General features: G+C 59.5%; 222 protein-coding genes, 1 tRNA gene and 2 pseudogenes (2 of these 225 running past the window's edge). 121 read left to right on the forward strand and 104 right to left on the reverse strand.

Annotated elements, in window-relative coordinates; translation table 11 throughout:
- The 12 genes from DK870_RS03670 to DK870_RS03725 all read left to right on the forward strand — a co-directional run.
- A protein-coding gene (locus tag DK870_RS03670; RefSeq protein ID WP_161547958.1) for a hypothetical protein crosses the window boundary here: on the forward strand, positions 1-221 show its 3' end. The gene continues 322 nt to the left of window position 1, outside the view; only the last 221 of its 543 coding nucleotides appear in the window; its start codon lies off the left edge, out of view; its stop codon occupies positions 219-221.
- A complete protein-coding gene (locus DK870_RS03675) occupies positions 218-694 on the forward strand; it encodes a hypothetical protein (protein ID WP_161547959.1) in 477 nt (158 codons plus the stop codon). Before DK870_RS03670 ends, DK870_RS03675 begins: the two co-directional genes overlap by 4 nt.
- Entirely contained in the window at positions 691-1,107 is a 417-nt protein-coding gene (locus DK870_RS03680) for a recombination protein NinB (protein WP_161547960.1), read from the forward strand. Before DK870_RS03675 ends, DK870_RS03680 begins: the two co-directional genes overlap by 4 nt.
- Positions 1,108-1,749, forward strand: a complete 642-nt coding sequence (locus tag DK870_RS03685; protein ID WP_161547961.1) for a recombination protein NinG — start codon at positions 1,108-1,110, stop codon at positions 1,747-1,749. It begins immediately after the preceding gene.
- Positions 1,746-2,426 (forward strand): hypothetical protein, encoded by a 681-nt coding sequence (locus DK870_RS03690; protein WP_161547962.1) that lies wholly within the window; start codon positions 1,746-1,748, stop codon positions 2,424-2,426. Before DK870_RS03685 ends, DK870_RS03690 begins: the two co-directional genes overlap by 4 nt.
- A gap of 158 nt (positions 2,427-2,584) precedes the next feature.
- A complete protein-coding gene (locus DK870_RS03695; RefSeq protein WP_161547963.1) occupies positions 2,585-3,106 on the forward strand; it encodes a hypothetical protein in 522 nt (173 codons plus the stop codon).
- Positions 3,107-3,412: 306 nt separating this feature from the next.
- Positions 3,413-3,931, forward strand: coding sequence for a hypothetical protein (locus tag DK870_RS03700; RefSeq protein WP_161547964.1), 519 nt, complete (start codon positions 3,413-3,415; stop codon positions 3,929-3,931).
- Between the two features lie 119 nt (positions 3,932-4,050).
- Entirely contained in the window at positions 4,051-4,389 is a 339-nt protein-coding gene (locus DK870_RS03705; RefSeq protein ID WP_161547965.1) for an MFS transporter, read from the forward strand.
- Positions 4,386-4,730, forward strand: a complete 345-nt coding sequence (locus DK870_RS03710; protein ID WP_028616732.1) for a hypothetical protein — start codon at positions 4,386-4,388, stop codon at positions 4,728-4,730. Before DK870_RS03705 ends, DK870_RS03710 begins: the two co-directional genes overlap by 4 nt.
- A gap of 57 nt (positions 4,731-4,787) precedes the next feature.
- Positions 4,788-5,018, forward strand: a complete 231-nt coding sequence (locus tag DK870_RS03715; RefSeq protein WP_161547966.1) for a hypothetical protein — start codon at positions 4,788-4,790, stop codon at positions 5,016-5,018.
- A complete protein-coding gene (locus DK870_RS03720) occupies positions 5,018-5,209 on the forward strand; it encodes a hypothetical protein (RefSeq protein ID WP_161547967.1) in 192 nt (63 codons plus the stop codon). The genes DK870_RS03715 and DK870_RS03720 overlap by 1 nt, the downstream gene beginning before the upstream one ends.
- Positions 5,206-5,460 (forward strand): hypothetical protein, encoded by a 255-nt coding sequence (locus DK870_RS03725; protein ID WP_161547968.1) that lies wholly within the window; start codon positions 5,206-5,208, stop codon positions 5,458-5,460. Before DK870_RS03720 ends, DK870_RS03725 begins: the two co-directional genes overlap by 4 nt.
- Positions 5,461-5,490: 30 nt before the next feature.
- Here DK870_RS03725 and DK870_RS03730 read toward each other — a convergent pair whose 3' ends face one another.
- Positions 5,491-5,817 (reverse strand): hypothetical protein, encoded by a 327-nt coding sequence (locus DK870_RS03730; RefSeq protein WP_161547969.1) that lies wholly within the window; start codon positions 5,815-5,817, stop codon positions 5,491-5,493.
- Positions 5,818-5,893: 76 nt separating this feature from the next.
- Between DK870_RS03730 and DK870_RS03735 the strand changes: the two genes are divergently transcribed.
- From DK870_RS03735 to DK870_RS03860, 26 genes are all read left to right on the forward strand, one after another.
- Complete coding sequence (locus DK870_RS03735) at positions 5,894-6,493, forward strand: hypothetical protein (RefSeq protein ID WP_161547970.1); 600 nt, start codon at positions 5,894-5,896, stop codon at positions 6,491-6,493.
- Between the two features lies 1 nt (position 6,494).
- Positions 6,495-7,982 carry a terminase gene (locus DK870_RS03740; protein WP_161547971.1) on the forward strand — a complete coding sequence of 496 codons (1,488 nt, stop codon included), beginning with the start codon at positions 6,495-6,497 and terminating at the stop codon, positions 7,980-7,982.
- A complete protein-coding gene (locus DK870_RS03745) occupies positions 7,982-9,442 on the forward strand; it encodes a DUF4055 domain-containing protein (RefSeq protein WP_161547972.1) in 1,461 nt (486 codons plus the stop codon). The genes DK870_RS03740 and DK870_RS03745 overlap by 1 nt, the downstream gene beginning before the upstream one ends.
- On the forward strand, positions 9,417-10,508 hold the full coding sequence (locus tag DK870_RS03750) for a minor capsid protein (RefSeq protein WP_161547973.1): 1,092 nt from the start codon (positions 9,417-9,419) through the stop codon (positions 10,506-10,508). Before DK870_RS03745 ends, DK870_RS03750 begins: the two co-directional genes overlap by 26 nt.
- Before the next feature lie 469 nt (positions 10,509-10,977).
- The gene (locus DK870_RS03755) at positions 10,978-11,685 is read left to right on the forward strand and encodes a hypothetical protein (RefSeq protein ID WP_161547974.1); all 708 of its coding nucleotides are present in this window, start codon (positions 10,978-10,980) and stop codon (positions 11,683-11,685) included.
- Between the two features lie 11 nt (positions 11,686-11,696).
- Positions 11,697-12,665: a major capsid protein gene (locus DK870_RS03760; protein ID WP_161547975.1), complete on the forward strand. Its 969-nt coding sequence runs from the start codon at positions 11,697-11,699 to the stop codon at positions 12,663-12,665.
- 53 nt (positions 12,666-12,718) lie between these two features.
- Positions 12,719-13,021: a HeH/LEM domain-containing protein gene (locus DK870_RS03765; RefSeq protein WP_161547976.1), complete on the forward strand. Its 303-nt coding sequence runs from the start codon at positions 12,719-12,721 to the stop codon at positions 13,019-13,021.
- Positions 13,022-13,024: 3 nt separating this feature from the next.
- Positions 13,025-13,528: a DnaT-like ssDNA-binding protein gene (locus tag DK870_RS03770; RefSeq protein ID WP_161547977.1), complete on the forward strand. Its 504-nt coding sequence runs from the start codon at positions 13,025-13,027 to the stop codon at positions 13,526-13,528.
- Positions 13,529-13,545: 17 nt separating this feature from the next.
- Complete coding sequence (locus DK870_RS03775) at positions 13,546-13,917, forward strand: hypothetical protein (RefSeq protein WP_161547978.1); 372 nt, start codon at positions 13,546-13,548, stop codon at positions 13,915-13,917.
- Positions 13,914-14,570 (forward strand): hypothetical protein, encoded by a 657-nt coding sequence (locus tag DK870_RS03780; RefSeq protein WP_161547979.1) that lies wholly within the window; start codon positions 13,914-13,916, stop codon positions 14,568-14,570. Before DK870_RS03775 ends, DK870_RS03780 begins: the two co-directional genes overlap by 4 nt.
- A complete protein-coding gene (locus DK870_RS03785) occupies positions 14,567-14,983 on the forward strand; it encodes a phage tail terminator-like protein (protein ID WP_161547980.1) in 417 nt (138 codons plus the stop codon). The genes DK870_RS03780 and DK870_RS03785 overlap by 4 nt, the downstream gene beginning before the upstream one ends.
- A gap of 72 nt (positions 14,984-15,055) precedes the next feature.
- The gene (locus DK870_RS03790) at positions 15,056-15,712 is read left to right on the forward strand and encodes a phage tail protein (protein ID WP_161547981.1); all 657 of its coding nucleotides are present in this window, start codon (positions 15,056-15,058) and stop codon (positions 15,710-15,712) included.
- Positions 15,713-15,715: 3 nt separating this feature from the next.
- Complete coding sequence (locus tag DK870_RS03795) at positions 15,716-16,096, forward strand: phage tail assembly chaperone (RefSeq protein WP_053256732.1); 381 nt, start codon at positions 15,716-15,718, stop codon at positions 16,094-16,096.
- A gap of 47 nt (positions 16,097-16,143) precedes the next feature.
- Positions 16,144-16,416: a DUF1799 domain-containing protein gene (locus DK870_RS03800; RefSeq protein ID WP_161547982.1), complete on the forward strand. Its 273-nt coding sequence runs from the start codon at positions 16,144-16,146 to the stop codon at positions 16,414-16,416.
- Positions 16,417-16,443: 27 nt separating this feature from the next.
- Positions 16,444-19,458 carry a phage tail tape measure protein gene (locus DK870_RS03805; protein ID WP_161547983.1) on the forward strand — a complete coding sequence of 1,005 codons (3,015 nt, stop codon included), beginning with the start codon at positions 16,444-16,446 and terminating at the stop codon, positions 19,456-19,458.
- 3 nt (positions 19,459-19,461) lie between these two features.
- On the forward strand, positions 19,462-19,800 hold the full coding sequence (locus DK870_RS03810; protein ID WP_134657765.1) for a phage tail protein: 339 nt from the start codon (positions 19,462-19,464) through the stop codon (positions 19,798-19,800).
- Between the two features lie 11 nt (positions 19,801-19,811).
- Positions 19,812-20,564 carry a phage minor tail protein L gene (locus tag DK870_RS03815; RefSeq protein WP_161547984.1) on the forward strand — a complete coding sequence of 251 codons (753 nt, stop codon included), beginning with the start codon at positions 19,812-19,814 and terminating at the stop codon, positions 20,562-20,564.
- 2 nt (positions 20,565-20,566) lie between these two features.
- Positions 20,567-21,367: a C40 family peptidase gene (locus tag DK870_RS03820; protein ID WP_161547985.1), complete on the forward strand. Its 801-nt coding sequence runs from the start codon at positions 20,567-20,569 to the stop codon at positions 21,365-21,367.
- Positions 21,355-21,777 carry a hypothetical protein gene (locus DK870_RS03825; RefSeq protein ID WP_134657762.1) on the forward strand — a complete coding sequence of 141 codons (423 nt, stop codon included), beginning with the start codon at positions 21,355-21,357 and terminating at the stop codon, positions 21,775-21,777. Before DK870_RS03820 ends, DK870_RS03825 begins: the two co-directional genes overlap by 13 nt.
- Before the next feature lie 55 nt (positions 21,778-21,832).
- Positions 21,833-22,426: a tail assembly protein gene (locus DK870_RS03830; protein ID WP_161547986.1), complete on the forward strand. Its 594-nt coding sequence runs from the start codon at positions 21,833-21,835 to the stop codon at positions 22,424-22,426.
- Between the two features lie 59 nt (positions 22,427-22,485).
- A complete protein-coding gene (locus tag DK870_RS03835) occupies positions 22,486-26,214 on the forward strand; it encodes a DUF1983 domain-containing protein (RefSeq protein WP_161547987.1) in 3,729 nt (1,242 codons plus the stop codon).
- A gap of 341 nt (positions 26,215-26,555) precedes the next feature.
- On the forward strand, positions 26,556-27,185 hold the full coding sequence (locus DK870_RS03840) for a hypothetical protein (RefSeq protein WP_161547988.1): 630 nt from the start codon (positions 26,556-26,558) through the stop codon (positions 27,183-27,185).
- A 99-nt stretch (positions 27,186-27,284) separates the two neighbouring features.
- Positions 27,285-27,791, forward strand: coding sequence for a hypothetical protein (locus DK870_RS03845; RefSeq protein WP_161547989.1), 507 nt, complete (start codon positions 27,285-27,287; stop codon positions 27,789-27,791).
- Positions 27,792-27,793: 2 nt separating this feature from the next.
- Positions 27,794-28,162, forward strand: coding sequence for a phage tail protein (locus DK870_RS03850; protein WP_161547990.1), 369 nt, complete (start codon positions 27,794-27,796; stop codon positions 28,160-28,162).
- 58 nt (positions 28,163-28,220) lie between these two features.
- Entirely contained in the window at positions 28,221-28,754 is a 534-nt protein-coding gene (locus DK870_RS03855; protein ID WP_161547991.1) for a glycoside hydrolase family 19 protein, read from the forward strand.
- Positions 28,751-29,266: a lysis system i-spanin subunit Rz gene (locus tag DK870_RS03860; RefSeq protein WP_161547992.1), complete on the forward strand. Its 516-nt coding sequence runs from the start codon at positions 28,751-28,753 to the stop codon at positions 29,264-29,266. The genes DK870_RS03855 and DK870_RS03860 overlap by 4 nt, the downstream gene beginning before the upstream one ends.
- Here the strand turns inward: DK870_RS03860 and DK870_RS03865 are convergent.
- Both DK870_RS03865 and DK870_RS03870 read right to left on the reverse strand, forming a co-directional pair.
- Positions 29,247-29,576, reverse strand: a complete 330-nt coding sequence (locus DK870_RS03865; RefSeq protein WP_134658131.1) for a hypothetical protein — start codon at positions 29,574-29,576, stop codon at positions 29,247-29,249. The genes DK870_RS03860 and DK870_RS03865 overlap by 20 nt on opposite strands.
- 174 nt (positions 29,577-29,750) lie before the next feature.
- Positions 29,751-29,837 (reverse strand) — tRNA-Leu (locus DK870_RS03870).
- Between the two features lie 211 nt (positions 29,838-30,048).
- On the opposite strand from DK870_RS03870, the gene DK870_RS03875 reads away from it, so the two are divergent.
- Both DK870_RS03875 and DK870_RS03880 read left to right on the forward strand, forming a co-directional pair.
- The gene (locus DK870_RS03875) at positions 30,049-30,621 is read left to right on the forward strand and encodes a hypothetical protein (RefSeq protein ID WP_161547993.1); all 573 of its coding nucleotides are present in this window, start codon (positions 30,049-30,051) and stop codon (positions 30,619-30,621) included.
- 129 nt (positions 30,622-30,750) lie between these two features.
- Entirely contained in the window at positions 30,751-31,221 is a 471-nt protein-coding gene (locus tag DK870_RS03880) for a GFA family protein (RefSeq protein ID WP_104993870.1), read from the forward strand.
- On the opposite strand, the gene DK870_RS03885 is transcribed toward DK870_RS03880, so the two are convergent.
- Positions 31,201-31,728: a DinB family protein gene (locus DK870_RS03885; RefSeq protein ID WP_090370922.1), complete on the reverse strand. Its 528-nt coding sequence runs from the start codon at positions 31,726-31,728 to the stop codon at positions 31,201-31,203. The genes DK870_RS03880 and DK870_RS03885 overlap by 21 nt on opposite strands.
- A 125-nt stretch (positions 31,729-31,853) precedes the next feature.
- On the opposite strand from DK870_RS03885, the gene DK870_RS03890 reads away from it, so the two are divergent.
- On the forward strand, positions 31,854-32,552 hold the full coding sequence (locus DK870_RS03890; protein ID WP_161547994.1) for a tellurite resistance TerB family protein: 699 nt from the start codon (positions 31,854-31,856) through the stop codon (positions 32,550-32,552).
- On the opposite strand, the gene DK870_RS03895 is transcribed toward DK870_RS03890, so the two are convergent.
- From DK870_RS03895 to DK870_RS03920, 7 genes are all read right to left on the reverse strand, one after another.
- On the reverse strand, positions 32,549-33,370 hold the full coding sequence (locus DK870_RS03895) for a hypothetical protein (protein ID WP_161547995.1): 822 nt from the start codon (positions 33,368-33,370) through the stop codon (positions 32,549-32,551). The two genes, DK870_RS03890 and DK870_RS03895, sit on opposite strands and share 4 nt — an antisense overlap.
- 18 nt (positions 33,371-33,388) lie before the next feature.
- On the reverse strand, positions 33,389-33,736 hold the full coding sequence (locus tag DK870_RS03900; protein WP_060752947.1) for a DUF2493 domain-containing protein: 348 nt from the start codon (positions 33,734-33,736) through the stop codon (positions 33,389-33,391).
- Between the two features lie 64 nt (positions 33,737-33,800).
- Entirely contained in the window at positions 33,801-36,515 is a 2,715-nt protein-coding gene (mgtA, locus tag DK870_RS03905; RefSeq protein WP_161547996.1) for a magnesium-translocating P-type ATPase, read from the reverse strand.
- A gap of 235 nt (positions 36,516-36,750) precedes the next feature.
- Entirely contained in the window at positions 36,751-37,044 is a 294-nt protein-coding gene (locus DK870_RS29585; protein ID WP_081086954.1) for a hypothetical protein, read from the reverse strand.
- 319 nt (positions 37,045-37,363) lie between these two features.
- Complete coding sequence (locus DK870_RS03910; protein ID WP_161547997.1) at positions 37,364-37,975, reverse strand: LysE family transporter; 612 nt, start codon at positions 37,973-37,975, stop codon at positions 37,364-37,366.
- A 73-nt stretch (positions 37,976-38,048) separates the two neighbouring features.
- A complete protein-coding gene (locus DK870_RS03915; protein ID WP_161547998.1) occupies positions 38,049-38,840 on the reverse strand; it encodes an AraC family transcriptional regulator in 792 nt (263 codons plus the stop codon).
- Positions 38,841-38,902: 62 nt separating this feature from the next.
- Complete coding sequence (locus DK870_RS03920) at positions 38,903-40,186, reverse strand: arsenic transporter (RefSeq protein ID WP_161547999.1); 1,284 nt, start codon at positions 40,184-40,186, stop codon at positions 38,903-38,905.
- 309 nt (positions 40,187-40,495) lie between these two features.
- Between DK870_RS03920 and DK870_RS03925 the strand changes: the two genes are divergently transcribed.
- From DK870_RS03925 to DK870_RS03940, 4 genes are all read left to right on the forward strand, one after another.
- Positions 40,496-40,711 (forward strand): hypothetical protein, encoded by a 216-nt coding sequence (locus tag DK870_RS03925; RefSeq protein WP_060752951.1) that lies wholly within the window; start codon positions 40,496-40,498, stop codon positions 40,709-40,711.
- 71 nt (positions 40,712-40,782) lie between these two features.
- A complete protein-coding gene (locus DK870_RS03930) occupies positions 40,783-41,478 on the forward strand; it encodes an AzlC family ABC transporter permease (RefSeq protein WP_060752952.1) in 696 nt (231 codons plus the stop codon).
- On the forward strand, positions 41,475-41,786 hold the full coding sequence (locus DK870_RS03935; RefSeq protein ID WP_060752953.1) for an AzlD domain-containing protein: 312 nt from the start codon (positions 41,475-41,477) through the stop codon (positions 41,784-41,786). Before DK870_RS03930 ends, DK870_RS03935 begins: the two co-directional genes overlap by 4 nt.
- A gap of 172 nt (positions 41,787-41,958) precedes the next feature.
- Positions 41,959-42,312 (forward strand): hypothetical protein, encoded by a 354-nt coding sequence (locus tag DK870_RS03940; protein ID WP_060752954.1) that lies wholly within the window; start codon positions 41,959-41,961, stop codon positions 42,310-42,312.
- A 143-nt stretch (positions 42,313-42,455) separates the two neighbouring features.
- Here DK870_RS03940 and DK870_RS03945 read toward each other — a convergent pair whose 3' ends face one another.
- The 11 genes from DK870_RS03945 to DK870_RS03990 form a co-directional block, all read right to left on the reverse strand.
- Positions 42,456-43,160 (reverse strand): YoaK family protein, encoded by a 705-nt coding sequence (locus DK870_RS03945; protein WP_090370944.1) that lies wholly within the window; start codon positions 43,158-43,160, stop codon positions 42,456-42,458.
- A 68-nt stretch (positions 43,161-43,228) separates the two neighbouring features.
- Positions 43,229-44,863 carry an ABC-F family ATP-binding cassette domain-containing protein gene (locus tag DK870_RS03950; RefSeq protein WP_161548000.1) on the reverse strand — a complete coding sequence of 545 codons (1,635 nt, stop codon included), beginning with the start codon at positions 44,861-44,863 and terminating at the stop codon, positions 43,229-43,231.
- A gap of 124 nt (positions 44,864-44,987) precedes the next feature.
- Positions 44,988-46,037 (reverse strand): DNA topoisomerase IB, encoded by a 1,050-nt coding sequence (locus tag DK870_RS03955; RefSeq protein ID WP_161548001.1) that lies wholly within the window; start codon positions 46,035-46,037, stop codon positions 44,988-44,990.
- Between the two features lie 89 nt (positions 46,038-46,126).
- Entirely contained in the window at positions 46,127-47,206 is a 1,080-nt protein-coding gene (gene modC / locus DK870_RS03960; protein WP_161548002.1) for a molybdenum ABC transporter ATP-binding protein, read from the reverse strand.
- Positions 47,207-47,211: 5 nt separating this feature from the next.
- Positions 47,212-47,892 carry a molybdate ABC transporter permease subunit gene (gene modB / locus DK870_RS03965; RefSeq protein ID WP_090370951.1) on the reverse strand — a complete coding sequence of 227 codons (681 nt, stop codon included), beginning with the start codon at positions 47,890-47,892 and terminating at the stop codon, positions 47,212-47,214.
- A gap of 4 nt (positions 47,893-47,896) precedes the next feature.
- Positions 47,897-48,649, reverse strand: coding sequence for a molybdate ABC transporter substrate-binding protein (gene modA / locus DK870_RS03970; RefSeq protein WP_161548003.1), 753 nt, complete (start codon positions 48,647-48,649; stop codon positions 47,897-47,899).
- Positions 48,650-48,760: 111 nt separating this feature from the next.
- Positions 48,761-49,825, reverse strand: a complete 1,065-nt coding sequence (locus DK870_RS03975) for a nitronate monooxygenase family protein (RefSeq protein WP_161548004.1) — start codon at positions 49,823-49,825, stop codon at positions 48,761-48,763.
- A gap of 71 nt (positions 49,826-49,896) precedes the next feature.
- Complete coding sequence (gene ada / locus DK870_RS03980) at positions 49,897-50,979, reverse strand: bifunctional DNA-binding transcriptional regulator/O6-methylguanine-DNA methyltransferase Ada (RefSeq protein ID WP_161548005.1); 1,083 nt, start codon at positions 50,977-50,979, stop codon at positions 49,897-49,899.
- A 75-nt stretch (positions 50,980-51,054) separates the two neighbouring features.
- The gene (gene alkB / locus DK870_RS03985) at positions 51,055-51,711 is read right to left on the reverse strand and encodes a DNA oxidative demethylase AlkB (protein WP_161548006.1); all 657 of its coding nucleotides are present in this window, start codon (positions 51,709-51,711) and stop codon (positions 51,055-51,057) included.
- Between the two features lie 3 nt (positions 51,712-51,714).
- Positions 51,715-51,882: a hypothetical protein gene (locus tag DK870_RS29310; RefSeq protein WP_178126854.1), complete on the reverse strand. Its 168-nt coding sequence runs from the start codon at positions 51,880-51,882 to the stop codon at positions 51,715-51,717.
- 25 nt (positions 51,883-51,907) lie between these two features.
- Complete coding sequence (locus tag DK870_RS03990) at positions 51,908-52,210, reverse strand: DUF1883 domain-containing protein (RefSeq protein WP_003191319.1); 303 nt, start codon at positions 52,208-52,210, stop codon at positions 51,908-51,910.
- A 212-nt stretch (positions 52,211-52,422) separates the two neighbouring features.
- Here DK870_RS03990 and DK870_RS03995 point away from each other — a divergent pair, with 212 nt between their 5' ends.
- The 4 genes from DK870_RS03995 (at position 52,423) to DK870_RS04010 (ending at position 55,627) form a co-directional block, all read left to right on the forward strand.
- Positions 52,423-52,773 carry a hypothetical protein gene (locus DK870_RS03995; RefSeq protein ID WP_060752964.1) on the forward strand — a complete coding sequence of 117 codons (351 nt, stop codon included), beginning with the start codon at positions 52,423-52,425 and terminating at the stop codon, positions 52,771-52,773.
- 182 nt (positions 52,774-52,955) lie between these two features.
- Positions 52,956-53,846: a glyoxalase gene (locus DK870_RS04000; protein WP_161548007.1), complete on the forward strand. Its 891-nt coding sequence runs from the start codon at positions 52,956-52,958 to the stop codon at positions 53,844-53,846.
- A gap of 3 nt (positions 53,847-53,849) precedes the next feature.
- A complete protein-coding gene (locus DK870_RS04005; protein ID WP_060752966.1) occupies positions 53,850-55,256 on the forward strand; it encodes an alginate export family protein in 1,407 nt (468 codons plus the stop codon).
- Between the two features lie 140 nt (positions 55,257-55,396).
- The gene (locus DK870_RS04010) at positions 55,397-55,627 is read left to right on the forward strand and encodes a hypothetical protein (RefSeq protein WP_060752967.1); all 231 of its coding nucleotides are present in this window, start codon (positions 55,397-55,399) and stop codon (positions 55,625-55,627) included.
- 9 nt (positions 55,628-55,636) lie between these two features.
- Here DK870_RS04010 and DK870_RS04015 read toward each other — a convergent pair whose 3' ends face one another.
- Together DK870_RS04015 and DK870_RS04020 are read right to left on the reverse strand one after the other, a co-directional pair.
- Positions 55,637-55,918 (reverse strand): hypothetical protein, encoded by a 282-nt coding sequence (locus tag DK870_RS04015; protein ID WP_060752968.1) that lies wholly within the window; start codon positions 55,916-55,918, stop codon positions 55,637-55,639.
- A 144-nt stretch (positions 55,919-56,062) separates the two neighbouring features.
- Positions 56,063-56,248: a hypothetical protein gene (locus tag DK870_RS04020; protein WP_060752969.1), complete on the reverse strand. Its 186-nt coding sequence runs from the start codon at positions 56,246-56,248 to the stop codon at positions 56,063-56,065.
- Between the two features lie 306 nt (positions 56,249-56,554).
- Here DK870_RS04020 and galU point away from each other — a divergent pair, with 306 nt between their 5' ends.
- Together galU and gorA are read left to right on the forward strand one after the other, a co-directional pair.
- The gene (gene galU / locus DK870_RS04025; protein WP_060752970.1) at positions 56,555-57,394 is read left to right on the forward strand and encodes a UTP--glucose-1-phosphate uridylyltransferase GalU; all 840 of its coding nucleotides are present in this window, start codon (positions 56,555-56,557) and stop codon (positions 57,392-57,394) included.
- 105 nt (positions 57,395-57,499) lie between these two features.
- Positions 57,500-58,858 carry a glutathione-disulfide reductase gene (gene gorA, locus DK870_RS04030; RefSeq protein WP_161548008.1) on the forward strand — a complete coding sequence of 453 codons (1,359 nt, stop codon included), beginning with the start codon at positions 57,500-57,502 and terminating at the stop codon, positions 58,856-58,858.
- On the opposite strand, the gene DK870_RS04035 is transcribed toward gorA, so the two are convergent.
- Entirely contained in the window at positions 58,859-59,866 is a 1,008-nt protein-coding gene (locus tag DK870_RS04035) for a DNA-binding protein (RefSeq protein ID WP_161548009.1), read from the reverse strand.
- Positions 59,867-60,047: 181 nt separating this feature from the next.
- Here DK870_RS04035 and DK870_RS04040 point away from each other — a divergent pair, with 181 nt between their 5' ends.
- The 3 genes from DK870_RS04040 (at position 60,048) to ahpF (ending at position 63,374) form a co-directional block, all read left to right on the forward strand.
- Entirely contained in the window at positions 60,048-60,980 is a 933-nt protein-coding gene (locus tag DK870_RS04040) for a site-specific integrase (protein ID WP_161548010.1), read from the forward strand.
- A 133-nt stretch (positions 60,981-61,113) separates the two neighbouring features.
- Positions 61,114-61,677 (forward strand): alkyl hydroperoxide reductase subunit C, encoded by a 564-nt coding sequence (gene ahpC, locus DK870_RS04045; protein ID WP_003191303.1) that lies wholly within the window; start codon positions 61,114-61,116, stop codon positions 61,675-61,677.
- 131 nt (positions 61,678-61,808) lie between these two features.
- Positions 61,809-63,374, forward strand: coding sequence for an alkyl hydroperoxide reductase subunit F (gene ahpF / locus DK870_RS04050; protein WP_161548011.1), 1,566 nt, complete (start codon positions 61,809-61,811; stop codon positions 63,372-63,374).
- 61 nt (positions 63,375-63,435) lie between these two features.
- Here ahpF and gloA read toward each other — a convergent pair whose 3' ends face one another.
- The gene (gloA, locus tag DK870_RS04055; RefSeq protein ID WP_161548012.1) at positions 63,436-63,957 is read right to left on the reverse strand and encodes a lactoylglutathione lyase; all 522 of its coding nucleotides are present in this window, start codon (positions 63,955-63,957) and stop codon (positions 63,436-63,438) included.
- A 209-nt stretch (positions 63,958-64,166) separates the two neighbouring features.
- On the opposite strand from gloA, the gene DK870_RS04060 reads away from it, so the two are divergent.
- Entirely contained in the window at positions 64,167-64,703 is a 537-nt protein-coding gene (locus tag DK870_RS04060) for a DUF4946 domain-containing protein (protein ID WP_060753306.1), read from the forward strand.
- Positions 64,704-64,814: 111 nt separating this feature from the next.
- Here the strand turns inward: DK870_RS04060 and DK870_RS04065 are convergent, their stop codons facing one another.
- The 3 genes from DK870_RS04065 to DK870_RS04075 form a co-directional block, all read right to left on the reverse strand.
- The gene (locus DK870_RS04065; RefSeq protein WP_104993851.1) at positions 64,815-65,180 is read right to left on the reverse strand and encodes a histone-like nucleoid-structuring protein, MvaT/MvaU family; all 366 of its coding nucleotides are present in this window, start codon (positions 65,178-65,180) and stop codon (positions 64,815-64,817) included.
- Positions 65,181-65,374: 194 nt separating this feature from the next.
- Entirely contained in the window at positions 65,375-66,916 is a 1,542-nt protein-coding gene (locus DK870_RS04070) for an EAL domain-containing protein (RefSeq protein ID WP_161548013.1), read from the reverse strand.
- Positions 66,917-67,012: 96 nt separating this feature from the next.
- The gene (locus DK870_RS04075; RefSeq protein WP_161548014.1) at positions 67,013-67,879 is read right to left on the reverse strand and encodes a LysR family transcriptional regulator; all 867 of its coding nucleotides are present in this window, start codon (positions 67,877-67,879) and stop codon (positions 67,013-67,015) included.
- A gap of 79 nt (positions 67,880-67,958) precedes the next feature.
- Between DK870_RS04075 and DK870_RS04080 the strand changes: the two genes are divergently transcribed.
- From DK870_RS04080 to DK870_RS04090, 3 genes are all read left to right on the forward strand, one after another.
- On the forward strand, positions 67,959-68,855 hold the full coding sequence (locus DK870_RS04080; RefSeq protein ID WP_161548015.1) for a DMT family transporter: 897 nt from the start codon (positions 67,959-67,961) through the stop codon (positions 68,853-68,855).
- Between the two features lie 255 nt (positions 68,856-69,110).
- Positions 69,111-70,187, forward strand: coding sequence for a 4-hydroxyphenylpyruvate dioxygenase (gene hppD, locus DK870_RS04085; protein ID WP_161548016.1), 1,077 nt, complete (start codon positions 69,111-69,113; stop codon positions 70,185-70,187).
- 197 nt (positions 70,188-70,384) lie between these two features.
- Positions 70,385-71,584: a dermonecrotic toxin domain-containing protein gene (locus tag DK870_RS04090; protein WP_244383442.1), complete on the forward strand. Its 1,200-nt coding sequence runs from the start codon at positions 70,385-70,387 to the stop codon at positions 71,582-71,584.
- 28 nt (positions 71,585-71,612) lie between these two features.
- On the opposite strand, the gene rarD is transcribed toward DK870_RS04090, so the two are convergent.
- The 3 genes from rarD to DK870_RS04105 all read right to left on the reverse strand — a co-directional run bounded on the left by rarD (position 71,613) and on the right by DK870_RS04105 (position 74,650).
- Positions 71,613-72,494, reverse strand: coding sequence for an EamA family transporter RarD (rarD, locus tag DK870_RS04095; protein ID WP_060752981.1), 882 nt, complete (start codon positions 72,492-72,494; stop codon positions 71,613-71,615).
- A 161-nt stretch (positions 72,495-72,655) separates the two neighbouring features.
- On the reverse strand, positions 72,656-73,666 hold the full coding sequence (locus tag DK870_RS04100) for an aldo/keto reductase (RefSeq protein ID WP_161548017.1): 1,011 nt from the start codon (positions 73,664-73,666) through the stop codon (positions 72,656-72,658).
- Positions 73,667-73,747: 81 nt separating this feature from the next.
- Complete coding sequence (locus DK870_RS04105) at positions 73,748-74,650, reverse strand: LysR family transcriptional regulator (protein WP_161548018.1); 903 nt, start codon at positions 74,648-74,650, stop codon at positions 73,748-73,750.
- A 101-nt stretch (positions 74,651-74,751) separates the two neighbouring features.
- On the opposite strand from DK870_RS04105, the gene DK870_RS04110 reads away from it, so the two are divergent.
- A complete protein-coding gene (locus DK870_RS04110; RefSeq protein WP_161548019.1) occupies positions 74,752-75,456 on the forward strand; it encodes an SDR family oxidoreductase in 705 nt (234 codons plus the stop codon).
- A 102-nt stretch (positions 75,457-75,558) separates the two neighbouring features.
- Entirely contained in the window at positions 75,559-75,732 is a 174-nt protein-coding gene (locus tag DK870_RS04115; protein WP_158510680.1) for a hypothetical protein, read from the forward strand.
- A gap of 44 nt (positions 75,733-75,776) precedes the next feature.
- Here the strand turns inward: DK870_RS04115 and DK870_RS04120 are convergent, their stop codons facing one another.
- Entirely contained in the window at positions 75,777-77,087 is a 1,311-nt protein-coding gene (locus DK870_RS04120) for an MFS transporter (RefSeq protein ID WP_161548020.1), read from the reverse strand.
- 158 nt (positions 77,088-77,245) lie between these two features.
- Here DK870_RS04120 and DK870_RS04125 point away from each other — a divergent pair, with 158 nt between their 5' ends.
- The 4 genes from DK870_RS04125 (at position 77,246) to DK870_RS04140 (ending at position 81,290) form a co-directional block, all read left to right on the forward strand.
- A complete protein-coding gene (locus DK870_RS04125; protein ID WP_161548021.1) occupies positions 77,246-78,352 on the forward strand; it encodes a sugar diacid recognition domain-containing protein in 1,107 nt (368 codons plus the stop codon).
- 91 nt (positions 78,353-78,443) lie between these two features.
- Positions 78,444-79,583 (forward strand): glycerate kinase, encoded by a 1,140-nt coding sequence (locus DK870_RS04130; RefSeq protein ID WP_161548022.1) that lies wholly within the window; start codon positions 78,444-78,446, stop codon positions 79,581-79,583.
- A gap of 53 nt (positions 79,584-79,636) precedes the next feature.
- A complete protein-coding gene (locus tag DK870_RS04135) occupies positions 79,637-80,707 on the forward strand; it encodes a DUF1176 domain-containing protein (RefSeq protein WP_161548023.1) in 1,071 nt (356 codons plus the stop codon).
- Between the two features lie 61 nt (positions 80,708-80,768).
- Positions 80,769-81,290: a GNAT family N-acetyltransferase gene (locus tag DK870_RS04140; RefSeq protein ID WP_060752989.1), complete on the forward strand. Its 522-nt coding sequence runs from the start codon at positions 80,769-80,771 to the stop codon at positions 81,288-81,290.
- Positions 81,291-81,481: 191 nt separating this feature from the next.
- Here DK870_RS04140 and DK870_RS04145 read toward each other — a convergent pair whose 3' ends face one another.
- Entirely contained in the window at positions 81,482-82,174 is a 693-nt protein-coding gene (locus tag DK870_RS04145) for an aspartate/glutamate racemase family protein (protein ID WP_060752990.1), read from the reverse strand.
- A 219-nt stretch (positions 82,175-82,393) separates the two neighbouring features.
- Between DK870_RS04145 and DK870_RS04150 the strand changes: the two genes are divergently transcribed.
- The gene (locus DK870_RS04150) at positions 82,394-83,062 is read left to right on the forward strand and encodes a DUF3313 domain-containing protein (RefSeq protein WP_104993842.1); all 669 of its coding nucleotides are present in this window, start codon (positions 82,394-82,396) and stop codon (positions 83,060-83,062) included.
- 47 nt (positions 83,063-83,109) lie between these two features.
- On the opposite strand, the gene DK870_RS04155 is transcribed toward DK870_RS04150, so the two are convergent.
- The 3 genes from DK870_RS04155 to DK870_RS04165 form a co-directional block, all read right to left on the reverse strand.
- The gene (locus DK870_RS04155; protein ID WP_060752992.1) at positions 83,110-84,510 is read right to left on the reverse strand and encodes a DUF1254 domain-containing protein; all 1,401 of its coding nucleotides are present in this window, start codon (positions 84,508-84,510) and stop codon (positions 83,110-83,112) included.
- A 198-nt stretch (positions 84,511-84,708) separates the two neighbouring features.
- Positions 84,709-85,071 carry a response regulator gene (locus tag DK870_RS04160; RefSeq protein ID WP_060752993.1) on the reverse strand — a complete coding sequence of 121 codons (363 nt, stop codon included), beginning with the start codon at positions 85,069-85,071 and terminating at the stop codon, positions 84,709-84,711.
- A 144-nt stretch (positions 85,072-85,215) separates the two neighbouring features.
- A complete protein-coding gene (locus DK870_RS04165; RefSeq protein WP_161548024.1) occupies positions 85,216-88,716 on the reverse strand; it encodes a hypothetical protein in 3,501 nt (1,166 codons plus the stop codon).
- Positions 88,717-88,994: 278 nt separating this feature from the next.
- Here DK870_RS04165 and DK870_RS04170 point away from each other — a divergent pair, with 278 nt between their 5' ends.
- The 6 genes from DK870_RS04170 (at position 88,995) to DK870_RS04195 (ending at position 99,770) form a co-directional block, all read left to right on the forward strand.
- Complete coding sequence (locus tag DK870_RS04170; RefSeq protein WP_161548025.1) at positions 88,995-92,492, forward strand: response regulator; 3,498 nt, start codon at positions 88,995-88,997, stop codon at positions 92,490-92,492.
- Positions 92,493-93,329 carry a protein-glutamate O-methyltransferase CheR gene (locus DK870_RS04175; RefSeq protein WP_090371002.1) on the forward strand — a complete coding sequence of 279 codons (837 nt, stop codon included), beginning with the start codon at positions 92,493-92,495 and terminating at the stop codon, positions 93,327-93,329.
- Positions 93,326-93,925 carry a chemotaxis protein CheB gene (locus DK870_RS04180; protein ID WP_060752997.1) on the forward strand — a complete coding sequence of 200 codons (600 nt, stop codon included), beginning with the start codon at positions 93,326-93,328 and terminating at the stop codon, positions 93,923-93,925. The genes DK870_RS04175 and DK870_RS04180 overlap by 4 nt, the downstream gene beginning before the upstream one ends.
- Complete coding sequence (locus DK870_RS04185) at positions 93,919-95,112, forward strand: hybrid sensor histidine kinase/response regulator (protein WP_161548026.1); 1,194 nt, start codon at positions 93,919-93,921, stop codon at positions 95,110-95,112. Before DK870_RS04180 ends, DK870_RS04185 begins: the two co-directional genes overlap by 7 nt.
- 78 nt (positions 95,113-95,190) lie before the next feature.
- Positions 95,191-95,568 (forward strand): response regulator, encoded by a 378-nt coding sequence (locus tag DK870_RS04190; RefSeq protein ID WP_060752999.1) that lies wholly within the window; start codon positions 95,191-95,193, stop codon positions 95,566-95,568.
- Positions 95,569-95,702: 134 nt separating this feature from the next.
- On the forward strand, positions 95,703-99,770 hold the full coding sequence (locus DK870_RS04195) for a hypothetical protein (RefSeq protein ID WP_161548027.1): 4,068 nt from the start codon (positions 95,703-95,705) through the stop codon (positions 99,768-99,770).
- 12 nt (positions 99,771-99,782) lie between these two features.
- On the opposite strand, the gene DK870_RS04200 is transcribed toward DK870_RS04195, so the two are convergent.
- The 4 genes from DK870_RS04200 to DK870_RS04215 all read right to left on the reverse strand — a co-directional run bounded on the left by DK870_RS04200 (position 99,783) and on the right by DK870_RS04215 (position 105,128).
- A complete protein-coding gene (locus tag DK870_RS04200) occupies positions 99,783-101,465 on the reverse strand; it encodes a response regulator (protein ID WP_161548028.1) in 1,683 nt (560 codons plus the stop codon).
- Complete coding sequence (locus tag DK870_RS04205; RefSeq protein WP_161548029.1) at positions 101,462-102,964, reverse strand: ATPase domain-containing protein; 1,503 nt, start codon at positions 102,962-102,964, stop codon at positions 101,462-101,464. The genes DK870_RS04200 and DK870_RS04205 overlap by 4 nt, the downstream gene beginning before the upstream one ends.
- 143 nt (positions 102,965-103,107) lie before the next feature.
- Positions 103,108-104,166, reverse strand: a complete 1,059-nt coding sequence (locus DK870_RS04210; protein WP_090371014.1) for a tetratricopeptide repeat protein — start codon at positions 104,164-104,166, stop codon at positions 103,108-103,110.
- Positions 104,167-104,234: 68 nt separating this feature from the next.
- Positions 104,235-105,128, reverse strand: coding sequence for a bestrophin family protein (locus DK870_RS04215; RefSeq protein ID WP_161548030.1), 894 nt, complete (start codon positions 105,126-105,128; stop codon positions 104,235-104,237).
- 203 nt (positions 105,129-105,331) lie between these two features.
- On the opposite strand from DK870_RS04215, the gene DK870_RS04220 reads away from it, so the two are divergent.
- Genes DK870_RS04220 through DK870_RS04235 form a run of 4 tightly spaced genes read left to right on the forward strand, consistent with a single transcriptional unit; the run spans position 105,332 to position 109,217 of the window.
- Positions 105,332-106,099 carry an SDR family NAD(P)-dependent oxidoreductase gene (locus DK870_RS04220; protein WP_090371019.1) on the forward strand — a complete coding sequence of 256 codons (768 nt, stop codon included), beginning with the start codon at positions 105,332-105,334 and terminating at the stop codon, positions 106,097-106,099.
- Between the two features lie 11 nt (positions 106,100-106,110).
- Positions 106,111-107,295: an acetyl-CoA C-acyltransferase gene (locus DK870_RS04225; protein ID WP_161548031.1), complete on the forward strand. Its 1,185-nt coding sequence runs from the start codon at positions 106,111-106,113 to the stop codon at positions 107,293-107,295.
- Between the two features lie 9 nt (positions 107,296-107,304).
- Positions 107,305-108,432 (forward strand): acyl-CoA dehydrogenase, encoded by a 1,128-nt coding sequence (locus tag DK870_RS04230; RefSeq protein ID WP_060753007.1) that lies wholly within the window; start codon positions 107,305-107,307, stop codon positions 108,430-108,432.
- Positions 108,433-108,443: 11 nt separating this feature from the next.
- Positions 108,444-109,217, forward strand: coding sequence for an enoyl-CoA hydratase (locus tag DK870_RS04235; RefSeq protein ID WP_161548032.1), 774 nt, complete (start codon positions 108,444-108,446; stop codon positions 109,215-109,217).
- 115 nt (positions 109,218-109,332) lie between these two features.
- On the opposite strand, the gene DK870_RS04240 is transcribed toward DK870_RS04235, so the two are convergent.
- The 12 genes from DK870_RS04240 to arnC all read right to left on the reverse strand — a co-directional run bounded on the left by DK870_RS04240 (position 109,333) and on the right by arnC (position 122,429).
- The gene (locus tag DK870_RS04240; protein ID WP_161548033.1) at positions 109,333-110,484 is read right to left on the reverse strand and encodes an acyl-CoA dehydrogenase family protein; all 1,152 of its coding nucleotides are present in this window, start codon (positions 110,482-110,484) and stop codon (positions 109,333-109,335) included.
- A gap of 3 nt (positions 110,485-110,487) precedes the next feature.
- The gene (locus DK870_RS04245; RefSeq protein WP_161548034.1) at positions 110,488-111,591 is read right to left on the reverse strand and encodes an enoyl-CoA hydratase/isomerase family protein; all 1,104 of its coding nucleotides are present in this window, start codon (positions 111,589-111,591) and stop codon (positions 110,488-110,490) included.
- A gap of 131 nt (positions 111,592-111,722) precedes the next feature.
- Positions 111,723-112,433, reverse strand: a complete 711-nt coding sequence (locus DK870_RS04250) for an HPP family protein (protein WP_161548035.1) — start codon at positions 112,431-112,433, stop codon at positions 111,723-111,725.
- Between the two features lie 165 nt (positions 112,434-112,598).
- Positions 112,599-112,823, reverse strand: coding sequence for a type VI secretion system contractile sheath small subunit (locus DK870_RS04255; protein ID WP_372241647.1), 225 nt, complete (start codon positions 112,821-112,823; stop codon positions 112,599-112,601).
- A 279-nt stretch (positions 112,824-113,102) separates the two neighbouring features.
- The gene (locus DK870_RS04260) at positions 113,103-114,725 is read right to left on the reverse strand and encodes a glycosyltransferase family 39 protein (RefSeq protein WP_161548037.1); all 1,623 of its coding nucleotides are present in this window, start codon (positions 114,723-114,725) and stop codon (positions 113,103-113,105) included.
- A gap of 3 nt (positions 114,726-114,728) precedes the next feature.
- Positions 114,729-116,108: a UDP-glucose/GDP-mannose dehydrogenase family protein gene (locus tag DK870_RS04265; RefSeq protein ID WP_161548038.1), complete on the reverse strand. Its 1,380-nt coding sequence runs from the start codon at positions 116,106-116,108 to the stop codon at positions 114,729-114,731.
- Positions 116,105-116,518, reverse strand: coding sequence for a 4-amino-4-deoxy-L-arabinose-phosphoundecaprenol flippase subunit ArnF (gene arnF, locus DK870_RS04270; protein WP_161548039.1), 414 nt, complete (start codon positions 116,516-116,518; stop codon positions 116,105-116,107). Before arnF ends, DK870_RS04265 begins: the two co-directional genes overlap by 4 nt.
- Positions 116,515-116,862: a 4-amino-4-deoxy-L-arabinose-phosphoundecaprenol flippase subunit ArnE gene (arnE, locus tag DK870_RS04275; protein ID WP_090371035.1), complete on the reverse strand. Its 348-nt coding sequence runs from the start codon at positions 116,860-116,862 to the stop codon at positions 116,515-116,517. The genes arnF and arnE overlap by 4 nt, the downstream gene beginning before the upstream one ends.
- Positions 116,859-118,514 carry a lipid IV(A) 4-amino-4-deoxy-L-arabinosyltransferase gene (gene arnT, locus DK870_RS04280; protein WP_090371037.1) on the reverse strand — a complete coding sequence of 552 codons (1,656 nt, stop codon included), beginning with the start codon at positions 118,512-118,514 and terminating at the stop codon, positions 116,859-116,861. Before arnT ends, arnE begins: the two co-directional genes overlap by 4 nt.
- Positions 118,511-119,395 carry a 4-deoxy-4-formamido-L-arabinose-phosphoundecaprenol deformylase gene (arnD, locus tag DK870_RS04285; RefSeq protein WP_104993826.1) on the reverse strand — a complete coding sequence of 295 codons (885 nt, stop codon included), beginning with the start codon at positions 119,393-119,395 and terminating at the stop codon, positions 118,511-118,513. The genes arnT and arnD overlap by 4 nt, the downstream gene beginning before the upstream one ends.
- A complete protein-coding gene (gene arnA, locus DK870_RS04290) occupies positions 119,395-121,398 on the reverse strand; it encodes a bifunctional UDP-4-amino-4-deoxy-L-arabinose formyltransferase/UDP-glucuronic acid oxidase ArnA (protein ID WP_104993825.1) in 2,004 nt (667 codons plus the stop codon). The genes arnD and arnA overlap by 1 nt, the downstream gene beginning before the upstream one ends.
- Positions 121,395-122,429 carry an undecaprenyl-phosphate 4-deoxy-4-formamido-L-arabinose transferase gene (arnC, locus tag DK870_RS04295; RefSeq protein ID WP_161548040.1) on the reverse strand — a complete coding sequence of 345 codons (1,035 nt, stop codon included), beginning with the start codon at positions 122,427-122,429 and terminating at the stop codon, positions 121,395-121,397. Before arnC ends, arnA begins: the two co-directional genes overlap by 4 nt.
- Positions 122,430-122,869: 440 nt before the next feature.
- Between arnC and DK870_RS04300 the strand changes: the two genes are divergently transcribed.
- Both DK870_RS04300 and xerC read left to right on the forward strand, forming a co-directional pair.
- Positions 122,870-123,691 carry a M949_RS01915 family surface polysaccharide biosynthesis protein gene (locus DK870_RS04300; protein ID WP_161548041.1) on the forward strand — a complete coding sequence of 274 codons (822 nt, stop codon included), beginning with the start codon at positions 122,870-122,872 and terminating at the stop codon, positions 123,689-123,691.
- Positions 123,692-123,799: 108 nt separating this feature from the next.
- Entirely contained in the window at positions 123,800-124,714 is a 915-nt protein-coding gene (xerC, locus tag DK870_RS04305; protein ID WP_060753021.1) for a tyrosine recombinase XerC, read from the forward strand.
- Positions 124,715-124,720: 6 nt separating this feature from the next.
- Here xerC and DK870_RS04310 read toward each other — a convergent pair whose 3' ends face one another.
- The gene (locus tag DK870_RS04310) at positions 124,721-124,984 is read right to left on the reverse strand and encodes a DUF2790 domain-containing protein (RefSeq protein ID WP_090371046.1); all 264 of its coding nucleotides are present in this window, start codon (positions 124,982-124,984) and stop codon (positions 124,721-124,723) included.
- A gap of 110 nt (positions 124,985-125,094) precedes the next feature.
- Positions 125,095-126,297, reverse strand: a complete 1,203-nt coding sequence (locus DK870_RS04315) for a multidrug effflux MFS transporter (RefSeq protein ID WP_060753023.1) — start codon at positions 126,295-126,297, stop codon at positions 125,095-125,097.
- Between the two features lie 136 nt (positions 126,298-126,433).
- Between DK870_RS04315 and DK870_RS29935 the strand changes: the two are divergent.
- Both DK870_RS29935 and DK870_RS29940 read left to right on the forward strand, forming a co-directional pair.
- Positions 126,434-127,189: pseudogene (locus DK870_RS29935) on the forward strand (HAMP domain-containing protein); the annotation flags it as partial.
- A gap of 132 nt (positions 127,190-127,321) precedes the next feature.
- Positions 127,322-128,047: a methyl-accepting chemotaxis protein gene (locus tag DK870_RS29940; protein WP_372241660.1), complete on the forward strand. Its 726-nt coding sequence runs from the start codon at positions 127,322-127,324 to the stop codon at positions 128,045-128,047.
- A gap of 54 nt (positions 128,048-128,101) precedes the next feature.
- On the opposite strand, the gene ligD is transcribed toward DK870_RS29940, so the two are convergent.
- Positions 128,102-130,915, reverse strand: a complete 2,814-nt coding sequence (gene ligD, locus DK870_RS04325; RefSeq protein ID WP_161548043.1) for a DNA ligase D — start codon at positions 130,913-130,915, stop codon at positions 128,102-128,104.
- A 153-nt stretch (positions 130,916-131,068) separates the two neighbouring features.
- Here ligD and DK870_RS04330 point away from each other — a divergent pair, with 153 nt between their 5' ends.
- A complete protein-coding gene (locus DK870_RS04330) occupies positions 131,069-131,569 on the forward strand; it encodes a CinA family protein (RefSeq protein ID WP_104993819.1) in 501 nt (166 codons plus the stop codon).
- A 94-nt stretch (positions 131,570-131,663) separates the two neighbouring features.
- Here the strand turns inward: DK870_RS04330 and DK870_RS04335 are convergent, their stop codons facing one another.
- The 3 genes and pseudogenes from DK870_RS04335 to DK870_RS04345 form a co-directional block, all read right to left on the reverse strand.
- The gene (locus DK870_RS04335) at positions 131,664-131,933 is read right to left on the reverse strand and encodes a DUF6555 family protein (protein ID WP_161548044.1); all 270 of its coding nucleotides are present in this window, start codon (positions 131,931-131,933) and stop codon (positions 131,664-131,666) included.
- Positions 131,934-132,042: 109 nt separating this feature from the next.
- Positions 132,043-132,594, reverse strand: a complete 552-nt coding sequence (locus DK870_RS04340) for an ATP-dependent Clp protease proteolytic subunit (RefSeq protein WP_060753027.1) — start codon at positions 132,592-132,594, stop codon at positions 132,043-132,045.
- 297 nt (positions 132,595-132,891) lie between these two features.
- Positions 132,892-133,044 (reverse strand): annotated as a pseudogene (locus tag DK870_RS04345) (general stress protein); the annotation flags it as partial.
- A 327-nt stretch (positions 133,045-133,371) separates the two neighbouring features.
- Here DK870_RS04345 and DK870_RS04350 point away from each other — a divergent pair.
- From DK870_RS04350 to DK870_RS04375, 6 genes are all read left to right on the forward strand, one after another.
- Positions 133,372-133,593, forward strand: coding sequence for a PLD nuclease N-terminal domain-containing protein (locus DK870_RS04350; RefSeq protein WP_060753029.1), 222 nt, complete (start codon positions 133,372-133,374; stop codon positions 133,591-133,593).
- A gap of 13 nt (positions 133,594-133,606) precedes the next feature.
- Positions 133,607-134,122: a hypothetical protein gene (locus DK870_RS04355; protein WP_161548045.1), complete on the forward strand. Its 516-nt coding sequence runs from the start codon at positions 133,607-133,609 to the stop codon at positions 134,120-134,122.
- An 8-nt stretch (positions 134,123-134,130) separates the two neighbouring features.
- Complete coding sequence (locus DK870_RS04360) at positions 134,131-134,781, forward strand: DUF421 domain-containing protein (RefSeq protein ID WP_256679806.1); 651 nt, start codon at positions 134,131-134,133, stop codon at positions 134,779-134,781.
- Between the two features lie 148 nt (positions 134,782-134,929).
- On the forward strand, positions 134,930-136,306 hold the full coding sequence (locus DK870_RS04365; protein ID WP_161548046.1) for an iron-containing redox enzyme family protein: 1,377 nt from the start codon (positions 134,930-134,932) through the stop codon (positions 136,304-136,306).
- Positions 136,307-136,325: 19 nt separating this feature from the next.
- Positions 136,326-137,306, forward strand: a complete 981-nt coding sequence (locus DK870_RS04370; RefSeq protein WP_161548047.1) for a class I SAM-dependent methyltransferase — start codon at positions 136,326-136,328, stop codon at positions 137,304-137,306.
- 6 nt (positions 137,307-137,312) lie between these two features.
- Positions 137,313-138,431, forward strand: a complete 1,119-nt coding sequence (locus DK870_RS04375; RefSeq protein WP_161548048.1) for a carboxylate-amine ligase — start codon at positions 137,313-137,315, stop codon at positions 138,429-138,431.
- A gap of 278 nt (positions 138,432-138,709) precedes the next feature.
- Here DK870_RS04375 and DK870_RS04380 read toward each other — a convergent pair whose 3' ends face one another.
- A complete protein-coding gene (locus DK870_RS04380) occupies positions 138,710-138,892 on the reverse strand; it encodes a general stress protein (RefSeq protein ID WP_060753033.1) in 183 nt (60 codons plus the stop codon).
- A 326-nt stretch (positions 138,893-139,218) separates the two neighbouring features.
- Here DK870_RS04380 and DK870_RS04385 point away from each other — a divergent pair, with 326 nt between their 5' ends.
- From DK870_RS04385 to DK870_RS04395, 3 genes are all read left to right on the forward strand, one after another.
- Entirely contained in the window at positions 139,219-139,479 is a 261-nt protein-coding gene (locus DK870_RS04385; protein WP_161548049.1) for a hypothetical protein, read from the forward strand.
- A 167-nt stretch (positions 139,480-139,646) separates the two neighbouring features.
- A complete protein-coding gene (locus DK870_RS04390) occupies positions 139,647-140,531 on the forward strand; it encodes a manganese catalase family protein (RefSeq protein WP_060753035.1) in 885 nt (294 codons plus the stop codon).
- A gap of 141 nt (positions 140,532-140,672) precedes the next feature.
- On the forward strand, positions 140,673-141,530 hold the full coding sequence (locus tag DK870_RS04395) for an SDR family oxidoreductase (RefSeq protein WP_161548050.1): 858 nt from the start codon (positions 140,673-140,675) through the stop codon (positions 141,528-141,530).
- A gap of 103 nt (positions 141,531-141,633) precedes the next feature.
- On the opposite strand, the gene DK870_RS04400 is transcribed toward DK870_RS04395, so the two are convergent.
- The 4 genes from DK870_RS04400 to DK870_RS04415 form a co-directional block, all read right to left on the reverse strand.
- Positions 141,634-141,873 (reverse strand): hypothetical protein, encoded by a 240-nt coding sequence (locus DK870_RS04400; protein WP_060753037.1) that lies wholly within the window; start codon positions 141,871-141,873, stop codon positions 141,634-141,636.
- Between the two features lies 1 nt (position 141,874).
- Positions 141,875-142,123 carry a DUF6555 family protein gene (locus DK870_RS04405; protein ID WP_161548051.1) on the reverse strand — a complete coding sequence of 83 codons (249 nt, stop codon included), beginning with the start codon at positions 142,121-142,123 and terminating at the stop codon, positions 141,875-141,877.
- A 100-nt stretch (positions 142,124-142,223) separates the two neighbouring features.
- Positions 142,224-142,505 (reverse strand): hypothetical protein, encoded by a 282-nt coding sequence (locus DK870_RS04410; protein ID WP_161548052.1) that lies wholly within the window; start codon positions 142,503-142,505, stop codon positions 142,224-142,226.
- A gap of 106 nt (positions 142,506-142,611) precedes the next feature.
- Positions 142,612-143,376 carry an OBAP family protein gene (locus tag DK870_RS04415; RefSeq protein WP_161548053.1) on the reverse strand — a complete coding sequence of 255 codons (765 nt, stop codon included), beginning with the start codon at positions 143,374-143,376 and terminating at the stop codon, positions 142,612-142,614.
- A 189-nt stretch (positions 143,377-143,565) separates the two neighbouring features.
- On the opposite strand from DK870_RS04415, the gene DK870_RS04420 reads away from it, so the two are divergent.
- On the forward strand, positions 143,566-144,630 hold the full coding sequence (locus tag DK870_RS04420) for a M28 family peptidase (protein ID WP_161548054.1): 1,065 nt from the start codon (positions 143,566-143,568) through the stop codon (positions 144,628-144,630).
- Positions 144,631-144,637: 7 nt separating this feature from the next.
- Here DK870_RS04420 and DK870_RS04425 read toward each other — a convergent pair whose 3' ends face one another.
- Entirely contained in the window at positions 144,638-144,919 is a 282-nt protein-coding gene (locus tag DK870_RS04425; RefSeq protein WP_161548055.1) for a hypothetical protein, read from the reverse strand.
- Positions 144,920-145,141: 222 nt separating this feature from the next.
- On the opposite strand from DK870_RS04425, the gene DK870_RS04430 reads away from it, so the two are divergent.
- Together DK870_RS04430 and DK870_RS29315 are read left to right on the forward strand one after the other, a co-directional pair.
- The gene (locus tag DK870_RS04430; RefSeq protein ID WP_161548056.1) at positions 145,142-146,281 is read left to right on the forward strand and encodes a glutathione-independent formaldehyde dehydrogenase; all 1,140 of its coding nucleotides are present in this window, start codon (positions 145,142-145,144) and stop codon (positions 146,279-146,281) included.
- Between the two features lie 37 nt (positions 146,282-146,318).
- Positions 146,319-146,471 (forward strand): hypothetical protein, encoded by a 153-nt coding sequence (locus tag DK870_RS29315; RefSeq protein ID WP_178126855.1) that lies wholly within the window; start codon positions 146,319-146,321, stop codon positions 146,469-146,471.
- Between the two features lie 60 nt (positions 146,472-146,531).
- Here the strand turns inward: DK870_RS29315 and DK870_RS04435 are convergent, their stop codons facing one another.
- Complete coding sequence (locus DK870_RS04435) at positions 146,532-147,473, reverse strand: LysR family transcriptional regulator (protein ID WP_161548057.1); 942 nt, start codon at positions 147,471-147,473, stop codon at positions 146,532-146,534.
- Positions 147,474-147,555: 82 nt separating this feature from the next.
- On the opposite strand from DK870_RS04435, the gene DK870_RS04440 reads away from it, so the two are divergent.
- Together DK870_RS04440 and DK870_RS04445 are read left to right on the forward strand one after the other, a co-directional pair.
- Positions 147,556-148,533 (forward strand): alpha/beta hydrolase, encoded by a 978-nt coding sequence (locus DK870_RS04440; protein ID WP_104993790.1) that lies wholly within the window; start codon positions 147,556-147,558, stop codon positions 148,531-148,533.
- A gap of 515 nt (positions 148,534-149,048) precedes the next feature.
- Positions 149,049-150,236: a phospholipase D family protein gene (locus DK870_RS04445; protein WP_161548058.1), complete on the forward strand. Its 1,188-nt coding sequence runs from the start codon at positions 149,049-149,051 to the stop codon at positions 150,234-150,236.
- 282 nt (positions 150,237-150,518) lie between these two features.
- Here DK870_RS04445 and DK870_RS04450 read toward each other — a convergent pair whose 3' ends face one another.
- The 3 genes from DK870_RS04450 to DK870_RS04460 all read right to left on the reverse strand — a co-directional run bounded on the left by DK870_RS04450 (position 150,519) and on the right by DK870_RS04460 (position 153,099).
- On the reverse strand, positions 150,519-151,337 hold the full coding sequence (locus tag DK870_RS04450) for a helix-turn-helix transcriptional regulator (protein ID WP_161548059.1): 819 nt from the start codon (positions 151,335-151,337) through the stop codon (positions 150,519-150,521).
- A gap of 5 nt (positions 151,338-151,342) precedes the next feature.
- Positions 151,343-151,882, reverse strand: coding sequence for a kinase inhibitor (locus DK870_RS04455; RefSeq protein ID WP_090371079.1), 540 nt, complete (start codon positions 151,880-151,882; stop codon positions 151,343-151,345).
- A 326-nt stretch (positions 151,883-152,208) separates the two neighbouring features.
- On the reverse strand, positions 152,209-153,099 hold the full coding sequence (locus tag DK870_RS04460; RefSeq protein ID WP_161548060.1) for a LysR family transcriptional regulator: 891 nt from the start codon (positions 153,097-153,099) through the stop codon (positions 152,209-152,211).
- A gap of 178 nt (positions 153,100-153,277) precedes the next feature.
- Here DK870_RS04460 and DK870_RS04465 point away from each other — a divergent pair, with 178 nt between their 5' ends.
- Positions 153,278-154,027 (forward strand): hydroxypyruvate isomerase family protein, encoded by a 750-nt coding sequence (locus DK870_RS04465; RefSeq protein ID WP_161548061.1) that lies wholly within the window; start codon positions 153,278-153,280, stop codon positions 154,025-154,027.
- Positions 154,028-154,099: 72 nt separating this feature from the next.
- On the opposite strand, the gene DK870_RS04470 is transcribed toward DK870_RS04465, so the two are convergent.
- On the reverse strand, positions 154,100-155,671 hold the full coding sequence (locus tag DK870_RS04470; protein WP_161548062.1) for a carbohydrate porin: 1,572 nt from the start codon (positions 155,669-155,671) through the stop codon (positions 154,100-154,102).
- Positions 155,672-155,836: 165 nt separating this feature from the next.
- Between DK870_RS04470 and DK870_RS04475 the strand changes: the two genes are divergently transcribed.
- The 6 genes from DK870_RS04475 to DK870_RS04500 all read left to right on the forward strand — a co-directional run bounded on the left by DK870_RS04475 (position 155,837) and on the right by DK870_RS04500 (position 162,674).
- Entirely contained in the window at positions 155,837-157,111 is a 1,275-nt protein-coding gene (locus DK870_RS04475) for an ABC transporter substrate-binding protein (RefSeq protein WP_161548063.1), read from the forward strand.
- Positions 157,112-157,132: 21 nt separating this feature from the next.
- Positions 157,133-158,095, forward strand: a complete 963-nt coding sequence (locus tag DK870_RS04480) for a carbohydrate ABC transporter permease (RefSeq protein WP_161548064.1) — start codon at positions 157,133-157,135, stop codon at positions 158,093-158,095.
- Positions 158,092-158,934 (forward strand): carbohydrate ABC transporter permease, encoded by an 843-nt coding sequence (locus DK870_RS04485; protein WP_161548065.1) that lies wholly within the window; start codon positions 158,092-158,094, stop codon positions 158,932-158,934. The genes DK870_RS04480 and DK870_RS04485 overlap by 4 nt, the downstream gene beginning before the upstream one ends.
- 27 nt (positions 158,935-158,961) lie before the next feature.
- Positions 158,962-160,107, forward strand: coding sequence for a sn-glycerol-3-phosphate ABC transporter ATP-binding protein UgpC (locus DK870_RS04490; protein WP_161548066.1), 1,146 nt, complete (start codon positions 158,962-158,964; stop codon positions 160,105-160,107).
- Complete coding sequence (locus tag DK870_RS04495) at positions 160,104-161,606, forward strand: sucrose-6-phosphate hydrolase (protein ID WP_161548067.1); 1,503 nt, start codon at positions 160,104-160,106, stop codon at positions 161,604-161,606. The genes DK870_RS04490 and DK870_RS04495 overlap by 4 nt, the downstream gene beginning before the upstream one ends.
- 75 nt (positions 161,607-161,681) lie before the next feature.
- Positions 161,682-162,674, forward strand: coding sequence for a LacI family DNA-binding transcriptional regulator (locus DK870_RS04500; RefSeq protein ID WP_161548068.1), 993 nt, complete (start codon positions 161,682-161,684; stop codon positions 162,672-162,674).
- Positions 162,675-162,733: 59 nt separating this feature from the next.
- Here DK870_RS04500 and DK870_RS04505 read toward each other — a convergent pair whose 3' ends face one another.
- From DK870_RS04505 to DK870_RS04515, 3 genes are all read right to left on the reverse strand, one after another.
- Positions 162,734-163,276, reverse strand: coding sequence for a hypothetical protein (locus DK870_RS04505; RefSeq protein WP_161548069.1), 543 nt, complete (start codon positions 163,274-163,276; stop codon positions 162,734-162,736).
- A 76-nt stretch (positions 163,277-163,352) separates the two neighbouring features.
- Positions 163,353-163,643, reverse strand: a complete 291-nt coding sequence (locus DK870_RS04510; RefSeq protein ID WP_161548070.1) for a LysR family transcriptional regulator — start codon at positions 163,641-163,643, stop codon at positions 163,353-163,355.
- A complete protein-coding gene (locus DK870_RS04515) occupies positions 163,633-163,947 on the reverse strand; it encodes an antibiotic biosynthesis monooxygenase (RefSeq protein ID WP_161548071.1) in 315 nt (104 codons plus the stop codon). The genes DK870_RS04510 and DK870_RS04515 overlap by 11 nt, the downstream gene beginning before the upstream one ends.
- Before the next feature lie 316 nt (positions 163,948-164,263).
- On the opposite strand from DK870_RS04515, the gene DK870_RS04520 reads away from it, so the two are divergent.
- The 5 genes from DK870_RS04520 (at position 164,264) to DK870_RS04540 (ending at position 168,609) form a co-directional block, all read left to right on the forward strand.
- On the forward strand, positions 164,264-165,097 hold the full coding sequence (locus tag DK870_RS04520; RefSeq protein ID WP_161548072.1) for a phytanoyl-CoA dioxygenase family protein: 834 nt from the start codon (positions 164,264-164,266) through the stop codon (positions 165,095-165,097).
- 13 nt (positions 165,098-165,110) lie between these two features.
- Positions 165,111-165,527: a RidA family protein gene (locus DK870_RS04525; protein ID WP_161548073.1), complete on the forward strand. Its 417-nt coding sequence runs from the start codon at positions 165,111-165,113 to the stop codon at positions 165,525-165,527.
- 90 nt (positions 165,528-165,617) lie between these two features.
- The gene (locus DK870_RS04530; protein ID WP_161548074.1) at positions 165,618-166,280 is read left to right on the forward strand and encodes a TetR/AcrR family transcriptional regulator; all 663 of its coding nucleotides are present in this window, start codon (positions 165,618-165,620) and stop codon (positions 166,278-166,280) included.
- Between the two features lie 185 nt (positions 166,281-166,465).
- Complete coding sequence (locus DK870_RS04535; protein WP_161548075.1) at positions 166,466-167,953, forward strand: FAD-dependent oxidoreductase; 1,488 nt, start codon at positions 166,466-166,468, stop codon at positions 167,951-167,953.
- A complete protein-coding gene (locus tag DK870_RS04540; RefSeq protein ID WP_161548169.1) occupies positions 167,953-168,609 on the forward strand; it encodes a c-type cytochrome in 657 nt (218 codons plus the stop codon). The genes DK870_RS04535 and DK870_RS04540 overlap by 1 nt, the downstream gene beginning before the upstream one ends.
- An 89-nt stretch (positions 168,610-168,698) precedes the next feature.
- Here DK870_RS04540 and DK870_RS04545 read toward each other — a convergent pair whose 3' ends face one another.
- From DK870_RS04545 to DK870_RS04600, 12 genes are all read right to left on the reverse strand, one after another.
- Positions 168,699-169,361, reverse strand: coding sequence for a hypothetical protein (locus tag DK870_RS04545; protein WP_161548076.1), 663 nt, complete (start codon positions 169,359-169,361; stop codon positions 168,699-168,701).
- A gap of 39 nt (positions 169,362-169,400) precedes the next feature.
- On the reverse strand, positions 169,401-170,057 hold the full coding sequence (locus DK870_RS04550) for a c-type cytochrome (protein ID WP_161548077.1): 657 nt from the start codon (positions 170,055-170,057) through the stop codon (positions 169,401-169,403).
- 9 nt (positions 170,058-170,066) lie between these two features.
- Positions 170,067-171,539: an FAD-dependent oxidoreductase gene (locus DK870_RS04555; RefSeq protein ID WP_161548078.1), complete on the reverse strand. Its 1,473-nt coding sequence runs from the start codon at positions 171,537-171,539 to the stop codon at positions 170,067-170,069.
- A gap of 209 nt (positions 171,540-171,748) precedes the next feature.
- Positions 171,749-173,116, reverse strand: a complete 1,368-nt coding sequence (locus tag DK870_RS04560; RefSeq protein ID WP_161548079.1) for an FAD-binding oxidoreductase — start codon at positions 173,114-173,116, stop codon at positions 171,749-171,751.
- An 11-nt stretch (positions 173,117-173,127) separates the two neighbouring features.
- A complete protein-coding gene (locus tag DK870_RS04565) occupies positions 173,128-174,366 on the reverse strand; it encodes a thiolase family protein (RefSeq protein WP_161548080.1) in 1,239 nt (412 codons plus the stop codon).
- 13 nt (positions 174,367-174,379) lie between these two features.
- On the reverse strand, positions 174,380-175,939 hold the full coding sequence (locus DK870_RS04570; RefSeq protein ID WP_161548081.1) for an AMP-binding protein: 1,560 nt from the start codon (positions 175,937-175,939) through the stop codon (positions 174,380-174,382).
- 10 nt (positions 175,940-175,949) lie between these two features.
- Positions 175,950-177,083: a trans-acting enoyl reductase family protein gene (locus DK870_RS04575; RefSeq protein WP_161548082.1), complete on the reverse strand. Its 1,134-nt coding sequence runs from the start codon at positions 177,081-177,083 to the stop codon at positions 175,950-175,952.
- 56 nt (positions 177,084-177,139) lie between these two features.
- The gene (locus tag DK870_RS04580; RefSeq protein WP_161548083.1) at positions 177,140-178,423 is read right to left on the reverse strand and encodes an acyl-CoA dehydrogenase family protein; all 1,284 of its coding nucleotides are present in this window, start codon (positions 178,421-178,423) and stop codon (positions 177,140-177,142) included.
- 244 nt (positions 178,424-178,667) lie between these two features.
- The gene (locus DK870_RS04585; protein ID WP_161548084.1) at positions 178,668-179,612 is read right to left on the reverse strand and encodes a YCF48-related protein; all 945 of its coding nucleotides are present in this window, start codon (positions 179,610-179,612) and stop codon (positions 178,668-178,670) included.
- A 10-nt stretch (positions 179,613-179,622) separates the two neighbouring features.
- Positions 179,623-182,025 (reverse strand): efflux RND transporter permease subunit, encoded by a 2,403-nt coding sequence (locus DK870_RS04590; RefSeq protein ID WP_161548085.1) that lies wholly within the window; start codon positions 182,023-182,025, stop codon positions 179,623-179,625.
- Between the two features lie 8 nt (positions 182,026-182,033).
- Positions 182,034-183,680, reverse strand: a complete 1,647-nt coding sequence (locus DK870_RS04595) for a DUF1302 domain-containing protein (protein ID WP_372241650.1) — start codon at positions 183,678-183,680, stop codon at positions 182,034-182,036.
- Positions 183,681-183,701: 21 nt separating this feature from the next.
- Positions 183,702-185,126 (reverse strand): DUF1329 domain-containing protein, encoded by a 1,425-nt coding sequence (locus DK870_RS04600; RefSeq protein WP_161548087.1) that lies wholly within the window; start codon positions 185,124-185,126, stop codon positions 183,702-183,704.
- Between the two features lie 402 nt (positions 185,127-185,528).
- Between DK870_RS04600 and DK870_RS04605 the strand changes: the two genes are divergently transcribed.
- Positions 185,529-186,110: a TetR/AcrR family transcriptional regulator gene (locus DK870_RS04605; protein ID WP_178126856.1), complete on the forward strand. Its 582-nt coding sequence runs from the start codon at positions 185,529-185,531 to the stop codon at positions 186,108-186,110.
- An 8-nt stretch (positions 186,111-186,118) separates the two neighbouring features.
- Here DK870_RS04605 and DK870_RS04610 read toward each other — a convergent pair whose 3' ends face one another.
- The 3 genes from DK870_RS04610 to DK870_RS04620 all read right to left on the reverse strand — a co-directional run bounded on the left by DK870_RS04610 (position 186,119) and on the right by DK870_RS04620 (position 189,396).
- Positions 186,119-186,901 (reverse strand): SDR family NAD(P)-dependent oxidoreductase, encoded by a 783-nt coding sequence (locus tag DK870_RS04610; RefSeq protein ID WP_161548088.1) that lies wholly within the window; start codon positions 186,899-186,901, stop codon positions 186,119-186,121.
- 131 nt (positions 186,902-187,032) lie between these two features.
- Entirely contained in the window at positions 187,033-189,144 is a 2,112-nt protein-coding gene (locus tag DK870_RS04615) for a 3-hydroxyacyl-CoA dehydrogenase NAD-binding domain-containing protein (protein WP_161548089.1), read from the reverse strand.
- 69 nt (positions 189,145-189,213) lie between these two features.
- On the reverse strand, positions 189,214-189,396 hold the full coding sequence (locus DK870_RS04620) for a hypothetical protein (RefSeq protein ID WP_161548090.1): 183 nt from the start codon (positions 189,394-189,396) through the stop codon (positions 189,214-189,216).
- A gap of 278 nt (positions 189,397-189,674) precedes the next feature.
- Between DK870_RS04620 and DK870_RS04625 the strand changes: the two genes are divergently transcribed.
- Positions 189,675-190,241: a TetR/AcrR family transcriptional regulator gene (locus DK870_RS04625; RefSeq protein WP_161548091.1), complete on the forward strand. Its 567-nt coding sequence runs from the start codon at positions 189,675-189,677 to the stop codon at positions 190,239-190,241.
- Between the two features lie 97 nt (positions 190,242-190,338).
- Here the strand turns inward: DK870_RS04625 and DK870_RS04630 are convergent, their stop codons facing one another.
- The 3 genes from DK870_RS04630 to DK870_RS04640 are packed head-to-tail and all read right to left on the reverse strand — an operon-like array spanning position 190,339 to position 196,068.
- Positions 190,339-191,748 (reverse strand): efflux transporter outer membrane subunit, encoded by a 1,410-nt coding sequence (locus tag DK870_RS04630; RefSeq protein WP_161548092.1) that lies wholly within the window; start codon positions 191,746-191,748, stop codon positions 190,339-190,341.
- Positions 191,749-191,751: 3 nt separating this feature from the next.
- A complete protein-coding gene (locus tag DK870_RS04635) occupies positions 191,752-194,883 on the reverse strand; it encodes an efflux RND transporter permease subunit (protein WP_161548093.1) in 3,132 nt (1,043 codons plus the stop codon).
- 27 nt (positions 194,884-194,910) lie between these two features.
- Positions 194,911-196,068 carry a MexC family multidrug efflux RND transporter periplasmic adaptor subunit gene (locus DK870_RS04640; RefSeq protein ID WP_161548094.1) on the reverse strand — a complete coding sequence of 386 codons (1,158 nt, stop codon included), beginning with the start codon at positions 196,066-196,068 and terminating at the stop codon, positions 194,911-194,913.
- A gap of 119 nt (positions 196,069-196,187) precedes the next feature.
- Between DK870_RS04640 and DK870_RS04645 the strand changes: the two genes are divergently transcribed.
- From DK870_RS04645 to DK870_RS04670, 6 genes are all read left to right on the forward strand, one after another.
- Positions 196,188-196,784, forward strand: a complete 597-nt coding sequence (locus DK870_RS04645) for a TetR/AcrR family transcriptional regulator (RefSeq protein ID WP_126871080.1) — start codon at positions 196,188-196,190, stop codon at positions 196,782-196,784.
- A 320-nt stretch (positions 196,785-197,104) separates the two neighbouring features.
- A complete protein-coding gene (locus DK870_RS04650; protein WP_234016646.1) occupies positions 197,105-198,103 on the forward strand; it encodes an AraC family transcriptional regulator in 999 nt (332 codons plus the stop codon).
- 4 nt (positions 198,104-198,107) lie between these two features.
- Positions 198,108-199,160: an AraC family transcriptional regulator gene (locus tag DK870_RS04655; protein ID WP_161548095.1), complete on the forward strand. Its 1,053-nt coding sequence runs from the start codon at positions 198,108-198,110 to the stop codon at positions 199,158-199,160.
- A gap of 79 nt (positions 199,161-199,239) precedes the next feature.
- A complete protein-coding gene (locus DK870_RS29830) occupies positions 199,240-200,736 on the forward strand; it encodes a methyl-accepting chemotaxis protein (RefSeq protein WP_161548096.1) in 1,497 nt (498 codons plus the stop codon).
- 125 nt (positions 200,737-200,861) lie between these two features.
- Positions 200,862-202,649 carry a sensor domain-containing phosphodiesterase gene (locus DK870_RS04665; RefSeq protein ID WP_161548097.1) on the forward strand — a complete coding sequence of 596 codons (1,788 nt, stop codon included), beginning with the start codon at positions 200,862-200,864 and terminating at the stop codon, positions 202,647-202,649.
- A gap of 145 nt (positions 202,650-202,794) precedes the next feature.
- A complete protein-coding gene (locus DK870_RS04670; RefSeq protein WP_161548098.1) occupies positions 202,795-204,342 on the forward strand; it encodes a diguanylate cyclase in 1,548 nt (515 codons plus the stop codon).
- 17 nt (positions 204,343-204,359) lie between these two features.
- Here DK870_RS04670 and DK870_RS04675 read toward each other — a convergent pair whose 3' ends face one another.
- Both DK870_RS04675 and DK870_RS04680 read right to left on the reverse strand, forming a co-directional pair.
- Positions 204,360-205,550 carry an MFS transporter gene (locus DK870_RS04675; RefSeq protein ID WP_161548171.1) on the reverse strand — a complete coding sequence of 397 codons (1,191 nt, stop codon included), beginning with the start codon at positions 205,548-205,550 and terminating at the stop codon, positions 204,360-204,362.
- A gap of 105 nt (positions 205,551-205,655) precedes the next feature.
- Positions 205,656-206,330, reverse strand: a complete 675-nt coding sequence (locus tag DK870_RS04680; protein WP_060753055.1) for an RraA family protein — start codon at positions 206,328-206,330, stop codon at positions 205,656-205,658.
- Positions 206,331-206,572: 242 nt separating this feature from the next.
- Here DK870_RS04680 and DK870_RS04685 point away from each other — a divergent pair, with 242 nt between their 5' ends.
- Complete coding sequence (locus DK870_RS04685) at positions 206,573-207,565, forward strand: hydroxyacid dehydrogenase (protein WP_060753056.1); 993 nt, start codon at positions 206,573-206,575, stop codon at positions 207,563-207,565.
- Between the two features lie 84 nt (positions 207,566-207,649).
- Positions 207,650-208,978: an MFS transporter gene (locus tag DK870_RS04690; protein WP_161548099.1), complete on the forward strand. Its 1,329-nt coding sequence runs from the start codon at positions 207,650-207,652 to the stop codon at positions 208,976-208,978.
- A gap of 181 nt (positions 208,979-209,159) precedes the next feature.
- Here DK870_RS04690 and DK870_RS04695 read toward each other — a convergent pair whose 3' ends face one another.
- Positions 209,160-209,858, reverse strand: coding sequence for an IclR family transcriptional regulator (locus DK870_RS04695; RefSeq protein ID WP_081086957.1), 699 nt, complete (start codon positions 209,856-209,858; stop codon positions 209,160-209,162).
- Positions 209,859-210,284: 426 nt separating this feature from the next.
- Between DK870_RS04695 and DK870_RS04700 the strand changes: the two genes are divergently transcribed.
- On the forward strand, positions 210,285-211,205 hold the full coding sequence (locus tag DK870_RS04700; protein ID WP_161548100.1) for an SMP-30/gluconolactonase/LRE family protein: 921 nt from the start codon (positions 210,285-210,287) through the stop codon (positions 211,203-211,205).
- A 45-nt stretch (positions 211,206-211,250) separates the two neighbouring features.
- On the forward strand, positions 211,251-212,594 hold the full coding sequence (locus DK870_RS04705; RefSeq protein ID WP_161548101.1) for an MFS transporter: 1,344 nt from the start codon (positions 211,251-211,253) through the stop codon (positions 212,592-212,594).
- 25 nt (positions 212,595-212,619) lie between these two features.
- Here the strand turns inward: DK870_RS04705 and DK870_RS04710 are convergent, their stop codons facing one another.
- The 8 genes from DK870_RS04710 to DK870_RS04745 all read right to left on the reverse strand — a co-directional run bounded on the left by DK870_RS04710 (position 212,620) and on the right by DK870_RS04745 (position 222,023).
- Entirely contained in the window at positions 212,620-213,933 is a 1,314-nt protein-coding gene (locus DK870_RS04710) for a chloride channel protein (RefSeq protein ID WP_161548102.1), read from the reverse strand.
- Between the two features lie 125 nt (positions 213,934-214,058).
- Complete coding sequence (locus DK870_RS04715; protein WP_161548103.1) at positions 214,059-215,669, reverse strand: gamma-glutamyltransferase family protein; 1,611 nt, start codon at positions 215,667-215,669, stop codon at positions 214,059-214,061.
- 58 nt (positions 215,670-215,727) lie between these two features.
- On the reverse strand, positions 215,728-216,507 hold the full coding sequence (locus DK870_RS04720; RefSeq protein WP_161548104.1) for an amino acid ABC transporter ATP-binding protein: 780 nt from the start codon (positions 216,505-216,507) through the stop codon (positions 215,728-215,730).
- A 2-nt stretch (positions 216,508-216,509) separates the two neighbouring features.
- Positions 216,510-217,286: an amino acid ABC transporter permease gene (locus tag DK870_RS04725; RefSeq protein WP_161548105.1), complete on the reverse strand. Its 777-nt coding sequence runs from the start codon at positions 217,284-217,286 to the stop codon at positions 216,510-216,512.
- A gap of 12 nt (positions 217,287-217,298) precedes the next feature.
- Complete coding sequence (locus DK870_RS04730; protein ID WP_161548106.1) at positions 217,299-218,105, reverse strand: ABC transporter substrate-binding protein; 807 nt, start codon at positions 218,103-218,105, stop codon at positions 217,299-217,301.
- 66 nt (positions 218,106-218,171) lie between these two features.
- Positions 218,172-218,840, reverse strand: coding sequence for a GntR family transcriptional regulator (locus DK870_RS04735; RefSeq protein WP_161548107.1), 669 nt, complete (start codon positions 218,838-218,840; stop codon positions 218,172-218,174).
- A gap of 290 nt (positions 218,841-219,130) precedes the next feature.
- Positions 219,131-221,266: a TonB-dependent siderophore receptor gene (locus DK870_RS04740; RefSeq protein ID WP_161548108.1), complete on the reverse strand. Its 2,136-nt coding sequence runs from the start codon at positions 221,264-221,266 to the stop codon at positions 219,131-219,133.
- A gap of 163 nt (positions 221,267-221,429) precedes the next feature.
- Positions 221,430-222,023 (reverse strand): TetR family transcriptional regulator, encoded by a 594-nt coding sequence (locus DK870_RS04745; RefSeq protein ID WP_060753067.1) that lies wholly within the window; start codon positions 222,021-222,023, stop codon positions 221,430-221,432.
- Positions 222,024-222,158: 135 nt separating this feature from the next.
- Between DK870_RS04745 and DK870_RS04750 the strand changes: the two genes are divergently transcribed.
- Positions 222,159-222,941: an SDR family oxidoreductase gene (locus DK870_RS04750; protein WP_161548109.1), complete on the forward strand. Its 783-nt coding sequence runs from the start codon at positions 222,159-222,161 to the stop codon at positions 222,939-222,941.
- A gap of 95 nt (positions 222,942-223,036) precedes the next feature.
- Positions 223,037-224,035, forward strand: a complete 999-nt coding sequence (locus DK870_RS04755; protein ID WP_161548110.1) for an NADP-dependent oxidoreductase — start codon at positions 223,037-223,039, stop codon at positions 224,033-224,035.
- Here DK870_RS04755 and DK870_RS04760 read toward each other — a convergent pair whose 3' ends face one another.
- Both DK870_RS04760 and DK870_RS04765 read right to left on the reverse strand, forming a co-directional pair.
- Entirely contained in the window at positions 224,036-225,355 is a 1,320-nt protein-coding gene (locus DK870_RS04760) for an LLM class flavin-dependent oxidoreductase (protein WP_161548111.1), read from the reverse strand.
- 23 nt (positions 225,356-225,378) lie between these two features.
- Complete coding sequence (locus DK870_RS04765) at positions 225,379-226,335, reverse strand: ABC transporter substrate-binding protein (RefSeq protein WP_161548112.1); 957 nt, start codon at positions 226,333-226,335, stop codon at positions 225,379-225,381.
- A 280-nt stretch (positions 226,336-226,615) separates the two neighbouring features.
- Between DK870_RS04765 and DK870_RS04770 the strand changes: the two genes are divergently transcribed.
- On the forward strand, positions 226,616-227,999 hold the 5' portion of the coding sequence (locus DK870_RS04770; RefSeq protein ID WP_161548113.1) for an efflux transporter outer membrane subunit. It continues 212 nt past the right edge of the window; only the first 1,384 of its 1,596 coding nucleotides appear in the window; its start codon is at positions 226,616-226,618; the stop codon falls past the right edge of the window.

Raw genomic sequence — 227,999 nt, forward strand, 5'->3', positions numbered from 1 at the left:
AGATCGTTGAGCGCGCCATGACTCAGCTGCAGTCGGACGAGCAGGGTGCGGCGATCTGGTCGGCATGCTCGCGAATCCTGATCAGCGTTGCTAGTGAATTGAATTCCGGGCGCAGTGTAGTCACCGAAGAGGGCGTAACGAACGGCGGTGTGGAAATTGGCGACTGGCGCGTCACTGTTGAACGAATCGACGCCGCCATGGGCAAGGGAGAGCAGTCATGAGCCCGATCATCACTCACCAAATGCAACCGTGCCCGTACAGCTGCGTGTCGACCTGCATGGCAATGATCGTTGGTCGGCCGGCACAGGAAGTCATCGAAGAGATGCACAAGCCCTATCGCGACGGGGATCTGACCTTGCGGCAGATGCTGGAGCGACTCGGCGTTGAATACACGGCTTTCTTCAGCGTGGACTGCCCGTCGCTGGCCGATGAGGGCGCTTATCTGTGCACCTCACCTTCGCTCAACATCGAGGGCGGTAACCACCAGATCCTGATCGAGGTCACCGACGAGGGCTACTTCGTATTCGACCCGGTGCAGGGGCGCGACGACCGCAAATATTACGTGGCGCGCGGGCGCGGAGAGGGTATTCCGCTGGCGATCGACCTTGGCGGCTTCGTCGTCGACGCCTTTATCTCGCGCGACCATCTTTTGGCTCGGCGCAACATCGAGCCTTTGGCGGAGGTTGCAGCATGACCAGCCTCCAGATCCGCAACGAATCAGACCGCAACAAGGCTATGTGCTACATCGCCGGGCTCGATCTGGCCAAGCCCAAGAAGCTGGCCATCACCGAAGTGGACCGCAGCGGGGAGCAGAACAAGGCGCTGCACGCGGCTCTGGCCGATATCGCCGCCCAGGTCGAGCACGCCGGGAAGAAGTGGGATGTCCTGATCTGGAAGCGCCTGCTGACCGCCGCCTGGCTGCGCGAGTCGGGCGACCAGCCGCAGATGATCCCGGCGGTGGACGGCAACGGCTTCGACGTCATCTACGAGCGCACCAGCAAGCTCACCGTGAAGCAGTGCGGCGAGTTGATCGAGTGGGTTCATTGCTTTGGCGCCGAGCACCAGGTGCGCTGGACACAAAAGGACAATTGGGGAGGGCGTTATTAAATGGCCATCGAAAGGAAGCCGGCCAAGCCGAAGAAATGCCGAGTTGCTACGTGCAGGGCCTCATTCGTCCCTTCGCGGATGGGGCAGTCGGTGTGCAGTCCGGCCTGCGCAATGATCGACGCGCCCAGGCATGAGCCGAAGGCACGCAAGGCGCTGGCTGACATCGAGCGCAAGGAAATCAAGGTGCGCAAGGAGGCCCTGAAAAGTCGCGCCGACCACATGAAGGACGCCGAGAAGGCTGTGCGCGATTACCGCCGCACCTACGAACTGAGCATTGGCAGTGGGTGCATCAGTTGCGGCGAGTCGCAGGAATCGATCCTGGCTGCCCAGGGCTGGAAGGTCGGCGGCGCATTTGACGGTGGCCACTTCATGGGTAAGGGAGCCCGCCCAGAGCTGCGCCTTCAGCCAACCAACATATGGCTTCAGTGCAAGGCCTGTAACTCGGGTTCCTACATGCACGCCCGCAAGGGCTACACCGTTTCTCAGGGTTTCCGAACTGGCCTGATCGCCCGCATAGGGCTGGAAGCTGTCGAGGCGCTGGAATCCGACCACACGCCGCGCAAAGAAACCGTAGAGCAACTGAAAGCTATCACCGCCGAATACCGGGCAAAGACCAGAGAACTCAAGAGGGCTGCAGCATGAACTACCAAAACGTCATTTCTGCAGTCGTCCGCGCTCTGGCAGCGGAAACAATCAACAGCGGCGGGGGTTGCAACGTCGAGCCGCGAGTGCAGACCAGTAAACTGAAGGGCGAGATCACCGGTAAGGATGCGGCATTGCTCGCCGACTGCATCGTGCACAAGCTGCTGCACGCCCAGCTCAGCCCGCGCCACTGGAACGCACTGGTGGCGAAGTACAGCACCCACCGCGGGCGCAAGATCGATTCCATTGGGCGGCTTGTAGCGGTTGTGCCTTCGCCTGCGCCACTGCGCTTCACTCAGCAGGCGGTTCTGGTCTGGGCTGTGCCGCAACAGTCGAAAGGCATCCAGCGCGCAGTGGTCGAGGTCAAAGCTCCAAAGCATCGGGAAAACAAGGATGAGGGCCAGTGGGATTGGCGCAACAAAGCGGCCGACGCCGATGCTGCCCGCGCCAACAAGCACGCCAGGTCAGTGGCTGAAACGAAGCCGGGTGAGATGATCGTCCTCGCCGATTCGAACTACGACATGACGAACTGGGATTCCCAAGGCCTGACGGAGCGCACCTATCAGCGCTGGAATAAGACCATCAAGGGGGCGCTTGAGTCGATGGTGGACGAGGCTTTGGTCGATGCACAGCACATGCTTGAGGTCGTGGGAGTGCTGGAGTGCGAAGCGGCGTGAAATAGTCCCTCAAAAGGGCTTGCAATATCATGTCGCCATGTCGCATTATTCACCCATCCTGTCATTCCTGCGTGTGTAGGACTGAGTTACAAGAACCCCGGCCATCGTGTCGGGGTTTTTCGTTATTACCCTTCTGTTAAAAAACTTGGTGACCTACTATGGCCTTTCTCATTGATTTGCTAGAGGAAGGCGCCTTGACTGATTTTTCGGACATTCGAAACGCGTACGCCAAGCATAAAACAGCGCAGGATGCTTACTGGAGTGATCTTCAGACGAAGGCATACAGTATTTATCGAGGTTTTGAGCATCACGTTGGCTTGGCTGGGCAGAAGTTCGCCACGCCAGGTAAGCCAGAAGAAGCCTACTGTCAGGTTGGCGTCATGGAGTCGGGCAAATTCAAGCAGGTACTCGGGCCTTCGTTTAGCGGTTCCGATTTGCAAGTTGAGTTTGCTATTCGCCTTGTCGTCGATGAGTCACCTATCTCGTTACCGAAAAAAGCTCTGATCATCCAGCTGCGACTTGGAAAGTCCAAGGATGGCTACTTGGCTCGCCTGAAAACGAGCGAAGGCTGGTTTGATTTCTCTATTTCTTTCGCATTCGCGGAAAGCGAATTGAAGAATCTTTATGAGGCGATTGCGCTGGATGTGATTGACTCAATGGATGAATCAATTTTCGGTTGAAGCTTCATTCAAAGAGCCCGGCCACTGAGCCGGGTTTTTTATTGCCTCAAATTCACCTGTAGCCAGGATAGCCTTCGGGAAGGCCTGGACGTCGATAGCCGGTAGTGCGACGTACGAGAACAACACCGGCAGCCCGTGCGCCCTGACCTCACTGTGCTTCCAGGGTGGTGCGAGACCAGATCAGCGAGATCGATGCATCGGGGCGTCGACGCTGGGATCGTCTTTGGCAGACAGCGCGGAAAGACGCGCACACCTATTCATGGCCTCAGCATTCGCTGGGGCTTTTCTCGTTATGAGGCACAGCAAATGTCCGAACAAGTAGATCGCGCTACCCAGGCAGTGATTGATTCGTTGATCAGCGGCAGCTTGAGCAGCCTGTCGAGCGCTCTCGTCCGCCTCGCACCGGTCAGTCCCTCAGCATTCCTATCCACGACTATTGGGCTGCTCAATACCGATCATCCCAAGACTGTAAGCTCGATCCTGATCGGTCTGTGTGGCCAGGGCTCTGGCGACTTTTATCACGCTGATGGGCGTGTATACGGTGCGGTTTACACCGACCACATGCTTCTTTGCAAGAAGGCCCATCCATCGGGTGTCGGCATTCCACTTGAGGACGTCCGCGCCGCAGTGGCAAAGGCCCGCGACGAACACGAAGAACTGATCCTCAAGAAAGTCCAAGCGCTGGAAGGCATTTTCCAGGAGATCGACAACTTGGTCGCGGGTCACTCGTTCGCTGACTCCAAGTTGCTGAGCCTCGCTCATGTGGACCTGGTCAGAGGCAAGGCGCTGCTTTGGGCTGCCCTGAATCCTCCCAAGACCATCTGAAAATAATGGCCCTCCACGTTGCGGGCCTTTTTGTTTTCGGCCCCGCCACACCCATCGCTCTGAGCTGGGAGTGCTGCCGGGGCTGACTTATTTCAAACATGCCCCACGGAGTCGAGCGCATGGAGTATCTACAGCGCCTGCTCGACAAGATCGACAGGTTCGAATTGCTGATCGCAGGACTGGTCGGCGCCGTGATCGCCAGCTGGTGGCACAAGGACGACTTGAAAGACTGGCGTGCCTGGATGATCTTCCTCATCACCGGCATGGCCTGCTCGATTTACCTGACGAGCATGGTCAGCACCTACTTGGGTGTTACTGAGCCAAAGATCGTCGCCGGCATCGGCTTCCTGCTGGGTGCATTCGGCGGCTCGCTCCTGGCGGCCATCAATCGAGCCATCAAATCCGCTGACCTCTGGGCGCTCATTCGCCAGCGGTTCGGGGGAGGCAATCCACCATGAATCTTGAACTGATCAACTCCATCGCCTGCGGACTTATCGCGCTGTGGGCAGCCTGGTGCGTACTGAGCGGGAAGGTGAGGGACGGCATCCTCGGGAAGCTGATCTACTCGACGATCGCCATCAGCGGTTTCGTCGTTATGGCGCGCAGCCAGAACATCTTCTTCGGCCCGACCAGTGCTGGACTGACGCTGCATGTGTCCTTGGCCCTGGCTGGTGCTCGCCACATCTTCATGGTCACTTACTGGCAGCGGGTGAAGGTCTGGCTGTGCCGGACGCTGAACTGCGAGCACTGCCTGCACTGTGACAAGGCGCCTGGCGGTGTCGAGCGCCGGGGCAAGTAATCCGCGCCACGTTTTCGAATGCGCCAAATCGTGGCGCGCAATCATGAGGAATCACCCATGGACAACCAGCACAAGAAAATTACCGGCTACCGCGACCTCATCCAGTCTGAAATCGACGGGATGAACTCCATCAAGGCGCTGGAAGCCGACACCGGCGAACTGTTCAAGCAGATTGGCCAGATTGAAGGTGTGGACCCGCGCCTGTTGGCGTTGGCCAAGACCAACTTGCAGCAGGGCTTTATGTGGTTCGTGCGCTCGATAGCCAAGCCAGCCGATCCATTCAGCTGATGGGCAACGTCACCCGCCTGCGCCACGCGCTACCGATGAGCCAGGAAATCAACACGGCAGTGAGCGCTCTCGATAAGGCCATTGCCGATGCTGTGGATGCTGCCAAGGCTGCCGGGCTACCACAGGGTCTTATCGTTGGATTGCTCCACGGCCATGCCCACGCACAGACACACCAGATGGTGACCGTATGACCGTCAAGGTTCTTGAGTTCAAGCGGGAAGACTGGCGCGATGCTGCCAAGACCCTGCGCAAGATTGCTGATGACCTTGATGCCGGTGAGCATCCCGAATGCACGGTAGGCGCCTTAACACTGATCGGCGCGAAGGGAGAGGTGACCGTGTTCGGCCTAGGTCCTAACTGCGATGACCTGCAATGCCTCGGTGCGATGCGCCTGGGTGAGCAGAAGTTGATTGATGTGCTGCTGGGTAACGCAGAGGGGTAGGTGTGCCGCAGGTGAGTGCGGCACTGATGATCAGCTTCGGAAGGGTTCTACTTTCTGGGGCATAGCTTGGAACCACAGCCAGTCGCCCTCTTGCACTGGGTTGTTGAAGTTGCGTTTCACCTCGAACACGCGATCATCCCCGTTGCTACCGGTCACCGAAATGATGTGCGCCGATTGCCAGCCCTTGAATGGTTCGGTCTTCAGGCCAAGCCAGCCTGCGCGCAGCACCACGGCGCTCGAATTGTCCGCGCCGGTGTAAATGGTCCGGTCGCCTGGGTTAAAGGTGAACGGAACACCGATCAATCGAACCGTTTCATGATCTGAATAGACCTCAACATCTGCAGTAGCTAAGTCCATGTTGCTTTCCTTGCTGACGGATTGATCTTCACCAATACCGGCAACGCGCCACTATTTCAAGCATCAGAGAAAAGCCATGACAACCAAGCAACCCGACTGGGAGGCAATCGAACGCGCCTACCGGGCTGGTTCGCTTTCCATCAGGACTATCGCAGAGCGCCAAGGCGTGAGCGACACCGCAATCAGGAAGAAAGCCAAGGTCCAAGGATGGGCGAGAGACCTTTCTGACCAGGTACGCAAGGAGGTTCGCAGCAAGCTGGTTCGCGGAGAGGTTCGCAACGACCAAGGCGCGAACTGCGAACTTGATGCCGAGATCATCGAAGAGGCCGCAGAGGAAGGGGCTCGGGTGGTTCGCAGCCACCGTCGGGACATTCGCAAGGCCACGAACCTCGCGAACCTGCTGATGGATGACCTGCTCAATACCATCCAGCGCCGCGAAGAGATCGAAGACGCGATCATCGACGACACTGGCGAGGACAATAACGGTATGCGTCGGGCCTCGATGCTCGCTGCTGTCGCGCTACCCAGCAATTCCAAAACCCTGTTCCAGCTTTCCTCTGCAATGAAGAACCTGCAGGTTCTGGAGCGTCAGGCATTCAGCCTGGACGAGAAGGAGAAGACGGACGACGCCGACGAGATCTCGAAGATGATGGACGAATTATCACAGGACGCCTGATATGAAACCCGAGCACATGAAACTGCTTCGGGATCGGTTCTGGCGACTGAATAATCTCTATTTCATCACCGACAAGCAGGGCAAGAAGGTTCGCTTCCGCATGACGCAGGAGCAGATCGATTACTTTCAGGGGATGCATACCCGGAACATCATCCTGAAAGCTCGCCAGCTGGGCTTTACGACGCTAGTGTGCATCGTCCAGTTGGATGCAGCGCTGTTCGAGGCTGCAAAGTGCGCATTGATCGCTCACACACTGAACGACGCAAAGCGACTTTTCCGCGAGAAGGTCAAGTACGCCTACGACAACCTGCCGAAAGAGCTGCGCGCTGCGAACCCGGCGAGGAATGACGCCGCCGGCGAACTGGTATTCAGCAAGGGCGGTTCGCTTTACGTTTCCACCTCGTTCCGGGGCGGGACGCTGCGCTACCTGCACGTATCTGAGTTCGGGAAGATCTGCGCCAAGTTCCCACACAAGGCGCGGGAGATCGTCACCGGTGCTTTCGAGGCAGTCGCTGCTGAGTGTTTCGTCACCATCGAGTCGACGGCAGAAGGCAGGGCCGGGTATTTCTTTGATTACAGTCAGTCAGCAGAGCGCCAGCAACTGGCTGGTGTGCCACTGGGCCTGCTGGACTGGAAGTTCTTTTTCTTCAGTTGGTGGAATAACAAGGCCTACAGCCTCGACTCTGCTGACGTAGTGCTGCCGCAGCGCCTGACCGACTACTTCAACGAACTGCACGCCAAGCACGGGATCGTCACCAACGACGGCCAGCGTGCCTGGTATGCGGCCAAGGAGAAGACTCTCGGCGACGACATGAAGCGGGAATACCCGTCGATTCCTGTCGAAGCCTTCCAGCAGTCGGTCGAGGGCGCCTACTACGCGCAGCAGTTCACCAAGCTGTATGCAGCTCAGCGCATTGGCTCTCTGCCCGACAACAGCCACCTGCCGGTGATGACCATTTGGGACATCGGTGTGAGCGACTCCACCGCCATCTGGTTTGTGCGACAGGTTGGCGAGCAATACCACGTCATCGATTACTACGAGAACTCAGGCGAAGGTCTGCGGCACTACATGAAGGTGCTCAAGGACAAGGGTTACACGTACTCCGAGCATTGGGGGCCGCACGATATCGAGAACCGTGAGTTCGGCAGTGATGCGAAGACGCGCAAGGACATAGCCCGAGAGGGTTACGAGATCGATGGCCAGGTTTACCGGATGACGTTCCAGGTTGTCCCGAAGATCGGGGTGGACGACGGCATCGAGCAGGCCCGCGAAATTCTGTCCAAGTGCGCCTTCGACGAATCGAAGTGCGAAGAAGGCATTGCTTGTCTCGAGAACTATCGCAAGGAGTGGGACGACAAGAAGGGCTGCTGGAAAGACAAGCCGCTGCATGACTGGACGTCTCACGGCTCCGATGCATTCCGGTACTTCGCTGTCGCCAAGAGCGCAAAGAAGCCGGTCAAATCAATCAAAATGGGATTCGCACGCTAATGGCAGACGTCACATACACCCGCCCGGAATACGACGCGGCACAGTCCCGTTGGCGGCTGGTGCGCGACGTGTGCAAGGGCTCCGAGACGGTCAAGGGGCGCGGTGATGTGTATTTGCCCAAGCCCAACCATCACGACACCAGTCCTGAGAACATTGAGCGGTACAAGTCGTACAAGCAGCGTGCAGTGTTCTATAACGCCACCGGGCGCACGAAGCACAGCTTGGTAGGTGCCGTGTTCCGCACATGGCCAACGTTAACCGTACCTGGTGCGCTTGATTACGTAGCCACGGACGTCGACGGGCAGGGTGTGAGCGTTTACCAGCAGTCGCAGTCGGTCATCGGGCATCTGCTCGAAGTCGGCCGGCATGGCTTGCTGGTGGACTATGCCGCGGTGCAGGCCGGTACGGTGAGCAAGGCAGATGAGCAGGCAGGGCGCGCCCGTGCGAACGTTGCGAGCTATCCGGCCGAATCAATCCGGAACTGGAAGACCCGCAAGGTCGGCGGTCAGCACCTGCTGAGCCTGGTGGTGCTGCGCGAAGAGGCAGACGTCGACACTGATGATGGCTTCGGTAGCGAAAAGGTCGTGCAATACCGCGTGCTGCGCCTGGACGTGGCCGGCGTATATACCCAGGAACTGTGGCAGGAAAGCTCAAGCGAAACCGCGATGGTCATCCCGCCATTCACTCCGCTCAATGGCGCCGGCCAGCCATGGCGCGTGATCCCGTTTCAATTTCTCGGCAGCGAGAACAACGACACAAGCATCGATGACTCGCCGCTGTACGACATGGCCGTGCTGAACATCGGCCATTACTGCAACAGCGCGGACTACGAGGACTCGGTGTGGTTTTCCGGGCAACCGCAGTTTTGGATCTCTGGTCTTGACGAAGCGTGGCGCGACCATCTTGAAGACAACGGCATCTATGTCGGCTCCAGGGCGCCGCTGACGCTCCCGGCCAACGGATCGTGCGGGTTTGCTCAGCCCGAGCCGAACACGCTTGTGAAGGAGGCCATGGACGCCAAGAAACAGGACATGGTGTCCCTCGGCGCCCGCCTGATCGAACGCGGTAGCGCGGTGAAGACCGCAACCCAGGCCGACAACGACAGTGCAGCCGAACACAGCGTGCTTTCCCTGGTAGTGAGCAACGTCAGCGAGGCATACAGCCAGTGCCTGGCCTGGATGGCCGAGTTCGTGAACGCTAGCGGCGAGGTGGTCTACAAGCTCAACCAAGATTTCAGCCAGATCACTCTGGACGCGACGATCCTGGCAGCGCTGTTCAATGCAGTGCAGGGCGGCAAACTTCCGGAGGGCGACTTCTGGCAGTACCTGCGTGATCGCGGCGTGATCAACCCAGAGAAGACGGACGACGACATCCGGGATGAGCTGGAAGCGCAAAGCACCGGGCCGGCCCTGGACGACACCGAGGTAATTCCTAATGGCGGCAAACCAAGCAATCCTTGACGCCACCATCCGGCATGCCGTCTTCCTGGAGCAATTGAAGTCGGGAGAGGTGGCGAAGTTCGCACCCTTCCTCAAGGAGATCGACCGCTCGATTCGTGAGCGGCTGACGCGGGCGGACCTGACGGACTACACCGTCGCCCGCCTTGAGCGGCTGCTGAGCGAAGTTGATAGTCTGCTGCTGGGCATCTTCGACCGGTACAGCGAGAAGCTGAACCTCGACTTGGTGGATATCGCCAATTACGAGGCCGAGTTTGAAGCGACCAGCCTGACCCGGGCGGCGCCGGTGGGCGTCACCTTCGATGCCTCGTTACCAGGTGCGGCGGCAATCAGGGCGGCGATCCTCACAAGCCCGCTCAGTGTGCGCGGTGCGGACGGCGGGAAGCTGCTCAAGTCGTTCATTGATGGCTTCACCGCCTCGGAGCGGCAACGCCTCACAGGCGCGATCAGGCAGGGCTTCTTCGAAGGCCAGACGAACTTCCAGATCATCAAGAATATTCGCGGCACCAAGGCGCTCCAGTACAACGACGGCATCCTGGCTACGACGAACCGCAACGCCGGCGCCATCGTGCGAACGGCGGTGCAGCACGTCGCCACCCAGGCGCGCATGGAGACGCTGAAGGAGAACGCCGACGTCGTGCAGTCGGTGGAGTGGGTCAGCACCCTGGATTCGAAGACCACCAGCCAGTGCCGGACGCTAGATAAGCAGCGGTTCAAGCTGACTGAAGGGCCGAGGCCGCCGATCCACATCAACTGTCGCTCGACAGTGGTGGCTGTGACGCGCTTCAGCGCCTTGTTCGCTAAGGACGCCACTCGGGCATCCATAGGCGACGGCGGTGCGCAGCAGGTGAGGGCAGACCTCAGCTACTACGACTGGCTCAAGCAGCAGCCGGCGGCGTTTCAGGACAAGGCTATCGGCCCGGTTCGCGCCAAGCTGTTCCGAGAAGGCGGCCTGAGCATCGAACGATTCTCCGAGCTGCAGCTTGATCGCAACTTTTCACCTCTGACCCTCGTGCAGATGAAGGCTCTTGAGCCTCTGGCGTTCGAACGGGCTGGATTGGCCGGTTGATAGAGCGATAGGATCTGATGTGTCCGCCCAATGTATGGGTTATGGAAGCAAGGAATCTGGCTTATGGCTGCGCCGTATGAGTTTTCGCTGCTAAATGAACGTGTTGATGAATGTCTCAATAAGGAGACAGATCATCAGCTAGAAAGAAATTATGCTCAATGTACGACCAACGTTTATGAGCTCACGGATGAGCTGTTTGCGGAAATCGCAAACACGGTCTTTGGAACTGGCTCTGTATTTACGGGCGATTGGGTGCCAGGGAGACCGGTAACGATAAACGGAGAGCGTCTGCTTTGGATAAAACGTCGAGGCGATCATGTGAGAATCGTTACCACAGTACATACGTAAGCCAACTAGCTTAGTCGGCAAATCAATTTTTAAGGTTGAATAAACATCAAACCCTGGCCAGCGCTGGGGTTTTTTTATGCCCGCAGGCAGGGCCTGCACCTACGTCTCTGGGAGACACCCAATGCTGAAATTCCAACTGGATACCCTGGAAGGGGTAGATGAAGCCGTGCGCGCTCTTTACACCGAGAAGGACGGCAAGTTCGTACTCGGCATTGAAGGCCTGCCGCAACCAGAAGATGTTTCCGGCCTGAAGGCCAAGGTTGATGAGCTGCTCGGCGAGAAGAAAGCCGCCGAGAAAGCTCGCAAGGATGCGGAAGAGCAGGCCCGGCTTGAGCGTGAAGAAGCCGCTCGCAAGTCCGGCAACGTCGAAGAGCTCGAAAAGTCCTGGTCCGAGAAGTACAACCGCCGCGAAGCTGAGCTGAACGGCATGCTGGAACAGGAGCGTGGGACGCTAAGCACTCAGATCCGGGATCTGACCGTTGGACGTACCGCTACTGACATCGCGTCCGCTCTGGCAATCCCAGGCAGCGCCAAAGCCCTGTTGCCGCACATCGAACGCCGTCTGAGCGTCGAACAGCGCGACGGGAAGCCTGTTGTGGTCGTCCTCGACCAGCAGGGCAAGCTCTCGGCGGCAACGCTGGATGAGCTGAAAGCAGAATTCGCAAACGACACGGCCTTCGCGCCGTTGATCGCGGGTAGTAAGGCATCTGGCGGCGGGGCTGCTGGTGCTGGAGGTGGCGGCGGGGCCGCAAAAGGAAAAATCGGCGGCACCAAAGAGGAACGACAGGCCGCGATCGCGAGCCGGTTCCCGGATCTCCCTCTCAAGTAAGGAAATAACCCATGTCTCTGTCTCAAATGCAGGTCTTCAACGACTTCGTTATGCCTGCCACTCTGGAAACGCTCGATCAGATGACCGATGCGTTCAACCAGGCCAGCAATGGCGCAATCGTCCTGTCGCCGAATGGCTTCACCGGCGACTACCTGCAGGAGTCGTTCTTCCAGAATCTGGCTTCCGCCCAGCGCCGTGTTGATCGTTACGCGGCCAACGCCGCAGTCGGTGCAACCGACCTGACCGAGCTGAAGAACACCTCGGTGAAGATCGCCGGCGGCTTCGGTCCGGTTCGTTACGAGCCATCGCAGATGACCTGGTTGCAGCGCCCAACCGCGCAAGGCATCGAGGTTGCCAGCCGTGCGTTCGCCGAGATTCTGCTGAAGGATCAACTGAACACCGCCATCGCAGCCCTGGTAGCTGCGATCACCGCTCAAGCGGCGGCTGTGAACGATGTGTCGGCAACCGCAGGCATTACCCAGGCCGGCCTGAACAACGCACACGCGAAGTTCGGTGACGCAAGCCAGAACTTGGTGGCCCAAGTGATGCGCGGCAGCACCTGGCACAAGCTGATCGGCCAGGCCATTGCCAACTCCACCAATCTGTTCGTCGCGGGCAACGTTCGCGTCGTCGACATCCTGGGTAAAGTGTCCGTAGTAACCGACGCCCCTGCGCTGTTGCAGGCCGGCACCCCGGACAAGGAGATCATCCTCGGCCTGTCCACCGGATCGGCGCTGGTCCACGACAACCGCGACATCATCTCGAACGTGTCTACCGACAACGGCAAGGCCCGCATCGAGACCACCATTCAGGTGGATTACACCTTCGGCCTGGGTCTGAAGGGTTACACCTGGGATACCGCCGCCGGCGGGGCATCGCCAACCGACGCCGAGCTGGGTACCGGTACCAACTGGGACAAGACCGCCACCAGCATCAAGCACACCGCCGGTGTGGCTCTGATCGGTGACGCCTCCAAGTAACCCTTCAATGACTGCTCCGGGGCTGAAAGCCCTGGCGCAGCGGAGTAGCAGCGATGACTGATAAAAACATCTGGTACCTTCCAGGCCCATTCCACCGTTATGAAGATGATGTGAAGGCATTGGCCAAGAAGGCAGGCCTGCGCATCATCGATGCGAACGTGACCGAAAGCCGTGACAATGAAGCCGAAAGCCCGCCCAAGGCCAAGCTAAAGGCCGAGCATGCAGACGACGGCGCCGAAACCAGTCCAGCGAAGTTGGGTGTGGCAGAATTGCGCGAATGGCTGACCGCTCAGGGTGTTGAGTTCGACCCGAAGGCGCCCAAAGCCGACCTTGTAAAACTCATTCCTGCGGAATAACTCATGGCACTCATCATCGAGGACGGCACCGGAAAGTCTGACGCCGAAAGCTACGCGAGCGCCGATGACCTGGCCCTGTATGCCGTGAAATTCGGCACGGTCATCCCGGCGGGCGTGCCTGAGCAGGAAGCTTTGCTGCGCCGGGCTGCCTTGGCGATGGATGGAAAGACCTGGAAAGGCCGCAAGATGAGCAGCGAGCAGGCGTTGGCCTGGCCGCGCCGCGGTGTTGAGCTGGACTGCCAGATCAAGCCAGACAACTACCTGCCGGCGCGGATCCAGTACGGACAGATGGCCTTGGCCGCTGAAATTCATCAGGACGATATCGACCCGGTGGAGAAGCGCAAAGGTGCTGTGTTGCTGGATCGTGTTGAGGGGGCAGTAACGCGACAGTACGCTTCGATCCCGTCCACCAGCAACCGACTGCTGCCGGCGGCTCCGGATCGACCGAGCGCTACCCAGTTTGCCGACTACCTACAAAAGCGCGGGCTGTTCGCGATCCGCGCATAGCTGCAACGGAGACCACCATGGCCACCTTCTACGACGAAATGGCCGTGATGGCTCTGGATATGATCACAGAGTTCGGCCAGCCCGTGACCATCAGCAAGACTGAGCCGGGCGAGTACGACCCGGAGACGGGCGGGGAAGCGCCTGGCGTAACCATCGAGCAGATCGCCCAGGGCATCCTGCTCGACTTCACCGGCTTGGAATTCCAGAACAACAGCCTCATCAGGCAGGGCGACAAGAAGCTCAAGATCGCCGCGCAGGGATTGGCCTGGGTGCCTGGTCTGCTCGACAAGGTGGTCGCCCAAGGCCGCACCTGGTCAATCGTGCCGCCTCTGAAAGAGGTCAACCCTGCCGGTACGCCGATCCTGTATGAGTTGCAGGTGCGGTCATGAGCCGGGCAGGCGCCGGACAGTCCGGCAGTTTTGCGCTCAGCCTGGCCGAGTTCGCCGCTCAGACGGGTGAAGCCATCGACGCGAGTGTGCGAGAGATCATCATCGAGGTCGGCAGCAGCCTGATACGGATGTCTCCCGTGGGTAACCCGGAGATCTGGGCCGCAAACGTCGCTCACCGTGAGGTGAACACCCGGGCGGCCGACGACTATGACTTCAAGGTCGCGGTCCGCAATACGCTCATCAACCTCAACGAATCGAACTTCACCAAAGCCGGCAAACTGCGAAAGGGTGTGAAGTACGCCAAGCCCCTGACAAAGACCGAGCGCGACCAGAACTTCAATGTGAACGGCTTGGTCGCTGGCAGGGACTACGTCGGTGGGCGGTTCCGGGCGAACTGGCACATATCGCTTGGCGTGGTAGAGAGCGTCACCTTTGATGAGGTTGACCCGAGCGGCGCTGAAACCACTGCTGCAATGGTTGCCGCGATGAGTGACTTCACCGCCGGCCAGATGGTCTACATCATCAACAACTTGCCCTATGCAATCCCGCTGGAGTTCGGCCATTCCACCCAGGCCCCCGGCGGTATGGTGAGGGTAACCGTGGCTCGCTTTCAGCAGATCGTGCTGGAGGCCATCAGGAACAACAAGGTATGAGTCACGCAACCATCGCTTCGATCTACGAGGCAAAGCTCATCGCCTGGAACGCTGCCAGGTCGGAGAAGCTTAAGATCGTTTTCGAGAACACGGCCTACACGCCGGCAGCAGGCGAGACCTACCTGCGGGCCTTCACTATCCCGGGCGACACCGCGAGCAACACGCTCGGCGGTGATCACCGGCTGTTCACCGGCGTGTTCCAAGTGAGCATCATCGCACCGGCGGACACGGGTAAGACCAAGACGAACCCTGTAGTGGCTGACCTGGCCGATCTGTTCCCGCTATACGCTAGGGACACGAAGGGCCCGGTCACCGTGGTGACCATGTCCCCGGTCGACCCAGGACCTGGCATCACCGGCGATTCCAGCTACACCGTACCGGTCTCGTTCTTGTACCGAGCCGACACGAACTGATCCCGCCCATTGGGCAAACCCACGAACCCGCCATTGAGCGGGTTTTTTCATATCTGCAAAGAGGAAATACCCATGGGCTACAAGATTCCGGACGGCGGCACCTTCCAGCACGGTGCCACCTATGGCCCGGACATCCCGTTTACGGCGCTGAGCAACGCGGCTGAGGCCGTGGCCACTGTAACTGGCGGCACATTGTCCGCTGGCGACATCGTGATTGTCACTTCCGGCTGGACTCGCCTGGGCAACCGGGTTGTGCGCGTGAAGGCGGCCACTGCGACCGCCATCACCCTCGAAGGCATCGACACCACTGACCTACAGATTTACCCAGCCGGCTCCGGCATCGGCTCGCTGAAGAAGGTGCTGACCTGGGTACAGATTCCGCAAATCACCGATGTCGCTTTCGCCGGCGGCACCCAGAACTATCTGGACGTGGTGTTCCTGGAAGATAAGCAAGGCCGCCAGATGCCAACCGACAAAGCGGCGGCCAGTTTGGCGCTGACCATTGCAGATGACCCGGGCCAGGCGTTCAACGCCATCCTTCGCGCCGCTGATGCCAGCCAGACCATTCAGGCTGCGCGCCTGAACCTGCCGGGCAACGACACGCTGTTCTACGGCGCCTTCACCTCGTTCTCCAACCAGCCGACTGTGTCTCGCAGCAACTTGCTGACCCGGACCGTGAACCTGGCGCTGCAGGGCGAACCGACCCGTTACCTGACTGCGGTGGCATAACCCATGGCAAAGATCAGAATCGCCCAGAACCCGACGTTCAAGGCCTTCGTGTCGATCCCTATCGTTGGGGGCGAGCCCGAGAAGATCGAGTTCACCTTCAAGTATCGGGATCGTCCAGGGCTTGCCGCCTTGTTCGATGAATGGACCCTGAAGCGCGACGAGGCACAGGCCGCCCTCGGCGATAAGCCTACGCTTTCCGAAATCGTAGCCGCTGACACTGAGCAGCAAGCTCAGCAGATCAAGGACCTGGTGGTCGGCTGGGGCTTCGATGACAAGTTCGACGATAAGAGCATCCTGGCATTGGTGAAGTCCTGCCAGGGCGCTGCTGAGGCAGTTGTGAACGCCTACCAGAACGCATTCAGCCAGGCCCGCCTGGGAAACTGACAGACGCCGCCCGCGCACTCTACGCGCCGGCGGCACCTGCTGAACTGATGGGTCTGTTTGGGCTTTCCCCGGGTGACCTTGAAGAGGTGACCGAGGTATGGCCCTGCAACTGGCCGGCGTTCTTCCTGTTCAACCGGATGTCGACTCAGTGGCGGGCGGGCGCCGGCGGCGCGATCGGTCTCGACTACAACTGCATCCGCGACGTGGCCGGCTTCCTCGGTATCAAGAAAAAGAAACTCGCTGAAATCTTCCCTGACCTTCAGGTGCTGGAAGGCGAAGCCCTGCGCGTCATGGCGGAGGAAAGGGAAAACAGCCCGTAACCACGGGCACTTATTCAAGGTGAGTCGATGAACATTGCAGAACTCGGCGTCAAGATCGACTCGGCCGATGCAATCCAGGCTAAAACGAGCCTGGATGATATGGCGAAGGCCGGTGGCCGGGCCGAGCAATCCGCTGCCAGCCTGATGAACGAAATGCAGGCCCTGGAAAAGTCGCTGTCTACCAGCGCCAAAACCACGCAGGATCTAGCGAAGCAGCGTGACGCACTCACCAAGCTGACTAAGACCGGCGCCTACGGTGAAGCCGAGGCGGCGAAGATCTCCGCGCAGCTCGACAAACAGCAGGTGGCCCTGGCCAAGTCTGCCATGGACGAGCAAAAGGCTCTGAATAGCCTGTTGGGTGCCATCGACCCGGCTCGCGCCGCCATGGCCAAGCTGGATACCCAGGTTGAGCAACTCGGCAAGCATTTGGACTCTGGGCGCATCAGCCAGCTTGAATACAACGAAGCGCTGAAAAAGCTCGACGGCAAGTACGCCGAGATAGACAAGACCAGTTCGGCGTTCGCTGGTCTTGGATTGAACACCAAGGCTGCCAGGCAGAACGTGGTGCAGCTCGGAAATGCCCTGGCTGAAGGAAACATTCGCGTAGCAGCGCACAACGTTTTGGAACTTGGCACCAATGCCGGTGCTTCGGCTGTCCGAATTGCAGCGATAGCAGCGCCTATTGGGCTCGCTGTCGCGGCGGTCGGCGCATTGGCTTATGGGTTTGCCCAGGGCAGGGCAGAAGGCAACAAGTTCAACAAGGATCTGGTTCTCACCGGTAACTATGCAGGTGTGAGCGCTGGCCAGCTTGGTGAAATGGCACGCCAGGTCAGCGCCACCGTCGGCTCTACCGGGCAAGCGGCCTCAGTCCTTGCCCTGCTGGCCGATAATGGGAAGATTGCTGGGGCAAGCTTTACAGAGATCACCAAAGCCGCTGTATCGATGCAGGAGGCGACCGGGAAAGCCGTCAGCGAGACGGTATCTGAGTTTTCCAAGCTCGCTGAAGACCCGGTTAAGGCATCCGCCGCACTGAATGAGCAGTATCACTACCTGACTGCTTCGGTTTACTCACAAATTATAGCTTTGGAGAAGCAAGGTGATCACGCCGCGGCCGTTAAGCTCGCGACCGATACGTACGCCGACGCGATCAACGAGCGTACCCCAAAGATTCTGGCGAACCTCAGTCTTTGGGAAAAGGCTTACAACGCGGTAGCGCGCGCGGCTGACGGCATCAAGAACTTTGGCCGTCCGGATATCGGTGCGGATATTGAGCAGGCTCGCCGCGATCTGGCCGATGCCCAGAAGGGCAATATCGGGCTATTCCAAAACCAAAAAGAGATTATTGAGGTTCGGCAAAACCGCCTGAACATGCTCGAGGACGAGAAGGCCGCACAGGCCGATATCGCGAAGTGGGAAGGCGAACAGGCCAAGGCGCAGGCCGAAGCCGTATCGTCCATGACTAAGGTTGATGCCCTGACCAAGTCATCGTGGACGAATGAGCAGAAGCGGGCCGATGCGCTCAAGGAATACAAAAAACAACTCGCCGATATCCGTAAGGTTGCACCGAATGACCCGCGTCTTGCCCAGGCTACGGTTGATAAAAACATTGCCAACATCAACGAAAAGTTCAAGGACCCCAAAACTGCCAGTACCCAGGTTGATCTGACCAGCTTCAACAATGCCAAGAACGACTTGGCGGCGATCACCGACACCTACAAGAATTATCAGAAGGAGCTGGAGGCGGCGCAGAAGGCAGGCCTGCTGTCCGAGGAAGACTACCTACTGCGGCGGCAGGCTCTTATTGGCAACGAGCTTGACCAGGTAACTGCTGCCTACGAGGCGGAGATATCCGCTCTAGAGGCAGCGAAAGGTAAGAAGACCACTTCGGCCGCGCAAAGCATCCAGTTGGATCAAAAGATCGCAGACGCGCGCGCAGGGCTGGTCAAAGCGCAGAAGGATGCGGATAGCCAGCTTGAAGTATTGGCCACGAATGAGACCGGGCGGCTTGCCAAGCAGGAGCGGTCGATCAGCACGTACGTGCAGGCGCTGGGTCAGCAACAGCGGGCTTTGGAACTGGCAGGCCAGCGCGCAGTGCTCGGCGTGGGGCAGGGCGATCGACAGAACGCGCTCAGCGGCGAACTGAACAGCCAGCAGGACCGGTTTGCTCAGCAGTCGCTGGAGCTTGCCAACCAGAAGTCCGATCCGTCGCGCAATATGTCGGAGGAAGAGTTCAAGCGCAAATCGCAGGCTCTCGCAGAAGCGAACAAGGCCGCGACGGACCAGATCCGGCAGAACTACGCGGATGTGGAGGCCGCCCAGGGCGACTGGACGAAGGGCGCAACAGCGGCCTGGGCCAACTACCTGGATTCGGCGCGGAACATCGCCGGCCAGACCAAGAGCCTTTTCGGTAATGCCTTCAGTTCCATGGAGGATGCGGTTGCCAATTTTGCGATCACTGGGAAGCTGTCTTTTGCTGACTTCACCAAGTCGATTCTGGCCGACATGGCGAGAATTGCCACTCGACAAGCGAGCTCGCAGCTACTCAGCAGCTTGTTTGGCGCGGGGCTGAGCTACTTCAGCGGCGGCGGTGGTTCTGGTGGGGCAAGTCAGGCCGGCTACACCGGTACCGACCTATCCAACTTCACTCCAGGCAGCATTCAGGCCAAGGGCGGCGCCTGGTCGGGCGGTGTACAGATGTTCGCCGACGGCGGCGCCTTCACCAACACCATCGCAACGGGCCCAACATTGGCGCCCATGGCGCTGTTTGGCGAGGCCGGGCCAGAGGCAATCATGCCGCTCACCCGTACAGCCAACGGCAAGTTGGGTGTTTCTGCGGTTGGAGGCGGCGGTGGCGGGGTAAATCTCAGCCTCAGCATGCCGATCATCCTGAGTGATCAGGAAGCTGGTCGGCCAGATGGTGCTGAGTTCGACGCCGAGACCTTCCAACGCAATATGGAGGCGCGCACCCGGCAGGTTGCAGTCGAAGAAATCGCCAAGTCCTGGCGTCAGGGTGGTGTAAGCCGCCGCAACGTGAAGGGGTGATTCATGGCGATTGAGCGATTTACTTGGGCAACAGAGAAGGGCGCGGAGGGCGAAATCACCCAGCGCGTCCGCACAAAGCAGTTTGGCGATGGATACGCCCAGTCGGTCGAGGACGGGATAAACAATCAGTCTGAATCCTGGCCGGTGACCTTCACTGGCTTGGCGTCAAAGATCATGGAGATCCGGGCGTTCCTCGACAGACACAAGGGGGCGAAAGCCTTTCTCTGGACGCCACCCTTAGGCGTGCTTGGCCTCTACAAGTGCAACGGCTACAAGCCTGTGCACCGCGGCGGCCAGGTCTACGCCATCACCGCAACCTTCCAACAAACCTTTCACCCCTGAGATAACCGCCCATGGCACTGATCACGGACATCCAGAAACTGGAGCCCGGCGGCGAGATTCGCCTGTTCGAAATTGACGGGACAGAATACGGCGCCGATTACTTGCGGTTCCACGGGCATGCGATCCCGCACACGCCCGAGGAATTGCTGGCCTACGAAGGCTCAGAACAGGAACTGCCCGCCAAGTCCATCATCTGGCAGGGCGAGGAGTACGCGGCCTGGCCGGTGCAGATCGAAGGAATCGGCTCTAGCAGTGACGGTACGGCCACCCGGCCAACATTCGCTGCCGGCAATATCAACGGCCGTGTCACCACGCTCTGTCTGGCGTTCGAGGACCTTCTGAAGTTCAAGCTGACAGTCCGCGAGACCTTGGCCAAGTACCTCGATGCCGCGAATTTCCCCGAAGGTAATCCGGCGGCCGACCCAACACAGGAGGCGCTGGAAATCTGGTACATCGACCAGAAAACCAGTGAGGACGGCGAAGCCGTGGTATGGGAGCTGTCTTCCGCGGGCGAGATCGACAACCACGGGCTGCCCGGGCGGCAGATGACCACGTTCTGTCACTGGGCTATGACCAATGGCTACCGCGGTCCGGATTGTGGCTACACCGGCGCGTCCATGTTCGACGATGAAGACAACCCCACAGATGACCCTGCCAAGGACCAGTGCAAGGGCTGCCTGTCGTCCTGCAAGCTGCGCTTCGGCGAAAACAACGAGTTGTCCTTCGGTGGATTCCCCGCCGTTTCCCTGATTGCTCGGAGCTGACCATGCGCAAGCACATCATTGCGGCCATCCAGGCGCACGCGGCGGCCGAGTATCCGAAAGAGTGCTGCGGCCTGTTGCTAGCCGTCGGGCGCGCACAGAAGTACTTCCCGTGCCGGAATATCGCCACGGAGCCGAACGAAGAGTTCCAACTCGATCCCGAGGATTATGCTGCGGCGGAAGACTTGGGCGAAGTGATCGGCATCCTTCACTCGCACCCGGACGCCACCAGCAGGCCGTCACCGCACGACCTGGCAATGTGCGAGGCCACGGCCTTGCCCTGGCATATTTTGAGCTGGCCCGAGGGCGACCTGCGCACGATCACGCCGACGGGCAGCACGCCGCTTCTCAAGCGCCCGTTCGTGCACGGTGCTTGGGACTGCTGGCAGGTCTGCGCTGACTGGTATTCCCGCGAGTGGGGCCTGGAATTCGAAACCTTCCAGCGCGCCGATGGTTGGTGGGAGAGTGCGGAGAACGCGAGCCTGTACGAGCAACACTACGAGGCGGCCGGTTTCGTTCGCGTTGACCAACCGCAGCGCGGTGACATGATCGTTATGCAGGTTGGCCGGACGGCTCACCCGAACCACGCTGGCATATACCTCGGCACTGATCCGTCGCTGCCTGGTGAGGATTCAGGTGTGTTCGGTCCGGGCCCCTTCCTGCTGCACCACCTGTACGGCAGGCCATCGGAAATCATCATCTTTGGCGGCCCCTGGCATGACCGGACGCGCCTGATTCTTCGTCATCGTGACGCTCGGTGGTACAGTCGCCACTTTCAGGACGAGGATCGATCATGCGGATTTTGATAGCTGCGGCGGTGGTAGCAATGCTGGCGGGGTGTGCCTCATCGGCGATTTCGGTAAGGGATGCGAAACCGGTGCCGTCAGATGAGCTGTACGCCTTCCAGTCCAAGCCGTCCGGCGAAAGCGGGAAGATCACGGTTGTCCGTGACTCCGGCGCGGTCGGTTCAGGCTGCGATATCGTCGTCTACGTGGATGGACGCAAGGCCGCGAAAATAGGTACAGGCCAGCGAGCTACCTTCTACCTGCCACCAGGCTCCCCGAATATCGGCGCCGGTCTCGCCGGTTCAGGCCTGTGTGCCGGGGCTGCAATCCGCACCATCGCAGCGACGGTGCAGTCCGGTAAAGAAAGCCTATACCGCATTAGCGGCGATATGGCCGGGTTCTACATTGGCCCCTATGTCGACTACAACTGAACCAAGAAAGCCATGAAACCGCCTACGGGCGGTTTTTTATTGTCCGGAGAAAGTGATGCAGGCATCAGCGATCAACTATCAACCCATGACCACCATTCGTCTGCATGGGCAACTCCGGCAGTTCGGGAAGTCCTTCAGGCTCGCGGTAAACTCGCCGGCCGAGGCGATCAAGGCACTATGCGTGCAGATCCCTGGGTTCGAGCGGTTCCTGTCTAACGCCAAGTCGCGCGGGCTTGAGTTCGCGGTGTTTCGCGACAAGCGCAACATCGGTGAAAAGGAGCTGAACTACAGCGGAGCCGGCGACATTCGTATTGCGCCCGTGGTGGTGGGAAGCAAGCGAGGCGGCATCCTTCAGACCATCGTTGGCGCGATACTGATCGTTGTGGGCGTCATCTTTTCCGCGACGCCCTTCGGCACACCGCTTATTGGCGCGGGCATCGGCCTTGTCGCCGGCGGCGTTATTCAGATGCTCAGCCCCCAGGCCGGCGGCCTCAAGACCAGCGCAGCGCCCGAGAATACCCCCGGCTACGCCTTCGGCAGCGCCAAGAACACCACTGCATCTGGCAACCCGGTACCGCTCTGCTACGGCAAGCGGCGGGTGGGCGGCGCGATCATCAGCGCCGCGATCTACGCCGAAGACCAGATGTAGCTGTCATCCGCAAAACCGCAGCCGCCCAAGAGGCGGTTTTTTATTGCCTGGAGGAAAGCATGGGCGCAGCACGCAAGATCGATATCCACGGCGCCAAGGGTGGCGAAGAGAAACCAAAAACGCCAACGGAAGCCCCAGATAGTCTGCGCTCGGTCGCCATTGCCAAAATGCTTATCGCTGTAGGCGAGGGCGAGTTCGAAGGCACGCCAACTGCCAAGGACATCTATCTCGACAACACGCCACTGCAAGATCCCCAGGGCAACATGAACTTCCCGAACGTGAAGTGGGAGTGGCGCACCGGGGCCGTGGACCAGGCTTATATCCAGGGCATCCCCTCGATCGAGAACGAGACCACAATCAGCACCGAGCTGCGTAGCGGTACGCCATGGGTCCGAGCCATCAGCAATACCCAGCTTTCCGCCGTGCGCGTTCGCTTCGCCTGGCCGGCACTTCAGTCTGTGGATGCCAGCGGCAACATCAACGGGTACCGGATTCAGTACACAGTTGAATTGGCTACGGACGGCGGCGCATACCAGCAAGTGCTGAGCGAGGCTGTAGACGGCAAGACCACCAGCCTGTACGAGCGCACCCGCCGAATCGATTTGCCTAAGGCCAGCACGGGCTGGCTGATGCGAATCACTCGACTGACCGTCAACCAGAACAACAACAAAATCTCCGACACCATGCAGATCGCTGGCTTCACTGAGGTGATCGACGCGAAGATCCGTTACCCCAACACCGCGCTGCTCTACATCGAGTTCTCTGCCGAGCAGTTCCGCAGCATTCCAGCCGTCACGGTCGAGACCAAGCTGAAGAAGATGCAGGTACCGAGTAACTACGACCCGGTATCCCGCACCTACACAGGCGTTTGGGATGGCACCTTCAAGCAGGCATGGACCGACAACGCGGTTTGGATGACCTATGACATCACCACCGCCGACCGCTTCGGCCTTGGTCGCCGCATCAAGCCATGGATGGTGGACAAGTGGGAGCTTTACCGTATCTCGCAGTACTGCGACCAACTGGTGCCGGACGGTAAGGGCGGCCAGGAGCCGCGCTTCATCTGCAATCTGAACTTGCAGAGCAAGGCTGACGCCTGGTCGCTGCTGCGCGACATCTCGGCGATCTACAGGGGGATGACCTACTGGGCCCAGGGCCAGGTTTTCACCCTGTCGGATATGCCGCGCGCCACGGACTTCGACTTCGCCTATACCCGGGCAAACGTTCTCGATGGCAAGTTCACCTATTCCAGCGCTTCGGAGCGAACCCGCTATACCCGTGCGCTGGTCAGCTACGACAACCCGCTGAACAACTACGACACTGATGTCACGGCGGTGACCGACCAGAAGCTGCAGCGGCGTTACGGCGACAATCCGCTTGAGATCAGCGCAATCGGCTGCACCCGCGAATCTGAGGCCCAGCGCCGCGGCAAGTGGGCTCTGCTCACCAACTCCAAGGACCGAGCTGTAACCTTCAAGGTCGGCCTCGACGGGCGCATCCCGCTGCCTGGCTACGTGATCCCGATCGCGGACGAACTACTGGCTGGTCGGCCGGTGGGCGGGCGCATCTCAGAGGTGAACGGAAAGGTTATCAAGCTGGACCGAGATACCCAGGCCAAACCCGGGGACCGGCTGATTCTCAACCTGCCCGACGGCAAGTGCGAGGGCCGCACCGTGCAACTGGTAAGCGGCCGGCAGGTGACGGTTACCGTCGCTTACTCCGTGACGCCTGAGCCGGAACTGGTCTGGGCGCTCGATGCTGACGATCTGGCAATCCCGCTATACCGCGTTGTGAGTGTGGCCAGGCCAGAGGCGGGTGTATTCGAAATCTCGGCCGTGCAGTACGACCCGAGCAAGTTTGCTCACATCGACACCGGTGCGCGCCTGGAAGAGCGCCCGATCAGCGTAATTCCCATCACAGTGGTTCCGCCGCCGGTCAGCGTCACGCTGACGTCGAGCTACGCCGTGAACCAGGGCATTGCCATCAGCACCATGAACATCTCGTGGCCTGCCGTAACCGGTGCCGTCGCGTATGACGTGGAGTGGCGCAAGGACAATGGCAACTGGATCAAGGTGCAACGCACCGGTTCGACCAGTGTCGATGTCACCGGGATTTACTCGGGCGCCTATCTGGCCCGGGTGCGTGCAGTGAGCGCCTTTGAGATTTCTTCGATCTGGAAAAGCTCCAGCCTGACCAACCTTGAAGGCAAAACAGGCCTGCCGCCGGCGGTGTCGTTCCTGACCACAACCAGTGAGCTGTTCGGTATCGGCATCAAATGGGGCTTCCCGGCTGGCGCTGAAGACACCCAACGCACTGAGCTGTGGTATGGACCAGCGAATAACCTGGCGGCCGCGACCAAGCTGGCCGACCTGGCCTATCCGCAGGCTGACTACCGCATGCAGTCGCTGCTGGCCGGCGCAACTCTGTTTTTCTGGGCGCGGCTGGTAGATCGGACCGGCAACATCGGGCCATTCTTCCCCGTGGTGAATGGCGTGATGGGCCAAGCCAGCGCAGACGCCGGTCCTATCCTAGAGCAGATCAAGGGGCAAATCGACGAGTCGTCCTTGGGGCAGTTGCTGAAGGCGCGTATAGATCTCATCGACGGTAACGGACCCGGCTCGGTGAATAGCCGTATCAACGCAGCCAAGGACGAGCTGGAAGGGCTGATCGATCAGATCGTCGATGCGCTTGAGTACGACCCGGCCAAGACCTACGTCAAGGGTGACATTGTTCGCCAAGGCCAAAACCTGTTCCAGGCTATAGCCCCGGTACCAGCAAATACGCCACCGCCGAATGCCAACTACTGGTTCAACATGGGCACTCTCGCCGAGGCCACCAACGCGATGGCTCTGCAAATCCAGCAGAACAGCGCCGGTATTACCGAGATCGGTAACGAGGTGACCTCACAGGCTTCGCAGTTGAGCGCCGTGAAGGCCACGGTGAATGATCCAGCGACTGGCGTGAATGCCACGGCTACAGGTTTAAGCACGCTTAAGGCTACGGTGACCACGCTTGATGGCAAGGTCACCACCACGGCGCAGCGGGTTGACGGCATTTACCTGCAAGTCAATCCACCGCTCCAAGGTGACGACAGCGCCTTGATGGGATCGGATACAGCCTATGTCGGCGTCTGGTCGACTCAGTCAGCGCTGATCGAGGGAGATCTTGTGCAGGGCCAGCGCACGGACTCGGTGGAGGTGAAGGTTGCCAGCAACGCAGCCGCCATTGCCACTGAGCAGACTGCGCGCCTCAATGCGTATGGTGCCTTGGCAACTAGCCTTGAAACCGTCAGGACGACAGTTAACGGCAACTCGCTCGCCATCCAAACCAACAGCACGGCAATCCAGACCGTCAACGGCAAGGTCACGGCGAACTGGTCGGTGCGGATGCAGTACGAATCCGCCACCGGTCTCTATAAGTACGCCGGTATCGGGCTTGGTCTTGAGAACGGCCCAGGCGGTTTGCAGTCGCAGTTCATCATCGACGCCGACCGGTTCGCTATCGGCCAGGCTGGCACGGTGCCTTTTGCGGTTACGGGCGGGCAGACCTTCATCAAGGCTGCATTCATCCAGGACGGCACGATCACCAATGCCAAGATCGGCAACTACATCCAGTCGAACAACTACGACCCGGGCAAGGCGGGGTGGAAGTTGTTCTTTGATGGGACCTTTGAAATCAATAGTTCTCTTGGGGCGAACCAGGCTCGGCAGGTGATCAACAACAAGGGCGGGAAGGTTTTCGACGAGGCGGGCAACAAGCGCTATCAGTGGGGGGATCTGTCCGCATGAGTTATGGGATAAGGATTTGGGGCGCCAATGGCGCCCTCGAACTTGATGAAACCTCATTCTCCGTTCGGGTCGTATATTCGGACGTTGTGCAGTCGGGGGTTCCTGCCCCAGGTAGAAGCAGGACGATTGCCATTGCAGGTGTTTCGCCTTCAACCCACTCGGCCGTGTGCATCCCAATTGGCGCTTATCCTCAAGATCCAAACGCCCAAAATCTTTATGCCATTCAATATGAGCCTCAGGTTTACGAGGGTGGCGTAATCGTTTGGTTTGGAAATCGAGCTGCGCCGTCCGGTACCGTAGGACTTGGCCCTCAGAGACTTTTAGTTATGAGGTATCGGTAGATGAGCTATGGCATAGAGTTCACAAATAACAGCGATGTAGTGACCCTTGATTCCGAATTTTCGCGGATGGTTGTTTTGCAAAGAGGAAGGTATCAAGGTGGTGTTTCATTTAGTGTTCCGATAACTAGTGCTGAACCACCATTGGTATTCGTAAGACCTGATGCCACCACTACGTTCAGCTACGCCACAATAGCTGGAAGCCCTGGTAACTGGACTGGGTTTTCTTTTGTCGGTGGTGGAGTCGGGAACTATTTTGTTGCTGCTTATAGTTCAACTCCGACAGCAACCTATGGGCTGAGGATATGGGATGGAACGGCTAAGTTGCTGTTTGATAGCGGAACTCCCTGTGCCCAGTTTACTAGAACGATTTCTGACTGGACATACCTCGGCTCTAGCTCAACCGGCCAGGGAACTACGCGTAGCAACTGGACGGCTACTAGCCCATTGAATACGGGTGACTTCATGCTAATCAACAACATAGGCATGGATGTTGCGGGATCAAGCACCAGAGCCTCAAAACTTTATTGTACTTGGGACTACTCAACGAACAGCCTATTGATGTGGATAGTCGGAGTAGCTAGCTCTACGTCCTTCTTCGTGCCCGTGGTTTTTGCAAAGCCAGTGACATGAATTAGTCATATAAATGCATTCGCTGAAATTGGATCGCCTGGATCTATATTCGCGATGCTTCCCGGAAGATAGTAACTATCAATTTGTTGGGGTTTTTCAATGGCAAGACAAGAGATTAATATCGGTACAGCGCCAACCGGCGCTGGCGGTGACACCACGCGCAGTACCGCTGTAAAAATCAACGCAATGACAACGGAATTGTATGCGCGTAATGCTCTGCTCGGTACCGCATCTAACGCGAATATCGGCACCGACATCGGCAATGTCATGGGAGTAGGGGCCTTTGGAAATGGTGTTGAGTACTCAACTGGCCTTCCCCTGTGCAGCGATATAAGCGGTAGCCAGGTCAGCAAGACAGGTACCTACCGTTATTCGTCCACGACCAGCGGCCGGCCGGACTACGGCTCAGGATTTGGTGTTGTTCAGCAGTTCTCCGCGACTTTCGACGGTACCTACAACTACGGCGCGCAGATCGCGGTTGATTACGCGACAACCGAGATGATGATGCGGCGCCTGACAGGATCGTCGGGGTGGTCAGCCTGGGCGAAGTTCTACAGCACCGCCAATACCACTCGCGCATCCGACGGCACACTCAAGGCGATCTGATCATGGCAAGAGCAGCAATCAACGTTTTAGGAGCCACGGGCGCGACCTATGATTTGGTCACGCTGGGCAGCAGTGCAATTACCTCAGCGCGCCTATCGATCGGCGTTTATCAAATCACCGGCTGCCTGGGCATGGTCCCATTTCCACCGATTGACGACGGCTGGGGCTACACCATCAACCAGGTAGACCGTCGAGCAGATGTTGAGATTGAATTTGCGGATGGTCTGTTGACCGTGACGGTGACCAAGGACGGTCAGCCATATGACTTGAAGCACATGATCACCTTGCACATTTTGGTGCCCGACTTGCCAGTGGTCAGCATGCCTCAGAATTTATCCACCAACGAGGTGGAAGAGGCGCCCGAAGCCTGACCCCAGCTGAACACAGCAGCCCGCCATTGAGCGGGTTTTTTATTGCCTGGAGAAAGCCATGCCGATTACTGAGCAGCAGTTGCTGCAGATCCTCCCGAACGCCGGCCGCCAAGCCGGCGTTTTTGTTCCTGTGTTGAATGCGGCCATGGGTCGCTATGGAATCGTCGGCACGGCTCGGGCCGCCGCATTTATCGCCCAGGTAGGGCATGAGTCAGGCCAGTTGCGGTACGTCCGCGAGATCTGGGGGCCGACAGCGCAGCAACTCGGCTATGAGGGGCGCGCTGACCTGGGCAACACCGTGGCGGGCGACGGCTCCAAGTTCCGTGGACGTGGCCTGATCCAGATCACCGGTCGGGCCAACTATGCCGCGTGCGGCGAGGCCCTGGGCCTGGACCTGATCAACAACCCCCAGCTTCTGGAACTCCCACAACACGCCGCGATGTCGGCGGCCTGGTTCTGGTCGACGCGCGGTTTGAACACCCTGGCGGATCAGGGAAAGTTCGCGACGATCACCCGGCGCATCAATGGTGGGCTCACTGGTCAGGAAGATCGCCAGGCGCTGTACGACAAAGCGCTGAAGGTGCTGGCATGACGCCGGTGCAGAAACTGGCCGGGCTGGCAGTACTGATCCTTGTGCTCATGGCCGGGGCCGCCGGCGTTACCTGGCAGGTTCAGGACTGGCGCATGGGCAAGAAGCTCGCCGAGCAGGCCGGACTGCATCAGGGTGACCTGGACAGAATCAGCATGGCCGCCGCCGCACAGGCCCGCGCCGAACAAGAACAGCGCCTGACCCTGGAGCAACAGCTGGCAGGCCAGGACCAACAACACGCCCGAGAACTTTCCGATGCCCAACGTAACCAGGCTGCTCTGCGCGATCGCCTTGCCACTGCTGATGTGCGGCTGTCAGTCCTCCTCGCCGAGGATCCAGCCAGTAGCTGCAATGTGCCTGCCACCCCCGGCGGCGCCGGCGTGGTTCATGCAACCCGTCGAGCCCAACTTGACCCAGCGCATGCTCAAAGAATTATCGCCATCACCGACGACGGAGATAACGCCGTGATCGCGCTGCGGGCGTGCCAGGACTACGTCAGGACAATTTCACGGTAGGCCGGCCGACCCGCTGTCTAAGCTCAGCCAGCTCGCGCCGGTCGAAGTTTTTCGAGGTGGTGAGTTCAGCGATCTCCTTTCGCATTGCGGCAGCCTCGGCGCCGCGCTCGCGGAGATAGCCGGCGAATTCGGCGTTCTTCGCCTGGACATCAAGTAGCGTCTGGCTGATGCAGAACACATCTGCCCGGGCTTTGCGAAGCTGCAGATTCAGTTCCTTGATCTCATTCTCCAGGATCAGGCAGTGCTGCTTGTACATTTCCAGAGGCGTGGGGAGGCCAAGCCACTCGCAGGTGTCTTCGTCGATGTTCATGCTGGGAAACTCAAATGCTGTATGTGTGTACAGTAGTCGAGGTGCTGATGATTTGGGAGTGGTGTTCGTCGGCAGAACGCCGGGGAAAGGTAGAATTGCGGAGCAAGCTCTATTATTGCGGAGCAAAAAAGATAAGGGCCTGCTCAGGTTTCCCTGGCAAGCCCTTGATATCTATGGTGCCCGAACCCGGAATCGAACCGGGACGCCCTTACGAGCGGGGGATTTTAAGTCCCATGCGTCTACCAGTTTCGCCATTCGGGCGGTAGCGCGGTGTAACAGGGTTGGGAATATATAGATCCTGGCTCGTTGGTGCAAGGTTCTTGCCTAAAAGCCGGGTTAAAAAAGCTTGTGAGATCAGTAGTCTACAACGCCCGACCAGACCCTTTTCGAGTTTTTCCCGGGGTGGGAACAAGATTCTGAAAGTGCAGTCATAGCGATATGCCATCCCGGCATTCTGGAAAGGAATCAGTTGATGTTCAGTGCGCGTAAGCCTTCTTGGATGATTGCGGTCAGTGTAATCGGGTTGTTGGCGATGGGGGGCATCGGCACGGTGCAGGCGGGTGATGGGTTTGAATGGAGCGGGTTTGGTTCATCGACGGGCGACAGGCTCGCGACCAGTTCCTCGGTGGCTGGCCGAGAGAAAGTACTGGCGGCCAGCAATATTACGGTGGGTGATATCGAGCGCCTGCTGAGTCATCAGGAAAGCCAGGACGAAGAACTCAAGCATTTGAAAAGCAAACTGGACGAACAGGCGCGCTATTTCGAGGAGTTCAAGCGTAAGGATGGCTCAAGCTCCAGCGCCAGTGACAGCCAGTTGGCTGATTTGAAGCACACGGTCGCGGATCAGAAGAACACCATCGACAAGCTCAAAAGCGAAGTGGAGGACCTGAAGCGCAATTCCAACTCCAGTTCGAGTTCCAGTTCCAGCGAGCTGTCGCGACTCAAGGACGATGCCCAGGATCAGAAACGTAGCCTTGAAGACCAGAAGCGCAGCCTTGATGATCTGAAACACACGGTCGACAACCTGGCCAGCAAGGTGAAGTGACGCCTGCCAGCGCTTGCGTGAGTCGCTGGCAATGTGCGAAGCGGCATTGCTGGCGACATGGCGTGCGGTGTTCTCAGCGTTCGGTTCACGCTACCCTGTGGCGTCCACGATCATGAAAAGGAATGAATGATGAGCGTCGTACACCAGCCGCTGGAGGGCAGTTGCCGCTGTAACCGGGTGCGCTTCAGTGTCAGTTTGCCCGAGGTCATCACCATGGCCTGCCATTGCCGTGGTTGCCAGAAAATGACCTCCAGCGCGTTTTCCCTCAGCGCCTTGATCCCCGCCGCTGGGTTCACCATCACCCAAGGCTGCCCGGTCATCGGCGGGCTGCAGGGTGTGGACCGCCACTATTGCTGCCCGCATTGCATGAGTTGGCTGTTTACCCGGCCCCACGGCATCGACGAGTTCGTCAATGTGCGCGCCACCTTGCTCGATAACGCCCGAGACTATGTACCTTTCATGGAAACCTGGACCCGCGAAAAACTGCCCTGGGCCTCCACCCCCGCCGTCGAAAGCTTTGCACAATTGCCTGAACCCCAGGACTTCCCGCGCCTGTTGCAGGCTTACGCCGAGTTCGTCTCAGTCAATCAACGCCAATAGATCCGTAACACCCACGTCCACGCCTGCCTGGCTCAGCAGCGTGGTGGCCTGGCCCCGGTGATGGGTCTGGTGATTGAAAAAGTGCACGAGCAAGCCAAAGAACGGCTTGCTGGCCCCCACGCCGCGCATGTTGGAGTACTGCAGGCGATGATCCAGGTCAGGCTCGCGCAAGGTGTTGACCCAATCGAGTATCAACTGATCCAGCCAGGCGCGTCGGGCAGAAAGCTCACGAATATCGGCGAACGCCAGTTGCTTGAGGTCGGTGGGTGTTGCGATCGAACTCAAGGGTGCCAGCGCCGCAAAGCCTGCCGGGTGTTGGGCGAAGCGTTTGAGCCAGACCGTATCACCCAGTGCAAGGTGGTTCAGGGTGCCGAGGATCGAGCCGAAGAACGCCTGCCGGTCTGCGCTCAACGCGGCGTCCGGCAATTGGCCGGCAGCAGCATAGACCTTCTGGTTCATCCACTGGTTGTAGCTCGCCATCAATGCAACGTGCTCGATACGGTTCACCTGTGTGCTCCTTCAACAGTGTAATGGCGCCATCATAAGGCGTGCCTGCTCGGCGGTCTTGGTATTCCGACAGGGGCAGGCTATGGTTGTTGAACGCCCATATTGCGCCCTGGGAGGGCGACACCATGAACACCAGCGATCTATTGGAACAACTGCTGCGCGCGGGCCAGCAAAACAGCGGTGCTTCAGGCGGTGGCCTGGGCGGCTTGGGCGGGTTGCTCGGCGGGTTACTCAACAGTACGGGCAATAGTGCTTCGGCCGGGGGCGGTTTGGGCGGATTGCTGGGTGGTCTCGGCGGTTTATTGGGCGGTGCGCCTGCGGGCGGTGCCACGCAGCAGCGCTCCGGTGGGATGAATTATGCGGCGCTGGCGTCGTTGGGGATGGCGGCTTTCCAGGCGTACCAGGCGTGGCAGCGCCAGCAGGCCAGTGCGCCGCAGCAGGCAATCCAGACGGTCGACCAACTCGACGGGGCGGATGCCGAAGCCCATAGCCATGCCGTGCTGCGCGCATTGATCGCGGCAGCCAAGGCCGATGGCAAGATCGATGAGCAAGAGCGGCAGATGATCTCAGCCGAGATTGGCCGGCATACCGATGACCCCCAGTTGCAACAATGGCTCGACGCCGAAGTCGCCAAGCCACTGAATGCCGGGGATTTTGCCGAGTATGCCGATGACCCGGCAGTGGCGTCGGAGATCTACCTGGCCAGCGTGATGTTGGTCAACGATCAACAGGAGGCGGAACGCGCTTACCTGGATGAACTGGCCGGGCAGTTGCAAATCGACCCGCAGTTGCAACTGCACCTGGAGCAGCAGGCGAAAGCTTAAAAACGCAGGGTGGCACCGGTGGTCAACCACTGGTTGTGATCCTCGTTGAGGCTTTGCCCAACCAGTAGGTCGATGTCGATCAACTGACCCACGTGAAAGCGCGGCCCGGCCTGCCAGGCCTGGTCGCCGCCTTCCTGGCCATAGCGCTCACCGATCAGCGTGAGTGCATCGGCTAGCTGGTACTCGAAACCTGTGCCCCACGTCAGCCGGTGCTGCTGTTCACCACCGTTATAGGCGTGGGTCCAACCGCCATTGAAGTTCAAGCGCAGTGCTTCAACGGGTTGCCAGGTCAGGGGCACGTTGAAGTCGGCGCCGTCAAAGGCATGCGCGCGGTCCAAGGCGAAGTGGCTGGTGGCGGACACCGCCAACTGCAATCCCAGATCTTGCCGTGACCACACCTGGGCTTTGACTTGCGGGCTCACCTGCGTCTCGGCATCCCCCGCATTGCTGGCACGCGACAGCGCCGCACTCCATTGTACCGCCGGCAGCGCGCTGAACGTGCAGGCCGGGTTCAGGGTTTCGTTATGGATGTTGCCTTGGTGCCGGTTGACGCTGTACCAGGCGTCGACGTTGCAGGTGCCCGGATCATTGACCGCGCCGTCGTCGACCACGTAGGCGCCACCGGCTGCCTGGGCCTTGGAACACATCGCGATGAGCAGAACAATGCCCAGGCTTGCGCCAATGAAGATCAGGTTGCGTTGTAGCGCGCGGCGCTTGGCCGGCGGTAACAGCAACAGCGTATGGCGAGCCCCCCGATAGTGACGTGCGCGATATTTGGCAAACCCATCCGGGCGATGAGGGGTGTGTTTTTTGTGCATGATGCACCTCGCTTGAATTCAGCTTTCTACGGTCAGCACCGAAATGCCGCTGGCTTTGGCCTGGCTGACCAGCTCCGAGGTGTCGTCACCGCCTGGCAGGGCGATGATCACGTCGGGTCGGCTGTCGGTCAGCATGAAATGATTGCGTTGGCGTTCCGCCTGTTTGCCATGGCGTTGCCAATTGCACGGGTAACGCACCACATCGATGCCCATTTCCCGCGCCCACTCCTCGATGTTGCTGCCGAGGAATTGGTTGCCGCCGTGAATCAATACCTGCATCGGGCGCAGGCGGTGGTAAGCGTCCAGCACTTGGCGGGACTTCTGGGTGTCGGCGTAATGACGACCTGCACAGATCAAGACGCGCATGTTCGAATCCTTGTGATGCGCGGTGGCGACCCTGCGGTCGCCACCGTTTAAACGGCGGGAGCGATCAGTACCACTGCTTGAAGCGGCGGATGTAGATCGTTTTCATCAGTTGGGCCACGCAGCAGTAGGCGAGCAAGGTGCCGACCAGCCATGGAAAGTACGCCAGCGGCAGCGGTTGCAAGCCCACCAGGGTGCCCAGCGGCGAGAACGGCACGTAGATCCCCAGGGCGATCACCAGGCAGGTCATCATCAGCACCGGCCAGGCCGCCGTGCTCTGGAAGAACGGGATCTTGCGGGTGCGCAGCATATGCACCACCAGGGTTTGCGAGAGCAGCCCTTCGATGAACCAGCCGGACTGGAACAGGGTCTGCATTTCCACACTGTTAGCGCTGAACACGTACCACATCAAGGCAAAGGTGGTAATGTCGAAGATCGACGAGGTCGGCCCGATCCAGATCATGAAGCGGCCGATGTTTTGCGCATCCCACTTACGCGGTTTGGCCAGGTATTCCTTGTCCATCTTGTCCCACGGCAAGGCCAGCTGGGAGATGTCGTACATCAGGTTTTGCAGCAGCAGGTGGATCGCCAGCATCGGCATGAACGGAATGAACGCACTGGCCACCAGCACCGAGAACACGTTGCCGAAGTTGGAGCTGGCGGTCATGTTCAGGTACTTCATGATATTGCCGAAGGTTTCGCGGCCCTTGAGCACGCCTTCTTCCAGCACCATCAGGCTCTTTTCCAGCAGGATGATGTCCGCCGATTCCTTGGCGATATCCGTGGCGGTGTCGACCGAAATACCCACGTCGGCATCGCGCAGCGCCGGCGCATCGTTGATACCGTCGCCCAGGAAACCCACGGTATGGCCGTTGGCTTGCAGGGCCTTGAGCACCCGGGATTTCTGCAGCGGTGTCAGCTTGGCAAACACCGTGCGTTCTTCCACGCGGCGCAGCAGGGTGGCGTCGTCCATGGCTTCGATATCCACGCCCAGCAGCGGCTGGCCGGGTTCGAGGCCAACCTGGCGGCAGATCTTGGCGGTGACTACCGCGTTGTCGCCGGTGAGCACTTTGACGGCAACACCAATTTCCTGCAGTGCGGCAATGGCCGGGCCCGCGGTTTCCTTTGGCGGATCGAGGAAGGTCAGGAAGCCCTGGATCACCAGGTTGCGCTCATCGGCAGGGGTGTACTGTTGGCGCGCCAGGGATTTGGGAATGTTGCGCCTTGCGACCACCAGTACGCGGAAACCATCCTCGTTGTAGTCGTTGGCTAGCGCCAGCAACTCTTCACGGCGGCGCTCATCCAGCGGCACGGCATCGCTGCCTTCCATCACGTGGGTGGAAATGCCCAGCATCTCTTCCACGGCGCCCTTGCACACCAGCAGCTGATCGCCGGCAGCATCCTTGACGACGATCGACAGACGGCGGCGTACAAAGTCGAACGGCAATTCATCCACTTTGCTGTAGGCAAATGGCACCTGGAACTTGGGGTTCTGCTCCGAGAACTGCACCACGGCCTGGTCCATCAGGTTCTTCATGCCGCTCTGGTGGAAGCTGTTGAGCCAGGCCAGCGACAGCACCGCATCGTCACGTTGGCCAAAGGCATTGACGTGGTGTTCGAGGATGATTTTGTCCTGGGTCAGGGTGCCGGTCTTGTCGGTGCACAGCACATCCATCGAACCGAAGTTCTGGATCGCATTCAGGCGCTTGACCACCACTTTGCGCTTGGCCATGGCGGTGGCGCCCTTGGCCAGGTTGGCGCTGACGATCATCGGCAGCATTTCCGGGGTGAGGCCCACAGCAACCGCCAGGGCGAACAGGAACGCATCGCCCCAATCACCTTTGGAGAAACCGTTGAGCAGGAACACGATCGGCACCATCACCAGCATGAAGCGGATCAGCAGCCAGCTGACGCTGTTCACCCCACGGTCGAAGGCGGTTTGCACACGGGAGCCGACGATCGCTTTGGCCAGGGAACCGAAGTAGGTGCGCGGCCCGGTGGCTACCACCACGGCCTTGGCCCGGCCGCTGACCACGTTGGTGCCCATGAAGCAGATGTTCGGCAGGTCCAGCAGGTTGCCCTGGTCGGCCGCCAACGAGGACGCCGACTTCTGCGTCACATCACCCAGGGTGTCGTACTTCTCGACCGGCAAGGCTTCGCCGGTCAGCACCGCCTGGCTGATAAACAGGTCACGGGATTCGATCAGGCGGATATCCGCCGGGATCATATCGCCGGCCGACAACTGCACGATATCGCCGGCCACCAGTTCACGCATCGGCACTTCGCGCAGGCTGGGCTGGGCGCCCACTTGCTCGCGGCGCAGCACGGTGGCGGTGGTGCGGACCATCGCCTTGAGCGCTTCGGCGGATTTGGCCGAGCGGTGTTCCTGCCAGAAGCGCAACAGGCTGCTGAGCAACACCATGGTCATGATGATGATGACCTTGGTCGGGTCGGCCTCTTCGCCGTCCCGCATCGGCAGCCAGCAGTCGGTAACAAAGCTGATGCCGCCTAGGGTCAGCAGGACATAGATAAAAGGATTGTTCAGTGCCTGCAGGAACTGGACGATGGCGTGAGGCGGCTTGTCATGGGCCACCTCGTTATAGCCTTCGCGCTGTAGACGTGCCGAGGCGTCCAGTTCGGTCAGGCCGTCCTGGGTCGCCCGTACATTGGCGAGGGTGGCCGACAGGCCGTTCTGGGCTTCGCGGGCGGCACGCATCGACAGTTTGGTGTCGCTTGCAGTGCCATTTTTCTTGTGCAGAGGCGTGTTTTTTACGGCGCTCATTGTCTGTACTCCTGTCGCCAATTCTCGACAAAACATACCCGGTACTTACCTGATTGCAGGCGAGCGAAAGCATGCCGAGCCGCGGACTTCGCGATCGGTTTAAATAAAGTGCTTAATAACTTCTACAAGGCCCGCTTAGTGCGCGTTAATTAATTAGCGCGCAGCGGGCTACTACTGGACTTGTTCATAAAGAACTCCAGAAGGTTAATCGGGAAAGTTGTGGTTTCCAGCAGGCTCAGGCTGTGCGAGCGCTCACATAGAGGCTAAGCATCAGGCTCGCTTGAACGAGGCTGGAAACGTTCCGTCTCTGCGGGTCTTGAGGGTCGGCGTGATCCCAGTGCTGAACCAGTTGGCCAGTGGTGGGGCAGACACGCCAGTGCGCCAGCATTGGAGCCGGGCGTACTTGGGGAGAGGTTGCGGCAAAGGGCGAGCGGGTAGGCGAAAAGCCCACGGGCATGCGGCATAGCTTGGCTCGCAGGGCCGAGGCCAGCGAGCGGATATCAGGCAAAACAAAGGGTTGAAGGGTCATAACACACCTCGGGACCGGACAAGCGACCGGCGAGGCAGTTACGGTGGAGCATCAAGCTCTAGCGCAGCTTACCGGACCGGGGAGGCGAGTCCTGTCATATTCTGGGTTTGGCGCCCGATGCCCGCAGAGGCGGTGCTCGGACAGCGACTAGATACTGTGTCCATTGGCTTCTTTTGTGAGGTTTAAAAAAGGCCCCCAATTGCGGGCAGGGGCAATCTACTCAGCCAGTTACAAAATGTCAACGCATGATTAATTAAATGATCCGGCGTTCAGAGTTCATTCAGACAAGAGGCACGGGAAAGTTGCGATATATATAACTTCATACGCCCAATGCCGCGAGATAGGCGAGATACAACAGTACCAATCCGCAGGTGCCATAACTGACCCGCTGCCAGCGCGCCGATGCGTTCTTGCGCAACAGGTTGACCAGCGTAGCCACCACAAAGCACGACAACACCGACGCCAGCATGAAACCGGCAAAAAACATCAGGGTCTGCGCATGACTGGGCGTAGTGCCGACGATGCCCGACAATGCACTGCCGAGGGCGCCCCAATACACAATGTTCTTCGGGTTGGCCAGGGAGATGGCTGCGCCTACCGCCAGCGCATTCTGCCCTGAACGTGCAGGCACGGTTTGCGCTTGCGGCAAGTGCCAGGCGTCGATCAAGCCGCGCACGCCCAGCCAGGCCAGGTACAGCGCGCAGACCACCGTCAGCGGTATGCGCACGGCGTCATGCTGGATCAGCAGGGCGATACCGGTCAGGCCGATAACCGCCCACACGGCATCGCCCACCAGAGAGCCGGCCTGCACGAGCAAGGCCGGGGTGAACCCCTGAAGCAAACCCCGGCGCAACGTCTCCGCCAGCACCGCACCGGGTGAGAGGCAAAACACAAAACCGAATACCAGTGCGTAAAAAAAGATCGTCAACATGCCTGAATTCCCAGAAGTGATGGCAGGCAGTGTGCGAGCGGATGGCGCTATCGTCTTGGACCAGATTGCGATTTCAGCGCTGCAACAGGTTTTGATAACGGCCGGGAGTGATGCCATAGGCGGCCCGGAAATGCCGATTGAGGTGGCTCTGGTCGGCAAAACCCAGGTCCTGGGCCACTTCGCAGGGTTGCAGCCCCCTGCGCAGCAGACCTTTGGCGCGCCGGGTGCGAAGTTGCATGGCCCATTGCCGCGGGCTCAAGCCGGTCTCTTTCTGGAAGGCCCGCAACAGATGAAATTTGGACAGCCCCAACTCATCGCCAAGGTGTTCCAGAGGCAGCGTCTGATGAAGTTGCGCAGCGAGCAACTCTTGGGCGCGGCTGATCATGGGTTTTCCCGCCGGTGCACTCCCTTGCAGGCGCACACCACTGCAACCGACCACCTCGCCGAGCAGCAGTACCAGCGCTTCTTCATTCAGTTCGCGGACCAAGGCATCGCCGCTCAATGCGCCTTTCACCGCCGTCGCGAGGCGTTGCGCCAGCTCCGGTTGAAAACACAGGGCACGATCAAACTCCAACTGTGCCAGGCCCAGGTCGGTGGCCAGTTGGTCTGCCATGGCGTACACGCTGACAAACTGCCAGGGAGCGCCCTCGGCAGCGCCACCGCCCTGAATCTGGCCCGGGTTGTACAGGGTGATGCTGCCCGGGCCCGCCTGGAATTCGCGACGGTCGAGCCAGACTTTCTCTTCGCCGACCAGGTTCACGCCGATCACGCATTCATCGTGACTGTGACGGGCAAAGGACAGGCCGGTGCAGCGGGTGCTGGTGAGTTCGTAGTGGCCCAGCCAGGCGTGTTGCATCGCGTTCATCGGGTCAGCTCGGCAGTGGGTTGCGCCTTAGCATACGTAGCTGACCCAGGCTGCGAAAGTGTTCAGACACTCAAGCGCAGCGCGAGCGCGGCCAGGGTGATCAACAGCACCGGCAGGGTCAGTACGATCCCGACCCTGAAGTAGTAGCCCCAGGTAATGGTGATGCCTTTGCGCGCCAGGATATGCAGCCATAACAAGGTGGCCAGGCTGCCGATAGGCGTGATTTTCGGGCCCAGGTCGCTGCCGATCACGTTGGCGTAGATCATCGCGTCCTTGATCACGCCCACCGCATGGCTGGACTCGATGGACAGGGCACCGATCAGCACCGTCGGCAGGTTGTTCATGACCGATGACAGCAACGCGGTGAGCACGCCGGTGCCCATCGCCGCCCCCCACACCCCGTAGGTGGCGAAGGTGTCCAGCCAGGTGGCCAGGTAGGTCGTCAGGCCGGCGTTGCGCAGCCCGTAGACCACCAGGTACATGCCCAGGGAAAAGATCACGATCTGCCAGGGGGCTTCCTTGAGCACCTTGCGCGTGGAGATCTTGTGGCCTTTGGCCGCGATGACCAACAGCAGCACCGCGCACACCGCAGAAATCGCACTGATGGGAATACCCAGCGGCTCCAGGGCAAAGCAACCGATCAGCAAAATACCGAGTACCCACCAACCGGCGCGAAAGGTCGCACGGTCGTGAACGGCCCTGGCCGGGTCTTCCAGGTCGTCTGGGTTGTAGGCCTGTGGAATGTCGCGGCGGAAGAACCACAGCAGCACCGCCAGGGTGGCCGCGACGCTGACCAGGTTCACCGGCACCATGACGGCGGCGTATTGGTTGAAACCGATCTTGAAGTAATCCGCCGAGACGATGTTCACCAGGTTCGACACCACCAGCGGCAGGCTGGCCGTGTCCGCGATAAACCCGGCGCCCATGACGAAGGCGAGGGTCGCTGCCGGAGAGAATCGCAACGCCAGCAGCATCGACATCACAATGGGCGTGAGGATCAGTGCCGCGCCGTCATTGGCGAACAGTGCCGACACCAGTGCGCCGAGCAATACCATATAGGCAAACAACCGCCGCCCACGCCCTTGGCCCCAGCGCGCCACGTGCAGCGCGGTCCAGGCAAAGAAGCCGGCCTCGTCGAGCAACAGGCTGATGATGATCAGCGCCACAAACGTACCGGTGGCGTTCCAGATGATGTGCCACACCGCCGGGATGTCCGACAGGCTGATCACTCCGCAGGCCAGGGCCAGGATTGCCCCCAAGGTGGCGCTCCAGCCGACGCCCAGCCCTTTGGGCTGCCAGATGACCAGGATGATGGTGAAGAGAAAAATCGCAACGGCGACAAGCATGAATGAACGCTCCGATGGCTCGGCAACAGGTGCCGGCCGGTTATGGTGTTGGGCCTATTGTATCCAGACGCTACGCGTCGCTGCGCCAACCATGGCACTTTGTCATCCAAGGCATGGATCAGTTCGCGTGAGCAAAGTTCGTCTTTGTGTGGGAACAATTACGCCGACGGGTAGGCGCGTTGCGAGGTCAAACCCTGAAACCATTGACGTGGATCAAATCCACCGCAATCGACACACAAGTGATTGAAATTAAAATGAAACATGAATGTCCTAAAGTGCCTGCCCATTGCTCATGAAGGAAGATCCCGCGTGACCCGTGCCACTCGCAACCTGCGCAAGACCCTTGATTCCGTCGCGGACAATAACGAAACCGCGGCGTTTGACTTGATGCGTGCCGTCGAAAAAGTCGGCGATGAAGTGCTGCGCCAACGCCTGCTCAACACCATTCACCGGCTCAACCAGGACGCCTACGAGCTGCGCGAAGCGCGAGACTCGGTCGAACAGGTATCGGTAAAACTCGCCTGAGCAAGATCGTTCAAGACAGCCCCTGTATGACACTGGCATGCTTGTCGACCCTCTGTCGATGAGCCGTTTCCATGCCTGCCGCCTTACCTCATTACGCCTTCGCTCGCGGTGCAATCGCGGTTATTCCGTTATCCCTGGCCTGTGCGCCCTGGGGGCTGCTCGCCGGCTCCATGGCAATCGACGCGCAGTTCACGCCGCTGCAAGCCCAGGGTTTGTCCGCCATTGTCTTTGCCGGTGCCGCGCAACTGGTGGCGATCGGCATGGTCAAGAGTGGCGCGAGCCTGATATCCATTGTACTGACCACGCTGCTGCTGACGTCCCAGCATTTGCTGTATGGCATGCACATGCGCCCGACACTCTCGGCGCTCAATACACGCTGGCGCATCAGCCTGGGGTTTCTGTTGACCGACGAGTTCTTCGCCTTGGTCAACCACTATGACCGTGAAACATTCAACCGCTGGTATGCCCTGGGCGTCGGCCTGACGTTTTACATCGCCTGGAACCTGTTTACCCTGGCCGGCATCGTGCTCGGCAAAAGCATCCCCGGGCTTGATCAACTGGGGTTGGAGTTTTCCATCGCGGCGACCTTCATTGCCTTGATCACCCCAGTGGTGCGCGACGTACCGACGGTGGTCTGCGTGGCGATCTCGCTGTTGTGCTCGGTAGGGTTGAGCTTTTTGCGCTGGGAGTCGGCGGTGGTGGTCTCGGGCTTGCTGGGCATGAGTGCAGGCTATGCGTGCAAGCGGCTGGGGGTAGGGCAGGCATGATCTACTTGATGATAGTCGCCATGGGCCTGGTGGTATTTTTCAACCGTTACCTGTTTATCGAGCCGCGTCTGCCGGTGCGCCTTAATCGCGGCGCCCGAGAGTTCCTCGGGTTTGCGGTGCCGGGCATGCTCACGGCGATTTGCGGGCCGATCATTTTTCTCGCCGATCACCGGCTCAACCTGAGCCCGACCAACCCTTATCTGCTCGCGGGTATCTGCGCGGTGGCGCTGATGTTCTGGACGCGCAGCGTGCTGATCACGGTGTTGCTGAGCATGGCGCTGTTCTATCTGTTTCGTTGGTACTTCTGAAGCGCAGGCGAAAAAATGCCCGCGGGAGGGCGGGCAGAAGGAAGACTTCTTAAAAATGAGCCAGGCAACTATAGATGGCGCATTGTGCTTTTACCGTGAAACAAAGTTCATGTGCGCGTCAGTTAAGCCTGCGGCGGTGGTACAGTCGCGGTTTTTCCATGGAGGCGATGGCATGCGTAAGGTAGTAATGGGCGTCATGATGGCGGCGGCGCTGTCCGGTTGCGCCGGCACGAAGATGAAAGAGGCGCGTGCAGGCCAGCCCTATAAAACCCTGGCTTCGGACAAGGCCCCGTTGGTAGTTGCCCAATGCGTGCAGTTCGGCTGGCAGGACGAGGCGGTGTTCGGCGTGGACGCCGGAGGCTTCAAGGAGCCGTTGGAGTCAGATGGTTTCACGGTGTACACCACTGACGGTGCCTATTTTGTAGACGTGCGCGCCGCGGGTGCCGGCTCTACCGTCAAGTATTACGCAGCCGAAGACACGATGCCTGCCAAGCGTCGCCAGGCCGCCCTCGCGACCTGCCTGTAGTCCGTTGCTTTAGAATTATTCAGAAATGCCTGGCGCGACAGGCGCCGAGCATTGGCTTATTATTCATCCGCTCGCTCGACGTGATGGCTCTTTACCGGTACACGGATGTCGAGGCCTAAACGTCGGGCGGGCCTCTTTGCTCGTTATCGCGGCATGTAGCCCAAGTGCCAGCGCCGGGGAATCCTCAGCGATACCAGGCCCAGTAATATGGCCAATGCACCGCTGACCAGCAGCGCCTTCAGCCCCCATTGGTGCTCCAGCACCGCGCCGATCACCGCCCCCACAAACATCCCGGCCCACGGGATCAACTGTACCCGCCACCCGTTGCGTCGTTCGCCCAGCATCCAGCGGCCCAGCCCACGACCAAAGCGTGACAGTGCCCCCGTCACATAGGTCAGCCCCACGGGCAGGCCATTGACCTCTTCCACGGCTGCATTGAGCATGCCCATGGCGGTGATCGCCGCCAGCAAGGCAGGCAAGGTATCGGCGAAAGGCCATAAGCCGGCGCCGCTCAACAGCACGGCGATACACAACAGCAAGGGCAGGGCATGCCGACGGCCCAGGCGGCTGACCACGACACCCAAGGCGTTGCCGATGACGAACGTGGCGATCAACAACAGCAGGCGCCCGATCAGGCCCAGATCACCGGCGCCCATCGCCACGGCCAGGCGGGTGGTGTTGCCGCTCATGAATGACACGAAGTCCCCGCTGGCCATGAAGCCGATGGCATCGGTCATGCCGGCCAGCACCGAAAGGCTGGCCACCAGCAACAAGCCGACCCGGCCACGCCAGCGTTGGCGATGGGCCAGCGCGGCATTGGCGTAGGGCGTGCGGGACGAAGGCAGCATGGAGCGGGCTCCTCGATGAGATTATTCGGCCACTACCGTAAGAGGCTTTGCGGGTTGGCGCAATGACCTCAGACAGATTCCAGTCGCCAGCCCGCCGGATGCCAGTCCAACCGATGGGTCGGCCTGAGCGCCTGTACAAACGCCTCGTCATGCGACACCACCAACATGGCCCCGGTAAAGCCGCGCAGCGCCTGCTCAAAAGCGAGCACCGATTCCAGGTCCAGATGGTTGGTGGGCTCGTCCAGCAACAACAGTTGCGCCGGGATTTCGCGCCACAAGGCAATCGCCATTGCAGCTTTCAACCGCTCGCCGCCACTTAACTGGCCGGTAGGCTGGGTGACGCGCTGCGCATCCAGTTGCAGCAAGGCCAAGCGTGTGCGCAGTTCGGCTTCGGCCAGCGGCGTGTCGAGCAGGTTCAGCTGTTCGACGATGGAGCGTCGGTCGTCCAGTAGCGCCAGATGCTGGTCGATATACGCGTGGGTGACGTGCACCACACATTCGCCGCCGACCGCCCTCCAGTGCCCCGCAAGCAGTTTGAGCAGGGTGGATTTGCCGCAACCGTTCGGCCCGCGTACCGCCACGCGCACAGGCCCCATCAGGTTCAACGTGACGTAGGTAGAAGACTGCTGCGCATCGAGCCACGGCAATTGGGCCTGTTCGAGCGTCACCACGTGTCGACCATTGGGCAGCCTTGAACCGGGCAGGGCGAGCAGAGTGGGCGTCTCGTCCACGACGCGTTCGTAGGCTTGGCGCACCTGCTGGTCGAGTTGGTGTTTATGCGCGTGGTGGGCGCTGCGTACGGTACTGACGATTTCCGTGGCGGCGCCTTTCCAGCGGGCCTTGGTGAACCGGTCAACGTTGGCGGTTTCTGCGTGTTTGCGCGCGCGGGCGGCATTGCGCTGCAGGCTGTCGTGATCCTTTTGCAGGCGCTTGCGTTCGCGGCTACGTTCAAGCCTGGCGTGCTCCAGGGCTGCAACCGCTGCGTGTTGTTCAGTGTCGCGTTGCTGGCGGTAAGCATCGTAGTTGCCGCCATAGACGCGCATGCCCAGCGGGGAAAGCTCGACGATGCGCCCCAAGGTGTTGAGCAACTGTCGATCATGGCTGACGACGACCAGGCCACCACGCCACTGGCCCAGGATGCGCAGCAGCCAGTCGCGGCCCAGGCTGTCGAGGTGGTTGGTGGGCTCATCCAATACCAGCAAATCCGGAGCGGCCAACAGCGCGCCGATCACTGCGACGCGGGCCAGTTGGCCGCCACTCAGTTGAGCGGCCGGCGTATCGAAGCCCAGCGCTTGCAAGCCCGCCCCATCCAGCGCCGCGCGCAGGCGTTCGGCCAGGTCCCAGCGCTCATCAATCCGCTCGAAGTCATCGGCGCGGGCCTCACCCGATGCCATACGCTCAAGCGCGGCCAAGCCTTCGGCGGTGCGGGTGACCTGGGCGATGCTTTCACCGGGTTGGACGCTCAGGCTCTGCGCGACATAGGCCACACGGGCATTGCCGTCGAGTGTGCCGGAGGAGGGCTGGAGCACACCGGCGATCAGCTTGGCGAGGACACTTTTGCCACGGCCATTACGCCCGACAATCCCGGTCGGCGTGTGATCGATGGACAGGTTGATAGCTTCCAGCAAGGTATCGCCATTGGCGAACTGGAAAGACACGTGTTGCAGGGAAACGAGTACGGGCAGCCGGTTGACGTCAGTCATCAGCACCTCCAAAAAAATGTCGAACAGGCCAACAAGCGCGCCAGGCGGCTCGTTGCAGATACATTTTGGAAGGCTTAGTGGTTCACGTCGGCGGTCATCCCGTAAATCAGAAGGGGGGCAAAGGCTAACCTGCCTTGGCGTTCTTAGGCAAGTCGGCGGCCAATTGCTCAAGAAACATCGCCAGGGCGACCTCTTCCGCTTTCAGGCCCTGGCGCACCCGTGGCTTGGGCAGTTTGGACAGTTCGCCCAGGCTGAAATGCTCCAGTACCGCCGGGTGGATGTAGCACTTGCGGCATACCGCCGGCGTGTTGCCCAACTGCTTGGCCACACTCTTGACCATGGCCACCACATGCCGCTTGGCGTCGGATTCCGGCTGCCATTCCAGGTCACGCAGCACCGCCAACGCAAGGGCGGTGCCGGCCCAGGTGCGATAGTCCTTGGCGGTAAAGTCGGCGCCGGTGAGGCTGTGCAGGTAGGCGTTGACGTCGTGGGAACTGACGGTATGGCGCTCACCGTCTGTATCCAGATACTGAAACAGGTTTTGCCCCGGCAGCTCCATGCAGCGTTTGACCACCGTGGCCAGGCGCCTGTCCTTGACACTGACTTGGTGCTCGACACCGCTTTTGCCACGGAACTGAAACTGGATTTCGCTGCCCTTGACGTCCACATGACGATTACGCAGGGTGGTCAACCCATAGGACTTGTTGTCCCGCGCATACTGCGTATTGCCCACGCGGATCAGCGTAGCGTCCAGCAGCATGACCACGGTGGCCAGGACTTTTTCGCGGGTGAAGCCGGGTTCGGCGATCTGTGCCTCCAACTGTTTGCGCAGCTTGGGCAGGGCCTTGCCGAACTCTTGCAGCCGAGCGTATTTGTCACTGTCGCGCACTTCGCGCCAGCGGGGGTGATACCGGTATTGCTTGCGGCCCCGGGCATCCCGCCCGGTTGCCTGCAAGTGACCACGCGGATCGGCGCAGATCCACACATCGGTATAGGCGGGCGGTACGGCGAGGGCGTTCAGGCGCTTGATTTCATCGGCATCGGTGATGCGCTTGCCCTGCACATCGAAATACTGGAACTTGCCCCGCAGCGTTTTACGGCGGATGCCGGGCTGGCTGTCGTCAACGTAATGCAGGTCGCGGGGTAGATCGGCGGGCAGCGCAGAGTCGGGCATGGTGCAGGTTCCTTGGCAACGGATCAGGCCGGTATGTCTGATTGACCGCGGCCCTGTGCGGTGGTGCCAAAAACTTGTGCGGAGGCCGCTCAGGCCAATACCGCCACCGCCTTGATCTGTGCCCACAGTGTCTGGCCAGGGCGCAGTTGCAGCTGGTCGCGGGAGAATCGCGTGATACGCGCCAGCAAGGGCGTACCCCCGGCGTCCAGGCGCACCAGCACATGGGCGCTGTTATCCGCCTCAATCGTCTGGGTGACCGTCACGGGCAAGCGGTTGAGGATACTGCTGTGTTCTTCGGCTTGCAGGCTGAGGCTCACGTCCCGCGCCTGCACCTTGATACGCAGCTGTTTGCCCGGTGCCAGCGGTGCATGGGCGACGCGCATCGACAGCGCGCTGTCGGGAAGTTGCAGCGTGAGCAACTGGTAGTGCGCGTCATACGCGCTGACGGCGCCATTGATGACCACACCGGCGTCATCGCCCAGGGCCATGGGCAAATCGAGTCGTGCCAGGGTTTCACCGATAGGGCCGCTGGCCAGCGCCTTGCCGTCGCTGAGCAGCACGAGGTGGTCAGCCAACCGCGCGACTTCATCCTGGGCGTGGCTGACATAGAGCAGCGGAATCTCCAACTCATCGTGCAGGCGTTCGAGGTACGGCAGGATTTCATTTTTGCGCTGGCTGTCCAGGGCTGCCAGCGGCTCATCCATCAATAACAATTGCGGGCTGGTCAGCAACGCACGGGCGATGCCGATGCGCTGGCGCTCGCCGCCGGACAAGTGCTGCGGGTGGCGGTCGAGCAGATGGCCGATACCCAGCAGTTCGGTGGCGTGGGCCATATCCACCCGGCGCAGCGCACGTGGGATGCGCTTGAGGCCGAACTCCAGGTTGGCGCGCACCGACAAATGCGGGAACAGGCTGGCCTCCTGGAACACATAGCCGATGGCGCGTTTATGCGGTGGCACAAACACGCCCTTGCGGCTGTCCTGCCAGACCTCATCGTTGATCCGGATAAACCCGTCTGCGGCCCGTTCCAGCCCGGCGATGCAGCGCAAACAGGTGGTCTTGCCGGAACCGGAGTGCCCGTACAACGCCGTGACGCCACGGCCAGGCAGATGCAGGTCCACATCCAGGGCGAAAGCCGAATAAGCCAGTTGCAGGCGTACCTCCATCATCGCGATCAGCTCCAGCCCATCTTGGTTTTACGGCTGGAGTAGAGCGCCAGCAATACCAGGAATGCGAAGACCACCATGGCGCCGGCCAGCCAATGGGCCTGGGCGTATTCCATCGCTTCGACGTGGTCGTAGATCTGTACCGAAACCACGCGGGTTTTATCGGGGATATTGCCGCCGATCATCAACACCACGCCAAATTCGCCGACGGTGTGGGCAAAACCGAGAATCGAAGCGGTGATAAAGCCTGGGCGAGCCAGTGGCAGGATCACCGTGAAGAAGGTGTCCCAGGGGTTGGCCCGCAAGGTCGCGGCGACCTCGAGTGGGCGAGTGCCAATGGCGGAGAACGCGTTTTGCAACGGCTGCACCACGAATGGCATGGAGTAGATCACTGAGCCGAGCACCAGCCCGGCGAAGCTGAAGGTCAGGGTGCCCAGGCCCAGCCATTCGGTGAACTGGCCCACATAGCCGTTCGGACCCAGGGCCAGCAGCAGGTAAAAACCGATCACTGTCGGCGGCAGCACCAACGGCAGCGCCACAACCGCACCAATGGGGCCGCGCCACCAGGATTGGGTGCGCGACAGCCATAGGGCGATCGGAGTGCCGATGATCAGCAGGATCACCGTGGTCAGCGACGCCAGCTTTAGGGTCAACCCGATAGCGGAAAAATCGGCACTCGACAGTGGCATGCAGTTAGAGCTCGTAACCGTAGGACTTGATCACCGCAGCCGCTTTCGCGCCTTTGAGGTATTCGACGAGGGCTTTGGCAGCGGCGCTGTCTTTGCCTTTGTTGAGAATCACCGCGTCTTGTTTGATCGGGTCATGCAGGGAGGCCGGAACGATCCACGCCGAACCGCTGGTGACTTTGCCGTCTTTGTAGATCTGCGACAGCGCGACAAAGCCCAGTTCGGCATTGCCGGTCGACACGAACTGGTAGGCTTGGGTGATGTTCTGGCCTTCGACGAGTTTGTCCTTGACCTTGTCGGTCAAGCCTTCCTTGGCCAGCACTTGGGTGGCGGCCAGGCCGTAGGGGGCGGTCTTCGGGTTGGCGATGGACAGGTGCTTGAATGCGTTCTGCTTCAGCACATCGCCGTTGGTGTCCACGTAGCCTGCTTTGGCCGACCACAGGGCCAGGGTGCCGACGGCGTAGGTGAAGCGTGAACCCTTGACGGTGTCGCCTTCGGTTTCGAGTTTTTGCGGGGTGGTATCGTCGGCGCTCAGGAACACCTCGAACGGCGCGCCGTTCTTGATCTGCGTGTAGAACTGGCCGGTGGCGCCATAGGCGGCGACCAGTTTGTGGCCGGTGTCTTTCTCGAAGTCGGCGGCGATCGCCTGGATCGGTGCAGTGAAGTTGGCGGCCACCGCCACTTGCACTTCGTCAGCGTGAGCGGTGCTGAACGCCATGGCGGCGACAAGGGGGGCCAGGCGAGAGGCGCGGATCATCATGAAGCAGCTCCTTGGGTAGTACGGCGAGTCTCAGGTAGAAGGCGTTACCGCTATGTAGGGGAATATATAGCGGTTAGCCATCGCCGGTACAGTGCAAAGTCGCCTCGGGGGTCAGTTCCTCTGGAGTCTGGCCAGCGCCTGCTCGGCCAATTCGCGCGTCAGCGCATAACTGGACATCTCTTTGCCCAGGCGCAATGCCTGGCCGGACCACAGGTTGCTGAAACCCGCTTCATCCTTGGCCTTGAGCGGCATCAAGGCGCCGCCGGCCCTGGGGAATGCCGGAGCCGCCGGGTTGATCGCCCCCAGCTCGCGCATCACCCGGTTGACGATGCCGCGCGCCGGTCGGCCGGTGAACAGGTTGGTCAGCGCCGTTTCACTGGCTTGGGCATTGCGCAGTGCATGGTGATGGGATGCGCTGACGTTGGCTTCGGGGGTGAACAGGTACGCGGTGCCAATCTGCACCGCCGCAGCGCCAAGCGCGAACGCCGCCACGATACCGCGCGCATCACCAATGCCACCGGCGGCAATCACGGGCACCTTCACGGCGTCGACGATTTGCGGGACCAGGGCCATCAGGCCGATCTGGGTATTGAGGTCGTCACTGAGAAACAAACCACGGTGCCCACCGGCTTCCACACCCATGGCAATGATCGCATCGCAACCACGTTGTTCCAGCCATATGGCTTCCTCTACCGTGGTGGCCGAAGAAAGTACCTTGGCACCGGTAGCTTTTACGCGGTCAAGCAAGCGCTTTTCCGGCAGGCCGAAGTGGAAGCTGACCACTTCCGGGCGGAACTCTTCGACCACTTCGCAGGCAGCCTCATTGAAAGGGGAGCGATTGGACTCCGGGGTGGGGGCATCGAAGTCGGCGCCCAGCTCACGGTAATAAGGCTCCAGCAACGCCTTCCAGCGGCGGTCACGCGCCTCATCGGGCGCGGGTGGTTGATGGCAGAAGAAATTGACATTGATGGGCCGTACGCCGGCTTGACGAAGCGTGGTCAAGGCTTCGCGCAGTTGTTCCAGACTCAACGCCGCAGCAGGCATCGAGCCCAACGCGCCGGCCTGGCTGGCGGCGATCACCATTGCGGTGGTGGTACCCACGGCCATCGGGGCTTGAATGATGGGCACGTCGATGCCCAGCAGTTCGAGAATGCGCGTGTCTGGCCAGGTGCTCATGGGACGTGTCTCCAGCGTGAGTAAGACGTTGCGCTGTTTTAGCAGGGCCCTTGGCACTCGGCCAGTCTGTTTTATTCACTGGACGTCAGGGGTATTTCATGAAGGGGACGCGCAGCGGTTTCCCGCTCCAGCAACTGCCGCTTGCGCTCCACGCCCCAACGGTAGCCCGACAGCTCGCCGTTGCTGCGGACCACGCGATGGCAAGGGATTGCCACCGCGAGGCTGTTGGCGCCGCAGGCCTGGGCCACCGCACGAAAAGACTTGGGCGCGCCGATGCGTTTGGCAATCTGCGCGTAGCTGGCGGTGGCGCCCACCGGAATTTCGCGCAGCGCTTGCCATACCCGCTCCTGGAACGCAGTGCCGCGCAGGTCCAGCGGCAGATCCAGGCCCACGGCCGGCGCTTCGATGAAGCCCACGACTTGGGCGATCAATTGCTCAAACTCACGATCCGCGCCGACGAGTTCGGCCTTGGGGAACTGGTCCTGCAGATCACGCACCAACTTGTCCGGATCGTCACCCAATAAAATGGCGCACACCCCTCGTTGGCTCCGCGCCACCAGCACGGCTCCGAGTGCACATTGGCCAACGGCAAAGTGGATGGTGCTGTTGGTGCCACCGGCTTTGAAGTCGCGCGGGGTCATGCCAAGCAGTTGGTCGGCGGCCTCATAGAAGCGGCTGCTGGAGTTGAAGCCGGCGTCGTACAGGGCATCGGTCACCGAGTGCTGGCCTTTCAAACCGTCGCGAACCTTGCGCGAGCGCAACGCGCTGGCGTAGCCCTTGGGCGTCAGGCCGGTGGCCGCCTTGAACACGCGATGAAAGTGGAATGAACTCAACCCGGCCTGGCTGGCGAGCGCTTCCAGGTTGGGGGGTGTTTCGGCCTGTTCGATTTGCCGGCATGCGGCGGCGACGAGTTGCCCATGGTGGGCGGCCAATTGGGTCTGGTCAGCGCAGGCGCGTTTGCTGGGGCGGTAGCCGGCGGCTTCGGCGAGGGCAGGGCTGTCGAAGAATTCGATATTTTCCGGGCGCGGCAGGCGCGAAGCACTGCTGGGGCGGCAGTACACCCCGGTGGTTTTCACGCCGTAGACAAACAGCGTGTCGGCCTTGGCGTCGCGGGCGACAATGGCCGCCCAGCGGGGGTCTTGTTCGTTGTTCATGACCTGCACTCTTGACGATTCACGGGCAGCTTAGCGGCGTAGGTCGGGCTCGACACTCTCAAACTTGCGGTCAAATCAGCCGGCGGTGCGAAAGGTCAGGTTGATCCGCTGCGGGCCCATCACCGAGTGCACGCCCTCTTTGATCGGCATCACCCCATGAAAGCGCAAGCGATCGACGCCGCCCCAGACCACCACATCACCGTGGAACAGCGAGACTTTTTGGGGCTTGTCGCCGCGTTCATGGCCGCCGAACAGAAAAATCGCCGGCAGCCCCAGGGACACTGAAACGACGGGGGCGTTGTAACGACGCTCGTTCTTGTCCTGGTGCAAGGACATCTTGGCTCCGGGCACATATCGGTTGATCAGGCACGCGTCGGGTGCGAAGTCGGGGAAGCCGGCCTCCGTTGCTGCCAGGGCGGCCAGTTCGCGCAAGGCATCCGGCATCGCCGGCCACGGGGTTTGGCTGCGCGGGTCGACGGGGCTGTAGCGGTAGCCGCTGCTGTCGGTGGTCCAGCCCAGCTCACCACAACTGCTCAAGGCCGCCGACATGGTAAAGCCGCCGGGCGTTACCATTTTGCGAAACGGCGACTGCGCCAATATCCGACGCAGCTCAGGCAGTAGACGCTCAACCCAGGGTAGGGCGTAGCCCCTGAGCACATAGGATTCTGCGCCAATTTGTTCGCGTCCCCTGGGTTGTTGCAGGGCGTCATCGGCGAACAAGTCGGCAGTCATGGCTTACAGCGCCTTGCTCACCGTGATGTCGGTGACGACATCACCGGCATCATGGATTTTTGCCAGGGCTTGCTTGGCTTCTTCCACGCTGTTGCTGTGCAGTTGCGCGAACTCGAAGCGACGTTCGCCGTTGAGCTTGTACTTGATGACGTATTTGGTCGTGGTGGTCACAGCTTTTTCCTGTCGGTTATCCGGATCAGCTCAGTTTGGAGCTGGTACGACGAACGATGCGAATCTTGTGGGACAGCGCGGGTTTACGGGTCACGCTGATGGCGCGGCGCGTGACCACATCCAGGGTGATGTTCCAGAAGCCGGTGCTGGGCGCGGTGATTTTCGCCGGGAATTTGTCAAACGCGCCGCCGTGGTAGGTGTGGCGGCCGCCATTCTTGAAGCTGCGAAAATTGGCGTCGCTCATCAGGCGGATATTGCAAGTCTGCGAGCATTCGATGACGACAATGTCTCCCTCGTTGAGGTGCTCGCGCTGATGAATGAATTTCATGGGGGTCTCCAGAAGGGCTTTTTCTGAAAAATCAGAATGATACGTAGGTTAAGATAGAGTTTATCAGCCCCAGCGCGTTTATTATCGGGCCGTCGTCGACGACTTCGACAATTTAAAACAGTTATTTACCGAGTTTTTAGGGATAAATCCTACTTTGGTGGGAGAAAATTCCTATATCCGCTGTCAGTAGGGTCTTTATCGGAGGTTTAAGTATGAAATGGAGTGTGTTGGTTTTGGCCCTGGCGCTGGGTGGGTGTGCTTCGGTTGCGGATATCAAGCAGACCCCGCCCACCTTGGTCGTCATCTCAGGGAAAAAACCACCGGAATATGCTGCCTGTGTCGTGCGTAAACTCGCAGCCACCCGCCGGCCGCCGCAGATTGAACCGCACAAGGATGGCGTGCAGGTCATTGTGCCGCAGAAATTCTCCTCGGATCCTTCGGCGATCTTCGAGATTGAAGAGCGTTCCAGCGGCAGCAGCATCAAGCTTTATGAAAGCATGTCCAATGTGCCGATCCGCCCAGGCGATATCAAGAAAGCCGGGGAGGATTGCATTTCCGGCTGAGCCGCCGCTTGCTCAAACACTTGAACCCGATAAGAAAAGCCTGGTGCTGCTGTTGCTGCACCAGGCTTTTTTTTGCAGATGAATAAATTTTCATATTACTGCGCACATACGTCCTATCGACGATTGCGGTCGCTTCTTACGCTTGCTGGCGCTGAACCTCCTAAATCGTCAAGGGCATCTTTATGACTCCTTCATTCAAGCAACTTCTTCTGCCGGTCGTCCTCGGGATGGCGGTATCCCTTTCCGCTCAGGCTTCCACCGGCCCTGCGGTCGGAGCCCAGTACGACACCAGCCATGTCTATGTAGCGCCGGGCGATGTGGATCGTTTTGTGAAAAGCTTTGTGGCCACCTTCGGCGGCCAAAGCACCCCGCAGGTCGTGGTAAACGTGCTGCCCGTCCCCAGCAGTACGACTTCACAACTGGTGCAGACACCCGTCGGCACCGTGTCGCTGTTTGGTTTCACCACGCCGGTTCCTTACCCCTTTGGCGCCGAGCGTAACGGCTATCTCGTCAAGGATATGGATGTCGCTCTCGCCGAAGCAAAGAAACACGGCGCGGACGTGATCGTGCACGACTTTCCCGATCCGATCGGTCGCGACGCCGTGGTGCAATGGCCCGGTGGCGTGACGATGCAGCTTTACTGGCATAGCAAGGCACCCAATTACGCTGCGTTTCAGAGCATTCCTGAAAACCGGGTATATCTCTCCGAGCAACGCGCCGATGCCTTTATCAAAAGTTTCACGGGTTTCTCTCATGGCAAAGTCGTGGCGGATGAAAAACATCTCGACGGTGCGGTGGTCGGGGAGCCCGGCAAGACGATCCGCCGCGTAAAGCTTGAATCCGATTTCGGCAAGATGGTGATGTTCGTCACCGACGGGCACCTGCCTTACCCGTACGGCCGTGAAACGACCGGTTATGAGGTGAAGGATCTGTCGGCCACGCTCGCGAAGGCCAAGGACTCCGGTGCCCAACTGTTGATAGAACCCAAGGCGGAGCCTGATCGCCAATCCGCCGTGGTGGAGTTCCCCGGTGGTTACGTTGCTGAAATACACCAGTCGCTCGCGAAGAAGTAACGTATGAACAGCCGTCCTTCGCATAGCGTGTATGCCTGGGTTCTGGCCGTGCTGTGGCCGCTGGGGGTTTCCAGCGGCTACGGCGCCGAGCCGCCTGAACGTCCTGTGCTTAAAACCAACCGTTGGCAGGAGGACTGGTCGGTCCTTCAAAACCCTTCGTTGAGAACCGAGCCGTTAGACGGTCTCAAATACCTGTCGCTGTCGGATACGGACCCGCAGCGTTATCTATCGTTTGGCTTGACGCTGCGGGAGCGGTTTGAACTCAATGACGCCAATGGCTTTGGTATCGGTAACCGCAAGCGTGACTCGTGGTTGATTCAGCGACTGCAGGTGCATGCCGATTTGCATTTGAACGAACATTGGCGTGTGTTTACCGAGTTGGAAGATGCCCGCGCCTTCGATAAGACAACCATCGGCGGGGCTGACCAGAACCGTCTGGATATGCGCTTGGCCTTTGTCGAGTACGTTGACAAGACGCCTGATCACACCTTCAAGGCGCGGGTGGGGCGGCAGGATTTTGCCTTTGACTTGCAGCGCTTTATTTCTTCGCGTGACGGTCCGAACGTTCGGCAGTCGTTTGATGCCGTATGGGCCGACTGGGAGACAAGCAACTGGCGCTTCATTGGCCTGGCCAGCCACCCCGTCCAGTACCTGGATGGCCGCCACTTCGATGACAAGTCCAACGCCGACGTGGCGTTTCATATGCTCCGAGTTGAGCGCCAGCTCGACAACAAGAATGAGCTTTCGGCCTACTACGGGTTGTACGAACAACGCCAGGCAAGTTATCTCGACGCGCAAGGTGACGAGACCCGGCACCTGTTCGATGCCCGCACCGCCGGTACCGAAGGGGCGTACGACTGGGACGTGGAAGCGATGGTTCAAACCGGTACGGTCGGTTCCAAGGACATCCGCGCCTGGGGCGGCGGTAGCCGTTTCGGCTACACCTTGCAGTCTGTGCCCTGGACGCCACGGCTCGGGCTGCAGTTCGATGCCGCTTCCGGTGACCGTCACGCCGGCGATGGCACCCTCGGCACGTTCAACCCTCTGTTCCCGAATGGCTACTACTTCTCGCTGGCCGGTTACACCGGCTATAGCAACCTTATCCACGTCAAGCCGTCTGTAACGATACGGCCGATTTCCGACCTGTCTATCCAGACGGCTGTGGGCATGCTCTGGCGCCAAACGACTGAGGATGCGGTGTACACCCAACCGAATCTGCCGGTAGCTGGAACGGCGGGGCGCGGTGGGCGCTGGACGGGTTACTACGACCAAGTGCGTATGGACTATGCATTCAATCGCAACCTGTCGGGTGCAGTTGAGGCGGTTCATTATGTAGTGGGCGATACGTTGCGCAATGCGGGAGGTGACGACAGCAACTACTTGGGCGTGGAGCTCAAATTCATGTGGTAGCCACACACTTTCCGGCAGTGTCGAACGCGGCAGGCGTGCTGATCGGGCAGGGCATCCGTTAAACTGGCGGGCAATCAACGCAAGAATGCCGCTCAAGCCCTTGGGCCTGCGCGGCATTTGTCTTTTTTGGAAAGCCTGTCATGAAGCGTGAACACGTCAAGGCCCGCTACGCCGAGGGCCAGATTTCGGCTACCCACGTCATCCAGAACCCTGCCGACCTGGGTGAGTGGATTGTGTTCTTCAAGAAAAGCGGGGGGCGCAGTTACTTCCTGGTCGACGAACAGGATGAAGTCGAGTCATTCCCGCGACTGGATGACCTGATCGAGATATTGCGCGGTTTGGGCATCAAGTTCGCCGAAGTTCACCTGTAGTCGCGCCGCTTATTTGCACACGACCACGACGCTGCGGCTTTTGAAGTTGCCCACGTCTTTGCCCAGGGTCTTGTCGCTTTCGTTCAAGGAAGGCGTGCCTTCGGTGCCGACGATGCGGTAACCGGTGCCTGCGCAGGAGGCGTCCGCTTTCTCGTAGCAACTGGCCCAGGAGTTGGCCTCGCCCGAACAATCGATGGTCAAGCCTTGTTCGCCGTTTTTCAGGTAGGTATCGGAGGTGGTCGTACAGCCGGCCAGCGCCAGTACCGCAATCAGTGCCAGGAATTTGTTCATAGTGGGGTCGTCGTCGAGGGTGTTGGAGGAGCGCTGACACTGTCGTGGGGCGTTGGCAGCAGATTATAGCTAACTGCCACCTAGGTACAGACAAACACAAAAAAAGCCCCGTTCAACGGGGCTTTGTGTGCAAGTAGGCGAGGCTTACTTGCCCTTCGGCTTTTTGCTCGACGCGTGACCGGCCTCATCCACAAACACTTCGGCAACCTGGATCGCTTCGCGCTCGGTCGCAAATGTACCGGCGACGCTGTCGCCATGGAAGTTGATCAGGTGCCAGCCGTCTGCTCGCTGGGTGATCAGATAGCCGTTAACGCCTTTTGGTTCTGACATCTATGTCTCTCGTATTCGGGTTCAAGGGCGCCATCATAGCGCCAAATGCTGCCGTCCAGCGCAAGTTGTTGCAGGTCAGTGCCCAGTGTCGAAAAGCGTGCTAAAAAGGTTGCAGCGCCTCGAAAAGTGGGCGCGTTGGCTGTTTTAGTGTGCTGTTGGTGAGGCTCTTCGTAGGATTAGCGGAACTTACGTCGACATTTTTTCTCTTAGATGACATCGCAACGCCAGCAGGACCCATTGTAAGGTGGCTGCGGCCTGATTAGACTGCGCCGAATTCCGTACGCATAGCCCTTTGTAAGGACTCATATGATCAAGAAATGCTTGTTCCCAGCTGCCGGTTACGGCACTCGCTTCCTGCCAGCGACCAAAGCCATGCCCAAAGAGATGCTGCCGGTGGTGAACAAGCCACTGATTCAGTACGGCGTGGAAGAAGCACTGGATGCCGGCCTGAACGAAATCTCCATCGTGACCGGTCGTGGCAAGCGCGCGCTGGAAGACCACTTCGACATCAGCTACGAGCTGGAAAACCAGATCAAGGGCACCGACAAGGAAAAATACCTGGTTGGTATCCGTAAACTGCTCGACGAGTGCTCGTTCTCCTACACCCGTCAGACCCAGATGAAAGGCTTGGGTCACGCCATCCTGACCGGTCGCCCACTGATTGGTGACGAACCTTTCGCCGTGGTACTGGCGGATGACCTGTGTGTGAACCTGGAAGGCGACGGCGTACTGACCCAGATGGTCAAGCTGTACCAGAAGTACCGTTGCACCATCGTTGCGGTCATGGAAGTGGATCCGGATCAAACCAACAAGTACGGCGTCATCGCCGGCGACGACATCGGTGATGGCCTGATCCGCGTACGTGACATGGTTGAAAAACCAGCACCGGAAGATGCTCCGTCGAACCTGGCGATTATCGGTCGTTATATCCTGACTCCGGATATCTTCAAGCTGATCGAAGAAACCGAGCCGGGCAAGGGTGGTGAGATCCAGATCACCGACGCCCTGTTGAAGCAAGCCAAAGACGGTTGCGTCATTGCCTACAAATTCAAAGGCCAGCGTTTTGACTGCGGTGGTGCCGAGGGTTATATCGAAGCAACCAACTTCTGCTACGAGCACTTCTACAAAACCGGCAAGGCTTACTGATTCACGCAAGCCCGCCCGTTTAAAGAGAAAGCCACCTTCGGGTGGCTTTTTCGTTTTTCAGCCCCATGTAAGTCGGTATGCTGATGTCCTGCCGAGGAGAGTGAAATGGCCTACGATTTTGACCTGTATGTAATTGGCGCCGGTTCCGGTGGCGTCCGCGCAGCACGTTTTGCTGCGGGTTTTGGCGCCAAGGTGGCCGTCGCGGAAAGTCGCTACCTGGGCGGTACCTGCGTGAATGTCGGCTGTGTGCCGAAAAAGCTGCTGGTATACGGCGCGCATTTCGCCGAAGACTTTGAGCAGGCCAGTGGTTTCGGCTGGTCGCTGGGTGAAGCGAACTTTGATTGGGCGACCTTGATCGCCAACAAGGATCGTGAGATCAACCGCCTCAATGGCATCTATCGCAACCTGCTGGTCAACAGCGGCGTGACCTTGCATGAAGGGCATGCGCGCCTGGTGGACCCGCATCAGGTGGAGATCAATGGTGAGCGTTTCACCGCCAAACATATTCTGATCGCCACGGGCGGCTGGCCGCAGATTCCGGACATTCCCGGACGCGAACACGCCATCGGCTCCAATGAAGCCTTTTTCCTCAAGGAGCTGCCCAAGCGCGTGCTGGTGGTGGGCGGGGGCTATATTGCCGTTGAATTCGCGGGCATTTTCCATGGCCTGGGCGCGCAGACCACGCTGCTGTACCGCGGCGACCTGTTCTTGCGTGGGTTTGATGGCGCTGTGCGCAAGCACCTGCAGGAAGAACTGACCAAGCGCGGCCTGGATCTGCAATTCAATGCCGATATCGAGCGCATCGACAAGCAAGCCGATGGCAGCCTCAAGGCCACGCTGAAAGATGGTCGCGTGTTGGAAGCCGATTGCGTGTTCTACGCCACCGGCCGCCGGCCGATGCTGGACAACCTGGGGTTGGAAAATACCGGCGTCCGCTTGGATGAGCGGGGTTTCGTCGAGGTGGACGAGCTGTACCAGACCGCCGAGCCTTCGATCCTGGCAATCGGCGATGTGATTGGTCGCGTGCAATTGACTCCGGTTGCCCTGGCCGAAGGCATGGCAGTGGCACGTCGACTGTTCAAGCCGGAGCAGTACCGTGCGGTGGATTACGCGATGATCCCGACCGCGGTGTTCAGCCTGCCGAATATCGGTACCGTCGGCCTGACCGAAGAAGAGGCGAAGAAGAACGGCCACAAGGTGCAGATCTTCGAAAGCCGCTTCCGGCCAATGAAATTGACGCTGACCGATTGCCAGGAGAAAACCCTGATGAAGCTGGTCGTCGACGCCGACACCGATAAAGTCCTGGGCTGTCACATGGTGGGGCCGGACGCTGGCGAGATCGTCCAGGGCCTGGCGATTGCGCTCAAGGCGGGCGCGACCAAACGGCATTTCGACGAGACCATCGGCGTGCACCCCACGGCGGCGGAAGAGTTCGTCACCATGCGCACGCCTATGGCGGATTGATCAGGCGTCGGGCGTTGCTTCGGGTGCCGCCGCAAGGGTGGCCGCCAACTGCAACGCCTCGATGCTGGCCTGGGCCTTGAGCAGGTCCAGTTCCAGGGTTTTTTGCGCGTGCTGACATTCACTGAGCGCCTGCTGGCGTGACTGGCTTTCCAGCAACGCAACCCGCAAGCGCTCTTGCAGCAGGGTGCGTTCGCTTTCGATCAGGCTGAGCTGTTCGCTCAGCTTGAGTTGCTGGGCCTGCTCCTGGCGGTTTTGCTCCTGCTGGGCGGCCAGCTCCTTCATCGTGACCCTGTGCTCGATCAGTAGCCGTTCATTGTCGCGATGCAGTTGAGTGATTTCATCCTGGCGCACCAGGGCGCTTTGCTGGGCCTGACGCAGTTCTGCCTGGAGTTGTTGCAGTTGGCCTTCATGGCGCCGCTGTTCCTGCTCACGCTGTTCCTTGACCGCGTTGCGGTAGTGCTCAAGGGCATCCCGGGCATGCAGGTGCTTATCTTCCAATGAGCGAATCTGCTCGTCCTTGTCGTTGAGCCTCAACTCGTAGTCGCTGCACGCCTGGCTGAGGCCCGCATTGCGGGTTTGTTCGGTCTGCAGGCTGGTGCTGGCGGTTTGCAGGGCGGCGCTTTCTTCGGCCAGGGCGGCACCCTGGATATCGAATTGTTGTTGGAGCTGGCTGTGCGCTTGCTCAAGGGTTTCCAGTTGGGTGAGCAGGGCGGCTTTGTGCTGTTCGAATTGCGCCTGGGCCAGGTCGATGGGCTCCTGGGCTTTCTCTTTAAGGCGTTGCGCCAGGCGTGCGACCAGTTCGCTCAGTTCATCATCCAGAGGGGCTTGGGTAATGGCCAGGCGGTTTTCGCTTTCATCCAGCTCCTTCAAATAGCGATGAATCGTGGTTTTCGAGCCGGTATTGCCCATTTCGATGCGTACCGCATCAATGCTGGGGTTTTCGCCGCGGGCCAGGATGGCCAGGCGTGCCGTCTGCACAACTGCTTTGTTTATGCCGCCGCGAGCCATGGAGTCTCCGTCGATTTGATAATGTGGTACATGGTATGTATTTACGTACTATATCACGAACAAAACGTTGTTTAAATTCACGATTCAACAGATGGGATATTGGCGTATTATCCCGTGTGAATGCCGTTTTTATCCCTGAAACGCGCCGCAGCAGTACAAGCAGTCGTCAAGTAGGCACCTCATGAGCGATCTGGACCGTTATCTCAACGCCGCCACCCGCGATAACACGCGGCGCAGTTATCGTGCCGCCATCGAACACTTCGAAGTCAGCTGGGGCGGGTTCCTGCCGGCGACCAGCGACAGCGTCGCCCGGTACCTGGTGGCCCATGCCGGAGTGCTGGCGGTCAACACCTTGAAGCTGCGCCTCTCGGCGTTGGCGCAGTGGCATACCAGCCAGGGTTTTGCCGACCCCACCAAGGCGCCGGTCGTGCGCAAGGTGCTCAAAGGTATTCGCGCCGTGCATCCCGCGCGGGAAAAACAGGCCGAACCGTTGCAGCTCAAGCAGCTTGAGCAGGTGATTGCCGCCCTTGAGGCCGAGGCGAAGCGGGCGAGCGAGGCTCAGGACCTGCCACGTTTACTGCGCGCCAAGCGCGACACGGCGCTGATCCTGCTCGGGTTCTGGCGCGGGTTTCGCAGCGATGAATTGTGTCGCCTGCAAATCCAGCACGTGCACGCGGTGCCGGGAGCGGGCATCAGCCTGTATCTGCCGCGCAGCAAGAGCGACCGGGAAAACCTTGGCAAGACCTACCAGACGCCGGCGTTGCTACGCCTGTGCCCGGTGCAGGCCTACAGTGAATGGCTGAGCGCCTCGGCCTTGGTGGCCGGCCCGGTGTTTCGAGGCATAGACCGCTGGGGCAACCTGGGCAAGGAGGGGCTGCACCCTAACAGTGTGATCCCGCTGCTGCGCCAGGCCCTGGAACGTGCGGGCATTGCCGCCGACGCCTATACCAGCCACTCCTTGCGTCGGGGCTTCGCGACCTGGGCGCATCGCAGCGGTTGGGACTTGAAGTCATTGATGAGTTACGTCGGCTGGAGCGACATGAAATCGGCCATGCGCTATGTTGAGTCGACGCCCTTTCTCGGCATGACCTTGGCGACGTCAGCGTTGCTTTGAGATTTCTTCTATTGATATGGCCGCCTGATAGGCAAAAGCAATCGTCAGCATGAGGTTTGCCAATGAGCCATCGAACGAGAGAGTGGGTAGGATTCACTTCATCAACTTCTTAACCCCTGACGGAGAGTCAACGATGCCTATCATCAACAGCCAAGTAAAACCGTTCAAAGCCACCGCATTCAAAAACGGCAGCTTCGTAGATGTGACCGACGCTGACCTGAAAGGCAAATGGTCGGTAGTGTTCTTCTACCCAGCCGACTTCACCTTCGTTTGCCCAACCGAACTGGAAGACCTGGCCGACAACTACGCCGAATTCCAGAAGCTGGGCGTTGAGATCTACAGCGTCTCCACCGACACTCACTTTGCCCACGCTGCCTGGCACAACACTTCGCCAGCCATCGGCAAAATCCAGTACACCATGATCGGCGACCCAACCCTGACCATCTCGCGCAACTTCGACGTACTGATCGAAGAAGCCGGCCTGGCGGACCGCGGTACTTTCGTGATCAACCCGGAAGGTCAGATCAAGATCGTTGAACTGAACGACGGCGGTGTTGGCCGTGACGCTTCCGAGCTGCTGCGCAAAATCAAGGCGGCCCAGTACGTTGCTGCCCACCCAGGCGAAGTGTGCCCAGCCAAGTGGAAAGAAGGCGAGGCCACCCTGGCTCCGTCCCTGGACCTGGTCGGCAAGATCTAAGTCTGTGAAGTATCAAGGGCGGGTCTCCGCACCGACTCAGTAAGCTGCAACCGCCCCTCAAAACGCCCGGGCGAGATTCGCTCGGGCGTTTTTTTGTCTGCAATAAACCGAATTAATAGGAAATCGCCCGTATGTTGGACGCCAATCTTAAAGCTCAGTTGAAGTCATACCTGGAACGGGTCACCCAGCCGATCGAGATCGTCGCCTCCCTCGACGACGGCGCGAAATCCCAGGAAATGCTTGCTCTTTTGCAGGACGTAACCAGCCTCACGACGCTGATTACCCTGAAAACCGATGGCAATGATGCGCGCAAGCCGTCGTTCTCCATCAACCGCCTGGGTGCCGACATCAGCCTGCGTTTCGCCGGTATCCCGATGGGCCATGAATTCACTTCGTTGGTGCTGGCCCTGCTGCAAGTCGGTGGCCACCCATCGAAGGCCAGTGTCGAAGTGATTGAACAGATCCGCGCCCTCAAAGGCGAGTTCAGCTTCGAGACTTACTTCTCGCTGTCCTGCCAGAACTGCCCGGACGTGGTCCAGGCGCTGAACCTGATGGCCGTGCTCAACCCGAACATCCGTCACGTCGCTATTGACGGTGCGCTGTTCCAGGCTGAGGTCGATGAACGCCAGATCATGGCGGTGCCCAGTGTCTACCTCAATGGAGTGAATTTTGGCCAAGGGCGCATGGGGCTGGAAGAGATCCTGGCCAAGCTCGACACCAGTGGCGCCGAAAAAGCCGCCGAGAAAATCAGCGCCAAAGACGCGTTTGATGTGCTGGTCGTCGGTGGTGGCCCAGCCGGTTCGTCCGCAGCCATCTACGCGGCCCGTAAAGGCATCCGTACGGGTGTGGCCGCTGAACGTTTCGGCGGGCAGGTACTGGATACCATGTCCATCGAGAACTTCATCTCGGTGCAGGAAACCGAAGGGCCGAAACTGGCAAGCGCCCTGGAAGCCCACGTGCGTCAGTACGACGTGGACATCATGAACCTGCAGCGCGCCAGCAGCTTGATCCCGGCGAAAACTGCCGGTGACTTGCACGAAATCCGTTTTGAAAGCGGTGCGGTCCTCAAGTCCAAGACCGTGATTCTGGCCACCGGTGCCCGCTGGCGTGAAATGGGCGTACCAGGCGAGCAGGAATACAAGGCCAAAGGCGTGTGCTTCTGCTCACACTGCGATGGCCCGTTGTTCAAAGGCAAGCGCGTGGCAGTGATCGGCGGCGGTAACTCCGGCGTTGAAGCGGCCATCGACCTGGCCGGCATCGTCAGCCATGTCACCTTGCTTGAGTTCGACAGCAAGCTGCGCGCCGACGCCGTATTGCAACGCAAGCTTTACAGCCTGCCGAACGTTGACGTGATCACTAGCGCGCTGACCAGCGAAGTCAAAGGTGATGGCCAGAAAGTGACCGGCCTTGCGTACAAGGATCGCGACAGCGGTGAGTTCAAGACCATCGACCTGGAAGGTATCTTTGTGCAGATCGGCTTGCTGCCTAACACCGACTGGCTCAAAGGCACCGTGGAACTGACACCGCGTGGCGAGATCATCGTCGATGCCCGTGGCGAAACCTCACTGCAGGGTGTGTTCGCCGCCGGTGACGTGACCACTGTGCCGTACAAGCAGATCGTGATTGCGGTCGGCGAGGGCGCCAAGGCTTCACTGAGCGCGTTCGATCACCTGATTCGTACCTCCGCTCCGGCCTGAACTCTGGCGCATTAACGAAAAACCCCATGATTGCTCATGGGGTTTTTTATGCGTGAAAGCTTTACAGCGGCGCGGGTTGGATGATCTCGACCCAGTAGGCGTCCGGGTCCTTGATGAAGGCCAGGCTTTTCATGCGGCCGTCGCTCAGGCGCTTCTGGAAATCACAGCCCAAGGCTTCGAAGCGTTCGCAGGCGGCGACGATATCCGGCACCGAGATGCAGATATGGCCAAAGCCACGTGGGTCGGTGTTGCCGTTGTGGTACGCAAAATCGGCGTCGTTTTCGGTGCCGTGGTTATGGGTCAGTTCCAGGATGCCGGGAATCGACTTCATCCACTGGGTGCGCTCAGCGGCGTCTGCCGGGATCTGGGCCTTGTCCACCAGGGCCAGGAAGTACAGGCTGAATTCGGCTTCCGGGAAGTCGCGTTTTTCAACCAGGGAGAAGCCCAGGACGCGGGTATAGAAATCCAGCGACTTGGTGATGTCTTTGACCCGCAGCATCGTGTGGTTGAACACGAAGTTGGACGTGGCGGTATCAGGTTGGGCGGTGACGCCTGGGAAAGTGTTCAGATCGTGCAGGCTCATGGGCCCTCCAGAAAAAAATGGGGCAAACTCGACTCCCGTTTGAGGTCAGTGGGGCCGAGCGGTTCCTTGGCTTGCGGCAAGCATCCCTGCAGCTGCGTCATGATACGCAAGCCATGCCCGGTGCGCCAAATGAAAAAGCCCGCGCGGGCCTTGCGACCTGTGGGCCTCAGGCTCAAACTTCAACGCTTGAATTCTGGATGTTCCTTGCAATGATCGCATTTCGTAAACCGCTGTTAGGTGCTGTGGGTTTTCTGTTGGGCAGCCCGTGGGTGCTGGCGGCTGATCCACAGGTTCATTGGCCCAGCGGCTGGCAGATCGAGGAGGTCGCTCCCGATAGCGACGCGCCCGCCACTCCCCAGGCCGTGACTCGGCAGCGGGCGATCAAGAATGATGAAAATGGCTCGACCTTGATGGTGATGGAACTGACCGCTACACCGATAGAGGCGGGCCATAAAGTTAATCTTCAAGGCGTGCTGCTGGAGATGCGTAAATCCATCCAGAAAGATTTTGCCCAGGGTGGCTATCAAAGCGTGTGCAGCAAAATGCACCCTACAACACTGAGTCGCCTGGACGCACTGGAGACTACTTGCGTGATTACCGAGAATGGACGGCACGTACTGTCGCAAACTTTAGTCGGCGCTGTTGATACCGACAAGGCGTATGTTTTTTCATTTGCCGGCCAGGCTCAGGTGTACGAGGCAAGCAAGGATGAGGTCAATTCGGTACGCGGTAGCCTGAAACTTTAAGCGCGCTGCACGCGCGACTTTGAACACAATGAAATCGTTGTTAAGTTCGCTTTCGAACGATTAAGCAAAAAAAGCCCCGCATAAGCGGGGCTCTTTGTTAGTGCGCTTTGATCAGCCGCGCAGCCAGGAATCTACAGTGGCGGCGCCGTACTGTTCTTTCCAGGCTTTAAGACCGCGGTGGTTGCCGCCTTTGGTTTCGATCAGCTCGCCGGTGTGCGGGTTGTGGTAGACCTTGACCACGCGTGCGCGGCGCTGTTTTGGTGCGGCCGCAGTAGTTGCAGTGCCTTTGCCAAAGTTCGGATCAAGGATGGCAATGATATCGCGCAGGCCTTTGCCGTAAGTCTTCATCAGCCCCTGGAGCTTTTCTTCGAATTCGATTTCTTTCTTCAGGCCAGCATCGTTCTTCAGGGATTCCAGCTGGGCGAGCTGCTCTTGAAGGGCTTTTTCTGCTGCGCGAAATTCGGCGAGTCTGGACAAAATCTGTACTCCAATAGTGTATTTGGCTGATATCGACTGAAGATAACGCTATAAGCCAAGAGTGTTGGCGACTCAAGAAACAAGCCTTCCTGCGAGTTCAACACAGGCAGGAAAAATTGTAGTAGTTAATGCATCACGAGTAAATCATGTCTTTTGCCTAAATAACATTCTTTCATTCCGGATTAGATGGCTAATCAATGGCTGCGCATCGATTTAATGAACTCTTCACCCGGGAGTGGTCTGCCGAACAGATAGCCTTGCAGAAAATCCACACCTTGTGCCGCCAGGTACTCACATTGCTCGGTCGTCTCCACCCCTTCGGCCACAATGCCCAGGTCGAGCTTGCCGGACAGTTCGATGATGCTGTCCAGAATGTGCCGTGAAAGTGCATCCTGGCCAATCATCGCGACGAAGCTCTGGTCTATCTTCAAGTAGTCGACATTGAAGTTGCGCAAATAACCCAGGCTGGAATGGCCAGTGCCGAAGTCATCAATGGCAATCATCACCCCCAGTTCATGCAACGCCTCGAACAAGCGGCGCGTGATATCGGTAGGCTGGATCAACTCACGCTCGGTCAATTCCAGCACGAGTATGACCTGGCCTGGTGGGAACGCGGCGAGGAACGTGCGGCAGTCCTCCACCAATGCCAGGTCCTCACAATGACGGGCCGTGATATTCACCCCAATATGAAAGCCTGGCGCGAAGCGAGCGGCATGCGGCGCCAGTTGCGCAGCGACCTGGCGCATCAGCGCACGGGTCATCGGCACAATCAGGCCGGAATGCTCGGCCAACGGAATAAACAAGTCGGGCCGCACCAGCCCCTCTTTAGGATGCTGCCAACGCATCAGCACTTCGCAGCCGGCCCACTCCCGGGTATCGCCACGCACGACGGGCTGGTAATGGGCAATGAACTCATGGGCGCCCAGCGCGCGTTGCAGCTCTTGGGTGGGAGCCGATGAGCGCTTTTGCAACCAGTGCGCAAGGACGCCGGCCAGCACACCGAAAAACACCACCAGGCTGAACACCGCCGGGTAACGTTCCTGCATGTAGCGCAGGATTTCGCCGTCAGGCATGCCGGCTTCCACGCTGTAGAGATAACGCTGGGAAACAAGATGTTGATGGGCCACGGCAAAGGTCGGAGGTGGCGTGGTGTGAACGCTGCCATCGGCTGCCAGCCAGTGGGGGCCGACCTGCAGAATCAGCCCCGCGTAACGACTGATCAGGCGCAAGGCATTGGTCAGGTGGTAGCCGTCGATGGAGGCAAAGGCACCTTTGTCGCCGTCTGTAAGGCGGTACACCAGCAGGGCGGTGTTGGGTGTGACCGGGTTGCCATTCATCAACCAAAGCCGTCCTGCAACGTAATCCTCGGGGTTGACCGGTGACTCGTAATTGCTCCCAAACAACGAGCTGCAATAAATATTGCGCTGGAAAGACAAGGTGGTCGCCCGTACAAACGGCCGGCGGGTGACTTGTTCACGCAGTGCCAATTGCACCGCGTTATCACAGGGTTGGCCGGCCAAGGGCAGCAAGGCCCGCGCGGCCAGGTCGGTGTTATCGAGCATCAGGTCGAATTGGCGCACGGCCTCCTGGGCGGTCTGTTCGGTGCTTTTCTGCAGGGTGCGTTCGGCCTGCCAATGCAGAATCGGCACCCCCAGCAAAATGGGGAGCAAAGCGCTGAGGCCGCTGATCAGGTAGCGAGTGGTTGGGCTTCGTGGACCTTTGGCGGTCAGGGGCATAGAGGATGGCCGGTAACAGAGTGATAAGGCATGCATTGCCGAGGATAGATGGCAACTCAGAGGGATGCTTGCAGGGCCTGAATAAAATCTGCAGCGCTATAACGCCTTGCGCGCCCATTCGATAAACGCCAGCGTCGCCGGGGATGACTCGCGCCGGTCCAGTACGGCCAGGCCGATTTCGCGCGGGACGCGGGGCAGGAGAGGGCGCGTCGCGTAGCGGCTGTCGGTTGCCGGGGGCAAAGATGCCTCGGCGACAACGGTCACGCCGTCTCCACGGCCCACGGTATCCAGCGTGCTGATCAACTGCGAGCAGTGAAAGCGCACATTCGGGCTCAGCCTTGCGCTGCTGAACAGGTGTGAAACCAGTTCGGACGAGCCGGCTTCGGTGAGGATAAAGGGCTCGCTGCACAGTTGTTCCAGGCTGACGGCCTGAGCCTGGGCCAGGGGATGTCCGGCAGGCAGCAATGCCACCATCTGATCCTGCATCAGTGGGACAGTATCAAAGCGCTCCAGGGGCAGCACCACGAACCCGACATCGATACGCCGATCGTCCAGCCACTGGATCACTTGTCGATCCGGGCCTTCGTGGATATGCACCTCGATCCCCGGATGAGCGGCGCGATAACCCTGCAGGATCTTCGGCAGCAATTGCATCGATGAGGTAGGCCCGAATGAGCCGATCCGCAGGGTGCCGGTGCGCATGCCCCGGGCATCGGCGGCCTCCTGACGCAGGGTGTTGGCCAGCCCCAGCATCGCCCTTGCTCGCGCCAGCAGTTGCCGGCCGATGTCGCTGAGCTCCACTTGGGCCTGATGACGATGCAACAGCTCGACGCCCAGTTCCTGCTCCAGGGACCGAATCGCATGGGACACGGCCGACTGGCTGATCCCGAGACGATGGGCTGCGCTGGTGAAGCCTTGGAGTTCGGCGACCAGAGAGAATATCTCAAGCTGGGTAAGGGTCATGAGCGTTTACTCATTTTACGATGACGGATCATTAGCCGAAGAATACGCGCATCCCAGCCCTTGAGGAGCTTAAACGCGTATGAATGATCATCTGACCTACCTGAAACTGGTCGCAGTGACTGTCATTTGGGGCGGCACTTTTGTCGCAGGACGGTACCTGGCGCCTGACGTCGACCCTTTACTGGCCGCAAGTGTGCGCTTTCTGCTGGCGAGCCTGGCGTTGCTGGCGTTTTTGGCCGTGGCGCGGGTTCCCCTGGCACGCCCCAGCCGCAGGCAATTGCTACAGCTGGCGGTATTGGGCTTTTTCGGCATTTATTTCTATAACCTCTGCTTTTTCTATGGCTTGCATTACACCAATGCTTCGCGTGCCTCATTGATCGTCGCCTTGAATCCGGCCGTGATTGGCCTGGCGGCCTGGCTGTTGTTCAAGGAACGCGTGAGTGCCGCAGGCATTCTGCTGTGCCTGGGCGGTGCGGGGCTGGTGATCGTCAGTCGCAACCCGAACTTGCTGCAGGGCGCGGCCCATGCCTGGCTGGGGGATGGGTTGATCTTTGGCTGCGTGGTGGGGTGGGGCGTCTATTCGTTGTTCTCGCGCAGCCTCAACCAGAGCCTGGGCCCCTTGCAGACCGTCACTTGGTCAATCCTGCTGGGCACCTTGATGCTGACGGTGACGAGTGCGCTGATGGGTGCTTTCACGCTACAGCGGCTGGCTGCGATCCAGCCTGTTCAATGGCTCAGCCTGGTTTACCTCGGTGTGTTGGGCTCGGCCTTGGCCTACATCGGCTATTACGACGGTATTCGTCGGATTGGCGCGACGCGGTCCGGCGCCTTTATCGCGCTTAACCCGCTGACCGCCGTGATCAGCAGTGCGCTGCTGCTCGACGAGCGACTGACGCCTGTGATGTATGTCGGCGCCGTGTTGATTCTGCTGGGCATCTACCGGTGCAATAAACCTCTTGCAACCGCCAAGGCATAGGGATTTGATAAGGAATAGGACAAATCAGGTTACGCTGTGTAGAATCGATTTACGCATACAAGAATATGGACTTGCGCTCACGCAGGCCTCGGCTGTCAGAGACTGATGTAACCATGAAGCTACTCGGCTCCCCCCTCATTTTCGGTGACTTCCTCGCCCGCAGCGTGCGAGGACTCTCCTGCGCGCCACCGTTGCACCTCATCCTTGCCGGCAATTGAAATCCGCTTAACCACAAGAATGATGAGGCGCCAAATCATGGCAGATCTATACGAAAACCCGATGGGCCTGATGGGCTTTGAATTTATCGAATTCGCGTCGCCGACCCCTGGCATCCTGGAGCCGATCTTCGAGATCATGGGCTTCAGCAAAGTCGCGACCCACCGCTCCAAGAACGTCCATCTGTACCGTCAGGGCGAAATCAACCTGATCCTCAACAACGAACCAGAAAGCCTTGCATCGTATTTCGCGGCCGAACACGGCCCGTCGGTCTGCGGCATGGCGTTTCGCGTCAAGGACTCGCAAAAAGCCTACAACCGCGCACTGGAGCTGGGCGCCCAGCCGATCCACATCGAAACCGGCCCGATGGAGCTGAACCTGCCTGCCATCAAGGGCATCGGCGGTGCACCGCTGTACCTGATCGACCGTTTCGGCGAAGGCAGCTCGATCTATGACATCGACTTCGTGTACCTCGAAGGCGTGGACCGCAACCCCCAGGGCGCGGGCTTGAAAGTCATCGACCACCTGACCCACAACGTCTATCGCGGACGCATGGTCTACTGGGCCAACTTCTACGAGAAACTGTTCAATTTCCGTGAAGCGCGCTACTTCGATATCAAGGGCGAATACACCGGCCTGACGTCCAAGGCCATGAGTGCTCCGGACGGCATGATCCGCATCCCGCTGAACGAGGAATCATCCAAGGGCGCGGGCCAGATCGAAGAGTTCCTGATGCAGTTCAACGGCGAAGGCATCCAGCACGTGGCGTTCCTGACCGACGACCTGGTCAAGACCTGGGACGCGCTGAAGAAGATCGGCATGCGCTTCATGACCGCGCCACCGGACACCTACTACGAAATGCTCGAAGGCCGCCTGCCGAACCACGGCGAGCCGGTGGATCAGTTGCAAGCACGCGGCATCCTGCTCGATGGTTCGTCGATCGAGGGCGACAAACGCCTGCTGCTGCAGATTTTCTCGGAAACCCTGATGGGCCCGGTGTTCTTCGAATTCATCCAGCGCAAAGGCGATGACGGCTTTGGTGAGGGCAACTTCAAGGCACTGTTCGAATCGATCGAGCGTGACCAGGTGCGCCGGGGCGTGTTGACGGCGGACTGATCGACTCGTTCGCAATACTTGAAAGCCCGGCCGGGAGTCTTCCCTGCCGGGCTTTTTTGTATGCGCTGTATAGGTTGACCATGGCCGGCAGGACAACGGAACCGGTTGGGCAAGACCCTCCACAAAGAGGACAGTGACGCAGGTAGCCGGTCGCGTCCGATGTAGGGAAATCTTCATCTGATTAAAGAGGTTTTCTGATGAATATTGCATCTTTGCCTGGGCACCCACCGGCGCCCACCGTCACATCCAAACCGCCTGATCCAGCTCCCGCAGCGCAGACGTTGCAGCGCAGTGACCAGGCCCGCCGTCGGTTCATTGATGAAGCCGATGAGGCATTTCGCGATGATGTCCTGAGTGTCGAAGGCAAGAAGCTGGTGGATGCGGTCGTGTATCCAGGCACGCGTGGGGCACCCGGGGTGCAGGTGTCTACGTTCGCGGTCGATGGGGTTCAAGCCAATGACATTCTGATGATCAAGCGCGTGCCTGTCACGGCTGAGGGCCCCAATTTCCTGCTGTACGTACCGGAGGAGGGCCAGTATGCATTCTATGAGTTCAAAGACCGCGAGGAACTGACCGACTGGGTTAAAACGATGGCCCTCGACCCAAAGGAGCTGGATAGTTTTGCGCGGCACTTTTCCAACGATAGGGCGCCCCAGCAGGTCGAACGGGTCAGGCAGAGGCTGGTGGACTTTGCCGATAACGATATCAATGCAGTGGTGGGCAGTTTCGCTCGGGTCAAAGGCGATGTCTTCACGTATCTGAGCGGAACAGGCAGCGTGCCACCGGCTCCCGTCAAGGGTTTGACCGGTACTCGGCTTTACAATCTTGCGCCCGATGGCAGCGCGACTTACATAGGGAAGCGCACCGACGGCAAGGAGGTCATCTATAAGTATGACGCCTATGGAAACCTGCATGGCGCAGCCCGTGACGGTTTCTACTTCGTGAAAAACGCTTTGAACGATGATCAGCCGCTGCAACTGCTTTCATTCGATCAATACCGCCAGACGGTGACGAGCGTTGCGCTCGACAACGTTGGCGCCAACGACTTGAACGGACTCTACGAAGAACTCCTCAAGCAACTCAGAAACCCAGGCCATGGCCTTGGCAAGGCGCTGACAGCATTGGGGGTTCCCGAGGATGTGGCACATTCCCTTGAGACCCAATTGACCAATCCCGGGAGCGGCACATTGGTTGAGTTGAACAGGGATAACCGGATCGGCAAGTTGTTCGGCGTGGACCAGAAAACGATGGACGCGCAACTGGAAAACCTCGGTGAGCAAGCCCAAGGCGAGATCCCGTATTACGGTACTACCCGAACAGTACTGACAGGGTTGGCTGATGGTCTTGAGCAGATCGCGCCGGTGCGCCCTGCAAGCACCACGGTGAGAACCGGCTGAGCCGGCAGCCAGACCGCCTGCGCCCGCTTCAGGCTCTACGCTGACGCACCAGGTGCTTGAACCCTTCGTACACCAGGACCATCACCGCCAACCAGATCGGAATATAGGTCAACCATTGCCCGTCCTTGATCCCTTCGCCCAGCAGTAACGCTACACCCAGCAGCAATACCGGCTCCACGTAGCTGAGCAGCCCGAACAGGCTGAATGCCAACAAACGGCTGGCAATGATGTAGCTCACCAGTGCCGAGGCACTGATCAAGCCCAGGATGGGAATCAACGCATACAGTTTCGGCTGGGCGTCGAGCACCGCGAAACCCTGGTCGCCACTTTGCACGAACCACCAGGCCACCGGCAGCATCAGCGCCATATCCAGCCACAGGCCGCCCAGGTGGTCGGTGGTCAGGTACTTGCGCACCACGAAATACACCGGGTAGCCGATGACCACCACCAGCGTCGCCCAGGAAAACCCGCCAGCCCGATACAACTCGTTCAGCACGCCGATGGCGGCGAACACCACGGCAATCTGTTGCAGGCGCGACAGATGTTCGCCATACACCAGGCGCCCGGTCAGCACCATGCTCAGCGGCAGCAGGAAATACCCCACCGACACGTCCAGGCTGCGCCCATTCAGCGGCGCCCACATGAACAACCACAACTGCGCGCCCAGCAGCGCCGACGACAGCAGTACACCGACGATCAAGCGTGGTTTGGCCGCCAACATCCGCAGCACGTCCCACACGCGGCGCCATTCGCCGCTGACGATCATGAACACCGTCATGCAGGGCGCGGTCAGCAACATGCGCCAGCCGAAAATCTCCAGGCCACTCAAGGGCGTCAGCAGGGATGTGAAGTAATACATCACGGCAAACAGCACCGAGGCCAAGACCGATAACGCAACACCTTTAGACACGCCGTTCTCGCGAAAACTGATGGATACAAAGAGCAGGCGATTATGGTGCTTTTAGCGGCAGGCTGTGCGCTGTTTTGGAGCGTTTGATGGAATTTTTTTGCGCACTGCCTGCGGCACGGGCGGGTGGCGGCAAACCCGCGTGCGCCGACAGGGGGTGATCATCAGGAGCGGGCGATGCGCCCTGAGACAAAATGGCCCACATCATTGAAGCCCAGTGTGGACGAATGCCCAGGCGTCACCAGCGCGTCGATAAACGCCTCATCCTGCGCCGTGATCTTCACATCCAGCGCGCCCGTGTAGGCATCCCACTGCGCCTCGGTACGCGGTCCGACAATGGCCGAACTCACCGCCGAATGGTTCAGCACCCAGGCAATCGCAAACTCGACCATCCCCACGCCCCGGCCTTGGGTGTATTGCTGAATCTGCTGGGCAATGCGCAGCGACTCGACGCGCCATTCGGTTTCCAGAATGCGCTTGTCCTGGCGCGCCGCGCGGCTGCCGGCTTCGGGGGTTGCATCAGGGGCGTACTTGCCGCTGAGCACACCGCGGGCCAGCGGGCTGTAAGGCACCACGCCCAAGCCATAGGCGGCGGCCGCGGTGAGCTGCTCGACCTCGGCCTGGCGATTGACGATGTTATACAGCGGCTGGCTGATGATCGGCTTGTCCACGCCCAGACGCTCGGCGACCCGGATCACCTCGGCAATGCGCCAGCCACGATAATTGGACAGGCCCCAGTAGCGGATCTTGCCCTGGCGGATCAGATCGCCGATGGCTGACACCGTAGCCTCCAAGGGGGTGTCGTGGTCTTCACGGTGCAGGTAATAGATATCCAGGTAATCGGTGTCCAGGCGTGCCAGGCTGGCCTCCAGCGCATTGAACATACGCTTGCGGCTCAACCCGCTGCGGTTGGGCAAACCTTCTGCCGGGCCGATGCCGACTTTCGACGCCACCACCCAATCCTGGCGGTTACGCGCAATGGCCTCACCCACGATCTCTTCGGAGCGCCCGCCGGTATACACGTCAGCCGTGTCGATAAAGTTGATGCCTTGGTCCCAGGCTTTGTCGATGATGCGCAGCGAGTCTTCAGTGCTGGTCTGTTCACCAAACATCATGGTGCCGAGTGTCAGTGCGCTGACCTTCAAGCCGGACTGGCCCAGTGTGCGGTAAATCATGGAAAGCTCCTCGTGGCGTTGAAACGTAGCGCCTGCAATACCAGATCGGGCCGCTCTGGAACAAGCCCTGCCCAGGTTTCTTCATGCACTCAGCAACGCCTGGCAGCGTAGCTGAAGAAAACGATGCAGCACTTTCACGCGTTCCGACACTTGCAGGCGATGGGGGCACATCAGGTTGAACGGCGTCGGCTCGCCTTGCCAATCGGTCAGCAGCGGCACCAGCCGCCCCGCTTGGATATCGCGGGCGATGTCCAGGGCGGCTTTATAGGCGATGCCATGGCCGGCCAGGGCCCAGCGCCGAACGATTTCACCATCGTCACTCAGATAGTCGCCCGTGACCTCGACTTCCTGCAGGTGCGTGCCCTGGCGAAAATACCAGGTGTTATTGGCCTGCCCACGGCGCATATAACGCAATGCACTGTGGTGCGCCAAATCCGCCGGCTGGCTCGGTGTGCCATGACGCGCGAGGTAGTCGGGGCTGGCGCAGGCAATGCGCCGATGGCCCGGTACCACCGGCAGCGCCACCAGGCTTGAGTCTCGGGGGACGCCAAAGCGCAGGGCAATGTCGACGGTGTCGCGAAACAGGTCGGCGTTGCTGTCATTGAGCAGCAGTTGCAAGCGGATGTTCGGGTGTTCGACCTTGAACTCATCCAGCCAGCCCAGCAGCACGTTGCGCCCAAAATCCGAGGGTGCCGCCAGTTGCAACAAGCCACTCAGGCTCTGGCCCTGTTGCTTGATGGCCTGTTCGCCTTCCGCCAGGGCTTCCAGTGCCACCCGTACGCTGTCCAGATAACGCCGGCCTTCCTCGGTCAAGCGCATGCTGCGGGTGGAACGCGCGAGCAGGCGCACGCCGAGCCGGGTTTCCAGGCGTTTAAGGGCGATGCTCGCGGCGGCCGGCGTCAGGCCCAGCCCACGTGCTGCGGCCGACAAGCTGCCGCTATCGGCGGAGCGCACAAAGACTTCAAGGTCCAGGGTCGAGCTCATCTGTAAAATTCCTTTAAAGATCTTGTCGTTTTACCGGGATTTTTCGCGGATTGCCAAGCGAGGAAGATGAACGCTCACTTTCTGACCTTGGATGTTTCTCTATGAACGCTTCCCTCAACGGTAAAACCGTCATCGTGATCGGTGGCAGCAGCGGGATCGGTGCGGCAGTCGCCAAGGCCGCCGCTGCGCGTGGCGCACAGGTGGTACTGGCCGGGCGTCGGCTGACATCCGGCGTAGACAACGGTCTGCGCAGCGAACCGGTCGACGTCACCGACGCCGCGTCCTTGCAGCGTCTGTTCGCGACGGTGGGGCGCTTTGATCACCTGGTGTATACGTCCGGCCCGTCGGTACGCGCCAAGACGCTGGTCGAGACCGATTTGCTCGAGGCCCAGGACAATTTCAACGTGAAACTCTGGGGCGCGTTGCGCGCCATCCAGCAGGCGCTGCCGTATTTGCATGAGCACGGCAGCATCAGCCTGACCTCGGGGCAACTGGGGCGCAAGTTGGCGCCCGGCCAGTTCATCAAGACCGGCATCAACGCGGCGACCGAGGCGCTGGGCAAGCAACTGGCCAAAGAGTTGGCGCCGCGTCGGGTCAATGTAGTCAGCCCGGGGGTGATTGACACACCGGCGTATGCCGGGTTGGCCGAGGAACAGCGCCTGGCGATGTTCGCCAAGGCCGGCGAAGGCCTGCCGGTGGGTCGTGTGGGGCAGGCTGAAGAAGTGGCGGCGGGGTATGTGCTGGCCATGGAAAATGGCTTTATGACCGGCGCCGTGATCGACATTGACGGTGGCGGCCTGTTGTAGGCACGGGCAAGGTCGATGGGAACGCAATCGCTGGTGAGACCACAGAGGTTGTAACTGCCGATGCCTGGCAGTGTTCATCCAATGATTCCAAGGAGAAACCCCATGTCCTCAGTAAACCAGCCGACGGCGTTCCCAGGCGCCAATCATCTGATCGAGTCGATTATCGCCACGCTGCAAAACAAGCCGCCGGTTGAAAACCGTCCGCTCAGCGAGGATCAGCAGCGAGTCTTGAACGGGCTGCCGGTTCAGCCGCAACCCGCTCAAGTGACTTACTGATCAGTGGCTCCCATGCATTCATAGGCGTGGGAGCCATGGACGGCTCAGGTCCTGAGGCTACGCGTCATGCGCAGTGCCAACAGGCTACCGGCAACAATCACGGCCGCCAGCAGGTACAGCGCCATGTCCGTGGAACCGGTGGCATCTTTCACAAAGCCGACGATATACGGGCTCAGAAAACCCGCCATCTGGCCCATGGAGTTGATCAGCGCCAGGCCGCCTGCCGCCGCACCGGCGCTGAGCATTGCCGTGGGCACCGGCCAGAACATCGGCAGGCCGGTCAGGGCGCCCATGGTGGCGATCGTCAGGCCCAGAATCGCCAAGGCCGGCGTGGTGGCGAAATTCACCGCAATCACCAGGCCGATTGCGCCCATCAACATCGGTACGACTAAATGCCAGCGCCGCTCTTTACGCAAATCGGCCGAGCGCCCCACCAGCAGCATGAACACCGCCGCCAGCAAATACGGGATGGCACTGAGCCAGCCGATCACCAGGTTATCGCTGAAACCCAGGTTCTTGATGATCGACGGCAGCCAGAAGTTGATCGCGTAGACGCCACTCTGGATGCAGAAGTAGATCAGGCCGAACGCCCAGATCGCCGGGTTCCTGAACACTTCAGCCAATGAGTCGCTGGTGGTTTTCGGTTTGTTCGCCAAATCGGTCGCCTGGTCAGCTTCCAATACCTCACGTTCGTGGGGTTTGAGCCACTTGGCGTTGGCGAAGTTATCGCTGAGCAGGAAGTAGGCGAGGGCGCCGAGGATCACGGTGGGGATGCCCTGCAACAGGAACATCCACTGCCAGCCCGCCAGGCCACCTTGGCCGGCGGCGAAGTGGTTGAGGATCCAACCGGAGAACGGGCTGCCGAGCAGGCCGGAAACCGGGATCGCCGACATGAACAACGCCATGATGCGCCCACGGCGAAAGGTCGGGAACCACTGCGAAAGGTACAGCACCACACCCGGGAAGAAACCGGCCTCGGCGGCGCCGGTCAACAGGCGCAGGGTGTAGAAATGCGTCGGTGTGGTGACGAACAGCAGGCACGTAGACAGCGTGCCCCACACGATCATCATCAGCGCAATCCAGCGCCGTGGGCCGAACCGGGTCAGCGCCAGGTTGCTCGGTACGCCGCACAGCACGTAGCCGATAAAGAAGATACCGGCACCGAGGCCGTACACGGTTTCGCTGAATTTCAACGCATCGAGCATCTGCAGTTTGGCAAAGCCAACGTTTACCCGGTCGAGGTAATTGAACAGATAGCAGATAAAGATGAAGGGGATCAGGCGCAGGGTAATGCGCTGATAGATGGCGTTTTTATCGTCATCGGTGGCCTGTGTGGCAGCGGCGCTCTGTGACATGGGGTTCTCTCTTTATTATGATTTTTCGCGATGCGAGGGTAACGTTGATCGCCCAAACAGTCTCGGTGACGTGATGGGGTACTGTCTTTGTGCTCGCGCACAGTCGAGCGCCCTTTGCGCTGTGCCGCTGAACAACCGCTTTCCAGGAAAATAGCCCCATGTTCGAGTTGGATCATGACTTGGCGCAGGATATTGTCGATCGCACCATGGCAATCCTGCCTTACAACGTCAACGTCATGGACAGCCAGGGCCTGATCCTGGGCAGTGGCGAGCCGGAGCGCATCAATACCCGCCACGAGGGCGCGCAGTTGGTGCTGGCCAATGGTCGCGTGGTGGAAATCGACGGCCAGACCGCCAAGCACCTCAAGGGAGTGCAGCCGGGCATCAACCTGCCATTGCTGCATGACCAGCGCCTGATCGGTGTGCTGGGGATTACCGGCGAACCCGAAGGGCTGCGCACCTACGCCGAGCTGGTGCGCATGACCGCTGAAATGCTGGTGAGCCACCGTCACCAGCAAGCCGAACAGCAATGGCGCCGGCAGCGCTGTGATGATTTGCTCGCCTTGTTGCTGGCCGACAGTGGCGACTCACCACGGCTGGTGGACGAAGCCCAACAGTTGGGGCTCAAGCCGCAGATGCCCCGTACGCCGTACCTGTTCGAGCTGGGGCCGGGGCAATCGGCCGAAGCCTTGAGTGCCTGGCTGGGCAGTCGCTACCCGGACAGTTGGTGTGTCAGCTCGGCGCAGTTCTCGCTGTTGTGGTGTCGGCCGGCAACCGTGCCGGTAGACAACCCGCGCCTGTTGGAAAAACTCGATGGACAGGGCTGGAACATCCTGCGTGTAGCCGTGGGCGGGCAGGCCGATGGCTTGGCCGGGTTGCGTCGTTGCTACCGACGTGTCAGCGATCTGCTGGCCTACGGCCGGGATGTACTGCCTCAGTCACGCCTGCTGACCCTCAACCGTTACCGCCTGCCGGTGATGCTCTGGCGTCATCGCAACGATGATGCCCTGGACGAATTGCTCAACCCGCTGCGCAAAGTCCTGGCCAAGGACAGCAACGGCCAACTGCTCGCCACCTTGCGCAGTTGGTGCGAACACGATGGCCAAAGCCAGGCGTGCGCCGATGCCCTAGGCATCCATCGCAACAGTTTGCGTTATCGCATGGAGCGTATCGCCGAACTCAGCGGGGCCGACCCCCTGACACTGGACGGCATGCTCGCCCTCTACCTGGGCGTACAGCTGTTACCCCAGGCTTTGTCGGAATGAACAACAAAGCTCATCCACACTTGTGCATCGGACCGGCGTCATCCCCGCAGACAACTGGCAGCATGGGCGTTATAAAAACCGGAGAAAGCCCATGAAAATCATCATCGCCCCCGACTCGTTCAAGGACAGCCTGAGTGCTGAAGGCGTTGCCCAGGCCATTGCCGAAGGGCTGGCCGAGGTCTGGCCGGATGCGCAATGCATCCAGTGTCCGATGGCGGATGGCGGTGAAGGGACGGTGGATGCGGTACTCGCCGCCTGCAACGGCGAACTGCGCCGCCAATGGGTGCGGGGGCCGCTGGGCGGCACGGTCGAGGCACGCTGGGGCTGGTTGGCAGCCAGCCACACCGCGATGATCGAAATGGCCGAAGCGAGCGGCCTGCAACGGGTACCGCCAGGGCAGCGCGACGCATGCTCCAGCACCACCTACGGCACCGGCGAGCTGATCCGTGCCGCCTTGGACCTGGGGGCCCGCCGTATCATCCTGGCGATTGGCGGTAGCGCCACCAATGACGCGGGTGCCGGCGCCATGCAGGCCCTTGGCGTGCAACTGCTCGATGACCAACAGCAACCACTGCCCGCCGGCGGCCTGGCGTTGGCGCGCCTGGCGCACCTCAACCTGGAGCGGTTGGACCCGCGCCTGGCGCAGGTGCAATTTGAAATCGCGGCGGATGTGAACAACCCCCTGTGTGGCCCCCAGGGCGCTTCAGCCATTTTCGGCCCGCAAAAGGGCGCCGATCCCGCGCAGGTCCAACAGCTGGATGCAGCCCTCGGCCACTTCGCCGACCACTGCGCCAGGGTGCTGCCCAAGGATGTGCGCGACGAGCCCGGCAGCGGCGCCGCCGGTGGCCTGGGCTTTGCCGCCAAGGCGTTTCTAGGCGCACAGTTTCGGGCCGGCGTTGAAGTTGTGGCCGAACTGGTGGGCCTGGACGCTGCCGTACGCGGCGCCGACCTGGTGATCACCGGCGAAGGCCGCTTCGACGCCCAGACCCTGCGCGGTAAAACCCCCTTTGGCGTGGCCCGTATCGCCCAGCGGCACCAGGTGCCTGTGATCGTGATCGCCGGCACCCTGGGCGATGGCTATGAACAGATGTACGCCCATGGCGTGGCGGCTGCGTTCGCCTTGCCGAACGGGCCGATGAGCCTGGAGCAGGCCTGCGCCGAGGCGCCGCGTCTGTTGCGCGAGCGGGCGGCGGATGTTGCGCGGGTGTGGCGAACCGCTTCCGGCCGCTGACGCCATGCACTGAACATGGGACAATCCGCGCCTTTCAGACACGGAGAGTCCCCATGCTACGCCCCGCATTACTGGCCTTGTCGCTGGCCGGCGCCACCTTTCCAGCCTTCGCCCAACCGCCCGCCGAAACCGTGCCCCTGCTGCGGGAAATCAAGCAATGGGTGACCGGCTGCGACAACCTGCGCAATTGCCATGCCCTCAGTGCGCCCAGCGGCGTCGACGAAGAGGACTACAGCTCCCTGACCTTGCACATCTGGCATCAGGCCGGCCCGCAGGGGTATCCACGTTTGCGTTTTGATCATCGTGGTGAGGCGGTGGACCTTTCTACATTGCTGTTGGATGGTCAGCCTCTGGGCCTGGAGTTGACGCAGGCATTGCACGTGGAGCTGGACGATGAGGGCGAAGACCCCCAGGTTCAGTCCTACGGCGTGATCGATGAAGCACCGGCTCGCCTCTGGTTGCAGCGGTTGCGCAACGGTCAGCGTTTGCAGGTGCCGGGAGATGAAAGCGCGCATGTATCGCTCAGCGGGCTGAGCGCTTCGCTGCTGTTGATGGATGCAGTGCAAGGTCGCCTGGATACCGTCACCGCACTGGCGCGGCCGGGCAAAGGGGCGGCGAGTGAAGTACCGGCGCGTTTGCCGCTACCGCTATTGCGCAAGTTCCCGGCTGCGCCACCGCTGACTGCACAGGAGCAGACCGGCTTGGCGGCCGCCGCCGTGAAAGCCATCACGCAGACCGATACCGAGATGGCGCCGCAGGCTGAAGTCGGCGCGCTGAGTGCGGCTCAAGCCATGAGCGTGGTGCGCTATGACTGCGCCGCCTACAACTGCGAGTACGATGTCACCAGCCGCCAGCGCCAGGCGCCTTACGGCGAAACCCCACTGACCCTGCAACCCTTGCCGTTGGACGGCGCGGCGCTGCAAGGCTCGGTCGGGTATGACGAAGCCACTGGCACGTTGAGCTATTTCTATAAACAGCGTGGGATTGGGGATTGCGGTGCTGGAGGCGTCTGGGTGTATGACGGCAAGGGCTTCCAGCTCAGCGAATTCAAGATGATGCCGCGCTGTACCGGCGTGGGTTATGGCGATTGGCCGTCGCTCTGGTCGAGCGCTCCAGCGCGCTAGCCAGCCGGCGGGTTGGGCCTCTACACTGGCTGGCCACGTGTCTTTCAAAGGATGAAACACAATGCACGCACCTGAACCCCACATCGTGATCCAGCGCTTTACCGAAGCCCATCTGGAAGGCGTCACTGCGCTGTATAACGACCCGGCCGTGTGCCGTCAGGTGCTGCAAATGCCTTTTCAATCCGTGGAGGCCTGGCGCAAGCGCCTGGTGATGGACAACGAAAGGCGCCTGCAACTGGTGGCGGTGCATGGCGGTGAGGTCATCGGCAACCTCGGCATGGAGCAGAATGCCCGCGTTCGCCAAAGCCACATCGCCGGCTTGGGCATGGGAGTCGCTACCGCCTGGCAAGGCAAAGGTGTGGGTTCGAAGCTATTGAGCGCTGCGTTGGAAGTGGCTGACAACTGGATGAACCTGCGACGCGTCGAATTGACGGTGTATGCCGACAACGAAGCCGCTCACGCGCTCTATCGCAAGTTCGGCTTCGAGGTCGAGGGCTGCCTGCGCGATTACGGTGTGCGCGATGGGGTGTTTGTCGACGCGCTGAGCATGGCGCGCCTGCGCAAAGGAGCGGACAACGGGTAACCTGTGGCGAGGGAGCTTGCTCCCGCTGGACTGCGTAGCAGGCCCAGTCGTTTCAAACCAAAAGCTGGGGCCGCTTTGCGACCCAGCGGGAGCAAGCTCCCTCGCCACAGGGACAATGTTCATCCTTAATTGAGCTCGCCCCCTCCCGCAGTTGACTTCAGATGGCTTGGATTACTGTCGATGGCCTTGGCCTAGTCCTGTAAAGCAAACGCCACCGCCGCCCGCGCATGCAGCTCGGTGCTGTCCAGCAGTGGCAGGTTGCTGTGTTCGGGCTGGATCAGCAGGCAGATCTCGGTGCACCCCAGGATGATGGCCTGGGCACCTCGCGCGGCGAGGCTGTCGATCACCCGTTGGTAGACCTGGCGGGAAGCTTCGCTGATCACCCCCACGCACAACTCTTCGTAGATGATCCGGTGCACGGCCTGGCGTTCGTCTGCATCAGGCACCAGCACGCTCAACCCCTGGGCGGCCAGGCGTGATTTGAGAAAGTCCTGCTCCATGGTGAACGCCGTACCCAGCAGGCCCACGGTCAGGGTGCCCGCCGCAAGGGCTGCGGCCGCAGTGGCATCGGCGATATGCAGGAACGGAATCGACACCGCAGCCTCGATGCGCGGCGCCACCAAATGCATGGTATTGGTACACAGCACCACGCAATCGGCGCCGCCGGCCTGCAGGCGGCGCGCCGCGTCTTGCAGAATCACTGCGGTGTCATCCCAGCGCCCGGCATGCTGGGCTTGTTCCACCGGGCCGAAGTCCACGCTGTACATCAATAACTGCGCCGAGCGCAGTGGGCCGAGCTGGTCGCGCACGCTCTGGTTGATGATGCGGTAATACTCGGCGCTAGATTCCCAGCTCATGCCGCCGATAAGGCCAATGGTGCGCATGCGATGCTCCTGACGAGGAATGTCGCGTTACCTTACCCACCGCTCGTGGATTAGTCATACGCAGTTGCCTGCGAAATGACCGGTGCAGTTGACCTCTCGAGCGCAACAGAGCGCGCATCTAGCACTGCGGCAAAACTTGCCGGCAGAAACCCTTGTTTGCGCAAAGTTGGCTATACCTACAGCTCAATATTCCGGTGATGACCGACAGGGAGTTCAATGATGAAGTCAAGGCTAATGATCAGCACGCTGTGCATCGCCTCGCTCGCAATGGCAGGCTGCGCAAGCAAGCTCACCCAACCCGACGAGTATTCGGGGTTTCTATCGGACTACAGTCAGCTCAAGGAAGCCAAGTCGCCTTCGGGCGCTGAAGTGATGCGCTGGGTCGACCCCAATCTGAACCTGCGCAACTACACGGCGGTATTTGTCGAGCCGACCCAGTTTTATCCCAAGCCCCAGGCAACCACTAAAATCCCGCAAGGCACCCTGGACGGTATCAATGCCTATTACAACCAGGCGCTCAAGCGTGAGTTGGCCAAGTCGTTGCCGCTGGCGAGTGCGCCGGGGCCGGGGGTGATTGTGGTGCGTGCCGCCATCACCGCCGTAAGCAGCAAGACCGAAAGCCTCAAGCCTTATGAGTACATCCCTGTGGCCCTGGTGGCGGCGGCCGTGAGTACCGGCGCCGGCATCCGCGATCAGGAAACCACCCTGGGCACCGAAGCGCAGTTCCTCGACGGTGGCAATGGCAAAGTGCTCGCCCAAGTCGTACGCAAAGGCACCGGCAAGCCCCTGTCCAATGATTCCCAGGTCATGAAGGCCGATGATGTGAAAAGTGTGATCGATGCCTGGGCTTCGGATCTGCATCAATCCTATGCCAAGTTCAAACACTGATTATTGCGTGCAAGCAGGAGCGAGCAGGCTCGCTCCTGTACAACCCGTTACTTGAGAGGCGTCAAGGGGGGAAGTTTCCATTGACCGTTACCCACCTCAGGTTTGGGCAGGTAAATGCGCAGCACCGCATAAAACGGACCGGGTGGCGCCGGCAGCCAATTGCTCTGTTCGGCCTTCGGCGGCTCGTGGTGTTGCAGCGCCAGGGTCAGGCCGCCATCGGCGTCGAGCTTGAGGTTGGGCAACATCTGCGAATTGATCAGGTAACGCTTCTTGTGGTTGGGCACCAGCAACTTGGTTTTGGCGTCGTACATGGTCAGCGACCAGAACGCATCGGCCGGCGGCAGTTGGTCCTTGGCAAAATGCACGGTGTAGCTGTGGCGTGCGCCGTTGGCGGGTTTGCCTTCGCTGTCGACGTAGTAGGTCAGGTAGGTGGCTTCGTCGCTTGAGTTACCGAAAATCTCCAGGTTGGCCCCGGCATAGCGGTACAAATAGTTGTTTTTCAGGCGATCACGGCTGCCGAACAGGTCGCTGCTGGAGACTTGCTGGGTGTCGAGCTTGTCTTTCTTGAACGCTGCGAACTCTGCCTTGGCATCGGCGATCCCTTCTTCAAGGGCCTTGCGCTGTTCAGCGCTGAGCTGGTTGACCTTGAACGGTGCGCCCGGCGCAATGCCGATCTTGGCAAAACGCGCCAACAGGTCTTTTTCGCTGTCCTGGGGCGCGGCGAAGCTGAGCATGAAGTTCAGGTAACGGAACAGCTGCGGGCTGTCGGTCATGGTTGCCATCGGCTTGGGCCATTCGATCTTGGCCACTTTGGCCGGAGCGGGCTGCTTCACATAGCTGCTCAGCGGCTGCACTTTATAACCGCTCTGGATCTGCTTGACCTTGGCCAGGTCTTTTTCATCGAACAACTGCGTGCGGTACAAGGCGTAGGCGATGTTGCTTTCGCTGTAGATCACGCGGTCGATGTCGACCGGTTGCTGACCTTTCCAGTCAGGCCCGGCGATCATGAAGTGCCCGCCATTGTTGCCGGTGCTGCGGGTGCCCAGGTAGGCGATGTTCTGCGTGTAGAGGTCGATCAACTGTACCGAGTAGTAGCGGTTGTCTTCGATCTTGGGCAGGGTCAGCACCAGGGGTTCTTTGCGCAGGTCCATCCAGACGAAGGAGTAGGGCGTGTCCGAGTTCGGGGTCGTGAACGCAGTGTCCTTGGGCGTGAACAGCTGGGCGCTGTTACCGATGTGATTGAACGGGGCCTTGAAATTGGTGCCGCCTTTATCAACGGCCTGGGTGTAGAGCGTCTTGTACATCTCCACCACCGGGTAGCCGTACAAGTAGGCCTCCTTGGCGATGGCCCGGGCTTCGGTCGGGGTCGCCGTGAAGTCGGCCCAGGCACCGGTGCTCATGAATATCGAGAGGCTCGCCAACAGCAGGCGCGTCGGTTTTCCAATCATGTAGTTGCGTCCTTCCTGAGTGCTTTTTCAAGGGCGTGGGATTAAAACGCCGAGTTTCCAGTTTTATTCGCCGGACGTCACGTTAATCCCTGCAAACAAGTTGAACTGTCAGTGTGATAACGGCGTGGCGCAGATGTGCAGGTTAGCAGACGGCTCCAGGTTCAGAGGGGCCGTGCTGTTTGTCCTGGGGAAGGAGGGCTACGCGGCGGGCAACATCGATTTGACTTTGTCGCGCAGTTGATCGATCGAGAACGGTTTACCAATGACTTGCATCCCTTCGGGAACGTCGATGTTTTCGGCATAACCACTGGCAAACAGAATTGGTAGGGTGGGGCGGAGCTGACGCACTTGGGTCGCCAATTCCTTGCCGTCCATGTCGGGCAGGCCGACATCGGTCATCATCAGGTGGATGGCTTTGTCGGTGTTGACCACGGCCAGCGCTTCGCCGGCATCAGCGGCCTCCAGTACACAGAACTCCAACTCTTCAAGCACATCGACAATCAACATGCGCACGATGGCGTCGTCTTCGACTACAAGGATGGTGGAGGCAGGGGACGGCATAGTGAACATTCCTGAAAGTAAAGGTGCAGAGGCCAGGTAGGGCTGAGGCAACTCAACTAATGAGTAGTCACAATGCCAGCAAGTTCCGAAAAACTTAATGGCACTGTGACTTTAGGCAGGCAGGATGCCTCGGCGCTTGATGGTTTACAACGTAACGCTGGAAAGTTCTCTGACCGCATCCGGGTTGATGCCGGGACGGTTGTTCACGTGGCCGGGCTCAAACGTACTGATGCTGTAGGCGCGTTTACCCGTCAGCGTGCGACGCGTGTTGTGCAACGCCGCGGATTGGCCGCTGTTGAGCAATTCCTCCATGCCTTTTTCCATCGACTGCAAGTTTGTGAATTTGACCAGGCCGGCGTTGGGGTCGAAAAAGAACCACTCAGGCTTACCGTTTTTGATCCGCACCCCAGCCAGCATCGCGTGATCCACAGTACCGATCCTGATAGTCATCGACTTTCCAGACGTGAGCATTTTCTCGATGATCTCGTCGTACCCGACTTCCACCTGCCCGCCGAAATGGAAGGCACTGGGTTTTTTCACCGCATCTTGCAGGTCGCGCAAATGCGTGGCGAATCGTGTGTGGGCGGCCGTTGAAGGGTTGTCGCTCACCTTGAGCAGGTTCTTCACAAACTGCTCTTCGCTGCCCAGATGCAGCGCCAGCGCCATGGCATAGGATATGCCGGCGCACTCGCCGACGGAGGACAAGTCAACGTGTGCGTTATAACGGGCCTGTGAAAAGGGCAGCACCGATACCCCTGGCCCCGTCACATCATGGCGCAGTAACGCGCTGGTGTACTCACCGTCCCGGATATAGGCAAGTTTCAGTTCCCGGCTCAGGATGCCCAGCTCACGTGGCAGTCGCCCCTGCGCTTCTGCCAGTTTCCTGAGTTGTGAACTGCCCATTCCATCGCGATAACCCGGCAGTTCCTGCAAGCGTCCGGTCAAATAACCCTGATTGAAGGCCGGTCTGTTTTGCGCTGTCCGTGCGTTAAGGATGTTGTTGTGCAGTCTTAAATACGCAGGTTCGTTGGCCACCCCATTCAAGGCATGCAGCTCAGGTGCTCCGCGTGGGGAAAAACCGTCGATGGGCAGGCCATAGGGTTTATTGGCGATGGGATCATAGGGGTACCAGTGATCATTTTTCAGGACGGCGACGCCTTCGGTCTCGATCCCACCCACCTTGTATGTGCCGATCAAGGTCGGCCCATGCTCCTTGCTGGCAGCCTTCAATAAGTCATAGCCACCGCTCGCGCCCCTCAGGTGATTGAGCCATTCGACGCTCTTGGAGAACCCGCCGCCGATCAAGCGGGTGGCACCCACCGCCGCATCGCCCAGGCCGCTCAAAGGATTGAGTGAACTGAAGGTGGCCATCCCGATGACCTTGACCGTACGCGCCACCTTGGTGGCGGTTGCGGCGGCAGTGCCGGCGATCTTGATAACCTTGCCGGCGGTGCCCACGCCGGCGGTCAAGACGCCGAACAGGTCCATGCCCAGGTCTAACAAACCTTCGCCGATATGCCCTTTGCGAAAGTGATTGAACGCCGCGCGAAAGGGGATCAGGTCCAGTATGGCCTCGCTGACCGCTTCGCCGCGCCTGCGATTGTTATCGGCGGTGGTGAGGCCGCGGGCCTGTTGTTTGATCGCCTCGTTATCCAGGTCGACATGCTGCACGAAGGCGTCAGCGATCAGGCCCGTGCGCTCGGAATTGAAGCTGTCGGGTGGCGATTGACTCGGGCGCTGTTGCGCCTCTCGACGGGCAGCGTCGTCACCCTTGGGGACAAAGGCTTGTGTTTCGTGCACGACACTGGCGTCCCGACGGCTCTGGGCGCTTGCCCGCGACGGCCGGATCGGTGTAATCGCACCTTTGTTAAAGCTGATCGCGTAGGCCCTGGTCACCCCGTCGCGCTCGACTGCGACCAGCAGTTCCTCATTTCTGGGGTGTGGCGTGGTCCCGGTAAACCCCGTGCCCAAGCTGTGTGAATGCTCCTGGAAGAAGCTGATCTTGCCGTATTCGAGATCTTCGCGCACCGCCAGGGGCGCCTGGCTGATCAAGTGCCTGACGTAAGTATTGATGGCGGCCTTTTTTTGCTGGACCGCGTCGGCGAACTGCGCCTCGAAGGCGTCGGCCACGCCAAACCGAGGGTTGGCATTCAAGGCCGCCAGCGGCATGCGCGTGTCGTCAGAGGTGAAGACGCAGTCAGCGTCCGGCAAGTCCATCATGGCGATGTCCAGCATCGAGTGGGGCCCGACCTCGAACGTCCGATAGCCGACGCCGCCATCGGCTGTGGTTTCCTGGCGGCTGATGTGAAGTCGTTTTTCCTCGAACAGGGCCTGTTGCTCGGGGAAGCGTTTTTTCAGCTCGGCCAGCGCCATCTCTCGACGCGACGGAATCTGCGCATCCAAGGCTTGCGTGGCGGCGCTGGTCAGCGCTCTGCGTGCATTGAATTCACCGAGCAGGGCGGTGAGCTCATCAGCGCTATAGTGTTGATCATCTTTCCTGGCCAGCACCCCGTTGGCCACGCCCCAATCCACCAGGACTTCCCGTTGCACGCGCCCGGTCAAGGCCGGGTCGGCTGCACTGGCGCTGCGAGCCGCCAGCATGACTTCGCTAAAGGTCATATTCGCGACCTTGCCGGGCGTTTGCGCTTCAATGGTGGCGGCGGCTATCGACAGGTTGACCCAGGCCAGGCTGCCATAGGTGACGCTGGCCGGAATGTCCTTGATCAGCAACGCCGGTGCGCGATTGGCCAACAACAGATGCGCGGCGACGCCGGCCATGGCCGCGCTGGTCTTTACCTGCGTGACCAGATGCTGTTCAAGACCATCGACCAGCGTGGACAGCGGCTTGCCCCAGTGCTTGTCATGGGCCAGATCGAAGCCTGCGACAACGTTGCGATGCGGTGTGGTGATGGATTCCGGGTCCAGTTGCAAGATCACGGCAGCGAGCAGGTAGTCCATCGTGCTGCTGTCGGTGGCAACGCCCTGCAGGGTTTCGCGCAGTGTTTCGCCGAGTAATTGCCCTTCGGGTGAACTGATCAAGGCCTCCAGCGCTTTGGCCGGATCATTCAGCAGCCCTGCGGGGAGCGGCGTGCGAAGTCGCAAGAACTCCAGCAACAGGCCCTGGGTCTGCATCACTTGCGGTTGTTGGCCATGGGGGTCGACATGGCTCATGGCGATGCGCCGGACGCGTTGCTGTTGATCGGCGCTCAGCGGCACAGGCCACGACAGCGCACCGCCCAGGTTGCCCAACGGATGCACTTGGCCACGGCCGATAACGGCGTCCGAGAGGCCGTCGAGCGCGAAATGGCGGTCAGGTAAAGGCAAGCCGAGACTGAGGATGAAAGCCTCAAGGGTGATGTGCCGGCCGGCATCCTGAGGAGGATGTGAGTCAGGATCAAGCAGCATCGATGTGCTTTTCAGCGCTGCCAATATCACCGGTGCGGTGGCGTCCGCGCCCAGTTGCCTGGCCAGTTGACTGAGCGCTTCGCCCAAGGTGATGAGGTTTCGTTTATCGGCCAGGGCGGTTTTAAGGTTGGGCTTGGGGTTGGCGACCGCGTTGCCGGGTGTAGGCGCAGGCGTAGGGGCGGGTACTAGTGTGGGAAGCGTCGGGATTGCGCGTGGCAGGTGGTGAACAGAGCTTGTCATCTGGGAGCACCTTTATGGGAATGAAGTGGCGCCTTTGCGGTGGAGCCTCCCTGTTCACAGGCGCATCTCTAGGTGGAGTGCCTGAGCACCGACGTTCCCGTGCCCGGCGCAGTGAAGTGTGAAAAGAAGTAAGGCGATCGACTCCCGCTCTTGGTTGGCAGGTCGGACGTTTTAACCCGCTCTGTCATCCTTTTCGTCGTTATGCGGTAGAAAAATGGCGTTCCCGGGCAACTTTGGGGCAAACTCCGTTTTTTTCCGCATTTGGCAAAGGCCTGCCCATGACTCCTGCATCGTCCGTCGATGAAAAGAGCTTTCGTCACCTATTGAGCCGAAACGTCGCGCTGCCCTTGGGCGTGGGCGTGCTCAGCGCCGTGTTCTTCGTGTGTCTGATCACCTATTTGTTGTCCGTCATTCAATGGGTGGAGCACACCGACCGGGTCATCAACAACCTCAACGAGACGTCCAAGCTGACCGTTGACCTGGAAACCGGCATGCGCGGCTTTCTGATCACCGGCGACGAGCACTTCCTCGACCCCTATGAGGTGGCCAAGCCCCGGATCATTGCCGACCTGCGCAACCTCCAGGAACTGGTGTCGGACAACCCGCAACAGGTGGACCGCCTCAAGCGCCTGGAAGCCCTGCAGATTGAGTGGAACCAATACGCCCAGTCGATGATTGAAATGCAGCGCGCCAGCGGTGATTACCGAAGCGCAGTGAAGGCGGGCCGGGGTAAACGCCTGACCGATGAAATCCGTCAGGAATACGACAACGCGGTGGCGATGGAGCAGCAGTTCCGTATCGCGCGCAATGAAGAGGTCACCCGTACGACCGTGACCAGTGTCACGCTGTACCTGATCTTCGTACTTGGCCTGAGCGGTTTTCTGGCGTATATCGGTCGCAAGAATCTTGTTGCGTTATCAAACAGTTACAACGCAAACCTCGCGTCGCAACAGAAGATCGCGCGGCGCCTGGAACAGCAAGCCTGGCTGCGCAACGGCCAGACCGAACTGGCAGAACAGGTACTCGGCCAACTGACCCTGAATATGCTGGGGCGCAATATTCTGCAGTTCTTTGCCCAATACATGGGCTCAGTGGTCGCCGCGCTGTACGTGCGCGAAGAACACGGTGGCCTCAAGCGTGTGGCCACCTATGGCTTTTCGCGTGAACAGGAACAGCAGGAACAATCGATCTACAGCGACGAAGGCATCGTGGGGCAGGCGGCCCAGCAGGATCGCCTGATTCGCCTGGATGATGTGCCGGTGGACTACTTCAAGGTCAGCTCGGGTCTGGGCGATGGCCCCACCCGAAGCGTGCTGGTGGCGCCGACCAGCAATGACGAACGCGTCAACGGGGTGATCGAGCTGGGTTTCCTGCGCCCATTGCAAGAGCGCGACATCGAGTTGCTGGAGCTGATCGCCGACAATATCGGCACCTCCATCGAAGCTGCCCGCTACCGCCAGCGCTTGCAGGAGGTGTTGGCCGAAACCCAGCAGCTCAATGAAGAACTGCAAGTGCAACAGGAAGAACTCAAGACCGCCAACGAAGAGCTGGAAGAGCAGTCGCGGATTCTCAAGGAATCCCAGGCCCACCTGGAAACCCAGCAGGCCGAGCTGGAGCAGACCAACGAGCAGTTGGCCGCACAGACCCAGACCCTGGCCGACCAGCGCGACGCCATGGACCGCAAGAACATCGAGCTCAACCAGGCGCAGGCGGCACTGGAGGACCGCGCCGACGAGTTGCAGCGCTCCAGCCGATACAAGTCCGAATTCCTCGCCAACATGTCTCACGAACTGCGCACTCCGCTGAACAGTTCGCTGATCCTGGCCAAGCTGCTGGCCGAGAACCCCCAGGAAAACCTCAGCGCCGAACAGGTCAAGTTTGCCGAGTCGATCTATTCGGCCGGCAATGACCTGCTCAACCTGATCAACGACATCCTGGACATTTCCAAGGTGGAAGCCGGCAAGTTGGAAGTGCGTCCCGAAAGTTCCAGCGTCCCGCGCCTGATCGATGGCCTGCGTGCCATGTTCGAACCCTTGGCGGCGGATCGAAAGCTGGGCTTTCAGGCGCAGATACTCGAAGGTGCGCCGGCGCTGCTGTTCACCGACCGCCAGCGTTTGGAGCAAATCCTCAAGAACCTGCTGTCCAACGCGATCAAGTTCACCGAGCAGGGCGAGGTGAGTCTGTCGGTTTCCCAGGCGCCGGGGGAGAGCATTGCCTTTACCGTGCGCGATTCCGGCATCGGTATCGCCCCGGACCAGCAGGAAAGCATTTTCGAAGCCTTCCGCCAGGCCGACGGCACCACCAACCGTCGTTACGGCGGTACGGGCCTGGGCCTTTCGATATCCCGCGACCTGGCTACCTTGCTGGGCGGCTATATCACCGTGACCAGTGAGCCCGGCAAGGGCAGTGTGTTCACCCTGGTGTTGCCGCAGCAATACGTGGAGCGTACGCAAGACAGCCCGCCGATCGAGGCGCCGCGCCAGGTCGTGGCAGCACCTGCGCCGGCCCCGGTCAGGATTTCCCCGCTGCCGGTGGCCGACACCGAGCAGATTCCGCGCTTCGCCGATGACCGCGACAAAGCTCCCTTTGCCACGCGTTGCATTCTGGTGGTGGAAGATGAGCCGAACTTCGCCCGCATCCTGTTCGACCTGGCCCACGAGCTGGGCTACCACTGCCTGGTGGCACACGGCGCGGACGAAGGCTACAGCCTGGCCGAGGAATACATTCCGGATGCGATCCTGCTGGACATGCGCCTGCCGGACCATTCCGGGCTGACGGTACTGCAACGCCTCAAGGAACACGCCAACACCCGCCACATCCCGGTGCATGTGATTTCCGTGGAAGACCGCGTCGAGGCCGCCATGCATATGGGCGCCATCGGTTATGCCGTCAAGCCCACGACCCGCGAAGAGCTCAAGGACGTGTTTGCGCGCCTTGAAGCCAAGCTGACCCAAAAGGTCAAGCGTGTATTGCTGGTGGAAGACGATGATCTGCAGCGCGATAGCATTGCCCGCCTGATCGGCGACGATGACATCGAGATCACCGACGTCGGCTACGCCCAGGCGGCCCTGGACCTGCTGCGCACCAATATCTACGACTGCATGATCATCGACCTGAAGCTGCCGGACATGCATGGCAACGAGTTGCTCAAGCGCATGGCCACCGAGGACATCTGCTCGTTCCCGCCGGTGATCGTCTACACCGGGCGCAACCTGACCCGCGATGAAGAAGCTGAACTGCGCAAATACTCGCGCTCGATCATCATCAAGGGCGCACGCTCCCCGGAGCGCTTGCTGGATGAAGTCACACTCTTTCTGCACAAAGTCGAATCGCAGTTGTCCCATGACCGCCAGAAGATGCTCAAGACGGCGCGCAGCCGCGACAAGGTGTTCGAGGGGCGCAAAATCCTGCTGGTGGACGATGATGTGCGCAACATCTTCGCCCTGACCAGCGCCCTGGAACACAAGGGCGCGGTGGTGGTGATCGGGCGTAACGGCCATGAAGCCATCGAAAAGCTCAATGAAGTCGAGGATATCGACCTGGTGCTGATGGACGTGATGATGCCGGAAATGGACGGCTATGAGGCCACTGCCCTGATCCGCCAGGACCCGCGCTGGAAGAAGCTGCCGATCATTGCCGTCACGGCCAAGGCGATGAAGGATGACCAGGAACGCTGCCTCGCAGCCGGTTCCAACGATTACCTGGCCAAGCCGATTGACCTGGATCGCCTGTTTTCCTTGATTCGCGTGTGGCTACCCAAGATGGAACGCATTTAAGTGGAGCAATGTTTTTTGGACAAAAGCAGCGATAGCGATATTGAGCTGCGCCTGCTGATCGAGGCGATTTACCTCAAGTACAGCTACGACTTTCGCGATTACTCGGGGGCATCGATCAAACGGCGCGTAGCCCACGCCTTGCACCAGCTCGACTGCGCGACCATTTCGGCATTGCAGGAGCGGGTGCTGCACGACCCTGCGGCGTTCATGCAATTGCTGCAGTTCCTGACAATTCCGGTGAGCGAGATGTTTCGCGACCCGTCGCACTTCCTGGCCATCCGCCAGGAAGTGGTGCCGCTGCTCAAGACCTACCCCTCGATCAAGATCTGGATCGCTGGGTGCAGCACGGGCGAAGAGGTGTACTCCATGGCGATCCTGTTGCGTGAGGAGGGGCTGCTGGAGCGCACGATCATTTATGCCACCGATATCAACCCCGCCTCGCTGGATAAAGCCAAGCAGGGCATTTTCTCCCTGGAGAACGTGCGCGCCTATACGGCGAACTACCAGCAGGCCGGTGGGCAGCGGTCATTTGCCGACTACTACACCGCGGCCTACGATTACGCGATCTTCGACAAAACCCTGCGCGAGAATGTGACCTTTGCCGATCACAGTTTGGCGACCGATAGTGTATTCTCAGAAACACAATTAATTTCATGTCGTAACGTGCTGATTTACTTCAATAAAAAATTGCAGGATCGGGCGTTTGGGTTGTTCCATGAGTCGCTGTGTCATCGCGGCTTCCTGGTGCTGGGCAGCAAGGAAACCCTGGATTTTTCCGCCTACAGCAAACAATTCGAGCCGTTGGTCAAGCAAGAGCGGATCTACCGAAAATCATGAACGACGCTGCCGCCAACCCGGTTCACGGGATTGAAGCCATCGTCGTCGGCGCCTCCGCCGGCGGTGTGGAGGCGTTGCTGCATATTTTTGAGCCGTTGCCCCAGGATTTCGGCCTGCCGATCATTGCGGTACTGCACCTGCCGGATGAGCGGCGCAGCCAGTTGGCCGAAGTGTTCGCACGGCGCCTGCGCATCCCGGTGCGGGAAGGGCGGGACAAAGAGACGCTGCAGGCGGGCACTTTGTATTTCGCAGGTCCCGGCTATCACCTGTCGGTGGAGCAGGACCGCAGCCTGTCGCTGAGCCAGGAAGACCGCGTGTTCTACTCCCGACCTTCGATCGATTTCCTGTTTTCTTCGGCCGCCGATGCCTATGGCAAAGGGCTACTGGCGATTTTGTTGACCGGCGCCAACCAGGACGGCGCAAGCGGGCTGGCCTACGTCAAGCAATCGGGCGGCACCACCGTGGTCCAGGACCCCAGGGACGCACGGATTGCCGTGATGCCCCTGGCGGCCCTGGCACTGCATACACCTGACCATATTCTGACCTTGAGCCAAATAAGCTCATTGCTGGCTACCCTGGAAAATTCCTCATGTTAAGTACTATCCAGGCCAAACTGCTGATCGTTGACGATCTGCCGGAGAACCTGCTGGCCCTTGAAGCATTGATCAAGCGCGAGGACCGTCAGGTCTTCAAGGCCTTGAGCGCCGACGAAGCCTTGTCCCTGTTGCTGGAACATGAGTTCGCCATGGCGATTCTCGACGTACAGATGCCCGGTATGAACGGTTTCGAGCTGGCTGAATTGATGCGCGGCACCGAAAAGACCAAGAACATCCCGATAGTGTTCGTCAGTGCCGCCGGCCGTGAGCTCAACTACGCCTTCACGGGTTATGAAAGCGGCGCCGTCGACTTCCTGCACAAGCCGCTGGATATCCACGCGGTGAAGAGCAAGGTCAATGTGTTTGTCGACCTGTACCGCCAGAGCAAGGCGATGAAACTGCAAGTCGAAGAGCTGGAGCGCAGCCGGCGCGAACAGGAACTGCTGTTGGCGCGCCTGCAAGCGACCCAGGCGGAGTTGGAGCAGGCGGTGCGCATGCGCGATGACTTCATGTCGATCGTCGCCCACGAAGTCCGTACGCCCCTCAATGGGCTGATCCTGGAAACCCAGCTGCGCAAGATGCACCTGGCTCGCGACAATGCCGAGGCGTTCACCCTGGACAAGATGCACGCCATGGTCGACCGCGACGAGCGGCAGATCCGCAGCCTGATCCGCCTGATCGAAGACATGCTCGACGTGTCGCGTATCCGCACCGGCAAGCTCTCGATCCGCCCGGCGCGTTTCGACCTGGCCCGACTGGTCGGCAACCTGGTGGAAAACTTCGCGCCGCAAGTGGCGGCCGCCGGTTCGACGCTGCGATGGGAGAGCGAAGGGCCCGTCGAGGGCCACTGGGATGAGTTCCGCATCGAGCAGGTGATCACCAATCTACTGACCAACGCCTTGCGCTACGGGGCCAAGAGCCCGGTGGAGGTGCGCGTGTACACCGAGCATGGCGAGGCGCGGGTCGAGGTGCGCGACCATGGCATTGGTATCAGCGAAGAAAACCAGAAACGTATTTTCCAGCAGTTCGAACGCGTCTCGGCCAGCCAGGTAGCCGCCGGTCTTGGCCTGGGGCTGTTTATTTCCGAGCAGATCGTTACGGCCCACGGCGGTACTATCGAAGTGGAAAGCCGGATAGGCGAGGGCGCCTTGTTTCGCGTCTGCCTGCCCCTGGCGGCGTCGGCATGAAATCAATCGTCACTTCGACGCAACCTCTGCGTGACCCCATGGTCGTAACAGCAGCAATTGACCGGACAAAGGCTTCCCATGAGTGAAGATGCGCAAGATGTCGTTCTGATCGTCGAGGACGACGAATCCATTATGTTCGTGCTGGGTGAATACCTGGCGGGCCTGGGCTATCGGGTCTTGAAGGCGAGCGATGGCGAGCAGGCTTTCGAGATCCTCGCGACCAAGCCGCACCTGGATCTGATGGTGACCGATTACCGCCTGCCGGGCGGGATTTCCGGGGTACAGATCGCCGAGCCCGCCATCAAGCTGCGGCCTGAACTGAAAGTGATCTTCATCAGTGGTTACCCGCAGGAAATCCTCGACTGCAATAGCCCGATCACGCGGAATGCACCGATCCTGGCCAAGCCGTTTGACCTCGACACCTTGCAGGAGCACATCCAGCACTTGCTGGCCTGATAAAAGGGCACGTCCAGTTACATCCTTCTGATCCCCAAACAGGAACCGTCTGACAGCCAGTGCCCAATAAGCGATGCCCTTGATGAGCGTTACTTCGTCACGGGCGATGCTTATTTTCTGTCAGAGGGCTCCCCATGTTTGCGTCTCCCGTTTCGTCGAATCAGCGCTTTGCCATTCCGACGCCTGTGACTTCCGTAGCGGCCTCGGGCGAACCGACATCGTTGCCTGAACCGGCGCCTGAAGCGGTCGGTGAACGGCGTCTGTTGCAGTTGTACATCAGCGGCATCCGGCAGGCCGTTGAAAAAAAGTCCAGCGCCGGAATGCTTCACGATATTCCCCAGGAGACGGCGTTTGGCGGGTGGTGGCAGGCGTTGTACAACGCCTGCCACAGCCCGATGTTCCTCGCCTGGGCCAAGGCGCTCAACATTGATACCACTCAGCCGATCACCGTTAATGGCGAAACCCTGACCGTGGTCATCAACGGCGAAAGCACACGGCTTCAACTCAAGGATCAGGCACCGCAGTGGCAGGCTGCGCTGGCGCCGGTGATGGCGGCGATGAAAGCCTTCTACCCCTCGGCGGTGGACCTTCCGACCAGCCCCACATCGGCGCCGCTGATTATCGTCGCGCGCTTTCATGGCGAGGTGCTGCTGCCTCACTACAGCGCCCAGACACTCGAACGGGCCACGCAGCTCGAGCACAACCAGGCGTTCGACACCCTCAAGCCCGGCGAGACTTATGTGCGGCTTGAATATCAATCCCCGCAGTTGCTGCAACAGCAGAAGAGCGACCTGGGCGACAGCATTAATCAGTTCAACCTGCTCAAACACTTGCAGCACTACCGGGGCGAGGACGTCAACTATCTGTTGAACGGCTTTATGCCGATTCATCCCGATTCAACGTATGGGCAGTCTTCCGACCAGCCGGAAGCGACCCTGGCGGACGTGCTGGCTGCCGGCGGCTGGCAGGTTCCGCAAAATCCGCAGCAGATGTACAACCTTATCCGCGCCCTGGCCGCCCCGGCATTGCCCGCTCCCCCCTACGGTAACTATGGCGGGGCGTTGGCATGGCCACAGCCGCTGTCCATTGAAGACCAGGCTGAGCTCTTCCGGATCATTGCCGAGAACAAGCCGCCGTTGCCGGGGCTGGACCCGGATTCGGCATTGGGCACCACCGATGTGCTGGGCGCCCTGGTGAAAAATGTGCCGCGCAGTGTGCTCAATACCGGCGACCCCCATGCGGTGATGCAGTGGATCCTGAACTCGAGTGTCGGCAGGCAATTAGGCGCGCAGCTTAAAGCGCGCCTGGGCGAAGTGGCCGCCCACATGAGCCCCGAAGAAGTTTTGCTGACGGCCCTGGGCGTAACGCTCGACGCCGCGAGCCTGTCAGACCCCAAGGAGCCCGCAGAGCAATATGTGGCGGGATTCGACTTGGCGGCCCCGCAGTTCTACCGCCAGCCGGTTTCAGTGATCAAGCAACAGCTGATCAAACATCTGGTGGATACCAATAAAACCACGCCCGAGGCGGCACCGATTGCCGCGATGCTGCTGCTCAGCCGCAAGGCCCCGGAACTGCAGGTCAAGGGTGTTCCACCGGAGGTGACCTTCAATTCGTTCGCCTCGCTCAGCCTCAAGTCTGCCGTGGCGCGTATTGAAGCCACCAGCCCGGGTGCCAGCGCGCAGATGACCTTCACCGAGGTGGTCGAGTTTGATGCGACCGACCCGGTTCGCGAAGAGGATCAACTGATTCAGGACCAGACCCAGTTGCCGGCGATTATCCAGTGGGGCAGGGGGCATGGCCTGCTTGGCCCCCAAGGGCCCTACACCGAGCAGCAGGTCAGCGCGACCCGCCAGGCTATCAGCGATCAGCAGAATGAGCTGGTCGAGGCGATCGAGGTCCTGGCCACGCCGGCCCCGACCCAGCGTTCAGTCGCACTGGCCCGGCTCAAGCAGGAATTTGGCGAGGGCATCGACTACGAAGAGAAGACTATCCGCAGCAGCAGTGTGGCTTCGGGGGCGCATACGCTGTCGCCGGCACTGAGCGTGGAGCCCAAAGGGAGCTACTCGCTGCTGGATTTCTACCTGGCGAAAAAAACCAGGAGTTATGGCTGGGTTTCGACTAATCCGAGGATCGACGCAGACGTGTTCAAGCGCCTGCGCGAGCTGCCCGACCCGGGCCAGGAACACAAAGCCGCGTTCGACGAGTATCAGGCCAAGCTGAGTAAAGCCTGGAGTACCGTGACCCGCACGATGATTGCCAATCTCGCTCCGCAAGATCGGAAGAATATCGAAAGCGGGACGTTGACGATTTATCGACCCGGTGTCTCGAGGCGCATCATGGAGCGAGAGAGAACAAAGGAATGGAGGCACTACCAGCCCGAGCCACTCGAAGAGCGGGGCAAGCTGATTATAAAAACCGAGCATGAGGGCAAGGCGACTTATTACGAGTTCGACCCGCGCCATAATCGGGTGCAACGCCACGACGACTGGCAAGAAACCTTCAAGGAAGGGCTGCAAGAGCCCTACACAGTGGTTGGCGAGGTATTTGACGAGAAGACGGAGGACGCGCGCGAAATCACACGGGTTGTGCCCGAGTCGGACGAAGAGGCCCGTCAGCAACAAGCCCGACCTGACGGCAAAACGTCTGCCAACGCTTTTTCCAGCAGCCGCAGCCAGTACCTCGGCAAGAAGTTGGCGGACGAGATCATTGAGGGCTATCACCTTGATGACGTCCGGGAGAGCACCCTGGCGGTGACGACTTTCGATGAGGAAAACGCTCAGGCACACGCCGACTTCGAGCGCATTATCGGTTTTGTGCCCGGCGTTTCGATGATCAGGAACTTGATCAAGGGTGATTACATCGCTGTGGCAGGGGATATCATCTTCGATGTCGTGGTGACGGTCACCACGGCGGGCATTGGCAGAGCGGGGGGCGGAGCCCTTAAAAGCGTCGCCCAAAGTAAAGATTCCATCACGCCCCTGCGTAAAATCTTCGGGCAATCATTGCTGATGGGGTTCGCCGATGGTGCGAAAACGGGCGCCAAGGCGGGCTCAAAATTGCTCACTGACGCCGTTCGACGCGTACGCACAGGTTTTTCCGGCAAAACCACGCAGTCAGGCGTACGCCTGACCCCGCAGCAGGCCAATGTGGTGTCCCAGCGCAGCGATCTGTTCGAGGGTACGGCTAAAGCCGCCGGCGCTGGAGGGTATTACCCGACCATTGCCAAGTTCGATGCAGGCTCCGGCAGGTGGTTTGCCTACAACCCGGCCACCAACAAGTCCTTTGGCAGGCCCTTGGCGGATTTCAAGCCGACGACAACCACCCACCTTGACACCCAATGGCAGAACGTCACCCGCAAGGCGGAAAACGGCGCCCACGCCGCCGCGTTTCGCGAAGGCTACTTGAATGGCAACCCGGCCGATGTGCCCGGTTATTCAGCGGGCATGAAGTCTGCCCAAATCAAGAAGCTGGCTGTGAGCCAAAAACACACGCCCAAAAACCTCGGCATATTGGCGCGGCAACAGGAACGGGTAGCGGTGCAGTTCAGTTTGAAGGGCGTCGATGTGTTCAACAATGCTGTGCGTAGTGCAGGTGGCAGGGTCACGCCGATCTCGCAATTGTTTTATTTGAGCCAGGTGCAGCCGTTATCCCAAGGCCAGTGTGCGGCACTGTCCCATGTGATGATCGAGGCGATAAAGCGCGGCAAGGGTCAACAGTTCATCGACAACCTCTTTAAAGCGGCGGCCAATCCGAACAGCGCCGCTTCCAAGCGCTTTATCCAGACGGTCACGGGCCTGCAAAGCCGGTTCGCACAGCCGACTGCATTCCATGGCATATCCAATGTGCCCTCTAAACCCTTCAACGTGATCGCTGATGAGCTGGTCACGGCTCCCCAGACCAAATACATCCTGGTCAGTGATAAAGGCCACGCCATGGTCGTGGGGGTCAAGGTTGAAGGGGGGCAGCGTACTTACTTCTTTTTCGAGCCCAATTACGGTTTGGCTGAGTTTCCGACGCTGGGCAGCTTGCGCAAAGCAATGAATGACGTATTCACCAACAAAAAATTTCCCCGACCCTATGCCAACACCGACCCCACGTCCAAAGTGCTGCACCTCGGTGTCAGTGAATACCGCAGCGACGCGCTGAGCAAAGTAGGCGTCGACTCCGACACCGTAGCCAGTCTGTTTATGACCCCACTCTAGACCCGGTGCGGCTTACCCCTGGGAACGCGCGTTGATCATCTCGCGTACTTTCGCCGTCAGCATATCGAAGGTGAACGGCTTGGTGATCAGCTGCATCCCGGGGTCAAGAAACCCTCCACGCACCGCCGCATGCTCGGCATACCCGGTAATGAACAGCACCTTGAGCTCGGGCCTTATCTGTCGCCCGATCTCGGCCAGCTGCCGGCCGTTCATGTCTGGCAAGCCGACATCGCTGATCATCAAGTCGATGCGTTGCTCCGACTCAATGATCGGCAACGCCGAAGGGGCGTCCTCGGCTTCGACATAGGCGTAGCCCAGTTCCTTGAGCACCGTGCTGACCAGCACGCGGACCGCCGGGTCGTCTTCGACAATCAACACGGTCTCTTCGGCACCGGCGAACGGCAGCAGTGCGGGGTCGGAGGCCTCGGCCTGAGTGATTTCACCGTGGAAGCGTGGCAGGAACAAGCTGACGGTCGTGCCTTTATCGACCTCACTGTGAATCGTCACATGGCCACGGGATTGACGGGCAAACCCGTAAATCATCGACAACCCAAGGCCGGTGCCCTGGCCAATGGGCTTGGTTGTGAAAAACGGGTCAAACACCCGGCTCATCAGACCTTCCGGGATACCACACCCCGTGTCGCTGACGCTCAACTCCACATAGTCGCCTGGCTCCAACGTGCCATAGGCGGCGGTAAACACGCTGTCGAGATGCCGATTGCCGGTTTCCACCACCAGCCTGCCGCCCCCCGGCATGGCATCCCGCGCATTGATCACCAGGTTGAGCAGGGCACTTTCCAATTGGTTGGGGTCAGCTTCGGCGGTCCACAAATCAGCGGCCAGGTGCATGTCCAGGGAGATGCTTTCGTTAACGCTGCGCTTGAGTAACTCCCCCATGGAACTCACCAATTGATTGATTTGCACCGGTTTGGCGTCCAAGGACTGGCGACGGGAAAATGCCAGCAAGCGGTGCGTAAGGCTGGCTGCGCGGTTGGCCGAGGTGACGCCCAGGTCGATCAGGCTGTCGAGGTCATCCAGCTTGCCCCGCGCAACCCGCCTGCGCAGCATCTCCAGGCTGCCGATGATGCCGGTGAGCATGTTGTTGAAGTCGTGGGCGATACCGCCCGTCAATTGGCCCACCGCTTCCATTTTCTGCGATTGCCGCAAGGCATCTTCGTTATGGCGTAACTGCGCGGTGCGTTCTTCTACCTGCTGTTCGAGGGACTCCAGGGTCGTTTGCAGTCGCTGCTGGCTGGCACTCAGCTCGATCAGCCGGTCACGCGCCTCATATTGCCGTCGCCGGCCGCGCAGGGCGGCGCTGACCAAACTGATCAAGGTCACCGGATGAAAGGGGCGCTCCAGGAAGGTGACGTTGCCTAACAAGGCACTCAAGTGCGCTGAACCGTTGCGTTCATTGCCGCCGTGGTGGGTCATGAGCACAATCGGCAAGTCGGACCAGGCCGGTTGCCGGGCAAGGTAGTCCAGCAAGGGCGCCAGCTCGACACCGCGCAGTGCTTCGGCCGCAATGATCAGCAGCCCGGCGCCTTGCTCCAGCGCCTCGCACAGGGCACCCAGACTGTCAGCAACAATGCCGCCGTAGCGGGCCTCGTTGAGCATCTGCAACGCCAATGCACTGTCGCGGCCCAGCGGCGCCAGAATGATCGCGCGTTCCGAGACCGGTGAAGGGCCTGTCACTGCTCCTCATCCTCCAGCAGCGGCGCGGCGGTGCCCACATAGGTGGGAATTCCGCGCAGCACGCCTTGGAAGTTGTTCAGCGGGGCACCAATGGTCATGCCCTGCTTGCTGATGCGGTACTCGCGAATGGTCGTCTCATGGGTGCCGGTCCTCTTCTTGATGACCGAGATAGCCCGACGAACTTCGCCCAGCGCTTCGAAGTAACGCAACAAAATAACGGTGTCGGCCAGGTAGGTAATGTCTACTGGCGCCTGCATGTCCCCAACCAGGCCATGTTGGGCGATGGTCATGAAGGTCGCCGCGCCTCGGCGATTGAGGTACAGCAACAATTCATGCATGTGCAGGATCAGCGCGTTCTCTTCCGGCATAGCCGCCTGATAGCCGTTCAGGCTGTCGATCACCACCGTCTTGATGCCATGCTCGTCCACACAGCGCCGTACACGGTGGGAGAACTCGCCGGGCGTAAGTTCAGCGGCGTCTACCTGTTCGATCACCAGGTTGCCGGTGGCTTGCAGTGCATCCAGGTCGATGTTCAGTTGGCGCATGCGCTCGAACAGCAGCCCCAGTTCCTCATCAAAAATAAACAGCGCCGCCTTCTCGCCGCGGGCCACTGCTGCCGTGGCGAAAATAAACGAGATCAGCGACTTACCGGTACCGGCGGGGCCGAGAATCAGGCTGCTCGAGCCGGTTTCAATACCGCCGCCGAGCAAGGCATCGAGTTCCTGGATGCCGCTGGTCAAGGTTTCGCGCACGTAGCCGGCGCGGTGCTCGGCAGCCACCAATCGGGGAAATACATGCACACCGCCTTCCATGATGGTGAAATCATGAAAGCCGCCGCGATATTTCTGACCTCGGTACTTCATCACGCGCACGCGCCGGCGTTCGGCGCCGTAGTTGGGGGTCAGTTCTTCCAGGCGGATAACCCCATGGGCCACGCTGTGCACGGTCTTGTCCAGCGCCTCGGTGGTCAGGTCGTCGAGCAGCAGGACCGTGGCGTCATAGCGCACGAAGTAATGCTTGATCGCCAGGATCTGCCGGCGATAACGCAACGAGCTTTGCGCCAGCAGGCGGATCTCCGACAGGCTGTCGATCACCACCCGGCTCGGCTTGACACGCTCGACCACCTCGAAGATCTGCCGCGTGGCCTCACCCAATTCCAGGTCGGAGGAATACAGCAGGCTCTGTTGGTGCTCGGCATTGAGCAGGCTTTCGGGTGGGGTCAGCTCGAAAATATGGATGTTGTCGTCCAACTGCCAACCATGGGATTCGGCGCCCTGGCGCAACTCGCGCTCGGTTTCGGAAAGGGTGATGTACAGCGAACGCTCGCCGTTTTTCGCACCGGCCTGCAGGAATTGCAGGGCAACGGTGGTCTTTCCGGTACCGGGTTCGCCTTCCAGCAGGAACAGGTGGCTACGCGAGAGCCCGCCGACAAGAATGTCATCAAGACCTTCGATGCCGGTGGCCGCCTTTTCACTGAACTGCGTATTGGATGTAGACAAGAAGTGCCCTCAGGTCACGTACAAGTAGGTGCGCGCTGCTTTGAGCGCGCCATATTTACTTGACCGTAGCGGCCCCGTGGCGGTTCAACGTTTTGCGTTTTTTGTGCAGCCAGTCGCTGTTTTTACAATTTTGTATTGTCAGGTCAGAGACCTTGCTGTAGCGCAGGATCGTCCGGATTTTGCTGTTCAAGTTGGGCCAATAGCACCTGGACGTTTTGCAATTGGCCACTTTCCTTCCAGTAGTTGACCAGCAGCACCCGCGCCTTGCGGTTGGCGGGGTGGCGTTGAATGATCTCCTCCAGCTGGCGCTGGGCTGCCTCCAATTCCTCCTGGGCGTGCAGGGTGGTGGCCAGGTCGTAGCGGTAATCCTGATTGTCCGGCTCCAGCTCCACCGCCTTGGACAAGCCGAGCAAGGCATATTGGCGTTCACCGTGGTGCAACAGCCACAGGCCCAGGGCGTGTTGCAAGTAGGCCGACTCCGGGTGTTCGGCCAGTTGTCGCGCCAGCAACTGGCGGGACTCATCGGTTTTGCCTTGCTTGTCCAGCAGCTCGATTTGCGCCACCACGGTTTGCAAGTTATCCGGCTGCAGGCGCATCGCCTGTTCCAGGGCATGTTGCGCGTCCGGCAGCAGGGCGCTGTGAATGTACAGGCGCGCCAACTGGATCCAGCCTTCGGCCGTCTCGGGCTGGGCCTTGAGATATTTCACAAATTCGTCGAGCACTTGCTGCAGCGGGCCGAAATAAAGGCCCAGGGTGTCGGGCGAAAGGCCGAGCAAGGCGTTTGCGGCGGCGAAGCGCACACTCTGTTCGGGATCTTCAAGTACCGGGCCCAGCAGCAAAGTGCGTTGGCCGGTCGGCACCAGGCCGACGATGCTGTGGATCGCCGCCTCGCGTACCAGCGGCGACTCATTGGCCAAGTCCTTGTCGGCGAGCTTCAGCGCTTGCGGGCTGGGGTAGTTGGGCAGTTCCGCATGCAGGGCGGCACGACGTTCCGGCGAGAGGTCCGGTCGCCCCAGCTGTTGGTACAACACGCGTGCAGCGCCTGGCTCCCCGTTATGCGCTTGCTTCAGCGCTTTGCCATAACCATGGGCAATCGCCGGCGGCACGGCGACCTGAGCGGTGCGGGAGAAATACCAGGTGATCGACACAATCAACAACAGGGCGCACAGGCCGATGATGGAGTAACGGCGTGACTTTGACATGCAGGCGTCCGGGCAGCTATCGCAAAGCCATCAGCTTCGGCCAGAGCACGGCAGGTGTCAAACCCGTATCAGTTCAGCACATAGTCGATCGGTTGCAGGGCCGGCGGTAAATCGGTTTCGCCCAGTGCGGCGAGGACTTCACGCTCCAGGGTGCGCAGCAGCGCATTGCACGGCAGGTCGTTTTCATCAAAGCCAAAGGGGTCTTCGAGGTCATCACCGATTTCGTCGAGGCCGAAGAACGTATAGCTGACGATGGCCGTGAACACGGGCGTGAGCCATCCCAGCGGCTCGGCCATGGCGAACGGCAGCAGAATGCAGAACAGGTAGATGGTGCGGTGCAACAGCAACGTGTAGGGGAAGGGCAGCGGCGTGTGCTTGATCCGCTCGCAGGCTGCCTGGACCTGGCTCAAGCCGACCAGACGGGTTTCCAATTGGGTGTAGCGCCAGTCGCTGATCACACCGCGCTGGGCCAACTCGGAAAAGCCTGCACCCAGGGTTTGCAGCAGGCTGTCGGGCGGGTTGGGGTGGTTGCCGTCCACGGCCATCCACGGCGCTATCGCCCGCGCTTCATCTTCATGGCGCAAACGCGCAATCAGGCCATGGGCAAAGCCACAGACACCCCGCAACAGGTCGCTGCGCTCGCGGCTGTCACCCAGCACCTGGGTTTCACGAATCAGCGAGCGCACCTCAATGATCATCTGCCCCAACTGTTTGCGGCCTTCCCACCAACGGTCATAGCAGGCGTTGTTGCGAAAACTCATGAAGATCGACAGCGACAACCCCAGCAACGTGAACGGCGTCGCATTGACCCTGGAGAAGTACGCAGGGTGCAGGGTTTCCACCAGCACGATCACCGAGGCCAGCAGGGTGACCAACAGGCTGCGCAAGGCAATGCGCTTGGCAATCGAGCCTTTGAGGGAAAACAGGATGCCCATCAGATTGGGTTTGGAACGCACGATCATTGCGGCAAGACTTCTTCGCAGGAGCAGGCCCCCAGAGTAGAAGTCGCGCACGCCGACGTCCAATCACTTGGGCCGACCGGTCGATCAGCGCGATCAATCATGGCCAAACCAGTCAGCCAGGTTGATGGCTTTGACCATTGCTGCCGAGCGGCTCTGGAGTGACTATTTCCAGGGTCGCTTGATCCACTTTGAAGGAAACAATAATGCAGATTGAAAACAAGATATTCCTGGTCAGTGGCGGAGCTTCGGGGCTCGGTGCGGCGACCGCTGACATGCTGGTCGCGGCCGGCGCCAAGGTGATGCTGGTCGACCTGAACGCCGAGGCCGTTGCGGCCAAGGCCGGTCAATTGGGTGATAACGCGCGTTGCGCGGTGGCCGACATCAGCCAGGAGGCCGCTGCCCAGGCCGCCGTGGAAGCCACGGTCGCAGCGTTTGGCGGCTTGCATGGGCTGGTGAACTGCGCCGGTGTAGTGCGTGGCGAGAAAATCCTCGGCAAGAACGGCCCCCATGGTTTGGCCAGCTTCGCCCAAGTGATCAACGTGAACCTGATCGGCAGCTTCAACCTGTTGCGCCTGGCCGCTGCAGCCATTGCTGAAACCGAGGCGAACGCCGACGGTGAGCGCGGTGTGATCATCAACACGGCCTCGGTGGCCGCCTTTGACGGGCAGATCGGCCAGGCGGCGTATTCCGCTTCCAAGGGTGCCATCGCCAGCCTGACCCTGCCCGCCGCCCGCGAGCTGGCGCGCTTCGGCATCCGGGTCATGACCATTGCCCCGGGCATTTTCGAAACCCCGATGATGGCCGGCATGACCCCGGAAGTTCGCGACTCCCTGGCCGCCGGCGTGCCATTCCCGCCGCGCCTGGGCAAACCGGCCGAATACGCGGCGCTGGTACGTCACATCATTGAAAACAGCATGCTCAATGGTGAGGTGATCCGTCTCGACGGCGCCTTGCGCATGGCTGCCAAGTAAGGAGTATTCCCATGACTGATCCGATCGTCATCGTCAGCGCCGTACGCACGCCCATGGGCGGTTTCCAGGGCGACCTCAAGGGCCTGACCGCGCCCCAACTGGGCAGCGCCGCCATTCGTGCCGCCGTCGAACGTGCCGGTATTGCCGGCGATGCAGTGGATGAAGTGCTGTTCGGCTGCGTGCTGCCGGCCGGCCTCGGCCAGGCACCTGCACGCCAGGCCGCGCTGGGCGCGGGGTTGGACAAGGCCACTCGCTGCACGACCCTCAACAAAATGTGCGGTTCGGGGATGGAGGCCGCCATTCTCGCCCACGATGCGCTGGTGGCCGGCAGCGTCGATGTGGTGATCGCCGGGGGCATGGAAAGCATGTCCAACGCGCCGTATCTGCTGGACCGTGCGCGCAGTGGCTACCGCATGGGGCATGGCAAGGTACTCGACCACATGTTCCTCGACGGCCTCGAAGACGCGTATGACAAAGGCCGCCTGATGGGCACCTTTGCCGAGGATTGCGCCGAGCACAACGGCTTTACCCGTGAAGCCCAGGACGCCTTCGCCATCGCCTCGCTGACGCGTGCCCAGGAAGCGATCACCCGGGGCAGCTTCAGCGCCGAGATCGTCCCGGTGCAGGTCACCGTGGGTAAAGAACAGAAAACCGTCCTGCACGATGAACAACCGCCCAAAGCCAAGCTGGACAAGATCCCCAGCTTGAAACCGGCGTTTCGCGACGGCGGCACGGTGACGGCGGCCAACTCCAGCTCGATTTCCGACGGCGCGGCAGCCTTGCTGATGATGCGCCAATCCGAAGCGCGCAAGCGTGGTCTCAAGCCACTGGCGGTGATTCACGGGCATGCTGCGTTCGCCGATGAGCCGGGTCTGTTCCCGGTCGCGCCGGTGGGGGCAATCCGCAAGCTGATGAGCAAGACCGGTTGGAGCCTGAATGATGTCGACCTGTTCGAGATCAACGAAGCTTTTGCGGTGGTCAGCCTGGTCACCATGGCCAAACTGGAAATCCCCCACAGCAAGGTCAACATCCACGGCGGCGCCTGCGCCCTGGGCCATCCGATCGGTGCCTCCGGTGCGCGGATCCTGGTGACCCTGCTCTCGGCCTTGCGCCAGAACGGGCTCAAGCGCGGTGTTGCCGCCATCTGCATCGGCGGTGGTGAAGCCACGGCCATGGCCGTCGAATGCCTGGATTAAGGACGCTATATGCTGCCCAATGAAGAACACGTGCAAATCAGTGACGCGGCCCGGCAATTTGCCCAGGAGCGCTTGAAGCCGTTTGCCGCCGAGTGGGACCGCGACCACCGCTTTCCCAAGGAGGCCATCGGCGAAATGGCCGAGCTGGGCTTTTTCGGCATGCTGGTGCCGGAGCAGTGGGGCGGTTGCGACACCGGCTACCTGGCCTATGCCATGGCCTTGGAAGAAATCGCCGCCGGTGACGGTGCCTGCTCGACCATCATGAGCGTGCACAACTCGGTGGGGTGCGTGCCGATCCTCAAGTTCGGCAATGACCAGCAGAAAGAGCAGTTCCTCAAGCCCCTGGCCAGTGGTGCAATGCTGGGTGCCTTCGCATTGACCGAGCCCCAGGCCGGCTCCGACGCCAGCAGCCTGAAAACCCGTGCCCGCCTTGAAGGCGATCACTATGTGCTGAACGGTTGCAAGCAGTTCATCACCTCCGGGCAGAACGCCGGCATCGTGATCGTGTTTGCGGTCACCGACCCGGCCGCCGGCAAGCGCGGGATCAGCGCGTTCATCGTGCCGACCGACTCACCGGGCTACACGGTGGCGCGGGTCGAAGACAAACTCGGCCAGCATGCCTCCGACACCTGCCAGATCCTGTTCGAAGACGTGAAGGTGCCGGTGGGCAATCGCCTGGGTGAGGAGGGCGAGGGCTACAAGATCGCCCTGGCCAACCTCGAAGGTGGCCGCGTGGGTATCGCCTCGCAATCGGTGGGCATGGCACGCGCCGCGTTTGAGGCGGCCCGCGACTATGCGCGTGAACGTGAAAGCTTTGGCAAAGCGCTGATCGAGCATCAGGCCGTGGCGTTCCGCCTGGCCGATATGGCCACGCAAATCGCCGTGGCCCGGCAGATGGTGCATTACGCCGCCGCCCTGCGCGACAGCGGCAAGCCAGCGCTGGTGGAAGCCTCCATGGCCAAGCTGTTCGCCTCGGAAATGGCCGAAAAAGTCTGCTCGGCCGCCTTGCAAACCTTGGGCGGTTACGGTTACCTGAACGACTTCCCCCTGGAGCGGATCTACCGCGATGTGCGGGTCTGCCAGATTTACGAAGGCACCAGCGATATTCAACGCATGGTCATCTCACGCAATCTTTAAGGAGCCGATACATGACTTACGAAACCGTCTTGCTCGAAATCCAGGGCCGCGTCGGGCTGATTACCCTCAATCGCCCACAAGCCCTGAATGCCTTGAATGCGCAACTGGTCAGCGAACTGAACCACGCGCTGGACCGCCTGGAAGCCGACCCGCAGATCGGTTGCATCGTGTTGACCGGCTCGAAAAAAGCCTTTGCCGCCGGCGCCGACATCAAGGAAATGGCCGAACTGACCTACCCGCAGATCTACCTGGACGATCTGTTCAGCGACAGTGACCGCGTGGCCAACCGCCGTAAGCCGATCATCGCTGCGGTCAACGGCTTCGCCCTCGGCGGAGGCTGTGAGCTGGCGTTGATGTGCGACTTTATCCTCGCCGGTGACGGCGCCAAGTTCGGCCAGCCGGAAATCAACCTCGGCGTACTGCCCGGCATGGGCGGCACCCAGCGCCTGACGCGGGCCGTGGGTAAGGCCAAGGCCATGGAAATGTGCCTGACCGGGCGCTTTATCGATGCGGTGGAAGCGGAGCGTTGCGGGATCGTGGCGCGTATCGTACCGGCCGATGAACTGCTGGACGAAGCACTGAAAGTCGCCACGCTGATTGCCGGCAAATCCGTGCCGATCAGCATGATGGTCAAGGAAGGTGTGAACCGTGCGTTTGAAGTGAGCCTGTCCGAAGGCGTGCGCTTCGAGCGCCGGGTGTTCCATGCGGCGTTCGCGACGCAGGATCAGAAGGAAGGCATGGCCGCATTCGTCGGCAAACGCACCCCAGAGTTCAAAGACCAGTAACTAACGTGTGGGAGGGGGCTTGCTCCCGATTGCGGTGTCTCAGTCGAAATATCTGTGACTGATGCACTGCAATCGGGAGCAAGCCCCCTCCCACATTTCGTTACCCGGTTGTCATTCAGAACGGGTAGTGCTTGAGTTCACGCGCAATGACCATGCGCTGAATCTCACTGGTGCCTTCATAAATCTGCGTGATCCGCGCATCCCGGTAGTACCGTTCCACCGGGTAATCCTCCAGGTAGCCATACCCGCCATGTATCTGCATGGCCGAGGAGCAGACCTTTTCGGCCATTTCCGAGGCGAACAGTTTGGCTTGTGAAGCTTCCGACAGGCACGGCTTGCCGGCACTGCGCAGACGCGCAGCGTGCAGGATCAGCAAGCGCGCGGCATTGAGTTGGGTCTGCATATCCGCCAACAGGTTGGCCACGCTCTGGTGCTCGATGATCGCCTGGTTGAATTGCACCCGATCGCGGGCGTAGGCCAGCGCCGCCTCAAACGCGGCACGGGCGATGCCCAGGGCTTGAGCGGCAATGCCGATGCGCCCGCCTTCGAGGTTGGACAGGGCAATGGCCAGGCCCTTGCCGCGCTCACCCAGCAGGTTGGCCTCGGGCACGCTGCACTGGTTGAGCGTCACGGCGCAGGTGTCCGAGGCGCGAATGCCCATCTTGTGTTCGGTGCGGTCGACTACAAAGCCGACGGTGTCGGTGGGCACCAGGAACGCAGAAATACCTTTCTTGCCCAGCTCCGGGTCGGTGACGGCAAACACAATGGCCAACTGGGCGCGCTTGCCGTTGCTGACGAACTGCTTGGCGCCGCTGATCACCCATTGGCCGTCCCGCAGTTCGGCACGGGTGCGCAGGTTATGGGCTTCGGAACCGGCCTGGGGTTCGGTCAGGCAGAAGCAGCCAATCGCCTGGCCGCTGGCCAGGGCCGGCAGCCAGGTTTCTTTTTGCGCTGGTGTACCGAAGTTGAGGATGGGCCCGCAACCCACTGAATTATGGATACTCATCAGTGCGCCCGTAGCGCCATCGCCGGCGGAGATTTCCTCCACGGCCAAGGCGTAGGCGACGTAGTCCACATAGGTGCCGCCCCATTCTTCCGGGACCACCATGCCCAGCAGGCCCAGTTCGCCCATTTTCGCCACGAGCGCGTCGTCGATCCAGCCGGCTTTCTCCCACGCCTGGGCGTGAGGGGCGATTTCGCCACGGGCAAAGTCACGCGCCATGTCTCGGATCATTACTTGTTCTTCTGTGTATTCAAGATCTTGCATGGCTTATTTCGCAACCTGCGCAAAGTGGTGGAAGAAGCTCTCGACATGGCGGCTGTCCAGGTCGTCGAGCGTTGGCGGGTTCCAGCGAGGCGTCTTGTCTTTATCGATGATCAGGGCGCGCACGCCCTCGATCAGGTCACCTCGCTCGAACCACTGCCGGTCCAGGTGCAGCTCCAGCGCAAAGCACTGTTCCAGCGGCAGGTGACGGCCACGGCGCAGCATCTGCAGGGTGACGGCCATGGCCAGGGGCGAACGGGTTTGCATCAGGTTGGCCGTGGTCAGTGCCCACTCGCGGCTATTGGCGACGGTCACGGCCTGCAGTTGCTCGACCATGCTGGGCACGTCCGGCAACGCGAAGAAATGGTCAATGGCGGGGCGCAAGGTCGCCAAGGGCGGGTCGGGCAATTGTTGCACCGCGAGCCTGGCGAGTACGCCTTGCAGGTCTTTGAGCGGGGAGTCATGCCATTGCAGATGATCGAGCTTCTGGTCGAGTTCGGCCAGATGGGCGCTGTCGAGGTGCCAGTCGGCCAAGCCGCAATACAGGGCGTCGGCCGCCCGAATCTGGACCCCGGTGACGCCGAGGTAAATCCCCAGTTCACCGGGAATGCGCGACAGGAAATAGCTACCGCCTACGTCAGGGAAGTAACCGATGGCCACTTCGGGCATCGCCAGACGGCTGCGCTCGGTGACCACGCGCAGATCCGCGCCTTGCACCAGGCCCATGCCGCCGCCCAGAACAAAGCCATCCATCAGCGCGAGTACGGGTTTACGGTAATGGTGGACAGCCAGGTCGAGGGCGTATTCCTCGACGAAGAAGTCTTGGTGCAAGGTGTCGCCATTCTTGAAGCTGTCATACAGCGAGCGGATATCGCCCCCGGCGCAGAAGGCTTTCTCGCCGGCCCCACGCAGTACGACGGCAAACACCTGCGGGTCATCGGCCCAGGCCTGCAACTGCGCCTTCAGGCGCCGCACCATGTTGAGGGTAATCGCGTTCAAGCCTGCGGGGCGATTGAGCGTAAGGTGACCGATATGGTTGCGAACTTCGGCCAATACCTCATCCTGGAGGTCCTCGGCGCTGCATGCTTGGGATGAAACCTGAGCAGTCATCTCTAACTCCCTGCTTTTATTGTTCTTTATCACGACATTCGCGGGCGAACTGTCTCGCGATCGTACCAGTGCAAATTTGCCCAGTACAACCCGGAATCGTGCAGGTCGTTTTTGCATTTATGCAGGGGCGATCACTCCGCGCGATGAGCAAGCACTTCACCGATACTGCGCCGGCGTGCATGGCTCTGCGCCGCATGGATCAGTTGTTCAAGCTCGCTCGGTTCCACATCGTAAAACTGCTCCATTTCGGCCAGGGCCAGTTTCAAATCCGCCGCGGTGATCATCGGATCGACAACGGGGGCAGGGCTGCTCACCGGCACTATGGGGGATTCGACCAGCCCCTTGGGATAACGCGTACGGGTGGCGTTGTTGTAGACCAATGCCGAAGTCAACAGTGCGCCCGCGCCGAGCATGACCGGCGCCAACGCCTGCCAGCCCAAGGCGATGGAGGCCGGGTCGGCCAGAACCAGGGTCATTGCCAGGCCACCGGCGGGCGGGTGCAGGCAGCGCAGCCAGCAGATCAGGATAACGGTCATGCCTGCGGCAAGGCAGGCGCTGCCCAACGTACGTCCCAACACGCGAGCCACCAGCAGCGCCACGACCGCGGCGCACAAGTAACTGCCGATAATTGACCATGGCTGGGCCAGCGCCCCCGAAGACACCGCAAACAATAGCACCGCGGAGGCCCCCAGCGGGCCTAGCAGATGCAGGGCGACTTCCATGCCGAAGACCTGGGCGCACACCCAGACACTGAGCATCGTGCCCAAGGCCATGCCGATGGCGGCACGGCTCCATTCAGCGGGACGGGTATGGATTGCAGCAGGTAACCAACGAGCGAGCATTTAAAAAGGTCCGTAAACAGCGGGCGAAAAAAAAAGGCCTGCCGGGTTTCCCGGAAAAGCCTTTGTAACGTTCCAACATCTGGGGGAGGAACCGGTGCAGTGTGCCCAGCTTGATGCAATGATGCCAATGCATATTAATGAGGGTTGAATGCAGAAAAAATGCAGTTATAGCCCCTCGTCGTATCGAATCGAGCGCGATGTGTGTGCCACAGAGGTAGTGGCGTCACCCAGCACGCGGCAGTAGGTCTCTTCGTTGAACAAGCGCTTTTGCAGGCCCTCCCGTAGCGCCAGGTCATTGGCCAACGGTCCTTTCAACGCCACCAACGCGTCGCGCAGCTCCATCAATCGGTCCAGCCTCGGCACCGGTATAGGCAGTAGATTCTCTCGCACGGCATTGTCCTCTCAATGAAGTAGCCAACCGTCTGTTGGGTGGCCTACAGCGTCCTTGTTGTTATGCAGGGGTGCTCCAACCCATATGCCTGCACGGCAGGGGTGGTAGATAGTTAACGCACTTGGCAAGCGAGTCTACATAGGGGATCCAGCCGCCGGAAGGGACGGTGCCGCAGCCGTTACGCAAAGCACCGTAGGTGTTTTCTTGGTGGGCATGATGAAAAACGCCCACTCGTCATGGAGTGGGCGTTGTTTCTTACGGGGCCTATGGAAACGTCATTAAGGCGACGACATTTTCTCCAGGTGCAGCAGCACATAGGGGTTCTTGTCGAACGCCCCGGTGAGGGTCGGCGTGATGGAGCGCAGGCGTGGCTCCGTCAAACTTTCGAAGTCTGCCTGGCTCATCACCAGCCAGGCTGGGGCCTGGATCAGGGCCAGCTCGGCAGGCGACTGGGTAAACAACGGCACCTTGTCGCAATCGAAGTTGACCATGAACTTGATGGCTTTGGCGTCTTTGCCCAGGCCATGCAGTACCACCGGGGCGGGTTGCTGCAAGATCCGGGTCTTGACCGCCACGCTGAAGGTCCGCGTGTCGTAAAGCGAGCGTTCCAAGGGTTCGACCACCACAATGTAGGTCGCCCAAATGGCCAGCACCGCCGCCAGCGCCGGGCCGAACGCTCGCAGACGAGCCTTGGCCAACGCTAGTAGTGCCAACACCTGGAGCACGCCCAGCAGCGCAAACATCGCGCCCAGGCTCTCCAGCTCCGCCGGGTAACGCTTGCGCGCAGCCACCAGGCCAATGATCAACAGTGTCGGCAACAGCGTCCAGATGCCCAACATCAAACCGCGTAACCAGGCGAAAAGTCGCCCTTGAGTCACTTGGAACGGGTACGCAGCGATAATGGCAGCCATCGGCAACATCGGCAGGATGTAGCGTGCTTTTTTGGCTTGAGGCACCGACAGCCCCAGCATCACCAGCAAACCTGCCGCCGCGCAGTACAGCACCAGTTTCAGCGCCGGATCCGGAGTGCGACGGCCACCGGCCGCGATGGCCAACAGCACCAAGAGCGCCACCGGGTAGGCCAAGGCGTAGTTGCCCATGGAACTGGTGAAGTAATACAGCACACCGCTGGAGCCTTCGGTGCCATCCATGCGGCCAAGGAACTGCATGCGAATGACATCTTGCATGAACACTTCGCCGCCACTGAGCTTGGCCAGCAGCAACAGCAACCCCACACAGGCGCCCAGCAGTGCCAGTGCCAACAAGCCAAAGCTGAACAGTTGCCGCCACTGGCGGTTGATCAGGTAATAGCTGCACAGCACGCCGGTCGGGATCACCAGGCCGATCGGCCCGCGGATGGCAAAACCGAGAATCAGCAATGGAAACAGCCAGTGCAGGCGTTTCGCCGCGCCGAAATGATCATGCGCATAGCCCAGGTAGAACACCGCCAGTGCGACGGCGGCGAGCATCTGGTCCAGGGAGACCGCACGGGTTTCGCTGATAAACGTACTGCTGAGCAGCAACATCGCAATGCTCAGCACACCCCAGCGCGGGGAGTAGGGCGCTGTCAGGCGAAACACCAGGATGACGATAAAGGCTGAGGCGACCGCCGTCGGCAACCACGCGGTGAAGCTGTTGACCTGGCCCAGCGGCACGGACAACAGCCAGGTCAGCAGGGTCGAGGTCGCCAGGTAGTCGGCATAGGGCTGGCCGTACGTCGTGGGGAAAAAGCTCGGCCCATGGCGCAGCATCTCCTGGGCAAACAGCACAAAGCGCGAGTCAAACCCGATGATCGCCTGGTGCCAATTGCCGACGATGAACAGCACCAGGGCCAGGAGCCCAAGCCCCAGCGACTGATAACGGATCGTTGCATTCTGCAGGGGCGGCTGAGCTTTGTTCACGTATCAGCCTTCCTTGGCCAGTTGCACCCAGTTTTGCTGGGGGATCGGCAATTCGCAGGAGTCGCCCCGGCCCATCGGGAAGTATTTGAAGCCTTTGCGCGCCAGGCGCTCACCGTCGTAGAGGTTGCGACCGTCGAAAATCACCGGGTTTTTCAGGCGCTGCTGGATCAGTTCGAAGTCCGGCGCCTTGAACTGCTGCCACTCGGTGCAGACGATCAGCGCGTCGGCGCCGCTCAAGGCCGATTCCGGAGTACCCAGCAGGGCCAGGCGTGGCTCGTCGCCATAAATACGCTGGGTTTCCTGCATGGCTTCCGGGTCGAACGCACGGACATTGGCGCCGGCGGCCCACAGTGCTTCCATCAGTACGCGGCTTGGCGCGTCGCGCATGTCGTCGGTGTTGGGCTTGAACGCCAGGCCCCACAACGCGAAGGTCTTGCCTTTCAGCTCGCCCTTGAAGAAAGCGTTGATGCGTTCGAACAGCTTGCTCTTCTGGCGCTGGTTGATGGCTTCCACGGCTTCGAGCAGGTCGCTGGAGCAGTTGGCTTCCTTGGCGCTGTGGATCAGGGCGCGCATATCTTTGGGGAAGCACGAGCCGCCGTAGCCGCAGCCCGGGTAGATGAAGTGGTAACCAATGCGCGAGTCGGCACCAATGCCCAGGCGCACCGCTTCGATGTCGGCACCCAGGTGTTCGGCCAGTTCGGCGATCTGGTTGATGAAGCTGATTTTGGTGGCCAGCATGCAGTTGGCGGCGTACTTGGTCAGTTCGGCGCTGCGCAGGTCCATGAAGATGATGCGGTCGTGGTTGCGGTTGAACGGCGCGTACAGATCGCGCATCACTTCACGCACTTCCTCTCGCTCGCAGCCGATGATGATGCGGTCCGGGCGGCGGCAGTCGGCAACAGCGGTACCTTCCTTAAGGAATTCCGGGTTGGAGACGATATCGAACGCCAGGTTGCGGCCGGCAGCCTGCAGGTTTTTCTCGATATGGGCGCGCAGCGTGTCACCGGTGCCGACGGGAACGGTGGACTTTTCCACCAGGATCACCGGTTCCACCCGGTGGCGGGACACCGCATCACCGACCGACAGTACGTATTTCAAGTCGGCAGAGCCGTCTTCGTCCGAGGGCGTGCCTACCGCGATAAACAGCACTTCACCGTGTTCAACGGCGAGCTTTTCATCATAGGTAAAGTGCAGGCGTCCGCTTTCCAGGTTTTCCTTGACCATGGCCGCCAGGCCCGGTTCAAAGATCGTCACGTGACCTTTCTGGAGTGATTCGACCTTGCTCTTGTCAACGTCCATGCAGATGACATCGTGACCGACTTCGGCCAACACGGTGGCTTGCACCAGACCGACGTAACCACTACCAAATACACTGATTTTCATGGGGCATTCCTGGGACTAATACTGCTAGCACGACGAGAGTTAATAACCAGTACACCGAGGATGACCAGCGCCACCCCCAGGGTTTTTGAAAGCGAAAAATGTTCGTTGAACACCGGCAGGCTGGCGGCCAACAGGTACACCAGCGCATAGCTGATGCTGAGCAACGAATAAGCGCGGCCCAGAGGCAGGTCTTTGAGTGCCCCCAGCCAACAGAGCATCGACAGCACATAGGCAATGATCGCCAGGATCACCACGCCCAAGGCGCCAAGATCGATAGCATTCTGGTTGAAGGCCGTCAGCCATTCGGCGGGCAGCGGCAGGCGTGTCATGCTCCAGCGCATGCCCAACTGGGCGGCGCTGACCAGGCCGACACTGCCCAAGGCCAGGGCAAAACCACGCGCCTGGCTCATACCTGACGCCCCAGCAACACCACGCCGGCGATGACCAATGCGACACCCAGCCAGTGACGGCCATCGATATGTTCGTGAAAGACAAAGTGCGCCATCAGCGTAACCAGTACGAAGTTCAGGCTGAGCATGGGGTAGGCAATACCCACCTCCAGGCGTTGCAGTACCAGCAGCCACACCAGCAGCCCCAGGCCCAGGCAAAACAGCGCCGACCACAACCACGCTGAACGCAGTTTCGGTGCCCAGCCCTGCGGCTGGTCACGCCAGCTTTCGACGGCAAACTTTTGCGAGACCTGGCCCATGCAGGTGAGCAGGCAGGCGCTCAGCAATAGCAGCAGCGTGATCATTGCGTGACCTGAGGGAAGATCATGATCACGATGTTGCCTTGCTCGTAGCGTTTGCCGTCTTTGGGCAGCAACTCGACTTCAGCGACTTCGTCTTCACCCTTGACCCGCATCACCACACCCACGGCGCCTTGCTTGCGCGCATCGCTCATCCATTGTTGGACTTGGGTGGGGTCGATCTTGCGGTAGGCCGTGTCCGGGTAGGCCAGGCCGTACTTCACTTCACCCACGGTGTTGTAAAGGGTGATTTCCGGGCGTGCCACACGCCAGGACAAGGCCGACGCGGCGCCCAGGTCATTGCTCAGCAACGCGGTGGTTGGTTGCAGTTCCTGCAAGTGATCGATGATGAACTGGTCCGGCGTCTTGTTATACACCACTGAATGCGGCAACGCGGCCGGGACCAGGGCCACCAGCAGCCAACTGCCGACGACGGGCGCCGCCCACAGCGTCAACGGCCGTGCAGCTTGCAGCAGGTTGGCGACGATCCAACCGAACAGGAAGGTAAACACCAGCACCAGGCTGAGGGTTTCCTGCCCGGGTTCGTAGATCGGCTTTTTCAACTGGAACCAACTGATCGCCAGCAAGGCGAGGACGCCGATCACCAGGTTCAACCCACCGTTGATGCGCAATGCACGCGCCTTGCCCTGGCTGAGCTTGTCGCTCAGGGTCGAGCCCATCAGCAGGGCCAGCGGCAACAGGCACGGCATGATGTAGGAAGGCAGCTTGCCCTTGGCCAGGCTGAAGAATGCCAGGGGCATCAACAGCCACAGCAACAGGAACGCCGTTTTCGGCAGGCGCTTATCCACCCAGGCCTGTTTGACAGTAGAGGGCAGCAGGGCGACCCACGGCAGCGAGAACGCCACCATCAACGGCAGGTAGTACCAGAAGGGTTCGGCATGCTGCGCATCTTCACCGGCAAACCGCTGGATGTGTTCGTGCCAGAAAAAGAAGTTCCAGTAGTCCGGCTCTTGCAGGTGCACGGCCAGGGCCCACGGCACGCTGACGGCGATCGCCACGACCACGGCGACGATGCCGTAACCCACCAATTCACCCAGGCGTTTTTGCCAGATGGCGTAGGGCAGGGCGATCAGCACCGGCAACAGCCATGCCAGGAAACCCTTGGTCATGAAACCCATGCCGCAGGCAAAACCGAGCAGGGCCCAGGACCACAAACGGCCACGGCGGGTGGTGCTGTCGAAGCAGAACCAGAGGGCAACGCCTGTCAGGTTGACCCAGAAGGTGAACTGCGGGTCCAGGTTGGCATAGCCGCCGAGCAGCGCCACGCTGACAAAGCTCATGTACAGCACGCTGCTGATCAGGCTCTTTTGCGGGTCGTTCCACAGCCGGCGAGAGACCAGGTACACCAGCAGGATGCTCAGCCCGGTGCTCAAGGCCGAGGCAAAGCGCACGCCGAACAGGTTCTGCCCGAAAATCGCCTGGCCCAGCGCGATCATCCAGTAACCGGCTGCAGGTTTTTCGAAGTAGCGAATGCCCATGAAATGCGGCGAGGCCCATTTGCCGGTCAGCAACATTTCCTGGCTGATCTGCGCATAGCGGGTTTCATCGGGAATCCACAGGCCGTGAGTGGCCAGCGGTAGCAGGTAAAACACGCCAAACGCCAACAGGAGCAGGGGCAATGCCCAGCGCCGGATCATGCCTGCTGCACTCCGAGCCAGCCTTCTCGGCCGCTCAACGCACCACGCACCAGTTGTTGCTGGGGCAGGGTGGTCACATCCGCAGGCAACAGGTCGCCCAGGGGTTTGAAGTCGATGCCGCGCTGCCCGGCTTGGGCGAGCAACTGGCGGAAATCATCAGCCATCAGAATCCCTTCTACTTCTGCGTGGATCGTGTAGACGTTCAGTTTCGACGAGGAAAACCTGTCGAGAATGAAGTTGTTGAAGTCTTTGGCAGCCACGACCGGCCCGACAACTTCGTCGAAGGTCGGCAGGTCTACCGGAATTTGTGGGGTGCCCGCGCTGCCATCGGCCAACGTCGGTCGAAACAGGCTGGTGCCCCGGCAATCACTGTTGTAGCGGAAATTGAAAGCTTGTTTGGCCTGCACCACGCGTTCATCGGCACGCCAGCCGGCGGCCGCTGAACAATCGACGCGCTCACCCAGGATGTCGCTCAGGGTATCGACGCCACGGCGGATCTGTTCGACCAGCTGTGCATCGCTCCAACGCCCGGTGTTGGCTTGCCAGCCGTGGTGATCCCACGCGTGCAGGCCGACTTCATGGCCGGCGGCCTTGGCCTGGCGCATCAAGTGCCCCAGGTCACGCCCGATCGGCTTGCCCGGCCAGGCGGTGCCGGCGAGCAAGATATCCCAGCCGTACAGCCCGGCCGCATTGGAACGCAGCATCTTCCACAGGAATTGCGGACGGATGAGGCGCCACAAGTGGCGCCCCATGTTGTCCGGCCCAACGCTGAAGAAGAACGTCGCTTTTATCCCTGCTTCATCCAGGGACTCGAGCAACCGCGGCACACCTTCACGGGTGCCACGGTAGGTGTCGACGTCGATGCGAAGACCTGCCTGCATTACTTCTGCACTTCACTAGAGTGAGCGATTTCGAGCATGGCTTCTTTCAAGAAGAAGTCCAGGGTGTTACCGATGGTTTCGCTCATCTCTACGGTCGGCTCCCAGTTCAGCAGGCGCTTGGCGTTTTCGATGCTTGGCTTGCGGTGCGCCACGTCCTGGTAACCAGTGCCGTAGAACGCCTTGCTCTCTACGTCGCGGAAACCGGCGAACGGAGGGAAGTTGCTGCGCAGCGGGTGAGCTTCGAACTGACGCAGCAGCTCTTCGCCCAGCTGACGGATGCTGGCTTCGTTTTCCGGGTTGCCGATGTTGACGATCTGGCCGTCGCACACACCGTTTTCGTTATCAATGATGCGTGCCAGGGCTTCGATACCGTCGGCGATGTCAGTGAAGCAACGCTTCTGCTCGCCACCGTCGAACAGGCGGATTGGAGTACCTTCCACCAGGTTCAGGATCAGCTGGGTGATGGCACGGGAGCTGCCGATACGGGCCGAATCCAGACGGTCCAGGCGCGGGCCCATCCAGTTGAACGGACGGAACAGGGTGAATTTCAGGCCTTTGTCGCCGTAGGCCCAGATCACGCGGTCCAGCAGTTGCTTGGAGACCGAGTAGATCCAGCGCTGCTTGTTGACAGGGCCCACCACCAGGTTGGAGGTGTCTTCGTCGAAGTACTGGTCCTGGCACATGCCATAGACTTCGGAGGTCGACGGGAAGATCACGCGCTTGTTGTACTTGACGCAGTAGCGAACCAGTTTCAGGTTCTCTTCGAAGTCCAGTTCGAATACGCGCAGCGGGTTGCGGGTGTATTCGATTGGCGTGGCGATGGCCACCAGCGGCAGGACCACGTCGCACTTCTTGATGTGGTACTCGATCCACTCGGTGTGGATGCTGATATCGCCTTCCACGTAGTGGAAGTTCGGGTGGCTGCGCAGGCGCTCGATGGCGTCGGAGCCGATATCCAGGCCGTAGATTTCGTAACGGTCGTCACGCAGCAGGCGCTCGGACAGGTGGTTACCGATGAAACCGTTCACACCCAGGATCAGTACGCGGGTACGGCGTGGCTTGCGACCGGACTCGGCGCCGCGCAGAACGGAACCGTCCACCAAGCCCAGTACATCCGCCAGGGCAGGGCCGGCCAGGAACAGGCCGTCGGCGTTACGCTGACCGAACTCGACCACCAGGGAGTCTTCACCGCAGGCGATGCGCAGCGGGTTGACGCTGATCACGCGGCCAGGTGCCAGGCCTTCGTTGCCCTTGACCACTTCGGCTTGCCAAACGATCAGTTTGTGCTCGCCCACGGCGCAGAAAGCCCCCGGGTAAGGTTGAGTGACGGCGCGAACCAGGTTGAACAGCTCTTCAGCCGGTTTTTTCCAGTCCAGCTTGCCATCGGCGGCGGTACGGCGGCCGAAGTAGGTGGCTTGGCTTTCGTCCTGGGCGGTTTCAGCCAGCTTGCCTTGAGCCAGTTGCGGCAGCGCATCACGCAGCAGGTTGGAAGCGGCGTCACGCAGCTTGGCGTGCAGGGTCAGGCCAGTATCTGTGCGGTCGATGATGACTTTCTGCTGGGCCAGGATCGCGCCGGCATCGGCACGCTTGACCATGCGGTGCAGGGTCACGCCGGTTTCGGTTTCGCCGTTTACCAGCACCCAGTTCGCCGGGGCGCGGCCACGATATTTAGGCAGCAGGGAGCCGTGCAGGTTGAACGCACCTTTTTTGGCGGTGGCCAGCAGGGCTTCGCTCAGCAGGTTGCGGTAGTAGAAGGAAAAGATGAAATCCGGGTTCAGCTTGGCAATGCGCTCGATCCACAGCGGGTGGTTGGCGTCTTCCGGCGCATGTACCGGGATGCCATTGCGCGCGCAGAGCTGGGCGACGGAACCGTAGAAGTTGTTTTCCTTGGGATCGTCGGCATGGGTGAACACGGCAGCAATGTCGTAGCCGGCGGCCAGCAGGGCTTCAATGCCTGCACAGCCAATATCGTGATAAGCAAAGACAACAGCTTTTGAATTCATGACGAAACCTGATCGGAAGGAGAAGTGGAAGTGTGAGAAGTTGCCAGGCCGTCGACCACGACGACCGGAGCCGGTGCTGCGGGCTGGTTGCGCAACACCTTTTCGATAAAGAAGCGTGGACGGGCACGCACGTCACTGTACATGCGACCCAAGTACTCACCCAAGAGGCCCATGCCGATGAATTGACCGCCGGTGAACACGAACAGCACGGCAAACAGCACGAACATGCCTGAACCGGCCCATTCGGCACCGAAGACCAGGCGCAGGAAGATCAACGCAAAGGCAAACAGCATGCCCAGTGCCGCCAGGCTGAAGCCGACGATGGACAGCAGGCGCAGCGGGGTGGTGGTCATGCAGGTCAGCAGGTCGAACATCAGGCTGATCAAGCGCATGGCGCTGTATTTCGACTCGCCGTGCTCGCGCTCGGCGTGGTGCACCAGGATTTCCGTGGTGTGGCGAGCAAAGCCGTTGGCCAGGATCGGGATGAAGGTGCTGCGTTCGCGGCAGGCCAGCATCGCGTCGACAATGGTGCGGCGATAGGCGCGCAACATGCAGCCGTAGTCGGTCATGGCTACGCCTGTGGAGCGCTGCACGGCCAGGTTGATCAGGCGCGAAGGCCAGCGGCGGAAGGCCGAGTCCTGGCGGTTGTTGCGCACGGTCGCAACCACGTCGTAGCCGAGGGCGGCCTGCTCCACCAAACGCGGGATTTCTTCCGGCGGGTTTTGCAGGTCGGCGTCGAGGGTGATCACTACGTCACCACGGCACTGCTCAAAACCGGCCATGATCGCGGCATGCTGGCCGTAGTTACGGTTGAGGATCACCGCCACTACGTTGCTGCCGTCTTCGGCGGCGGCGTCTTCCAGCAACTGGGCCGAACTGTCACGGCTACCGTCATCCACCAGGATGATTTCGTATTTGTAGGCCAGTTGCTTGCAAGCTGCCGTCGTACGACGCAGCAATTCAGGCAGGCTGTCTTCTTCGTTGTAGACCGGGATAACGATCGACACGAGATCAATAGGGTAGGGTTTCAAAGATTCAAGACCTCGGGGCTAGAGCAATTGAAGCGTGAAAACAGCAGTAATCCGGGCTGATGGACAGCTGGCGGACTAAACGTAGCGTGGGGTTGCGGCATTCATTTGACATTCCTGGGGACGGGCGCGAGTTTCTTCCATGGGCCAGCAGAGTAAAGATGAAATATAGGAAAGATCAACGGGTTAGTTAGGAAAAACGCGGTTCGTTCTGAAGTCATACGCCCAAGGTTAAGCGGAAAAATGTTCAACGAATATGAAAGGCATATGAAAAACTCGTTTTTTTCACAAATAGACAGCCTGGGTTCAGCTAAGTAGCTGACGCGCCAAGGGATAGATTTCCTACGCAGTCGTCTGGCGATTTTAACCCCACATTCAACAATCTTCTCTGCATTAGCCCTCAAGTGCCGGTAAAGTAAGCCATCTCTTGCCTGGATACTCGGATGAACAGCGTGCAGCTTTTTCGCGGCCAGTTGCGGCCAGCCTTGATAGGGTCGTTGATGGGGCTATTACTCAGCGTGGCCGGTCCTACAACCGTGTATGCCGACGACGGTGTAACGCTGACCACGATCGACCAGGTGCCGGAAGGCGTCGAGGTGCGCGGCAAGCAGGTCGCGGCCTATACGTGGGACGACCGCCAGGGCAAGAACCTGCTGGTACTCGCCGAGCAGGTCAGCGAGCGGGACGACGACGGCACTCAGTCGGCCTTTGTCTACGCTGCCCAGTATTTGCTGGATGGCAACCATCCCAAACGCGTCTGGATGCTCTACGACGATGTACAGCATTGCGAGTTCGATGCCGCGCTACGTTTTGACCGGGCCGCCACCAAAGTCACCGACCTGGCGGGAGATGGCATCACTCAGGCCACGGTCGGCTACTCGCGCACCTGCACCAGCGACGTCAGCCCGCGTGAATTCAAGCTGATCATGCATGTGGGGAAAGCGCAGAAATACCGCCTGCGCGGCGTCGATCGCGTGGGCGCAAGCTGGTGGGACGAGGAAGCCGGTGCGTTGCGTGGCATGCCGTTGCCCAAGGATTGCAGCGTCGCCGCGCAACAGGCGCTGGTGAGTCAGTACCAGGAGCAGGGCACTGAACTGCCGCTGCCGGGCTGTTATGGCGATGAGAAGGACTTCGCCAAGGCGCCGGACAGCTACCTGACGTTCATGCGCCAGCATTGGTTTGCCTTGATGCAGGCCCAGGACGCCGATTGGAGCCAGTCACAGTCCCAGGCCCAAGACCCGGTGGAGGACGATCAATCGCCGTGATTTTGTGCCAGGGCCGGTCCTGCGTTAGACTCGGCCTTCGCCAATTCACTAAATACACCTATTAATCAACGACTTGATAGGTGTATTTAATCCAAAGGCTAAACTGTTTTGACTGAGACTATCCGCAACCCGCTGACCCTCTACCTCACCCGCCTGGCGCCCTCCAGCCAATTGACCATGCGTTACGTGCTGCAGGATGCCGCCGACCGCCTCGGTTTCGAAGACATCAACCTCGAAGAGATCGACTGGCACCTGCTGCAACCGGAACACGTGATCGCCCTGATTGCAGCCTTGCGCGAGGACGGCTATGCGCCGAACACCTCGTCCCTATATGTGAACGCCGTGCGTGGCGTGATGAACGAAGCCTGGCGCATGAGCCTGATCAGCCAGGACCATCTGCTCAAGATGCGTTCGGTCAAGGCCGCCTCCGGCACGCGCCTGGGACAGGGGCGCAACCTGCGCCGCACGTTGATCCGCGAACTCATGGAAGTCTGCGCCGCCGACCCGCGCCCTCAGGGCCTGCGCGACGCTGCCGTCATCGGCATTCTGTATGGCTCAGGCATGCGCAAGTCGGAATCGGTCAACCTGGATCTGGCGCAGGTCAACTTCGAGGAACGCAGTTTGCGCGTGACCGGCAAGGGTCATAAAGAACTCCTCAAGTACGCGCCACAGTGGGCCTTCGCCAAGTTGCAGGCGTGGCTGGCGTTTCGTCGCGAGCAACTCAAAGAGGGGGAAGAGGACGATACCTTTTTGTTCAACCGCATCCGCCGGGGCAGCCATATCACCCGGGAGCGTATTACCAAGCATGCGATCTATTACATCGCCCGCCAGCGCGGCGAGCAGGTGGGCGTGAAGATCATGCCCCATGATTTCAGGCGTTCGTTCATCACCCGTGTGATTGAAGAACATGACCTGTCGATCGCCCAGAAACTGGCGCACCACACCAATATCCAGACCACGGCCAGTTATGACGTGCGCGACGACAATGAGCGGCGGCGCGCGGTGGATCGTTTCGATCTGTAGATGAGCTCAGCTGTGGGGGCAGGCGTCACCGACACGGATGTAGTCCAGTTCATGGCGCACACCCTGGCTATCGACGTAGATCACATGCCCCTTGACCGGCCCGCAGGCGGTAGCCGCTGCGCGGGTGCTGCGCACGGCCTTGGCGATATCCAGGTCTTGCGCGTAATCGTCGGCCTGGTTGACCGGCGTATTGACGCCCGGGCCGGGGTCACCCTGGGCGGCGGCGAGGGTGCTGAACAGGCTCAGCACGGCAATCAGCAAGTAACGCATGGCGACCTCCAACCCCAGCGGGAGTGGTTTGACGAGGTTGCCATTCTATAAAGTCCGGCCGCAGGGGCTGAACGGATTCCGGCCAATAGCGGATATCAGTGAAAACGATGTCAGGACCGCGCAGTCACCAGGTGCGGCGGCAGACGGCGCAAGGTCCACAGGGTGACGAGCAGCGCAGCCAGTGCGCACAGTGCGATGCCCACCAGCATCGGCGCAGGCGTGTGATCGGCAAACACACCGACCAGGGCCATGCACACCGCCCCGGTGATCATCTGAATGGCGCCCAACAGGGCTGACGCGGAACCCGCTACCGCGCCATGATCCTCAAGGGACAGGACGCCGGCCGCCGGCAACAGCAGGCCGAGGAAACCGAAGCCGATAAACAGAAGGCTCATCATTATGGCCAGGTGACTGCTCCATGTCGTGGTCACCGCGAGCAGACCCAACACGCTGGCGACGGCGATCACTGACCCGCGAATCAGCCGCGCCAACCCATAACGCGCACTCAGGCGCGCAGTGAGTTGGCTCATGGCAAAGAACGACGCGGCATTGAGCGCAAAGCACAGGCTGAATTGGGTGGGTGTCAGGCCGAAATACTCGATGTACACGAACGGTGCACTGCCGATGAACACGAAGAAGGTGGCCAGACCAAAGCCACTGACCAACGACAACCCGATGAACACCGGATCGCGCAATAACGCCCCATAGCTGCCGATGGCATTGCCCAGCGTCTTGCCCAGGCGGCGTTCGGCCGGATGGGTTTCGGGCAGTTGCAGCCGCGTCATCACCAGGCACAACACCGACACGACGGCCAGCACGGCAAACACCTCGCGCCAACTCCAGATCGAGATCACCAGGCTGCCGGCCAGTGGCGCCAGGATCGGCGAAACACTCATGACCAGCATCAACAACGCCATCAAGCGGGCGGCTTCATGGCCGGTATACAGGTCACGCACAATCGCCCGGGGAATCACCATCCCGGCGCACGCGCCGAAGGCTTGCAGCGCACGAAAGCCAATCAGCACTTCGATAGTGGGGGCCAGCGCACAGCCGACACTGGCCACGGCAAAAATTGCCAGCCCTGCATAAATCGGCGGCTTGCGCCCGAATACATCGCTGATCGGCCCGTAGAACAACTGGCATACGCCAATGATGACGAAGAATACGGTCAGGCTCATCTGCACGGCCGCCGGCGAGGCATGCAGGCTGGCACCCAGTGTCGGCAGCGCCGGCAGGTAGCTGTCGATAGCGAACGGGCCGATGGCCGTGATCAACCCCAGCAACACGGCGAGGCGGGCAATACTACGGGACATGTGCAATTCCAGGCGAAGCAAAGGCCGGTCAGCTTAAGGGATTCGTGCAGATCCGCAAACTTGGTCTTCACTGACGACAAAGGCTGCCGATAACGTGGTTAGCGATATTAAAGCCGTGGGCTATGGGGATATCAGCATGACGATCAAATTGCGCTTGGTGCTATTGATTGCGACCGGACTGCTCACTGCGTTGATCATGAGCCTGGCCAGTTACCTGGGGAATACCCGGATGGCCGCGGCCGTGCAGGACAACGAGATGAGCATGACGGTGCTGCGTAACCACATGGAAGCCGACATGATGCACGACGCCCTGCGCGCCGACGTGTTGTCGGCCATGCTGGTGGGCCTGGGGAAAAGCACCAGCACCGCGGCCGAAGTCAATGCGTCGATCAAAGAGCATGCCGAACACTTTCGGCAAGTGTTGAGCGACAACCTCAAGTTGCCGTTGGACGATGCGCTCAGGGTTAATCTGGAAAAAATCAAACCTACCCTGGACACCTACATCAGCGCAGGAGAGCGCATAGTGGCGCTGGCCTTGGACAACCCCGAGGCCGCACGCGGGGAACTGGCGACCTTCAATAGCATCTTCAGCCAGCTTGAAGATCAGATGGCGACGCTGAGCGAGCAGATTGAAACCAACACCCAGCAAACCAGCGTCGGCACGCAGCAGACCATCCATAACGCCAACCTCACCCTGGCGGTCGTGCTGATCGCCAGCCTGTTGCTGTTATTGGCCCAGGGCCGCTGGGTCGCGTTGAGTATCATGGCGCCCTTGCGCGCTGCCAGCCGCATTGCCGCAAGCATTGCTCAAGGCAACTTGAGCGAACCGATCGTCGAACCCCAGCGCAAGGACGAAGCCAGCTCATTGATCCGCAGCCTGGCGATCATGCAGCGCGACTTGCGCGGCATGATCGAAGTGGTGCGCAGCAACGCTCACGGCGTCAACGGCATGAGCGAGCAACTGAGCCAGGGCTGCCATGAAGTGGCCGACAGCAGCCAGCAACAAAGCTCCGCCGCCAGCACCATGGCGGCCGCTGCGAGTGAAATGACCGCCAGCATCGAGGAAATCACCCGGCACTCCGAGCGTGCCTTGAGCATGGCCAATCAGGCGCAGAGCCTGGCCAAGGACGGCGGGCAGGTGATTCATCAGGTGGTGACTGACATGGACGGTATTGCGCGCTCCGCGCAGCAGTCGGCGCAAGTGATCCGTACGCTGGATAAAGAGTCCGAAGCGATCTACAGCATCATCCAAGTGATCAAGGGCATTGCCGACCAGACCAACCTGCTGGCCCTGAACGCCGCCATTGAAGCCGCCCGTGCGGGAGAGCAAGGGCGTGGTTTTGCGGTGGTCGCCGATGAAGTGCGCAGCCTCGCCGGGCGCACCAGCGCGTCCACCCAGGAAATTGCCAGCATGGTCGGGCGAATCCAGCAAAGCACCCGTGAAGCGGTGATGAGCATGGAGGAGGGGGTTGCCCAAGTGGATAAAGGCATGGCCGTGACCGCCGATGTGGAGCGGGCGATCCGAGAGATCCTGCAGGCGACGCTGAACACCACTGAATTGGTGACGGATATTTCCCGCACCATCAGTGAACAGAGCCTGGCCAGCAATGAAATTGCTCATCAGGTGGAGATGATCGCCGGTATGTCGCAAAACAACAGCCGGGTCATCGGCGAAACCGCTTCGACGACAGACGAGTTGTCGAGCCTGGCGGGCAAGCTGTCGCAGTCGGTGGACCGGTTTCGGTTATAAACAAGCAAAACGCCTGGCATCGCCGGGCGTTTGCTTGCCGGTTATGAGGAGGGACTACTTGAGCCCGATGCGTTTACGCATCTGCGCTGTGATGGTCTGTCGGGTTCCCGGCATATCCGCCCACGGATCGACCTTGAGTGCCTCCAGGCGTTGAGGGAGGTTGTGGATGTTCCACGCGTTGGCGCCTTTGATCTCTTTGAGTTCCTCTCTGAAGATCGGCACCGATACCGGCAAGCCCTCGCGGCTACGTGGTGAATAGGCGCTTATCGTGGTCGCACCCAGGCCATTGCGCAGGTAGTCGATGAAAATCCGTCCCACCCGGTTCTTCGGGCCGGAAACTGCCGAGAATCGATCGGGAAGCAGGTTGGCGATATGTTTGACAATCGCATGGCTAAAGCTTTTGACCGCATCCCAGTCGGCTTTCGGCGTCAACGGCACGACAATGTGGATACCCTTGCCGCCGCTGGTTTTCAGGAACGATTTGAGCCCCAGCTCGTCCAGTACCGTCAATGTCAGCTGGGTGGCCTCGACCATGCTTTTCCATGGCAGGGCCGGATCGGGGTCAAGGTCGAGAATAAATCGGTCAGGGCGATGCAGATCTTTGGAAACGGCGTTCCAGGTATGCAGTTCAATCGTGCTCATCTGCACGGCGCCGATCAGCGCTTCCAGGTTGTTGATCAACATGACAGGGTGGCCGGTCTCTGTCTTGCCGATGATTTCGATGCCGGGGATTGCCAGGCGCTGCGGGTTTTTCTGGAAAAACAGCTCTGCGCCGATGCCGTCCGGCGCGCGCACCAGCGCGACGGGGCGATTGAGTAACTGCGGTAGAAGCCAGTCAGAGACGGCGATGCAGTAGTCCGCCAGGTCACGTTTGGTTGCGCTGCTGCTGGGGTCAATCACTCGTTGCGGATGGGTGAGCCGAATGGTGGTTGATGCATCGTCGCCGGTTTTACCTTTGGCTTTCGCCGCGGTCGCCTGTTTTCGGGTCGGCTTTTTCTCCACTTCAGCGGCATGGGCCGGGCGCTCTTCGATGATCGACTGCGCGGGTTTATCGTTGCGCAGGCCCTGGAACACGGCTTGGCGTACGGAACCTTCCTGTGTGATCTCGGCAAAGGTGACCTCGGCCAGCAGCACAGGCTTCAGCCAGTGCACGTCCTTGGCTTCAAAGCCCTTGGGAGGGTTGACGACTGCCGGCTGCTTGACTTCTAGGGGGGTTAATTGTGCGTAGATCGTATTCAGTGTGGTCTGGTTGAAGCCGGTGCCAACCTTTCCTGCGTATTTGAGCTCACCGCTATCGATGTCGTGCAGCCCCAGCAGTAGCGCTCCGAACTTACTGCGCGAGCCTTTCGGCTCGGTGTAGCCGACAACCACGAATTCCTGCCGGCGTTTGCATTTGAGCTTGATCCAGTCGCCGCTGCGGCGTGACACGTAGGCACTGCCAACACGTTTGCCGATAACACCCTCCATTTGCATCTCGCATGCGCTGTCCAGCAACGCCTGCGGTGTTTCGGCGAAGTCTTGCGAATACCTGAGAGCCTCATCTTCATTGCGCGCCAGTATCCCGGACAAGGCTTCCCGGCGTTGTTCGACGGGCACCTCGCGCAAGTCCATGCCGTCGAGAAAGGGCATGTCGAAGAGGTAGTAGACAATATTGCCGTCGCGGCCCAGCTCAAAGGCATTTTGCAGGGCCTGGAAATCGGGAACGCCTTGCGCGTTGGCAACCACGATTTCGCCATCCAGCCACGCGGACTTCAAGGCCAGGCCGGCAATGGCTTCGGCCTGGCGAGGCAGCTTGTGCGTCCAGTCATGGCCGTTGCGGGTAAACAACCGCACCTTGCCCTTGTCCACCCGCGCCATGATGCGGTAACCGTCGAATTTGACTTCATAGCGCCAATCCCCCTCAGGGGCTGAATCTACCAGCGTGGCCAGTTCCGGTTTCAGACTTTCCGGGAGAGCGCTGGGCCGCGCATTGGCCAACTCTGGTTGTCCCGGTTTGGCCGGTGACGTGGACGGTTTCTCGGCGGGTTTGGATGCTGCCGGTTTAGCTGCGCGCTTCTTTTGCGCGACGGTGCGCCGCTTCTGTACGCCGGCTGAGATCTCGATCCAGGTCGGCGCGTGGTCGCTGGGGTGCTCTTCACCTCGGACCCATGCGTCCACGCCGGCGTTCTTGAGGTGAGGGGCGAGCACCGGGTTCAGCAGCAGGTGGTCAATGCGCAAACCGGAGTTCTTTTGCCAATGCTGGCGGAAATAATCCCAGAACGTGTACACACGCTCTTGCGGGTACAAGTGTCTCAGCGAGTCGATCCAACCCTGGCTCAGCAGCCTTTGAAAGCATTCGCGGCTTTCTGGTTGAAGGAGCGCATCCTTGAGCCAGGAGCGGGGGTTGTAGATATCCAGGTCGGTGGGGACGACGTTGTAGTCGCCCGCCAGCACCACCGGGTGTTCGCTGGCTTGCAGCGTTTCGGCATGCGCAATCAGATGCTCGAACCACTTGAGCTTGTAATCGAATTTGGGACCTGGCTGCGGGTTTCCGTTGGGCAGGTACAGGCACCCGACGACAACCCCATGCACAGCCGCTTCTAGGTAGCGAGACTGCGAGTCGTCCTGCGCTCCGGGCAAGCCTTTATGAATCAACAGGGGCTCGGAGTCGCGCGCCAGAATGGCCACGCCGTTCCACGCAGCTTGACCATGATGCAATGAGCCATAGCCCGCTGCCTCCAGATCGCTTGCCGGGAAAGCCTTGTCCTGGGCCTTCAGCTCCTGCAGGCACACAATGTCGGGGCGTTCTTTTTCAAGCCACTGCAGGAGGTTGGGCAGTCGCGTCCCTATGCCGTTGACGTTGAACGTGGCGATCTTGAGGTTGCGCATTGCGTCCATCCTCCCTTTATTCACATGGCTTTTAATCCGAGTGCCGCGAAGTGGCGTGAGTTCATAATCACTCCCGCAGAGAAATTTGGAACAACTGCCCCAACGGCCCAGTCATTTTTATGTACGACACAGTCCATAGGCAGAGGGGCCGGAATGAGCATCGCCACTTCAACTGTCCAGTTCCTGGAATCCAAGGGTTTAGTGATCACCACCGCTGAATCCTGCACCGCCGGCAAGATCATCACGCTGCTTTCGCAGATTGAAGGGAGCGGATCGTTCATAGACAGTGGCTACATTGTCTATTCGCCCGAAGCAAAACAGCGGCTGCTGAAGGTGCGTCCGTACACCATCGAAACGTTCAACTTGACCAGTTGCGAGGTGGCCAGGGAAATGGCCCAAGGTGCGTTGTGCGATAGCGCCGCTGACGTGGCCGTTGCAACGACTGGCATCCTGGGCCCGGATGACGTCGATGGTATCCCGGCCGGAACGATCTGCTTTGCCTGGGCTTATCGGGCCCCGCAGGGTTTGTGCCTGTTCAGTCGAAAGGAGCGTTTTATCGGCTCGCGCGAGCAGGTGCAGATGTACGCTGCGGAGTACGCACTCAAATGCCTGCCTTATTTCTACGATCGTGCGTGGGCCGGGGAGAGGGGGTGAAGGGCACAACTTTGGGTAAACATCGAGCGTGATTGGCCCGCACTGAGTGCGGGCTGTTTTTTATGGACTTGATATCAGTATTAGAACGCCATGTTTATTCGGGCGGAGGCGGCGTATAGGGTTGTGCGACAAATGGAATATTCCCTGAGGGACGCCATCTCACATTTTCAAGCCCATAACGTTCAGCGAGCGGTTTGCTTATGCGTTTGATCTTATCGTTGCGCGACTTGGGGATGATACCTATCCCTGCATCGCAACATGCCCAGTGCCACGCCTCTTCATTGTTCATGGCTTCACTTCTTATTATGAAAGATTTAGGGGCGTGATGAAGTTCATACTCGATAACATATAGCGTGTTTTTCATGTGAGCTCCTTCTGAATGTTGTCATCAAGTCAGAAAGTGTTCTGAGTTCGAAGCGGCTTTCCTTCGCGTTTCTTGATAGGGCCTTCGTTGCCTGGCTAGAGTTGCCTGGCTAGGAATGAATGAAGCTGCATACACATTCCGCCGGGATGACGGGCAATTCGATTGCATGGATGAGGCCGCTGGCCAGCGCCTGATGTGGATCAAGAATGCGCGGGGCGGCGATCAAGTAGTTTTCGGTGTCCAGCTTTTCAATGGCCTGCGCGGTTCGCTGCGCAACGATGCGCGCATACAACTGCAAGTCATAGTCCAGGCTCATGGCGTACTCCGACATGCGCGAATGATCCACGGCGCCCTGTACATGCCAATGAAACGGATGGAACAGGAACTTGCTGTGCTCGCACGCCGTTCTGCGTTCGCCCGCCAGGAAAATGATATTGCCCATGGATTCCACGGTGCCCAGGTTGTGCGTATGCACCGGAATCGGCAGGGCCAGTAAAAAGTTGTACATCGTGAAGCCATAACTGCACTCACCGCCCATGGTCGCGATGTTCACGATCAAGCCGGTCGCGTTCTGCTGGACAGCCAATGACGATTTTTCGATGAGTTGGCTGCAGGTCGACGCGTTGACCGGGCCTGTGAAGTTGATGATATGCAAAGGCATAAGGCACCTCTGAGTCAGGGTTGGCTACCGTTGATGACTAACCAGCACTGCTACGGGGTTCGTTCACAGATGGGCGGTGTCTGTGAGGAGCGGACAGTGGCTTCCGCATGCTCGACAGTTTCCATCCGCTCATAACAATTCGGGGGTTTCGGCAGTGTCTTGGCGACGTCTACCGCGCGCGTTTCACGGGCGGTCGCTGGTTGAGGGGCGCGTCGCTGAGGTTCGGGTGCCGCGTGCATGGTGTGTTCTCCAGCTTGAAATGAAGGGGCAGCCCAGGCTGCCCCCCGTTTGGGTCACTTACGACTTGCGCCCGCCGCCATGGCTGTTCTGGCCACCTTTACGGCCAGCCTCAGAGGCTTTTTCACGATCATTGGCAAAGTTGCCGCCAGAGGCCTGGCCGCCTTTTTTGCCGGCTTCGGCAGCCTTTTCATGATCGTTGGCGAAATTTCCAGGGTTCTTATTGCTGGTAGTCATGATAGATCTCCACAATGAGTTGTCGTTTCGCTAGTTGCACCTTGATGCAGCGAACATCTATTCGGATAAGCCAGCGCTGGCAATCGTTTTGATAATTTCCGGAAATGCCGATAAACGGTAAAGAGCGGCTTAAAACTTATACAAAACGATTTAAATCACACCGCTTCGTATAACTTTTTCAAGCGCGCGATATTAAACTAATAGCATGTAGCCGCTTCGCTTAGTGTGAACGACGGCGTTTAAAAATAATGAACCCTGCCAGTTTATGCATGACCTAACGCTGCATAACCCGGAGGTGTTCCCATGCAAACCACTTACTTTTGGATAGGCTTGGCCGTCGTTCTCATACTCCTCGATTTATGGATCATCAACAGCGTCTGGCGCAGTGACGACCCCTCGGGGCGCAAGGCGGGCTGGACCGCGATTGTGGTGCTGTTGCCGTTTTTAGGCGCGGCAATATGGGCCATTGCCGGCCCGCGCGGCGTCACCAAGGGGCCGTCCTCGCCCGAACACAGCAAGGGCTGAATGCAGGCCGCCTATGAAAACCCCAGCACCTGACGACTGGCAGAGCCGTACCTATCCCGTGGAGGAAGACATAACCTTGCAGCGCAAGGTCTGGCGCTTCGAACGGGTGGGTTGGTATGCGCTGGTGTTGCTGATGGGGCTGACCTTGGCCGGGCTGTTTTCAAAAGGCCCGTTGAGTACCGGCCAGGCGCGTAGCGCGGATGGGCAGTTGCGCGTGGAGTACCAGCGGTTCCTGCGCAACGGCTCCTCCGACGGGCTGGTGATTCATCTGCAAGGCCAGGCACGCGAAATCCTGGAAGTTGAAATCAGCGGTGAACTGTTACGCGGTTTCAATATTGAAATGCTGCAGCCGCAACCGCTCAAGGCCAGCACTGCCGGCGAGGGCGTGAAGCTGTGGGTGCTCAGTGATGACAAAGGCCAGGCGACGCTGCACTTGACCGTGCGCAGTGACGGCGTGGGCAGTTTTGAAACCAGGTTTTCCCGTGCAACGGGGCCCTCGGTACACCTTTCACAATTCATTTATCCCTAGGGGCAACGATGGATTCGGTCTTGCGTGCTGTCGCGATCTACCTGGTTCTGATGGTCCTGTTCAAGATCGCGGGCCGGCGATCCCTGGCGGAACTCACCACCTTCGACCTGGTGTTATTGATGGTGATTGGCGAGGCGACCCAGCAGGCGTTGTTGGGCGACGATTTTTCGTTGACCAATGCTGTGCTGGTGATCGTCACGTTGATCGCAATCGATATCGGCTTCTCGTTGCTCAAGCAGCGTTCCCGCTCGTTCTCGCGCCTGCTCGATGGCGGGCCGACGGTGTTGGTCGAGCAGGGACGCGTGCTGCATAAGCGCCTGAAGCAGGCGCGACTGGACGCAGACGACATTCTTGAAGCCTCCCGCTCCGCTCAGGGCATTGTCGACATCAGCCAGATCAAATTCGCGATCCTTGAGCGCAATGGAAAAATTTCAATCATTCCCTATGAGCAAGCCGAGGAGGCCACGCCGATGCAGACGCAATCCACTCCCACTCAAGCCGGGACCGACACCCCTGAACAGCTGCCGGAAAAAGACATTGGTCAGGGGCTCACCGATGACGAACGCGTGTCCAGGGAGGGCGAGGGCAACGCGGATTCAAACGGTGACGGCGCACGGGTGACACCGGGCCCGGAAGACGAAAAACGCTTGAAGCCTTGACCCCCGCGCCCTTGGTCAGACCTTGGCGCACACCGATGGAATTATTGAGCAGGGGGCGGCTCTCTCCTTATAGAAGCGCCAAAAAGCGTCGCGTACCAGGTATTGGCATCCGCCGAGACCGGAATAAAAAATTGTGGATGGACCACTTATGACTGTCTTTCAAACCCTGCAAAGTGCATCTCAGTGGCAGCATGAAGGCCCGTTGCGCAGTGAGTACCAACGCCTGCTCACCGATTGGGACACGGGGGCCGCGCAATCGGCGGCAGATTTTCTGCAGGCGCAGCTGGCTCAGGTCAGCACCACTGAAGACACTTCATTGCCCGCGTCGCCCGAGCAACTGATGAGTTGGGTCGAACTCAATTGCACCGCTGTGGCCGAGCAATATGCGCAGTATTTGCAAGAGCGGCAGCAAGGCGGCGGCCGCAGGTATTTCCAGAACAAAGCCCATGCCCTGTACTTCCTGCAGTGCGTGGCGCCGACTAAACAAGTCGATGGTGCCTGGCTCTACGGGGTACTCAGCCATTGGCAGGATTACCGCTATGACGGGCTTGTCACCACCTACCTGGAAGAACTCGGCGATGGGGAACCGACGCAAAACCATGTGTCGATTTACCAACGCCTGCTGGCCGAGCAAGGCTGTGACGGCGATTTCGGCTGGCAGGATCAGCACTTTCACCAAGGCGCCATTCAGTTGGCCCTGGGGCAGAGCGCTGCATCGCACATGCCGGAGATCCTGGGCTACAACCTGGGTTACGAGCAACTGCCGTTGCACCTGTTGATCTGCGCTTATGAGCTCAAGGAACTGGGCATCGACCCCTATTATTTCAGCCTGCATGTCACCATCGACAACGCCAGCAGCGGTCATGCCCGACGCGCCGTGCAGGCAGTGCTGGGGTTGATGCCGAACGGCATGGATGCGACCGAATATTGGCAGCGGGTACGCCGTGGTTATCAGTTGAACGATCTGGGGCTGGGCACTACCGCGGTGATCCAGGCGTTCGACCTCGAACACGAGCTGGTGGCCATGCTTGAACGCAAGCGGCCGTTTGCCCAGCACATGCATTCGGACTACTGCCGCTTTGAAGGCAAGACCGTCAACCAATGGCTGGCCCAGCCCGGCCAAGTGCGCGGGTTCTTGCAGGCCCTTGAGAATAAGGGTTGGATCAAGCGAAACCAGTCCCCCGAAGACAGTCGTTTCTGGCAGTTGGTCGAGGGCGCGGGCGCTGCGATGTTCGGCGTCTTCAGCGGCTATGAAAAACAACTGCTGCGCGACTGGATCGCCGGAGATTGGCGCGACGCCAGCGCGATTGCACGCCCACGCCCGGTGCGGCCGGTGTCGTCAGGCACCCACGAGCCTACGCCGGATGACCCGGAAACCTGCGCCTTGCGCCAGGCCCTGGCGCGGCACAACGGCGAGCGGCAGTTGGACCTGTTGTTACCTTGGCTGGCGCCTCACCGCCATCATCGTCCCGCCGGTTTGTATGCGACCCGGCGCTTTATTGAATTGCGCGCGAGCCTGCGCTGATCGACAAGGAAGCCTGACCATGGTCGACTCGCTGTTGTGTTCAACACCCCCTGTGTCATCGGCTCAAGCGCAGGCTGACCGGGCGCTGTTGCGCCTGGGCCGCCGTTTGCAGGCCGAGGACTATCACTTCATCACGCCCACGCCTCTGACTCACCAGCGCGTCATTGCGCGGTGGGACAACGCACCGGCCAGCGACCTGCGCGGGATTTTCGGTTGGTCACGGCCATTCGATACGCAGGTGTTCGAGGCAGCCGAGCTGCAGGAGCTGCAACAGGCGGGGATTATCGTCAAGGCACACAGCCGTTGGCACAGTACGGTGCGTTGGTCGAGCCTGGGGCCTTTGTTGCTGGCGCATTCGGCGTTTCCGACCGAGGAGGCCGATTCGGTGTTTTTCGGCCCCGACACTTACCGTTTTGCCCGTGTGATTGAAGCCTGCCTGCGCCAACGCTTCGCGCCGATTCGCCGGGCCGTGGACATCGGCTGCGGTTCAGGCGCCGCCGCCCTGCTGGTGGCGCGTGCCCGTCCTGAGGCAGAAGTGTTCGCGGTGGACATCAACCCGAAGGCACTGCGCCTGAGTGCGGTCAACGCCGAATTGGCCGGGCTGCCGAACGTCAGCGTGTACCACAGTGATGTACTCGACAGCGTCGACGGCCGCTTTGATCTGATCCTCGCCAACCCACCCTATATGAAGGACAGCCAGCAGCGCGCCTATCGCCATGGTGGCGGTGAGCTGGGTGAAGCGCTGTCGCTGCGCATCCTGCGTGAAGCCTTGCCCCGCCTGGAGCGCGACGGCACCTTGCTGCTCTACACCGGCGTGGCAATGGTGGAGGGGCGTGATGTGTTTTTTGAAGCCGCTCGCGCCATGCTGACCGGCGATGAGTTTGGCTGGACCTACGAGGAGCTTGACCCCGATGTGTTCGGCGAAGAGCTGGAGCAACCAGGCTATGAGCGTGTCGACCGCATCGCTGCGGTGTCGCTCACTGTGACTCGGCTGAGCTGAGTGCCCATGGATCACGTACAGCGCTTCGGCATCGAAGAAGAATATTTCATTACCGATTTGCACAGCCGGCGCATGCTCGCCGAACCGTCAGCCGAAGTGCTCGCGGTGTGCCGCGAGGCGATTGGCGAGGGCTTTTCCTATGAGATGTTCCAGGGCCAGGTCGAGGTCGCATCGCCGGTGTTTACCGACACCGCAGAGGCTGCGGCTTACCTTGGCCGGGTGCGCCGCGAGTTGAGCCAGGCCCTGGCCGAGCATGGGCTGGGCTTCATATGCAGCGGCGCGCACCCGTTGGCCGATTGGCAGGCGCAACGCGCTACGCCCCAGGTGCATTTCCAGCGCTTGTTCGAGGAGTTCCAGAGCGTCGCGCAGCGCAGCGTGCTCAGTGGGCTGCATGTCCACGCAGAGATCCCCGTGGGGGTGGACCGCATCGCCGTGTTGAACGAGGTGTTGCCTGGGTTGCCGATGCTGTTGGCCCTCAGCGTTTCGTCGCCGTTGTGGCAGGGCCAGCCCAATGGCTATTGCAGTTATCGGCAGGTGGTCTGCGATGAATGGCCACGCATGGGCATCCCTGAATATCTGCCGGATGAGCCGAGCTTCGAGCGCTACCTGAATATGTTGAAGCGTAGCGGGGCGTTGGCCGATGACGCGAATGTGTGGTGGGGTTGCCGACCCTCGTCGAGCTACCCGACGCTGGAGTTGCGCATGACCGATGCGTGCCCGCGCTTGAGCGATGCGCTGGCTTTGGCCGGGCTGTTCCGGGTGATGATCAAACACGCCTGCCAGCTACCGGCCCCCGGCAGCCAGTACGGCATGGAGCAGCATTGGTTGCTCAAGGAAAACCGCATTCAAGCGCGACGCTGGGGACGCCATGCACGCTTTGTGCTGGCGCCGGACACAGAGCCCGTATCGCTTGAACAATGGCTGGTGCTGGCGCAGCAAGAATGGGGCGATACCGCCCGTGCGTTGGGCGAGGAGGGCGTGTTCGAGCAGGCACGGAAAATGCTGCGCGACGGCACCAGTGCCGAGCGTCAGCTACGTGCTTTCGATGCGCCGGGTGCGTCTGCCTTGCAACGCGGGCAAGCAGTGGTTGATCTGTTGTTGGAAGAAAGTTGCCTGCGCTTATAAGACGAGAATTGATCAGGTTACTTATCGGCGTAAAGCACACGGCAACATGCAACAACCAGTTTTTTAAAGTTGAAACACAAGCGCGAGCACAGTCACTCAAGCGTGCTGCCCACTGAACTAAATGAACGCACTAAAACCGATTATAAAAACAAATCAGCATGTCGATCATTTAAATGGCAGTAAGGTGGCCAAGCCGCTTATGCCTTGCGCAATATAGCGTGACGCCTTGGTAATGACTAAACCGAAGGGGCGGCAAAGCCGCCCCCATGCACGGTCACTCAGGAACCCGATTTACGGCCACCGCCGTGGCTCTGCTGGCCGCCCTTGCGCCCGGCTTCAGAGGCTTTCTCGCGATCATTGGCAAAATTGCCACCGGACGATTGGCCGCCTTTTTTCCCGGCTTCGGAAGCCTTTTCGCGGTCATTGGCAAAGTTACCCGAGTTTTTATTACCTGTAGTCATGATAATTCTCCAGTCACTAAGTTGGCGCTTCGTTAGTTGCCCGTTTCGCAACGGACATTTACTCCGATATCGGGCGATGGAAAAACGTTTTACGAATTTCGGGATGTGGCGACGAACGGCGTTTAATACTGAAAACTTATACAGAAACAATCTTCGCTTGCCGCTTCGTATAAGTTTTGCAGGGACGAAACGCAGGTATTACCGGTAATGGCTATTGAATCATTGCAACCTATCGATAACTCCACGGCCGTTCGTCCTTCGCGTGGCACTTGAAACTTTCGCAAGATTCCAAATGAGTTCATACGCGCGCACAGGAGACGCTTGCCATGAACCACGACTCATCCAATGGCCAAGACCAACCGTTTGAAGAATCGCCTGCACCGAATGAGGACGGTTGCGTCCTGGGAACGGCGGGGCGCAACGAAGATCCCAACGCAACCACTGACTGGGACCATCCCGCCGATAACTCCGCTGAAAAATCCCGACAGCCGCCCGGCTCCGACAAGGCCCGCGAGGCCGCGTTGCCGCCCAACGGCACGCCTGGAATCGACACCGTGCCTGCGCCGCAAAAGCCCCGCGCCGATTGAACGCGAGCGCTCTAGATCGCCGCTTCGCTTGAAGCCCGGCGCTTGACCGCTGGTCGCACTGCCGGGGTTTATTTTGAAATTATTCAACCGGCGGTTGCTTCACATGAAGGTAGGGCGAGTGTCCGCAACGGGCGCCGCCCCCCTTCCTGAGCTGAGGAGATTTGTTCATGTTTCTACATAACAAGCGACTTCAATACACCGTACGCGTCGCCGAGCCCAACCCGGGCCTGGCAAACCTTTTACTCGAGCAGTTTGGCGGTGCCCAAGGCGAGTTGGCAGCGGCCTCCCGCTATTTCACCCAAGCCCTGTCGGAAGACGACCCAGGGCGTAAAGACTTGTTGATGGACATCGCCACTGAAGAACTCAGCCACCTGGAAATCGTCGGCTCGATCATCGTCATGCTCAACAAGGGGGCCAAAGGCCGCCTGGCGGAAGGCGTGGAGGAGGAGGGTGAGTTGTACCGCTCGCTGAACGGTGCCGGCAATGATTCCCACATCACCAGCCTCTTGTACGGTGCCGGTGCGCCGCTGATCAACAGCGCCGGGGTGCCATGGAGCGCCGCCTACGTTGACACCATCGGCGAGCCCACGGCCGACATGCGCTCCAATATCGCCGCGGAAGCCCGCGCCAAGATCGTCTACGAGCGATTGATGAACGTCACCGACGACCCAGGCGTCAAGGATGCGCTGGGCTTTTTGATGACGCGCGAAATCGCCCACCAGATTTCCTTTGAAAAGGCCTTGCATGCGATCCAGCCGAACTTTCCCCAAGGCAAGTTACCCGGCAAGCCTGAGTTCGCACAGGTCTATTACAACATGTCGCAAGGTGCGGAAAGTGTGCGCGGCCCATGGAACCAAGGCGACGATTGGGAATTCGTCGAGTCCCCTCAACCGGCGGTCGACGGTGGCGATGGAACGGCCAGTGTGCAGCTGGACGAGGCAGACGAAGCCGTGCTGGCTGCGATGAAAATCCGCACGGTGTCAGACCCCCTCAGCGACCCGATCACCGGCGCCGACCTGGGCATGGGGTTGCAGCCCAAGCCCGAGTTCTGACCCAGGCCCTGTGGCGCGGGAACCAGCCCCCTCGCCACAGGTTGCTGTCGTGCGGCTCGGTTATCCGATTAACCGCACATCCATCTGAACTTCCCCTCCCGACGCACCCTCGCAACATTAATCTCGACTGGAGAAAACACGATGAATCACTATCCAAAACCACCGTTCAACACCCAGCAGCAGCCGGTACCCGGTGAACAGCGCAAGATGGACCCGATGCCCGATTGTGGTGAACAGACCTATAAAGGCTCAGGCCGGCTCGCCAACAAAATAGCCTTGGTCACGGGCGCCGACAGCGGCATCGGCCGTGCGGTGGCCATCGCGTTCGCCCGTGAAGGCGCGGATGTGGCGGTTTCTTACCTGGACGAGCATGAAGACGCCAAGGAGACCGCACGCTGGGTCGAGGCGGCGGGGCGGCAATGCCTGCTGTTGCCCGGCGATTTGGGCAACGCGGAGCAGTGCACGGCGATCGTCAACGACACCGTGGAGAAGTTCGGGCGTATCGATGTGTTGGTCAACAATGCAGCCTTCCAGATGACTTACCAATCGCTGGAAGACATTCCCGACGAGGACTGGCTGAAAACCTTCAACGTCAACGTCACCGCGATGTTCCGCATATGCAAGGCTGCGCTGCCGCACATGGCCGAAGGCAGCTCGATCATCAACACCAGTTCGGTCAATTCCGACATGCCCAACCCCACGTTGTTGCCGTATGCCGCGAGTAAAGGCGCGATCGCCAACTTCACCGCGGGCCTGGCGCAAATGCTCGGCGAGCGCGGCATCCGCGTTAACAGCGTGGCTCCCGGCCCCATCTGGACGCCGTTGATCGTGTCGACCATGACCGAGGATCAGGTGAAAAACTTCGGCGGCAACACACCGCTGGGACGCCCCGGTCAGCCGGTCGAAGTGGCGCCTATCTACGTACTGCTGGCATCGGACGAGGGCAGTTATATCTCCGGCGAACGCTACGGCGTGACGGGGGGCAAACCGATTCTCTGAATGAACACCGCCCTGGAGAGGCAAACCTCGACCAGGGCGGTGTTGTCTCAGGCAGACCTTTAAAAAACCGAATCAGGGGCCTTGAAATCGCTAGGGCTGACGGTTATTTGCGCCGCGCCCGGTGGATACGCATCCATTCTCGATAGGCCGCGGTCCGCTGCGCATCCGCGAGCCGCTTGGCTTCGGTGAAGCGCGCCCATGTCTGTGCATCACCGCTGTACGACTCAATGATTTTATAGGCTTGCGCATCCAGTCGATCGGCTTCGAAAAACATCTGGTTGTTGCGCTCGACCTCGTCCTCACGCTCTTGTGTGCTGGTGTAACCCAGTGTCTGGCTGATCATGTCAAGCCTCCGCCCATTGAATCTGCTGCGCAGTACTCCAGCGTACGTCGCTGATGCCGTATTTCTCCGCCATGGGTTTGGAGACTCGCTTGAGGGCTTGCCGACCAAATCTGGGGATGATAGCTACCCCTGCATCGCAACTGGCCCAATGCCAAGCCTCGGCATTGTTCATTTGCGCCGCCCGTACGATGAAAGACTTCGGTTCGCCGTGAAGCTGATAGTCAATGTTGAATAGATCGTTGTGTTTCATGAGGCCTCCCTATGCTCATGAAGTACAGATATTTGACGTCAAAAAAAATTCAAAAGAATTGTCCAACAATTCGATAGGTGACCCGATCACCTCACGATGCTCAGTCATCCACTGTGAAAGTTACCCAACCGCCTGCATCTGCGGGCCGCTCGATCTCGGCGATAACGCCGCTGACAGAGGTGCCGTCGGGCAGGTTGACGGTGACAAAGTTGGGGTGCCCCGGCCACTCCAATGGGCTATCGAAGTTCAACCGCGCAACGGTCGGCTTGCCACTGCTGGTCAGTTGGATCTCGACCGATTCATTCAGGCATTCATCCGAGGGTGTCCCCAGATGGCGCGAGGCAGTTATCACGCTGGCAGTACCTTGGAAGTCGTAAGACATGCTGGGTTACCTCGTAAAAGGGGGGGGCCGCTGCCCCCGAGTTGGGGTGTTGCGGTAGAGAAGGGGGCGGCGATGATCGTTCCATCCAAATGCACGAGTGGTGCTATCAGTGTTGATGGGCCTTCAACGTCGGGTCGGTGATCTGGATAACATCGCCCTGACGCCATGCGTCCGCACCGGGGGCGATGGGAGGCGCAGTAATGTCGGCGCGAGCGCGCTTCTTTTCGGCGCTGTCGATACGCATACGCTGATCGCGTTCGGCAACCATGCGCGGGTCGGCCTGGCCTTCGGCGGTAAACCCCATCATCAACTGAGGCACGCCCAGTGGCAGGCGTTTATCGAGATCGGTATGCCAGGTGTGCCAAGTCTTGCCGTAGGTGTGCACCAGTTTTTCCATGAGGGCGTGCTCGGCCACTTCGGGGATCCCCGGCGCGACCAGTTGCCCGGATTTCACTTCATGCACGTGGCTGTGCCACAACGCCTTTTCAGGGGCCGGCAGGGTGTTGAACAGCGGCTCACTGATGATGTATTCCACGCCCATCAACTTTGCATCCTTGCGATTGCCGTCGTAGATCACACACTGGATCACTTCTTCGTTGAGGATCGCGCAGTAGTGGTGGGCTTCCATTTGTACATCGGGGTGGCCGTTGTAGAAGTGAAAGCCGTCCAGGTAGGCGTTCAACGCATCCACGGGCGGCCGCGACTGGAGCATGGCTGCGCCGGTGTCCAGTGTGCGGGTAGAGGGCATTGTCGGTTTGCCGGGTGCCTCCACATTCGACGGCGAGTCATTACCCGCGCAGGCGCCGAGCAGAGTGAAGGTTGCGGCCCAGGAAAATGATTTGGCCATGCGGGTTGCTTGGGTTTGGGTCATCGCAGGTTCCATCCTCTTGTCGTATTTCAAGCTGCAGGAGTGCAGCCAGATCTGACGCTGTGGTCGTTGGAAAACCTGTGGGCGTGTGCGTTCAAAACGCTTTCGCTTGAACACTGCGGGATTTGAAAGGTCGTTTTTAGCGTGACGTTGACGGCGCACTCACGTATCCGCAAAGGAGGGAGCCATCCCATGCAAAACAGCGAAAACCCATCCTCGGCGTTACTCACCCGGTTATTGCGTGCACGCGGGCCGGGTGGCCAGGAAGACGAAGTGCGTGCCATTTGCCTGGAGAGCCTGCAGCCGCTGTGTGATGAGGCCTGGGTTGATGCAGCGGGCAATGTGGTCGGGTTGATCAGGGGCACACAGGGGGATGGTGACCGCGGCCGGGTAGTCAAAGTCATGGCGCACATGGATGAAATCGCCATGGTGGTCAAGCGCGTCGAAGCCGATGGCACCCTGCGGGTGACAGCGCTCGGCGGGGCCAATCCGATCAACTTCGGGGTGTGCCCGGTGGACATCCTGGGCGATACGCATAGCTTGCCGGGCGTGCTGTCCTACGGCTCGATGCACGCTACCAACAATACGTCTCAAGGCGCTGATGTGTTAGCCGGCGACGTGCACTGGAACGACGTCCATGTGATCACTCGATGTTCGGCCGAGGCCTTGCGCACGCAGGGGATTCGGCCGGGTACCCGTGTGGTGTTGAGCCGTCATTGGCGTGAGCCCTTCCGAGTAGGAGATGCGATTGCCGCGCACTTCCTGGATGACCGTGCGCCCATCGCCGCCGTATTGCACGCGGCCCAACGCCTGCAAACGCGCCGGCAAGCGGTGAGCCACGATATCTACCTGGTCTTCACCACGCTGGAAGAGGAATGCAATGCCGGAGCCATGTACGCCGCAGCGACCCTGCCAGGCGATACCACTCTCGCGGTGGAGGTGGGGCCGGTCATGCAGGAATACGGCACACGCTTGGGGGTTGATCCGATCATTAACACCGGGGACCAGAAGGGCTATTACACCAGGGCCGTGGTCACGAGCCTGGCTGCTGCTGCAGAACGCTGCGGCTACAGCCCGCAATATGCGTTGCTGGTGGACTTTGCCTCGGACGCCAGTGCCGTCATGAGTAACGGCACGTCTGCCAAGGCCGGCTGTGTGGCCATTCCCACGGAGAATACCCACGGCTATGAGTTGATCGTGGACGGGGCAATCGAAGCCTGCGCGGCGACCTTGGTGGCGTTCCTGACCACTCCATGAAGAGGCGCTACTGAGGTTGCGGCTCGATATCCAATAGCAGATCGCCGCTGGGCAGTGGCTCGGCGTGCTGTACCACGCCACGGCAGGCGCTGCCGTGCCATTCAAAGGCAATGCTGTGGGCGCGTTTCAGCTGCGACGGCCATGGCGGGGCGAGCTGTAGCTGGAAGCCGGGCGCCTTGTCGATCTTCTGCGCCAGGCACTCGGTAGTGAGTGCATTGACCCCGAACAGCGTGTCCAGCAGGTATTCAATTGTGATCGGCTGCTGCGTCGTGTCCATAGCGTTCGACATAGGAGTTCCTCGTGTTATCAGCTCCAGAGGTGAAAGCAGGGAAGGCTGCCCAAACAGGAACAGAGAGACTCGGTGATGAATAATTCAGATTTTTTGAGCGTTCATCCAGAGCACCGCTCGTCAGACTTGATGCGATTTTCTTGAACATACGAATTGCTCTCCCGGACAGATTAAACATGTGCTGACGAAAACTTCTTTTCGTCTTGCTTCTGGGAGAACGCAATGAAAGCCATCGTTTATAACGGCCCTCGTGACGTCAGCGTGCAAAATGTTCCGGATGCCAAAATCGAGAAACCCACCGATATTCTGGTGCGAGTCACCACCACCAATATCTGCGGATCTGATCTTCACATGTATGAAGGCCGTACTTCGTTTGAAACGGGAAGGGTGTTTGGCCACGAGAACCTGGGGGAGGTCATTGAAATTGGCTCTGGTGTAGATCGAGTCAAGGTCGGTGACCGGGTGTGCTTGCCTTTCAATATCGGCTGCGGGTTCTGTGAAAACTGTGAAAAAGGCCTGACCGGATTCTGCCTGACGGCTAATCCGGGCACTGCGGGCGCTGCCTATGGGTTCGCCGACATGGGGCCTTATCAGGGCGGCCAGGCAGAATTGCTGCGGGTGCCGTATGGCGATTTCAACTGCCTGGTGTTACCCGAAGATGCGCAAGAGCGCGAAGAAGATTACGTCATGCTCTCCGATATCTTCCCGACAGGCTGGCACGCCACTGAATTAGCCGGCCTGTTGCCGGGCGAAAGCATTGCCATCTACGGCGCCGGCCCGGTGGGCTTGATGGCCGCGCACGCAGCCATGATCAAGGGCGCGTCCCAGGTGTTCGTGGTCGACAATCAACCTGATCGCTTGAAGCTGGCGGCCCAGATGGGCGCAACGCCGATCAACGCGCTGGAAAAAGAAGCCGTGGATCAGATATTGAACCTGACCCAGGGCAAAGGTACCGATCGTGGTTGTGAGTGCGTCGGTTATCAATGCTGCGACCGCCACGGTCATGAAGCCAATCACCTGACCATGAATAATCTTGTGGCCTCGACCAAGGCGACTGGCGGAATCGGCGTCGTCGGCGTGTTCGTACCGCAAGACCCAGGGGCAAAAAATGAGCTGGCGAAGGAGGGCAAGATGGCCTTCGATTTCGGTGCATTCTGGTTCAAGGGCCAGCAGATCCGGACCGGGCAGGCCAACGTCAAAGCCTACAATCGTCGTTTGGCCGAGCTTATCCATCACGGACGTGCAAAGCCGTCGCAGATCATCTCTCATCGCCTCACACTCGCTGAAGGGCCAGAGGCCTACCAGCATTTCGACGCGCGTGACGATGGCTGGACGAAGGTTGTGCTCAAACCCGCAGCTTAAGCAGGGGGCAGGGCACACTGATTACGGGAGAACTATCATGAAAAAGCTCTATCTGTGTTTGGGCTTGTGCAGCGTATTCATGCTTCATGGGTGTTTTGACAATGCCGATAATGCGACGAAGAAAAACTCCAGTGGAACCAAGTCTTCTGTGCAGATGCAGGAGGGCAAGGCAGACGAGAGCAAGCAATAGCTGGGAGGCTTCGGGCAATTCTATAACTCAACTAAATAGTCATTTAGTTGAGTTATAGAATCAGCTGTTCTTGACGGGAGAGGGCACAGGATTAGATTCCGCCCTGCGAAGAGCGTCAATCAATGCACGAAGGGCGACTGACACATGACGGTGCCCGGAATAATAGAGGCACAGTCCCGGCATTGAAGGGCACCAATCATCCAGCACGCGCTCAAGCCGGCCATCGGCCAGGGCGTCCAGTACCAGATGCTCGGGCACGAACGCGATGCCTATGCCATCCATGGCCGCTTCGACCATAAAAGGCTGATCGGTCAACGTGAGCGGACCGTTGACGTTGATGCTTTCCTTGCAGCTTCGGCGTTCAAATTCCCAGCGATAAATCGCGCCGCTGTCGAATCGAAACCGGATGCAGTCATGCTGATGAAGATCCTGCGGCGATTGCGGGCGTCCACGTGCGGCAAAGTAACCCGGTGATCCTACTGCGGCGAAACGTATGTCTTCAGTCAAACGAATAGCAATCATATCTTGAGGCACGGCTTCAGCCAGCCGGATGCCCGCATCGAACCCATCGGCGGTGATATCGCTGAGTTTGCCATCAGTCACCACATCGAGGTGAATCGACGGATGCTCGCGTAGGAAGCGGGCAAGCACCGGACGAAAGACCATGCGAATAGCGCCTTCACTCGCATTGATCCTGATGGTGCCACTGGGAACCCCACGATTATCATCGGCTTCCTGCATGGCGTCGGCGATTGTAGACATCGCCGGAGAGAGCTTTTTAGCCAGGCGTTCGCCAGCCTCGGTAAACGACACGCTGCGTGTGGTTCGATTGAACAGACGCACACCCAGCCGCTGTTCAAGTGTCTTCATCGAATGGCTGACCGCCGACGGCGTTATATCCAGTTCCAACGCCGCCGCACGGAAGTTGAGATGTTTTGCCGCTGCGAGAAATACCGTCAGCGTGAAGAAATCCACGCCTTTGAGTTGATGAGCGTTGTTCATGTATTTATCAAGTATTGTGGCCATATTCGCACCAGTGAGTATCCCATAAGCTGGACCTGCTCACGACTATGGAGGCGTAAATATGTCCACGCACGGCAACTACACAGCTGAAAAACTAACCTTCAACTCCCACGGCGACAGCGTCGTCGGCGTACTTTACCGGCCTAAAGGGAAGGGACCTCATCCGGTGGTTGTACTCCTGGGGCCTTATTCGTTTTCCAAAGAACAGGCCCCGACCCAATACGCAACTCGACTTGCAGATGAAGGGTTTGCGGCGCTCGCATTCGACCCCCGTACCGTCGGTGAAAGTGGAGGAATGCCGCGGCGCCTGGAAAACCCGAAGATGAAAAACGAAGACGTCGTATCGGCGCTGGATCACTTGCTCACGCGACAGGATATCGACCGCAAACGCGTGTTCCTGCTGGGTATTTGCCAGGGCGGGCCCGAAATGCTGGACATCGCCTCTTATGACGACCGGATAAGCGCCGTTGCATCCATCACGGGTTATTACCGCGACCGTGAAACCGACCTATTCATGCTTGCAGCCGGCGTCAGCGAAAATCCGTTTGACCCGGCGACTGCACCCACGACCGAACAATTGGAAGCATTGCTCGCCGCACGACTGGAGCGTGCGCGTGATGCCAAGCGTCGCTACGAAACCACTGGTGAAGTCGTCTACCAACCGCTGGTCTGTGCGGAACTGGGCGATCCGGTACTTGGATCCGACGCAGGTCTACCAGGCCCATTAGTGTGGAGCTGGTATGGCCCATGGACGCTCAAAGGCTGGGAAAACCGCTATGCAATCATGAGTGACCTGGACCATTTCGATTACACCACGGTGCCAGGCGTAGCCAAACTCAAGAAGCCGGCACTTGTAGTGCATTCGGACACCTGCATGAACCCGGCGGCAGCACGTCGACATTTTGAATCTATTCCCACCGCAGACAAAAAACTGATCTGGGAGAACGGTACTCATCATTTCCAATATTACGAACAGCCTGATGTGGTTGATCGTACGGTGGGTCACGTTGTTGATTGGTTTCAAGAGTACTCGCATTGATTCCTGGGATGGTATGAAGCGAGCGTAATGTGCCGGAAGGGAATCCGGCGCGTTGGCGGAATGCCGTTTTGCGGGTGGTAGTATTGGATGAAAAGCATTGAGCAGAGTCCCTAGTGAGATGTTCCGATGGTTCGCATAATGTATATTATGTTAAATACTGTACCCGAACGGAACTTCTCTCGAGCTATCCAATGCTACTACCCCCTGGGACCGTTGCGAATCGTGGACAAAACGAGTCATCGCTTCCCTGTAAACCCCGAAAATAAAGGTTTTAGGTTGTTGCCTAGAACTAAAGTTTGCCCCCTCGCAGGCGTCCTGCTGCTCTAGTTTCGGGCTCCCCAGGTTTATCCATGATTTAACGAGGGTGCGGGAGAAAGCTACGTAAGGCTCGCCAGGGTTCAACATGACCATTAGATCGGTGAGATCTTCGCGAGGGTCGTCACCTCTCTCTAGAAAGCCCCGCTGTTAGGGCGAACGAATATATGATGTGCAGTCTCCATTCGGAATGCCGCCTAGTGAAACTGATCTCTACCAACACAGCTTTCAAATCCAATCTGCTGAGACTGATCAGGAGTTACGACCATATCAGCTTCGGCACTGCATGGGCGTCTGCCGGAACGGATGTTTTCACAGAGTTGGTGAAGGCAAAGTCCAAAATAGCTACCGGGGTGATTGGCACACATTTCTACCAGACCCATCCCGATGTTCTTGACGAATTTGTGAAGTCCAACCAAGTCAGATTCGTTCTGCAACCTCAGGGGGTCTTCCACCCCAAAGTGTTTGCTTTCTGGACAGACGACAGTTGGGAGGTTTTGATTGGCAGTGCCAACCTCACGGCAGGAGCAATCAACAAAAACACGGAGTTGACCACCCTCCTCACCTATAAGGACGGAACGCCTGAACTGCTGCATGATGTTTTGGAAATCATTAGGAGCTACGGAGGCAGGAGCATTGTCCAGGAGGACGCCGATAGCTACCGCAGGATCTGGAAAATCAAGGCGCGGCTCAGGGAAAAACTTGAAGGCACCTACGGAGGGGTTCCTGCCTCCAAGCCCGAGGTTGAGTCGCCGGTGATGACGATGGATTGGCCGACTTTCTACGCTGCGATTCAGAAGGACAAAATCCACGGTTTCGAAGATCGCCTGGGCATGTTGGATCAGGTCGCCAGTCACTTCACCAGTACGCAGCACTTCAATGACATCCCATTTCAGGCGCGCCTTGGAATTGCTGGACTCAGGAGCACCACCATCGATCACCCAGAATGGTTTGGATCAATGACAGGAGCGGGTAAGTTCTACAACTTGATGAATGCCAGCGCCCCAGCCTTTTCCATAGCCCTAGACGCTATTCCCCTCAAAGGGGCGGTGACTAAAGATCACTACGACACCTTCATCAGGGAATTCATCAAGGGCTTTCCATCCGGCAGGCATGGGTTGGGTACGGCGACTCGCCTGCTTTCCATGAAACGCCCCGATGTTTTCTTGTGTGTTGATGCGCAAAACAGAGGGCAATTAGCGCGAGATGTAGGCATGGTACGAGCTGACAAGCTCGACTACGACCGCTATTGGCCAGAAGTCGTGGAGCGCATACAGGAAGCGCCTTGGTGGAAGTCACCCATGCCCAGCAGCGGTAACGAGGCTAAGGCTTGGCGTGCTAGGGCAGCCATGCTGGACGCAATATTCTATCATGCTAAGAAAAAATGACTCCGCCTTGCTGATCCCAAATGTGGGCCATTACTGTTGCGGAGAACTGTAACGCAGGCACTCGTCAATCGAGTTGCCCACTCCAAGCGCCAGCTGTATCAGTTGATCAGTAAAAGGATCGTTTCGCAGCTCGGATTTTCAGAGCATGCCCCGCTGATACTGGTCGAGCTAGACCCAGAGAATTGGGGGATGCCTAGTGGAGTGCCAGGCCCGTATTACGTCGATCGCGAGAGTCAATCGCGTCGAGGGCAGCAACAATACGGGAAGACCTCACGAAAATGCTCAAATCGCCGCCCGCAACTCACGTGGTGACAGGCCATAGTGTGAGCGAAAGCGCACAGCAAAACGTGAGGCCGAGGCGTAACCGCAGGCACCGGCGATTTCACCGATCGGGCGAGAAGTTGTTTGCAACCGTTGTAATGCTGTCGACAGTCGAACGCCCTCCAAAATATTCCTGAAACTATTACCCTCTTTCGCCAGTTGGCGGCGCAATGTCGACTCACCCAGGTTCATGTGTTGTGCGATGCTTGCGACCGTCCAGTCTCTTTCCGGACTGGCCATTACCAGTTGCTGCACACGTTCACACAGTGGATCGTTGCGTCCCATCAGCAGAGATCCGATCTGGCCGCCAAGGCATAGGCTCAGAAGAACCGCTTCCCCATAATGTGTGCAAAGTGCCTGCGGGGCGTTCCCATTGATGGCGACCAACAACTGCTCCCAGGCCTGGGTTGTGTGCCTGTCCAGAGGAACGCATAGATCGGTCTTCAGTACACCACGACAGCTCATAATCTGCTGGCTATATCGGGTGATGAAGTTACGCAATGTCGAGACGGGAAAGGTCACCGCATCGGCGATGTAGTGACCGTGAGGGCCGGGGAAGTTGGAGATACCAAGCTCGCGCCCGGCCGGCATCAGAATCAGATGATGAGGCCCTGCGCGCATCTCCCGATCATCCCATTGCAACAGTTTTTCCCCCTGTCGCACTCGACACAAGGTGGTCACGAACACCGGCACCCTTGGCAAGCTGAGGGGTTGTCGCGCCCGTATGACACATGCATCGATAATGTTTTCCCGGTGCTGTATGCCGTCACATGGGCGCATCGTTCTTAACGTCCGTAAGTTGAAGTAATGGTCGCTTTGGCCAGGACGTTAGCGTTGAGCATGTAACCTACCAAGGCTCCGCTGGCTTGGTTGTCGAGCGGTAGTTTATCGGCTTTCAATGCCCATACGGTGAATTGATAGCGATGGGGTTTATCTCCGACAGGTGGGCAAGCTCCACCAAACCCCGGCTGACCATAATCGGTTCGCCCTTGTACCGCGCCGACGGGCAGGTTCGCCCCCACTCCTCTAGGCAAGCTATGGGTGGAAGCTGGCAGGTTAAACACCGTCCAATGCCACCAACCGCTACCGGTTGGCGCATCGGGATCGTAAACGGTGATCGCGTAGCTTTTAGTACTTGTGGGGGCGTTTATCCAGGAAAGCTCAGGAGAAGTGTTGCCACCTTCGCAACCGAAGCCCTGGAACACTTCGCGACTGGTCAGCGGGCGATTGTCAGCAATATCCCGGCTGGTCAGTACGAAATCGGCAGCGTATCCACTGAATGTTACTGCCATGGAGAGTGCGGGCAGGATTAATCTGATTTTCATCGCGACTCCATCTGAGTCTTAAAGTGAAGCTCTAGTCTAGGTTGAGCAAAGAGTGGTTACTGTGCCGAAATGCTCGATAACAGTGCTGAAATGCTCAATTGCTCAGGCGAACAATTGAATCTCGACCGGTGTTGGCCAGACGTTTACGGGCTTCCATCGTCCAAAAAAGATGTTTGCGATTCGGTTATCGCACGATAGGGTCCTCCCCTCCCCCTGGAGCTTAAACAGATACATCTTCGCGCTCGCGACAATCAGCTCGACACAGGCCGATGGCAATACGGATGCACGGAAACATAGGAGCAGAGGCACTCCAACTCCATCGACTATTAGTCGGAGCCTTTGCTGAAAAAACCGGTTGTTTGAGCAAACTCAATAAATCGCTTGTTTGCGACAGACAAGTATTCGTTAGCTCGCCAACACAGGCTGAAACTCATGGTCTGTGCCGGTTTGAATGGGATACCCACCATGCCGGGTACACTCTGTTGAATGGAGCGCAGCAATGTAGAGGCCCCGATGCCGTCCAGTGTGGCCTTGATGACCAGTGATACGAAATTGCTTTGCAAGGCTATTCGATAGTCGACTCCTGCAGCGTCGCAGAAGCTGTCGAACAGGTGGCGTTGCAGGAAGGTCTGGTCAAACAGCACCATTTTCTCATCTTGCAGACGCCAGGCCTCGATAAACGCCTCGCCAGAAAGGGGGTGGCTATCGCTCATGCACAACACCATCTCGTCGGTGCCTAGCAGAACCGAGTCCCATCCGCTCTTGACTCGACGAGACTCCAATAGGGCGACATCGATATCACGATTTTCCAGGCGCTGGCTGATGTCATCCGCACTGCCTTCAACCACCGTCATCACGATGCCTGGATAGCGCGTGCCAAAAGCGTTCAGTACTTGCGGAATGTAGTGGATTCCAAACATTGGAGGCACGCCGAGACGAATCTCACCACTGTGTAAATGCGCCATATCCCGCAGCTCCTGGCGGGCCATGTCTAACTCGAGCAAAGCGACTTCGACATGTGCAAGAAAGCTTTTTCCTTCAGCCGTCACGGTTATTTGTCGTGCCGCACGGTTAAAAAGCGTCACGCCCAACTCCTCCTCCAAGCGCGTGATAGCCATGCTCAACGCGGGTTGGGCGATGTGCAGGCTCTGGGCGGCTTTGGTGAAGCTACCTCGCCGCGCAACTTCTACGCAGCCCATCAAGGCTTTGAGATTCATGACAGTCACACTCGGCTCAAAACCCCAAGCATAACAATTAGTGATCATACAAATCACAACATAGTATTTTTCGTGATGGAGGCGTCTCGTTAATATGCCTGCGATGACTTCGCTGTCGCCGTCTTGAGGTCAGCGTCCACGTCGATGACTACCTCTTTCAAAAATGGATTTTTACCGAATGCTCAAGTTCAATGCTCATCTCGGCTTTCAATTTAACGATTTGCCTTTTCTCCAGCGTATAGAAGCGGCTGCCGCTGCTGGATTCAAGGCGGTGGAGTTTCCTTCTCCTTATGAATTTGAAGCCAGTCACTTAGCCGCACATCTGGCTCAATACTCCCTGCCTCTCATCCAATTTGCCGCACCGGCCGGCGTTACCAAGGGCATTGCGGCGCTGCAAGGCAAGGAAGAAGAGTTTCGTGCAGGTTTAGCCCTGGCCGCCAGGTATGCGAAGGTGTTGCGTTGCTCAAACGTGCACATCATGTCTGGGATTACGACACAAGTCTCGGCTGCGTCCAGCTTCATGAGCAACCTGGAATATGCAGTCAAGTATTTTGAAGATCAGGGGATACGGACCCTGATTGAAGTGATAAGCCCAAAAGAAATCCCGGGGTATTACCTGTCGGATTTCAGCCAGGCGCAACGGGTGCTGGAGACCTTCCCGAGTATTGGACTGATCCTTGATCTTTACCATGCACAGTTATTGACCGGCGACGCGGCAACTATTCTGGATCTGTTTTATGAGCGTACCGTCCACGTGCAGATTGCAGACTGCCCAGGCCGCCACGAGCCGGGGACAGGCCTGATGAATTTCACTGAATTGTTTGCGGCTCTGGAGCAGCGTGGGTACACCGGATGGATCGGATGTGAATACCGTCCTTCCAGCACTACAGCTGCAAGCCTTGAGTGGCTCAAGTTGCAAAATACTTAGCACTTTGATGGCCGGTTGCTCCCCGTCGCAACGGACAGCAACTGGCCACGCTCGGTCAAGTACCATCAAATGTTAAAACCACGTTTCCATTTGTACACCGTATTGCCATACCCCCCCAGCGCGGAAGTCCGTCATGCCAAAGGCGTCTGAGGTGCTGTATCTGTCCAGATCCGAAGACCAGTTCATGTAGCTTGCGAACACTCGCAACTCGGGACGCGTGAGAAGATCGCCAACGTCAAGTTTGAATGTCGGAGCCACAGTGAATTTCCAAAAGTTACCGTCGACTGCATTACGTTGTAGGTAGCCCTTGGGGTCGAGCTTCATGGTTTGCCAGCTCATTTCGTAGGCCATCTCGAAGTTGCTGTTGATTTGGTTAGCCAAACGCACGTTTAGGGTTAGCCAGCGGTAGTCGTCCCCCTTCACGTATCTATCCTTGCTTTGTTCAGCCAGCACGCTGGGCCCGATGCGCCAGTCAGGCGCAATAGGCGTCTCACCGTAAAGTGCAAGACGCAGAGCGCGGGCGTCGTCAATCAGTTCACCATCCGAGCCAACGTTCTTGACCTCGGCCCCCAGACCTTGCCCATAGAGCAGCGCGGTTTTGAAGAAGCCTTCTCTGCCGAAAAAGGTTTTCTGGTGATTGGCCAACAGGGTGTGCAAGCCGGAATTCGCAGGCGTCAAACCCGCCTTGTTGGTGCGAGTGCCGAAATCGTTTTTCTTTGCGCCGATGGCGTTGTACATCCACTGCCACTGACCGTCCTCGAAGAACTGGTTGGAGGTCAGGATGTAGCTTTCCACATTGGCATTAATGCCGCCTTGGCTGAAGTCCCCGTAGCTACGCCCAATCAAGGAGTAGTTCGAGCGCCAATTCTTGTTCATCTGCACATCGTAAATTCCACCGCCGGTGCCGGCCAGGTAGACGACGTCCGAGTCCAGCCAGTGGATATCGAAATTATCTCTATCGAATCGCTTGCCTGCCCACAGCGTGGCATTCTCGAACAGTGAATTCCCTTTGAACGCAGCCACATGGTCAAGCGCTGTGAACACCTGGCGTACGTTCAGTTTGCTCTCATCGGCCGTCCAGTCATTGGAGCTTTCCACCCCGTCGGCGATGGAGACCGTGAATTTGGAGCGGGTACCGTTTTGCGCATAGATTTCTTTCGACAGGTCTATGCGCATGTAGGTGTCGTCTTCATTACCGAGTCGCCCGACTGCACCGCCAACCGAGCCAGCCGGCGTTGTATAAGGGCCACCACGGCCACCACCCAGCCCCTCGTCGACCAGCAATCCAGAGCGGGCATAGCCGTGGAAGCTGAACCCATCAGTCAGGTGTCCGGTACCGCCCTCCTTCTCCAGGCTTTGCTGACGGGCTTCGAGTTTCGCCAGTCGGGTATCCAACGCAGGCCCCGCAATGGCTGTCGCTGTCGCTGCAGACGTGGCGGGCTGCGAGGCAAGCGTGGAGAGTTTGATCTGCTGCAGCTCCCGGGCAAGCGCTTGGGTCTGCTGCTCCGCCGCGGCCGCACGCTGTTCCGCTGCGCTGGCACGGGCTTCAAACGCGGCCATGCGCTCTTCCAGAGTCATGGCCTGAGCGGTTGCCGCCGATGTGCCGAGCACACCTGCAAGTAGCCAGCTTGATCCTTTGTGCATGTAGATTTCCTATTTTTTTTATTGTCTGGTCGCGCGACTGGCCCTTTTTACGTGAGTTTTTGAGTTGTTCAAAACGACGAAAAAAGGATGCCATATCGCAAATTCGCTGCTACATTTAGCCGTGTTAACGTTAACTTCTCTAAAAACAAAAATAAAGGGTGATCAATGAAACATCTGAAATCTCTTCTTCCTGCTGCACTTTTCACCCTCTACTTCGGGCTTCCATCCCTCTCGAGCGCAGCTGATTTGACGATCTCGTGCGGCGCGGTGGGTGCGGAGTTGCAACTCTGCAAAGAAGCGGTCGATGCCTGGTCGAAACAGACCGGCCACAACGTCCAAGTGGTTTCCACACCTAACTCGGCGACCGAGAGGTTGTCGTTCTACCAACAAATTCTGAGTGCGCAGTCCACTGACATCGACATCATCCAAATCGACATGGTGTGGCCCGGCATGCTGGCCAAGCATCTGCTGGATCTGCGCGAAGTGCTGCCCGCCGATGCGACGCAAGGCTACTTCCAGGCGCAGGTGGATAACGCGACAGTGAATGGACGGCTTGTGACGATGCCGTGGTTCACCGACTCGGGCCTGCTGTACTACCGCAAGGACTTGCTCGAGAAATACAACAAGCCGGTTCCCCAGACCTGGGAGGAACTGACCACGACCGCCAGGGATGTCCAACAGGCTGAACGCAACGCCGGGAATGCCAATGCGTGGGGTTATATCTTTCAGGGACGCGCTTACGAGGGGCTGACATGTAATGCGCTGGAGTGGATCAGCAGCCAACCGGAAGGCGGCCTGGTCAATCCACGCGGAGAGATCGTGGTCAACAGTCAGGCCTCAAGAACGGCTTTGGCCCTGGCGAAAGGCTGGGTAGGCGACATCTCTCCGCGCGGCGTACTCAACTACACCGAGGAAGAAGGACGTGGCGTATTCCAATCTGGAAACGCCTTGTTCATGCGTAACTGGCCTTATGTCTGGGCCCTGGTGCAAAGCCAGGACAGTATCGTAAAAGACAAGGTCGGGGTCGCTCCCCTGCCCCGAGGCGGCATCACCGGTAGCCATGCATCCACACTTGGCGGCTGGGGCCTGGCGGTATCGCGTTACAGCGCTCATCCAAAAATCGCGGCAGAGTTGGTGAGCTATCTCACCCGTGTTCAAGAGCAAAAACATCGTGCCCTGATCGGCGCCTATAACCCGGTTATCGAGTCGCTGTATCAGGACCCCGAATTGCTCGCAGCAATGCCGTATTACAGCCAACTCCGCAGCATTCTCAACGACGGGGTGATGCGTCCCGCCTCAATCACGGCCGAGCGCTACCCACGGGTCTCCAATGCGTTCTTCGATCGAGTGCATAGCGTGCTGGCAGGCGAGTTGCCTGTCGATCAGGCCCTGACCGAACTGGAAAGCGAACTCACGCGCATCAAACGCAAGAACTGGTAAGCCACAAGGAAGAAAATCACCATGCCTGCCTCTATTACCCATGCCTCCCCTGATGAGCACCTGCTCATCAGGGAAACCCCCATAGAGCGTCGTCGGATACGCGCCGCCTGGCTGTTCCTGACGCCGATGTTGCTGTGTCTGGCCCTGGTGGCGGCCTGGCCGCTACTGCGGACCTTCTGGTTCAGCCTGACCGATGCCGACTTGGCGGACACCGGTGGCGGATCCTTCGTGGGCTTGAGCAATTATCTGTCCCGCGACGGCGCCAACTGGTCGGGCATCCTGGTTGATCCGCAATGGTGGAACGCTGTGCGCAACACGTTGCATTTCACCGTGGTGTCGGTGGGACTGGAAGTCGTCCTGGGGCTGCTGGTGGCGTTGCTGCTGAACATCAAGTTCACAGGCCGCTCCCTGGTGCGTGCGCTGATTCTGATTCCGTGGGCGATCCCTACCATTGTTTCGGCGAAGATCTGGTCTTGGATGCTCAACGACCAGTTCGGCATCATCAATCACATGATGCTGAGCATCGGCCTGATTGATGCGCCCCTTGCCTGGACAGCAGATGCGGATCTGTCGATGTGGGCGGTCATCATCGTCGATGTCTGGAAAACGGTGCCTTTTGTCACGCTACTGATGCTGGCTGCCCTGCAGATGTTGCCGAGCGATTGTTACGAAGCCGCCAAGGTCGATGGTATTCATCCGCTGAAAGTGTTCTGGCGCGTCACGCTTCCACTGTTGATGCCCGCCTTGTTGGTGGCCGCGATCTTCCGCATCCTCGATTCCTTGCGGGTATTCGATGTCATCTATGTGCTGACCTCAAATTCTTCCAGCACCATGAGCATGTCGGTCTATGCCCGCCAACATCTGATGGAATTCCAGGATGTTGGATACGGCAGCGCGGCCTCGACTCTGCTGTTTTTGGTCGTTGCGGTAATCGCCATGCTTTATCTCTACCTCGGACGCCGTCAAATGGAGGTTCGATCATGAGCCTGCGCGTACTCAAAAAAGCGCTGTTGCGCTTCGGGTTCTGGTGCCTGATCGGGGTGTTGTTGCTGTATGCGGTCTTCCCTTTCTATTACGCCATCGTGACCTCACTCAAGCCGTCCAGCGCTTTGTTCGAGGTCAGTTACTGGATCGGCAATCCCGACTTCTCCAACTATGCGACGGTACTCCACCAAGCCTCATTCCTGCGGGCTATCGGTAACTCGCTGCTAGTCGCGCTTTGCGTGGTGACATTGGCGCTGTTCCTCAGTGTGACGGCCGCCTATGCCTTGGGAAGAGTGAAATTCCGTGGGCGTGGCACGGTATTGATGATGGTTCTCGGCGTGTCGATGTTTCCCCAGGTCGCAGTGCTGTCGGGGCTGTTCGAAGTGATCCGCGCGCTAGGGCTGTACAACACGTCTTGGGCGCTGATCCTGAGCTACACCATTTTCACCCTGCCCTTCACTGTCTGGGTGCTGACCACGTTCATGGGGCAACTCCCTCATGAACTGGAAGAAGCGGCAATCATGGATGGCGCTTCGCCCTGGATCACGCTTACCCGGGTGTTGTTGCCATTGCTATGGCCCGCACTGGTCACCACGGGGCTGCTGGCTTTTATCGCTGCGTGGAACGAGTTCCTGTTCGCCTTGACCTTCACCCTCACAGACACACAACGCACGGTGCCAGTTGCCATCGCCTTGATTTCCGGTGGGAGCCCCCATGAGCTGCCCTGGGGGCTGCTCATGGCTGCATCGGTACTGGTCACCGTTCCACTGGTGATCCTGGTGCTGATCTTTCAGCGTCGAATCGTTTCCGGTCTCACTGCCGGCGCGCTCAAGGGTTGATGCCCAACAACTACAAGGAACAGCATCGTGATCAAATTGAAGCTAGACAACGTGAACAAACAATTGGGCGGCGCGCGGATTCTTCGCGACGTCAGCCTGGACATTGCTGCGGGTGAGTTCGTGGTCTTCGTTGGCCCTTCGGGTTGCGGAAAGTCGACCCTGCTGCGACTGATCGCCGGGCTGGATTCGATCTGCGGCGGCGACCTGCTGATCGATGGGCGAAGGGTCAACGATCTGGAACCGCGCGAACGTGGCGTCGGCATGGTATTTCAGTCTTATGCTCTGTACCCCCACATGAGCGTCTACGACAACATCAGCTTTGGTCTCAAACTGGCCAAGACCGAGAAGACCAGTTTGCGCGAGCGCGTACTGAAAACCGCGCAAATCCTGCAATTGGACAAGCTGTTGCAACGCAAACCAAAAGAACTGTCTGGCGGGCAGCGCCAGCGCGTGGCAATGGGTAGGGCCATGGCGCGGGAACCGGACATTTTGCTGTTCGATGAGCCGCTCTCCAACCTGGATGCCTCCTTGCGCGTGCAGATGCGCAACGAAATCGCCCGGCTGCATGCTCGACTTGACTCGACAATGATTTACGTCACCCACGATCAAGTGGAGGCGATGACCCTGGCCGATAAAATTGTTGTGCTCAACGGTGGTCGCGTAGAGCAGGTCGGCTCACCGCGCGAACTCTATGAGCGTCCAGCAAGCCGCTTTGTCGCCGGCTTCCTCGGCTCGCCCAAAATGAATTTTCTGCCGGCGCGCCTGCAGACGCCGGGAGAAACCAGCCTGGTTGACGCCCCCGTGCTGGGCCTGACCTCCCTGCCCTTCGATAGCTCGAACCTGGCGGCGGGTGCGCAGCTGACCATGGGGGTTCGCCCCGAGCACATTTCGCTCAAAGCGACAGAGGCCGCCGCCGGAGTCGTCGTGGCTGGGGTCGAATACCTTGGCAGCGAAACCTATGTGCACCTCGAAACAGGCCAGGACGAGCCACTGATCTGTCGTTGTGAGGTCAGCGCCGGATGGCAGGCTGGCGATCGGGTCGAGCTGCAGCTGGACATCGATAACCTGCATCTGTTCGACGGCGACGGCGCAGCCTTGAAGCGCCCCCCACCGTTCATTGAAAACCTGCGCAGTGATGTCTCTGTGCATGCAGCCCGAGTACAGGCCATATGACCATGTTGTCGAATAACCTCAACGATCCAATACCCTCTTGCCTCGACCTTGCGCAGCGTGCACTGACTGATGGCCTGTCTCGCGTCATCCAGGATTATCGACCGGGCTATCATATCGCCCCCCCGGCAGGCTGGATGAACGACCCTAACGGGGTCGTGTACTTTCGTGGCGAATACCACGTTTTCTATCAACATTACCCCTTCGATGCGAAATGGGGCCCTATGTATTGGGGGCACGCCAAGAGTGCCGACCTGGTTCATTGGCAGCACCTGCCCATTGCGCTAGCACCCGGCGAAGACTTCGACCGTGACGGTTGTTTTTCCGGTAGTGCGGTGGTGTGTGGAGATACCTTGGCCCTGATCTACACCGGCCACACCTGGTTGGGGGAAGTGGGTGATGAACGCTTGATCCGTCAAGTTCAATGCTTGGCCACCAGCGCCGACGGCATCCAGTTCGTCAAGCATGGCGCCGTCATCGAGACCCCGCCGCAAGACGCCATCATGCACTTTCGCGACCCCAAGGTATGGAAGGAAAATGACTATTGGTACCTCATTGCAGGCGCACGTCTGGGCGATATGCCGCTGCTCCCGTTGTACCGCTCCACCGATCTGCACGCCTGGGAGTTTCTTGATTATGTGGCAGTCGGCAGCGAAGGCGATGGCTATATGTGGGAGTGCCCGGATCTGTTTCGGCTAAACGGACACGATGTGCTGCTGTACTCCCCTCAAGGTATGCAAGCCGAAGGTTACGAACGGCTCAACAAGTACCAGACGGGTTACCGGGTGGGCCGACTCGACAACGAATGGCACTTCACTGGAGGGCCGTTTATCGAGCTGGATAATGGCCACGACTTCTATGCCGCACAAACGCTATTGAGCCCCGATGGACGGCGCCTCGTGTGGGCCTGGCTCGACATGTGGGAAAGCCCGATGCCAAGTCAGGCCCATCATTGGTGCGGCATGCTCGGATTGCCACGCGAACTTGAACTTTGCGCGGACCGCCTTTGCATGTTTCCGGCACGGGAGCTGACCGCCCTACGCGAGGCTGCGTTGCCGAGTACGCCTTGGTGGGATGAGGCGGGAATCCGGGGCGTGCCGCAAGTGAACGGCGATAGGCTGGAAATCCATGTATATCTGGATTTGCTCGACTGCACCGATGGGCACTTGGGCATCGCCTTGCGCTGTAGCGACGATGGCCAAGAACAGACCCTGCTCTACTACGATGCGGTGTTGCAGCGCCTGGTACTTGACCGCAGCCGCTCAGGCGCACAAGTCTCCGGTCAGCGCAGCGTGGCGATAGACCCGACACAAGGGTTACTGGCACTGCGTGTGTTCCTTGATCGCTCCTCCATTGAGGTGTTCGAGGAAAACGGGCGCTTCAGTCTCAGCAGCCGCCTCTACCCAAAGCCCGGCAGTTTGGGTGTGAAGCTATTTGCAAGCGGAAGTGGCGGGCGTGTCTCGATTCCCAGGGCATGGCCTCTCGCCTCGGGCTGGTTATGAGCCACGTCATTCAAGTCGCGAGAAACGCGAGTCATGTGGCATGATTCTGCCTCAATCTGACCGGTTTCACTTCGCATGACTTCAGTGAAAGACGTTGCACAGCTGGCCGGTGTGTCCCTGATGACGGTTTCGCGAGCGCTCAGCAATCCGGAAAAGTTGAGCCCCGACACTTATCAACGGGTGCGCCGTGCCATTGACGAATTGCAATTCGTGCCGAGTATGTCGGCGCGAAAGCTTCGTGGTGACAACCTCCAAAGTCGAACCATTGGTGTGTTCGCGCTGGACACCGCTACAACACCGTTCGCTGTTGAGTTGCTGCTGTCCATCGAACAGACCGCGCAGAAAGCTGGCTGGAATGTCTTTATCCTCAACCTGCTCAGCAACCCGCCCACCGACCAGAATATCGACCTGATGCTATCGCACCGTCCAGACGGGCTGATCTTCAGCGCCATGGGATTACGCCAGGTGAGCATTCCCGAGCGATTGAAGAGTAAGCCTCTGGTACTCGCCAATTGCGTGGCGGATGACAGTCACCTGGTCAGCTATGTGCCAGACGACGAAATGGGGCAGTATCGGGCGTTACACCACGCACTGGGCCAAGGCTATAGGCGCCCGCTGTTTATCAACTTGCCAAGACAGAGCCTGGCCTGGCGCCTGCGACAACAAGGCATGCAGCGCGCCTGCCAGGCATTCGGACTGGCGCCTGACGCGCTCCTGCAATACGACCTTTCTGATCATGACGCCTATGGGGAAACCGCAGCCATCCTCGACCGGTACATCATTGATGGTCGCCCCCAATTCGACATTCTGGTCTGTGGCAACGACCGCATTGCCTTTTGTGCCTATCAGTTGTTGTTGGGCCGCGGCCTGAAAATTCCTGACGATGTCGCGGTGCTCGGCTACGACAACATGATCGGTATCGCCGAGTTGTTCATCCCACCGCTGACTACGGTGCAACTGCCTTACTACGAGATAGGTCGAAGGGCCGCCCAGCACCTGATCGAGACCCTTGAGCTATCGGGGACTCAACGAGTGGATTGTCCATTGGTGGTCAGGACATCTCTATGACAACATCTGAGTTGCCACAGGGTGGAAACTTGAAGCGTGGCAAACGCAGTACTCAGAAATCAAACCAGAAATGATATCCCCGCCAAAAACAGGCCAAGGATTAATAATGCGGTGGTCAAGCGCGCACTCACCCTGAGAGCGGGCTGATGTTCAATGCTCTGGTTGATAGCAAAATACAACTTATTCAGAATCTGTTGTTCATCGAGATCATTTGACTGAAAAATCGAATCAATTACAGTTCCAGCATTTGGGAATGGATTATGCAAAAAAGGTGCAGCATCCACGGCACTTTGCTGTAAGGCTCTCGCAGACAGGAACGCAGATGAAACCAGCACTCCCAACGTCAGCACTGCACAAATTGCCTCTAACAGCGTGATTGCTTCAAGACTACTGATAGCGCTGAAGCGAAGCATGGCGGCATATAGGGTCACCGCGCCTGCGAGCGCACCCAAGGATAGAGTGAACATCAAGCGAAGGTATATAGTTACCAGGTTCCGTGACGCATCGACTTGTTCCAGATAGATTTTTACGAGCGTTTCTATCGCCAGACGGCGGGCCTCAAATGCCAGTCGCCGCGAATCGGGAGTCACTGATGGCAACATTTAACCTCCTATATTTATTGTTAAATACCAGTACCAAAAAACTGCAGAAAAAAATACTCCTCCCCATAAAAACAATTTAACCATTAGAAAGCCTTAGTTCTAAGGATGTTTGTATGAGATACATTGCCGGCCCAAGGAGCGCAGCGATTTCCACAGCCAAGAACGTCGGCTCCATATACCGGCAACGCTGAACGAACAGCTGATCCTCAAATCTGTTGCGCAATTCACGGAGTACATTACTGACTGCCGGTTGAGTAACACCTAACAGGCAGGCTGCACGTGACACACTTTTCTCTTGATACACCATCATAAAAGTCAGCAACGAATTCAAGTCGATCTTTCGCAGAATCTGCTCATCAAATCTCATTGGTGCTCTCCTTGTCACAAAAATGAGTATTGAAGCGCATTTCTCTGCACCGCCCGGCGAAAATCTGAATCAACCTGGAAAGATCATCTTCAAAAAAATAACTCCTCATGAAATCGTCATTGACCCAATGACTATTCAACACCCATGGCTCGTCATTACGTTTACTTTGAAGAAGACCAAAGGAAAGACATCCAGGTAACTCTCTAAGCCGAGCGACTAGACTGGTCAGCTCTCTTTTTTTCGCATCATCTAAAGAAGAGGACATCAAGATTTTCACGGTACTTACAGCCTTACTGGAAGACATACGTTTCCCCTCATAATGTTTGGCGCAGGAAGGCATGAGGTGTTTCGAAAACCTCCCTTTCACCAGGCCAGCCAAGCAATCTGGTTACGGCTCTGCTCGCAGACATTCAGTTACCGAACACCGTCTCTCCGTCGCCGATGAGCGCATGAAGCCACAAAGGCTCCCATGAGTCAACAATGACTCATAAGATTCATGTACGCTCCTATCACAGCCTCCATGCAGTGCTGCTCAAAATTAACATAACGATCGTTGTCTTTAATCTGTGCGACTGCTAGGATCCTGATTGCCAAGTGGCATTTCCGAGGAGAAAGTTCTTATGCAACCCTCTGTGCGAAAGGCGTTACTGGAAGACGGGGCCGTCCTGATCAAAGGTTTTCTCAACAAGGATCAGTTGGCCGAATGTCGGGCCGCTTATGACTGGGCTGTCGAGAATCATGGCCCTCACGCGACGCGAATGTTCGACGGAACTGAGCAACAGTCACACGTCGACAATGCCAATCCTGTCGCCAAGGCCCGCCTCGAAGAGCTGGTGACCACCCTGCCCTTTGGCGAGCTGTTTGCGCAGCTCTGGAACTCGGAGAATGTGTGGTACTTCGCCGAAGAAGTGTTTCTCAAAGCAGGTGGGCGCGGATCCCGCACGCTTTGGCATCAGGACACGTCGTATCTGCCTTGGGCCGGAAACCACTGGGCGAATGCCTGGATCAGCTTTGAATCAGTCCCTAAGAAAAACGCTTTGGAGATCATTCGAGGTTCACACAAAGGGCCACGCTACGACGGCACCACGTTTCGCGATCCAAATGATCCGACTCAACCTTTACACGGTGGCGATGCATTACCGCGTCTACCTGACATTGAGGCTCTGCGCCAAAAAGACCCCAAGGCATTCGACATCATTTCGTGGGCCACCGAGCCTGGCGATATCGTCCTGCTGCATCCTGGTTCACTCCATGGCGGTGCGCCGGTGGATGAAACCTTCCCGAATCGTCACACCTTCGTCTTCCGTTTTTTTGGCGACGACGCCAGTTTTCATCCACTTCCAGAGCACAGCGTCTCCGGATATCCGCCGCAGGGCGTGCTGTTCCATGAGGAATTGTCGACTCTGAAAGCAGGCGACGCTTTCCGCCACCCCACGTTCCGCCAATTACTATAAGAGGAGCAATGAAATGAGCACTCAAGACCTGCAACGTCAATCCATCAACCCTGGTCACACCCAGGCTATCTACGACAACTTCCACTTTTCCCAGGCAACACGTGTGGGGAACATGATCTGGGTGTCCGGCCAGGTTGGTATCGACGCCGCCATGGTTCCAGCCGAAGGTATCCAGGCACAATCCCATCTGGCGTTTCAGTCGTTGAGGACTATCCTCGAGGCTGCGGGCGCAAGCCTGGCCGATGTGGTCGAATTAATGACTTTTCATACGGATCTCCAGGCTGAAGTGCATGCCTTTGGACAGGTAAAGGACGAGTACTTCCCTGAGCGTTATCCAGCCTGGACCGCTGTCGGCATTTCACAGCTGGCAATTCCTGGCTTGCGAGTGGAGGTCCGAGCCGTCGCGGTGATTGGCAGCGGTCGAATCTGAACGATTGCATGAGCTCGATGTGCCAGGCCAAAATGGCGTTCGCAGCCGCTGCCGGCTCAACGCCTTCAATCAACGGAACCCTCTTTTCTCATGCATGATGCCCAAGCGCCCTCCACGGATAGTCAACATTCCACTGAGCGTGATTCCACGCACGCTCCACGTCGGGGGCGCCCGGTAGGTAATCGTCTGGAAAAACGCGGTGAACTGTTGACCGCCGCCATCGAAGTCATCGCCCAGGAGGGCTATGCCGGGACTTCTTTGCGCAAAGTCGCCAGCCATGCTGGCTGTACCACTGGCGCCGTGACGTATTACTTTGCCAATAAGGAAGAAATGATCACGGCTGCTGCACAGAGTCTGTTCGACGAGTTCGACCATTTGCTCGATTCCGATCAGGAGAAAGTCGATGTCAGGGCAATGATCGAGCAGTGGTTGAACCTGACCCAAGCCAACGACTCAGCCCGTTGGCTTGCCTTGTTTCAGATGCTCGCCCACGCACGGCATGAGCCGGTATTTGCCGACGTTATCCAGAAACGTTACTCGCGATTCCGAGAGAATCTCGCGGCCATTCTGGCCAAGGGGCAAACCCAAGGCATCATCCGCAAGGACCTTCCCGCCGATTTACTCGCGGATCAGCTCAGCGCACTGAGTGACGGCTGGATGATGATGCTACCCATCGAACCGGAACGTTTTGAAACCAACCGCAGCAAAGCGTTGATGGATGCCGTCATCACACTGATCAGCCCTGCTCGGTAACTTCCTACCCGTCTTCAAACATCAACAAGGTTCGCTTCATTTGTGGAGCGGACGCTGCGTAACTGCGCCTTTCATCGCTCGAATCCACTGTTTATCGCCACCTTTTCGATTTCACTTTGCTGAACTCCTCTTCCGTCATATATTCACATAACATCTGTGATTATAAATAAAAGACGGAGGTGAAGATGGATTCAGATCTCGATGAGCTGTCGCGGCAATCACGACAGCGGCGATTGTTGCTGCAAACGATTGCAGGTGCCGCACTCACCGCAGGCCTCGGCGCCAGTGGGCGCACGATGGCTCAAACGGCACCCGCGGCCTCATCCTCGATACTGGATGTTGTGATCATTGGGGCGGGATTGTCCGGGCTTACATCCGCCAGGGATCTTCAGGCCGCCGGATGCGAATCGTTTGTTGTCCTTGAGGCCCGTGATCGTGTCGGTGGCCGCACGTTTAACCATGATCTGGGCAATGGCGTGATCTCGGAGGCTGGGGGCCAATGGATCGGCCCCGGTCAGACGTCGATTGCGGACCTGGCCAGACAGCTCGATGTCGCAACCTTCCCCACGTATTACAAGGGCAAGGCGGTTTATCTGATGGACGACGTAAAAGTCCAGGAAGATGTCAGCGATGGTCCGAACTCCAATACTGAAATCGTCGGAAAACTCAACAAACTCGCTGAAGGCGTCCCCGCCAAAGCGCCCTGGAAAGCCAAGGATGCGGCTGCGCTCGACAAACTCTCGATTGGCCAATGGCTGGCCGGGCAAGGCATCAGCAACATAGACAAGATCGGCTTCAATATGTCCGTGAGTCTCACCTTCGGCACCACGCCGGCGGGTATGGGCCTTCTGCATTACCTGGCGATGATCAACTCCTCGGACTGCCGCCTCGAAAAGCTCGAAGGTATCAAAGGTGGCGCACAGGAATCACGCCTGGCGGGCGGCTCTCAAACCCTTAGTTTGAAGATGGCTCAGGCTCTGGGAGACAAAGTCCGGCTAGCGTGCCCGGTGCGCAAGATTGTCGGTTGGGATCGTGATGTCGTCGAATTGCATACCGATCAGGGGGTCATCCTTACTCGACAGGTGATCGCCGCCTTGAGCCCGGCGTTGTGCAATCAGATCATCTTCGATCCCCCTCTCCCCTCCGGGCGTGCCGCGCTGCAGCGCAATTGGCCGGCCCACTCGCCAATGCGCAAGACGGTGCACGTCTATGAGCGACCGTTCTGGCGCGACCAAGGCCTCAACGGGCAGATTGTGCAAGTGGAAGGCCCCCTGATCTGGGCCTTTGATAACTCCCCTGCGGACGGCAGCCTGGGTGTGCTCAGCGGCTTCATCAGGACCGGGCAACTCCCCCATGACCCCAGGGCGGCGCAGGACATCTTGTCGGCGATCTACGCCAAAGCCATGGGAGAACAAGCCCTGAATCCGATCCAGTTCCATGATATGGACTGGGGCAAGATCGATCCCTGGACCTTGAGTTGCATTTCCCCCATGCCCCCCGGTTTCTGGACTCAATGGGGCGAATACCTGACGCCCGCTGTTGGCCGCCTGATCTGGTCTGGTACCGAGACCGCGGAAATCTGGGCCGGGGCAATGGACGGCGCGATCCGCGCCGGACATCGGGCAGCGATGGAAGCGTTGCAGGCGTTGCTGCAACCAGGGAGTAACGCATGATGAAGCGGACAATAACGATTGGCGCCATCGTCGTGACCACGGCCTTGGCAGCATCAATAGCGATCTACGGACCAGAACTGTGGGCAGGCTATCGTTTCATGAATGCCGTCGACCAGCATGACATTGAATACCAGGCCAATGGCGGTGCCTGGCCACAGTTGCAGGACACCTGCGCACTGTGCCATGGCGCTAACGGCCAGCCCAGGGATGCCCAGTATGCAGCGCTTGCGGGGCAGCCCGCGACATACATCGAAAACCAGTTACACGCGTTCGCCGAGGGACGCCGCCACAGTGCACAGATGGAGCCGCTGGCGGCAAATCTGACGAACGAGCAGATCAAACGACTGGCCAGCTATTTCGCCGAACAGAAACCAGGCGTAACTGAAGGCTCGGGGAAGGATGATGCGCTTGACCAGCAAGGCCAGCGAGTGGTCGTCGCCAATGGATGTGCCGCCTGTCATGGCGAAAGACTGTCCGGCGGCCCGCTGGCTCCGCGTATCGCGGGGCAAGGGCAGCTTTATCTGACCGATCAACTGAGCGCGTTCAAACGTGGCCATCGTACCGATCCGACGCAAGCCATGAATGCCATGGCGGCCGCCTTGTCCGACGAGGACATCAAGGCCGTGGCGCATTATCTGGCCAACGTCGCCCCCTGATGCTGCTCGGGCAAGGATGCCCCCGCCCTGCCCAGTATTATGCAAAAAGCCGCCAGAACGGCGGCTTCAGGTACCTCAAAAAAGACTTCTCAGCGAGCCTGCCAAAGCGCCGTTGTTTCCTTCGAGCGCTCCAGCGCGCAATACGCGTAATACAAATGCACCAGCAAATAAGCCCAGGTCGTCAGCGCAAGCACATAAAAGTTCAGCAGCACATTGGTGGCATCTCCGGGGATCTTGTAGAAGTCGTAGATGCACGCAATGGTCAATGAGGCGAGCATGCCAAGCATCACTCCGATCGCGTGCAGCGATTCCCCAATGGTTACCAGCCGTACCGCGAAATACACCAGGTAGACCGAAAACCCGAGCCACATCAGTATGTAGAAATACGCCAGGAGCGTGACCAGAACATTGGCGGAAATCAAAGCGAATGTGCCCACCAGGGCGGCGGTAAACATCATGAGCTCCTTGCGCACGGAGGGCTTGTAGCCATGCGTCACCGCCATCAGCCCGAGAACCGTGATGATCGGTATCCCGAAGGCTCTGGAGAACGCGTCGCAAAAGTATGAAATGAGGTACGAATGCTCTGATCCCGTCAGATAAAAGATCAGGAAGTTTGTCGCGGAAAAGGCAACCACAAACCACTCGAGAGCCAGCAACAGGTTTCTTCTTTTCAGAAACTTGATGCCGAAGGTCAACCCAGTTGCGAGCAACAAGAAACAAGCAAGGCACAGCACAACAGTTCTCGGTTCCATGACGATAGCCTCGGTACAGCTGATAGGAAATTTGATGCGTTAATGGGCTTGAGGAGCCAGTGCAGCGAGGTAAGCCGCTATTGCTTTGCGCTCATCCGCTGACAGCGCCGCCGTCATGGCTTTCATTGCGCCACTGGGCTCGTTGCGCTCGCCGGCGGCAAAAGCGTTGAGCTGGGCCAAAAGGTAATCGTGGCCTTGCGCAGCCAGCCGCGGGAACGCAGCCTGGCCCATCAGTTGGGCGCCATGGCAGGCTGTGCAGCCTCTGGTTTGCACCAGTTGTTTGCCCTTTTCCTTCAGGCCTTCGTCAGGGCTGAAAGCTGCATTGGCATCGACGGATTGCCGGGCGTAGAAATTCGCCAGCAGATCAATTTCCTCGTGGCTGAGGGTCATCGCCAACGGCTCCATGTTGGGTGCAAGCCGTTGGCCACTGGCAAAGTTGCGCAACTGCGCAGACAGGTACGCGGCCGGTTGACCCGCCAGGCTCGGATACGTCGGGTTCAGTGAGTTACCGTGGCTGCCATGGCAACCTGTGCAGGCATCGGTCAGATGCGGCCAATGCCCGCGTTCGACCTGGTAGGCCTCGGTGGACGTGGTGATGTAACTCTGCAGACGATAGAGATCGAGCAGGTCACGCCCGAAAACCGCCAGCAGTACGGCAATGACCGCGATAACGCCAAGCGCTATGATTTTTTTCATTGTCGCCTCCTATGCCCGACGCAACGCGTTGAGCACCTGTAGAGCGCTGTGGTGTCCGGCGCGTACGGCACCGTCCATGTAGCCTGCCCAGATGTCCGCCGTTTCGGTGCCCGACCAGAACAGATTGCCGCAGGGTGGGCGCAGTGCCTCGCCGTGTGTCGACCAGAACCCCGGGGGAATCGGCGACACGCAAGTGATCGTCCAGGGGTCGAAATGCGCCCAGTCGTGATCGTGGTAAGAGACGGGTTCAAGCGCTTCGTCCCCCAGCGCTCGCGCATAGATTTCGGTCTGCACGCGCTTCGCTGCTTCGGGGTCGGCGGGTGCTGCTGCATTCAAGATGAATGCATTGATGACTCCGATTTCACCGTCAGGCGGCGAGTTGTCGTAAGCCCAGATGACCGGTCCGCCAACCTGGATGATATGGCCATTCAAGCCTTTATCCCGCCAGAAAGGCCGCGGGTAGACCATCGCCGTCTTGCGTGCCGGCGAGTGCGCCGGCCAGGCGCGTTGCAGGGCGGCGCGGGCTTCGGGCAGGGGTGGATCGAACTGCAAGCGTTGGCACAACGCGGGATGAATCGCCATGATCACCCGTCGGGCACGTATCTCGCCCTGATCCGTTTGCAGCCTGACGATGTCGCGGTTCCAGTCATCAATTCTGCGCACCGGACAGGACAAGCGAACCTTGTCTCCCAACAACTGCGCCATCTTGCTGCTGAGAACCTGCGAGCCACCGACGATACGTGTGCCCTGCGCGCTGTCCTTGATTGAGTCAAGCCGCATGTATTCGCAACCGGCCGAGTTGATCATCGACAGAAAATGCAGAAAGCCCATCTTTGCCGGCGTGACACCGCAGGTCAGAAGAAAGCTGGCATTCCACCCTGCCCGGTCCTCAGGCTTGATATTTTGGCGAGCCAGCCAGTCTCCTGCCGAGAGTTTGTCCAGTTCGGCAACCCTCGGGGATTTCCATGGCGCGCCACATGGCACGTCCCGCGAAAGCTCACTGAGTTTTGCCGACGCGCCTTCATCGGTGCCGAACGTGCCTTTCAAATCAACGGCAACACGTCCGTCACCGCCGAGAATGACGGTTTCCCCGTCATAGAAACTGGGAAAGGTACTGACCTCAAGCTCTCGGGCGAGATCCGCTACGGCTGTTTGTCCCGGACCGATCCACTGCCCGCCGGCTTCAGAGATATGGCCCGACCCCAGATCGTGATTGAGAGTGCGGCCACCTACACGATCGCGTGCTTCAAGCACCAGCAGAGACTCACAACCCGCCAGGTGCAGATCGCGGGCGGCGGTCAGACCGGCGATGCCGGCACCGATGACCACCACGTCGACCACATCCTCCGTGTTGCCTTTGACCAGCGCATCGGCCGCACCGGCCAGGCCGATATTCAAACCCATCGTCCCCACCGCTGCGGTGGCACCGGCCAGTTTGAGTAATTGTCTTCGCTTTAAGTCCGCAGGGGCGTCAGTACTCATATTCGATGCCTCACATAACGTTATTGTTGGATTAAACGCTCTTGGCAGAGCGTCGGTGCGGCAGTAAAAAGCGGTGGCAAACAAGCAAATATCTCTTTTGTCTTCCTGCAGGCGAACGCCTGCCGGGCCAATGACTTCAAGGCCAGTGCCACCGCTGAAATCAGCGTGTTCTGTCGTCCTGTACGCTTGGTTCTATGCGCCCTCGACCGCTAGTGATGCGGGTGCGCGACTTTGCGATTGGTGTATTCGTCCAGGATATGTGCGCCCCCCAGCGCCACATTCACGGCGCACCACTGCAGCGGTTCGGGCAATGTTTTCGGGGTTTTGTGACGCAAAGCGGCGAGCAGCGGATGCTCGATACCGCCGATTCTTTCCGCCAGCAGATGTCCGATAAGCGACTGCGACGCGACGCCGTGCCCGGAGCAACCTGCGGTGTAAAGGATGTTGTGGTGAGTTCCGGTTTCACCCACCACCGGCAACGCGTCGTAAGCCATGCTGACATAGCCACTCCAGCACGCTTGAATACCGATACCGCGTAACGTCGGAAAACGTACTCCAAGTGTATTTTCCAACGCTCGGTAGGTGACCTCATCGGGAAGGTTCGGCGTTTTCGATCCGTAGGCATAACCGAGCCGTTTGGTGGTCAGCAACAACGTATTGCGCGCCGTCAGGCGATGGCTTTCCATCACCAGATGTGGCGTGGTCAACCCTTCCCGCCCTGCCCAGCCCAACGATGCCAACTGCTGCGAGGACAACGGCTCGGATTCGATCGCCGACACCCGAAATGGAACGACCTTATCGCGCAGAAGCCCCAGTTGCGGCGTGTAGGCATTGGTGGCAAGCACCAATATCGGCGCAGTCGCTCGGCCGAGTGGTGTTTGACAGGTGATCGTCGGCCCGTCGGAATACGACACCAACCGGGTATTTTCATACAACCGCACCCCCGCCTGGAGTGCCGCCCGCCGCAGCCCCATCACGTATTTGCCGGGGTCCAGCGTACCGCCGTGACGTTGCAGGCAGCCAAACAGAAAGGCCGGTGGAATGCCCCGGGCACGCATTTGCGCCTGATCCAGAAACTCGGTTTGAGAGCCCAGCTCGTGCCCCACTGCCATGCTTTTGCGCAGTTTTTTCTCCTGCGACGGATGGATGCCCGCCCTGATGATGCCAGAGGCGTTGTAATCGCAGTCGATACCCAGCTCGCGCAAGCGGCCTTCGACGTAGCCGACAGCTTCGTCATAGAACCTGACGATGTTTTTCGCTTTTTCATGACCGACACGCTTCAAGAACAACTCGAACTCAATGCCGATGCTCCCACCCAGGTAACCGGCATTACGACCACTGGCGCCGAAACCGGCGAAGGACTGCTCCAGGACGATGACTTTCGCCCCCAGTGCCGTAAGCTCCAATGCGGTGGACAGGCCGGCAAACCCGGCACCGATCACAATGACATCCGCGCTGACATCGCCTTCAAGCTCGGGTTGCAGGTCAGCCGGACTCTCGACCCAACCACCCAGCCGACGGAAACGGTCGCCGGTAGAGTGGCTTTCCAGCTCTTGCGTTTGATAGGTCATGGACATGTGATGCGCTCCTATCGACTCAGGATGTGAATAGCGACGGCAGCTTCCTCGACACCTTGAAGACCGCCGCCGTTTTCCTGGATGGCGTGCCGCGCACCGGGGACCTGGCGTGCGCCGGCTTCCCCGCGCAACTGCGCGGTCAACTCGTACAACTGACCGATCCCCGTAGCCCCCAGCGGGTGACCTTTGGATTCCAGCCCCCCAGAGGTATTGATTGGCAGGCGGCCACCCAGGGTGAAATCGCCGCGTTCGGCACACAGCCCACCCTCCCCCAGTGGTGCGAGCCCGAGGTTTTCCGCCTGGATGATCTCCCCCATTGCCGAGGCGTCGTGTACTTCGGCCACATGCATGTCTTGCGGGCCGAGGCCGGCGATCTCGTAGGCCTCAAGCGCCGCCAGCCGGCTGACGTGCTTGTGCGGCTCGTCCAGCCCCCGCAGAGTGAAACTGCGGATCACGCTGGCGGCAATCCGCACACAACGTTTCGGATCGGCACCCATGCGTTTGAGTCCCGCCTCGGTACAGAGAATCGCGGCGGCCGCGCCGTCGGATAACGGCGCGCACATCGGCAACGTGATCGGATAAGTGATCGGCGGCGCCGCCAGAACTTCTTCGATGGTGTAGGTCTTGCGAAATTGCGAATACGGGTTGTGCACCGAGTGTTGATGGTTCTTGGCGCATACCGCCGCAATCTGGCGCTGAGTGGTGCCATAGGTCTTCATGTGCCAGCGACACATGGCGGCATAGATAGCCATGAACTTGCTGTATGGACGATCAGACTCCGAGCCAGGCGGTACAACGATGCCCTCGCCCATTTTCACCAGCGTCGCGTAGTTTTCCTCGGCGGTGGAAACATCCCAGCCCGTTTCGAACAAGGCCAATGCCCGCAACTTGTCAGGCACGTTCATTTTCTCGGCGCCCAATGCCAATACCACGTCGGCCGCCCCTGAGCGCAAGCTCTGCACCGCCAGATGAACTGCCGTACTACCCGAGGCGCAGGCGTTTTCAACGTTGTAGACCGGTACACCTTCGATGCCGATTTTGCTGCATAGCACCTGCCCCGGAATCGACAGTTGCCCTTGAAGATGACCGTTGGTGATGCCGGCGTAGAACACCGCGCCGATATGGGCGCGCGAGGCACCGCAATCCACAAGTGCGCCTTGCAAGGCTTCCAGTGCCAAGTCCTGAAGACTGCGCTCCAGGTGGCGACCGAACTCGGTCATGGCAATGCCGGCGATATAGATAGGTTCCATCAGATCATTCCCCTCAGATGCACCGATCAACGTCTTGCCAGTAATGGGCACGCAGATCTTTTTTCAAAACCTTGCCCACCGGGCTGCGTGGCAATGCGTCAATGAAATCCACGGTTTTCGGCGCCTTGACCGAGCCGAGCCGGGTCTTGCACAGCTCGATCAACTCCTCGGCTGTGACGCTATGCCCAGCGCTCAACTCGACCACGGCCTTCACGCCCTCGCCCCACTGTTCATCCGGCACACCGATGACGGCGCAGTCCTGCACGGCCGGATGGCTCCAGAGCACTTGTTCGACTTCACTGGGGTAAACGTTGAATCCGCCGGAAATGATCATGTCTTTCTTGCGGTCGGTAATATGCAGGTAGCCGTGCGCATCGAAGTGACCGATGTCGCCGGTGTGCAGCCAACCATCGATGATGGTTTCTGCAGTCTTCTGCGGGTCCTGGTAGTAGCCCTTCATCACCAGGTCACCACGTACACAGATCTCCCCCGTTTCACCTTGCGCGAGAATGTCCCCTGCGTCGCTGAGGATCTCGACGCGAATCAGCGGATTGGGACGACCGACTGATGACAGACGTTCATCCGATGCCAGTCGTCCACCTTGCAGATGCTCGGCGGGCGGCAGGTTGGAAATCGAAGCCGGGGCTTCCGTCTGGCCGTATCCGCCGGCCATCACCGGGCCGAAGGTCTCGATGGCTTGTTTGAGCTTTTCCACCGACATCGGTGCCGCGCCGTAGAGGAAGTACTTCAGCGAGCTGAAATCGACCTTCTGCGCCAGATTCGGAACATCCAGCAGTCGATAGATCACCGTCGGTGGCAAAAAGGTCTCGGTGATCTTGTACTTTGGAATCATGGCCAGCATCAGTGCCGGATCCGGCTTGGTAATGATCACCACCGTACCGCCCCGGGAGGTGCACGGCAGGGACAGCGTGCCGGCGGTATGGGTCATGGGCGCCGCCGCCAGGTTGACCGGCGGGTGTTCATCCGCGTAAGGGAAGCTGATCATGAAGTGTGCGCAGAACGTCTGGATGCTGCGATGAGTGTTCATCACCCCCTTGGGCAGCCCCGTTGTGCCACCGGTTGGCGAGAGCGCCACCACATCGTCGAGGTGATACTCGACCTTGGGTGGGGTGACCGGCTGCCCCTCGACCCAGGATTTGAGCGACTGCGCCTTGGGCAGGTGCTCGTCGATACAGATCCACAATCGGATTTTCGGCAGGCTCGCGCGCAACGCGTCGATGATCGGCGCGAACTCTTTCTGAAAAAACAGCACTTCGCAGTCGAAGGCGTCAAGCACGTGACGATTCTCTTCGGCGCTGTTGCGCGCCCCTACGGGAATCCAGCACAGGTTGGCGCGCCAGAGTCCCAGAGTGCAGGTCCAGGCCACGGCATCGTTGGCCGACCAGATGGCGCCTTTGGTGCCGCTGGGCAAGCCGGCAGCCAACAGCGCATTGGCGATCCGGCAGGACAAATGGCGGACTTCGGTGAAGGTGAACACCCGATCATCCTGGATGTACGCCGCGCCGTGCGGATTGATCCGCCAGCCACGGTCGAAGAAATCGATAATCGCCATGTCGGTCACTTCACAATTGGGTAATGGTTGCGCGAGCCAGGCCACGCTGCTCGAGGAAACCCAGCAGGTAGCGATGACCGAAGGCTTTGGAGGCTGAGGCGAAACCGGTTTTGGCGGTGTCGTTATTCAACAGCTTGACCACTGCTGCGACATGCAAGGCCCCGGTGGCGATGTAAGGCGTGATGCCGTGCACGGTCGCTCGCACGGCCGTCAGTTGACCGCGTCCGATAGCGAAGTCGACGGTGCGTTGCAAGGTGCTGCGCTCACGCGGCGGCATGCTCGGGGTGGTCGATTGCACGAGACTCTGGATCACTGCGTCCTGCTGTTCTTTGGGCAGGTGCTTGTATTCGGCTTCCCACTTCTCACCTAGACCGTGGACCATTTTCATCACCGGGTTGTCGTAGAAGCCGACACAGGACATGCAACTGCGCACCCGGCCATCCTCTTCGAAGAACACCGGTAGCGAGGTGCCGCCCCAGGGCAGGCAAAACACGGCTTCCAGCAGATCGGGGCAGACCACGTTGAAGCTGGCATTCGGCGCATAAGGCACCAACTCCTTCTCCCACAGGTAGGCACCGGGATAACGTACGCCTTCGAAAATGGTCGCGGTTGACCCAACGGTTACACCGGCGGCACCGGTCCGTGGGCCACGGGTCAGCGTCGCCGTTTCCAGCGAATCGACGCCCGGAGTTTCCAGGGCCAGCTCGGCGGCGATCTCGGCGTAGGTGTACATGTACGCCAGCGATGGCGACAGCAGCAGCCCGGCCTGGCGATACAGCTCGCCGAACTGATCACGCAAGGCACAAATGTGCGCTTGCTCCCCGGCCGGGTCCAGATAATGACAGCCGGCTTTCAATGCCGCTTCAACGGCGGTCAGGCCAAAGTTGATGAATGGGCCGACCGTGTTGCAGACCACTCGCGCCCCTTTGAACACTGAAACCAACGCGTCGACCTCATGGGCACACTCAATGATTTCGTAAGTGGCCGACTCAAGGCCGACGACGCGTTGCGCCATCATTTCCTGAGCACGCGCGGCGTTGCGTGCCACGGCGGTGAACGGGATGCGCTGGTCGATCAACCAGTCCATGATCAGCATGCCGGTGTAACCACTGGCGCCATAGACAACGACAGGATATTTGGCCATCGGGGTTTACCTCATTTGTTGTTTTTGGATGAGTGATGTCGGGTGAATCTTCCGGATCAGTTGTTCGCCCAGCCTTCGGCATACAGCTGCTGGGCCAGCAGCCCCAGACGCATGGTCAAGACACGGTTCTCACCGTCCTCGATCAATGAGGACTGGGTGTCACGCAACAGTTTTTCGATCGGGTATTCACGGGTGGTGCCATTGCCGCCGAACAGGCGGAACGCTTCTTGTACGACGGCCATTGCCTCTTCGGTCACCGTGACCTTGGCGGAGGCTGTCGCGTAGGGATGGGTTTGTGGCGACAGGCGCGCGAAGCTCAGTGAGCGTCGCGCGACCGCACGGGCAGCCTCGACACGGCGCAACATTTCGCCCAGGCGCAGACGCGTCATCTGGTGGTCGATCAACGGATGCCCGCCCTGGCGGCGCTCATGGCAATACTGCAGGGTCATCTCGAACGCGGCGCGTGCGACGCCGGTGAACACCTGGCTCATGTGGGTTCCGGCAAACGACCAGGAGGAGCTGACGGCGCCGTAATAGTTGTCTCGCTCGGCGATGGCAAAGCGGCGCGGCACTCGCACGCTGTCGAAGTAGATTTCGCCTTGCGGCAAGGAGCGCTGGCCGATCTTGTCCAGCGGCTTGCCTTTGGATACGCCTTTGAGGTCGAGCGGAATGATCAACGCAATCCCGTGCGGCCGGCCATTCGCATCGTAAAAACCATCACCGTAATCAGCGCAGACCAAGCCCAGGGCGACCTGTGCGATAGCACCATTGGAGACCCACGCGGAGCTTTGGCCATTGAGGATGACTTCATCGCCGACCACTTTGGCGGTCAGGTTGCCAATATTGCCGGGTTTGCCCGCTGGCCAGTCTCGAGCCATGTCAAAGATCTGGTTGTCGCTGCCACGGTCGGGCTGGGTGGCCATCCAGCAGCCGATCCGGCCTTGGCAGAGCTCGACCAACTCGGCATTGCCAGCAGCGATGGCCATTTGCAGAGGGAAGTCGGCGCAGCCCAACGAGACCGCCAGGCCGGCATCCCCCCATCCCAGTTCTTCGCCGATCAGTGATTCGATCCGCACCGCCATGTCCGGCGGCAACTGTGCCAACAGGGCCGGGTCGAGGCCGAGCTTGGCGAACTCGCCGAACAATGAATAGTAAGGCGAACCTGGGGCAATGACTTCTTCGGGGGTCATGCGGTCCAGTTCACGACCCAATGGCCGCAACACCTCTTTGGCGAAGCGATGGACGGAGGCCTGAATCGCAGCCTCCTCTTCTGTCAGCGGGGTTTCGAAACCGGAAAGTCCGGCGGCTGGCAGTGTCAGTGTCGACTTGAGCGAGATCATCAGAGTACCTCCATCGAGAGTGGCAGGCCGCTGCGCTTGCAACGTTCTGCGTCTTGTTATTTGTCATCGACTCTAACAAGCGGAATTATTTAACGCAACATCCGTTATGTTTATTATTTTGAGCCCGCAAAGACTTCTTCAGGCACGGGAAAACCGGCCGGAAATCAGCAGTTTGTTTGAGAAAAATCGCGCTGAACTGCCGGGAAACCGGTATAGCGCCGGCCTCCCAACATCCACGCGGGTATCAGCGCCGAGAAACGACGCCTCTACGGGAAAACACGATCGGCGAGCCATCCCCGTTCAGCAATGTCGCCGTGAGCGAAACCCCGTCGCCGCTGGGTTGCTCATGGAAATTTTGGCCACCGTCGTCACTGCGCACGAGCAAGCCGTCGAGCCCTACCGCAATGACTGTCTGCCCGGAAACATCGATGGCGGTGACCGAGCTCTTGCTTTGCAGCGGTACGCGCTGCCAGCGTGCGCAGTCGGCGGAGCCGTGCAGCAACGTGCCGCGTTGTCCGCCCACCAGCAACGAGCCGTCGCCCAGCACCGCCCCGGTCCATAGCGTGCCGCTGTAACCGGTATCCAGATAGCGCCAGCGCTTGCCCTGATCGTCCGATCGCAACAACTGCCCGCGTTCGGCGGTGGCGTACAAGTGCCCTTCCCCATCGGCAAACAGCCCCATCAGATTCAGGTCGGCACGAGTCGATCCAGGCGGTGCGTCAAGTTTCTGCTCGATCCAGCTATTGCCGCCGTCATCGGTAGTCAGCACCAGCGACCACAGCCCCACCGCCACCCCTTGCATCGGATTGAAGAAATGCACGGCAAACAGTGGCCGATCTTCTGCACTGGCCAGGCGCTGAACCTGCCAGGCGTCGCCACCATCGCGGGTGGCGAGAATGGCGCCCCAATGACCAACCGCCCAACCCAGCCTGGCGTCGACGAAGGACACACCGGTCAAAGGCGTGGACAACGGCACGGAAGCTGCCTGACGGAAATGCCGGCCATAATCGTCCGACAGCAGCACCACACCGTGATCACCGACGGCAACGGTTCGCTCCCCAGCCCTGGCGACGCTCAACAGTGTGGCCGCATCGGCGTTGGCCGTTTGTGTCGCCGGTACGGCCGACAAGGGCGAAGCCTGCAACAACGCCGGCAACATCAGAACGAGTAAAGAAATCAGGTTTCGCATCGCAGCCTCCTCAATGCACCAGTGAGCCGATCAGACGCACAGGGCGCCGCCGCGGGAATGTACGCTCCAGCCACACCGCGAACGCCGGGAGAACGGTCATGGCCATGACCATGTTGACGAGAAACATGAAGGCCAAGAGCTTGCCCATGTCTGCCTGGAACTTGAGATCGGAAAACGCCCAAGTGGCGACGCCCACCGCCAGGGTGATGGCGGTGAAAATCGTCGCGACGCCGACCTCCAGCAACGCGAGTTCGACGGCTTTGTTGATCGGCTGGCCGAGGGCCTGGTGCAGCTGCAGACGGTTATAGATGTAGAAGGCGTAATCCACGCCGATACCGACGGCCAGTACCATGACCGGCAACGTTGCGATGGTCAGGCCGATTTGCAGTTCCTTCATGAACCAGTAGCCGATGAAGGTCCCCAACGTCAGCGGCAGGCAACAGACCAGCACGGCGCGCCAGTCGCGGTAGACAATGAACACCAGCAGCGCGATCGCAGCGTAGACGTAAAGCATCATTGGCAGCTCGCTGCGCTCCACCTCTTCGTTGATCGCCGCAATCACCCCGGCATTGCCGGACGCCAGACGTACACTCACGCCGGGCTGAGTGAACTGGCTACGGAACGCCTTGGCCGCGGCGATCACTCGGTGAATGGTCGTCGCCTTGTGGTCGGCGAGAAACAGATGCACCGCAGTCATGCTGCAATCGGGCCGCATCAGGCCGGGCACGCGAGCCACCTCGGCGGCCATCGACGAGTAATTGGTCGGGTCGATGGGCACTGCGTTCATTTTCGGGTTGCCCTCGTTATAGCCCTCGTTGAACTGTCGCAGGCTGTTGGAAAACGAGGTGACCGACACCACACCAGGCACACCTTGCATGGCCCAGACAAAGCGATCCTGGTACTGGCCGAGCGCGACGTCTTCGCAGTCGTTCGCGCCGGCTTCGACCTTGACCTCGAAGACCACACTGAGCCAGTCCAGACCGATGTCGTAATTGTTGGCAATCGACACCGCATCCCGATTGAAGCGTGCGTCCTCGCGCAATTCCGGTGCCCCGGCCTGTAAAGAACCGACGACTCGATCATGGCTTTGCCAGGCTGCCATGACCAAGATCAGCACGGCCATGCCCAACACCCAGCGTACATTGCGCCATTCGCTCAACCGGGCAAACCCGTGCAACCAGCGGGCGCGGCGCTGGCGAGAAATTTCCTCGGCAGTGGCATAACCCCCCTCCACCCGCAGCATCGAAGCGACGACCGGCAGCATTACCAGATTGGTGACGATCTTGAATGCCACGCCGAGCGAAGCGGTGATTGCCAGTTCCCGCACCATCGGAATCGGGATCAGCAATAACGTCACGAACGACACCAATGCGGTGACCAACGCCAGCGTGCCGGGGATCAGCAACCCTCTGAAGCTGGCCCGCGCCGCGCCTTCCACCGACATGCCGCCGGCGATCTCGCGGATGATGAAATTGATCTGCTGCACGCCATGGGACACTCCAATGGCAAACACCAGAAACGGCACCAGCACTGCCAACGGGTCCAGTCCATAACCGAGCAGACGCAAGGCGCCGAATTGCCAGATCAGTGACACCAGTGAACAACCCACTGCCAGCAAGGTGAAGCGCAGCGAATGGCAGTACCAGTACACCGCAGCTGCCGTCAGCAGCAAGGCCAGCAAGCAGAACGCCAGGACCGCCGAAGCACCAACGGCAATGTCGCCAATCTGCTTGGCGAAACCGATGATCTGGATCTCGAAGTCCTTGTCCTCGAACTGATTGCGAATCTGTTGCTCAAGTACCCGGTTGTACGCCACATAGTCGAGGCGCTGCCCGTCTGCGTCGAACTCGTTGAGATCCACGGTGATCATCGCGCTGCCCTGGTCGCGGGCCACCAGCGTGCCGATAAAACCGCCCTGCGCCGTCGAGTTGGCGATCATTGAGATGCTCGCCTCATCGAGACTTTCGGGCGTCACTGTCCCTGGCACCAACGGGTCGGCACGAAACCCCTCTTCGGTGATTTCGTTGACGAACGCGTTGGGTGTCCACAACGAACGCACACTGCTGCGCGACACGTTGGGCAGGAACATCAGCGCCTGGGTGACGTCGTAAAGACGCTTGAGCCCGGCCTGGCTCCAGATCGTCCCCTGGCGAGCCTTGACCACGACCGTCAGCCGGTTCGCGCCGAGCAAGTCATTGCGATAGGTCTCAAAGGTTTCGATGTATTCGTGGCCAATGGGCAACTGCTTTTCAAATCCGGCTTCCATGCGTAACTGCACGGCAAACCAGGCCATGCCCAGGGTGAACATCGCCAGAGTCAGCAGCGTCAACCGGCGGTGAGAGAACAACCATTGTTCGATGCGCGGCAACACGCCGCGCACCTTGGTTTCCTTCATTTTCAGGGAACTGTTCACGGTACGCCTCACAGGGTTCGGGAAACCACAAGGCCGACATAATCGCGATCACGCAGCAGTTGATCGTAAGGAGTCTTGCCGCCCATGAACTTTGCGTAATTGGCCGAGATCTGCCAGCTCGCAGGATTGCGCACGAAGTTGAGGTACAGGTTCATGCTGCTGGCATCTTCGGTGAAGGTTGCCGACAGGTTGGGGGTGCGTCCCTTGATCGATCGTGAGTAGAACACTCCGGGCGTGACCTGCCAGCCGGGAATCAGCGTGTTGTCATAGGTCAGGCTCAAATCGAGGCTGATGCCGGAAGAGGTTTTGTTGCCCTTGGCGCTCGGTGCAACGGCCGGGTCCAGTTGCCAGGTATTGAGGCCGGCGGCGATCGGTTCGCCGGCGTAGTCGTTATGCAGGCCGGGGTATTTCACGACCACCAGTTCGCTCAGCAAGGTTCCGGTGCTGGCGCCGGTGAAGTCGAGCAAAGTCGGCGAGTTGGACGGCGTCATGCTGTAGATGCCGGTCAGGTGCCATTGCAGCTTTTTCTGGTCTTTCCAGCATTTGCCACCGTTGCTGGCACAGGCGTCGATGACCGGATTGAGCGGTACCGCATCCTTGGGGCGATATGACAGCTCGGTGCCCAATGCCCAGTCGCCGACCGGCATGTTGGCGCTGACGCCGTACATCATGCGGTCCTCTGGATACTCCCAGGTCTGCGCCACGGCGAAGGTTTGCGGATCCAGCACCTGCACGGCCAGTGACGGCAGCTTGTCGTGATAACGCATCACGTACAGGCCGAGGTTCAGATCAGTATTGTCGGGTTGCCAGCGCAGCGACACGCCCCATTGGCCGCCATTGCGTGCATTTTTTTCGTCGTAACCGTAGGCGCCCCTGCCCTCGCCCAGCGCATGGGTGGTAGACCAATAGCTACCCACCGGCGGCAATTCACTTTTGTTCCAGCTGAACTGCCAATACGCCTCGATGTTCACCCCGGCGCCAAGCCCCGACGCGAGGCTCAGCATAGGTGCCGGCAGCAAGGCTTCCTTGAGTTGGGTGCCCGGGCGCGACAACGCCATGACATCGTAGGCGTTGGTGTTGTTGATGCCACCGGCAGCGAACAGGCTTTCCCCCCAGTTGATCACCTGATTGCCCAAGCGCGCTCGAACACGCTGGTCGCGGACATCAAAACTTTTGCTCACCCACAGATCCAGCAGGCGCGCCTTGAACTCCAGGTCGTCCCGGGCGCTACTGGTGAGACCGTCGCTACCGACCCCTTCAGGTCGGTTGGCCGATAACGCACCGCTGGTGTCGGTCGCCGCAAAATCACGGATCCAGCTACCGCGCGCCATGAACGTGTAGTCCTCGGGAAATTTCAGCACCAGCTCATGGGTACCTTTTATGTAGTTGGTAAACAGGTCGCCGCGGTTGTAGTTCAAGTCGCCCTGATCACCAATATTGGCGCTGGGCGCCAGACAGCCGCTGGGTGGATTGTGCCCGCCGGGGCTGCTGGTGATGAGGTTGCAGCCGCGCGATTCGGTGCGCAGCCCCATGCCCACGGCAAGGGTGGAATCGAATGAGCCACGAATGTTTTCGGTTTCAAAGGTGAACGCCATTGCAAATGGGGTTGCACACGCAATGACAAGACCTGAGGTTCTACTGATTATTTTTTTCATGTCTGTTCCCGAAAGCCGCCGTCAGCGTTCGCTGGTGGCGCGCAGGTTGTCTGAGGTGTAGAAGTCGCGTTTCAGACGCGGGTTGCCGGCCCCGTCGGTCAGCCAGCGATGGTCGTTCTTGCCGGTGCCGATAGAGGTCATGTCGTACAGGTAGCGACCGTCAACCAGGTTGTATTGCGCCTGGGCTTCCATGTCGCAGGTGCCGGTCTCGTACACCGGGATCGTGTAGCCCTCGCGGACTTTCCAGATTTGCCCTTGTTTGTCGTAGTCCACCGCCATCAGCGCGTTCCAGCTGTCTTCATCGATGTAGAACAGACGCTTAGGCGCCTGATGGCGCATGCCCTGGCGGACGGTGGCCTCGACGACCCAGACGCGATGCAGCTCATAGCGACGTGACTCGGGGGCGATGAAATCGCGCTTGGCGACCTCTTCAATCTTCGCCGAATTGTCGTAGGCCCCGAACGAGTTGTAGGGCACCAGCATTTCCTGCTTGCCGACCAGCTTCCAGTCGAAGCGGTCCATGGGGCCGAAGAACACGTTCGACTCATCGATGGTGTATTGATTGTCCAGGCCGATCTGCGGTGCGTCATAGGAGTACGCCGGCATGCGACGCACCCGGCGCTGGCCCGGGAAGTAATAGAACGTGGTGGCTTGCTCGCCGGCCTTGGTCGTTACCACCCCGGCTTGCCCGGCAAGGGCCGCAGGTTCGGTGTAGCTGAAGTAGGTTGCGACTTCGAACCGATCGAATGAAGAGAACAGCGCGCTGCCCTTTACGCCCCATGGTGTGTACATGAACCAATCGGTAGACGTTCGTAGCCATTCTTCACTACCCTTGCGCGGCGAAATACCGGAAACGGTTTTCGACATATCGAAGCCCACGCCGCGATAACGCATCTTCATGTTCCACATCACCTCGGCTCCCGAGGTTGGAAACGGAAAGGGAATGCCGGGCACGTAGGCTTCCTGCAGCGCCAGCCCATCGCCGTCGAGCTTGGCGAAGCCGACGTTCTTCTTCGTATTCTCTGCAACGAAGTCCGGCACCCCACAACTGCGCCGCGTCGGGTAAATATCCATCCGGTAGCCGGGAATCTTCTTGAACATTTCCACCTGGCCAGGTGAAAGCTTGCTCGAGTACTTCGCGACATTGCCTGAGTCGATACTGAACAGCGGTTTGTCATCCTTGAACTTCCATTGCTGGCCTCGCACCTGGCCGTGGCTCCAGCCGCCACCTTGTGGTCCGGGTGGTGCCCAGGCGGGAATCACACCATCGGCACTGGCTGCTGCCTCGCCTCCCAGTGGGGTCAGTTTGGTGCCAAGTAATGCAGGATCCTGGTCTGCCGCCTGCGCAGTACAGAAAAAGGCCGATGCGGCAACAGCCGCGACCAGATACCTGATGACGACACCTTTAGAAGCCTTGTTATTGGGGCGCTCAATCACTGTGTTCATGGGTGGATCCTCGTGAGCCTTGATCAGCAACGGGGCCGTCTGGACGGTGGTAACACGTTGCCTGCGCGAACCTAATCAACTGACTTGATCAGTTGACCAAGTCGATTGATCAAAGCAAGGCTGGTGCCAAGAATCGAGGGGTTGGAAATAGTCGTTTTTTATCAATCGATTGCGTGGTCATCGGGACAGTAGAGCCGATAAAATTTTTGCAAAACGTTTCCCGTGTTTCGTTAGAACGCACCTGTTTGTGAATTTACGAAACGATCGTTACCAATAATGGTGCACGTGCTTGGGGTGTCTTTTCACCCATGACGTTTGGCGATTCATTGCTGTAGCATCCGCTAGCGTCGACACTGCCCCTGCCATTACGCAGGGGCCAGGAATATAGGAGATTGCTGATCTATGGCCAGAATGGGCGCTGAATTACGCCGGCAGGATTTCGTCGAAGCCACGATCAAAGTGATTGCCGAGCACGGCGTCGCCAATGCCACGACCCGCCGTATTGCGGCGGCCGCCGATTGTCCGTTGGCATCACTGCATTACGTGTTCCATACCAAGAATGACCTGTTCTATGCCGTCTATGAATCGCTGTTCAGCCTGCCCCCTCAAGCACTGGAACATGTGCCCGCCGGAACGACTGCCGGCGAGACCGCTGCCGAAGTCCTGCGGCAGTTGATCACCTGGTTCATCGATCATCCGGATGCAGCCAAGGCGCAGACCGAGCTGTTCTTCTGGGCAATGCGCAATGACCCAGAAATGGCCAGCAAGATTTACTCGGTGGCCATTGAAGCGACCGAGCAGGCGCTGGAACGCGCCATCGGAGCTGAGCTGGGAAAGCCGTTCCTGAAGGCGACAAGTCGCCTTCTGATCCAACTGGTTGACGGGCTGACCATCGCGTGGTCTGCCCATGGTGACCTGTCGAGATTGAGAGCCGAGACCGAGACGGCTTGCACAGCGCTATTGCTGCTGGTAGCCAGTCACTGAGGCATTCCTCACACGCTGCTGACCAGATGGCCGCCATCCACCGCCAACACGCTACCGGTCATGAACGCACCGGCGTCGCTGGCCAGCAGCAAAAAGGGACCGGCCAGTTCGTGCAACTGGCCCAAGCGACGCATCGGCACCTGATCGCGGATGTAATGGTTGCCCTTTTCGTCGTCAAAAAAGGCTTCGTTCATCTGCGTCTTGAAGTAGCCCGGCGCGATGGCGTTGACCCGAATGTTGTACCGCGCCAGTTCCAGCGCCAGTGATTTGGTCAGTTGCACCACCCCGGCTTTGGCCGCGCAGTAATGGCTGTAACCGGTGCCGACGCGCAACCCGAGGATCGACGCCACGTTGACGATGCTGCCGCTGCGCCCGGTGCTGGCCAGCCGTTGAGCCGCAACCTGGGCTACACGCCAGACGCCGTCCAGATTGGTCGACAGCATTGCGCGCCACTGCTCCTCGCTGATCTCCAGCGGGCGCTGCCCGTTACCGATTCCAGCGTTGTTGAGCACAACGTCAACCACACCGAAATGCGCCTGGGCCTTGTCGAACGCCGCCTCGACGCTGCCCCGATCCGTCACGTCGAGCTCGAGCGACAGCGCCTGCCCGCAATCCCACTCAATGTCCTTGGCGACTTGCGCCAGCTTTTCGACGCGCCGCGCAGTCAGCACGACCCGGGCGCCGGCATGCGCAGCGACCCGCGCCAGATACGCCCCAATGCCGCTGGAGGCGCCAGTGATCAATACGGTTCGGCCGGCAAGGGAAAAGTTCTGGACGAAATCTTGAGTCATCAGTACACCTCTAAATGAATGACGCTGGCGCGCTCTGCGGTCAGACAGGCCCCTTCCTCCGGAACCGGTCAGGCATGAGTTTGATGCGTGGTCGCCCTCATGACCTGCCCGCCTCCGGAGAAAGGGAATTTTCAGATTTTTTCGATGCGGGATCTGCCGGCGGCGACCAGTCGCTCCAGAAGCGCTGCCGGGCGAAACCACATATCACCGTACTCGCCGAGCGAGCGGCGATAGTGATGAATGCGGCTGAGTACCGTGTTCAAGCCCAATTGCTCGGCGTAATGCATCGGGCCACCGAGATGAGCGGGAAAGCCGTAGCCGTTGATCCAGACCAGATCAATGTCACTCGCGCGCAGTGCGACACCTTCATCCAGCAATTGAATGCCTTCGTTGATCATCACGAACAGGCAACGGTCATGAATCTCCAGGTCTTCGATGCTGCGCCGAGATATGTTGAGTTCACGGGCAAGCTGTTCGGCCAGCGTGATGACCTCCTGATCTTCGGTACGGCTGCGTCCCTCGTAGAGGTAAAAGCCACGTCCGGTCTTTTGCCCGTACCGCCCCAAGGCATACAGTTCCTCGGCGAGACAGCAGTAGCTCTGGTCATGGGCAATGGCTTCCCGGTTGGCGTCGCGCATCAGAAAGCTCACATCGATGCCTGCCAGATCCAGCATGCTGAATACACCCATATTCAAGTCCAGACTGGTCAGCACAGCATCAACCCGCGCCGGCGTCGCCCCTTCCAGTACAAGTCGGTGGGCTTCGCGGGCATAGGGTTCGAGCATGCGATTGCCGATGGAGCCCGCGCTGTTACCGGACATGACCGGAAGTTTGCCGATACGCCTGGCGATGTCCACGACAGCGGTTACCACGCCCGCCGCTGTGGCCTGGCAGGAGGTAATTTCCACCAGGCGCATCACATTGGCCGGGCTGAAGAAATGCATGCCGATGACGTTCTGTGGCCGGGAGACGGTCCTGGCAAGCGCTTCGATATCCAGCGACGACGTGTTAGTCGCAAGAATGGCGCCCGGCTTGCAGACATTTTCCAGCGCGAGGAACACCTGTTGCTTGCTCTCCATCTTTTCGCATACCGCCTCAATGATCAGGTCGGCATCCGAGAGGTCTGCGTAGTGGAGCGTGCCAAACAACAGCTCCATGCGCTGCTGCACCTGTACGTTACTCAGCTTTGCGTGTTTGACGCTGAGTTGATAGTTCTCGCGAATTCGCTTGAGACCACGATCCAGTGTGCGCCCATCAAGGTCCATCAGCGCCACGGGAATGCCAACATCGGCAAAGCTCATTGCGATACCTCCGCCCAAGGTGCCTGCACCGATCACGGCAACCTTGTTGATCTTGCGCGAAGTATCGGCAGGTTCACTTCGGGGCGTCCGTCGCGCTTGTTGTTCTGCAAAGAACACGTGCCGCAATGCTTTTGACTGACGTGACGCTTCAGCCTGCTTGAACAGCGTCAATTCGCGCACCAATCCCTCTTCCATGGGCAACAGGCAAGCGGCTTCCAACGCTGAAAGCACCAGCCTGGGCGCCAATCGGCTTTTCCAGCGGGGCTCATGCTCCGCGCGATAGCGCGTCAGGAAACCATCGGGTAGACCCTCGGTGGGGTTTGGCCAGGCTTCGGCGGGCCGTGCCGGGGCACAGCAGTCGATCAGCTCATTGGCATAAGCCCGAGCTTCCTCCAGCAACTGGTCAGTGCTGGAGGAAATACGGTCGAGGATGCCGAGCATACGAGCTCGCTCGGCATCGATCTGTTCACCTGACAAGATCAGGTTCAAAGCCGATTCGGCGCCTATCAGCCTGGGCAGGCGTTGCGTTCCGCCGGCACCGGGCATCAGGCCAAGATGGATTTCCGACAGCCCTACCCGCGCATCGGGTGCTCCAATCCGGTAACCACAGGCCAGCGCCAGCTCCAGCCCTCCTCCTAATGCAAGCGTGTCAATTGCAGCAATCAGTGGTTTATGAATGGCACTCAGGCGCGTCAGGATGCCCGGCAAGTCAGGCTCGGCGAAGCAGGCTTCGGTTCCGAATTCTTTGATATCGGCACCGGCACTGAACAGTCCCGGCACACCATACAGAATCATCGCTGCTACCGTCGTGTCGGTAGCGGCACGCTCACAGGCATCAATGAGTGCGGCACGCAGGGACTGGTCGAGTGCGTTGACCGGCGCACGGTTCAGACCGATCAGGGCCAGGCCTTCTTCGACACGGTAATGGATCAGGTCACACATGGGGTGTCCCTTGCAGGCATTTTCAGGGTGTTGAGATGGCGTGTTCGAAGGTCGAGAATTGGCGGTTTGTTATAAATTGCGGAAAACATCACCAATGCTGGCAACGGGATAAGCGGAATACGGCTGCGCTGTCAGAGTTGAGCTCACCGGGCTGAAACCACCGTAGGAACCCAATGAGTAGAAACTATGAATTGCGTAGATGGCGAGGGAGACAAGCGTCAAGGCCAGGCAGGAAAAAAGAATAGAGCGCATCGTAAACCTCCGTCATCCGGCGGGAGCCAAATGCAGTGTCTTTTGTTATTGAAGGTTTCGATTCTGGATAATGACCGCTGCGAAAGCTTGGCAGATCGCGCCATGTATTTTGCAGTTCATGACAGTCAAGCGCCTGGCACAGTGGGCAGGTGTGAATATCGGGCACTGAGCTGATAGTGTCTCAAATGAACTAACTTCCTTGATTTCTACGGTTTTCGTTGCAGTATTGAGCTTTTCCTGCACAATTCCTGGCATTGAAATTCGATCGAGACTGACTGATGTCCCTGACTCCTCAAGACGAAAGACTCATCAAGGCGTTGGCCCTGGCCATCGTTGATCGCCCTCGGGCGACGCTCAAGGAGCTCGCAGAGGCGGCTGGCGTGAGCAAGGCCACGCTGCACCGCTTTTGCGGCACCCGTGAAAACCTTGTGCAAATAATGGAAAGCCATGGTGAGACGGTGTTGAACCAGATCACCACCACGACCGATCTATTGCACGGTGAACCAGGACAGGCGTTGCGCAGCCTGATCAATGAGCACCTGGCTCATCGTGAAATGCTGGTTTTCCTGCTCTTTCAGTACCGCCCTGACACGTTTACGGTTAATGGTGAGGGCGACCGTTGGCAGTCTTACGCCGATGCCCTGGATGCTTTTTTTCTGCGTGGCCAGCAGATGGGCGTGTTTCGCATCGACGTCACCGCTGCCGTTTTCACCGAGCTGTTCCTGACCATGATCTTCGGTATGGTCGATGCCGAGCGCCGTGGGCGTGCGGCCAGTGCCAACTCGGCCAATGTGCTGGAGCAGATGTTCCTGCATGGCGCTGCCAGTGCCACGCGTGCCCAGTAACCCTCACTCGGATTTCCTGCAAAAAAAAGCCCCGTGACCTCTCGGTCTACGGGGCAAAAAGGTTGGATGCGCCAACCAAAAGAGCTCTTGCCAGGCTTTACCTGACGGTTTTTTGCGTTGACCATCCTCCGCCCAACGAACGGAACAGATCGACCAGAGCGATCTGCCGCTGAGTGCTGACTTCGATAAACGTCGTCTCGTTGACGAAGTTGGTACGCTGGGCGTCGAGGTAACGCAGGTGACTGTCAATGCCACCTTCATAACGTGCCTTGGCCAACTTCAGGCTCTCGCTGCTGGTGTCAGCCAATGCGCGTCGTGCCGACTCTTCCCGGCGCAAGGTGTCGGTGGCGGCCAATGCGTCGGCGACCTCGCGAAACGCCGTCTGAATCGTGCCCTCATACGCCGCAACCGCGGAGTCTTTGCGGACTTCCGCCAACTTGAGCCCGGCACTGTTGCGGCCTGCATCAAACAAAGGCAATGAAAGGTTCGGCACAAAACTCCAGGAGCGTGAGCCGCCGTCGAACAAACCGGACATTTGTGCGCTGGACGTGCCAAAGCTGCCCGTCAGGCTGATGCGCGGAAAGAATGCCGCCCGTGCAGCACCGATGTCGGCATTGCGCGCCTGTAGCCTATGCTCGGCGGCAAGGATGTCGGGCCGGCGTTCGATCAATGTCGAGGTGGTGTCAGGTGCGATGTCCTGAACCAGCATCGGCTCCGTAGACAGCCTGTCGGGTATCGACTTCGCGGCATCCTTGCTGCCGAGCAACAACACCAGCGCATTGAAGGCCTGCTGTTTCTGGCGCAGGTTGCTTTCCTGTTCTGCGCGCGATTGCTCTACCAGCCCCAACGCTTCCTGGTAATCCAGGGCAGTCGCTGTGCCGTTGGAACGACGTTGGCTGATGAGCATGAACGAGTATTCGCGACTGATCAGGGTCTGCTGGGTCAGATCCAGGCGACGCTGGGCGCCGTCGTGAACCAGGTAAGCCTGGCTGACTTCGGCGATCAGCGCGATCTGCGCGGCGCGAGCCGCCTCTTCGGTGGCCAGGTACTCTTGCAGCGCGGAATCACTGAGGCTCTTCACCCGGCCAAACAGATCCAGCTCGTACTCGGGCAGCGACAGGCCGACCTGATAGCTGCTGGCAACCCCCGCCCGCCCGTTGCTGGCCAGATCTGCCGGCAGGCGCTGACGATTGCCGGATGCACCGGCATTCAGACCGGGTACCCGGTCGGCCCGCTGGATGCGGTACTGGGCCCGGGCCTGCTCGATGTCCAGAAGGGTCTGGCGCAGTGAACGGTTGTTGTCCAGTGCGATCGACACCAGACGACGCAAGTCGGGATCGACGATGAACGCCTCCCACGCCAACGGGTTGATCGAACTGCCCTGCTTCATCGACCCTTCCATCCAGTGATCGGCAACCGGCGCAGCGGGCCGCTCATAAGTGGGCGCCAATGAGCAGCCACCCAGCAGCATGGCGACCACCAGCGTAGAAAAAGCTGAAATACGCATGAGTCACTCCTGAGTCAAAGCAGGTTGGTCAATGGGAGCCGGCTTGCTGCGCAGCATCGACAGCACCCAGACAAAACAGATCGGTACGAACAGCACACCCAGCAGCGTCGCGCTGAGCATCCCACCGATGACACCGGTACCGATTGCCCGCTGGCTCGCCGCCCCTGCTCCGGTTGCCAATGCCAGCGGCACCACGCCGAGGATGAAGGCCATGGAAGTCATCACGATTGGCCGGAAGCGCAGGCGTGCGGCCTCGATGGCGGCGTCACGCAGGCTGTAACCCTTCTCCCAGAGTTCCTTGGCGAACTCGACAATCAGAATCGCGTTCTTCGCGGCCAGACCGATGATGGTGATCAACCCCACCTTGAAGTACACGTCGTTGGGCATGCCGGCGACCATGACCGCGAGGACCGCACCGATGGCGCCGATCGGTACGATCAGCATTACGGTCAACGGAATCGCCCAGCTCTCATAAAGCGCCACCAGCAACAGGAACACCACGAGGATTGCCAGCGCGAACAGTTGCGTAGCCTGGCCGCTGGAGACCTTCTCCTGATACGACAGACCGGTCCACTCGTAGCTGAAACCGGCCGGCAACTGCGCCGCGATTCGCTCCATTTCCGCCATGGCTTCACCGGTGCTGTATCCCGCCCCCGCATCACCAACGATGCGCACCGACGGATAACCGTTGTAGCGCACCACTTGCACCGGACCTTCCTCCCAATGGGTGGTGACGAAAGCACTGAGCGGCACCAGATCGCCGGCGTTGTTGTGCACGTACAGCTTGAGCACGCTTTCCGGAGTCATCCGCTCGCCCTGCTCGGCCTGCACCACCACGCGCTGCTGACGGCCGGAGTTGGTGAAGTCGTTGATCACCTGCGAACCGAACGCGGCAGACAGAGCGTTGCTGATCGATTCAAAACTCACACCCAGGGTGCGAGCCTGGTCACGGTCGATCACCACCCGCAATTGCGGCGACTCGGCCAGACCTTCCATCATTGCGTAGAGAATTTTCGGGTTGCCGTTGGCCTGACCGAGTACCTGGTCGCGGGCGGCGAGCAACGCTTCACGGCCCAGACCCGCGCGATCCTGCAGGCGCAACGCGAAACCACCGGAGTTGCCCAGACCGTCAATCGGTGGCGGCGGTACCGCCATCACTGCGCCGTCGTTGGTCACAGCAAATTGCTCGTTCAGCGCCGTGACTTCCGCCATGGCCGATTGATCTTCGCCACGCAGCGACCAGTCCTTGAACACCGGGAATGCCAGCGCTGCGTTGTCGCCCATCCCGGAAAAGCTGAAGCCAGAGACCAGGAACGTCGACTGGACCGCGTCACGGGAAGCGAGGTAGCGCTCCAGTTGCTCGCCGGTCGCTTCGGTGCGGGTACGGGTCGCGCCTGGTGGCAACTGGACGTCGACAATCATATAGCCCTGGTCTTCCACCGGTACGAACGACTCGGGCAGGCGCAGATAGAAGTAGCCGAGCATGGCGATGATGCCCACATACACCAACATCATCCGTCCAGCACGTGCCACCAGCCCGTTGTTGAGGATCGAATAACGCTCGGTGAGCTTCGCGAAGCCACGGTTGAAGGCGCCGAAGAAGCCGCGCTTTTCATGGTGGCCATGTGGAATCGGCTTGAGCAGCGTGGCGCACAGCGCCGGGGTGAACGTCAGTGCCAGGAAACCGGAGAACAGAATCGACACCGCCAGCGACACCGAGAACTGCTGATAGATCACACCCACCGACCCGGACATGAACGCCAGTGGCATGAACACCGCCGACAGCACCAGGGTGATACCGATGATCGCGCCCGATACCTGCCCCATGGCCTTCACCGTGGCGTCGACCGGAGACAACCCCTCCTCGGCCATGATCCGTTCAACGTTCTCCACCACCACAATGGCGTCGTCCACCAGGATGCCGATCGCGAGCACCATGCCGAACATGGTCATCATGTTCACGGAGAAGCCCAGCACGTACATCATCAGCAGCGTGCCCAACAGACACACCGGTACCACAATCGATGGGATCAATGTGTAGCGGATGTTCTGCAGGAACAGGAACATCACCAGGAACACCAGCACCATCGCTTCGATCAAGGTATGAATCACCTTCTCGATCGCGACATCGACGAAACGCGAGGTGTCATAGGGGACGGAATACTCCACGTCATCCGGGAAGTACGCCGACAGTTCGGCGAGACGTTCCTTGACCGCGGTTGCGGTCTGGATTGCGTTGGCGCCGGGAGACAACTGGATGGCCGCCGCCACCGCAGGTCTGCCGTTGAGGCGCGAGTTGAAGTTGTAACTCTCCTGACCGATTTCCACGCGGGCGACATCGCTCAGCTTGACCGTCGAGCCGTCCTCGTTGGCACGCAGGACAATGCGCGCAAACTCCTCTGGGTTATCCAGGGTCCCTTTCACCGCCAAAGTGGCTGTCAGTTCCTGCTGGCTGCTGGTCGGCGTACTACCGAAGCTGCCGGCCGGTACCTGCACGTTCTGTCCGCGGATGGCAGCGCTTACGTCGTCGATGGACAACCCATAACCCACCAGTTTCTGCGGGTCGAGCCAGATGCGCATCGCAGCTTCAGAGGAAAAGAACTGTAGCTTGCCGACGCCCGGCACCCGGCGCAGTTCGTTGTTGATATTGCGCGCGGCATAGTCGCCCAGCGCGGTTGTATCGCTGTGCTGGGTGCCTTCCTTATAGTTGAGCGCATAGATCAGCAGGAAACCGGCGCTGGTCTGTTCCACCTCCAGGCCTTGGGTGAGCACTGCTTGCGGCATGCGGGCTTCAGCCTTTTTCAGGCGGTTCTGCACGTCGACCTGAGCGAGTTGCGGATCCGTTCCGGGCTGGAACGTCACTGCAATCTCGGCAATACCGTTGGAGTTGTTGGTCGACTCGAAATACAGCAGGTTCTTGGCACCATTGAGCGACTCTTCGATCACGCTGGTGACCGAGTCCACCAGCACCTTCGCCGAGGCGCCCGGATAGGTTGCCGTCACCTTGATTTGCGGCGGCGCTACGTTGGGATACTGCGCCACCGGCAGCATCGGGATGACCAGCAGACCGGCCAGAGAGATGAACAACGCCACCACCCAGGCGAAATTCGGGCGCTTGATGAAAAACTGAGACATCGGAATATCCTCGAGGCGACAGCGCCCTTACTGTTTCGACTCAGGCGACTGAGCCTGCGCTTGGGGCTGCCCAGGTACGACCTTGGCGCCCGGCTGCAGGCCGCTCAGGCCGCTGACAATCACCTTATCGCCAGCCTTCAGCCCCTCACTGATCTGCCAGCGCGAACCTTGCATCGCGCCGGTTACCACAGTGCGTGCTTCGGCGCGGTCGTCGGCACCGACCACCAACACCTGGGCACCGCCATCGCTGCCGCGTTGCACCGAGCGTTGCGGCACAAGAATGGCTTGGTTGTCGGTGCCTTGTGGTGTGCGCACGCGCACGAACATGCCAGGCAACAGCACGCCGTCGGTATTGGCGAACTTGCCGCGCAGCGACACCTGGCCAGTGCCACGGTCTACGGCGACATCAGTAAACATCAGCGCGCCCTGGCGCTCGTAAGCGGTGCCGTCGATGCGAATCGACAACGCCTTGTTGTCGTCAGCGGAGAGCTTTCCGCCCTTGAGCGATTCGCGCAGACGCAGTGCATCAGCAGCCGACTGGGTGAAGTCGACATACACCGGATCCAGTTGCTGAATCCGCGCCATCAGGGTGGCGTCACCTTGACCGACCAAGGCCCCCTCAGTGACCAGGGCACGACCTACGCGACCGGAAATCGGCGCAGTCACCGATGCATAACTGAGGTTCAGGCGGGCACTTTGCAAATCAGCCTGGGCTGAGCGGGTGGCTGCCTGAGCGCTGCGCAGGTCCGCCATGGCGCTGTCGAAATCCTGTTGGCTGACCGCCTCGATTTTCACCAGGGGCTCATAGCGCTTGACCCGTGCCTGTGCCTCAAGTGCAACGGATTGCGCACGGGCCAGTTCACCCTCGGCGCGAGACAAGGCCGCCTTGAGCGGTGCCGGATCGATCTGGAACAACAGGTCACCGGCTTTGATGTCGGCGCCCTCTTCAAAACGTTTTTGCATCACGATGCCAGGTACACGAGCGCGCACTTCCGCGACCCGCACGGGTTCCACCCTGCCCGGCAGTTCTGAAGTCAGTGCCAGAGGCTCCGTCTTCACCGCCAACACCTCTACCGGGCGCGCCACTTCGGCTACATCCACTTGTTCATTCGCGGGTCCACACCCGGCCAACGCAATGGCTGCTGCCAGCGAGCCCGCCATCCCTACTGCACGCAAATTGCCCATAACTCACCCAAGGCTTGATTGAATTTGGTGCGAATGCTACTTTCCAAACCCTAATGAGTCAACATTGTCTCACATGAGAAATGTGTGATTCTTGTATAAACATCGCTTGAGGCGTGGTGATGACCCCGAACTCCCATGATGAACAAATGCTCAAGTCGCTGACCGTGGCGGTCGTCACCCGACCGCGGGCGACCATGAAAGAGCTGGCGCAATTGGCAGGCGTGAGCAAGGCGACCCTGCACCGCTACTGCGGAACACGGGAAAATCTGGGGCAGCGATTGGAGGAATATGCCGAAGGCACGCTCAATATGATTATCCGCAGCGCCGGTTTGCAGCACCTGCAGCCACTGGACGCATTGCGTCGACTGATCCGTGAGCACCTTGCCCATCGCGAACTGCTTGCCTTTCTGATGGCGCAATACCGCCCTGACTTTCTCGACTTCGAACGGGGCGACACACGCTGGCAGTTTTACCTGGAGGCGCTGGATGGGTTCTTCCTGAGAGGTCAGCAAAAAGGGCTGTTCCGCATCGACATCACCGCCGCGATATTTACCGAGCTGTTCATCACGCTGATCTACGGCCTGGTGGATGCCGAGCAGCGCGGGCGTGCTGCCAACGCCGATTCGGCACGCACGCTTGAGCAAATGTTCCTGCACGGAGCGCTCTCTGGTGGCGAGTTCCGCGAGCACGCCTCTGCACAGGAAAGTGCGCTGTAGTGCTCAGAAATGTGTGAAGGCATCGCTGATGCCGGCAACCGGTGGGTGATTGGAATGATGAGCAACAGTGTGGTGAGCGGAGCGCGGCTGAAAATACAGCGCCCCCGAAATCAGTGCGACTACCAGCAAAGCGAACAGAGACCGACGCATCGAACACCTCCACCGTCCAGCGTGGGGCCGAACGCAGGTTTTTTGTTATTGGTGGTTCGAGTCTGGTCTCGATACCAGGGTGAAAGCTTTGCAGATCGCGCCAGAAATTTTGCATATCGTGCCAATGCCGCCCAGGCCAGAGACGGCTCGTCATTCGGAGGGTCAATCTGATGTCCACTGTCCGTGGCGCTGCTCTGTTGGGGTTCAAGGCATTTGCTGTCAGTCAGGGCATCGATGCGAACTCGCTACTGGCCGAAATGGGTCTGCCTGAAGAGCCGCTGGATGCTCAACTTTCCGGCGCGCAGTTCAATGCCTTGGTCGAGTTGTGTGCGGTGCGTTCGGACAATCCTCTGTTCGGCTTACAGTTCGGCTTGCACCAGGGCACGCAAAGTCTGGGTACCCTGCTGTACGCCATGCGCAGTAAAGCCAATGTGGGTGAGGCGTTGAATCTGCTGACACGCTATTTCCCTATCCATAGCGACGGCGCGCTGCTAAGCCTTGAACGTCAGGCCGGCAGCGCCCGGCTTTTGTACGATGTCACTGATGGAACGTTGGTCTCGGTACGTCAGACGGTGGAGTTGGCGATGGGAATTGCCGCGTGTCTGCTCCGCGAACTCTTGGGACACGCCTGGAAACCGAGCGCTCTGCTATTGCGCCACGGTGCTCCGCCCCACCGCGTTGCCTATCGTGCGCTGCTGGGTATCCCCCCGCGCTTTGACAGTCCCGTCAATGCCTGGGTTTTTGATGAGTCATTGCTGGCGATCCCCCTGGGAGCGACAGACACCCGGTGTCAGCAATTGGCCCAACAACATCTCGACGAACTCGCCTGCGTAACCCTGCAAGAGTTGCCGTCCTACGTGCAAAACCGCCTGCGCACTGAACTGGCCCATGGCCCGGTCACGCTTCGCGATATGGCCGAGTACATGATGATCAGCCAGCGCACCCTGCAACGCTACCTGCGGGCACAAGGCACACAATTCCAGGAGTTGCTGGACGATACCCGACAGGCGATGGCCGTGCGCTACCTTTGCGACTCATCGATCAGTCTGACGCAGGTGGCAAGCCTGTTGGGTTACGCCGACCTGAGCAGCTTTTCCCGCGCTTTCACTCGCTGGAACGGCGTCAGCCCGCAAAAGTGGAAACAGCGCATGCAACACACGCTGGGGTAAAAACATGGCTTCCAATCCCTTCATTCGGGCAATCAGCCTGACAGGATTCGATCAATTCGCCCGGCATCAGGGGCTGGACCCAAGTCAGATGCTGCGACTGGCCTCTGTACCTTTGATGTCGCTACAGCGCCCGGAAGATATCCTGTCCTTCCACCGCTATTGCGGCTTGTTGGAGCTGTGCCGGCAGCGTTCGAATAACGCCTTGTTCGGCCTGGAGTTCGGGCTGCATCAGGGGGTCGACGTGTTCGGAGATATTTTTTTCCTGATTCACAACGCTCGAACCATCGGCGATGCCTTGCTCGAACTGCGTGCGAATTTCGCGCTGTACAACGGCGCGGCACAGGTTGATCTGGAGGTTGTCGACGGCGTCGCGTTACTCAGTTATCGAACCGATGAGATGTCGATTGGCGGATTGCCTCAAGCAGAAGAGTTGGCATGTGGAGTGGGTTTAAAACTGATGCTGACCCTGGCCGGAGATCAATGGCAACCTCGGGCAGTGATGCTGCGTCATCGCCCTCTTGCAGATGAGTCGGTCTATCGCCAGGCACTGGGTATCACACCGATCTTCTCGGCAGCGCACACGGGTCTGCTATTTGACGCATGCGTGCTGGCGCAACCGCTGGATTGTGCCAGCGAAGCATTACATCAGATTCTTGCTCGACACCTATCGGGTATAGAGCGTTTGTCGACAGACGCGATGCCTGGCTACGTCAGGCAATTGCTGCGTAACCTGTTGCCCAGCGGACGTGCAACGATCGACAGAGTGGCCGTTTGCATGGCAGTCAACCCAAGAACCTTGCAGCGCCACCTGGCTCAGGAAAACACGTCTTTTCAGCAGTTGCTGGATGAGACACGCCAGCAATTGGTATGCAACTATCTGCAGATCCCGACAATCAGCATGACGCAAGTGGCGCATCTGCTGGGTTACGCCGATGTCAGCACTTTTTCTCGGGCATTTCATCGCTGGTTTGGTGTGTCTGTGCTGGAGTGGCGCAGGCGATCAGGGTTTAGCAGGCAACCGACGTTGCCTCAACACCGACTCAAGGATCGCAGGTGAGTTTTCCGGTATGAACCTTACCTCTGTGGCACGTCGCATGCTTGCCTGACCCTGGCCTGTCCACATGGAGTACGAGTGAATGCCTGCGCAAACCCGTTTCATCAAGCATTACCAGAAAGCCGACCGCATCATGCTCGCTGTGATCTGGCTAATGGCCCTGTTTTCGCTGGGCCTGGCGTTTTGGCACGACACGTTGCTTCAAACGCTGTTCGTGGGTGTCGGCACCAGCGTGGTGCTGACCTTGGCCTATCGGGTCATCGGCGGCACACGCCTGATGCGTTGTGCGCTTGGCGTTGGCCTGATGGTCATGGCGGCGCTGCACATCAACCAGGCCCAGGGAGTCATCGAATCGCACTTCGGTATCTTCGCGCTGCTGGCGGTGCTGACCGTCTACCGCGACTGGCTGCCGATCCTGGTGGCCGCGGTGACCATCGCGGTGCACCACGTGGTGTTTCATGCCTTGCAGCACCAGGGCTTTCCGGTATTTGTGATGGAACATCACGGCGGCTGGAACATGATCTTCGTCCATGCGTTATACGTGGTCATGGAGACGATCGCCCTGCTCTACCTTGCCGTGCACAGCCAGCGCGAAGCGGTAGAGAGCCAGGAAATGCTCGAAAAGATGCTGGCCGTCACCACCCAGTTCAACGATGGATCCGCCACGAGTAAGGCGGAAACAGCCCACGTGCCCCTGGCTACCCGCTTCGATCACTTCCTGGCGCAGATTACCGGCCTGATCGATGGCGTCGCCCGCGACTCCCACGGCCTCGGCCAACTCGGCCAGGAACTGGCCCACGCCAGCGGCACTCTGGAAACCGGCGCACGCCATCAGCTGGCGGAAATCGTGCAAATGACCGGTTCCATGCAACGCATGGAAGACGCCACGGGCCATATCGCCGTGCATGTGGAACATGCCGTCGAGCACGCAGCTCAAGCCAGCCGGCAGGTTATTCGCGGCCAGGAAAGCGTTGGCCGGGCCCAACAGGAAATAACCCAACTCGCCACTCGCCTCCACGACACCAACGAGACGGTCCAGGAACTGGCCGTGCAAGCCGAACAGATCGGCTCGGTGCTGGAGGTCATCAGCAGCATCGCCAACCAGACCAACCTGCTGGCGCTCAACGCCGCCATTGAAGCCGCCCGTGCGGGTGAGCAAGGCCGTGGGTTTGCCGTCGTCGCCGATGAGGTTCGTAACCTGGCGCAGCGCACGGCGCTGTCCACCCAGGAGATCAAGACTATTATTGAGGGGTTGCAACACGGCAGCCGGCGGGCGGCGCAGGCCATGCACGACAGCCGCCAAGGCGTGGAACGGTGCGTGGAAGACAGCCAGTTGGCAGTCGAGATGCTACGCGCGGTGGGCAACGATATCTCGCAGATTGATCAGTTGAATGGGCGGATCGTATCGACCACCCAAGAGCAATCCACGGCGAATGTGGAGATCGTGGGACGGCTGCAATCGGTGCAGAACATTGCGCAGAACACCGCGCTGGATGTGGAAACGCTGGCCAGGAGCAGTCAGCAGTTGCCACCGATTGCGGTGCGGCTGGATGCACTGGGGCGCCGGTTTCATAAATGAGTTGAGCCTGTTCCGGTGTCCGGTTCCGTCTGCGTTGAGCTATAGAGGCGATAGATAAATGCAGTCGTGGGGCTAGTAGCCATCTGCTACTGTTCCAGCCAGACACAGGCTAAACGAGAGAGATCATGGACGCTTTGGATCAAGAAAGGGATTATGAAACACAGCGCCTGGCACGCGTGGCGGACTTGTGCCCGCATGACAATGAAGAGGATGAGGTCTTCGAGAAAATAATTGCGATGACCTCGGAGTACTTCAATGCGCCCATCGCGCTGATATCCATTGTGGAAAAACACCAACAGTGGTTCAGGGCGCGCGTGGGGATAGAAGAACGGTCCACACCGCGGGATGTCGCATTTTGCGCTTATTCTCTGCGTGACAGAGAGTTCATGGAAATCCTGGACGCTCACGAGGACGAGCGCTTCATGAACAATCCGTTAGTGACCGGCTCACCTTTTATTCGTTACTACGCAAGCGCCCCGCTGCTCACCCATGACGGTTTCTCCCTCGGTAGCCTGTGCATCATAGATACCGCCCCCAGAACCCCGATGCGCTCGCGCGATGCAGCCATGCTGACGTATTTCTCTGAGCTGGTGATGATGCAAATCAGGGGCTTGCGCTCCCGAAACTATGTAGATCAGCCGACCGGGTTATTCAACCGCCTCCGGTTGGAAGAAGATATCCGCCAGGCGCGCGCCAACGCGGAGCCGTACCACGTTTACGCGGTTGATGTGATTTCACCGAAGTTCTTGAATGATGTAGTCAAGGCACTCGGTTACAGTTTCGCGCAGGCGTTGATGCTGTGCGTTAAATCACGCCTTCAACGCCTGATCCCCAAACATTGCCTGCTGTACAAAATCAGCCCCACACGCTTTGGGTTCCTGCTCAAGAGTGATGTTCCCATCGAGCAACTCTGCGCGAAAATCCTTGCCAATTTCGAGGAACCGGTGGACTGCCGGGGCATTCCGATCCTGATGCAGACCGGTATCGGTGTACTTTCAATCCAAGGCCCGGAGGAGAAGGACTGGCTGCGCCTTGTCGTCGGCACTGCCGACGACGCGAGGGTGCGTAATATCGGGTGGGCGCTGTATCAGCCCCAACTGGATGCCGCTCAGCAACGCGCGTTCACGCTCCTTAGCTCCTTATCAGAGGCCGTACGCTCGAGCACTCAATTCAGTCTGGTTTACCACCCTAAAATCAACATACCTGGCTGCACATGCGACAGCGTTGAAGCACTGATCCGCTGGACGCATCCAACACTTGGCGTGATCAGTCCGGCAGAGTTCATCCCCCTGGCAGGCAAGACCGCACTGATGCAGTCCATCACCTTCTGGGTCCTGGAGGCAGTAGTCGAACAGTCGCGCGCATGGAGAGCCGAGGGGCTTGCGGTAAGGGTCGCGATGAACGTGACGGTCAGTGACCTCGAAAACTCGAGGTTCGTGGATAAAATCGAAAGCTACCTACAGGCGGGCAAACTTGCTCCTGAAGACTTGGAGCTGGAATTTACCGAAAGTATGGTCATGTCCGATCCGGAGAAGGTCGTACGCCAACTCGAAAGAGCTCGAGATCTGGGAATAGAAATTTCGGTCGATGACTTTGGCACGGGCTACAGCAATTGGACCTATTTACGTCAACTGCCGGTGAACTCAGTAAAGATCGACCAATCACTGATCGGCAACCTCCCCCACAATGAAAAAGATAAGCGTCTGGTCAAGACACTCATCGAACTGGCCAGGGGGTTGGGCTACCGAGTAGTCGCCGAAGGTGTCGAAACGCAAAGCACTCTTCACCTGATCGCCAAATGGGGCTGCACACAAGCGCAGGGCTACTTGATCACCCAGCCTCTAAGCCCGCAAGCGTTGAAGAAATGGTTTGATCGGGGCGGGGCCGCTCTGGAACTTGCGCCAATATTCTAAACCGGTTTGCTCCGCTCACCGCCGTTCCCAAATCCAAGGCGTTCTCCAGGCGAGTCGTTAAGTATTTTGAGCAAGGGCCGATAGCCAGCATACTGCCGTCTCCCCTATACGCTCTGCCGTCGACGCTTGAGGATCAAAAAAGAAGATGCGTTTTCATTTGGGTGGTTTCAAAGTTGCCGACGTGATCTTTTGCACCCTGATCTGCCTGACAGGCATTGCCGTTACAGTCTTGGTGCTGACCTTTTACACAAGGACAGAGCAGCGCACCGCCAGCGTTGCATTCAAACTCGAAGTTGACGAGCGCTTCAGTCGCGTACAGCGACGTTTCAGTGTGCAAGATTTAAAGCTGGACACCGTCAAGCGGTTCTTTATCAACGCCGACGACGTTACTGAAAAAGAATTCATGGGCTTTGTCACGCCGCTGGTTGAGGAAGGCGAAACCTATGGCTGGGTCCAGAGGATCCAGCAGAAGGATCTGGAGTCCTTTCGCGCCGAAGCGCTGCTGAACGGAACCAGCGATTTTTCTTATCATGAGATCAACCCCCTCAACGGCCAAACGCGTCCCCTCACTGAACGAGCTGAACACTGGATACTGCTCTACCTGCTGTCGCTGGATGATGTAAAGATCACCCCAGGTACCGACGTCATGGCCAACCCGAATCGTGAAGCGCTGTTCACCCGAGCTCGCGAGAGCCATCAAATGGTCGTGTCGGACCCGCTGAAAATGTCCAGTGGCCAGTTCGGCGTGTTCTTTATTGCACCCGTGTTCGGCCCAGACGCCACGATTCCCGAGCATGACGATGGCCTGCAGGGCTACGTGGTTTCCACCGTGCGCCTGGCGTTCTTGATGGAACAAAATATTCCATTGGCAAGCATGCTGAGGCTGAACGTGACGCTCTCAACGATTGACGCAGCGGCCGGTGAGTACATTTATCAAAGCTCAACGCCGCCAGCCGATTCGGAACTCTACGAGCGGCGGCTGCTCAACGTCGCTGACAATACCTACGTCATGCAGTTTCGGCCCGGCCCGGCGTTTTCGGCGGCCAATAGTCACGTGTTTTCCAGCGGCCTGATTGTTGTATCTGGGGCCGTGTTGACGCTGTTGATGACCGCGATGATGTTCCTGCTGATCACACAACGCACCCGCGCGCTTTCCCTGGTTGCCGAGCGCACCCAAGAATTGCAGACCATGAACATTACCGACCACCTCACCGGCGTGTACAACCGACGTTACTTTGAAACATCCATGGCGCGCCTGCTCATGGAGGCCAATATTCAACGCCAGCCGTTATCGCTGATCATGTTCGATATCGATCACTTCAAACTGATCAATGACCGCAAGGGGCATCTGTGCGGCGATAAAGTCCTGCGGCTTCTGTGCGCCCGGATCAGTGCGGCAATACGTAAAAGCGACCTGTTATGCAGGACGGGCGGAGAAGAATTCGCACTCATATGCCCGAGCAGCGCACTGAACGACGCAGGAAAACTGGCAGAAAAGCTCCGCTTGTTGATAAGCGCCCTCCCGTTTGATGAAGCGGGCCAGGTGAGTTGCAGTTTTGGCGTGGCGACTTGGGCACCACCTGAGTCCTTCGAGGACCTTATGCGGCGGGTGGACGCTGCCATGTACGCCGCCAAATCCGGCGGTCGTGACCGAGTTCAACTGGCCACCCAGGAAACCTTCGCTCCTTTTTAAATGCACGCTTGAATGCACTATGACGCGCTTCTCCTGCCGCCGAGGATTTCGCGAGCGACGATAATCCCCCCTAACAGCCCTCCGGCTATCGCGAGAGTGACGGACACTCCCCATTGAGCCGCGATCAACCCGGCGAGCAGCCCGCCAATCGCCTCGAAGCCAAAGCGTAGCGCGATGTAGAACGCGATCACTCGTCCACGCAGTGCGCCAGGCGCTCCACTTTGCAGTTGCATATTACTGCTCACGTTACTGACGGTGATCCCAAACCCGAGCACGGCCAGGCACAGTAATGCCAGTACCAGATGAGTAGGTATGGCCAGCCCCAGCAAACCCAATGCGCATAACACCGCCCCGGCCAATATAAAATGCTGCAACCTCGACGCGGAACCGCTGACCGCCAATAGGATGGTTGCAAGAAACGCCCCGGAACCCGCCGCGCCCCACAGCCAGCCAAGCGTACGAGCATCCCCCGCATAAACGGTCTTGGCTAAAATCGGCAGCAATGCGGTGTAGCACGACGCAAGGAGGTTGATGATCACCACACTGACCATCAACCGCCGAACTTCGAGGGTTCTCCAGAGATAACGCAACCCTTCGCGGAACACTTCACGGGTTGAACCACTGGCTCTGGGGCTGGGTGTCGTGCGTACTTTTACCAGCCCTATCAACAGGCACATGAACGCAAGAGCCGTGAGTAAAAAACAGCCCGCTTCGCCCGCTGAGGCAATCAGGACGCCGGCCAACGGTGGGCCGACGAAGCGCGCGGCGTTGATGAGCATGGCGTTGAGTACAAGGGCATTCGGCAGGTCTGCTGGATCAGGCACAAAGCTTGCGATCAATGCCTGGCGAAGCGGCGTTTCTACTGCGTTGAGCAACCCGAGCAGCAATGCCATCAGCGCAAGGATCAAGCCACTCATCCATTGCTCATAGGCAAGAATCGCGAGCGCCAGCGACTGTAGCGCGAGGATGGCCTGTACGATGATCAGCAGGCGACGCTTGTCGTGCCTGTCCGTCCAGGCTCCCGCCAGAGGGCCTATCAGCAGTTGAGGCGCCAGGGTGAGGAAGGTGATGGTGCCAAGCAGTACAGCTGACCCTGTCAGGTGATAGGTCAACCAGGACAACGCCACCTGCTGGACCCACTTGCCCAGGGTGGAAACGGCTTGTCCTGCAAAATAGATTTGAAAGTTACGATGTGCCAGCGCTCTCACGGAGGCGGGCCACTTCCTGCGTTGCGTGATGATGGGGTCCAGCAAGGCGTTGCTCCTGATTAGCAAGTAACAGCAATGCCCGCCCCATCGCACCTCAATGGCACATCAGGGTAGCAGGCAACCTTTTTTCTTCAGTGACTCCAGTACCCAGGTGCGATCATTGGTGCCTTGGGCAATTTGCTCCATCTGCTTGCACTCGGCAGCATGCTTGGCTGACGCACGATCAAAGACTTCGCCGACTTGATCGAAAGGTACACACAGGAGGCCATCGTCATCGCCAATTACCAGGTCGCCCGGCTCGATCACCATACCATCGATAGCAATAGGCACGTTGATCTCGCCCGGGCCATCCTTGTAAGGGCCGCGGTGTGAAATGCCTGCCGCGAACAGTGGAAAATCGCCTGCGCCGATGACGGCCGAATCGCGAATTGCACCATTGATCACGATACCCGCGACACCGCGCTTGATGGCGTAAGCAACCATCATTTCGCCGATCAGGGCATTGGACAGGTCGCCCCCCGCATCGACCACCACCACATCACCCGGCTCTGCAATATCCAGGGCGTAATGCAGCATCAGGTTGTCACCCGGGCGAGCCTTGACCGTGAGCGCAGCGCCGGCCAATACGCCTGCACGATGCATCGGACGCACCTTGGCGCCACCTGCCGTCATGCGGTTCATTGAGTCGCTGACGTTCGCCACTGGAACCTCCCGGTAACGTGCAACCCACTCGGCATCTACCTTGCGCGCACGCTCCAACACCCTGAATCCAATGCTCATGTGACAAACCTCTACTGACGTTGCTTATTGAATTTATTCGTTGCCGTCGGCCGAGTAGCCAAGGCTTAATTTCAGAATTGCATTTCATTTATCTCAATGCAACAAAGAATTTAACCGGCCATCGGGCAAAAAAAGCATTTCAATCACAGATATTGCAACGGCATTTCATTATGCTAATGTCGGTCTGTCGCGACGCTCTCGCTTTGATCGTCAGCCATACCCATAAGAACAAGGTATCTGTCATGACCCGAACCCTCCTGCTTACCGGGCCCGAACTGGCTGCAGACGCAATGAACCTGGCCGCACGCCAGGGCGTCAGGGTAATCCCTACAACCCCCTACATTGCTGCTGACGAGCTGGAAGCGATCATCCGTGCCGAGCAACCCGACGCAATCATCGTTCGCCAGGGGCAATTGACCCGCGCGATGATTGAGGCCTCGTCCAGACTCAAGGCGATTGCCAAGCACGGCGTGGGTTACAACACCATTGATATCCAGGCGGCTGCCGACCACGGCCTTCCAGTCAGCATCGCTGTCGGTGCCAACGCGCAGTCCGTCGCCGAACACGCTTTTGCGCTGATGTTCAGCGTGGCACGCCAGACTGCATTGCTGGACGCACGCATGCGCGACGGTCACTGGGACAAGACCTCGGCGAACGGCATTGAGTTGTTTGGCAAGACGCTCGGCCTGGTGGGTTTGGGCTCGATCGGCAGCATCCTGATGGACCTGGTCGCCCCGTTGAAGATGCAGGTAAAAGTTTACGACCCCTACCTGAAGCAACTGCCGCAACGCGATCATGTGCAGCGCGAGGAGGATTTCGATCGACTCCTGGCCCAGAGCGATATCATCAGCCTGCATTGCCCGCTGACGGACACCAACGCAAACCTGATTGGCGCCGCGCAACTGGAGCGCATGCGCCCAGGCAGCATCCTGATCAATACCGCCCGGGGCGAATTGATTGATACCGACGCACTGGTCAAAGCGTTGAGCGAGCGCAAGATAGCGGGCGCCGGCCTGGACACCTTCAACCCCGAGCCGCCGCCTTCCGACAGCCCGCTCTGGGGTCTGCCGACACTTGTCGCCACTCCCCACGTGGGGGCCAATACCGGCGAGGCACGTGATCGCGTCGGTCTCGTTGCACTTCAACAGATTCTCGATGTGTGGGCGGGCAAACCCCTGGATCCTCGCTGTGTGGTCAACCGACATCTGCTCGAGGCCAGTACCGCGGTGCAGTGACCTTGCCCCCGCTGCCCTGGCTGGACACCAGGGCCGCCCACAATGAACGCGACACTCCAGAAACAATAACAATCGGAGAGCCTCATGACCTCAGCAACTTCCACCATCAGTGAGCTAGAGCGCAGTACGATGCACCGCGTCGCCTGGCGCATTCTTCCATTTCTGATCGTCTGCTATTTGATTGCGATCATCGACCGCGGCAACATCGGCATGGCCTCGCTGCAGATGAACGGAGACCTGGGCCTGACGGCGAAAGTCTTCGGCTTTGCGAGCAGCCTGTTCTTCGTCGCGTATTTCCTTCTCGAAGTCCCCAGCAACCTGGCCATGCAAAAATATGGCGCGCGTATGTGGATCGCCAGGATCATGATCACGTGGGGGCTGATCTCGGCAGGCACGGCATTCGTGCAGGGCGCCAACTCCCTGTATGTGATGCGCTTCCTGCTCGGAGCCGCCGAAGCGGGTTTCTTCCCGGGGGTCCTGCTTTACCTCACCTACTGGCTGCCCTCAGATTACCGTGCACGCATGGTGGCGATCTTCATGGTGGCGATTCCTGCCGCCAACTTCATCGGCTCGCCGCTGTCCGGTCTGTTGCTCAGCCTGGACGGCTGGATGGGGATGCGCGGGTGGCATTGGCTATTCATCCTCGAAGGCATACCCGCCGTCCTGCTGGGGTTTGCTTGCCTTTTCGTGCTCACTGACCGCCCCGAACAGGCTAAATGGCTGACCGATGAACAACGCCACTGGTTGACTCAGCGCCTGGCTGAAGAGGCTTCGAAAAAAACCGCAATCGGCCATATTTCCTTGTGGAAACTGCTGCGCCATAAAGACATCTGGGTGCTTGCCCTGATCTATTCGGGGGCCTCCGCCGCCGGCAGCACCATGAGTGTCTGGGCCCCGCAACTGCTCAAGACCTTTGGTTTGAACTCACTGGAAATCGGCCTGGTGAATGCCATTCCCTATGGTATCGCTTCGGTCCTGATGATCGTGCGGGGACGCAGTTCCGATCGCACCGGCGAACGTCGCTGGCACACAGCAATGACCTTGTTGCTGATCGCGTTCGGCCTGCTCCTGACCCTGTTCACCTCCTCCTTGGTTGCCACCGTCATTTTGCTCACCCTGGTGTTGGTCGGGGCCTACTCAATGAAAGGTCCATTCTGGGCGTTGGTTTCCGGTTGGCTCTCCTCCTCCACGGCTGCTGCCGGGCTCGCAGCCGTAGGCGCAATGGCAAACCTGATCGGAGGCGGCCTGATGGTGAATGCTTACGGCGCGATCCACGACGCAACAGGCAGTTACGCGATAGCGCTTATGCCGCTGGCGGCGCTCTGCACGCTGGCAGGAATCATGGTGTTGGTGATTGGCCGCAAGCGTCAGCGGGAGCACGCCGAGTTGGGCGCATCCGTGGTCGCCAAGTAAGCATTTCTCAATCGACGCCAAGATGCCGAGCTCCCGCAAGGGAGCCTCGGTATCGCTTCCAAACCCACATCATGAGGTTCTGCGATGCTTCTGTCTCGTCGCCGTTTCCTGCAAGCCGGCGACGCCGCCCTCCAGGATCTACTGGCGCGCCGGACGCCGGGACAGATGCTTCCTAGGCGGTTCAGCTGTCCGCCGGCTTGAGCCCCAGACTGCGCATCAGGTCGCGGGCGACCTCGAAGAAAATGTCCTTCAAGTTGTCCGCGCACTCCTCCGTCAGTCGGCTGGCAGGCCCGGAGATGACGAGTGCGCCCATCAGCTCCTGCTGCCGCCCATAGATCGGCAGCGCGATAGAGGACGCGTGTGGGTCCGTCGCGCCACGCGAAAAGTACGGTTTTTCCAGCGCGATGCCCACGTGAAAAGGCGCTCGCAGCGCTTGGGCTCCGGCCGCTTCATCCATGGGGCGCATATCCCCCGGCTGCATATTGAGCCGCAGGCGATGGGCGGAATTGACCCGGTACTGGCACATCCGATAGGCGCCATGGCGAACATAGAAAGAAACGGTCTCACCTGTTTGCTCGGAAAGGTACTGCAGTCGCGGCATCACATGCCGCTCCAGATCGAGCGACTCCTGATACACCGCGTTAAGCCTCATGACCTCGCTGGCCAACTGATAACGGCCATCAGCCATGCGTGTGATGTAGCCCTGGTTTTCAAGCGAAACCATCAAACGCATGATCGTGCTTTTGATAAGCCCCGTACGCTCTACCAGCTCAACCAGGCTCAACGCAGAATCGCCGATTCGAAAGGCAGACAGAACGGTCAAGACTCGGTCAGCCGAAGCCACCCCGTTTACCGCTGGGCGCGGCCGCGCTTTAACCATTGAAGACACCTCATTGACAGAGCCCATTCAGTTGACCAGACAGGGCAGCCAACGATCAGGGCAGGAAAATTGATTATCTTACAACGACAGCCTGCTCGCCATCCGGGTGATGTATAGCAAAAAAACCAGCAAGGCCCGAAAGCTGCGCCTTGCAAATCCTGGATGCGTTGATCAGCTCGCGTACTCCAAGCCATCGGGGCCTCTGAAGACCCGCATCCGATTTTTTAAAATGCCATTTCTTTTATAGAATCTAAAAAGCTAGCCAGCTCATCGCCACCACAAAATAACTCAACAAAAGCACTATTTTCGCGAAAATCCTGTATCGCCTTTCGTCGGCGATTGGTTTATTTTGAAACAGCATTTCATTAAAACTAGACCAATAACAATTCCGGGCGACCCACGCCCTTCTCGCCGCCAGGAGCGAATATGAGCTTTTTTGCTGCCCCACCGACCGTTCAGACAAGTGTCTTTACCCGTCTGCCGGAACAGTTTCGCGACGTGCGCCCAACCGCCTGGGCGAATGCCAACCGCCAGGGACGAGCGATAGATTCGTTTCTGGAAGGACCATCGTTTGACCGGGAGGGTCGCCTCTACGTGACCGACATCCCCAATGGGCGGATTTTCAGGATTTCCCGTCTCGGCGAGTGGGAGCTGGTCTGCGCCTACGATGGCTGGCCGAATGGCCTGAAGATCCACCAGGACGGGCGAATCTTCATCACCGATTACAAGCGCGGAATCATGGTGCTGGATCCGCACACCGGCGATATCCAGCCCTTTCTGGAGTCGGCGGGTTCAGAAGGTTTCAAGGGCGTGAATGACCTCGTCTTCGCTCCCAATGGTGACCTGTACTTCACCGATCAGGGACAGACCGGCCTGCAGGATGCGAGCGGCCGGGTCTACAAGGTCGACGTGAAGGGCAACCTGACTTGCCTGCTCAATACCATCCCCAGTCCCAACGGGATCGTCTACGACCCCAACCTGAATCATCTGCTGATTGCGGTCACCCGCGCCCAACAGATCTGGCGTATCCCGCTGGGCAACGGCTCGATCATCGGAAAGGTTGGAGTCTTCGCCCAACTGCACGGAGGTCTCGGCGGCCCTGACGGGTTGGCCCTTGACGCAGAGAGCAACCTCTACATCGCGCACACAGGCTTCGGTTCTGTCTGGAAACTGTCGAAAGTCGCGGAGCCGCTGCAACGCATCGTTTCTTGTGCCGGCATCAGCAATACCAACCTGGCTTTCGGCGGCGTGGACGGTCGAACGCTGTTCATCATCGAGTCCGAGACCGGGAGCATTCTGCAAGTCGACACGGCCACACCGGGGTTACCAATGTACTCCCATAGCTGAACCCACAGCACAGCTCATACAACAACTATAAAAAGACCTGACACTATGACCTACGACACTTCGACCCACCCTACTACGCTCAACGAGGCCGAAGGTGAACGCTTGATGCACCGCATACTGTGGCGCGTCGTGCCATTCATTTTCGTCTGCTATGTCATCAGCTACCTGGACCGCACGAACGTCGGTTTTGCCGCCATCAGCATGAACAAGGATTTAGGGCTGACCGCAACAATGTTCGGGTGGGCCGCCGGCCTGTTCTTCTTCGGCTATTTCATTTTTGAAATCCCCAGCAACCTGCTGATGCAACGATTTGGCGCGCGGATCTGGATTGCACGCATCATGATCACCTGGGGCCTTATTTCCATGGCCACGGCGTTTGCGACTGGCCCCATCAGCTTCAGCATTGCGCGTTTCCTGCTCGGGGTTGCCGAAGCCGGATTCACCCCAGGCGTTTATCTGTATTTCACCTACTGGTTCCCGGGTAAGTGGCGCGCCAAGGCGACCGCTGCCTTTCTGCTCGGTATTCCCGTTGCGAACATCGTCGGTTCGCCGTTCTCGGGTTGGTTGCTCGAACAACACGGTGTTTTGGGCCTGCGGAACTGGCAACTATTGCTCATTACGGAAGCCTTGCCCGCTGTGCTCCTGGGCATCGCCTGCCTGTTTTTGCTCGTCGATACGCCGCTGAAGGCTCGGTGGCTGTCGGATCGCGAAAAAACCTGGCTTAACAACCGCCTCTCTGAAGAGCAAAAAGCGATTGGCGCCTCCCATGGCACCACTTTGCGGGCAGCATTGACCAATCCGAAAGTCTTCACGCTGGCGGCGATTAACTTCTGTTGCATCGTCGGCTCGGTCGGCATCGGTATCTGGCTTCCGCAAATCATCAAAAGCCAGGGTATTTCCAGTGGTGCCTTGGGCTTTGTCGTCGCGTTGCCTTATGTGTCAGGCGCAATCATCATGACCCTCTGGGCGCGCCTGGCCAATAAAAGCAGGCAGCGACTTCCCTACGTCGTCGGTGCGTTGGCCATGGCCGCCGCGGCACTGGTGGTCGCGGCACTGACGGAGCACTCCGTACTGAAAGTTGCCGCGCTGTGCATGGCGGTGGCCAGCATCCTTGCCTTCCAGGCGACGTTCTGGGCGATTCCTTCGACCTTCCTTACCGGGCGTGCCGCTGCGGGAGGCCTGGCGATGATTGTGTCGATCGGCAACCTTGGCGGTTTCACCGGCCCGTTCATGATCGGCTTGATCAAGGACTCCACTGAGAGCTATACGATGCCATTCTTTGCGGTGGCGGCCGTCCTGCTGATAGGCCTGTGCTTGATGCTCTGGTTGGGCGACCCCGCTCGCCAAGGCACTCCAACACTGCCTGCGCCTCAAGCAGTGCCAAAATGACTCAAGGTACAACTTCCCACTGGCGCTAAGGTTTGGTGGCTGTCGCAGCAACGGGAACCTGCAGAAAACCTCGCGCCAATTGCTGATACAACTCCGGCCCCATCCTGGCGCTGACCGCCTTGGCGATCAACGCCACACCCATGAGACTGATGACCATGCCATGGCTGTCGATCATCTCCATGACGATGATTGCGGCAGTGATCGGCGACTGCGTTACCGCCGCCAGGAAACCCGCCATGCACAGCGCAATCATGGGTTGGGCCGCCACGTTGAAAAACTCGGCGGCATTGGCGCCCACCGCCGCGCCGACTGCAAGGGACGGCGCGAAAATGCCGCCAGGGATACCGGAAAAATAGGTCACGACGGTGGCGAGAAAACGCGTGATGGGCGCATGCCAGGGCAGGCCGATATCCGACACGATGATCTGTGACGTAATGCCGTAACCGCTGCCAAACGACAGGCCACCGCTGAGCGCGCCGAGAACGGCCACGATCAACCCGCAACCACCGGCAAACCAGACCGGGTGAGCGCGGCGCCATTCCCAGAGGGCAAACCGCTGATGCCGTTGTGGCCACAGCAGCATACGGCTGAACAACCCTCCCAGCAGACCGCAACCGATACCGGCGGCCACCGCAGGCGCGATGATCGTGAGGCTGACATCCTGTACGTCCAGGTGGCCGAAGTAGTTGTAGTTGCCCTGTATAGCGATCGCGACCATGCCTGACAGGATGATCGTGCTGAGCAACACACCACTGGTGCGCGTTTCCAGCTTGCGCCCCAACTCTTCCACCGCAAACGCCACCCCGGCCAACGGCGTGTTGAATGCTGCGGCAATGCCGGCGGCGCCGCCGGCCAGGATCAGGTCTTCGGGACGAATCACCCGCGCATTGGGCAGGTAACGATGAAAGAAGTGCATGATTGAGGCGGCCACTTGCACCGAAGGGCCTTCGCGCCCCGCCGAAAAGCCCCCGGTCAGTGCCAGTGTGCCCAGGCCTATCTTGGCGAACGCAATACGCAACGAGACCAACCGGCTGACGGGCTTGCCCTGATGCGCCAGCCGCGTGGCGGCGATCACCTGGGGAATTCCGCTGCCCTGGGCTCCGGCAAAAAACCGCGTGGTCAGCCACACCACCAGCATGCCCACCAGTGGCGTGTAGATAAACGGCAACCAGGGTCGCCCGGCCGTCTGTTGAGCAAATTGCATCAGCGCCAGGTCGGCCAGGCGGGCGAACATCACGACCAGCAGCCCGGCACAGGTGGCGGCAACCCAGAGGGTCACGCGAGTACGCCAGCGGACAGACGCAAAGCGACGGCGTAACAACAATAGCGGTTTGATCACCCGAGCAGATTCCCGTTTCAAGTTCGATGGCAGGCAACGCCCACGCAGTCTCGCATGATCTCGACCCTACCGCAGCCCTGCCGCATGCCCCGCGCAGGGCATTCAACGAACAGGGCGGGCGTTGCTCACCACACCGCGATATGTGAATCCGCCCTCGGTTCTGTTCCTCCGCACAGCACGCCCGTGACCGGGTCGCGCAGGATGATTTGCCCGCGCCCGTAATCGGTCAGGTCGCAGGCGATCTGTACTTCGTGGCCGCGACGTATCAGCGCGTTGGCCAAATCGCGGGAGGCGCCCTGCTCTATGCCGACTTTCATGCCGCCCAGCCATTGCCAGCGTGGCGCATCCAGCGCGGCTTGCGGGTTGAGGCCGAAATCGACGAGGTTCATCACCATCTGTACATGGCCTTGGGGCTGCATGTAGCCGCCCATTACGCCGAACGGTCCGAGGGCCTGGCCATCCTGGGTGAGAAAGCCGGGAATGATGGTGTGGAAGGTTTTCTTGCCGGGCGCCAGGCAGTTGGCATGGTCTGGATCGAGGCTGAACTCCTGCCCGCGATTTTGCAGGGCGATGCCGCTGTCGGGCAGCACCACGCCGGAGCCGAAGCCGTGGTAGTTGCTCTGGATGAACGAGACCATATTGCCTTCGGCGTCCGCCGTGGCCAGGTACACCGTGCCGCTGGCGTGAGGGTCACCGGGCTTGGGTAATTGCGCTTGTTCGCCGATCTGGTCGCGACGGCGGGTGCTGTAGGCGTCGCTCAGCAGGTCAGCCACCGCCACGCGCATATGCAAGGGGTCGGTGATGTGGTGCAAGCCGTCGCTGTAGGCCGCCTTCATCGCCTCAAGCTGACGATGCCAGGTCTGTTGGCTGTCACGGTGATCGAAGTTGAAGCCTTCGAGGATCTTCAGGGCCATCAACGCCACCAGCCCTTGGCCGCTCGGGGGGATTTCCCAGACATCCACGCCGCGATAATTGATATGGATCGGCTCTACCCACTGCGCCCGGTAATCCTTGAGGTCGCCGCCACGCAGGTAGCCGCCGCCGGCACGCGAATGAGCGTCCAGTCGGTCGGCCAGCGCGCCGCGATACAGGCTTTCGCAACGGGTCGCGGCGAGTTCTTCCAAGGTCCGTGCCTGGGCCGGGTTGCGGTACAGCTGCCCGGCCAGCGGGGCGCGGCCGTCGATCAGGAAGGTATCGAACCAGGCATCCAGCGCGGCGTTACGATGGGGGGTGAATTCGTTCAAGGCGAGTTGCCACTGATGAGCGACTACCGGCGAGACGGGAAAGCCGTCCCGCGCCAGGCTGATGGCCGGCTGCAGCAGATCGGCGAAGGGCAACTTGCCGAAGCGTTGCGACAGCTCCGCCCAGGCCGACGGACAGCCAGGCACGGTGACTGGCGTCCAGCCGTACAGCGGCATCTGCTCATGGCCCGCAGCCTTGACCGCCTCAATGCTCAGGGCCGCCGGCGCGTGACCGTTGCCATTCAGGCCGTGCAACCGGCCCTTGCACCACACCAGCGCAAACGCATCGCCGCCCAGGCCGCAGCCGGTAGGTTCTACCACGATCAGGGCCGCCGCCGTAGCGATGGCGGCGTCGATGGCGTTGCCGCCCTTTTGCAGAATCTCGATCCCCGCCTGGGCCGCCAGGGGTTGTGACGCCGCGACCATGCCGCGACGGGCAAAGACGCTCTGGCGTTGTGACGGATAGGGGTACTCGTGAGCAGAAAATTTCAACATGGCAAAGGCTCTTGGGTTCAGGCTTTTGGACACAGGCGACAGGGGTTCCTCGCCAGGCTCACAACACACGACTGAGAAAGGCTCGGGTACGGGGGTGGCTGGGGCGCCTGAAAATCTGTTCCGGTGGCCCTTGTTCGATGATTTCGCCCTGGTCGAGCACCACCACCCGATCGGCCACTTCACGGGCAAAGCCCATTTCATGGGTGACCACCACCATGGTCATCCCCTCCTCGGCCAGCTCTTTCATGACCTCCAGCACTTCGCCGACGGTTTCCGGGTCAAGCGCGCTGGTGGGTTCGTCGAACAACATGGCTTGGGGCTTCATGGCCAGGGCGCGGGCAATCGCGACCCGTTGCTGCTGGCCGCCGGAAAGCATTGAGGGGTAATGGCCGGCCTTGTCCGCCAGGCCGACCCTGGCCAGCAAATCCCGCGCCTGACCCAGCGCCTCGGCACGCGAAATGCCAAGCACCTGGATCGGCGCCTCGATGATGTTTTCCAGGGCGGTCATATGCGGGAACAGATTGAAGCGCTGGAACACCATGCCGATATCGCGACGCTGCCGGGCGATGTTGCGCTCCGAATCACGCACCAGGCTGCCGTCGCTGCGTTCGCGATAGCCCATGGCACGGCCGTTGACGCGGATGCGCCCGCCCTGGATATCTTCCAGCAGGTTGATGCAGCGGATAAAGGTGGTCTTGCCGGAGCCTGATGCACCGATCAGCACCACCACTTCGCCACGCCGCACTTGCAGGGAAACGCCCTTGAGAATCTGTAGCTCGCCGAAGGACTTGTGAATATCCAGCGCTTCGATGATCAGTTCTTCACTTTGGTGCGCCATGCTTAACGTCCCCTCAACAATTTCAAGGTGCTACGCCCGAACAGGCGGCTGGAGGCAGGCGGTGGTGCGCCAGGCCGGTCGGACTGGCCGAAACGGGCCTCCAGCCAACGCTGGAAAAACCCCCACAGGGTGGTGAGCATCAAGAAGTAGATCGCTACCACCAGGTACAGCTCGAACACGCGGAAGGTCGCCGAAGTGACCATCTGCGTACTGAGCAGCAACTCCTGCACCCCGATGACACTGACCAGCGTGGTGTTCTTGAGCATCACGTTGAACTCGTTGCCCAGCGGCGGCACGATCACCCGGAACGCCTGTGGCAGGATGATGCGCCGCATCAGCTTGGCGAAGCCCATGCCCAGGGAGCGTCCGGCCTCGTATTGGCCCTTGTCGACCGCGCCGATCCCCGCCCGGATGATCTCGGCCATATAGGCGCCTTCGTTGAGGCCCAGGGCAATGATCGCGGCCTGGATATTCCCCGGGATCACCAGGCCGAACAGTTCCACATCCTCAAACCGGAAAATCCCGCCTGCCGCCATGGCGGTGTACAAAAACACGATCTGCACCAGCAACGGCGTGCCACGCATCAACCACACATAAAAGCGCACCGGCAGATGCAGCAACGGGTTCTTCGACAGCCGCAGCAACGCCGCCGCCAGCCCCAGCAGGCAGCCCAGCAACATCGCCGAGACCGCGATCAGGCAGGTCAGCCAGAGCCCGGTCAGATACACGCCGCTGGGCTGCAACAGGTACTGCCAGAACACATCCCAATTGAAATTCATCGCGGGTTTGCCTCAGTCGAGTGTGTCGCTGCTCACATGCCACTTGTTCAGCAACTGCAGGTAGCTGCCATCGCTGCGCATGTCGCTGATCACCTGTTGCACCGCGGCGCTCAATTGCGGGTCATCCTTGCGAATGCCCAGGCCGGTGAGGATGCGGCTGAACGCCGGCACACCCTCCTGAAACAGGTCGGGGGCCATCGCTGCGTAGTAACCGGCGGTTTCCACGGTGGTGCCGTAGGCGTCAACCTGGTGGATGCGCAGGGCTTGGAAAGCATCGGTGTCGGTGTTGTAGACCACCAGTTTCATGGCGGGCTTGCCGGCTTTGGTCAGGCTGTCGTTCTGGCTATCCAGCAGGGTCTTGATGGTCGAGCCATTGAGCACCGCGACTTTGTGCCCGGACAGGTCATCCAGTGCCTTGATGCCCTTGGGGTTGCCCTTTGGCACCACCACCGACTGGCTGGAATACATGTAGTTGACGATATCGATCACCTGGCGCCGTTCGGGCTTGTCGAACAGTTGATCGACGATCATGTCGCACTGCTGGGCGAGCAGCGCCGGCACCAGCCCCGAGAACGGAATCACTCGCCACTGCACCGGCTTGTCGCCCAGGCGCTTGGCGATTTCCAGGCCCAGATCGACGGTCAGCCCGCGCGGTTTCTGGGCCTCGTCGAAAGACACCAGCGGGGGTGAATCCATCCCCGAGCAGTAAGTGAGCTTATCGGCTTTGAGCAGGCGCTCCGGTACCTGGGGCGCAGCAAAGGCCCACTGGCTAAAGAGACTGAGGGAGAAAGCCACCAGCAAGGCGCGGCGGTTATGCATGACCAGACACTCCAATAGGTTGAAGAACGGGGCAGGACACCAAGTCAAAACACGACAGCTTTTTTATTATTTTTCCGCTTGCAGGAATTGAATCAGCGCCGGCACCGTGCCTTCGATGTGTTCACGCACCACGGCTTCGGCGCGGGCGGCGTCACCGGCCCGAATCGCGTCGAGGATCACCGCATGCTCCTGGCGTGCGCTGAGCGGCTTTTCACCGTGCTGCAACCACAAGCGCATGGGCGCCTCGACCAGCGAGTACAACGCCGAAATCTGCTTCATCAAACGCGGTCGGCCGCTGAGGCTGCACAGGTATTCATGAAACGCACGATGGCGGCGAACCCAGGCGGCGCTCTCGTCGCGGTAGTCGTCCATCTCGTCCAGCAGGCGTTCCAGGGCCGCCAGCTGGCGTTCGCCGATACGGCCCACCGCCACGCGCACCGCCAGCCCTTCCAGGGCGCTGCGCATCTCGAACACCTCATGCAGCTCATCGATATCCAGGCCGCTGACCATCGCGCCACGGTTGGGTCGCAGGGTAACGAGGCCCTGGGCATCCAGGCGCCGGAACGCTTCGCGCACCGGCATGCGGCTCATGCCGACCTCACTGGCGATGTCTTCGGCAATCAGCCGGTCACCCTTGCGGTAGCGGCCGCTGCAAATGGCTTCCAGCAGGTAGTTGTAGGCCTCCTCCTCGGCAGTCAGGGGCTGACGGTCTACGTAAGCAGGGGCAAATTGCATCGGCGGCACCTTTTGATTTTTTGTATCCAATTATCCACGGATACATAAAAGCAGAATGCGTGCCATCTCGCGTGAAGGGAGGCAAGGGGTTGAATCGGCTGCATAAATCGGAAAGTAGCGGCGAGACCGCCGCGTACGACCAGCACGGTGTGCTACCAAACAGCACACCTATGCCCTATGAGTGAGCACGCTCCAGGCGCAGTCACAATCGAGCTTTTGCCCGGCGCGGCGGTCGCCGACCGGGCAAGGGCTGCGTGGAATGACGACTTTCTCGCCCTGTTCTGGCGGGGTTACAGGGTGTAGGAAATCCCCACCTGGACCGTACGTGGTTCGCCAGGGTAGGCATAGAAGTTCAGGAAAGAACCTTCTTCGTACTCACGATTGAACAGGTTCTTCACGTCAAGATTGAGCCTGACCTTTTCGTTGACCTTGTAGTAACTCAGCAGGTCAACGACCGTGTAGGACCCCATCGTGAAGGTGCTATTGGCAGTTTGCCCGGCGCGTTCGGCCACGTATTTACCACCGGCGCCCAGGCCCAACCCTTTAAGGGCGCCGTCCTGGAACTCATACACGTTAAGCAGGCTGAAACTGTTGCGCGGGATGTTCGCCAGGCGCGTACCGGTGCGAATGGTGGTGTCCTTGGTCACCGCAGCATCTACATAGGCATAGCCGCCGATCATCCGCCACTCGGGCGTCAGGTTGCCGGCCACGTTCAGATCGAAGCCGCGACTGCGCACCTGCCCCGTCGCCACGTTAAAGGCTGAGTCGACCGGGTCGACACCTTGAACGTTTTTCTTGTCGATCTGGTAGATCGCTGCGTCGACGCTCAACTGCCGGTCAAGCGCTTCCCACTTCACGCCCATTTCAAAGGACTTGCCCTGCTCCGGATCAAACCCGCCGCCTTGACGACTGGCACCCGTGTTGGGTTTGAACGAGCGCGCCGCATCCGCGTAGAGCGCGACGGTGTCGGTGAGGTCATACATCACACCGACACGTGGGGTGACCGCGTTGTCGGCCGCGTTCCAGCTTCTGACACCCGGTACGTAGGATTCGTATTCGTGCTCGAAGCGCTCAAAGCGCGCACCCGCGAGAACCTTCAAGCGCTCGGTCAGCGCCACTTGGTCCTGGACGAAAGCCGCGTAAGTCTTGAGGTTTTCTTTGTCGTGGGTTGGCGTGCGGGTCAGCGCAGGTCGTGGCTGGCCATAGACCGGGTTGAAGATATCAATCGGGAACGTGCCCGTTGCGGCGCTGGAACGCTGGATGATGGACTTGTAATCGTAATCTTCGTACTCAATGCCGGTCAGCAGTGTGTGGTCCAGGCCACCCAGGGAAAAGTGCCCGGTCAGGTTGAGCTGGTAGTCCTGGTCGGTCCAATCCAGCTTGCGGTAGTTGAAGTTGCGCTGCAGGGTGCGTCCGTCGGCATTCAGGCTCGTCGCATTGTTCGCCTCAACGCCATTGCCCTTCATCGTCCCGTCCAGCCACTGGAAGCCACCGGCCAGGGTCCAGTTGTCGTTGAGCAGATGTTCGAAACGCAACTGGGCCATGTTGTTGTCGTTGTGCAGGTTACCGGCGTACTTCTCACCCCAGAAGGTGTCTCGTGACGGTGTGCCACGCTGGTTGGCGAAACGGGTCAGGCCGCGATCCAGTGGGTGATTGTTACGCATGAAGTCGCCTTCGAAGGTCACCTTGGTGTCGTCCGTGGCCTGCCAGGTCAACACCGGCGCCACGCCATAGCGCTCGGTTGAGACATGGTCGCGGAAGGTGTCGCCGCCCTCACCCACCACGTTCAGCCGGTAGGCCAGGCGCCCTTGCTCATCCAGTGGGCCGGACGCATCGAGCGTGCCGCGCCGCATGCCCTGGTCATCCAATTGGCTGCCCAGCGTGACCGTACGCTCGGCCAGGGGTTGTTTGGAGACCACATTGAAGGTGCCGCCAGGGTCGCCACGCCCATAGAGCAGGCTGGCAGGCCCGCGCAGTACTTCAAGACGCTCGATGCTGTTGGCATCCGGCATGCTCGGGTAGCCCCGATTGATCGGAAAACCGTTGCGATAGAACTCGGCGGTGGTAAAGCCGCGCACCGTGAAGCTGGTCAGCCCCTGCCCGCCGAAGTTGTTGGCCCGGCCAACGCCACCCGCGTAGTCCAGGGCTTCCTGCAAGCGCGTCGCACCCAGGTCCTCGACCACCTCCTTGGGGACGACGCTGATGGACTGAGGCGTTTCGTGAATCGAGGTATCGGTACGCGTCGCGCTGGCCGAACGTGTGGCGCGGTAGCCCCTGACCGGACCTTGGGCCGTCTCACTGTCCATCTCGCCCGTGACCGTGGTCGCTTGCAATTCGAGGCTGGCGTTTTCAGAGGGTGCATCCTGCGCCCAGGCTAAAGGGGAAATTGCTTGAAGCACGCAGAGGGAAATCAGGGTACGACGCATGGATGCTGGACCTTGTGGATGAGCCGACGAGAAGGTGGACCTGCCAGGAATTCGCGGCGGATCTTATATCAACAGTTCTCGTTTAGCACTAATTCTCATTAACGAGTTTTTTGAGAATCCACTAGGTTTTCAGTCGCTTAAACACGCCAGGCGAAAAAGGCGCTCAAGCAGGCGCGCCGTCACTGGCCGCAACGTCTAACGAAGCCAACATCTGCGCACGGCACACCTCAAGGATCTCGTCAGCCAGCGCGGAATCGTCCGGGCAAGCACGCGACAAGACAATCGCGCCAACTGCTCGAGACAGCAGGTCGATCATGTTCTTCCTGCCCTCACCCGCCTCTGCATCCGGTCCCGTCGGGTATTTCTGCCCCAGCGTGTGCAGGAGCTGTTCGATGCCTTCGGCAAAGGTGGTTTTCAGCTCATCCGATTGACGCGCCGCGTCGCCCCCCAGCGCTGCCAGGGTGCAACCGCCGCCACGTCGGTCGCGGTGCTCTCGGGTCACATAGAGGTTGATGAAGCCAGCAACATCGAGCGACTCAGCCCCCACCAGCGATTTGGACAGGCTGCAGGCCGAGGCTTCTGCCATCAGGTCGGCCTTCGAGCCGAAGTGCTTGTAGAAACCGCCATGGGTGAATCCGGCCGCAGCCATCAGATCGGCGACGCCGACACCATCAAAACCGCGCTCGCGGAACAGTTCGGAAGCCGTTTCAACGATGTGCTCTCGATTGGCCTGCGCCTGCGCCTTGGTCACTCTCACCTGTCATTACCTCGTGTTCAGCGGGAAAACCTGCGCTCCATGATACATAGATGCCAGTCATAATCAAAACCGTTGACAGCTTAGATTTCGGTCATCATCATAAAAACACGCAAAAACCACCCAGAGAGATGAACCATGAGCAATCGCCCTACTGTTTTGATCACCGGCGCCTCTACCGGCATTGGCGCGGTTTACGCCGCACGCTTCGCGCAACGCGGCCACGACCTGGTGCTGGTCGCTCGAGACCAGGCGCGCCTGGACGCACTCGCTGCAAGGTTGCGCGACGAACACAAGGTCAGCATCGAGATCATTCCCGCCGACCTGACCCAACTCGACGATCTGACCCGCGTTGAAACCCGTCTGCGCGACGATGCCCGCATCGGCATCCTCGTCAATAACGCCGGCGCGGCGCTGTCCGGCCGCTTTATCGACCAGAGCACCGACAGCGTCGCGCAACTGGTCGCCCTCAACACCACCGCGCTGGTGCGGCTCGCCAGTGCCATTGCCCCGCGCCTGGCCAAGGCCGGCGACGGTGCGATCATCAATATCGGTTCGGTGGTCGGCCTGGCGCCGGAGTTCGGCATGTCGGTCTACGGTGCGACCAAGGCCTTTGTGCTATTCCTTTCCCAGGGCCTGAGCCTGGAGCTTTCGCCTCTGGGCGTGTACGTGCAGGCCGTACTGCCGGCCGCAACCCGCACGGAAATCTGGGATCGCTCCGGCATCGACATCAACACCCTGAACGAAATCATGGAAGTGGGCGATCTGGTGGATGCCGCACTGGTCGGCTTCGACCGTCGTGAGGCGGTGACGATTCCGCCGCTGCACGAAGCTGAACGCTGGGATGGCCTGCAGACCGCCCGTCAGGGCTTGCTTGGGCAAATCCGTCAGTCCGCGGTTGCCCAGCGCTACCTGCCCTGAGCGCGATCACTGAGTCACGATCATCCCAACAGGATTCGGTGCAGGCGCCCAAGGCCCTGCATCGACGCCTGCCCACCGACAAGAGCCGCGTCACGATGAAAGCCTTTTTGATTGATCGCTATGGCAACAACACCGGTCGCCTTGGCGAGGTGCCCTCCCCGGTAGTCGGGGCGCACGACGTGTTGATTGAAGTGCACGCCAGCAGCGTCAACGTGCTGGACGCGAAGATCCGCCAAGGCGACTTCAAATTGATCCTGCCGTACCCACTCCCGTTGATCCTGGGCAATGACCTGGCCGGGGTCGTGGTGGAAGTGGGCTCGCAAGTCAAACGCTTCAAACCGGGAGACGAGGTCTACGCCCGCGCACCTGAAACACGCATCGGGACATTCGCCGAACGCATCGCAGTGGACGAAAACGCGCTCGCCCGCAAGCCCGCCAACCTCGACATGGCACACGCCGCATCGATCCCCTTGGTGGCCCTGACCGCCTGGCAAGTGCTGATCGACACCGCACACCTGCAACCGGGCCAGAAAGTCCTGATCCACGCAGGTTCAGGCGGTGTCGGCACGCTCGCGATCCAGCTCGCCAAACACCTCGGCGCCTTTGTCGCTACCACCACCAGCACGGCCAATGTGGAATGGGTCAAGGCGTTGGGCGCCGACCGGGTGATCGACTACACACAGCAGGATTTTGAAAGTGTCCTGCATGACTATGACGTGGTGCTGAACAGCCTCGGCGCGGATGTATTGGAGAAGTCGCTCAAGGTGCTCAAGCCCGGTGGGCAGCTCATCTCCATCTCAGGACCACCCACGGTCCAATTCGCCCGCGAACAAGGGCTGTCCTGGCCACTGCAGCAAGTCATGCGTCTGCTGAGCCTGGGTATTCGGCGCAAGGCGCGCAAACAGGGCGTGCGCTACGCATTCGTGTTCATGCGGGCCGATGGCGCACAACTGCAGCAGCTCACCGAGCTGATCGAGGCCGCAATCATCAAGCCGGTGATTGACCGCACCTTCCCCTTGGAACACACGGCGCAGGCGTTGACGTACGTCGAGCAGGGGCGCGCCAGGGGCAAGGTGGTGATTACGCTCAAGTGATTACGTCAGCGATTTCGGAATCTTCAGCCCCAGGTTTTCGCGCAATGTCGTCCCCTCATACGCCGTGCGGTACACACCGCGTTCCTGCAACAGCGGTATGACTTCACGGGTAAAGCGCTCGAACTGCTCCGGATGCCCAATATAGATATTGAACCCATCCACCGCCCGCGCCTCGAACCACTCCGCCATTTTCTGCGCAACGGTTGCCGCCGTTCCCACAAAGGCCCCCGGGCGCAGTTGCCGACCGAATTCCACAGCCTGGCGCAACGTAAAACCTTTTTCGCGGGCCTGGTCGGCAATGCGTTTGGCGGCAGTGAAAAAGCTGCTGCGCGCAGCCTCCAGGCTCTCCTGCGGAAACGGCGCATCCAGGTCGTACTGGCTGAAATCATGCCAGCCGAAATTGCGCCCGAACTCCTTCAAGGCCAATTCAAAGCTGTGTTCGGCGTGATGGTAGTGTCGCTCGATTTCACGGGCCTGTTCATCGGTGTCGCCCACATAGATTTCTGCGCCGGGCATCACCCGCAGTTGTTCGGGATCGCGACCGTGCCGCGCGGCCCTGTCCTTGATATCCCGGTAAAAAGCCTGGCCCTGCTCGATGCTGGCCGCATGCGTAAAGATCACGTCCGCTGTGGCGGCGCCCAGCTCGCGGCCTTGCTGCGAGTCGCCGGCCTGGAAGATCACCGGCTGGCCTTGGGGTGAGCGCTGGATGTTCAACGGGCCGACCACCGAAAAATGCTCGCCCTGATGATTCAGGCTGTGCAGCTTGTTGGGGTCGAAAAACTGGCCGGTGGCGCGGTTGCGCACAAAGGCATCGTCCTCATAGGAGTTCCACAGGCCCTGCACTACTTGCACGTGTTCGGCTGCACGGCCGTAGCGGGTGTCGTAGTCATAATGTTCATCGCGGCTGTAGTTGCCGGCGGTACCGGCGTCGCCGCTGGTGACCACGTTCCAGCCGGCGCGGCCCTTGCTGATCAGGTCCAGCGAGGCCAGGCGGCGTGCGACGTTGTAAGGCGAGTTGTAAGAAGTCGTCAGGGTGCCGACCAGCCCGATATGGCGCGTGCTGACGGCCAGTGCCGATAACAGCGTCAACGGCTCCAGGCGATTGAGGTAATGGGATGGCGACCCCGGCGTGATGAACTGGCTGTCGACGATAAACATCAAGTCGAACAAGGCCGCCTCGGCCTGGCGCGCAATGTCGATGTACCAGTCGATGTTGACGCTGGCATCGGCCGGCAATTGCGGGTCAAGCCACAGGTTGTGGCGCCCCGGGCCGCCGCAACCCATCGTCAAGGCGCCAAGTTTGAGCTGTCTTTTGGTCATGTCCAAGGGGTTCCTTGCGGCGTTCAGGGCTGTGTTGTAACGACGGCGGGTTGCAGTGCCGCCGAGAACGAGTTGTCGAACAGACTGGCGGCCGGGTAAGACTTGACCAAGCCTTGGCTGGCGAAGAAGTCCACGGTCTTTTGCGCCTCCAGCGGCGATTGGGCTGTCACCGGCTCCACGGTGGTACGGGCGCGGGCAAACCAGGCGCGGGCGATATCCGCATCGGCCCGGGTGCGCTTGGCCCAGGCATCGGCATAAGCATCGGCGTTGGCCGGGCTTTGGCGGGTCCAGTCGCGGGCTTTCTTCAGGCGTTGGAGAAAGTCATTGATCGGCGCACGCTTGGCATCCACGGCCTTGGCATTGGCGGCAACGAAGCTCTGGGCCGGGATCAGGCCGTCAGCCGTTGCGAGCACGCGCGCACCTTGGCGTTCCTGTTGCGTGACATAGGGTTCCCAGGTGGCGATGACGTCCACCGAACCGCCTTCCAGGGCATGGGAAGCGTCCAGCGCGCTGAGGTAGCGCAACTCCAGTGAGTCTCGCGAGACCCCGGCTTTGTCGAGTGCGGTCAGCAGCAGTTGCTGGCTCCAGGAGCCCTTCCACACGGCCGCACGCTTACCCGCCAGATCCGCCAGGCTGTGGATCGACGAATCCTTTCTGACCAGAATCGCCACGCCGTCGAGATTTTGCCGGCTGATGGCGATGACTTTGATCGGCGCGCCCAACGCGCCCAGGAACAACACCGGGGCATCACCGAGCAAACCGATGTCCAGGCTGTTGGCATTGAGTGCTTCGGCGACCGGCGAGCCCGCGGTGAACTGTTTCCACTCCAGCTGATAAGGCAGGTCATCGAGCACGCCCGCCGCCTCCATCACGGCCTGAGCGTTGTAGCTCTGGTCGCCCACCACCAGCGTTTGCGCGTGCGCGCTCAGACACAGCAATGCGGCAACCATCCCGGCTACCCGTTTTGTCAGATCACGCACATTTGTCTCCAGCTACCTGTTCTTGGGGACGGACAAGATGGGGGACTGATCAGCGCGTGTAAAATACCGATAACGCATAACCTAATTCTATAATAATGCGAATAATGCATTTTCAACCCCGTAGAAACGCCCCCGGGAATACGCCGACATTGCGTAGCGCCGTGCACCACCTACACTGATTTGAGTCCAGCGCCCAGGGTCATTTCTGTAGATCGCCCGCAGATACCTGCACGCATTGCTCGACAAAAAAGCAGTTGCCCAACTGATTAATAGAGTCGATATGAAAGAGCATCCGCGGCGGCGTGAATCACCTCTCCTGGCTCAGCTTGGCCTGCTGTGCCTGGCCCTTGCCGGTTGCACGGTCGGGCCGGATTTCAGCCGCCCCGAGGTGCCCGCAGCGGCCGGCTACACAAAAGAACCGCTGACGACCACCGCCCAGGCCGATATCGACACCGGCGGCGCGGCGCAGCGCTTGATCGCGGGCATGGACATTCCGGGGCAATGGTGGACGCTGTTCCACTCAACGACATTAAATGCCCTGGTTGAAGAAGCCCTGCGTGCCAACCCGGATGTCAGCGCGGCGCAAGCGGCCTTGCGCCAGGCCAATGAGCAGGTTTACGCCGACCAGGCGTCGCTGTTTCCCGCCGTCAACGCCAATCTCCAGAAGACCCGGGAGAAAGTCTCGGGCGTCACGACGGGGGCCCCCTCATCGCCCATCCTTACGCTCAGCTCGGCGTCGCTGAGCGTGTCCTATGCCCCGGACGTGTTCGGCGGCACGCGCCGGCAGATCGAATCGACCACGGCCCAGGCCGAGTACCAACGCTTCCAACTGGAGGCGACCTACCTCACCCTGACCTCCAATGTAGTCAACACGGCGGTCAGCCTGGCGTCTTTGCGCGATCAAGTGGCGGCCACCGAGGCCATTATCCGACTGCAGAGCGATCAGCTCGACGTCCTGCAAGCCCAACGACAATTGGGCGCCATCAGCAATGCCGACGTGCTCACGCAGCAAACCGCGCTGGCCCAGACCCGCGCCACCCTGCCGCCCCTGCAAAAGCAGCTGGCGCAGACTCGCAACCAACTGATGACCTACCTCGGCCGGTTCCCCAATCAGGACCGCGACGAACGTTTCCAGCTGGCCTCCCTGCACTTGCCGACAGACCTGCCCGTCAGTCTGCCCTCGGCGATTGTCGGCCAGCGACCGGACGTGCGCTCGGCCCAGGCTCAATTGCACCAGGCCAGCGCCAACATTGGCGTGGCGGTCGCCAATCAGTTGCCGCAGTTCAGCATCACCGGTTCCGTGGGCTCCACGGTGGCGAGCGGCACCCGGCTGTTCTCGGCCGGCTCCGGCGTCTGGAGCCTGGCGGGCGGGATTGCCCAACCGATCTTCGATGCCGGCGCCCTGGAGCATCGCAAACGCGCCGCCGTGGCGGCCTACGATGAATCCGCGGCGCGTTATCGCGGCACCGTGTTGGTCGCGTTTCAGGACGTGGCCAATGCACTGCGCGCCCTCGAAGCCGACGCCGAGACCCTCGACCAGCAGGTTGCCGCTGAGCGCTCGGCGCAAGCCAACCTGGACCTGGTGCAGGCCCAATTCCGCCTGGGCGCGGTGGCCTACATCAACCTGCTCAGCGCCCAGCAGACCTACCAGAACACCGTGCTGG

This window comes from Pseudomonas sp. Q1, from assembly GCF_009935975.1.
Taxonomy (GTDB): domain Bacteria; phylum Pseudomonadota; class Gammaproteobacteria; order Pseudomonadales; family Pseudomonadaceae; genus Aquipseudomonas; species Aquipseudomonas palleroniana.

Excerpts from the sequence above, each read along its gene's own strand:
- DK870_RS03675 (WP_161547959.1), top strand. The coding sequence starts at position 218 with ATGAGCCCGATCATCACTCACCAAATGCAACCGTGCCCGTACAGCTGC.
- DK870_RS03680 (WP_161547960.1), top strand. The coding sequence starts at position 691 with ATGACCAGCCTCCAGATCCGCAACGAATCAGACCGCAACAAGGCTATG.
- DK870_RS03685 (WP_161547961.1), top strand. The coding sequence starts at position 1,108 with ATGGCCATCGAAAGGAAGCCGGCCAAGCCGAAGAAATGCCGAGTTGCT.
- DK870_RS03690 (WP_161547962.1), top strand. The coding sequence starts at position 1,746 with ATGAACTACCAAAACGTCATTTCTGCAGTCGTCCGCGCTCTGGCAGCG.
- DK870_RS03695 (WP_161547963.1), top strand. The coding sequence starts at position 2,585 with ATGGCCTTTCTCATTGATTTGCTAGAGGAAGGCGCCTTGACTGATTTT.
- DK870_RS03700 (WP_161547964.1), top strand. The coding sequence starts at position 3,413 with ATGTCCGAACAAGTAGATCGCGCTACCCAGGCAGTGATTGATTCGTTG.
- DK870_RS03705 (WP_161547965.1), top strand. The coding sequence starts at position 4,051 with ATGGAGTATCTACAGCGCCTGCTCGACAAGATCGACAGGTTCGAATTG.
- DK870_RS03710 (WP_028616732.1), top strand. The coding sequence starts at position 4,386 with ATGAATCTTGAACTGATCAACTCCATCGCCTGCGGACTTATCGCGCTG.
- DK870_RS03715 (WP_161547966.1), top strand. The coding sequence starts at position 4,788 with ATGGACAACCAGCACAAGAAAATTACCGGCTACCGCGACCTCATCCAG.
- DK870_RS03720 (WP_161547967.1), top strand. The coding sequence starts at position 5,018 with ATGGGCAACGTCACCCGCCTGCGCCACGCGCTACCGATGAGCCAGGAA.
- DK870_RS03725 (WP_161547968.1), top strand. The coding sequence starts at position 5,206 with ATGACCGTCAAGGTTCTTGAGTTCAAGCGGGAAGACTGGCGCGATGCT.
- DK870_RS03730 (WP_161547969.1), bottom strand. The coding sequence starts at position 5,817 with ATGGACTTAGCTACTGCAGATGTTGAGGTCTATTCAGATCATGAAACG.
- DK870_RS03735 (WP_161547970.1), top strand. The coding sequence starts at position 5,894 with ATGACAACCAAGCAACCCGACTGGGAGGCAATCGAACGCGCCTACCGG.
- DK870_RS03740 (WP_161547971.1), top strand. The coding sequence starts at position 6,495 with ATGAAACCCGAGCACATGAAACTGCTTCGGGATCGGTTCTGGCGACTG.
- DK870_RS03745 (WP_161547972.1), top strand. The coding sequence starts at position 7,982 with ATGGCAGACGTCACATACACCCGCCCGGAATACGACGCGGCACAGTCC.
- DK870_RS03750 (WP_161547973.1), top strand. The coding sequence starts at position 9,417 with ATGGCGGCAAACCAAGCAATCCTTGACGCCACCATCCGGCATGCCGTC.
- DK870_RS03755 (WP_161547974.1), top strand. The coding sequence starts at position 10,978 with ATGCTGAAATTCCAACTGGATACCCTGGAAGGGGTAGATGAAGCCGTG.
- DK870_RS03760 (WP_161547975.1), top strand. The coding sequence starts at position 11,697 with ATGTCTCTGTCTCAAATGCAGGTCTTCAACGACTTCGTTATGCCTGCC.
- DK870_RS03765 (WP_161547976.1), top strand. The coding sequence starts at position 12,719 with ATGACTGATAAAAACATCTGGTACCTTCCAGGCCCATTCCACCGTTAT.
- DK870_RS03770 (WP_161547977.1), top strand. The coding sequence starts at position 13,025 with ATGGCACTCATCATCGAGGACGGCACCGGAAAGTCTGACGCCGAAAGC.
- DK870_RS03775 (WP_161547978.1), top strand. The coding sequence starts at position 13,546 with ATGGCCACCTTCTACGACGAAATGGCCGTGATGGCTCTGGATATGATC.
- DK870_RS03780 (WP_161547979.1), top strand. The coding sequence starts at position 13,914 with ATGAGCCGGGCAGGCGCCGGACAGTCCGGCAGTTTTGCGCTCAGCCTG.
- DK870_RS03785 (WP_161547980.1), top strand. The coding sequence starts at position 14,567 with ATGAGTCACGCAACCATCGCTTCGATCTACGAGGCAAAGCTCATCGCC.
- DK870_RS03790 (WP_161547981.1), top strand. The coding sequence starts at position 15,056 with ATGGGCTACAAGATTCCGGACGGCGGCACCTTCCAGCACGGTGCCACC.
- DK870_RS03795 (WP_053256732.1), top strand. The coding sequence starts at position 15,716 with ATGGCAAAGATCAGAATCGCCCAGAACCCGACGTTCAAGGCCTTCGTG.
- DK870_RS03800 (WP_161547982.1), top strand. The coding sequence starts at position 16,144 with ATGGGTCTGTTTGGGCTTTCCCCGGGTGACCTTGAAGAGGTGACCGAG.
- DK870_RS03805 (WP_161547983.1), top strand. The coding sequence starts at position 16,444 with ATGAACATTGCAGAACTCGGCGTCAAGATCGACTCGGCCGATGCAATC.
- DK870_RS03810 (WP_134657765.1), top strand. The coding sequence starts at position 19,462 with ATGGCGATTGAGCGATTTACTTGGGCAACAGAGAAGGGCGCGGAGGGC.
- DK870_RS03815 (WP_161547984.1), top strand. The coding sequence starts at position 19,812 with ATGGCACTGATCACGGACATCCAGAAACTGGAGCCCGGCGGCGAGATT.
- DK870_RS03820 (WP_161547985.1), top strand. The coding sequence starts at position 20,567 with ATGCGCAAGCACATCATTGCGGCCATCCAGGCGCACGCGGCGGCCGAG.
- DK870_RS03825 (WP_134657762.1), top strand. The coding sequence starts at position 21,355 with ATGCGGATTTTGATAGCTGCGGCGGTGGTAGCAATGCTGGCGGGGTGT.
- DK870_RS03830 (WP_161547986.1), top strand. The coding sequence starts at position 21,833 with ATGCAGGCATCAGCGATCAACTATCAACCCATGACCACCATTCGTCTG.
- DK870_RS03835 (WP_161547987.1), top strand. The coding sequence starts at position 22,486 with ATGGGCGCAGCACGCAAGATCGATATCCACGGCGCCAAGGGTGGCGAA.
- DK870_RS03840 (WP_161547988.1), top strand. The coding sequence starts at position 26,556 with ATGAGCTATGGCATAGAGTTCACAAATAACAGCGATGTAGTGACCCTT.
- DK870_RS03845 (WP_161547989.1), top strand. The coding sequence starts at position 27,285 with ATGGCAAGACAAGAGATTAATATCGGTACAGCGCCAACCGGCGCTGGC.
- DK870_RS03850 (WP_161547990.1), top strand. The coding sequence starts at position 27,794 with ATGGCAAGAGCAGCAATCAACGTTTTAGGAGCCACGGGCGCGACCTAT.
- DK870_RS03855 (WP_161547991.1), top strand. The coding sequence starts at position 28,221 with ATGCCGATTACTGAGCAGCAGTTGCTGCAGATCCTCCCGAACGCCGGC.
- DK870_RS03860 (WP_161547992.1), top strand. The coding sequence starts at position 28,751 with ATGACGCCGGTGCAGAAACTGGCCGGGCTGGCAGTACTGATCCTTGTG.
- DK870_RS03865 (WP_134658131.1), bottom strand. The coding sequence starts at position 29,576 with ATGAACATCGACGAAGACACCTGCGAGTGGCTTGGCCTCCCCACGCCT.
- DK870_RS03875 (WP_161547993.1), top strand. The coding sequence starts at position 30,049 with ATGTTCAGTGCGCGTAAGCCTTCTTGGATGATTGCGGTCAGTGTAATC.
- DK870_RS03880 (WP_104993870.1), top strand. The coding sequence starts at position 30,751 with ATGAGCGTCGTACACCAGCCGCTGGAGGGCAGTTGCCGCTGTAACCGG.
- DK870_RS03890 (WP_161547994.1), top strand. The coding sequence starts at position 31,854 with ATGAACACCAGCGATCTATTGGAACAACTGCTGCGCGCGGGCCAGCAA.
- DK870_RS03895 (WP_161547995.1), bottom strand. The coding sequence starts at position 33,370 with ATGCACAAAAAACACACCCCTCATCGCCCGGATGGGTTTGCCAAATAT.
- DK870_RS03900 (WP_060752947.1), bottom strand. The coding sequence starts at position 33,736 with ATGCGCGTCTTGATCTGTGCAGGTCGTCATTACGCCGACACCCAGAAG.
- mgtA (WP_161547996.1), bottom strand. The coding sequence starts at position 36,515 with ATGAGCGCCGTAAAAAACACGCCTCTGCACAAGAAAAATGGCACTGCA.
- DK870_RS29585 (WP_081086954.1), bottom strand. The coding sequence starts at position 37,044 with ATGACCCTTCAACCCTTTGTTTTGCCTGATATCCGCTCGCTGGCCTCG.
- DK870_RS03910 (WP_161547997.1), bottom strand. The coding sequence starts at position 37,975 with ATGTTGACGATCTTTTTTTACGCACTGGTATTCGGTTTTGTGTTTTGC.
- DK870_RS03915 (WP_161547998.1), bottom strand. The coding sequence starts at position 38,840 with ATGAACGCGATGCAACACGCCTGGCTGGGCCACTACGAACTCACCAGC.
- DK870_RS03920 (WP_161547999.1), bottom strand. The coding sequence starts at position 40,186 with ATGCTTGTCGCCGTTGCGATTTTTCTCTTCACCATCATCCTGGTCATC.
- DK870_RS03930 (WP_060752952.1), top strand. The coding sequence starts at position 40,783 with ATGCCTGCCGCCTTACCTCATTACGCCTTCGCTCGCGGTGCAATCGCG.
- DK870_RS03935 (WP_060752953.1), top strand. The coding sequence starts at position 41,475 with ATGATCTACTTGATGATAGTCGCCATGGGCCTGGTGGTATTTTTCAAC.
- DK870_RS03940 (WP_060752954.1), top strand. The coding sequence starts at position 41,959 with ATGCGTAAGGTAGTAATGGGCGTCATGATGGCGGCGGCGCTGTCCGGT.
- DK870_RS03945 (WP_090370944.1), bottom strand. The coding sequence starts at position 43,160 with ATGCTGCCTTCGTCCCGCACGCCCTACGCCAATGCCGCGCTGGCCCAT.
- DK870_RS03950 (WP_161548000.1), bottom strand. The coding sequence starts at position 44,863 with ATGACTGACGTCAACCGGCTGCCCGTACTCGTTTCCCTGCAACACGTG.
- DK870_RS03955 (WP_161548001.1), bottom strand. The coding sequence starts at position 46,037 with ATGCCCGACTCTGCGCTGCCCGCCGATCTACCCCGCGACCTGCATTAC.
- modC (WP_161548002.1), bottom strand. The coding sequence starts at position 47,206 with ATGATGGAGGTACGCCTGCAACTGGCTTATTCGGCTTTCGCCCTGGAT.
- modB (WP_090370951.1), bottom strand. The coding sequence starts at position 47,892 with ATGCCACTGTCGAGTGCCGATTTTTCCGCTATCGGGTTGACCCTAAAG.
- modA (WP_161548003.1), bottom strand. The coding sequence starts at position 48,649 with ATGATGATCCGCGCCTCTCGCCTGGCCCCCCTTGTCGCCGCCATGGCG.
- DK870_RS03975 (WP_161548004.1), bottom strand. The coding sequence starts at position 49,825 with ATGAGCACCTGGCCAGACACGCGCATTCTCGAACTGCTGGGCATCGAC.
- ada (WP_161548005.1), bottom strand. The coding sequence starts at position 50,979 with ATGAACAACGAACAAGACCCCCGCTGGGCGGCCATTGTCGCCCGCGAC.
- alkB (WP_161548006.1), bottom strand. The coding sequence starts at position 51,711 with ATGACTGCCGACTTGTTCGCCGATGACGCCCTGCAACAACCCAGGGGA.
- DK870_RS03990 (WP_003191319.1), bottom strand. The coding sequence starts at position 52,210 with ATGAAATTCATTCATCAGCGCGAGCACCTCAACGAGGGAGACATTGTC.
- DK870_RS03995 (WP_060752964.1), top strand. The coding sequence starts at position 52,423 with ATGAAATGGAGTGTGTTGGTTTTGGCCCTGGCGCTGGGTGGGTGTGCT.
- DK870_RS04000 (WP_161548007.1), top strand. The coding sequence starts at position 52,956 with ATGACTCCTTCATTCAAGCAACTTCTTCTGCCGGTCGTCCTCGGGATG.
- DK870_RS04005 (WP_060752966.1), top strand. The coding sequence starts at position 53,850 with ATGAACAGCCGTCCTTCGCATAGCGTGTATGCCTGGGTTCTGGCCGTG.
- DK870_RS04010 (WP_060752967.1), top strand. The coding sequence starts at position 55,397 with ATGAAGCGTGAACACGTCAAGGCCCGCTACGCCGAGGGCCAGATTTCG.
- DK870_RS04015 (WP_060752968.1), bottom strand. The coding sequence starts at position 55,918 with ATGAACAAATTCCTGGCACTGATTGCGGTACTGGCGCTGGCCGGCTGT.
- DK870_RS04020 (WP_060752969.1), bottom strand. The coding sequence starts at position 56,248 with ATGTCAGAACCAAAAGGCGTTAACGGCTATCTGATCACCCAGCGAGCA.
- galU (WP_060752970.1), top strand. The coding sequence starts at position 56,555 with ATGATCAAGAAATGCTTGTTCCCAGCTGCCGGTTACGGCACTCGCTTC.
- gorA (WP_161548008.1), top strand. The coding sequence starts at position 57,500 with ATGGCCTACGATTTTGACCTGTATGTAATTGGCGCCGGTTCCGGTGGC.
- DK870_RS04035 (WP_161548009.1), bottom strand. The coding sequence starts at position 59,866 with ATGGCTCGCGGCGGCATAAACAAAGCAGTTGTGCAGACGGCACGCCTG.
- DK870_RS04040 (WP_161548010.1), top strand. The coding sequence starts at position 60,048 with ATGAGCGATCTGGACCGTTATCTCAACGCCGCCACCCGCGATAACACG.
- ahpC (WP_003191303.1), top strand. The coding sequence starts at position 61,114 with ATGCCTATCATCAACAGCCAAGTAAAACCGTTCAAAGCCACCGCATTC.
- ahpF (WP_161548011.1), top strand. The coding sequence starts at position 61,809 with ATGTTGGACGCCAATCTTAAAGCTCAGTTGAAGTCATACCTGGAACGG.
- gloA (WP_161548012.1), bottom strand. The coding sequence starts at position 63,957 with ATGAGCCTGCACGATCTGAACACTTTCCCAGGCGTCACCGCCCAACCT.
- DK870_RS04060 (WP_060753306.1), top strand. The coding sequence starts at position 64,167 with ATGATCGCATTTCGTAAACCGCTGTTAGGTGCTGTGGGTTTTCTGTTG.
- DK870_RS04070 (WP_161548013.1), bottom strand. The coding sequence starts at position 66,916 with ATGCCCCTGACCGCCAAAGGTCCACGAAGCCCAACCACTCGCTACCTG.
- DK870_RS04075 (WP_161548014.1), bottom strand. The coding sequence starts at position 67,879 with ATGACCCTTACCCAGCTTGAGATATTCTCTCTGGTCGCCGAACTCCAA.
- DK870_RS04080 (WP_161548015.1), top strand. The coding sequence starts at position 67,959 with ATGAATGATCATCTGACCTACCTGAAACTGGTCGCAGTGACTGTCATT.
- hppD (WP_161548016.1), top strand. The coding sequence starts at position 69,111 with ATGGCAGATCTATACGAAAACCCGATGGGCCTGATGGGCTTTGAATTT.
- DK870_RS04090 (WP_244383442.1), top strand. The coding sequence starts at position 70,385 with ATGAATATTGCATCTTTGCCTGGGCACCCACCGGCGCCCACCGTCACA.
- DK870_RS04100 (WP_161548017.1), bottom strand. The coding sequence starts at position 73,666 with ATGATTTACCGCACACTGGGCCAGTCCGGCTTGAAGGTCAGCGCACTG.
- DK870_RS04105 (WP_161548018.1), bottom strand. The coding sequence starts at position 74,650 with ATGAGCTCGACCCTGGACCTTGAAGTCTTTGTGCGCTCCGCCGATAGC.
- DK870_RS04110 (WP_161548019.1), top strand. The coding sequence starts at position 74,752 with ATGAACGCTTCCCTCAACGGTAAAACCGTCATCGTGATCGGTGGCAGC.
- DK870_RS04115 (WP_158510680.1), top strand. The coding sequence starts at position 75,559 with ATGTCCTCAGTAAACCAGCCGACGGCGTTCCCAGGCGCCAATCATCTG.
- DK870_RS04120 (WP_161548020.1), bottom strand. The coding sequence starts at position 77,087 with ATGTCACAGAGCGCCGCTGCCACACAGGCCACCGATGACGATAAAAAC.
- DK870_RS04125 (WP_161548021.1), top strand. The coding sequence starts at position 77,246 with ATGTTCGAGTTGGATCATGACTTGGCGCAGGATATTGTCGATCGCACC.
- DK870_RS04130 (WP_161548022.1), top strand. The coding sequence starts at position 78,444 with ATGAAAATCATCATCGCCCCCGACTCGTTCAAGGACAGCCTGAGTGCT.
- DK870_RS04135 (WP_161548023.1), top strand. The coding sequence starts at position 79,637 with ATGCTACGCCCCGCATTACTGGCCTTGTCGCTGGCCGGCGCCACCTTT.
- DK870_RS04140 (WP_060752989.1), top strand. The coding sequence starts at position 80,769 with ATGCACGCACCTGAACCCCACATCGTGATCCAGCGCTTTACCGAAGCC.
- DK870_RS04145 (WP_060752990.1), bottom strand. The coding sequence starts at position 82,174 with ATGCGCACCATTGGCCTTATCGGCGGCATGAGCTGGGAATCTAGCGCC.
- DK870_RS04150 (WP_104993842.1), top strand. The coding sequence starts at position 82,394 with ATGAAGTCAAGGCTAATGATCAGCACGCTGTGCATCGCCTCGCTCGCA.
- DK870_RS04155 (WP_060752992.1), bottom strand. The coding sequence starts at position 84,510 with ATGATTGGAAAACCGACGCGCCTGCTGTTGGCGAGCCTCTCGATATTC.
- DK870_RS04160 (WP_060752993.1), bottom strand. The coding sequence starts at position 85,071 with ATGCCGTCCCCTGCCTCCACCATCCTTGTAGTCGAAGACGACGCCATC.
- DK870_RS04165 (WP_161548024.1), bottom strand. The coding sequence starts at position 88,716 with ATGACAAGCTCTGTTCACCACCTGCCACGCGCAATCCCGACGCTTCCC.
- DK870_RS04170 (WP_161548025.1), top strand. The coding sequence starts at position 88,995 with ATGACTCCTGCATCGTCCGTCGATGAAAAGAGCTTTCGTCACCTATTG.
- DK870_RS04180 (WP_060752997.1), top strand. The coding sequence starts at position 93,326 with ATGAACGACGCTGCCGCCAACCCGGTTCACGGGATTGAAGCCATCGTC.
- DK870_RS04185 (WP_161548026.1), top strand. The coding sequence starts at position 93,919 with ATGTTAAGTACTATCCAGGCCAAACTGCTGATCGTTGACGATCTGCCG.
- DK870_RS04190 (WP_060752999.1), top strand. The coding sequence starts at position 95,191 with ATGAGTGAAGATGCGCAAGATGTCGTTCTGATCGTCGAGGACGACGAA.
- DK870_RS04195 (WP_161548027.1), top strand. The coding sequence starts at position 95,703 with ATGTTTGCGTCTCCCGTTTCGTCGAATCAGCGCTTTGCCATTCCGACG.
- DK870_RS04210 (WP_090371014.1), bottom strand. The coding sequence starts at position 104,166 with ATGTCAAAGTCACGCCGTTACTCCATCATCGGCCTGTGCGCCCTGTTG.
- DK870_RS04215 (WP_161548030.1), bottom strand. The coding sequence starts at position 105,128 with ATGATCGTGCGTTCCAAACCCAATCTGATGGGCATCCTGTTTTCCCTC.
- DK870_RS04220 (WP_090371019.1), top strand. The coding sequence starts at position 105,332 with ATGCAGATTGAAAACAAGATATTCCTGGTCAGTGGCGGAGCTTCGGGG.
- DK870_RS04225 (WP_161548031.1), top strand. The coding sequence starts at position 106,111 with ATGACTGATCCGATCGTCATCGTCAGCGCCGTACGCACGCCCATGGGC.
- DK870_RS04230 (WP_060753007.1), top strand. The coding sequence starts at position 107,305 with ATGCTGCCCAATGAAGAACACGTGCAAATCAGTGACGCGGCCCGGCAA.
- DK870_RS04235 (WP_161548032.1), top strand. The coding sequence starts at position 108,444 with ATGACTTACGAAACCGTCTTGCTCGAAATCCAGGGCCGCGTCGGGCTG.
- DK870_RS04240 (WP_161548033.1), bottom strand. The coding sequence starts at position 110,484 with ATGCAAGATCTTGAATACACAGAAGAACAAGTAATGATCCGAGACATG.
- DK870_RS04245 (WP_161548034.1), bottom strand. The coding sequence starts at position 111,591 with ATGACTGCTCAGGTTTCATCCCAAGCATGCAGCGCCGAGGACCTCCAG.
- DK870_RS04250 (WP_161548035.1), bottom strand. The coding sequence starts at position 112,433 with ATGCTCGCTCGTTGGTTACCTGCTGCAATCCATACCCGTCCCGCTGAA.
- DK870_RS04265 (WP_161548038.1), bottom strand. The coding sequence starts at position 116,108 with ATGAAAATCAGTGTATTTGGTAGTGGTTACGTCGGTCTGGTGCAAGCC.
- arnF (WP_161548039.1), bottom strand. The coding sequence starts at position 116,518 with ATGAGCCAGGCGCGTGGTTTTGCCCTGGCCTTGGGCAGTGTCGGCCTG.
- arnE (WP_090371035.1), bottom strand. The coding sequence starts at position 116,862 with ATGATCACGCTGCTGCTATTGCTGAGCGCCTGCCTGCTCACCTGCATG.
- arnT (WP_090371037.1), bottom strand. The coding sequence starts at position 118,514 with ATGATCCGGCGCTGGGCATTGCCCCTGCTCCTGTTGGCGTTTGGCGTG.
- arnD (WP_104993826.1), bottom strand. The coding sequence starts at position 119,395 with ATGCAGGCAGGTCTTCGCATCGACGTCGACACCTACCGTGGCACCCGT.
- arnA (WP_104993825.1), bottom strand. The coding sequence starts at position 121,398 with ATGAATTCAAAAGCTGTTGTCTTTGCTTATCACGATATTGGCTGTGCA.
- DK870_RS04300 (WP_161548041.1), top strand. The coding sequence starts at position 122,870 with ATGAACAGCGTGCAGCTTTTTCGCGGCCAGTTGCGGCCAGCCTTGATA.
- DK870_RS04310 (WP_090371046.1), bottom strand. The coding sequence starts at position 124,984 with ATGCGTTACTTGCTGATTGCCGTGCTGAGCCTGTTCAGCACCCTCGCC.
- DK870_RS04315 (WP_060753023.1), bottom strand. The coding sequence starts at position 126,297 with ATGTCCCGTAGTATTGCCCGCCTCGCCGTGTTGCTGGGGTTGATCACG.
- DK870_RS29940 (WP_372241660.1), top strand. The coding sequence starts at position 127,322 with ATGGCGGCCGCTGCGAGTGAAATGACCGCCAGCATCGAGGAAATCACC.
- ligD (WP_161548043.1), bottom strand. The coding sequence starts at position 130,915 with ATGCGCAACCTCAAGATCGCCACGTTCAACGTCAACGGCATAGGGACG.
- DK870_RS04330 (WP_104993819.1), top strand. The coding sequence starts at position 131,069 with ATGAGCATCGCCACTTCAACTGTCCAGTTCCTGGAATCCAAGGGTTTA.
- DK870_RS04335 (WP_161548044.1), bottom strand. The coding sequence starts at position 131,933 with ATGAAAAACACGCTATATGTTATCGAGTATGAACTTCATCACGCCCCT.
- DK870_RS04340 (WP_060753027.1), bottom strand. The coding sequence starts at position 132,594 with ATGCCTTTGCATATCATCAACTTCACAGGCCCGGTCAACGCGTCGACC.
- DK870_RS04350 (WP_060753029.1), top strand. The coding sequence starts at position 133,372 with ATGCAAACCACTTACTTTTGGATAGGCTTGGCCGTCGTTCTCATACTC.
- DK870_RS04355 (WP_161548045.1), top strand. The coding sequence starts at position 133,607 with ATGAAAACCCCAGCACCTGACGACTGGCAGAGCCGTACCTATCCCGTG.
- DK870_RS04360 (WP_256679806.1), top strand. The coding sequence starts at position 134,131 with ATGGATTCGGTCTTGCGTGCTGTCGCGATCTACCTGGTTCTGATGGTC.
- DK870_RS04365 (WP_161548046.1), top strand. The coding sequence starts at position 134,930 with ATGACTGTCTTTCAAACCCTGCAAAGTGCATCTCAGTGGCAGCATGAA.
- DK870_RS04370 (WP_161548047.1), top strand. The coding sequence starts at position 136,326 with ATGGTCGACTCGCTGTTGTGTTCAACACCCCCTGTGTCATCGGCTCAA.
- DK870_RS04375 (WP_161548048.1), top strand. The coding sequence starts at position 137,313 with ATGGATCACGTACAGCGCTTCGGCATCGAAGAAGAATATTTCATTACC.
- DK870_RS04380 (WP_060753033.1), bottom strand. The coding sequence starts at position 138,892 with ATGACTACAGGTAATAAAAACTCGGGTAACTTTGCCAATGACCGCGAA.
- DK870_RS04385 (WP_161548049.1), top strand. The coding sequence starts at position 139,219 with ATGAACCACGACTCATCCAATGGCCAAGACCAACCGTTTGAAGAATCG.
- DK870_RS04390 (WP_060753035.1), top strand. The coding sequence starts at position 139,647 with ATGTTTCTACATAACAAGCGACTTCAATACACCGTACGCGTCGCCGAG.
- DK870_RS04395 (WP_161548050.1), top strand. The coding sequence starts at position 140,673 with ATGAATCACTATCCAAAACCACCGTTCAACACCCAGCAGCAGCCGGTA.
- DK870_RS04400 (WP_060753037.1), bottom strand. The coding sequence starts at position 141,873 with ATGATCAGCCAGACACTGGGTTACACCAGCACACAAGAGCGTGAGGAC.
- DK870_RS04405 (WP_161548051.1), bottom strand. The coding sequence starts at position 142,123 with ATGAAACACAACGATCTATTCAACATTGACTATCAGCTTCACGGCGAA.
- DK870_RS04410 (WP_161548052.1), bottom strand. The coding sequence starts at position 142,505 with ATGTCTTACGACTTCCAAGGTACTGCCAGCGTGATAACTGCCTCGCGC.
- DK870_RS04415 (WP_161548053.1), bottom strand. The coding sequence starts at position 143,376 with ATGACCCAAACCCAAGCAACCCGCATGGCCAAATCATTTTCCTGGGCC.
- DK870_RS04420 (WP_161548054.1), top strand. The coding sequence starts at position 143,566 with ATGCAAAACAGCGAAAACCCATCCTCGGCGTTACTCACCCGGTTATTG.
- DK870_RS04425 (WP_161548055.1), bottom strand. The coding sequence starts at position 144,919 with ATGTCGAACGCTATGGACACGACGCAGCAGCCGATCACAATTGAATAC.
- DK870_RS04430 (WP_161548056.1), top strand. The coding sequence starts at position 145,142 with ATGAAAGCCATCGTTTATAACGGCCCTCGTGACGTCAGCGTGCAAAAT.
- DK870_RS29315 (WP_178126855.1), top strand. The coding sequence starts at position 146,319 with ATGAAAAAGCTCTATCTGTGTTTGGGCTTGTGCAGCGTATTCATGCTT.
- DK870_RS04435 (WP_161548057.1), bottom strand. The coding sequence starts at position 147,473 with ATGAACAACGCTCATCAACTCAAAGGCGTGGATTTCTTCACGCTGACG.
- DK870_RS04440 (WP_104993790.1), top strand. The coding sequence starts at position 147,556 with ATGTCCACGCACGGCAACTACACAGCTGAAAAACTAACCTTCAACTCC.
- DK870_RS04450 (WP_161548059.1), bottom strand. The coding sequence starts at position 151,337 with ATGCGCCCATGTGACGGCATACAGCACCGGGAAAACATTATCGATGCA.
- DK870_RS04455 (WP_090371079.1), bottom strand. The coding sequence starts at position 151,882 with ATGAAAATCAGATTAATCCTGCCCGCACTCTCCATGGCAGTAACATTC.
- DK870_RS04460 (WP_161548060.1), bottom strand. The coding sequence starts at position 153,099 with ATGAATCTCAAAGCCTTGATGGGCTGCGTAGAAGTTGCGCGGCGAGGT.
- DK870_RS04465 (WP_161548061.1), top strand. The coding sequence starts at position 153,278 with ATGCTCAAGTTCAATGCTCATCTCGGCTTTCAATTTAACGATTTGCCT.
- DK870_RS04470 (WP_161548062.1), bottom strand. The coding sequence starts at position 155,671 with ATGCACAAAGGATCAAGCTGGCTACTTGCAGGTGTGCTCGGCACATCG.
- DK870_RS04475 (WP_161548063.1), top strand. The coding sequence starts at position 155,837 with ATGAAACATCTGAAATCTCTTCTTCCTGCTGCACTTTTCACCCTCTAC.
- DK870_RS04480 (WP_161548064.1), top strand. The coding sequence starts at position 157,133 with ATGCCTGCCTCTATTACCCATGCCTCCCCTGATGAGCACCTGCTCATC.
- DK870_RS04485 (WP_161548065.1), top strand. The coding sequence starts at position 158,092 with ATGAGCCTGCGCGTACTCAAAAAAGCGCTGTTGCGCTTCGGGTTCTGG.
- DK870_RS04495 (WP_161548067.1), top strand. The coding sequence starts at position 160,104 with ATGACCATGTTGTCGAATAACCTCAACGATCCAATACCCTCTTGCCTC.
- DK870_RS04500 (WP_161548068.1), top strand. The coding sequence starts at position 161,682 with ATGACTTCAGTGAAAGACGTTGCACAGCTGGCCGGTGTGTCCCTGATG.
- DK870_RS04505 (WP_161548069.1), bottom strand. The coding sequence starts at position 163,276 with ATGTTGCCATCAGTGACTCCCGATTCGCGGCGACTGGCATTTGAGGCC.
- DK870_RS04510 (WP_161548070.1), bottom strand. The coding sequence starts at position 163,643 with ATGAGATTTGATGAGCAGATTCTGCGAAAGATCGACTTGAATTCGTTG.
- DK870_RS04515 (WP_161548071.1), bottom strand. The coding sequence starts at position 163,947 with ATGTCTTCCAGTAAGGCTGTAAGTACCGTGAAAATCTTGATGTCCTCT.
- DK870_RS04520 (WP_161548072.1), top strand. The coding sequence starts at position 164,264 with ATGCAACCCTCTGTGCGAAAGGCGTTACTGGAAGACGGGGCCGTCCTG.
- DK870_RS04525 (WP_161548073.1), top strand. The coding sequence starts at position 165,111 with ATGAGCACTCAAGACCTGCAACGTCAATCCATCAACCCTGGTCACACC.
- DK870_RS04530 (WP_161548074.1), top strand. The coding sequence starts at position 165,618 with ATGCATGATGCCCAAGCGCCCTCCACGGATAGTCAACATTCCACTGAG.
- DK870_RS04535 (WP_161548075.1), top strand. The coding sequence starts at position 166,466 with ATGGATTCAGATCTCGATGAGCTGTCGCGGCAATCACGACAGCGGCGA.
- DK870_RS04540 (WP_161548169.1), top strand. The coding sequence starts at position 167,953 with ATGAAGCGGACAATAACGATTGGCGCCATCGTCGTGACCACGGCCTTG.
- DK870_RS04545 (WP_161548076.1), bottom strand. The coding sequence starts at position 169,361 with ATGGAACCGAGAACTGTTGTGCTGTGCCTTGCTTGTTTCTTGTTGCTC.
- DK870_RS04550 (WP_161548077.1), bottom strand. The coding sequence starts at position 170,057 with ATGAAAAAAATCATAGCGCTTGGCGTTATCGCGGTCATTGCCGTACTG.
- DK870_RS04555 (WP_161548078.1), bottom strand. The coding sequence starts at position 171,539 with ATGAGTACTGACGCCCCTGCGGACTTAAAGCGAAGACAATTACTCAAA.
- DK870_RS04560 (WP_161548079.1), bottom strand. The coding sequence starts at position 173,116 with ATGTCCATGACCTATCAAACGCAAGAGCTGGAAAGCCACTCTACCGGC.
- DK870_RS04565 (WP_161548080.1), bottom strand. The coding sequence starts at position 174,366 with ATGGAACCTATCTATATCGCCGGCATTGCCATGACCGAGTTCGGTCGC.
- DK870_RS04570 (WP_161548081.1), bottom strand. The coding sequence starts at position 175,939 with ATGGCGATTATCGATTTCTTCGACCGTGGCTGGCGGATCAATCCGCAC.
- DK870_RS04575 (WP_161548082.1), bottom strand. The coding sequence starts at position 177,083 with ATGGCCAAATATCCTGTCGTTGTCTATGGCGCCAGTGGTTACACCGGC.
- DK870_RS04580 (WP_161548083.1), bottom strand. The coding sequence starts at position 178,423 with ATGATCTCGCTCAAGTCGACACTGACACTGCCAGCCGCCGGACTTTCC.
- DK870_RS04585 (WP_161548084.1), bottom strand. The coding sequence starts at position 179,612 with ATGCGAAACCTGATTTCTTTACTCGTTCTGATGTTGCCGGCGTTGTTG.
- DK870_RS04595 (WP_372241650.1), bottom strand. The coding sequence starts at position 183,680 with ATGAAAAAAATAATCAGTAGAACCTCAGGTCTTGTCATTGCGTGTGCA.
- DK870_RS04600 (WP_161548087.1), bottom strand. The coding sequence starts at position 185,126 with ATGAACACAGTGATTGAGCGCCCCAATAACAAGGCTTCTAAAGGTGTC.
- DK870_RS04605 (WP_178126856.1), top strand. The coding sequence starts at position 185,529 with ATGGCCAGAATGGGCGCTGAATTACGCCGGCAGGATTTCGTCGAAGCC.
- DK870_RS04610 (WP_161548088.1), bottom strand. The coding sequence starts at position 186,901 with ATGACTCAAGATTTCGTCCAGAACTTTTCCCTTGCCGGCCGAACCGTA.
- DK870_RS04615 (WP_161548089.1), bottom strand. The coding sequence starts at position 189,144 with ATGTGTGACCTGATCCATTACCGTGTCGAAGAAGGCCTGGCCCTGATC.
- DK870_RS04620 (WP_161548090.1), bottom strand. The coding sequence starts at position 189,396 with ATGCGCTCTATTCTTTTTTCCTGCCTGGCCTTGACGCTTGTCTCCCTC.
- DK870_RS04625 (WP_161548091.1), top strand. The coding sequence starts at position 189,675 with ATGTCCCTGACTCCTCAAGACGAAAGACTCATCAAGGCGTTGGCCCTG.
- DK870_RS04630 (WP_161548092.1), bottom strand. The coding sequence starts at position 191,748 with ATGCGTATTTCAGCTTTTTCTACGCTGGTGGTCGCCATGCTGCTGGGT.
- DK870_RS04635 (WP_161548093.1), bottom strand. The coding sequence starts at position 194,883 with ATGTCTCAGTTTTTCATCAAGCGCCCGAATTTCGCCTGGGTGGTGGCG.
- DK870_RS04640 (WP_161548094.1), bottom strand. The coding sequence starts at position 196,068 with ATGGGCAATTTGCGTGCAGTAGGGATGGCGGGCTCGCTGGCAGCAGCC.
- DK870_RS04645 (WP_126871080.1), top strand. The coding sequence starts at position 196,188 with ATGACCCCGAACTCCCATGATGAACAAATGCTCAAGTCGCTGACCGTG.
- DK870_RS04650 (WP_234016646.1), top strand. The coding sequence starts at position 197,105 with ATGTCCACTGTCCGTGGCGCTGCTCTGTTGGGGTTCAAGGCATTTGCT.
- DK870_RS04655 (WP_161548095.1), top strand. The coding sequence starts at position 198,108 with ATGGCTTCCAATCCCTTCATTCGGGCAATCAGCCTGACAGGATTCGAT.
- DK870_RS29830 (WP_161548096.1), top strand. The coding sequence starts at position 199,240 with ATGCCTGCGCAAACCCGTTTCATCAAGCATTACCAGAAAGCCGACCGC.
- DK870_RS04665 (WP_161548097.1), top strand. The coding sequence starts at position 200,862 with ATGGACGCTTTGGATCAAGAAAGGGATTATGAAACACAGCGCCTGGCA.
- DK870_RS04670 (WP_161548098.1), top strand. The coding sequence starts at position 202,795 with ATGCGTTTTCATTTGGGTGGTTTCAAAGTTGCCGACGTGATCTTTTGC.
- DK870_RS04680 (WP_060753055.1), bottom strand. The coding sequence starts at position 206,330 with ATGAGCATTGGATTCAGGGTGTTGGAGCGTGCGCGCAAGGTAGATGCC.
- DK870_RS04685 (WP_060753056.1), top strand. The coding sequence starts at position 206,573 with ATGACCCGAACCCTCCTGCTTACCGGGCCCGAACTGGCTGCAGACGCA.
- DK870_RS04690 (WP_161548099.1), top strand. The coding sequence starts at position 207,650 with ATGACCTCAGCAACTTCCACCATCAGTGAGCTAGAGCGCAGTACGATG.
- DK870_RS04695 (WP_081086957.1), bottom strand. The coding sequence starts at position 209,858 with ATGGTTAAAGCGCGGCCGCGCCCAGCGGTAAACGGGGTGGCTTCGGCT.
- DK870_RS04700 (WP_161548100.1), top strand. The coding sequence starts at position 210,285 with ATGAGCTTTTTTGCTGCCCCACCGACCGTTCAGACAAGTGTCTTTACC.
- DK870_RS04705 (WP_161548101.1), top strand. The coding sequence starts at position 211,251 with ATGACCTACGACACTTCGACCCACCCTACTACGCTCAACGAGGCCGAA.
- DK870_RS04715 (WP_161548103.1), bottom strand. The coding sequence starts at position 215,669 with ATGTTGAAATTTTCTGCTCACGAGTACCCCTATCCGTCACAACGCCAG.
- DK870_RS04720 (WP_161548104.1), bottom strand. The coding sequence starts at position 216,507 with ATGGCGCACCAAAGTGAAGAACTGATCATCGAAGCGCTGGATATTCAC.
- DK870_RS04725 (WP_161548105.1), bottom strand. The coding sequence starts at position 217,286 with ATGAATTTCAATTGGGATGTGTTCTGGCAGTACCTGTTGCAGCCCAGC.
- DK870_RS04730 (WP_161548106.1), bottom strand. The coding sequence starts at position 218,105 with ATGCATAACCGCCGCGCCTTGCTGGTGGCTTTCTCCCTCAGTCTCTTT.
- DK870_RS04735 (WP_161548107.1), bottom strand. The coding sequence starts at position 218,840 with ATGCAATTTGCCCCTGCTTACGTAGACCGTCAGCCCCTGACTGCCGAG.
- DK870_RS04740 (WP_161548108.1), bottom strand. The coding sequence starts at position 221,266 with ATGCGTCGTACCCTGATTTCCCTCTGCGTGCTTCAAGCAATTTCCCCT.
- DK870_RS04750 (WP_161548109.1), top strand. The coding sequence starts at position 222,159 with ATGAGCAATCGCCCTACTGTTTTGATCACCGGCGCCTCTACCGGCATT.
- DK870_RS04755 (WP_161548110.1), top strand. The coding sequence starts at position 223,037 with ATGAAAGCCTTTTTGATTGATCGCTATGGCAACAACACCGGTCGCCTT.
- DK870_RS04760 (WP_161548111.1), bottom strand. The coding sequence starts at position 225,355 with ATGACCAAAAGACAGCTCAAACTTGGCGCCTTGACGATGGGTTGCGGC.